Below are 219,471 nucleotides of genomic sequence, written 5' to 3'. Positions count from 1 at the left end.
GCCGGTTCGAGCGCAAGGCATCGACGATGGTGCGCATCCCCGTCGACACCGCCGCCACCCGCCCGACGGGATCGAGCAGGGTCACGGCATCGAGCCCGATCAGCGATTCCGGTGTGCGCCCGAGCGCGTCAGCAAGGCCCGACGAGACCCGGGTCAGCGCGAGGTCGGGGCCAAGCTCCCACAACCATTCGCTGCCCGAGGCGTCGAACTCGCGCAGGATGTTGATAAGCTCGGCCTTTTCGCGGAGCTCGAGGCTGGCGGCGAGATGGCCGGCGAACTGGCGCGCGTTCCACAGCACGGCATAGGTCAGCAGCCCCGCGAACAGCGGCAGCAGGATCAGGACGGTGATTTCCCCCAGCCGCGACATGCTGACGAGCCCGGCGATGGTCACCGTGCCGACATAGGTGAGCGCCGCAGGCGGCACGCTCGACAGGGTGACCGAAGCGCCGCTCGCCATGCCGAACAGGACCAGCACCATGATCACCTGGGCCTGCGGGGGCGCGCCGTCGAACCAGGCGAGCACCGGAACCACCCACAGCAGGCTGAGGAAGAAGATCGGTGGGAGGATGGTCCTGAGCGAGGGCGGATTGCGCGAGGCGTAGGCCGGGTCGCGCCTGAGCCGCCAGACCCGCGACAAGCGAAGGACGCAGAAGCCGAGGAATACGCCGGCCCAGGCCAGCAATTCGCCGTGATGGCCGATCGGCCACAGGCAGGCGCCCAGCACCAGAGCGGCCAGCAGGTTGACCGCAATCGTCAGCGGGACCAGCCGGACGAGTGAGTCGATCTGCCCCTGGCGCACCCGATGGCCGAGCGCGTCGCCAGGCGGCGCGATGAAGCACAATTCGAGGAGGCGGATGCGGCCGGGCCGCTCCGACGCTGTCAACACATCACGGATGAGCACGTCCGTCACCGTGCCGGACTAGGCGCAAGAAGCGAACGAAACCTAAAGTTCGCATCGATTTTGGCGGAGCTTGCACCGAAACGGATCAATCGAGCGACTTGCGATAGGTTTCGGGGAGCCAGATGGCGCTGACCACGAAGGCCATGGCGACCACCGCGATCGTGTACCACAGGCCGGCATAGGCATCCCCGGTGCGGACCACGATATACTGGCTGATGAAGGGCAGGAAGCCGCCGAAATAGCCCGTCCCGATATGATAGGGCACGCTCATCGAGGTATAGCGGATCCGCGCCGGGAAGAGCTCGACCATGATCGCCGCGACCTGGCCGTAGGTCATCGCCGAGAGCGCCACCATCACCGCGACCGCGAGGATGATCTTCCAGCGCTGCTTTTCGGCCGGATCGGCCTTGTCGGGATAGCCGGCCCCGGCGAGCGCGGCGGTATACGCCGCCTGGTCGAAGCCCTGCACCCGCTGGTCGCCGACCCGCAGCGCGACCGTTCCGATCACGTCCTTGCGATAGCTGATGCCGCGCTTCGACAGGAAGTTCAGCGCCTGCGCGCACGGCTCGACATGCTTCTGCGCGAAGACGTTGAACTCGCAATTGTCGGGCATTTCGAGCGTGACCGGCTTGGCCGCCGTCGCTCGTGCCAGCGCCGGATTGGCCCCGTCCGCCATCATGTGGAACAGCGGGAACAGCAGGCCCAGGGTCAGCGCATAGCCGGCGAGCAGCAGCTTCTTGCGGCCGATCCGGTCCGACAGCGCGCCGAAGCCGACGTAGAGCGGCGCCGCGATGCACGCCCCCACCGCCATGTAGAGCAGGGCCTCGGTCTCGCCGACCCGCGCCGTTCCCTGGAGGAAGTAGAGCGTCCCGAACTGGCTGGTGTAATAGATGACCGTCAGCCCCGCGGCGACGCCGAACATGGCGACGAACACGCGCTTGATGTTGCCGGGATAGGTCAGGCTGTCCTTGAAGGGATTGCGGCTGACCGTGCCCGCCTGCTTCATCGCCTTGAACACCGGGCTCTCGCTGAGCTTCATCCGGATGTAGAGCGAAATCGCAAGCATGATCAGGCTGGCGAGGAACGGGATGCGCCAGCCCCAGGCGTCGAACTGCTCAGGCGTGAGCGCCGTCCGGCAGGCCAGCACCACGAACAGGCAGAGGAGGAAGCCGCCGACCACGCTGACCTGGATCCAGCTGGTATATTGGCCGCGCTTGCCCTCGGGGGCGTGCTCGGCGACGTAGATGGCCGCCCCGCCATATTCCCCGCCGAGCGCGAGGCCCTGGAGCAGCCGCAAGGTCACCAGCAGCGCCGGCGCCCACAGCCCGGCGCTGGCATAGGTGGGCAGGAAGCCGATCGCGGCGGTCGCCCCGCCCATCAGCGTGATGGTGATGAGAAAGGTGTATTTGCGCCCGACCTTGTCGCCGAACCAGCCGAACAGCAGCGCGCCCAGCGGCCGGACCCCGAAGCCCGCGCCGAAGGCGGCGAGGCTCGCCAGCGTCGCCGCGGTGGGATTGTCGGCGGGGAAGAACAATTTGCCGAGTAGCGCGGCGAGGATTCCGTAGAGGAAGAAATCATACCATTCGAACACCGTGCCGAGCGCGCTCGCGGTGATCACCAGCCGGTCGCGCTGGGGCCGTTCTTCGGGCGTGTCGGTCGGTGCTGCGGCTGATGCCATGATGCGAAATTCCCCCTCTTGCCGAGGGTTTTAGCGAGGGCGGTTGCGAGGGCAAGCTGCGCTTCGCGCCTGATCGTCATCCCGGCGAACGCCGGGACCACAGGCGACCCGCGCTTCACCGCACGAGGCCCCGGTCGTCGCCGGGGCAACGTCCGGCCTAGGCCTGCCGCCCGTTCACCAGGTCGTCGTAATCCTTGGCCAGCTGCTGCTGCAGCGCGCCGACCTCGAAGCTCCACGGGCCCGCCGACTGGACGAAGGTCACCTCGGCCGCCGAGCCGGTCAGGAAGAAGCTCTGGAAGCTTTCCAGTTCCTCGGGCCAGATCGCGCGTTCCTGGACCTCGATCCCGCGCTTCTTCGCCAGTTCAATCACCGTCCGGCGGGTGATGCCGTCGAGGAAGCAGTCGGGGGTCGGCGTGTGGATGACATTGTCGCGGATGAAGAAGGCATTGGCCCCGGTCGCCTCGGCCACCTGGCCGCGCCAGTCGAACATCAGCGCGTCGTCGAACCCGCGATTGTCGGCATGTGCCTTGCTCATGCTCGCGATCATGTAAAGGCCCGAGGCCTTCGATTGCGTCGGCGCGGTATAGGGCGCGGGCCGGCGCCACGGCGCGATGTCGAGGCGAATGCCCCTGGCGGCCTTTTCGGGCGGGAAATATTTCCCCCAGTGCCAGCAGGCGATGGCGAGGTGCGGCTTGGTCCCGTGGGGATTGACCCCCATGCTCTCCGACCCGCGCCAGGCGAGCGGGCGCATATAGGCGTCCTTGAGACCGCTGGCGGCCAGCACTTCCTCGCAGGCCGCATCGATCTCCGCGACGCTCCATGGCAGCTCGAAGCCGATCAGCTCGGCCGAACGGCGCAGGCGCGTGCTGTGCTCGGTCAGCTTGAAAATCTTGCCGCCATAAGCGCGCTGACCCTCGAACACGCTCGAGGCATAATGGAGCGCATGGGTCAGGACGTGGACGTTCGCCTCGCGCCACGGCACCAGCTTGCCGTCGAACCAGATGAATCCATCGCGATCGTCGAAGCTCACGTCATTCCCCTTGGACAATGTCGCTTGGCGCTTAGGAGCCGCGCGTCTCTGCCGCAAGTTCGGCCGACCGCCGGGTAGCCGCCGCCAGCGTCCGGTCGACGAGACCGGGCAGCTCGGCGTCCAGCACCCTGAGCCCCGCCTCGGTTGTCCCGTTGGGACTGGTCACCTTGCGGGCAAGCTCGGCCATCGGCTCGCCCGAACTCGCCGCCAGCCAGGCCGAGCCAAGCACCGCCTCGCGCGCCGCGGTCAGCGCGAGGCCGGGCTCGAGCCCCCGCCCCTCGCCCGCCTTGGCGAAGGCCTCGATGAAGCGCGCGACATAGGCCGGGGTCGAGCCCGAGACGAAGCCGATCGCGCCGAACTCCTCCTCGGATGCGCACCAGGGCGCGAAGCCCAGCATCGAGAACCACGGCTGCAGTTCGGCCTGGAGCGCCTTGTCCTCATGCGCCGGCGTATAAAGCGGCAGCACCCCGCGCCGCACCGCGACCGGCAGGTTGGGCATCACCCGCACGATCGCACGCGCGCCCGGCAGCAACCGTGTCAGCGTTGCGACATCGGCCCCGGCGAGCATCGAGACCACCACCGTCTGCGGGGTCACCCAGCGTGCGACCTCGGGCGCGAGCGCCTGCAATTGCTGCGGCTTGAAGCCGAGGATCAGCCGGTCGGGGGCGCGGTCGAGCTCGCCCAGCCGCTGGACGGTGCGGATGCCGGGCACCGGCCGTCCGCTCGGTCGGACCGCGGTGAAGCTCGAATTCGGCTCGCCGGCCAGCAGCCAGCCGGCGACCATCGCCTGCCCCATGTTCCCGCAGCCGACGAAGAGATTGTGCTTGGACATTCACTGACTTCCGTTCGCCCTGAGCGACGTCGAAGGGCGGTTGCGCAAACGTGCTTCGACGTCGCTCAGCACGAACGATGTGAGGGGCCTCAGGCCTCGCCCGCGGTCTCGATCAGCGCGGCGGTGATCGCTTCGCTCGGGCTCTTGCCGCCCCACAGGACGAACTGGAACACGGGATAGAAACGCTCGCACTCCTCGAGCGCGGCCTCGCTCAACTGCTCGGCCTGCTCGAAGCTCAAGCCGTCCTCGCCGCCGTCGATCAGCGCGGCATAGCGAAAGACGATCAGCCCGCTGTTCGACCAAAGTTCGAAATGGCCGAGCCACAGCTGCTCGTTCACGAGGCCCAGGGTCTCGTAAATAGCGGCGCGCTTGTCGTCGCCGACCTTTATGTCGGGGAAGGCCAAGAACTGGAGCACCTGGTCGTCGGGGCGCCACACCCCGCGCAGCTCATATTGCGCCCAGCTGCCCGGCGCCGATGCGACGATCTCGCCGTCGCCCGAACGCTCGCAGGCCCAGCCGCGGGCTTCGAAATAGGCTTCCAGCACCTCGATGGGCGCGCCGTCGTCGCGCTCCTCGGCCTGGTTTTCCTCGTCGCGGGAAGACAAGCTCACTCCTCGGGCGTCTCGATGCCGGTGGTTCCGGCCGGAGGCGCCTTGACGTCGCCGGCCGCCGCCTTGCGCGCGGGCTTGCCGCCCTTGAGCGCGGCCAGTTCGGCCTTAAGCGTCTCGATTTCCTCGCGGGCGGTGGCGGCCATCGCCTTCACCGCCTCGAACTCGTCACGGCTGACGAAGTCCATCCCCGCGACCCATTCCTTCATCCGCTCGCGCATTCCGTCCTGCGCCTCGCGGGTCATGCCGGCGACAGTCCCCGCCGCGCCGTTCATGATCTTGACGAAATCCTCGAAGAAGCGGTTCTGCGATTGCATCAGTTTCAACCCCCAGTGATCCCCAGCGGCGCACGATCGGCGCCGGGATTGAGCCTGCCCGTCTCGTAATTGAGCGTGGTGGCGAGGCACAGCCATGCCAGATAGGGGAGAAGCAGCAGCGCCGCCACCCTCGAGAGCGGCCAGGCAGCGATAATCAGCGCGGTAACCAGCACGTCCATGCCGAGGATGAGCAGGAACCCGCCGTCGATATAGCCGAGCCCGAAGAAGGTCGGCGACCAGGCCCAGTTGAGCAGTAGCTGCCCGGCGAACAGCCCGAGCGCTAGGCGGCGCTGCGCCGAGGGCGGCCGCGACAGGATCAGCGCGAGGCTAATCCCCATGAACGTGTAGAGGATGGTCCAGACGACCCCGAAGGCCCAGCCCGGCGGCTGGAAGCTCGGCTTTTCGAGCGGGATGTACCAGCCGTTCGAAAAACCGCTGTTCGAAAGATAGCCGATCGCGGAGCCGGCGACGACCAGCACCGGGACGGTGACGAAAGCGAACTTCCACCAGGGTCGCGCAGGGGCGCGGCGGTCGAATTCATCGGCCATGGTGGCCATGGATCAAAACTCCTTCTGGGCGGCAAGCAGGAACTCGACATTGCCCTCCGGACCGGTGATCGGGCTACGCGTCGTGCCCAAAACTCGCCACCCCCGCGAAGCGATCCATTGTTCCGCCGCCGCGACGACCCGGGCATGGACGGCCTCGTCGCGGACCACCCCGCCCTTCCCTACTTCCGCCCGCCCCGCCTCGAACTGCGGCTTGACCAGCAGGAGGGCGTGACCGCCGGGGCGAACGAAGTCGACCGCCTTCTCCAGCACCTTGGACAGAGCGATGAAGCTCGCGTCGCAGACGAGGATGTCGATGGGCTCGGGGATCTGCTCGGGCGTCAGGTGGCGGGCATTGGTCTGTTCGAGGACGATCACGCGCTCGTCCTGCCGCAGCCTCCAGGCGAGCTGGTTGGTCCCGACATCCACCGCATAGACCCTGGCCGCGCCCCGGCTCAGCAGCACGTCGGTGAAGCCCCCGGTCGAGCTGCCGACGTCGAGCCCGGTCATCCCCGCAGGGTCGATCCCGAAATGGTCGAGCCCGCCGACCAGTTTGAGCCCGCCGCGCGACACCCAGGGATGGTCCTTGCCGCGCACCTCGAGCGCGGCATCGGCGGCAAGCGTCTCCCCCGCCTTCAGGACCTTGCGCTCGCCCACAAACACCAGCCCCGCCATGATCAACGCCTGCGCCCGGCTCCGGCTCTCGGCGAGCCCCCGGTCGACGAGGGCCTGGTCGACCCGCTGCCTGGCGCTCATGGCTGGGGGGCGAGACCGTTTTCGCGGCGCCCGTCGGCGATCTCGGCGCGGTGCGTGTCGATATAGGTGCGAAGCTCGGCAAGGCCCTTGCGCTGGGTCGCCCGCTCGGTCTCGCAAGCAGCGCCGGGACTGTCGGGATCGGGATTGGCCGCATCCCACGCGAGGGCGGCGGCGATCCCCGCCATCCAGCGGTCGGGCTCGCCCCCGGCCCAGCCGTTGATCTCAGTCCCGAGCATATCGTTGAGCGCGCCCAGCAGCGCCGGGCCGCCGTCGGCCGGCTGCGCGACACAGGCGACGTTGATCCGACCGCGCAACTGCCCGACGTAGAAGAGGCGGAGCGCGTCATCGCGCTTGCCCGCCCGCCAGGCCTCGGCCGATTGCTGGTAATGCCCGACCCAGGCCGAAGGCGTCGGCGTGGCGGTCGCCGCCGCCAGCGCGGCGACGAGCAGGATCACGCGCTAACGCCCGTCTCGACCCCCACGCTGTTGCGCCGGAGCGCCTTCAGCACGGTGTCGACGATGTGCGGCGCGTTCAGCTTCGCCTCGTCATATTGCTTCGCCGGGCTGTCCTGGTCCTGGAAGGCGTCGGGCAGGCGCATGGTGCGCAGCTTGAGGCCGGCGTCGATCAGCCCCTCGTCGCTGGCCATGGTGAGCACATGCGCGCCGAAGCCGCCGACCGCGGCCTCCTCGACGGTCACGGCGACCTCGTGCGTGGTGAGCAGCTTGCGGATTAGCGCCTCGTCGAGCGGCTTGGCGAAGCGCAGGTCGGCGACGGTGGTCGACAGGCCCATGGCCTCCAGCTGCTCGGCGGCCTTTTCGGCTTCCTCGAGCCGGGTCCCGAGCGAGAGGATGGCGACGGTCTTGCCCTCGCGAACGATCCGGCCCTTGCCGATCTCGAGCTTCTCGGGAACCTCGGGGATCGGCAGTCCGCGCCCGTTGCCGCGGGGATAGCGGACCGCGATCGGCCCGCTGTCATGCTGCGCCATGGTGTGGACCATGTGGGTCAGTTCGACCTCGTCGGCCGCCGCCATCACCACGAAATTGGGAAGCGTGCAGAGATAGGCGAGATCGAACGACCCCGCGTGGGTCGCCCCGTCGGCGCCGACAAGGCCCGCGCGGTCCATCGCGAAGCGGACCGGCAAATTCTGGATCGCGACGTCGTGGACCACCTGGTCGTAGGCGCGCTGGAGGAAGGTCGAATAAATGGCGCAGAAGGGCCGGTAGCCGTCGGCCGCCAGCCCCGCGGCGAAGGTCACCGCATGCTGCTCGGCGATGCCGACGTCGAACATCCGGGTCGGATGCGCCGCGCCGAACAGGTCGAGCCCGGTCCCGCCCGGCATGGCGGCGGTGATGGCGACGATCTTGTCGTCGGCATTGGCCTCGGCGATCAGCGCGTCGGCGAACACCTTCTGATAGGCGGGCGGTCCGCCGCCGGGGCCCTTGTCCTGCTTGCCGGTGACGACGTCGAACTTGACCACGCCGTGATATTTGTCGGCGCTGCTCTCGGCCGGGGCATAGCCCTTCCCCTTCTGCGTCACCGCATGGATCAGCATCGGGCCGTGATCGCTTTCCTTCACATTTTCGAGGATCTCGACCAGGCTCAGCACGTCATGGCCGTCGACCGGCCCGACATAATAGAAGCCCAGTTCCTCGAAGAGCGTGCCCCCGGTCATCATGCCGCGGGCATATTCCTCGATCCGCTCGGCCGCATTGCGCATGGGCTTGGGAAGATGCCCGGCGAGCCGCGCCGCAAGCTTCCTCGGGGAAAGATACTTGTTGCTCGAGACCAGCCGGGCGAGCGCATTGCGCAAGGAGCCGACCGGCGGCGCGATCGACATGTCGTTGTCGTTCAGGATAACGATCAGCCGGCTGCCGGCCTCGGCGGCATTGTTCATCGCCTCGAAGGCCATGCCAGCGGTCGCCGCGCCGTCGCCGATCACCGCGATCGCACGCTGCGGGCGATCGTCGAGCTTGGAGGCGATCGCAAAGCCCAGCGCGGCCGAGATGCTGGTCGAGCTGTGCGCCGCGCCGAACGGATCATACTCGCTCTCGCTGCGCTTGGTGAAACCCGACAGGCCCCCGCCCATGCGCAGGGTGCGGATCCGGTCGCGGCGGCCGGTCACCACCTTGTGCGGATAGCATTGGTGGCCGACGTCCCAGATCAGCTTGTCGGCGGGCGTGTCGAACACATAGTGGATGGCGACCGTCAGCTCGACCACGCCGAGGCCGGCGCCGAGGTGGCCGCCCGTCACCGACACCGCGCTGATCACTTCCTGCCGAAGCTCGTCGCAAAGCTGCGGGAGCTGGCTCTTGTCGAGCCGGCGGATATCGGCCGGAACCTGGATGGTATCGAGGAGCGGGGTCTCGGGACGCTGAGTCATATCCGACCGTTCCTAACCGCTTGTGCACTCCAAGTCGAATAGGTCGATGGGTCGCCTCAGCGGGTTGCGGACGAGGCGGCGGCAAGGACGGCGTCGAGCAGCCCCGGAAAGCGCGCGGCAAGCTCCTCGGTCCGCAGCCGGTTGACCATCCGTACCCCCGCCTTTTCCGAGCGGATCAACCCTGCCGCGCGAAGCACGCCGAAGTGGTTGGACATGGTCGCCTTGGGCATGCCCTCGGGCGCGGCGACGGCGCAGGCCAGCCCGTCGGCCTTGGCCACATCGCAGTCGTGGAGGCGCCGGACGATCGCCAGCCGCCCCGGATCGGACAAGGCGTGAAGCACCGCTTCGAGCGGAACATCGTCCAATCGGGGGTGAAGAAGCCGCGCCATGCCGCTCATATAAGGGGAAAATCTGCAATGATAAGTTTATTTGTTCGGATATCTTGAACTAAGAAACCTTGTCTCCGACCTTTCTCGCCGTGCTCGACGAATTTTCCAGGAGACTGTTCATGACCAAGGTTCTTGGCGGCAAGACCGCCCTCGTCACCGGCGCCTCGCGCGGCATCGGTGCCGCCATCGCCCGCCGCCTCGCCGCCGACGGCGCCCATGTCATCGCCCATTATGGCCGCTCGGCCGCCGAGGCCGATGCGGTGGTCGCCGAGATCACGGCGGCCGGCGGCTCGGCCAAAACGCTGCAGGCCGACCTCGCCACCGTCGCGGGCATCGACAGCCTCGTCACCGCCACCCGCGACCGGCTCGCCGGCAAGCCGCTCGACATCCTCGTCAACAATGCCGGGGTGGCGGAATATACCGGCTTCGCCGAGACCGATGCCGACGTCCTCGACCGCCAGCTCGCGGTCAACGTCCGCGCGCCCTTCCTCATCACCACCGGCCTGCACGACCTGATCCCCGACGGCGGCCGGATCATCTTCACCAGCTCGATCGTCGCCAAGACCTTCTTCCCCGGGATCAGCGCCTATGCGATCACCAAGGGAGCGATCGACACGCTGACCCGGAGCCTCGCCGGCGAGCTTGGTCCGCGCGGGATCCGAGTCAATGCCGTCGCGCCGGGCGCGACCGACACCGACATGGCCGCCTGGATCCATAGCGAGGAAGGCACCGCCACCGTCCATGCCATGCAGGCCCTGAAGCGCCTCGCCCGGCCAGCGGACATCGCCAACAGCGTCGCGTTCCTCGCCGGTCCCGACAGCGATTGGGTCACCGGACAGGTGATCGACACCTCGGGTGGCTCGAAGCTCTGACGCTTGGTTCGTTCGTGCTAAGCGAAGTCGAAGCACGCCCTTCGACTTCGCTCGGGGCGAACGTTCACGCTTGATCCCTAGCGGCAGTCCTCGCAGGTGCCGCGCACCTCGATCACCGGGCGGGTGGGCGCGAAACCGCTCTTGGCGGCCGCCTCGCGCACTTCGTTGGCGATGCTGTCATTGTCGATATGCTTGGCCTGCCCGCAATGGTCGCAGATCAGGAAGATGCAGTCGTGCAGGCAGGCCGGGTGGTTGTTGGCGACATAGGCGTTGGCGCTCTCGACCCGGCGGGCAAGGTTGCTGCCGACGAACAGGTCGAGGATCCGGTAGACGCTGTTGGCCGCAACCCGTCGCCCCTGCGACTTGGAAACCGCCTCGGCGATGTCATAGGCGCTCGCCGGGCGATCGAAGCCGGCAAGCGCGTCGAACACCGCCTCGCGCATCCCGGTCCACTGCTCGCCGCGGGTCGTCAGCCGGTCGCGCGCCGCCGCCTTGAGATCCGCGCCGCCATGCTGGTGATGATCGTGTCTCGCCATGGTATATCAATATGCCCCCGCGCCTGCCTTGCCGCAAGTGAACCGGGCCTCGTTTTCCGGCGTTCGGACGCGATGGACGCCACCCCTTCCCCCCTTTCGCCCGACGCGCCGCTTCGCCGCGACAGCCACGAGGGCGAAGGCGCGACCCGCGGCACCGCGCGGATGGAGGCTTTCGCCGACGGCGTCTTCGCCATCGCCTTCACCCTGCCCGTCTTCAACATCGTGATGCCGACGCTGGGCGGTCGCGGCAGCGATCTCGGCAGCGACCTCCTCGCCGGCTGGCCGCACCATCTCGGCTATCTCATCGCCAGCCTGATCATCGCGCTTTACTGGGTGCACCACCATTTCTCGGGCGCGATCTACCGAACCACCGGTCACTCTTTCCTGCTCGCGACCGCGCTGTTCCTGACCATGATCGGCTACATCGCCTTTCCGGTCCGCGCCTTCGCCGAGAGCATCCCCCACCCAGGCGCCCTTCCGGACGCCGCGCGCTTTCTCAGCGTCGCGCTCGCGCTGACCTCGCTGTCGTGGCTCACCAAGTGGAGCGTCGGGCGCCATTTCGGTCATGTCGACGATCGCCTCGACCCCGCCTATGTCGATCGCCTGACCCGGACCTACCGGCGGATGTCGGCCTGGAACGTCGCCGCGGCCCTCATCGCCTGGGTCGACTGGCGGATCGGCCTGGCCATGTCGGCGGCGGGACTGCTGGCGAAACTGAAGCCTCCCGAGACCCCGCGCTACTGCACCGAGGCCCCGGTCATCGAGGGCGAGGCCTAGCGGCGGCCGAAGGGGTGCGCGGTGCCGCGGCGGTTGAGGTCGTGGCCGAGCGCGAGGATCATCACCCCGACGATCGTCGCCACCGCTTCGGTCCCGTCATGCGGCAGGGTCAGCGCCCCGCCCATCACGCCCAGGCCCATGCCGCCCACTGCGCTCGGCATCATGAACCCATGCTCGAGGATGCCGCGGCCGAGCGCGAAGGCGCCGAGCGCCATGGCGAAGCTCAGCCCGACCTCGTGGATCCAGTGATTGCCGAGCAGGCTCCCGAACGCCGACATCGTCGCCACCAGCACCGTCGTCGCGACGCAGTGCACGAGGCAGACGCCCGACAGGCCGATCGCCAGCCGGTCCCAGGCATGGGTGGAGGAGTGGGTGCGAGTCATAAGCGGTGGTCGCAATGTAATAGTGCAACATCGGCGAAGTTACAACATCCCCTGGGACATTTGGTCCGCTTGCCGGACCTTTTTGCGGAGGCCATATGGCGGCCATGTCCGCCCCCGCGCTCGTCCCTCCGACCGCCCGCCCGCGCGCCGTCAGTAACTGGCTGCTGACCCTGTGCGCCCTCATCTTCGTGATGGTGGTGGTCGGCGGCATCACCCGCCTCACCGAAAGCGGGCTCAGCATCACCGAGTGGAAGCCGATCACCGGCGCCATTCCGCCGCTCACCCAGGCCCAGTGGCAGCACCAGTTCGAGCTCTACCAGCGGATCCCCGAATATCAGCAACTCAACCGCGGCATGACGCTGGACGAGTTCAAGAACATTTTCTTCTGGGAGTGGGCGCACCGCCAGCTGGGCCGGGTCATCGGCCTCGTCGCCCTCCTCCCCCTCGTCTGGTTCGCCGCGAAGAAGGCAATCCCGCGCGGCTACGGCTGGCGCACGGGCATCATCTTCCTCCTCGTCTGCGTGCAGGGCGCGATCGGCTGGTGGATGGTCGCGAGCGGGCTGACCGAGCGAACCGACGTCAGCCATGTCCGCCTCGCGGTGCACCTGCTGACCGCCCTGGTGATCCTCTCCTTCACGCTGTGGACCGCGCTTGACCTGCGCAGCGAGGGCGCCGTCCCGCGCAAAGTCCCGACCTTGGGGCTGTGGGCCTTCGCCGCCCTGTTCGTGCAATTGCTGTTCGGCGCCTACGTCGCGGGGCTCGACGCCGGCTATGCCTTCGACACCTGGCCGCTGATGGGCGACGAGCTCTATCCCGCCGCCGCCCCCTGGCTCGAGCCCTTCGTCCGCAACTTCGTCGACAATCCGGTCACCGTGCAGTTCGTGCACCGCTGGTGGGCCTGGGTCGTCCTCGTCTTCGCGGTCGTCCTCGCCCGCAAGGTGCGTCCCTCGAGTCGGCGCCACTCGATCGCGCTTCATTCGGCGATCGGCGCCCAGATCCTGCTCGGCATCTGGACGCTGCTGTCGGGCGTGAAGCTCCACGTCGCGGTCGCGCACCAGGCCACGGCGGTGCTGGTGGTGGCGAGCTTCGTCGCCGCCATCCACCGGCTGGCTGTTCCGGGCCGGGTCACCGAGCGGGCCGCCCCGCTGGTCCCGAGCACCGCCGAGGGACTCTAGCCCCCGTCCCCGGAGGTCGCCGCCGGCTGGCTCTTGCGGGGCAGAGGCCGATGGGTCAGGAAAACGCCATGGCCGACTTCCAGACCCCGAACCTTCCCAGCCGCGACTTCGACCGCACGGTCGCCTTCATGACCCCGCTTGGGTTCGAGCCGGGCTATCGGTCCGACGGCTGGATGATCATGACCCGCGGTTCGCTCCAGGTCGAATATTTCGCCTATCCCGACCTTCCGGCCGAGCATGGCTATGGCTGCTGCCTGCGGCTCGACGACCTCGATTCCTTCTACGAGACCTGCTTTGCCGCCGGCGTGCCCGTGTGCACTACCGGAACCCCGCGGCTCCATCCCGCGATCGAGGAAAGCTGGGGTCGCCGGGCGGCGTTGATCGACCCCGACGGCGTCCTCTTCCACCTCATCCAGAACTGACAGGGTATTATTTTACCCGCCCGAAAAGCTGCGGTTTTGCTTGACTTTCCGGGCCCGAATCGCGATTAGCCCGGCCACGCGCTGCCCTTTTCGGGGCGGCGTTTCCTGTTTTCATACGAGGTTTTCAGCCATGAAGGCGCTGATGAAGACCACCAAGTCGGCCAAGCCGGCGGAGGTCGAGAAGAAGTGGCATCTCATTGATGCCGAGGGCCTGGTCGTCGGCCGTGTCGCCACGATCATCGCCAACATCCTGCGCGGCAAGCACAAGCCGAGCTTCACCCCGCACGTCGATTGCGGCGACCATGTCGTCGTCATCAACGCCGACAAGGTCCGCTTCACTGGCCGCAAGGCGCAGCAGAAGATCTACTACAAGCACACCGGTTATGCCGGCGGCCTGAAGGAAACGACCGCGGCCAAGGTGCTCGACGGCCGCTTCCCCGAGCGCGTCCTCGAGAAGGCCGTCGAGCGGATGATCCCGCGCGGGCCGCTGGGCCGCGACCAGATGCGCGCCCTTCACCTCTACAACGGCACCGAGCACCCGCACGCGGGTCAGGACCCGCAGGTCCTCGACGTCGGCGCCATGAACCGCAAGAACAAGGTGGGCGCATAACATGGCCGACAAGAAGTCCCTCGCCGATCTCGGTGCCCTGACCAGCCAGCCGGCCCCGGCTCCGGAAGCCGTCGCTGCGCCGGCCGAGACCGCCGCCGACGATGCCGCCCCGGCGACCGAAGCCGCCTCGGACGAGCCGGCCCCGTTCGTTCCGGCCGTCTCCGACGCCCCGCTGCGTGAGCAGCAGCTCGACAAGTTCGGCCGCGCCTATGCGACCGGCCGCCGCAAGGACGCCGTTGCGCGCGTCTGGCTCAAGCCGGGCTCGGGCAAGATCGTGGTCAACGGCCGCGACCAGGAAGTCTATTTCGCCCGTCCGACGCTGCGCCTGGTGATCAACCAGCCGTTCGGCATCACCGACCGCGTCGGCCAGTATGACATCATCGCCACCGTCAAGGGCGGCGGTCTGTCGGGCCAGGCCGGTGCGGTGCTGCACGGCATCGCCCAGGCCCTGTCGCGCTACGAGCCGGTGCTCCGCACCACCGTCAAGCGCGCCGGCTTCCTGACCCGCGATCCGCGAGTCGTCGAGCGCAAGAAGTACGGCAAGGCCAAGGCCCGCCGCAGCTTCCAGTTCTCGAAGCGCTAAACCTTCTCACCATCCAGCCGAATGGGGCGTCCCGAGCGATCGGGGCGCCCTTTTCTTGTGGGCGTAAGTTTCGTTCCGGAACTGACAGCCGCGCGCCGCGTCTGTCAGCTTTGGGACTTTCTGGAGCGACGATGCCGACTGCCTTCACGCGGGGCCTGAGCCCGACCTTCGCCGCCTGCGAGCTCACCCACCTCGACCGCAAGCCGATCGACCTGGCGCGCGCCGAGCGCCAGCACCGCGCCTATGAAGCCGCGCTTGCCGACGCCGGCCTCGAGGTGGTCCGCCTTCCCGACCTTCCCGGCCATGCCGACAGCGTGTTCGTCGAGGACACCGCGATCCTGCTCGGCGAGCATGCGATCATCACCCGCCCGGGCGCGCAGTCGCGGCGGGACGAGACCGACAGCACCGCCGAGAGCCTTTCCGACCGCTTCATCGTCCACCGCCTGACCCGCGGCAAGCTTGACGGGGGCGACGTGCTGCGGATCGGCAAGCGCCTCTACGTCGGCCAGTCGAGCCGCAGCGACTGCGCGGGCATCGTCAATCTCGCCGGGCTCGCCGGACGCCTCGGCTATGAAGTGGTCGAGGTGCCGCACGAGCGCTGCCTCCACCTCAAGACCGGCGCGACCCATGTCGGCCACGACAGCGCCGGGCGCGACGTGGTGCTGATCAATCCCGACTGGATCGATCCCAACGCCTTCGAGGACGTGTTCCTGCTGCCCAGCCACCCGCTCGAATCCTTCGGCGCCAACGCGCTCCGGGCCGGCGACCGCCTGCTCCACGCCGCCGCCTATCCCTATACCGCCGAGCGGCTGCGGGCCCTCGGTTTCGACGTCGAGGACGTCGACATCGGCGAACTCGAGAAGGCCGAAGCCGGCCTCACCTGCATGAGCCTCATCGCGGACTGAGGGGAAAGTAGAAAGCTGGGCCCCTCTTCTGCCTAGTCAGCCTTTGCCTTGGCCCAGCGCTCCTGCAGCGCGGCATAATCCTCGCTGCGCATCTCGGGCAGCCCCTCGGTATTCACCCACGCCCGGTGCATGCTCTCAACGCCGAAATGCGACTTGGGCACGAAGCCCGAGGGATCGTCGAAGGCCGCGACCGTAAGGTCCATCTTGTCGGTCCCTTCGGCATAGCGAAACCCGAGTGTCGTCCCGCATTGCGCGCAGAAGGGCCGCTCGGCGATGGCTGAGCTGCGATACCAGTCGGGCTCCTGCGTCCAGGTCACGGCGTCCTGGCGCACCCCGACCATCGCCAGGCTGACATTGCCGCTCGCCCGCTGGCACATCCGGCAGTGGCAGAGATAGGCATGGTGATCGTCCGGCAGGTCCACGCTGAACCGCTTCGCCCCGCACGCACAGCCGCCGGTCATCTGGGTCATCGGATCTTCCTCACAGCAGCCGGCACGAGCGCCAGCAGATTGCCGACCAACGCGAGGCCCATGTCCTTCTGGGCATCGAAAATATCGCCTTGCTGCCCATTGTAGGCTTCGACCGCATCGGGCGCCATCGTCAGCGCCAGCCCCCATTCGAAGATTTCATAGACCGCGCTAGTCGCCTGGATGGCAAGGAAGGCGAAGAGCATCGCCACAGCCCGGCTCAGCCCAAGATAGCGCTCCACCACCTCGACGAGCGGGACGGTCAAAAGCAGGCCGAACAGGAAATGCACGAGGCGATCGAAGTGATTGCGCCCACCCTCTGCCAGACCGACCCATTCGCGATAGGGCACGAAACTGTACGACCAGTGTGCGGCCAGCAGGTGCAGCCCGATAAAAAGTGCAATGGCCCCGACGGACAAGGTCGACAGCGGTCTCCGAGCCAGCGCCCACCAGAAAAGGGGGAGCGCCAGCGCCACCGGACCGACCTGAAGCCAGGTGTTGTCGGGATAGATTGCGTTCCATCCGCTCAGCGGAATGCCAAGTGCGATGAGCGCCAGGATGGCGCGCTGCGCCCCCGGCAGCGCGTGCCTGTCTGCTTTCAGAACTTCCCCCTCTTTATTGGCTTTACCCCTTCTGCAGGTGCTTGCGCCCCAGCAGTTCGGCGATCTGCACCGCGTTCAGCGCGGCGCCCTTGCGGAGGTTGTCGCTGACCACCCACAGGTTGAGGCCGTTCTCGACCGTCGGATCCTCGCGCACGCGGGACACGAAGGTCGCATAATCGCCCACCGCCTCGACCGGGGTGACGTAGCCGCCGGCTTCGCGCTTATCGACCAGCATGACGCCGGGCGACTCGCGCAGGATGTCCTGCGCTTCCTTGGCGCTGATCTCGCGCTCGAACTCGACGTTGACACTTTCCGAATGGCCGACGAACACCGGCACCCGGACGCAGGTCGCGGTGACCTTGATCCGCGAATCGAGGATCTTCTTGGTCTCGACCACCATCTTCCACTCTTCCTTGGTCGAGCCGTCGTCGAGGAAGCTGTCGATGTGCGGGATGACGTTGAAGGCGATCTGCTTGGGGAAGAATTCGGGTTCGCTGGGATCGCCGACGAAGATGTTGCGCGACTGGCTGAACAGTTCGTCCATGCCCTTCTTCCCCGCGCCCGAGACCGACTGGTAGGTCGAGACCACCACCCGCTTGATTCCCGCCGCATCGTGCAGCGGCTTCAAGGCCACCACCATCTGCGCCGTCGAACAATTGGGATTGGCGATGATGTTCTTCGCCTTGTAGCCGGCCAGCGCCTCGGGGTTCACCTCGGGCACGATCAGCGGCACGTCCGGGTCCATCCGGTAGAGCGAGCTGTTGTCGATCACGGTGCAGCCTGCCGCGGCCGCGCGCGGGACATGCAGCTTCGAGCCTTCCGAGCCGATCGCGAACAGCGCCATGTCCCAGCCGGAAAAGTCGAAATGCTCGAGGTTCGAGACCTTGAGCTCGCGCCCTGAGTCCCCGAAGTCGATGATGTCGCCCTGGCTGCGCGCCGAGGCCACCGCCGCCACCTCGTCGAGCGGGAATTGCCGCTCGGCCAGGATGTTCAGCATTTCGCGCCCGACATTGCCCGTCGCGCCGACCACGACGACCCGATAACCCATGCTTGTTCTCCTTAGCCGCGCCTCTATCGTCGCCGGGCCCATGTGGCGAGGGGGAATGGATGCGCAAGGCGTGGCTGCTGGCTTTGATCGTGCTCGGGCTGCTGGCGGGCATGGCCGCGACCCGCTGGCTGACCGCCCCGCCCCCCTTGCGCACCGCCAACGCCGCCGGTGAATTCGACGCCGTCCGCGCCAAGGCGCGGCTCGCGCGGGTGCTCGGGGACCAGTCCCCCCACCCCGCCGACAGCGCCGCCAGCGATCGTGTCCGCAACGCCCTCGTCGCCGAGCTTCGCGCCATGGGCCTCTCCCCGCGCGTCGACGACCGCTTCGCCTGCAACAACCTCCACAAGCAGCCGGGCGTCGCCTGCGCCCGCGTCCGCAACATCGTCGTCACGCTCGGCGAGATGCCCAATGCCCCCCACCTCCTCGTCAATTCGCATTACGACAGCGTCCCTGTCGGGCCGGGCGCGAGCGATGCGGGCATGGGCGTCGCGGCGATGCTCGAGACCGCTTACCTGCTGAAGGACCGCAAGCTCTCCCGTTCCGTGACCTTGCTGTTCAACGAGGGCGAGGAGCTGGGCCTGGCCGGCGCCCGCGCCTTCCTCGACGGCGATCCGCTCAAAGACCGCGTCGACGCGCTGGTCAACCTCGAGGCGCGGGGCACGACCGGGCCGGTCAACATGTTCGAGACCAATGTCCCCAATGCCCAGGCGATCGACTGGTTCTCGCGCGCCGCGCCGCACCCGGTCGCGAGCAGCCTCGCGGTCAGCGCCTACCGGCTCATCCCCAATTACACCGACGTCAACAGCTTCGCCGAGGACCGGCGGTGGGTGACGCTGAACTTCGCGCCGATCGGCAACGAGACGCGCTACCACAGCCCGGGCGACAATCTCGCGGGCCAGGATCCCGCCACGCTCCAGCACATGGGCGACCAGTTGCTGGCGCTGGCGGGCAGCATCCAGCCGGGTGCCTATCCCGCCGAGACGCGCGGCGAGCGCCTGTTCATGACCGTGCCGCCGCTGGGCCTCCTCGTCCTGCCGATGTCGGCGGGGATCGCGGCCGCCATCGGGCTCGGCCTGCTGTTCGTCGCCCGGGTCCACCGCCGCCGCGCCTGGCCGGCGGTCGTGCTGATCCTTGGCACCATCATCGCTGCCACCGCCGCCGTCTATGCCGCGCTGGCCGTCGTTGGGTCCTTGCGCGAGGGCCAGTTCTGGCGCGCCCATCCGGTGCTGACCGAGGGGGCCATCTACGCCACCGTGATCGCGGTCGGCCTGGCGGCGCTCCGCCTCGCCCGCCGGCTCGAGGTCCGCAAGTGGCGCGTCGCCTTCTGGCTGGTCTATCTCTTGCTCGGCGCCGCGCTCAGCACGGTCGCGAGCGGCGCGCTCATCTATTTCCTCCTTGCTCCCGCGGTCTTCGCCCTTGCCCTCCTCGCCGGGTTCCGCTCCGAGCGGGCCGAGACATGGCTGTCCCTCCTCGCGGCACTCGTCCTGTATCTCAGCCTCGGCAGCATGGTCGGGCTCCTGCAGGACCTGGTGAACGGCGGGCCGCTGGCGATCTTCGGGCTGTTCGGAGGCCTGCTCATCCTCCCCTGGCTGATCGAGGCGAAACCGCTGCTCGACGACCTGCCGCGACGCGCCTTCCTCGTCGGCGCCGCCGCCCTCGTCCTCCTCGCCTGGCTGCCGCCCGCGCTCGCCCCGGCCTACAGCGCCGACCGCCAGCAGCAGTGGACGCTCCAATATGTGCGCGAAGAGGGAAAGCCGCCGGCCTGGTCGATCGTCAATGATCGCAAGCCCTTGCCGACCGATCTTCAGAGAATAGCGCAATGGCGGCAGGGCCAGCTTCCGCTCGGCAAACGCCTCCGCTGGATCGCCCGCGCGCCCGCCCAGCTTGGCTTTGCCGACCCCCGCCTCGACCCGGTCGGCGACATCGCGCTTGGGTCAGGCCGTTCGCTGTTGTTCTGGCTGGCCACCGGCGGTGCCGACACGGTCAGCCTGACGATCGAGCGGCAGGGCGCGCTGCTGGCGGGCGGGTTCAATGGCCGCACCGTGGCGCTGAAACCCGAGGCCAGGGTTCCCTACACCGTCACCTGCACGGGCCGCAGCTGCGACGGCGCGGTGGTCCGGCTCGATCTCGTCAAGGCGCCCGTCACGGTCCAGCTCACCGCCACCCACTGGCGCCTGCCTCCCGTCGCCGCGCCGCTGGCCGCCGCCCGCCCCGCCTTCGCCCGGCCGCAATATCTCCCCGACGCGACGATCCTCGTCAGCCGCGTCAGGCTCTGACCCAACGAAAAAGGGCCCGACCTTGCGGTCGAGCCCCTGTTCATCTGCGAATGCTCGCGAGGCTCAGGCCTCGGTCGAACCCTCGGCGGCCGGAGCGGTGCTGCCCTTGGCCGGACGGGGATCGCGGCGCTCGGCGATACGCGCCGACTTGCCGGTGCGGCCCCGCAGGTAATAAAGCTTGGCGCGGCGCACGACACCGCGGCGGACCACGTGGATCTCTTCGATCGACGGCGAATAAAGCGGGAAGACGCGCTCGACACCTTCGCCGAAGCTGATCTTGCGGACGGTGAAGTTGGAGCCGATGCCCTTGTTCGAGCGGGCGATGCAGACGCCCTCGTAGTTCTGGACGCGGGTGCGCTCGCCTTCGACGACGCGGACGCCGACGCGCAGCGTGTCGCCCGGACGGAAGTCGGGGATGGCGCGCTTGGCGGTGAGCTCGTCGATCTGCTCGCGCTCGAGGGTCTGAATCAGGTTCACTTCGTCTTACCTTCGTCTCGTTGCCGCGCACCAGAGGGCGACGCCTGCGAGACGTCCCCATGACGCTCGTACAGGTCCGGCCGCCGTAGCCGTGTATCATCGATCGCGCGCGACTTGCGCCATGCAGCGATCTTCGCATGATCCCCCGATCGCAGCACTTCGGGGATCGTGCGCCCTTCCCATGTCACTGGTCGGGTATAATGCGGATGTTCGAGCAGCCCCGTTTCGAAGCTCTCGTCCACACCGCTATCGGGGGCGCCCATTACGCCGGGAAGCAGCCGAACGCAAGCATCGAGCAACACCATCGCGCCGAGCTCGCCCCCCGACAGGATATAGTCGCCGATGCTGACCGGCTCCACGGGCCGTGCCTCGAAGATCCGCTCGTCGAAGCCCTCGAACCGGCCGCACAGGATAATCGCCCCCTCGCCCGCCACCAGGTCGCGCACCCGGGCCTGAGTCAGCGGCGCGCCCCGCGGGCTCATCGCGAGCATCGGCCGTCCGTCCGCCACGCTGTCGATCGCGGCGGCGAGCACGTCGCAGCGCAGCACCATCCCCGCGCCCCCGCCCGCCGGCGTGTCGTCGACCGTCCGGTGCTTGTCGATCGCGAAATCGCGGATGTTGGTCGTGTCGAGCCGCCACTTCCCCTCGTCGAGCGCGCGGCCGGCGAGGCTCGCCCCCAGCGGCCCGGGAAACATGTCGGGGTAGAGGGTGAGGACGCTCGCGCGGAAGGTCATCGGCCCGCCCGCCGGAACCAGGCCCCGAACAGCCCGCCTACCAGCGCGATCAGCGCCATGCCCGCCGCCACCGCCGCGGTGGTCGCCGCCGCGAGGTCGTTGAAATTTTCCACCCTCGGCGAGGCGACCCACAGCCATCCCGCATAGCCGCCGACGAGAAAGAGGAGGAGGAGCGGCAACGCGACCGCCGCCGCGAACAGGCCCCGGCCCGGCCGCGCGGCCCGCCACGCCCCCGCGCCGAACCCCGCCGCGAACACCGCCAGATAGATGAGCCATCGCATGGATGCGCGCTTTAGCAGCATGGCGGGAACCGCCAAGCCGCGCCGCTCATTGCGCCCGCGTCATGTCCACCCAAGCCCCCCTCGACTGCCTGATCATCGGCGGCGGTCCCGCCGGCCTCACCGCGGCCATCTACCTCGCCCGCTTCCACCTCGACATCCTGGTGGTCGACGAGGGCAAGAGCCGCGCTGGCTGGATCCCGTGCAGCCACAACCATGCCGGCTATCCCGACGGGATCAACGGCAAGGAACTCCTCGAACTGATGCGCACCCAGGCGCAGAAATATGGGGCGAAGATCGAGACCGGCCGGGTCCATCGCCTCGACCGCGACGAGGACGGCCTGTTCACCGCAGACCTGGGCTCGGGCGCCCGCCCCGCCCGCTCGGTCCTGCTCGCCACCGGCCTCACCAACCGCCGCCCGCCGATCGACCCCGAACTCCACGACGAGCTAATGGCCCGCGGCCAGATCCGCTACTGTCCGATCTGCGACGGCTATGAAGTGACCGACAAGCGCGTCGGGATCATCGGCTCAGGCAAGGGCGGGGTCGGCGAAGCCCTGTTCCTGCGCAGCTATACCGCCGACGTCACCCTGATCGCGCCCGAGGCCGCCTGCGACCTCTCGGCCGAGGACCGCGAGAAGCTCGACGAAGCCGGGGTTCGCCTCGTCGGCGGCCCCGCCGAGGCGATCGGCACCACCGGCGCCTGCATCACCATCGACACCGCCGAGGGGCTGCTGACCTTCGACAGCATCTATCCGGCGCTGGGCAGCGACACGCATACCCAATTGGCCGAGATGCTCGGCGCGAAGCTCAACCCCGAGGACGGCTGCCTCGTCTGCGACGCGAAGATGCGCACCACGATTGCGGGCCTCTACGCCGCGGGCGACGTGGTCCACGGCCTCGACCAGATCAGCCACGCCATGGGCGAAGGCGGGCAAGCCGCCACCACCATCCGCAACGATCTCGCCGCCAAGGCCCCGATGCTGCGCGAGCCGGTCGTAGCGGAGAAGTGACGCCGCCGCTCTCCCCGGGAAGAGCGCGCGATCCCTAGAACACTGCCCCGATCATCAGCACCGGATTGTCCGCCGGCGACAGCTGCAGCTTGCCGCCGCTCTCGTGGATCAGCGCATGGGCGAGCCAGGCGCCGGCCGCGCGGGGTTCGACGGTGCCGCCGGCGCCGCGTTCGAGGGTGGCGCGCAGATTGGGATCGAGGAGCAGGCGCGGTCCTTCCGCCCGGATGACGATCTCGGTCCCCTCGGCGCCCCTTTCCGCCCCGATGTCGAGCTGCCCGCCGCGGACCAAGGCGTCGCCCGCGACAAGCGCGAGGTTGAGCAGCACCTTGATCGCGTCCTTGGGCAGCTTCTCGGCACTGACCATCCAGCCGAGCGTGATCTTCTTCTCGCCGCCGAACAGCCCCTCGAGCGCGGCCTTGGCCTCCCGCGTGTCGATCTCCTCGCCGAACCCGCCCCCGGCGCCAAAGGCCAGCCGGAAGAACTTGAGTTTCGCGGCGCTCGCCCGGGCGCTTTCGGCAAGCAGCTCGAGGCAGCGCTCGCGCATCTCGGGGTCCTGCTCATCGGCCATCAGCTCGATGCCGTTGTTGAGCGCGCCGACGGGCGACAGGAGGTCGTGGCAAAGCCGCGAACAAAGCAGACTGGCGAGTTCGATCGCGTTCATTGGAGACGACGTGGCCGATAGGGTCGCAAGGTGCAAGTCGCCTGACGCAAATCCGTGTTTGCAAAGTAGGATTATAGATGATGCAAGCTGCCGGATGCGCGACTTGTCCCATTTTCCCGCCCGCCTTGAAAAGCGCGTGCCCCCACCCCATCTCGTCCGGCCATGACCGGGGGGTCCGACATCATCGACATCGCTCTTGCCCCCGCCCATGCCGGCTGGCGGCTCGACCGCGCGCTTGCCGACGCCGTGCCGACCATGTCGCGCGAGCGGCTGAAGAGCCTGGTCAAGGCCGGCGCGCTCGAGCGTTCGGGAAGCCCGGTGCGCGATCCCGCGCTCAAGGTCGCGGGCTCGGAGACCTTCACCCTGACCGTGCCGCAGGCCGCCCCGGCCGAGGCGCAAGCGCAGGACATTCCGCTCGGCATCATATTCGAGGACGACCATCTCCTCGTGGTCGACAAGCCCGCGGGGCTGGTGGTCCATCCGGCCGCGGGCAATCTCGACGGGACGCTGGTCAATGCGCTGCTCCATCATTGCGCCGGACGGCTGAGCGGGATCGGCGGGGTTGCCCGGCCGGGCATCGTCCACCGGATCGACAAGGACACGAGCGGGCTATTGGTGGTCGCCAAGACCGACGTCGCCCACGAGGGGCTGGCCAGGCAGTTCGCCGCCCACTCGATCGACCGCCGCTATCTCGCGGTCGTGAACGGCATTCCCATGGCGCCCGAGGGCCGGGTCGAGGCGTCGCTCGCCCGCTCGGCCCACGATCGCAAGAAGATCGCGATCGTGGCCGAAGGCCGGGGCAAGCGCGCCGTCACCCACTGGACGCGTCGCTCCGTCGGACGCGACTCGGCGCTCGTCGAATGCCGGCTGGAGACCGGCCGCACCCATCAGGTAAGGGTGCACATGGCGAGCCTCGGCCACAGCCTGGTCGGCGATCCCGTGTACGGCCGGAACAACAAGACCGTCGCAGCGGTCTGCAAGGAGCTGAATTTCAAGCGCCAGGCCCTTCATGCGGCGACCCTGGGCTTCACTCATCCCGTGACGAAGCACCGTTTGTCGTTTGAAAGCCCTGTCCCAAAGGACATGCAGGAACTGTTCAAGGCACTTGGTGTATAGGAATACTCATGGCAGGGCAGTCATTGGCGTGCTCTGCCAGAAGAAGGACGCGACACTTTCATGGCACAGGCGAAGGCAATTTCCATTCCTGCAAGCTCCGGCGAAGCCGGGCTGAACCGCTACCTGAGCGAGATCAAGAAATTCCCGATCCTCGCCCCGGAAGAGGAATATATGCTCGCCAAGCGCTGGCGTGAGCATGGCGACACCGATGCGGCCGCGCGTCTGGTGAACAGCCACCTGCGCCTCGTCGCCAAGATCGCCATGGGCTATCGCGGCTACGGCCTGCCCGTCAGCGAGCTCATCTCGGAGGGCAATATCGGCCTCATGCAGGGCGTGAAGAAGTTCGAGCCCGACCGGGGCTTCCGCCTCGCGACTTACGCCATGTGGTGGATCCGCGCCTCGATCCAGGAATTCATCCTGCGCTCGTGGAGCCTGGTGAAGATCGGCACCACCGCCGCCCAGAAGAAATTGTTCTTCAACCTGCGGCGAATGAAGAACCAGATCGACGCCTTCGAGGATGGCGATCTGAAGCCCGAGGACGTGACCAAGATCGCGACCGATCTCGGCGTGACCGAGGACGAGGTCGTCTCGATGAACCGCCGCATGGCGATGGGCGGCGATACCTCGCTCAACGCGCCCTTGAAGGGTGACGAGGGCGCCGAGAGCCAGTGGCAGGATTTCCTACTCGACAATGGTCCGCTCCAGGACGAGCTGGTCGCCGACGAGGAGGAGAAGCAGGTCCGCCACACGCTGCTGACCAATGCGATGCAGTCGCTCAACGAGCGCGAGAAGCATATCCTGGTCGAGCGCCGGCTGGTCGACGAGCCCAAGACCCTCGAGGAACTGAGCCAGGTCTATGGCGTCAGCCGAGAGCGGATCCGCCAGATCGAGGTGCGCGCCTTCGAGAAGCTGCAGGCCGCGCTGATGAAGTCGGCGACCGAGCAGCGCCTCCTGCCAGCCGCCTGACGAGGCTCGCGACGACGACCGCTGCCGCGCCGGCCCGGAGCAGGACCGGCAGGGGCTTCGGCTTGACTGGAGCGACCACCGCCGGCGGCGGAGCCACGGCGCGGACGGGCTCGGGCACAGGTGCGGGCGCGGGCGGCGTGTCCGGCTCGGCGCTCGCCTGGCGCTCGACCTCGCGGTTGAGCTCGGCCCCGAAGATGAGCACCATGCTCGACAGGTAGAGCCAAGTCAGCAGCACAATCGGTGCCGACAGCGAGCCGTAGGTCGCGCCGTAATTGGCGAAATTTCTGACATAGAAGCCGAAGCCCAGCGTCAGGACCAGCCAGACCGCGGCGAAGAAGACCGAGCCCGGGGTCAGCCACACCCACCGCGCCTTCGCCCGGCTCGGCCCGAACCGGTAGAGCGTCGCCGCCGCCGCCGCCGCGATCCCGCCGAGCAGCGCATAGCCCGCCAGCGCAACGGCGAAGCGCCCGACCGGTCCGGCATCTGGCAGCAGCCCCTCGAGCGCGGCGAGCAGCGCGGTCACCGCCGCCACGATCCCGGCCATCACCACCGCCCCCGCGGTCATCGCCAGCGCCAGCAGGGTCGTCTGCACGAACCCCCGCGTCTCTTCTTCCTCGTAGGCGATGTTGAGTGCGGTCACGATCCCGCCGGCCGCGCTCCGGGCGCCCCAGAAGGCGAGCAGGATCGCGAGGAAGAGACCGATCCCCTTCTTGCCGCCCGAGGTCTCGACCACCTGCGTCAGCTGGTCGCCGATCAGCCTGGCCGCCTCGCCCGGAAGCACGCTCGTCAGCCCCGCCGCCTGCCGCGCCACCGTCTCGGGCGAGACGAACAGCCCGTAGGTCAGCACCGTCGCCCCGAGCAGGGGGACCAGCGCGAGGAAGAAATAGAAAGCGACTCCGGCGGCGACGATCCCGACATTGTCCTTCTGCACCGCGCGCCAGCTCCGCCGCGCGATCGCGAGCCAGCCCGGGGCGGGAATGTCGGAAGGCTTGTCGGCGGCGGTGCCGGGAGACGCGGTGCTGGCCATGCCGCGCCCAACCGACGCGCGGGCGCGCCCGTTCCCCTTGCCAAGAGCGCGCGACAGGCAGACCCTCCCCTTCCCCATGGCGCAAGAGGCGCCCGCCGCGACTCGACGCGCCACCTCGGCACGAAGGAGAGCTGCACCATGCAAGGCACCCCACACCGGCACGAGCCCGTCCCCGGCACCAGAGCCATTGCGCTGGTCGGTCCGGCGGGCGCGGGCAAGACCTGCCTCGCCGAAGCCATGCTGTTCGCCAGCGGCGCGATCGACCGGCAGGGCGACACCGGACAAGGGACCAGCATCGGCGATTCGAGCCCAGAAGCGCGCGCCCGCGGCGGCTCGACCGAACTCAATCTCATGCATTTCACCTGGCTAGGCGAGCGCTTCGCGCTGATCGACGTCCCCGGCGGAACCGGCTTCCAGGCCGATGGCGCCCGGGCGCTCAGCGTCGCCGACCTCGCCATCGTGGTGGTCGACCCCGACCCCGCCCGCGCGGCCCTCGCCGCCCCGACCCTTCGCCTGCTCGACGAGCTCGGCCTTCCGCACCTCGTCTTCGTCAACCGGATCGACAGCGCCCGCGGTTCGATCGGGGACCTGCTGCAAGCGCTCCAGCCGCTCAGCGTCTCGCCGCTCATCGCCCGGCAGATCCCGATCACCAGCGGCGACAAGGTCAGCGGCTTCGTCGAGGTCGCGCTCGAACGCGCCTTCCATTACCGCCCGGGCGGCCCGTCCGAGCAGGTCGCCATGCCCGCCGAACTCGATGCGATCGAGGCCGAGGCCCGCACCCGCCTGCTCGAGCATCTCGCCGACCATGACGACGCCCTGCTCGAGCAATTGCTGATGGACGAGACCCCGCCGCTCGAGACGGTGCTCCACGACCTTGCCCGCGAGACAAGCGACAATCTCGGCGTCTCGGTGCTGTTCGGTTCGGCCGCCAATGGCTGGGGCGTGCGCCGGCTGATGAAGGCGCTGCGCCACGAGGCCCCCGCTCCCGCCCGGACCGCGCAGCGGCTCGGAGTCCACGATCCGGCGCTGTTCACGGTCAAGGTCAGCCATGGCCATGCGCTGGGGCGGCTGGTCCTCGCCCGGATGCTCGGCGGCACCCTCAGGGAAGGCCAGGAACTGACCGGCGGCGATGGCCGCGCGGTCAAGGCCGGCGCGCTCTTCGCCCTGCAGGGCGAGAAGAGCCAGCGGCTGGGCGAGGCGCCCGAGGGCGAGGTGGTCGCGCTGGCCAAGGTCGATGCGATGCATGGCGGCGAATGGTTCGGCCGGAGCATGCTGCCGCCGCTGCCCGAGCTGCCCCTCCCGTCGCGCAACGTCCGGCTCGCCATTGCCCCCGCCGATCGCAAGGACGACGTCAAACTGTCCGGCGCGCTCCACAAGCTGACCGAGGAAGACCCGACGCTCCACGTGGATCATGACGAGGACGACCATGCGCTGATCCTGTCGGGCGTGAACGAGGAGCAATTGTCGGTCGTGCTTGCGCGGCTCAAGCGACGTCATGGCGTCACGGTCACCCAGCGCCCGCCCCGCGTCGGTTATCGCGAGAGCATCCGCCGCAGCGTGGTCCAGCGCGGCCGACACAAGAAGCAGTCGGGCGGCCACGGCCAGTTCGGCGACGTGGTGATCGAGCTTCGTCCGCAGGAGCGCGGGGGCGGCATCGCCTTCGCCGAGCAGATCCACGGCGGCGCCATTCCCCGTCAATATATCCCCGCCGTCGAGCAGGGCATTCGCGACGCCTGCCAGTCGGGACCGATGGGCTTTCCGGTGGTCGACGTCGCGGTGACGCTGACCGACGGCAGCTATCACAGCGTCGATTCGAGCGAGCTCGCCTTCCGCACCGCCGGCCGGATCGCGATGCAGGAAGCGCTGGCCGCGGCGCAGCCGCACCTCCTCGAACCCGTCCACAAGGTGACCGTGGTGACCCCGGCGGGAGCGACCAGCAAGGTCAGTTCGGCCCTCGCCGCCCGCCGCGGCCAGGTCCTCGGCCTTGGGCCCCGCGAGGGCTGGAGCGGCTGGGACCGGGTCGAGGCGCTGGTCCCCGAGGCCGAGCTCCAGGGGCTGGAAGGCGAGCTGCGCTCGCTCAGCCAGGGCCTCGCCACCTACGAGGCCGCGTTCGACCATCTGGCCGAACTCAACGGCCCGCTCGCCGAGAAGATCGTCAAGGCCAGGGAGGTCGAGCCGGCCTGAGCCATGGCGCCGCCCCGGCGGAGGCCGGGGCCTCGGGAGGATCGCGCAGACCGCCCGAGGTCCCGGCCTTCGCCGGGACGACGGCTCGCGCTTGACTTCACGCGCCCGCGCCGCGACGCCCGCTGGCAATCAATAGTTGCGGAGCGAACTCGTGGCCAAACGCCTGACCTGGTACATTCTTGCAGCCCTCGTCCTGGGGCTGGTGACCGGCTGGGCGATCAACGCCGGGATTGGCGACGCCACCCCCGAGGCCAAGGCGCGGCTGGGCGAGATTGCCGACTATTTCGGGATCGTCACCACCCTCTTCCTGCGGCTTATCAAGATGATCATCGCCCCGCTCGTCTTCGCGACCCTCGTCGCGGGGGTCGCGCACATGGGCGACACCGCTGCGCTGGGCCGGGTCGGCGCGCGAACGATGGCCTGGTTCATCACCGCCAGCCTCATTTCGCTCACCCTCGGGCTGGTGCTGGTCAACCTCCTCCAGCCGGGCGTCGGGCTCGACCTCCCGCTGCCTGCGGCCAATGCGGCGAGCGGGGTCGATACCTCGACCTTCGACCTCGCCAAATTCGTGACCCATGTCGTCCCTTCCTCGGGCATCCAGGCGATGGCCGAGAACGAGATCCTCCAGATCGTCGTCTTCTCGCTGTTCATCGGCGTCGCGATCACCGCGGTCGGCGAAAAGGCCAAGCCGCTGGTCCGCGCGATCGAGGGGCTGGTCGAGGTCATGCTGGTGGTCACCGGCTATGTCATGCGCCTCGCCCCGCTGGCGGTGTTCGCCGCGGTCGCCGCCTCCATCGCCGAGAACGGCCCGGGCGTGATCCTCACCTTCGGCCAGTTCATCGGCAGCTTCTACCTCGGGCTGGTGATCCTGTGGGGCTTCCTCTTCACCGTCGCCTTCCTCGCCGTCGGCAGGCGGGTGACCCACCTCATGCGCTACATCCGCGATCCGCTGGTGCTGGCCTTCTCGACCGCCTCGTCCGAAGCCGCCTATCCGCGCACGCTGGAAGCGCTCGACAAGTTCGGCGTGCCGCCGCGGATCGCCAGCTTCGTGCTACCGCTCGGCTACTCCTTCAACCTCGACGGCTCGATGATGTACATGACCTTCGCGACGATCTTCATCGCGCAGGCCTATGGCATCGACCTGTCGATCGGGCAGGAGATCTTGCTGCTCCTGACGCTGATGGTGACCAGCAAGGGCATTGCCGGGGTCCCGCGCGCGAGCCTGGTGGTGATCGCCGGCAGCCTCGCCATGTTCAACATCCCCGAGGCCGGTCTGCTGCTGATCCTCGCGGTCGACCATTTCCTCGACATGGGCCGCTCGGCGACCAACGTCGTCGGCAATGCGGTGGCGAGCGTGCTCGTCGCCAAGTGGGAGGGTCCGCTCGACGTCGAGGAAAGTCCCGTCATCGAGCACGCCCACGCGCCGAGCCACGTGCCGCCGCCACCGCCGTCGGTCTGAGGTGGACCTGCTCGACCTGCCGGAGCGCTACCGGCTGATCCTCTGCGACCTGTGGGGCTGCGTCCATGACGGCTGGCGGGTGTTCGACGGGGTTCCCGCGACGCTCGCCACCTGGAAGGCGCAGCAGCGGCTGGTGCTGTTCGTCACCAACGCGCCGCGCACCGCCGACGCAATCCGCGTGCAGCTTGAGAAGCTCGGGCTCGACGAGGATCTCGACGACGGGATCATCACCGCGGGCGAGGCCGGGGCGGCCGCGCTGCTGGGTCGCAAGGTGGGCTTTTGCGGTACCCATGACGACCGGGCCGACCTCGAACGGCGCGGGCTCACCTTCACCAGTCACGGCTTCACCGAACTCGCCTGCGCCGGGCTCGCGGAGGGGGAAACGGTCGCGGATTATGCCGACCGGCTGGCGGCGTGGGCAGCCGACGACGTCCTCCTCCACTGCCTCAACCCCGACCGGATCGTCCACCATCAGGGCGAGGTGATGGTCTGCGCGGGCGCGCTTGCCGACGCCTATGAAGCGCTCGGTGGCCGCACGCGCTGGTACGGCAAGCCCTACCCCACCATCTACGAGTATGCGCTGCGCCTCGCCGGGATCACCGACAAGTCCCATGTCCTCGCGATCGGCGACGGGCTCCAGACCGACATGGCGGGCGCGGCGGGCTTCGGGATCGACGCGGTGTTCGTGACCGGGGGCATCCACGCCGGCGACGATCCCGTCTTCGAAGGTGGCTGGCGTCCGGTCGCCAGTGTCGAGGGCCTGGGAACCGACGCCGCGGCTCGGACGTAGGGCCAGCCTTCCGATGTTCGACAGCCACCCCCACCAGCCCGGCGCCAGGCCGCGCCCCGGCACGCGCGAGACGATCGCTTTGCTCGCCGGGCTGATGGCGATGAACGCCTTCGCCATCGACGCGATGGTCCCCGCCCTTCCCGACATCGGCGCGCATCTCGGGGTCGTCGAGGAGAACCGCCGCCAGCTGGTGATCGTCGCCTACACCTTCGGCTTCGGGCTGGGGCAATTGCTGTGGGGCCCGCTCGCCGACCGCTTCGGACGCAAGCCGATCCTCGTCGCGGGCGTCGGCGCTTACGTTGGCTTCGCCTTCTTCTGCTCCTTCGCGCCGAGCTTCACCGCGCTGATCGCCGGACGCCTGCTGATGGGCGCCTCGGCCGCGAGCACCCGCGTGCTGGTCGTCGCCATGGTCCGCGACCTGTTCGAGGGCGAGGCCATGGCGCGGGTGATGAGCCTCATCTTCATGGTCTTCATGCTGGTGCCCGTGCTCGCCCCCAGCGTCGGCCAGGCGATCCTCCTCGCGGGACCGTGGCAGGCGATCTTCTGGCTGCTCGGCATCTATGGCTTGCTGATCGGGCTGTGGGGCTTTCTTCGCCTGCCCGAGACGCTTCACCCCGAATACCGCCGGACCCTCCAGATCGGCGAGCTCGCGCAGGCGGCCAGGGCCGTGCTGACCGAGCGCCAGTCGCTCGGCTACACCATCGCCCAGACGGCCATCTTCACCGGGCTCATCGCCTATATCAGCTCGATCCAGCAGATCGTCTTCGACGCCTTCAAGGAGCCACAGATGATCGGCCTCGTGTTCGGCGCGGTCGCGGCCCCGATGGCGCTGGCGAGCTGGCTCAACAGCCGCCTCGTCGGACGCTTCGGGCTTCGCCGGGTCGGCCATTCGGGCGCCGCCGCCTTCGCCACCCTGACCCTCGCCCACGCGGTCTTCGCCACCGCGGTCGGCGAGAACCTCCTCGTCTTTGCCCTGCTGCAGAGCCTGGTCATGGCGAGCTTCGCCTTCTGCTCGGCCAACCTCAACACGCTGGCGATGCAGAACATGGCCGCGATCGCGGGCATGGCCTCGTCGATCCAGGGCGTGATCGGCACCATCTTCGCCGCGATCGGCGGCTTTGCCATCGGCCAGGCCTTCGACGGGACCCAGTTGCCCTTCCTCTGGGGACTGTCGCTGGCGGGCGCGATCGGCCTCGGCCTGATCGTCGCGACCGAGCCTAGGCGGATGTTCGAGCGGCGAGGCCCCGCGCGTGGGCAAGCACCGTTTCGCCCAGCACAGCCAGCCGAGTAAGGTCGCGCGGCCGCTCGAGCGTGAAGACGGGCACGATGCGCGCAATCGCAGTGACCGCGCGCCAATGGTCGGTGGCCGTCCCGGTCTGCGCGACATAGCCGCCGCGATAGGTCTGGTCGAACAGCGCGCTGACCGCTGCCGCGCCCGATAGCGGACGGATCGCGATTTCGGGCCCGTCGGCAAGGATGTAGATCGCGCCCAGCGCCTGCCCTTCGGACGCGAGCGCGGCAGCCGCGACCGGCACGTCCCACTTGTCGAAATCCTCTTCGATATAGCTTCGGTCGAGCCCGTCGCGCGCGAACCCCAGCCCTTCGAGCGCCTCGCCCCACAGCCGCAGCCGGGGCACGCCGGGAAAGGCGATCGCGGCATCCTCGTCGGGGCGAATGACGATGACATCGTCGCCGATCAATTTGTAGCCCTGCCGGTGGAACCAGCCGGCCAGCGTCGACTTGCCCGCGCCCGAGGTGCCGGCGACCGCCACCGCCTTGCCGTCGACCACCACCGCATTGGCATGGAGGGGCATCAGGCCGCGCTGGTGGAGGAGCATCCCCATGGCGCTGCCGAGAAGATAGAGCCGGACGTTGCGCGCGGGCATGTCGGCGGGCGCGTCGACGAGGATCTCGCGCCCGCCGCGCACCGCGAAGGAGCCCGCTTCCTCGACCACCAGGTCGGCGGTCCCCGCGAGGTCGGCGCGGCGCACCGTGACGTCGACCGGCGCGGCGGGATCGGCGGGCAGCAGGCCCGGAAGCGCGATCTCGCTGGCGATGGTGAGGCCGAACAGGCGGACGTGGCTCATCCCCATGCCGCGACTTCGGCATATTGGGAGGCGACCTCGCCGCCGTGGACCATCTTCCCATCGACGCTGATCCAGACATGCGCCTTGAGTTCGTCTCCCGCGGCAATCCCGTAATGGAGCCGGGCCGGGACCCCGCGTTCGCGCAGCATCCGCTGGACGGTCAGTCCCTGCTCGAAGCAGAGCGCGCGAAAGGGCACGCGCCTTGCGACCGCGGCGACGGTGCGCGAGACGAGTGCGACGTCGGTGTGGCGCGGGCGTCCGAGCGGAACAAGGCCGAAGGAGATGGTCTCGGGGAAGGGCCTGGCGGCGACCATCCGGTTGGCCCGCGCCAGCAGCGGCAGCGCCTCGAGCGCCAGCGTGCGGCGCTCAGGCGGGGCCGACAGGAATGCCCGGAGCGCGGCGATCATCGCGCGTCGCCGTTCACTTCCGCCGTCGCCCCGCTATGGACGATGCGATGGAGCCGATGCTTGCCCTGCTGGTGGACTGCTGCCGCCCGCGCCTGTCCGATGCCGAGCTGGCCAAGATCGGCGAGCGCTTGGCCGTGGCCGATGGCGCGCGCTTCGCCCTGCTTGCCCGGCGTCACCGGGTCGAGGGGCTGGCCTGGCGCACGGTCCAGCGGATCGGGGTCGTTCCGCTGGGGCTCGGCAAACTTGGCGAAGACGCGCGGCACATCGCCGCCGACGGGCTGGTCATGGCGGTCGAAAGCGCGCGGGTCCACCGGACCTTCGCCGCCGCATCGATCCCGCATCTCTTCCTCAAGGGGCAGACGCTCGGCGTGCTCGCCTGGGACAATCCGATGCTCAAGCGCCAGCTCGACATCGACCTGCTCGTGCCGGGCAGTGCGATCGGGCGCTCGGCGGCGCTGCTGGCGGGGCTTGGCTATGTCCAGCAGGTGCCCGAGCCCTCGGTCGATCCGTCCGACTGGCACCGCAGCCGCAAGGAAAGCATGTGGCGGAGCGACGACGGCATCCTGCTCGACCTTCACAGCCGGGTCGCCGACCATTCCGCGATCCTGCCGACGGTCACCGCCACCGTCCCGGCGCGGATGGTCAAAGTCGCCGGCGGGGTCGAGCTGCCGACCCTGCCCGAGCGGCTGCTGCTCCCCTATCTCGCGGTGCACGGATTCTCGAGCGCCTGGTTCCGGCTGAAATGGCTGGCGGACTTCGCCGCGCTCGTCTCCCGCACTGCGCCCGCCGAGCTCGCCCGGGCGGCCGAGCAGGCCCCGCGCCTCGGCGCCGGCCGGACCCTCGCCGCGGCGCTGGTCCTGTCCAACCGGGTGATGGGGACGCCGCTGCCCGCCGAGCTCGAGCATGATTCGGGGTCGCGCACCCTCGTCAAACTTGCCCTCGCCGCGCTCAACGATCCGCGTGAGCCGACCGAGCGGGCGTTCGGGACGCTCGGCATCCATCGCTCGCAGCTCCTGATGGTCCCGGGCTCGCATTTCTTCATGAGCGAGGCCGTTCGCCAGTTGGGCGCGCTCCTCACGCACTGACGAGACCGTCGTCGGTCAGCGTGAGGTGCTTTGCCGCCTTCACCGGCCCGCGGTTGCTGCGCGCACTTCTGCGCTGCGCCTCGTAGCTGCGCGGCTCAGCCATGAAGGCGAGCGCCAGCGCGAACAAGGCCTGGATCGCGGGATCGCGCAAGGGAAAGTCGACGAGGCTGTGGCCGAGGATGGCGGCAGTGGCGATGGTCGCGGCGAGCGGCACGAGCTCGCGCTCCTCGGACCGCCACAACTGGATCGTGCGGGTCAGCCACCAGGCGAGCAGGGCCAGCAGCAGCAAGAGGCCCGGAACTCCCGTCTCGAGCAGCCATTCGAGCGGATCGCTGTGCGCATGGTTGATGAAGACGCTGTCGACCTTGGCCGGGTCCTCGCGCAGGCGATAGACGCGCTCGAAGCTGCCGAGCCCGGTCCCGACCGGGAAATTCTCGACGATCGCGGGCACGGTCCGCCGATAGATGTCGCTGCGGGTGCTGACCGAGGTCTGGGACGAGCCCGCCTCGCTGAAGGCCGCGATCCCGCCGACCCCGCCGAGGAGGAGCAGGAAGGCGGCGAGACTCAGCCATTTCGCGCCCGGGCCGGCCTTGGGAAGCGCGAGCGCGAGACTTGCCAGCAGCACGGGCACCGCCAGCACGAGCGCGGCCATGGATCCATTGAGCGCGATCCCCATCAGCACCACGGCCAGCGCGCCGAGCGCGATCATCACCCGGCTGATCCGCGCCTTGGGATCGGCCCGGCGGCTCGAGCGCAGCGCATTGCCGACCAGCGCCGCGAGGAACGGGATGGTGGTGAGGAGCAGGGTCGCCTGATGGTTGCTGTTGGCGAACAGGCCGGCGGCGGTGCCGGTGTTGCTCTGCGGGTAGAGATAGGGCCCGCCCTGAAGCAACTGGAGCGCGCCGAGCAGCACGGACAGCGAGGTGCCGGTGACCAGCGCGGCGATGCACCATCGGCTGCGATAGGCGCCGAGGACGAGCACGGCGGCGAGCATTCCGAGCGGAACCGCAATCACCGTCAGGCTCTCGAGCGTCGCCGCGGGACTGAGCGAGAGTGGCAGCCATGGCAGCGCCTCGCCGCGCAGGCGGAAGCCCTCCGCCACCACCGCGCGACCGGGAAGCGCGCTCCACAGGCCCGGGGGAAGCGGCACGAGCTGGAGCAGGCACAGGCCCACCCAGGCGATCCCGAGCCAGAGCAGCATCCGCGCCGCCGGCGTGGGCGTCGAGCGCTGCGCCGCGAACAGCGACCAGAGGATGAGGCCGATACCGGCGAGCTGGAGGACGAGGTTGCGCCAGATGCCCTGCGTGCTGCCGCCGAGCAGCAGGCACAGGAGCAGGAAGGCCGGCGCCGCCGCCGGGCGCAGCGCGCGGATCACGAGGCGGTCCCCGCGCCGACCAGGCTCACCCGACTGAGCTCGGTCGAAACCGTCTGCGGAAAGTCGCCCATGCGGGCCCACAGCGACAGTTTCTGCGCCGCGCAGTCGGGCGCGACGCTGAGCGCCGAGTCATTGTCGTTGCCCCCGATCGGCAGGACGGTGGCGGGCTTGCCGGTGCCGAGGCAGGCCAAGCGCCATTCGAACGTCCCCGCCGGGACCTTGCCCGCGAAGCTCGAGCGAAGGCGGTAGGAGCCGGCAGGGAGCAGCAGGACATGGTCGGCCAGCGCGGTATCCTCGCGGCCGTAATAGACCAGTCGGACCGGCCCGCCCGCGACCGCTTCGGCGACCCCGGCCGAACTGGTAATGAAGCGCCAGGTCAGCGGTCCGCCCGCGCCCGGCGCCCAGCTCGACAAAGCGGTGCCGCCGCCGCTCACCCCGGCCCGTGCGAGCAGGCGGCGGGCACCCTCGACATTGCCCGCCCCGAGCCGGACGTCGGTGGCACGAACGAGCCAGGCCCGGTCGGCATCGTCGGGCCGGGCCAGCGCGACCAGCAGCGGCGTCGATGCGGGATCATTGGCGAGCCGCTCGAGCACCTGCTGGCGAAGCGCGGGGTCGTTGCCGAGCACCGGCGCGACCTTGGCGAGTGCGCCGGGCTGGCGGAGATAGTCGGCGAGCGCACCGGCAAAGCCGATCGTCGCCGCACCCAGCCGGCGGCCAAGCGCCCCGACATGGCCCAGCGCCTCGGCCAGCCGCTGCTGGCGGATGAGGAGGTCGGCGAGCAGGAAATGCGCCGCGGTCGAGCGCGGATCTCGCCGAAGCGCGGCCTCGAGCAGCCGCTCGGCTTCCTTCCGATTGCCTGCCGCGAGCGCCTGGGTCCCGGCGACCAGCAGCGGCTCGGCCGCCAGCGGCTCGGACAGGCCCACCCGGCGGATTGCCTCGAGCGCCTGCGGCGGCGGGCTCTGCCCCTCGCGCGCCGCGGTTCCGATCTCACCCAGCGCGAGAGCCAGAGTCGGCTTGGGATGCGACGACCAGACGGCATGGGCGAGCGCCGGGCGGCTGTCGCTCAGCCCTTCGACCACCGCTGTCCGGACCGCCTGCACGCCGGCCAGCACGAGCACGGACGCCGCCGGCCAGCGCCACCACAGCCGCGTCCCCCCTGCGCCCCCCTGCCCCGGCATCAGGCGTCCTGATGATGCGGAATGAGCGCGATCCTTTCGCGGCGATCCTTCAGCTCCCCGTAGCGATAGCTGTAGTAACCGTAATTGCCGCTGGTCTCGGTCGCCTTGGTGAGCAGCCCGCCGAGGAAATGCGCGCCCGACGCCTCGAGGGCGTTGAGGCTCTCGGCCGCCTGGCGGGTCCGGGTGCGCCCGGCCTCGACCACGAACAGGAGGTTGCGGCAGGTGTGCGCGATCAGCGGCGCGTCGGCGAGGCCGAGCACCGGCGGCGAATCGACGATCACCATCTGGAAGTGCATCAGCGCTTCCTCGAGGATCATCCCGAACCGCGGGGTGGAGAGAAGGTCCGCCGGATTGGGCGGAAGCGGGCCGCACGGCAGCAGCGACAGATTGTCGAACTGGGTCGGCGCGATATGCTGGAGCACCTCATCGTCGTTGGTGAGCAGCTTGGTCAGCCCGATGTCTTCGTTGGCCGCGCGGAAGGCGGGCTTGCGAAGATCACTGTCGACCAGCAGCACCGACATGCCGCGACGCGCGAAATTCTGCGCCAGTGACAGGGCCGAGGACGACTTGCCCTCCGCGCTCGAGGTCGAGGTCACCATCATCAGCCGCGGCGCGCCCTGCTCGGTGGTGAAGCGGAGCGCCGCCGCCGCCGAACTATAGGCTTCGGAGACGATCGAGCCCGGGTCGCGCAGGTCGTCGATGAAGTCGCCCTTGGTCTGGCGCTTGGGGATCTGGCCGAGGCAGGCGAGCCCGAGCTTGTTGCGCATGTCCTCGCGGTTGCGGATCGTGTCGCGCAGCATGTCGAGGCCGACCGCACCGCCGAGACCGGCGAGCAGGCCGAGGCCGAGACCGGCGAGGAGGTTGAGCGGCAGGTTGGGCTTGAACGGCCCGCCCGGCACCTCGGCGCGGTCGACGATCGAGATGGGCGACGTGCCGACCCCGCCCGCGACCCCGATTTCCTTGTAGCGGCCCAGCAGCGCGTCATAGAGCGTGCGGTTGGTGTCCACCTCGCGCTGGAGGATGCCGTACTGCACGCTGCGCCCGCGCAGGTCGAGCACCTCGCCCTTCAGCCCGGCGACACGGCCTTGGAGCGCGCGCTCGGCGGCCACGGCCCCGCGATATTCCTGCGCCAGCGAATTGACCCGGCCGGCATTCACCTGCGCGCCCTCGCGGGCGATCTGGGCGCCGAGCGCATCGATCCGCGAGCGCAGGCTGACCATCTCGGGGTGGCTCGGCTGAAGCTCGGTCGCCTTGTCGCTATATTCGGCCTCGAGCGCGGCGCGCGCCTGGCGCAGGCTCTGGGTCGAGGTGTTGACGTCGGCGGTCAGGCCCGACGAGGCGGCGGCGCGATAGGCGCCTTCCGCCGCGACCCGGCGCGCGGTCGCCTGGGCGAGCGCGGCATTGAGCGCGGCGAGGCTTTCGCCCTGGAGGCTGTTGCCGGCCTCGGACGAGCCCGACTGGCCCTCGCCACCGCCGCCGCCGCCCATGGTGATGATCCCCTGCGCCTGGGCGTAGGAGGCGAGCTGCTTCTCGCTCTTCTCGAGGTCGCTGCGGGTCTTGGCGATCTGCCGCTCGAGGAACTTGCGGGCGTAGGCCGAGCTCTCGAAGCGGCGCTGGAGACCGGCGTTGATGAAGCTGTCGGCGACCCCGTTGGCGATCTGCGCGGCAAGCTGCGGATCAGGCGAGGTAAAGCTGTAGCGGATCAGCGTGCCTTCCTTGGGCGCTTCCACCGCGAGCCCGCCGGCGATCGTCCCGGTCGCGGCCTTGAGCCGGTCCTCGACCGATCCGCTGCTGCCCGCGACCTCGGGATTGCTGACGAGGTTGAGATCCTGCGCGGTGCGCTCGGCGACCGCCCGGCTCTGCAGCAGGCCGACCTGGGTGGCGATGAAGTCCCAGGTCCGCTGGCTGTCGTCCTGGAGGTCCTTGCCCTCGCCGACGACGTCGAACTTGGGCGGATTGACCTCGAGCGTCACCCAGCTGCGATAGAGCGGGGTCGTCAGCATGGTGACGATGATCCCGCCGGCGATCCCCAGCACCATCGCGGCAAGGATCAGCCAGCGCCATTCCTTGACGATCCGGATCAGCGTCGCGAGGTCGAGGTGCGTGCCCTGCTGGACCATCCGCATCCGTCCCGAGACGGGTCCGACCGGCCGGCCGAGATCGGCGGACGTGGCCGGCAGGCGGCCTTCGGGCGGGAAGGCGAGGTCGCGATTCAAGATGGATCTTCCTTCGAAAACATGGTCGCTCGGCCCACCTAGAAGGGGCGGAAGATCGACAGGATCGGGATGTTGTTGAGGATCGCCTTCTGCGTCTTCTTCACGCTCGACCCGTCGACCACGATGATGTCGCCCGGATAGACGGGCGGATCCTTGGCGGCGCCGCGGCGGATCTCCTGGAGGTCGAAGGCCGCGGCCTGGCGCTGGCCGCCGATGGTACGGAAGACCGCGACCCGGCGCAGATTGGCGTCCTCGCTGGCGCCGCCCGACAGGGCCACCGCCTGGAGCAGGCTGAGCGGACCGCTGACCGGGAAGGAACCGCTGTTCTTGACCGAGCCGTCGACCGTGATGGTCCGGCGGGTCGAGGACTTCACCCCCACCGCGATGTCGGGATTGACCAGATATTTCGCGCCATAGGCCGCGGTGATCTTCTGGTCGAGCTGGGCGGTGGTGAGGTCCGCCGCCTCGAGGCTTCCGATCAGCGGCATGTTGATGCGGCCGGTGAGGTCGACCTCATAGTCGCCTGACAGGTCCTTCTGCCGGAAGACATTGACCGACAAGGTATCGAGCGGCGCGATCCGGTAGTTTTCCTCGAGGCTCAGCGCCTTGGGCTGGTCGGGCGGGGCGAGCGCGACATCATAGGGAATGTTTCCCCCACGGGTGTCGGCGCATCCGGCCAGGAGGATCATCAGCGAAGGGACCACGAGGGTCAAAGCATTGGACTGAAAGCGCATCCTGATCCCAATTCTACAGTCCCCCGCGGACCACCCTAGTGCAATCATACCGGATTCAACAGCGTCAATCGCTGGGACCCGCCCTTTGTTGCAGATACCAGGGCATGGCTTCGCCGAGCCCCGCGGCAATGTCGTGGGTCGGCTGGTAGCCGAGGAGATTGCGCGCCTTGGCGATGTCGGCCTCGCTGTGGCGGACGTCGCCGGCCCGGAAGTCGCCATAGACGGGCTCGACCGCGAGTTGGCGGCCGTGCTCGGCCAGGCCCTCCTTAAGGAGCGCGAACAACCGGTTGAGGCTGGTGCGGTCGCCGACCGCGACGTTGAACACCTCGCCCTGGACCTCGTCGGGACCAAGCGCCGCGAGCAAATTGGCCTGGACCGCATTGGCCACGAAACAGAAGTCTCGGCTGGTTTCCCCGTCGCCGTTGATCGTCACCGGCGCGCCGGTCAGCAGGGCGTCGAGCCACCGCGGGATTACCGCGGCATAAGCGCCATGCGGGTCCTGGCGCGGGCCGAAGACATTGAAATAGCGCAGGCCCGTCGCCTTGTAGCCATAGCTCCGGGCATAGACGGCCGCATAGATTTCGTCGGCGAGCTTGGTCACCGCATAGGGCGACAGCGGATTGCCGGTCCGCTCCTCGCGCTTGGGCAGATTGGGTTCGTCGCCATAGGTCGAGGACGAGGCGGCATAGACGAAGCGCGGGACACCGGCGGTGCGCGCCGCGTCGAGCATGTTGAGAAAGCCCGTGACGTTGACGTCGTGGCTGGTCAGCGGGTCGGCGAGCGAGCGCGGGACCGAGCCCAGCGCCGCCTGGTGGAGGACGACGTCGGCCTCGGCGCAGACCGCGGCGCAGGTCGCGCGGTCGCGGATGTCGCCGGTGACGAGGCGGAAGCCCCCTGCCCGCTCCGGTCCGACCGCGGCGAGTAGTTCGTCGAGGTTGCGCTGGTGGCCGGTCGCGAAATTGTCGAGCCCGATCACCTGCTGGTCGAGGCGAAGCAGCGCCTCGACCAGGTTCGAGCCGATGAAGCCGGCGGCGCCGGTCACCAGCCAGCGGCGCGGGGCGGCGCGCAGCGCTTCCAGCCGGGGCGCGAGGCCGGGCGACGCGAACAGAGCCTCAAACATCAAGTGTCTCCGATTCGTGGAAGCCGTCGACCGTATCGATCAGCCAGCGCCGGTCGCCCTCGATCCCGAGCGCGGTCAGCCGCCCGGTCTGATAGGCGCCGGTATCGATTCCGATCCGCGAGCCGACTTCCTCGACCGCCTCGCTGATGGTGTGCCCGTGGACCACGACCACGCCATGGTCGCGCCGGTCGGACAGGAACGGTTCGCGGATCCAGCGCAGGTCGTGCAGGTCCTGCTGCTCGACCGCGACCCCGGGACGGATCCCGGCATGGACGAACAGATAGTCGCCGAAGCGCAGGCTGTCGGCGCAGGCCGCGAGATAGTCGCGGTGCGCGTGCGGGATTGCGCTGGTGATCCGGGCGCGGGCGTCGGCCGGCGCGAGCTTGCCGATCTCGGACGCGTCGGCGCCATAGCTGCGAAGCGTCTCGGCCCCGCCGAAGCGAAGCCAGCCGGCCAGCTGGTCGGCCTGGCCGTCGAGGATCCGAAGCAGCACTTCCTCATGGTTGCCGGCGATGGCGACGACCTGGAACCCCGGCAGCGCCAGCGTCCGCAACCGCTCGATCACCCCGGCCGAGCGCGGTCCGCGATCGATGAGGTCGCCGAGGAAGACGATGAGCCCCTTCGCATTGGGCCGGGCCTGGTGGTCGGCGACGATCTCATCGAGCAGCTTGTCGAGCAGGTCGAGGCAGCCGTGGACGTCGCCCACCGCATAGGCGCGCCAGCCCTTCATGCCGCGCGGCCTCGGGGGAGCGGAGGAGAAGAAACGCCGGACCATCAGCGCGCGCCCTAGGCTGCCTTTCCTGTCAGGGCGATGACTTGCCGCGCATAAGCCGCCACCACCAGTCGTTCGTCATATTCGCGTTCGGCGATCACGCGCGCCTCGCGGCCCCACTGCTGCCACTGGGCCGGCCCGGCGGCGAGGAAGCGCTCGACCGCCTCGGCGATGGACGTGGCCGAGCGGACCTCGAACAGCAGGCCGTTCATCCCGTCGCGGACGATCTCGCGGCAGCCCGGAACATCGGCGGCAAGCAGCGGGCGCCCCATGGCCGCGGCCTCGAGCAGCGCCTTGGGCATTCCTTCGCGATAGGAAGGCAGGATCACCGCATCGGCGGCGGCGATATGGGGGCGGACGTCGTCGGTCCGCCCGGCATGGGTGACGAGGCCCTCGGCGACCCAGGCCGCGAGTTCGTCGGCACCGATCGCGGTCCGGTTCTGCGCGCCGAGCTCGCCGAGCAGGGTCAGCCGGAGGCCCGGGTGCCGGGGTTTCAGGAGCCGCATCGCCTCGGCCAGCTCGCGCACGCCCTTGTCGCCCAGGAGCCGCCCGACGAACAGCAGCTCGGCTTCGCCCGGCGCGCGGGGCTTGAGCGGGGTCGCGCGAAAGGCGCGGCAGTCGACCCCCGAGCCCGGAAGCAGCGCGACCTGCCCGCGGCGGACCAGCCCCTTGGTCTCGAAAAGGGTGGCATCGTCGCGGTTCTGGAAGAAGATCGTCGGAAGGCCGCGAAAGGCCTCGCGATACATCGCCGCCTGGACCTTGAGCAGGAGGCCGCCGCGAATGAAGCCGGTCCCCAGTCCCGAGACATTGGGAAGCAGCGGCACGCCCGTCGCTCGCGCCGCCAGGCCTGCGTAGAGATTGCCCTTGGGCGTGAAGCTGAGGACCACCGCCGGCTGCACCGCCCGGAACAGGCGGATCAGCGCGAGGATGCTGCGCAGCTCGGCCAGCGGCGCGGTGCCGTCGGCGATCAGCGGCACCCGGTGCGTGACCAGCCCCGGCACGTCCGCGTTCCCCTCGGGCACCACCGCTTCGAGCCGATGCCCGGCGGCACGCAGACCGCGCACCAGCCCCGCCCGCTGGTGGGCGAGGTTCCAGCTGCTGTTGGCGACGAGAAGGATCGGACCGGCGGGCACGGGGCTCGCCGTTAGGGCCAAAAGCGTGACATGCAAGCCACGATCCGGGCTTTTTCAGGCATCACGAAACTTTGCGCGGCCCCCCTCGTTCGTGCGGCGAAGCCGCTCCTGACCGGGGTGGTTTGCGGGAGAAGTCTGGATGCCGAAAATGTTTGTTGCGTCGCGAATGGCCGCGTTGATGGCCTGTGCGTCCCTTGTCGCCGCCGAACCGGCCATGGCCGCCGTGCAGGCCGCTCCCGTTTCCTACAGCCCGTGGGCCGCGCTCTCGGCCTTTGCCGCCCCCGCCTCGAGCCAGGCACTCTGCGGTGCAGCCGCGTCGGCAGCCGCCACCGCCCAGTCGGCGACCCCCGGCTGCGTCCTTCCGGCGACCGACGCCCCGGCCCCCGTTCCGGCGGGTGAGCCCGCGCCTCCGGTGGTGGCAACCGGCGGCGGGCTGGGCGTCATTCCGCTGATCGCGGGCCTCGCGGTGCTGGGCGGCCTCGCCGCGCTGCTGCTGTCGAAGGACAAGGACAACGACCAGATCGCGATCAGCCCCGCCTGATCGATCTTGCTGAGGCGGTCGGCTCCCCCCGGGAGCCGGCCGTCAGTCGTTGTCGGCGATGAACTTCTCGACGACGGGCGCGATCCGCTCGCGCCACTTGCGGCCGTTGAAGATGCCGTAATGGCCGACCCCCTTGGCCAGCAGATACTTCTTCTTGTCGGCCGCAAGCCCCTTGGCGAGCTTTAGTGCCGCCTTGGTCTGCCCAACCCCGGAAATGTCGTCGCGCTCGCCCTCGATGGCGAGCAGCGCCGTGCGGGTGATCGCCTGCGGATCGACCCGTGTCCCCCGGTGCAGCATCTCGCCCTTGGGCAGCAGGTGGCGCTGGAAGACGGTGTCGACCGTCTGGAGATAGAATTCGGCCGTCATGTCGGCGACCGAGCGATATTCGTCGTAGAAGGCGCGGGTGTTGTCGGCGCTTTCCTCGTCACCCTCGACCAGATGCTTGAACATCTCCCAGTGGCTGATGAGGTGCGAGCCCAAGTTCATCGTCATGAAGCCGGCGAGCTGGAGAAAGCCCGGATAAACCTTGCGCCCGCCGCCCGGATACATGTTGGGGACAGTGCAGACGACGTTCTGCTGGAACCAGGCATGCGGCCGCTCGGTCGCCAGCGTGTTGACCGCGGTCGGCGCCTCGCGCGTGTCGATCGGCCCACCCATCATGGTGAGGCTCCTCGGGGTCGCGGGGTGCTTGGCGGCATTCATCAGCGCCACCGCGGCATAAGCGGGAACGCTCGGCTGGCAGACCGCCAGCATGTGCGCGCCGGGGCCGACCTTCTCGAGCCAGCGGACGAGATAGTCGATGTAATCGTCGAGGTCGAAGCCGCCGTCCTTCATTGGCACGTGCTTGGCGTCGCGCCAGTCGGTGATGAAGACGTCGTGGCCGGGCAGCATCCGCTCGACCGTGCCGCGCAGCAGGGTCGCGAAATGGCCCGACATGGGCGCGACGATCAGCAGGCGCGGCTGGTCCTTGGGCGCGCCCTCCTTCACGAAATGCTTGAGCTGGCCGAACGGCAGCCGGTCGACGATCTCCTCGCGGACCGCCAGCGCCTTGCCGTCGAGCTCGACGCTCTTGATCGCGAATTCGGGCTTGCCGCGCGGCGCGGCGGCATGGGCGAAGACGTCGAGGCTCGCCGCGACGATCCCGCTCATCCCGTGATAACTCAGGGGGTTGGCGCTGCTGCTCCACCAGTTGGAGCCGAAATTCGCAAGCTGGCTTGCCCCCGCCAGCCAGGACCGCTGCACTTCATAGGCGTCGTAGAGCATCAACCCTCTTCTCAACCGGACCCCCGGACCAACCGGCATGGGCCCGAAAGGGTCCGCTGGCAAGCCGGAGCCGAACGCCGCGACCGGCGGCGGGACAGGCAAGGCGGCGGTCTTTGTTCTCGCGCCCGCCCCTGCTAGTCCGGCGCCCCTATGGCCACCACAATCGCCTCTGACGACAAGCCGCAGGGCCGCAGCCTCGGCAATCTCGCGCTCGTTTACCGTGCCGCGGCGCGCTACCCGGGCCGAATCGCCGGGGCGCTCTTGTTCCTTGGCATCAGCTCGGCGGCGACGCTCGCCATTCCGCGCGGCTTCAAGGAAGTGATCGACCGCGGCTTTTCGAGCGGGACGGTCAGCACCCCCGCCGTCAGCCAGGCTTTCCACTATCTGCTGATGATCGTGCTGGTCTTGGCGCTCGCCACCGGCCTTCGCTTCTATTTCGTCTCCTGGCTGGGCGAGCGGACCGTCGCCGACCTCCGCCGCCAGGTGCAGCGCAACCTCCTGACCCTGCCCCCGCGCTTCTTCGAGGAGAACCGCCCGAGCGAGATCGCCTCGCGGCTGACCGCCGACACCGCCATTCTCGAGCAGGTGGTTGGCAGCTCCATCTCCTTCGCGCTGCGCAATTTCGTCACCGGCGTCGGCGGGATCGTCTACCTGTTCGTGCTGAGCCCCAAGCTCGCCGGGCTGCTGCTCATCGCCATTCCCCTCCTGTTCGGCCCGATCATCCTGTTCGGCCGCAAGGTCCGCACCTTGTCGCGCGACAGCCAGGACCGGATCGCCGACGTTGGCTCCAACGTCAGCGAAGTCCTCGGTGCGATGAAGATCGTCCAGGCCTTCGGGCAGGAGAAGCGCGAGGAGCAGCGCTTCGCCGACACCGTCGAGCGCGCCTTCGCCACCGCCAGGACCCGGATGCGGCTGCGCGCGGTGATGACCGTGCTCCTGATCGGCATGTTCACCAGCGCGATCGTGCTGGTCATCTGGGAAGGCGCGATCGACGTCGCCGCGGGCCGCATGACGGGGGGCGACATCGCCGCCTTCGTTTTCACCGGCCTGCTGGTCGGCGGGGCCTTCGCGGCGCTGAGCGAGATCTACGGCGACCTCCTTCGCGCCTCGGGCGCCGCGGGCCGGATCGCCGAGCTGATCGCCGCCCGGGCCGAGATTTCAGCGCCCGCCAGCCCGGTCGCGCTGCCCGTTCCCGCGCGGGGCGCGCTGACCTTCGACGAGGTCGAATTCCGCTATCCCACCCGCCCTGACCAGAAGGCGCTCCACGGGCTCAGCCTTGCGGTCGCGCCGGGCGAGACGGTGGCGGTGGTCGGCCCCTCGGGCGCGGGCAAGTCGACCCTCTTCCAGCTCGCGTTGCGCTTCTACGATCCCCAGGGCGGCCGCATCTCGTTCGACGGCGTCGACCTGCGCGACTGCGATCCCGGCGACCTCCGCAGCCGCATCGCGCTCGTTCCGCAGGAGACGGTGATCTTCGCCGCCAGCGCGCGCGACAATTTGCGCTACGGCCGGTGGGACGCGAGCGAGGCCGAGATCGAGGCCGCCGCCCGCGCCGCCAATGCCCACGACTTCCTGACGGGACTGCCGCAGGGCTACGACACTTATCTCGGCGAGAGCGGCGCGCGCCTGTCGGGCGGGCAGCGCCAGCGCATCGCCATCGCCCGCGCGCTGCTCCGCGATGCGCCGCTGCTGCTCCTCGACGAGGCGACCAGCGCGCTCGACGCCGAGAGCGAGGCGTCGGTCCAGCAGGCGCTCGAGCGGCTGATGGAAAGCCGGACTACCGTGGTCATCGCCCACCGCCTGGCGACCGTCCGCGCCGCCGACCGGATCATCGTCATGGAGGAAGGCCGGATCGTCGAGGAAGGCAATCACGCGAGCCTGACCGCGCGCGGCGGGCTCTATGCGCGGCTTGCCCGGCTCCAGTTCGACGCCGCCGCATGACCCGCTACCGCCGCTCCCCCGACGCCCTCTCGACCGAGATCGGCGACGACGTCGTCGCCCTCCAGGCCGCGCGCGGCTTCGCCTTCGGCATGGAAGGGGTGACCGCCTCGGTCTGGCAGCTGCTTGCCGCCGAGCCGAGCGAAGACGAGATCATCGCTGCCCTGCTCGAGCAATATGAAGTCCCCGAGGCGACCTGCCGCTCGGACGTCGCTGCCCTGCTCGCCGACCTCGAGACCGAGGGCCTGATCGAAAGGGTCGCCGCGTGACCGAGCCCACAATCCTCGTCCAAGAATCCGGCGGCGTCGCGCGCCTGACCCTCAACCGCCCCGACCGGCTCAACAGCTTCACCGCCGCCATGCACGGCGAATTGCGCGACGCCCTCGATCGCGTTGCCGACACAGCTCGCGTGATCGTGCTGACCGGCGCGGGGCGCGGCTTCTGCGCCGGTCAGGACCTCAATGACCGCGCGGTCGCGCCGGGCCAGACGGTCGATCTCGGCGAGACCGTCGAGGCCAGCTGGAACCCGCTGATCCGCCGCCTCGCCACGCTGCCTCAGCCGGTCATCGCGCGGGTCAACGGGGTCGCCGCCGGGGCCGGCGCCAATGTCGCGCTCGCCTGCGACCTCGTCGTCGCGGGCCGGTCGGCAAAATTCATCCAGAGCTTCGCCAACCTCGGGCTCATCCCCGACAGCGGCGGCAGCTGGCACCTGCCGCGACTGGTCGGCCAGGCCCGCGCGCTCGGCCTCGCGCTCACCGCCGAACCCTTGCCCGCCGAGAAGGCCGCCGACTGGGGCCTCATCTGGAAATGCGTCGATGACGATGCGCTCGACGCCGAGGTCGATGCGCTGGCGGCGAAGCTCGCAAGCCTACCCCCGCTCGGCCTAGCCGCGATCAAGAAGATCATCCGCACCACCGGCGAGCGCACGCTCGACCAGGAGCTCGACCTCCAGCGCGACGAGATGCGCCGGCTGGGCTTCACCGAGGATTATCGCGAGGGCGTCGCCGCATTCCTCGAGAAGCGGCCGGCGGTCTACAAGGGCCGTTAGGGGACCGGCTTGCCGTCCTTGTTGCCGGGCGGCGAATAGCGACAGATCAGGTAGCGCCAGCCATTTTCGTCATGGATGGCGCAGCCGACGTGGGTCGTGCCCTTCCAGATCATCTGCGTGTAATGTGCGACATCCTCCCACCGCCCGGTGCGGGTGACCGCGGGGAAGAGGCCGGGGGTGAAGATCTTCTTCTCGTCGACCCACATGGTCGCGAGGCTTTCGGGCGTGCCGCGCCAGTCGAGGTCCATCGCGAGGTTCTCGCGCTGGCCGGGGCGCTCCTCGCGCGGGGAATGGACCAGCCGCCCGATCGCCGCCAGCCGCGGGCCGTAGCTCGCCGCGCTCCGCGCCAGTTCCTCGTCCCAGACCAGGGGCGGCGCGCCGACCTCGGCGCGGGCCTGGTTGTGGACCGCGAGCAGGCGCTGGGCGAGGCCGTCCGTCTGCCGCGGCGGCAGGGCGGGCGTCACCGCCGAGGCGGCCACGGCAAGGGCGAGTCCCAGGACCATGGCGGCAAATCTGCGCCCGCGCGGTTGAGGGAGCGTTGCGGGCATTGGTTAACGTCGCCCGGCTTTATCGCGCGGGGCGGCTCGCCTAGAGCAGCCGCATGAAAACCGCCCAGCTCCTCAATTACGCCCGCGACCAGTGGACCCCCGGCGACGCCGCCAGCCTCGTCGAACTGCCGAGCGCCATTGACGGCAGCCCGGTCGCGCTGACCGGCTCGGGCGGGCTCGACTTCGGCGGCATGGCCCGCTTCGCCCGCGAGACCGGCGGTCCCGCGCTCCGGGCGATGACCTTCCACCAGCGCGCGCGGATGCTGAAGGCGCTCGGCCTCGCCATCCTTGCGCGCAAGGAAGAGCTGTACGAGCTCAACTATGCCACCGGCGCGACCCGCAAGGACGGCTGGATCGACATCGAGGGCGGCGCGGGCACCCTCCTCTCCTTCTCGTCCAAGGGCCGCCGCGAGCTTCCCGACGCGCAGGTCCTGCTCGATGGGCCCGTCGAGCCGCTGTCGAAGTCGCCGCACTTCATCGGCCAGCACGTCTACACCCCGCTGCAGGGCGTCGCGGTTCACATCAACGCGTTCAACTTCCCCGTCTGGGGCATGCTCGAAAAGCTCGCCCCGACCATCCTCGCCGGCGTCCCCGCCATCGTGAAGCCGGCGAGCGCCACCGCCTGGCTGTGCGAAGCCGCCTTCCGGGTGATGATCGAGGCGGGCGTGCTTCCCCCCGGCGCCGTGCAATTGGTGGTGGGCGGGGTCGGCGACCTGTTCGATCATCTGACCGGCCAGGACGTGGTGAGCTTCACCGGCTCGGCCGCGACTGCGCTCAAGCTGCGCACCCACCCGGTGATCCAGCGCGAGAGCGTCAAGTTCATCGCCGAGCAGGACAGCCTGAACGCCTCGCTTCTCGGCCCCGACGCCGCCCCCGGCACGCTCGAATTCGACCTGTTCGTCGCCGAGGTCGTCAACGAGATGACGGTCAAGGCGGGCCAGAAGTGCACCGCCATCCGCCGCGCGATGGTGCCAACGCCCTTCCTCGACGCCGCCGAGCAGGCGATCGCGGCCAGGCTTGCCGCGCTCCCCGTCGGCGACCCGCGCGACAAGGGAACGGGCATGGGCGCGCTCGTCAGCCAGGCCCAGCGCGACAGCGTCCGCGAGGCGATCGCTGCCATCACCGCGGCCGGCGCGCGGGTGGCGGCGGGCGATCCCGAGGGCCGGATCGGGCCCGACGGCGGCGCCTTCATGGCCCCCGTCCTGCTCCGCGCCGACGACCCCTGGGCCTGCGCCGCCGCGCATGACGTCGAGCCCTTCGGGCCCGTCGCGACGCTCATGCCCTATGCCGATCTCGCCGACGCGGTCAGCCTAGCCAACCGCGGCATGGGCAGCCTCGCCTTGTCGCTCTTCACCAATTCGGGCGAGGCGGCGCGCGAGTTCGTCGCGGGCGCGGGCGCTTTCCATGGGCGGATGCTGGTCATCGACCGCACCAACGGCAAGGATTCCACCGGCCACGGCTCCCCCCTCCCCGTCCTCGTCCATGGCGGCCCGGGCCGCGCCGGCGGCGGCGAGGAGATGGGCGGGGTGCGCGGCGTCACCCATTACATGCAGCGCACCGCGCTTCAGGGCTCGCCGGCGATGATCGCGGCGATCACCGGCCAGTATATTCCCGGCGGGCCCAAGCATGTCATCGAGGCGCATCCCTTCCGCAAGCGGATGAGCGAACTCCACATCGGCGACACGCTCCGGACCAGGAGCCGCACCGTCACCATCGAGGACATCGAGCATTTCGCCCATTTCACCGGCGACACCTTCTACGCCCACATGGACGAGGAAGCGGCCAAGGCCTCGCCGATCTTCGAGGGCCGCGTCGCCCACGGCTATCTCATCCTGAGCTTCGCCGCCGGCCTGTTCGTCGACCCCGATCCGGGCCCCGTGCTCGCCAACACCGGCCTCGAAAACCTGCGCTTCCTGACCCCGCTCTATCCGGGCGATTCGATGCGGGTCGAGCTGACGGTGCGGAGCAAGAGCCTCAAGAGCGAGGAAACCGGCGTCGTCCGCTGGGCGGTCGAGATCTTCAACCAGAAGGACGAGTTGGTCGCGACCTACGACCTGCTGACGGAGAACGTGCCCTGATGGCCGGCCGCTTTCGACCCATTGCGGACATTGGCTACCGCCAGTGCTGGCCTTTACGGATGACGCGGCAATGGTAGCAGGCTGAACTGGCACCATCGTGGTTATACCACTCGTGCTGCCCGCCAACCGCTACGCAGTCTCGGCCTTTCGGACACAAGGTGAGGAGGGCAAACGGAAGCCGAAGTCGGACCCAAGTTCGACGGCGATACGGCTCGCGTGAAAAGGGGGAGACCTCGATCATGTTCGCTAACTACTAGGTGGCTTGTCGGTAACCACCCATAGCGGACATTCATGCCACCACGAAAAAGGCCGCCGGATCGCTCCAGCGGCCTGTTTCTTGTTCCGGACTGGAAAGCGCCTAGCGGATGCCGGCGATGGCCTGGTCGATCAGCGCCTTGTCCGCGCCGGCGTCATGCTTGTCGGCGATGATGCGGGCGGCGGCCTTGGTGGCGGCGTCGGCGGCGGCGGCGCGAAGCTGCTGCACGGCGGCGCGCTCCTCGGCGGCGATCTTGTCCTCGGCCATGCGGGCGCGGCGCTCGACCAGCGCGGCGGCATCGGCCTCGGCCTTGATGCGGATCGCCTCGGCCTCGTGGGCGGCGCGCTCGAGCATGGCCTTGGCCTCGCTCTCGGACGCCGCGGCCTTGGCCTCATATTCGGCCTTGATCTGCTCGGCCTCGGCGCGCAGCGCGGCGGCCTCGTCGAGCTGGGCCTTGATGCCCGCGATCTTGCCGTCGAGGGCGCGGCCGATCGCGGCCGGAACCTTCTTCCACAGCATCAGCGCGACGACCACCGCCATCGCCAGCGCGACCAGCATGGTCGCGTCGAAGCCGAGCGCCTTGGGGTCGACCTGATGCTCGACATTGGCTTCCACCTCGGTGGTGGCGAGCTGCTGGGCGGCATTAGCCATGGACGAGTTCCTGCTGGACGGCGGCACGCGCGGTGCCTTCGTCGACGGTCAGGCCGGCGACCCGGCTGACCATCGCGGCGGCGGCATCGGCCGCGACCTGTTCGATCTCGGCCTGGGCCGAGGACCGCGCTTCGGCGATCCGCTGGAGCGCGGCTTCGAGCCGGCCCTGCGCTTCGCCGTCGGCAGCCTTGACTCGGGCTTCGGTCGCCTGGGCGGCGGCCGCCTTGGCCTCGGCCGCGACGCGCGCGGCTTCGGCCCGGCTCTTGTCGAGGGCGGCCCGATAGTCCGCCTCGAGCTTGTCCGCGGTCTCGCGCGCCGATGCGGCGGTCGCGAGGTCGGCCGCGATCCGATCGTTACGCTGATCGACCGTGCCCTGGATCTTCGGCACCATGCCGAGACCCACGATCACGAAGATCAGGCCGAAGAAGATCGCCAGCCAGAACAGCTGCGACGCATAGATTTCGGCGATCTGATCGAATTGAGGCATTGCGGCCGTCCCTGGTCCAGTCCCGTTCCCTTGTCGCTTAGGCCTTCAGGTACAGAAGGATGGCGATGAGGAACGACAGCAGGCCGAGAAGCTCGGCGGCGGCGAAACCGATGAACAGGCGGCCCTGCTGGCTGTCGGCGGCCGACGGGTTGCGAAGCGCGCTCTCGAGGAACGAACCGAAGACGTTACCCACGCCGAGCGCGGCCATGCCGGCGCCGATGGCAGCGAGACCGGCACCGATCAGAGCAGCAGATTGAGCGTCCATTTCCATAACTCCCTCTTGTATTTCTTAGTGAAGATTGACGGCGTCGTTGAGATACAGCGACGTCAGAAGCGCGAAGACATAGGCCTGGATCGCCGCGACCAGCAGCTCGAGGCCGCTGATGCCGATCATCAGCGCGAAGCTGGGGATGGCGACCACCGGGGTCAGCACCAGGCTCTCAAGGTTGACGCCCTGGATAACGAAGCCGGCGAGCACCTTCAGCAGCACGTGGCCGGCGGTCATGGCGACAAACAGTCGCAGCGCCAGGCTGAACGGGCGGACCATGAAGGACACGAACTCGACCGGGACGAGGATGGGAAGCATCCACCACGGCGCGCCGTGCGGCACGAACAGGCTGAAGAAGTGGAAACCGTGGCGGGCGAAGCCGACCACCAGGACGATCGCGAAGGACACGATCGCCAGCACCGCGGTCACCGTCAGATGGCTGGTCACGGTGAAGGGGTGGACGCCGGGGACCAGGCCGAAGGGCAGCAATCCCAGCATGTTGGCGAAGAGAATGAAGATGAACAGCGAAAAGACGTAGGGGACGAACTTGCGGCCCTGCGGACCGATGTTGGTCTCCATCATCGAGCTGATGAAGCCGGTCACGCCCTCGACCGCGGCCTGCCAGCGGCCCGGGACCAGCTCGCGCTTCATGCCGCCCAGCATGAAGACCCAGACCGCAATGAGGGTCAGCGCCATCCACAGCGAACTGTTGGTGAAGGCAATCGAGTGACCCGCGATGGTCCAGTCATGGCCGAACAGAGGTTCGACCTGGAACTGGTGCATCGGATCGACTTTGCCCTGCTCGGCGGCCACGTCAGCGGTCCTTCTTGGTTTGCGCGTTCGACATCTTGATGATGCTCCAAAAGCCGCTGGCGGTGCCAAGCACCAGCAGCGTCAGAAAGAGCACGGGCCAGGTTCCGAACAGCCGGTCCAATGCCCAGCCGATCAGTCCGCCGCCCAAAAGGCCGCCGATCAGGGTTGCCAGCACTTTCTGCCCCAGCTGCTCGCTCGCATCCGAGGCCGGCTTGTGACCGGTCCTGATTGCTTCCCGCTGCTGCGCCTCGGCCAGCCTCTGTTCGAGGCGGTCCAGCCGCGCGTCAGGGGGTAGCCCGTCGTCCTGCCCCGGACCCTCTTCCACCATGACCTTCACTCCCTCATGTGCGTGGCGACGCTCGGGAAATTGAGCATCGGCACGGTTCAGGCAAGGAACATGGCGGCGTCGAGCCCGCCAAGGCGCCGCCCCTTTAGCAGGGCATAACGGGAGGTCAACCGGGGTGGGCATCTCTGTTGCGTTCAGCCGCGTCCTGATAAGGTCCCGGCATGCTGATTTCCGCCCTGCTTCTCGCCGCCGCGCCGGTCACGATCGCCTCGGACCGCGACGGCCTCGACTTCTCCTATCGCTGGTCGAAGGAGGCCGAGGCGGTCCCCGCCCTCGCCCGCCGCTTCCGCGCCGATGCCGCCCGCCAGAAGCGCGACATGATGGCCACGGTCGCGACCGAAAAGGAGATGCGCAAAAAGATGAAGCTCGATTTTGGCGGGCTCCAGTTCTCGCGGGCCTGGACGACTTCGGGGCAGAGCCGGCGACTGCTCTCGCTGGTCGGGGCAAGCAGCGCCTATACCGGCGGCGCCCATTCCAATTCGGGGACCAAGGCCCTGCTGTGGGAGCGCGCGCTCGGCCGCGAGATCGACTGGCGCGCCCTGCTCCAACCGGGGAAGAGCTGGGACGGCGCCATCCGCCAGCCCTTCTGCACCCTGCTCGACCGCGAGCGCGCCAAGCGCCGGCAGGAAGCCGTCAAGAAGGGTGAGTGGCCGGGCCAGTGTCCCGAACTCAAGGAGTTGACGATCGCGCTCGCCGACCATGATCGCGACGGGCGCTTCGACCATCTCGACCTCACCGCCGACCCCTATGTCGCGGGCCCCTATGCGGAAGGCGCCTATGAAGTGAGCCTGCCGCTGACCGCGACCATGCTCGCCCGCCTGAAGCCCGCCTACCGGGCCGACTTCGAGTCTCAGCCGCCGGTGCAGTAAGCGGGGACCGGGGCCGCCTGCCCCGCCGTCCGCCGCCGCCACTGGCCGTCGCTCAGCATGTAGCTCTCGCCGACCTGGACCCGCCCGAGCAGGGTGCAGCCGGCGGTGACCCCGACTTCCTGCGGACTGACCCCGCGGCGCTGGGCAAGGTCCGAATAGAGCGCCCGGCGGCGAATGTTGATGCTTTCGGTCTGGGCACGGGCCTGGGGGCCCGGCGCGGCGGTCGAATAGCCGAGATAGCCGTCGTAGCGCTCGCCTACCTGCCCCGCCGCGCGCGCATCGAAATAGGCGGTCTGGGCCGACGCGGCGGTCGCGAGCGCGAGCGCGGCCAGCCCCGCGAGGCGAAGCATCACTGGCCCGCCGGCTTGGCCGGCGCCTGCGGGAAGGCCTGCGGATTGCTGTTGATCAGCGTGTCGACGTCCTTCTGCATCCGCACCAGGACTTCCTGCCGGATCACCACGTTGAGGTTGATCTCGATCGGCTTTTCCGGGGTCTTCAGGCTGACGCAGCCGGTCAGCGCGGCGGCGGCCAGCGGCACGGCGATCAGTCGGGGCCTCTTCAACATAACTACCTCGCTGGGGTGATCGTCTGTTCGACGGGCGTCTGGGTTTGCGTCGTGTCTTCCTCGCGGCGGCGGACCTCGGTGACGATCCCGGGGACGTTGCCGAGCGGCTTGTCGAGCGTGGTGTCGAGCAATGTCCGCGGATCGCGCAAGGATTTGGCGGTCGCGATCAGCGCGCGGAAAGGCCCGCGGATCGAGACGTTGAACTTGAGCGGAATCTTGCCGACCACGCGGCTGATCAGCCGCTGGGTTCCGTTGGTGCCGGCAAGGCCGACCCCGTCGATCGCCAGCGTGGTGCCGAATTCGCCCGCAAGGTCGCCGTCTAGACGGATGATCATCGACTGGAAGCGGAGGTCGCGCAGCGCATTGAAGGCGAGGTTTCCGGCGGTGCCGAGGTCCGACTTGTTGAGCGCGCCCTTGTAGCTCAGCCGTCCGCCCGGCGCGCGGCTGTCGAGCCGGCCCCCGACGATCCGCCCGCCGGCATCGTCGAAGATCATCGGCAACACGCCGTCGAAGGTCCCCTCGGCGGTGATGTCGGCGAAGCCGAAGCTCGAGACGAACATGTTGGCGTCGAGCCCGCGAACCTCGAAGGTCAGGCGCTTGGGGCTCGGGCGGCCGAGGTTGAGCACGGTCTCGCGCAGGATCAGCTCGCCGCCCATGAACGGCCAGCGCCCGGCCTGGATGCGGACCAGCTGGTCGGGGAGCAGCTGGTAGGTGATGACCCCGTTCTCGACCAGGATGCCGGGATTGACCGTCGCCACCTGCAGCGTCTGGTTCGGCGCGGTGGTGAGGCCGAGGAGGTCGGTGAAGTTGATCGAGCCCCTGAGGCCGGTCACCGGACCGAAGGCGGCGGCGAGGTCCATGCCCCCGGTCGAGAAGGCACCGGTCGAGGTCACCTCGCCCGAGCCGTTCCACGCGATCCGGCCATTGCCGGTGATGGTCCCGTTGACCAGCGCGATGACCCCCTCGGTCAGGCGGGTGATCATCTCGGGCTGGAGGCCGTTCTGGGCGAAGGTCAGCCCCGGCACGTCGAGGTCGGCGCTGCCCACCCCGCTGGCGAGGTCGTGGCGGATCGCGACATTGGTAACGAGCGCCCCCGTTCCGGGGTGGCGCAGCGAGCCGCCGGCGCGGATCTGGTCCCCGGCGAGGCTGAAGCTGAGGTCGGTCGAGCGCAAAGGATAGAAGCGCGGCTGCTCGGCCCCGATGTCGGTGGCGGTCGCCGCGCCGTTCACGGTCAGCCGGTTCCGATAGAACAGCCAGCGGCCGTCGAGCTCGGACAGCTTGACCGGGACCTTGCCGATGACCGCGTCGGCACCGCGGAAATTGCCGCGGATGCCGCTGCCCTGGAAGGTCCCCTCGAGCGCCTTGGCATTGAGCAGGATCGGCGCCTCGGGATTGCCCATGCGCGCGGAAACGCCGGTGACGTCGAAGCCGCGCGAGCCGACCAGTGCGACGCGGCCGGCGCGCAGCCCGAACGGTGACGAGCCGAGCCGGCCGGCGAGCGCGAGGTTGCGGGTGAAGGCGCGCACCGCGACATCGCCATCGGGCTGGCGGAAGACGATCGCCGGCCCGCCCGCGCAGACCGGGAAGCGGGTGTTGCCGAGCTGGAGCGCGCCGAGGCGCAGCGAGGCAAAGGACAGGGGCACGCAGCCGCGCCCGAAGGCGAGCGCCCCGCCCGGCCCGATCGTGCCGCTGACCGGGACCTGCAGCCCGCGGATGTTGCCGCCCGACAGGGGCCCGTCGAGCGTCGCCACCGTGTCGATCCGGGTCGCGCCGCCGGCGGTCGCGGCAAAGCGGACGGGGGCGAGCGCGACGCGGGAACCGGCGGCCGAATAAGGCTGCATGACCAGCCGGCCGCTCATCGGCCCGCCGCCGCGCGGCATGCGCAGCGCGAGGTCGGCGGTCGGCAGTCCCCCGCCCGCGGTCCGGACCCGGCCGTCGATCCGAAGCTTGTTGGTCGGCCAGTAGTAAGTGATGCCGTCGCCGCCATCGACGAGGACCCGGGCGCCCGAGGCGGTGCGGACATTGGCGCGCTCGACCCGGACCGCGCCGCCGCCCGCGACATTGACCAGCCGCAGCGAACCCTCGGCCTGCATCGCCCGGGTCGCCCGCTCGATGCTGGCGCGAAGCGCATTGGCGATCGGCTCGAGCGGGGTACCACCGGCGCCTCCGAGACTGCTCGTTAGCCCGCGCGCCAGCCGCGGATCGAGGTCGACCCCGTCCGCCGCATAATCGGCGACCAGCGTCAGATGCCCCTTGGCGGCGTTGAGGAGGTAGCTGCCGTCGAGCCGGGTCCGGGCGGCGGTGAGCTGGGCGAGGCGCGCGCCCGCCGCCGACAGCCGGACGGTACCGAGCAACCGAGTCGGCTTGCCGCCGAAGCTGACGTCGGCGTTGAAGCGGTCGAGCCGGTTGACCCCCGCCGCCAGCGCCATGGCGCTCATCCGGCCCTTGCCGGTGAAGCGGTCGAAGCCCTCGGTGAATTCGCTGGTGATGTCGAGGCGCGGGCTGGCGATGGCGATGTTGCTCGCCGGGCAGGCGAAATTGGCGGCGCTGAGCGGTCCGTCGACCAGCGGACGGCGCGCGGTGACCGAGACCGCCAGCGCGGCGCGCATGCCCGAGAGGGTGCAGCGCCCGGCGTCGAGCGTGGGCGAGGCCGCCGCCAGCCGGCCCTTGAACCCGCCGGTCAGGTTGCCCGCGCCTTCGACCGCCACCCCGATGGCCCCGAACGGGGTCGCCAGCGCGATCGAGGTGTCGGCAAGATCGACGCTGATGTCGGGGAGCGAAAAGGGCTTGCCCGAGGGCGGCGGGAGCAGCTTGTCGACCTCGCCCCAGCTCACCTTGTTGCCGACGACCCGGCCGTTGAGCCGGACCCCGCGCGCCACCACGCGGTAGAATTCGACCTGCCCGTTCCATTTGATCCGCATCTGGATCTGGGCGAGCTTGGCGGTGAGGTCGGGCTTCTTGGGATCGCCGATGACCAGGTTCGAGACCTGCTGGGTCCTCAGCCCGATCCGGTCGAGCGTGAAGGTCGCCTTGACCCCGCGGCGGCTGAGCTCGCGCTCGAGGATGTTGGACGCGATCGGCCGGCGCTGGGTCCACAGCACCACCGCGACCGCCACCAGGAAGATGAGTAGTCCGACGAGGACGAGCCCGATCAGGCGGGGCACGCGACGGCGACGGCGCACCACGACGGTCGCCGTTTCATTTCCGTCGTCGGTGTCCGTCGTCGTGAATTCCGCCACTAACCTGTTTTAACCTCCGGTGCCCGCGACCGTTCCGCGACCGACATGTTGCGCTTGTCCCCGACACCGCATAGCCTGCTTGTCATGGGCGACAAGCCGAATGGCGCCGACGGGCATCGCGCGCGCCTTCGGCATCGACTGCTGGACGGCGGCGGCGACGCATTGCTCGACCATGAGCTGGTTGAATATCTGCTGACTCTCGCCATCCCCCGACGCGACACCAAACCCTTGGCAAAGCAGCTGATTTCCCATTTCGGCGGGCTTGGACCACTGCTCGAGGCGCCGGCCGAGGTTCTTCGCCGCGAGGGCCTCAGCGAAGGGGTGATCGGCGCCCTCGCCATCGCCCGCGCGACCGCGCTCCGGCTGCTCGAGACCCGCACCGAGGGCCGCCCGATCCTGTCGAGCTGGGAGGCGCTCGGCGATTATCTCCAGGCCGCGATGGGTCATGCCTCGGTCGAGGAAGTCCGGATCCTGTTCCTCAACGCGAAGAATGTGCTCATCGCCAACGAGGCCATGTGGCGCGGCTCGGTCGACGAGGCGGCGGTCCATGTCCGCGAGGTGATCGCCCGCGCCATCGCGCTCGGCGCCACCGCGATCATCCTGGTCCACAACCACCCGAGCGGCGACCCCACCCCCTCCAAGCAGGACATCCGCCTGACCCGCGACATCGTCGAGGCCGGGCGCCACATGAAGATCACCGTCCACGACCATGTCATCGTCGGCGCGCAGGGGCGCTCGAGCCTGCGCGCGATGGGGCTGATGTAGCCCGCCTCGCCTTCGTCACGATTGGCGTGTAAGCGCCCGCTCATGCTGACCATCAACGGAATCACGGTGCGCCTCGGCGGGCGCACGATCCTCGACCGCGCCACCGCGACCATCCGGCCCAAGAGCCGGGTGGGCCTCATCGGCCGCAACGGCGCGGGCAAGTCGACCCTGATGAAGGTGATGATCGGCCAGCTCGAGGCCGACGAGGGCGAGATCGAAATGCCCAAGCGCACGCGCCTCGGCTATATCGCGCAGGAGGCCCCGAGCGGCACCGCGACCCCGTTCGAGACCGTGCTCGCCGCCGATACCGAGCGCGCCGAGCTGATGCTCGCCGCCGAGGATTACAGCGACATGGACCGCCTCGGCGAGGTCCACGAGCGACTGCTTGCGATCGACGCTTATGGCGCGCCGTCGCGGGCCTCGCGGATCCTCCTCGGCCTCGGCTTCGACGAGGAGATGCAGGGCCGTCCGCTCGACAGCTATTCGGGCGGCTGGAAGATGCGGGTCGCGCTCGCCGCCCTGCTCTTCTCCGAGCCCGACATCCTGCTGCTCGACGAGCCGTCGAACCACCTCGACCTCGAGGCGACCCTGTGGCTCGAGAATTTCCTCAAGGATTATCCCGGCACGCTCGTCGTCATCAGCCACGAGCGCGACCTGCTCAACAACGTGGTCGACACCATCCTCCACGTCGAGCGCGGGAAGCTCGCGCAATATGCCGGCGGCTATGACGATTTCGAGCGCCAGCGGGCCGAGCGCGCCGCGCAGATCGCCGCCGCCCGTGCCAGCCAGGAAGCCCAGCGCGCGCGGCTGCAGGACTATATCGCCCGCAACTCGGCCCGCGCCTCGACCGCCAAGCAGGCGCAGAGCCGGGCCAAGATGCTGGCCAAGATGCAGCCGATCGCGGCGATGGCCGACGATCCCTCGCTGAGCTTCGCCTTCCCTTCCCCGACCGAACTCAAGCCCCCGCTGATCACGCTCGAGATGGCGGCGGTCGGCTACAGCGAAACGCCGATCCTGCGGAAGCTCAACCTGCGGATCGATCCCGACGACCGGATCGCGCTGCTCGGTCGCAACGGCAACGGCAAGACCACGCTCGCCCGTCTGCTCGCCGCGCAGCTGGCCCCGATGGAGGGCGAGATGGTCGCGACGGGCAAGATGCGGGTCGGCTATTTCACCCAGTATCAGGTCGAGGAACTGCATGGCGACGAGACCCCGCTCCAGCACATGAGCCGGGCGATGGAAGGGAGCTCTCCCGCCGCCGTCCGGGCCCAGCTCGGCCGGTTCGGCTTCTCGGGCGACAAGGCGACCACGCTCTGCGCCAAGCTGTCGGGCGGCGAGCGCGCGCGGCTGGCGCTGGCGCTGATCACCCGCGAGGCGCCGCACCTCCTCATCCTCGACGAGCCGACCAACCACCTCGACGTCGACGCGCGCGAGGCTTTGGTCCAGGCGCTGAACGACTACGAGGGTGCGGTCATCCTGATCAGCCACGACCGCCACATGGTCGAGCTGACCGCCGACCGGCTGGTGCTGGTCGACGACGGCCGCGCGACCGACTTTGCCGGGAGCATCGAGGATTACATCGACTTCGTGCTCGGCCGGAACCAGCCCAAGGCCGAGGCCAAGGCGAAGGCCAAGCCCAGCGCCAAGGCGCGCGAGGAAGCCAAGACGCTGAAGAAGCAGGCCGCCGAGGCCGAAAAGGAGAGCCTGCGCCTCGCCGAAGAACGCTCCGCCCTCGACCGGGCCATGTTCGATCCCGGGGGGGGCGATCCGTCGCTTGCCAAACTGTCGATGGGCGAACTCTCGCAGCGCCGCGCCAGGGTCGCCGCCGCGCTCGAGACCGCCGAAGCGCGCTGGCTCGAACTCTCGGAACAGCTGGAGCAGCAGGAAGCCGCCTGACTTAGGCAGCGATCCATGGCAAGTGACGGCCATGGGGACGGGGGCGAAGCGCGCGGAGCTGGCGGCATGGGCCCTACTCGCGGTGGTCAGCCTCGCGACCTTCCTCGTCCAGACGCTCGGCCCCGGCTGGCTCGAGAACGGACAGGGCAAATTCCTCGTCCACGATTTCCTCATGCAATGGGCCGCCGGGATCCGCGCCACGGCGGGCCAGGCTGCGCTGGTCTATGACTGGGACCTCCACTCGACCTTCCAGGCCGCGCTGGTGGGCGAAGCGAAGCCGGTCGAACTGCGCTTCATGTACCCGCCGCACTTCCTGTTCTTCGTCCTGCCCTTCGCGGGCCTCGACTATGTCGCGGCGACGGTCGCCTTCCTCGTCGCGAGCTTTGCGCTCTACGTCCTCGCGCTCCGCCCGCTGGCCGGAAGCTGGGGCACGGCCCTCCTCGCGGCGCTCGCTGGAGGGGGCACCTACTACACCTTCCTCTGGTGCCAGAACGGGCTGCTGACCGCGGCGCTGCTGGTCGGAGGCCTCGCGCTCCTCCCCCGGCGGCCCGTGCTGGCGGGACTCTGTTTCGGCCTGCTGACGATCAAGCCGCAGTTCGGGCTGCTGCTCCCGCTGGTGCTGCTGATCGACCGCCAGTGGAAGGCGATCGCTGCGGCGGCGATCACGACGATCCTCCTCGCCGTCCTCGCCGAGCTCGCCTTCGGGCCGGGCATCTGGAAGGCCGCACTCGCTTCGCTGAGCCGAAGCGACGAGCTTCTCGTCAGCGACAAGCTGCGGTTCAAGTTCCAGTCCGTCTATGCCCTTGCGCGCCTCTTCCTTTCGCCCGGCGCCGCAACCGCCGTCCATGCCGCGGTCGGGCTGCTCATCGCCGGACTGGTCGGCTGGATCTGGTCGCGGCGTTCCGGGGCCTATGCGCCAAAGGCCGCCGCGCTGATCGCGGGCACGCTCCTCCTCTCGCCTTATCTATTCGTCTACGATTCGGTCGCGCTGGGGGCGGCGGTGCTGTTCCTCCTGTCCGCCCGTCCGGCCCTGGCCGAGAAAGGCGCGATGTTCGGCAGCCTGCTCCTGCCCTTCCTCTCGACCCGCCTTCTCTACAGCGCCGCGGTGCCGCTCGCCGCGATGATCGTCCTGTGGCTCGCCATCCGCCTCGCCGAGCGTGGACACACCCGGCCCAGCTGAGGATTCGCACTTTCTCGCCGCCGGTGACATGAGGGCGGCGATGGATGGGGTTCAGACCTTCGAGATCGTGCTGCTGCTGCTGGCGGCGGTGGTCGCGCTGCACGCCGCGGCGCTGAAGCTCAAGCTGCCGCCTTCGGCCGCCCTGCTGGTCGGTGGCGGCCTGCTCGCCTTCATCCCCGGGCTTCCACCCGTTGAGCTCGATCCCGAGCTGGCGCTGGTCCTGTTCCTGCCCCCGCTCCTGTTCGAGGGCGCCTACTATACCGCCTTCGGGCGCTTCCGCCGCCATCTGCCCGGGATCATCAACCTCGCAGTCGGCGCGGTGCTGTTCACCACCGTGGTCGTGGCGGTGGTCACGAAGATGCTCCTGCCCGAGCTGCCGTGGGCGGTGTGCTTCGCGATGGGCGCGATCCTCTCGCCGCCCGACGCGGTCTCGGCCCGCGCCATCCTCCAGCGGGTGAAGCTCCCCCGCCGGCTCGAAGCGCTGCTCGAAGGCGAGAGCCTGCTCAACGATGCGACCGGCCTCACCCTGTTCCGCTTCGCCGTCGCCGCGGCGCTGAGCGGGACCTTCTCGGCCGGCGCGGCGGTCGGCAGCTTCGCCATGCTCTTCTTCGGCGGGGTCGCGGTCGGCTGGGTGGTCGGGCGCCTCGGCGTCCTCGCGGTGCGACTGCTGCGCGATCAGACGTTGATCGTCACCACCACCCTGCTCCTCTCTTGGGGCGCTTATCTCGCCGGCGAGATGCTGCACGTCTCGGGCGTCATCGCCACCGTCGCCGCCGGACTCGTCTTCGGCTGGCACCAGCATGTGGTGATGCCGGCGCGGGTCCGGATCCAGGGCTCGGCGGTGTGGCGCACCGCGGTGTTCGCGCTGGAAGCGCTGGTGTTCATCCTGATCGGCTTTTCGCTGCGGGCGATCATCGACCGCGCGGGCGGGCTCGAGGATGTCGTCGGCAGCATGACCGGTCCGGTCCTGTGCATCCTCGCCGCGATCGTCGCCGCCCGCTTCGTCTGGGTGTTCGGCACCGACGGCTTCCTCCGCCTCCTCAAACGCCTCGGCGTCAAGCGCGCGCGGCCGCTCGGCGGTCGGCAGGCGACGATCATGGCCTGGACCGGCATGCGTGGGGTCGTCACGCTGGCGATCGCCCTCACCCTCCCCGCCGCCATCCCGGGCCGCGACCTGATGCAGGTCACCGCCTTCGCTGCGATCCTCGTCACGGTGATCGTCCAGGGCGGGACATTGGGCTGGCTCATCCGCCGGGTGAAGCCCGAGGACGGCGATCCCCCGCCCCGGGTCAGCCTCCCCGAGGCCGAGGCCGCGGTCGCCCATGCCAAGCTCCGCGCCGCCGAGGCCCATGCCTATGACGCCGAGGGCAAACTGATCCACCCCCAGCTCCTCGAGCAATTGCGCGGGCGAGCCCGGGCGACCGATCGCTACGCCGCCGAGCCCGACGGCTTCATGGACGGCATTCAGTCGCATTTCGCGGTGCTGCTGATCGCCATCGCCGCGGGCCGCAAGGAGCTGATCCGGCTTCACCGGGAGGGCAAGATCGAGGACGAGGTGCTGCACGACCTCGAGCGCGACCTCGACCTCGAGGAAGTCGGCATCCTGTTCCAGCGCGGCGAGCAGGTCGACCTTCGCTAGAATTGCGCGGCTCGCGCTCCCCTGCTAGCCGCCCGGCCCATGGTCCCCCGCTATTCCCGCCCCGCCATGACCGCCATCTGGGCGGCCGAGAACCGCTTCAAGATCTGGTGGGACATCGAAGTCTTCGCCGCCGAGGCGATGGGCGAAATCGGCATGATCCCCGCCGAGGACGCGCAGAAAATCCTCGCCGCCCGCGAGGCGATCGAGCCGATCGACGTCCCCGCGATCGACGCCATCGAGGCGGTCACCAAGCATGACGTCATCGCCTTCCTGACCTGGGCCGGCGAGAAGCTCGGGCCCGAGCGGCGCTGGCTCCACCAGGGGATGACGAGCAGCGACGTGCTCGACACCGCCTTGAACGTCCAGCTGACCCAGGCCGCCGACATCCTCATCGCCGACCTCGACGAGCTGCTCGCCGTGCTCGAGCGGCGCGCCTTCGAGCACAAGCTGACCCCGACCATCGGTCGCAGCCACGGCATCCATGCCGAGCCGGTGACCTTCGGGCTGAAGCTCGCCCAGGCCCATGCCGAATTCGCCCGCAACAAGGTCCGGCTCGAAGCGGCGCGGGCGGAAATCGCGACCTGCGCCATTTCCGGCGCGGTCGGCACCTTCGCCAACATCGACCCCCGGGTCGAGGAGCATGTCGCCATCCGCCTCGGCCTCGCCCCCGAACCGACCTCGACCCAGGTCATCCCGCGCGACCGCCACGCCATGTTCTTCGCGACCCTGGGCGTCATCGCCAGCAGCATCGAGCGGCTGGCGGTCGAGGTCCGCCACCTCCAGCGCACCGAAGTGCTCGAGGCCGAGGAATATTTCTCGCCCGGCCAGAAGGGCTCGAGCGCGATGCCGCACAAGCGCAATCCGGTGCTGACCGAGAACCTCACCGGCCTCGCCCGGATGGTCCGCTCGGCGGTCGTGCCGGCGATGGAGAATGTCGCCCTGTGGCACGAGCGCGACATCAGCCATTCCTCCGTCGAGCGCTTCATCGGCCCCGACGCCACCATCACGCTCGACTTCGCGCTGGCGCGGCTGACCGGGGTCATGGACAAATTGCTCGTCTATCCGGAGCGGATGCAGAAGAACCTCGACCGGATGGGCGGCCTCGTCCACTCGCAGCGGGTGCTGCTGGCGCTGACCCAGGCCGGGCTCTCCCGCGAGGACGCCTATGCCAAGGTCCAGCGCAACGCGATGAAGGTGTGGGAATCGGACGGCGCGCTGTCGCTCCTCGACCTCCTCAAGGCCGACCCCGAGGTGACCGCGGTGCTGAGCCCCGAAAAGCTCGAGGAGAGCTTCGACCTCGGCTACCATTTCCGCCAGGTCGACACGATCTTCCGGCGGGTCTTCGGCCGCGCCTGAGGGGTCACGAAGTTCCCATAGTCCGCGGCTGACCCGAGGGCCGCAGCGGCCCCGAAAATCGCGCGAATCCGGCGTTTCGGTTCGGAGCCGAAGGACCCATACTGTGACCCTCGCGGGTGCGCCGGTGGCAGGGATCAACAGGTGCAAAGAGCCAACAGCGAACCGCTCCGGTTCGTGAAAGCAGGCGAAGTCCTACTTTGCAAGGGAGAGCGCCGGACGTCCGCGACGGGTGAAAAGCGGCCGTCGCCACCCCCTTTATTTTCCCGCGCCATGGCTAAGGCGGGTCGATAAGCGCATAAGCGATGGATCGCACCACCGATCGAGCAGGTGCGACTGAGAGACTGTCTGCTCCCGCTCAAGTGGAGAGAGACGATGCGCAAAAACCACCGGATCAAGACGTCCCACTGGACCATTTTCCGCTCAGCTGCGGAAGAGGTGAAGGAACGTCGCGCCATGAACGAGTGGCTGGACAACGGCCATGCCATGTTCGCGAAGATGGACCGCGCCGCCGCGCCAGCCGGGGATGACGAACCGTCCGATGCGTCGGCCGAGGATTCATGGACCAATGAAGGCGGGCACATGTACGCGAAGAGCGGCCATATCGTCCAAACTTCCCCCGGCAACTTCAAGGCCGTTCTCAAGCACGACGACGCCGACGATACCGAGCATCCCTGTGCGACCATGCGCGAGGGCGAGGCACTCATTCGGCGCAATACGCCCAAGCCCGCTCGGCTGGATACTTCCCGCGATCATGATGAAAGTGCGCGATGATTGCGGCCGCGCGCCTCAGGAGAGGCATCATGATCCCGATCGCGGTCAGCCATCATGTACACCCAGCCGCCCCTCGCCATCTTCTCGAAGAAGGAAGAAGCGGGACCCCGGGTTGGGCCCGGGGTGAGGGGGTGACGGGCGCGCCTACCGGCCCGGAAGCGCGATCTCGAACAGGGTCGGCCAGTATTTGCCGGTGACGTAGAGCTTCTTTGCGTGACGGTCGTAGGCGATGCCATTGGGGACGGCGTCGGGGCTGTTGCGGCCGACGCGGTCCCACAGGGCCGAGACGTCGATCCAGCCTTTGACGCGCCCGGTGGCGGGGTCGATGCGGGCGATGCGGGGGGTCTGCCAGATGTTGGCGAGGATCTCGCCGTTCACATATTCGAGCTCGTTCAGCATCGCCACCGGCTTGCCCTCGGCGGTGACGGTGAGGCGGCGGGCGATCTTCATCGAGCCGGGCCGCAAGAAGCGCAGCACCGGCGTGCCGTCGGACATGATGATGTGACGACCGTCCTGGGTCATCGCCCAGCCCTCGCCCGCATAGTTCCATTTGCCCTTGGGCTTGAGGTCGGTGACGCCCCAGACGAAGCCGCGCCCGCCGCGCCAGACGAAGCTGTAGAGCTTGTCCTGCCAGTCGACGATGCCCTCGCCGAACAGGTCGCTGGGAATGGCGACGCGGGCCAGCGTGCGGCCGGTGGCGAGCTCCTTGCGGCTGATGAAGCTCTGCCCCTCGAAGCCGGTGCTTTCGTAGAGGATGCCGTCGCGGATCAGCAGCCCCTCGGTGAAGGCGGCGGTATCGTGGGGGTGGGTTGAAAGCACCCGCGCGGGCTCGACCGGCAGCGCCGCAGGGGCGGGAGCCGAGAGAAACGCGACCAAGGAGGCGGTGAAGAAGCGAATGACGAAGGATCCATTCATGCGAAAGAAGACTAGTCGGGCGGATTGACGGGGGAAATAGGCGGTTTCGAGACGGCGGCTGCGGCTAAGAACCGAGCACCCGGTGAAGGAAAGCGGCGCTATCGGCGAGCGCGGGGGTGGTGCCGCGGAACGGGCGCGAGAGCGATTTTGCAAGGTCGACATGGCTCTTGCCGGGATAGATCTTGAGCTCGGCCGGCACCCCCGCCGCCGCGAGCCTGGCGGCGAGGACCCGGCTGTTGCGCGGGTTGACGACCTCGTCGGCACTGCCGGTCGCGAGCAGCATCGGCGGCGCGGCGCGGGTCACGAAATTGATCGGCTGGGTCTCGGCCGGGCGCGGCCAGGCGCCCAGCGCGTCGCGCCCGCGCTGTTCGGTGAAGGGGTAGAAATCATAGGGGCCCGAGAGCAGGGCGGCGGCCTTGATCGTGCCCGCCGGGACCCCGGCGTCGCGCAGGTAATGCGGATCGAGCGCGAGCATCGCGCCATTGTAGGCGCCCGCGCTGTGGCCGGCGACCGCGATCCGGTCGGGGTCGCCGCCATAGCGGGCGATGTTGTCACGGGTCCATCTCACCGCCTGCGCGCCGTCCTCGAGGAAGGCAGGGAAGCTGACGTTGGGGACGAGCCGATAGTCGGGGACCACGGTGACGAACCCCTGCCCCGCATAGCCCGAGCCGGCGAAGGCATAACCCGAGCGCGACCCCGCGACCCAGCCGCCGCCGTAGAGGAAGATCACGACCGGGCGCTTCTGGGCGGACGGGCGCGGGGCCCAGACGTCGAGCTTAAGGCCCTGCGCGGGCGCGAAGGTCACGCCCTCCGCGACCCGGTGCGCGCCATTGTCGCCGGGGACCAGGCGGTTGATCGAGCTCAAGAGGTTGGGCGGAGCGCAGGCCGCGAGGGCGAGGGTCGTGATCGCGAGAACGGTCTTCTTCATGGGAACAGTAACGTGGGCAAAGCGCCCGCGGATGCATGCGCGCGGTCAGGCGAGCGGAAGAAGCTGCTCGACGAGGGCGCCGATTGCGTCCTGGCTAATGTCGGTGTTGTTGAGAAGGACGATGGTCCGGTCCTCGCCGACGACATGCGCGAGGTGGGTGCGATAGGCCTGTACCTTGCCGGTCTCCCAAGCCACGCGCCGCCCGGCGATGGTGCGGACCCTTCCGCCGAGCGCGTAATTCTCGCTCGGCACGCGGACCCGCAGGAGCTCGGCGCGGGTGGCCGGGCGCAGGAGCCGTCCGGTCTCGAACGCGAGGTGCGCGGCGCGGGCGAGATCGCCGGCGCCGGCATGGATGTTGCCGCTGGCCCCACCGAACGGGGGTACCCGCACCTCCTTGGGCTGGCCGCCGGGCGCATAGGCGCCGGCGAGGCCGGGGACATCGCCGCTCCGGGTATCGACGAAGCCCGTCCGGCTAAGGCCGAGAGGGCGGAAGACCTCGCCGCCGAGAACCTGCTCGAACGGCTTGCCGGTGACCCGCTCGAGCGCGGCGTGAATCAGGACCCAGTTGAAGAAGGAATAGTCGAACCTCGCGCCGGGACTGAACGCGAGCGGGCCATCGCCGAAGCGGGTCACCATCGCGGCCGAGCCGTCGCGGGAGTCGCGTAGCGCGGGATCGTCCTTGATCGCCTGGGTGACCCGGTCGGGAATGCCGCTGTCATTGGCGAGGAGATGCTCGAGCGGCACCGCGGCATAGGCAGCGTCGAGGGTCGGGAGATAGGTGCCGATCGGCGCCGACAACGCCATCCGGCCGCGATCGACCAGGCGCAACACCGCGAGCGCGGTGAACCATTTGGAAATCGAGCCGATGCGGAAGGTGGTGGCGGGCGTGACGGGCCGATGCGCCGCGCGGTCGGCGAGCCCGAACAGGCGCTGGTGCGTGATCCGGCCATGGCGGGCCAGGGACACCGAGCCGGCAAAGCCGTTCTCGCGGGCGAAGCGGTCGATGACGAGGTCGGCAGGGTGGACCGGCGCGGCCCGCGACGGGCCGGCGGCAAGGGCGCTCGACAGCACGCCGCCCAGGAAGAAACGGCGATCGATCGACATGGAACAGGCCCCGCTACGCTAGACGAGGCCCGTCCCTAGCCGAGTGCGTCCTTGATGCGCGAGAAGAAACTCTTGGTCGCGGGGCATTCCTCGCCGGTCTCGGTCTCGCGGAACTGGCAGAGCAGCTCCTTCTGCTTCGCGCTGAGCCTGGTCGGGGTCTCGACCAGGATGCGCGCGACCATGTCGCCGCGGCCACGGCCCGAAAGCACCGCCATGCCCTTGCCGCGCAGGCGCAACGTCTCGCCCGACTGGATGCCGGCCGGGATCTTCACCTCGATCGCCTCGCCGTCGATCCCGGGAACGGTGATCGCGCCGCCGAGCGCCGCGGTGGTGAAGCTGACCGGGCATTCGGCGATGAGGGTGGTGCCCTCGCGCTCGTAGAGGGCGTGGCGCTTCAAGTGGACGAACAGGTAGAGGTCGCCGCCGGGCGCGCCGCGCACCCCCGCCTCGCCCTCGCCGGCAACCCGGATGCGGGTGCCCTCGTCGACCCCGGCGGGGATCTGGATGGTGAGCGTGCGGCGCTTGAGGGTCCGGCCCTCGCCCTGGCAGACCGGGCACGGGTCGGCGATGGTGACGCCGTGGCCGTAACAGGTCGGGCAGCCGCGCTCGACCACGAAAAAGCCTTGCTGGGCGCGGACCTTGCCGGCGCCGTTGCAGGTCTTGCAGGTCTCGGGGACCGCCGACCCGCGCGCGCCGTCGCCCTCGCAGGGCTCGCACGGGGCCATGGTCTCGATGTCGATGGTGGCCGACTTGCCCGCGAAGGCCTCCTCGAGCGTCAGTTCGAGGTCATAGCGAAGGTCGGCGCCGCGCGCCGCATTCTGGCGGGCGCCGCGCGGGTCCATGAACTCGCCGAAGATCGACGAGAAGATGTCGGAGAAGTCGGGGCCGGCCCCCGCCCCCGCCGCGCCGAAGCCGCCCTGCTCGAAGGCGGCATGGCCGAAGCGATCGTAGGCGGCGCGCTTCTGCGGGTCCTTCAGGCAGTCATAGGCCTCGTTCAACTGCTTGAACTTGGCTTCCTTCTCGGTGCAGCCGCCGTGGCGGTCGGGATGGCATTCCATCGCCAGGCGGCGATAGGCGGCCTTGATCGTGCGCTCGTCGGCGCCGCGCTCGACCCCGAGCAGCTCGTAATAATCGGTGTGGACGGTCATGGGCGAAACCCTAAGCCGCCGCCCCCGCCGGAGCGGGGACGGCGATTGTCACTGATTACGCCTTCTTCTCGTCGTCGACTTCGGAGAATTCCGCGTCGACCACTTCCTCGTCGGCCTGCTGCGGCTGGGCCTCGGTGTCGGCGGTGCCGGCCTGGCCCTGGGCCTGTTGGCTCTCGTAGATCGCCTGGCCGAGCTTCATCGCCGACTGGGTGAGCGCATTGGCCTTGGTGGTCATGGCGTCGGCATCACCGCTCTCGATCGCGGCCTTGGTCTCGGCGACCGCGGCCTCGATCTCGGCCTTGACCTCGGCCGAGACCTTGTCGCCATGCTCGGCGAGCTGCTTCTCGGTCGAGTGGACGAGGCTCTCGGCGTTGTTCTTCGCCTCGGCCGAAGCGCGACGCTTCTTGTCCTCCTCGGCGAACTGCTCGGCCTGCTTGACCATGTTGTCGATGTCGGCGTCGCTGAGCCCGCCCGAGGCCTGGATGCGGATTTGCTGCTCCTTGCCGGTGCCCTTGTCCTTGGCCGAGACGTTGACGATGCCGTTGGCGTCGATGTCGAAGGTGACCTCGATCTGCGGCACGCCGCGCGGCGCCGGGGGGATTCCGACGAGGTCGAACTGACCCAGCATCTTGTTGTCGGCCGCCATCTCGCGCTCACCCTGGAAGACCCGGATGGTGACGGCGTTCTGATTGTCGTCGGCGGTCGAGAAGACCTGGCTCTTCTTGGTCGGAATGGTCGTGTTGCGATCGATCATCCGGGTGAAGACGCCGCCGAGAGTCTCGATGCCGAGCGACAGCGGGGTCACGTCGAGCAGCAGGACGTCCTTGACGTCGCCCTGGAGCACGCCGGCCTGAATGGCGGCGCCGATGGCGACCACCTCGTCCGGGTTGACGCCGGTGTGCGGCTCCTTGCCGAAGAACTCCTTCACGACCTCGCGGACGCGGGGCATGCGGGTCATGCCGCCGACCAGCACGACCTCGTCGATCGCCTTGGCGTCGAGCCCGGCGTCCTTGAGCGCCTTGCGGCACGGCTCGAGGGTGCGGTCGATGAGGTCCGCCACCAGCTTCTCGAGGTCCGACCGGCTGATCGTCTCGACGAGGTGCAGCGGGGTGGTCGCGCCGCCTTCCATGCGCGCGGTGATGAACGGCTGGTTGATCTCGGTCGTCTGGGCCGACGACAGCTCGATCTTGGCCTTCTCCGCGGCTTCCTTGAGGCGCTGGAGCGCAAGGCGGTCCTTGCGCAGGTCGATGCCTTCCTTGGCCTGGAACTTGGCCGCCAGATGCTCGACGATCTTGGCGTCGAAGTCCTCGCCGCCGAGGAAAGTGTCGCCGTTGGTCGACTTCACCTCGAACACGCCGTCGCCGATCTCGAGGACCGAGACGTCGAAGGTACCGCCGCCAAGGTCATAGACCGCGATGGTCTTGCCGTCGTTCTTCTCGAGCCCGTAGGCGAGCGCGGCCGCGGTCGGCTCGTTGATGATGCGCAGCACCTCGAGGCCGGCGATCTGGCCGGCGTCCTTGGTCGCCTGGCGCTGGGCGTCGTTGAAGTAGGCGGGAACGGTGATCACCGCCTGGGTGACGGTCTCGCCGAGATAGGCCTCGGCGGCTTCCTTCATCTTCTGGAGGATGAAGGCGCTGATCTGCGACGGGCTATAGTCCTGGCCGCCGGCATTGACCCAGGCGTCGCCGTTCGAGCCCTTGACGATCTTGTAGGGGACCAGCTCGGTGTCCTTCTTGGTCACCGGATCGTCGAAGCGGCGGCCGATCAGGCGCTTCACCGCGAAGATGGTGTTGTCGGGATTGGTCACCGCCTGGCGCTTGGCCGGCTGGCCGATCAGGCGCTCGCCGTCCTTGGTGAAGGCGACCACCGACGGAGTGGTGCGCGCGCCTTCCGCATTCTCGATGACCTTGGGCTTGCCGCCCTCCATCACCGCCACGCAGCTGTTGGTCGTGCCGAGATCGATCCCGATCACTTTCGCCATAGTCTTCTACCCTTTCACTCGCCCCTCGGACGCCCTGTACCAAGGGTCGTCCGTTTGATGTTTCGGCGGCGATATAGGGAGGGTGAAAGCGGCGACAAGGAGTCGGTGTGGCGCAAATGCAATACAGCAGATGCGCCGCACGTTTCAGATCATCGCCATGCCGCTTGTCGGTCGGCGTCAGATCATCGCCATGCCGCTTGTCGGTGGGCGTCAGATCATCGCCATGCCGCCGTTGACGTGCAGCGTCTGGCCGGTGACGTAGCCGGCCTCGCGGCTGGCGAGGAAGACCACCGCCGCGGCGACGTCCTCGCCGGTGCCCATCGCGCCCGAGGGGATCTTGGCGAGGATTGCGGCGCGCTGCGCGTCGTTGAGCGCGTCGGTCATGGCCGAGGTCATGAAGCCGGGCGCCACGCAATTGACCGTGATGTTGCGGGTGGCGAGTTCCTGCGCGACGGCCTTGCTCATGCCGACGAGCCCGGCCTTGGACGCGACGTAATTGGCCTGGCCGGGATTGCCGGTCTGGCCGACCACGCTGGTGACCGAGACGATGCGGCCGAAGCGCGCCTTCATCATCGGCTTGGCCGCCGCGCGCATCAGGCGGAAGGCGGCCTCGAGGTTGATCGAAATGACGCTCTCGAACTCCTCGTCCTTCATCCGCATGAGGAGATTGTCGCGGGTCACGCCGGCATTGTTGACGAGGATGTCGAGCTTGCCGCCGAGCGCGTCCACCGCTTGCGGCACGAGCGCGTCGACCGCGGCCCCGTCCGAGAGGTTGCAGGGCAGCGCGACGTGGTCGCCGCCGAGGCCGTCGCGGAAGGCGTTCAGCTTGTCGGCGTTGCTGCCGCTGACCGCGAGGCGTGCGCCCTGCGCCGCGAGCGCTTTCGCGATGGCGCTGCCGAGGCCGCCGCTGGCGCCGGTCACGAGGGCGGTCATTCCTTCGAGCGAAAACATCATGCAATCTCCTTCGCGAGCGCCTCGACGTCGTCCATCGAGATGACGCTCGTCACCTTGGCGTCGGGGGCGATGCGCTTGACCATCGGGCCCAAAACCTTGCCACCGAATTCGACGAATTCGGTCACGCCCGCTTGCGTCATCTCGGCGACGCTTTCGCGCCAGCGGACCATGCCGGTGACCTGCTCGACGAGCAGCTCGCGGATGCGGGTCGGGTCGGTTGCGGGCGCGGCGATGACATTGGCGAACACCGGCACGGCGGGCGCCTGGATGGCGGTGTCGCCCAGCGCCTCGGCCATGACGTCGGCGGCGGGCTGCATCAGCGGGGAATGGAAGGGCGCGGAGACCGGCAGCAGCACCGCGCGCTTGGCGCCATGATCCTTGGCGATGGCAATCGCGCGCTCGATCGCGCTGCGGTGGCCCGAGATGACGACCTGGCTGGGATCATTGTCGTTGGCGACGGTGCAGACCTCACCCTCCGCAGCGGCCGAGGCGATCGCCTGCGCCTTGTCGAGGTCGGCGCCGAGGAGCGCGGCCATCGCGCCGACGCCCACCGGCACGGCGGCCTGCATCGCCTGGCCGCGCCGCTTCAGGAGCCGCGCGGTGGTGGCGAGGTCGAAGCTCCCGGCGGCGCAGAGCGCGCTATATTCGCCGAGGCTGTGGCCGGCGACGAAATCGGCCCTGGTCACGGGCAGGCCGAGCGTGCGGAAGACGGCAATGGCATGCGCCATGATCGCGGGCTGGGCGTTTTCGGTGAGCGTCAGATCGGCCTCGGGCCCCTCGCGCATCAGGCGGAAGAGATTCTGGCCGAGTGCCTCGTCGACCTCGGCGAAGACGTCGCGCGCGACGCTGCTTGCCTCGGCCAGCGCGGCGCCCATGCCGACCGACTGACTGCCCTGCCCCGGAAAAATGAATGCGCGCATGCGAACCCCTGATATGACGTGCCGCGCCGACTAGGCCGCAACGCCAGGGTTGCCAAGCTGAGGAATGAGAATGAGCGACACCGACGTCACCATCGACACCCAGCCCGAGCCGCCGTCGCGGATGCTCGGCAAGTGGATGAGCGGGGCGATGGTCGTCGGCACGATGGTCGGCTCGGGCATCTATCTGCTGCCGACGACGCTGGCGCCGTTCGGACCGAATATGGTGCTCGCCTTCGTGCTGACGGGGCTTGGCACCATGTGCCTGGCCTTCGCCATGGCGCGGCTGGCCGCGCGGATCCCGGGCGGGCCCTTCGCCTATATCGCCAACGCCTTCGACGAGCGGACGGCCTTCCTGACCTTGTGGTGCTACACGCTCTCGCAGGTGACCGCGGTGTCGGGGGTGGCGATCGCGGTGGCGGGCGCGCTCGGTCATGTCTTCCCCGCGGCGCAGGCGGGCATGGGGCTGACGCTGACCGCGATTGTGGCGATCCTCGCCTTGCTGCTGGTCAACCTTCGCGGCACGCGCTCGGCAGGCGTGCTGCAGGTGGTGACGACCTTGATCAAGCTGTCGCCGCTGATCGCCGTCGTGCTACTGGTCGCGGGGCGCGGCGCGACGGGCCAGCCATTGGAAGCGCTGTCTCCGACCCCCGTCACATTGAGCGGCGTGACCGCGGCGGCGGCACTGATCCTGTTCTCGCTGACCGGGTTCGAAGCGGCGGTGATGACCGCGAACGTCACCAAGGATTCGACCAGCACGGTGCCGCGCGCGACCATCACCGGCACGGGCTTCACCGCGATCATCTATCTCCTCGCGACGGTCGCGGTGCTGTGGCTGCTGCCGAGCGCGGTGGCGATGAAGAGCGGCGCGCCCTTCGCCGACGCGATCGCGCCCCTGCTCGGCGCGGCGGCGGGCGCGCTGGTGGCGGTGATTGCCGCGATCAGCGCCTTCGGCACCGGCAATGCGCTGCTGCTGATCGCCGCCGAAAGCGCGCGGGCCATGGCGAGCGCGCGCGACCTTCCGGCAGTGTTCGGGCGCGCCAACCGGATCGGTGCCCCGGCGGGCGCGCTGGTCATCTGCGCGGGGCTGTCGGCGCTGCTGGTGCTGGCGAGCGTGTCGAAGGACTTCGTCAGCGTCTACGTGCTGATCACGCTCGTCTCGACGCTCTTGAGCCTCGTCCTCTACGCGGTGGTCGCGGTGGCGGCGCTAAAATTGAAGGTCGCGGGCCAGTGGACCTGGGTGGTGGTCGTCGGGCTACTCTACACCGTCGCCATGTTCGTCGGCGCGGGCGCGGACGCCTTGTTGTGGAGCATCGCGCTGGCGCTCGCTGGTTTCCCGGTCCGCGCGCTGTCGCGCCGTCTCAGGCCGCCGGCGGATGCGGCAGCCGCGCCTCGGGGACCAGCCGCCTGAGCTTCTGCGCGAAGCTGCGCAAACAGACTTCGGACGTGCCGAGCGGCCCCGGCTCGTAGGAGGGTGAGCGCATCCCTTCCTGGACACGGGCGATGAGTTCGGTGTCCTCGGCATTGACCCGGCGGTTGATGCGCCAGTTCAAGTAGCGCACCGCGCGCATCTCGCGGCGGTCGTCGGGGAGCGCGTAGCTGATCTCGCGGATCACCGTTTCCTCGGCCGAGACCGGCAGGAACTGCATGAAGTCGACCTGGTCGGGATAGATGTCGAAGGCGACGTTGGGCCAGAGCTTGTAATAGAGCCACTTGCGGCGGTGCGAGGGTGGCAGGTGGTCGGCCTCGGGGAGCAGGCGCTGATAGGCGCGCTCGGACGGGTTGGACGAGGTCTCCTCGACGAGGTCGCCCTCCATCCGGTCGACATGCTCATTGGCCTCGATTGCATAGCCGCGGCCAAACAGGCGGGTCAGGCCCGGATGACCGACCGGAATGTGAAGCCCGTCCGAATAATTGTCGGCGATGGTCTTCCAGTTGAGCTTGCGCGGACGCAGCGTGACGCGGCCGATCGCGCGCAACTCCTCGAAGCGGTAGGGCGCGACTTCGCCCTCGTAGGGTGCCATCATGGTGGCGACGCTTGGGGCGCCCGGCTCGAGGGTCACGAACAGGAAACCGTGCCAGCGCTCGAGCGCGACCGGCTTGAGGCCGAGCCGGTCCTTGTCGAGGCCGGGATATTCGGCGCGGTGGGGCACGCCGACCAGCCGCCCGTCGCTGGCATAGGTCCAGGCGTGATAGGGGCAGGTCAGCCGCCGCGCGCAGCCCGCCTCGCCGTCGACCAGCCGCGAGCCGCGGTGGCGGCAGACATTGGTGAAGGCGCGGACCTGGCGATCGTCGCCGCGGATGACGATGACGCTCTCGCCGAGATAGTCGAGGCTGCGCCAGTCGCCCGGATTGGGGATCTCGCTTTCATGGCAGACCACCTGCGGCGCGGCGCGCAGGAAGGCCGCCTTCTCGGCCGCGAAGAAGCCCTCGTGCCAGTAGAGCCAGCCGGGCAGGCTGAGGTCGTCGAGGGGATCGGGAACGGAGCGAAGCTGGGTGGCCATGGGGTCTTCTGCCACGGTGGCCGACCCATCGTCCAGCGTCGTCCCGGCGACGGCGGGCACGAGGTCTATCTGGTCTTATCCCTTGCCCATCAGGGCCAGCACTTCCTTGCGGCTGCGTTCGTCGGCGCGGAAGGTGCCCATCATGCGGCTGGTGGTCATCATCACGCCGGGCGTGTTGACCCCCCGCGCGGTCATGCAGGCGTGGCTCGCCTCGATCACCACCGCCACCCCCTTGGGCTGGAGATGCTCCCAGATGGCGTCGGCGACCTCGGCGGTGAGGCGTTCCTGGACCTGGAGGCGGCGGGCGAAGCCGTGGAGGACTCGGGCGAGCTTGGAAATGCCGACCACGCGGGTGCCGGGCAGATAGGCGATATGCGCCTTGCCGATGATCGGCGCCATGTGATGCTCGCAATGCGACTGGAACGGGATGTCCTTCAGCAGCACGATCTCGTCATAGCCGCCGACTTCCTTGAAGGTCCGGCTGAGGTGATGGCCGGGGTCTTCGTGATAGCCGCGGGCATATTCCTTCCAGGCGCGGGCGACGCGCTTGGGGGTGTCGAGCAGGCCCTCGCGGTCGGGATCATCCCCGGCCCAGCGGATCAGCGTCCGGACCGCTTCGGCCACGTCGTCGGGGACGGGGATCTTGGGGTCCGGCGCGACCAGGTCGCCGTCGTCGGGCGTGTCAGCCATGGGGAAGCAATTCCTTTGCGATCGAGCCGGCGACGCGCTCGGCCTGGTGGCGGATATCGGGGACCGCGACCATTTCCCAATACATGCCCTTGGTCAGGGGCCCGACTGCGAACAGGCCGGGCGCGGCGCGATCCTCCGCATCGGTCCGGAGGCCGAGGCGCAGCGGATCGGGTTCGGCGAGCCCGTCGGCGAGGATTTGCCGAAGCAAGGGATTGGCGCTGCGGGTCACGTCGCCGAGGGGCCCGGTGCAGTTGACGGTGACGGGCGTCGGAACCGCGCGAACGCCGCCGCCGTGGCGGTTGGCGATGGCCGCGCCCCCAGGGCCCGCCTCGACCAGTCGCCCGGCCATGATCGACAGCCGCCCCTCGGCGACGAGCGCGCGGAGGCGCGCGGCGATCTCGGGCGCGATGCGGTGGCGGTGGGCGTCCCACCAAGGCCGCGCGTGGCGCAGGAAGCGGCGCTGGTCCACGAGCGACCAGCTCTGCCACAGTGCAGCGGTGTGGGGGCGCAGGCTGTCGACCGCGGCGCGCCAGCCGACCGCTGCGCTGCGCTGCCGGAGCCAGCGCCATGCCGCCGTCAGGCTGCCGTGTGGCACGTCGTCGGCATCGACCGGCGCGGGCTCATAGGGGGCATGGCTGCGCGGCATCATCCCGCGCCGGCTGACCGCGACGATCCCTTCCCCGAGCGGCCGATCCTCGACCATCATCACCACGTCGATCATGGTGAGGCCGGTGCCGATGAGGAGTATGGCACGATCTTCCTCGCCGGCCTCGCGGACGGCCTCGAGCGCCGCTTCACTCCACGGATTGGTCTCCATCGCGAGCGCGTCCCAGCCGCGGGGCCGCGACGGCGCTTCATTGCCGAGCGCGAGCACGACCGCCGCGGCCTCGACCGCGCCGCCGTCGGCAAAATGCAGGCGCCAGCCTTCGCCCGCCCGCTCGAGCGCGGCGACCTCGCGCCTCTCGAGGGTCACCAGCGGATGCGCGGCGCGGATGTCCTCGAGGTAGCGGCCATAGTCGCGGCGGGGCACGAAGGTCCCGGCATCGACCCCCGCCCAGGCGCGGAAATGATCGGGATCGTGGGGGAAGGCGCTCATCTTGCCCGCTGGCACGTTCAAGAGGTGGCGCGGATCGGTGGTGCCATAAGCGGTGCCGCGGCCGGGAATGGGGCCGCCGTCGTAGACGGTCGACGCGATTCCCAGCCGGGCGAGCTGGACCGCGGTCATGACGCCCGAGAAGCCGCCCCCGACCACCGCCACCCGGGCGGCGGCCTCAGATCTCATAGTCGGGCCAGGCCTGCGGGTCGGGCGCGCTCGCGCGGCGCTTCACCATATGGTCGTGAAGGCTGGCGACCGTGCGGCCAGCGGTCTCGGTGAAGAGGCCTGGGATCACGGCGTGGACGATGCAGGCTGCGCCCGCACCGATCATCCTGAGGCCGATGGCGATCGCACCGGTGCCATGCCCGACCCAGCTCATCCCCAGCGACCGCGGATGCTCCGTGAACAATCGCCCCAGCACCGCTTCGTCTCCCCGCCGCAAAAATGGTGACCCCGACTGGATTCGAACCAGTGGCCTACAGATTAGGAATCTGGCGCTCTATCCTGCTGAGCTACGGGGCCTTGGGCTCCAGCCCTACCCGATGGCCGCGGCGCAAATCAATCGACGCGGGCAACCGGCGGGATCGGGCGGCGATGGTCGAGCGCGGGAACGCGGCCACGGACCTGCGCGATTTTCGCAAGGTCGAGGTCGGCGAAGCCGAGGCCGGGCGCGCCGTCCATGGCCAGGACGAGCTCGCCCCAGGGATCGGCGACGAGGCTGTGGCCATATGTTTCGCGCCCGTCCTCGTGCCGCCCGGCCTGCGCCGCGGCGACCACGAACAGCCCCGCCTCGATCGCCCGGGCGCGCAGCAATATTTCCCAGTGCGCGCGGCCGGTCGGCACGGTGAAGGCCGCGGGAACGGCGATCGTCTCGGCGCCCGCCTCGGCCAGCGCGGCGAACAAAGCGGGGAAGCGCAGGTCGTAGCAGATGGTGAGGCCGAGCCGGCCGACGGGGGTGCCTTCGACCACCACGGCCCCCTCGCCCGGCGCATAGCTCGCCGATTCGCGCCAGCTTTCGCCGGTGGGCAGGTCGACGTCGAACAGGTGGAGCTTGTCGTAGCTCGCGCGGATGTCGCCTGAGGGATCGATCACGAAGGCGCGGTTGGCGAGCTTGCCGTCGTCGCGGCGAATGGCGAGGCTGCCGAGATGGACCCACAGCCCCTCGCGCGCCGCGGCATTGCGCACCGCGGCGAGCACCGGATCCTCGTCCTGCGGCCTGAGATTGGGCGCGGCGCGCTCGCGATTCCGGTCGAGCAGGCCGCTCATCTCTGGGGTGAAGAGCATCGCCGCGCCCCCGGCCCGTGCCGCCGCGACCGTCTCGACCAGCGCGGCGGCATTCTGCGCCGGGTCGATCCCGGTGCGGGCCTGGAAAAGCGCGATCCGGCTCATGCGGCCAGCAGGCTGTCCAGCTTGCCCGCGCGCTCGAGCTCGAACAGATCGTCGCAGCCGCCGACATGGCGCCCGTCGATGAAGATCTGCGGCACGGTCATCCGGCCCGACCGCTCGATCATCTCGTCGCGCTTCGGCCCGCCCGCGTCGATATTGTAGGTCACCGCCTCGATCCCCTTGCCGCGCAGCAGGTGGTCGGCGCGGATGCAGTAGGGGCAGGTGGACTTCAGATACATTTCGACTTTGGCCACGGGGCGGGTCTCCTGGTCTGGTTTGGGCCCTAGATAGGACAAGCGCCGCGTTACGCCACCCTGCCCGGCCGGACCCGGGCGAAGGCGAGGAGCTCGACCTGCCGTGCCCCGGCCTTGCGGAGCGCGCGGGCGCAGGCCTCGGCGGTGGCGCCGGTGGTGATGACGTCGTCGACGAGGATGATGTCGCGGCCCCTGACCGACGCTCCGGGGCGGAGCGCGAAGGCGCCCTTGACCGTCGCCCGCCGCTCGGCCGGGTTGAGGCCCTTCAGCTTGGGCGTGGCGCGGGTCCGGCGGAGGAGGTCGGGATCGACCTCGCGGCCGAGCGCCCGGGCGATCAGGACCGACTGGTTGAAGCCGCGGCTCCACAGCCGCCAGCGGTGAAGGGGCACGGGCACGAGCAAGGCGCCCGGCGCAAGGTCGCCCAGGGGGCGGCGCATCAGCCCGGCCATGGTCCGGGCGAGCGCGATCTTGCGGCCATATTTGAGGCGCATGGCGATGGCGCGCGGGATCTCACCGTAGCCGAGCGCAGCACGGACCCGGGCGAGCGGGCCGGGATCGACGGCACAGGCTCCGCACTCCCCCTCTTCGCCCGCCCCCAGCGCCAGCCCGCAACGCGCGCAGCCGCCGGCCATGAAATCGAGCCCGCCCCAGCATTCGGTGCAGAAGAGATCGACCGCCTGGCTGATCTCGCCGCAGCCCGGGCAGCGCGGGGGAAGCGCGAAGTCGAGCAGCAGCCGGGCGGAATGATGTCCCGCCGCTTTCGCCCAGTCCATGGCCGCCGCCGCCCCCATGCCCCCTTGTCCGCCCGAACCGCGCTCCCCACAAGGGGGCATGGCCGATCTCCTGTTCGACGACGAGGCGCGCGCGCGGCGCCGGGCCCGCGCGCTTGCCCGCACCGCCCTTCCCTTCCTTGCCGAGCGGATCGTCGACGAGTGGCTCGAGCGGCTGGCGCCGGTCGCGCGGCGGTTCGGGCGGGCCTTGGTGACGGGCTGTCCGCCGGCGCTCGAGGCGCGCCTGCGCGGTATTGCCGGGGAGGTCCGCTTCGCCCCCTCGATCGACGCCATCGCCGCGGAGGCGGAGGCGAGCCTCGACCTTCTCATGGTGATGGGCGAGCTCGACGGGCGCGACCACCTGCCGCAGCTCCTCGCCATCGCGCGCTCGCGGCTGGCGCCGGGGGGCATGATGCTCGGTGTGGTTCCGGGCGCGCAGACGCTTCCGGCGCTCAGGGCCGCGCTCCACGCGGTCGGCCAGGAAAGCGGCGCCTTCGCCGCCCGCACCCACCCGCGGATCGAGCCCGGCGCACTGGCGACCCTGCTCGGCCAGGCGGGCTTCGCCGAGCCGGTGGTCGACATGGACCGGGTGCGGCTGCGCTATCGCTCGCTCCAGCGGCTGGTCGACGACCTGCGCGACCATGGCGCGACCAACGCCCTCCTGGCGCGGCCGCGCGCCGGCCTGACCCGCGCCGGGCGCGGACTCGCCGAGCGTGCCTTTGCGGCGCAGGGCGAGGGAGGCGTGACCGAGGAGACGGTGGAGCTCATCCACTTCGTCGCCTGGGCGGAAAATGCCGGAAATTCGTCCTTAACGGCTTCTCAAGCCTTTGGTCGGTAGGAACCGTTAACCCTGCGTAATTAGACTTGGGCTGTGGACGTGGACCAGAGGAGGGTGGCTTGGACGCTATCCGAACGATGCTGCGCAAGTTGCGCCACCATGACGGTGGGGCAACGGCGATCGAATATGGACTCATCGCAGCCCTAATCGCGGTTGCGGCCATCAGCGGCATGAGCGCGCTTGGTGGCGGCAGCAACGGCATGTGGGGCAAGATCGGCAATCGCGTCGACAATGCGATGAACAAATAAGGGCCGGCGAGACCGCCGACCCTTATCACGTGCCGTCAGTGGCCGGAGTGGAGACCGGTCAGCGGCGCTGCCCCAGGACCACCAGCTTGACCCGCTGACCCGGGACCAGCCGCGCATTGGCGGCGAGCCCGTTGAGCGAGAGGAAGCGCTCGGCCTGGAAGTTCGGATAGGCCATCCGGCTGGCGAGCGATTGCACCGTATCGCCCGGCCGCACCGTGTAGATGTCGATCACCTTGGGACGGATCGCGGCGGCTTCCTGCGCGCTGATCCGGCGAACCGAATTGACCATCGAGCTGAACGGCCCGACCCCCTGCCCGCCCTGGGTCAGCATGGTGAAGTCGTAGGCGGTGTTCTGGTCGAAGGCGTAAGCGAAGACGCTGACGTCGACGACCCCGCTCGAGGTCTGCGCACGGCCGACCACATATTCGACCGGCAAGCCGTTCACGGTGGTGCGGCTGTTCTGGATGATCTGGATCTGGGTCCGGCCGCCGGTCAGCTGCTGCAGACGCTGCTGGATGTAGGTCTGGAGGTTGCCGGTGTAGCGGCCGCCCTTGAACTGGGCCTGGCCGGCCGAGCCCTGCACCGTCACCGCGTCGGTGCTGTTCTGCATCAGGTAGCCGACCGGCACGGTGAAGGCGAGGCGCAGGTCGGGATGGACGAAGGTGCGGCCCTCGATCACGCCCTGCGCGGGATCGTCGTCGACGAACACCCCGTCGATCTGGTTGAGGAAGGCGTCGCGGTTGCGCAGGCCCGTCCCCGCACGGCCGGTCTGGCGGGCGAGCTGCGCGGCCTGGACGACGCGGTTCTCGCTCAGCGGATGGGTGCTCGCCCATTCGGGGGTCGAGCGATTGTCCTTGCCCTGGATACGCGCCTCGAGCGCGGTCGCCCGGCTCAGCGCCGAGAGCATGGTCGCCGAGGCATTGGGATCGTAGCCGGCGCGGCTCAGGTAGGAGATGCCGAGCCGGTCGGCGTCATATTCCTGCTGGCGGCTGAAGCTCAGCGTCGAGAGCTGCGACTGGGTCTGGGCGAGCTGGCCGATGATGTTGCCGATACCGCCACCGATGACCGATCCGAGGATGGTCCCCAAGATGCCGCCGATGCTGTTGCGCTGCGAGGCCTGCTGGCGCGCCTGCGCATGGTTGGCGGCGACGTGGCCGGTCTCGTGGCCGAGGACGAAGGCGAGCTCCGCCTCGTCGTTCATGATGCCCATGAGCTGCCGGGTGATGTAGATATAGCCGCCCGGCACCGCGAAGGCGTTCTCGACCGCCGAGTTGAGCGTGGTGTAGCGCAGCTGCGAGGGGTTCACCCCCGAATAGCTGCCGACGCGGCGGCCGATCTGCTCGACATAGGCCGCGCGCTGGCCGGTTTCGGCCCCGCCGAATTCCTGCACCACGGCGGCATTCTGCTGCTGTGCTTCCTGCACGTAGCGCGGGCTGAGGTTGCGATAGGCGGTCTGGGCGGAGAGCACGGCGGGGGTCGCGACGACCGCGGCCGCACTGACGAAGAGGAGAGTCTTGCGCATGAGTCGGATCCGTAAATCGGGGAGATTATCGGCCCGATGAACGGAACGGAGGCGAAAAGGGTTCCGGGGACTTGGCTCATCCCTCGTTCGCCCTGAGCGACGTCGAAGGGCGCAAACGCCAGCCTGCTTCGACATCGCTCAGCACGAACGAAGGTGCAGCGCCTTATAGACGGCCGTGCTGGTCCTCGGTCTGGAACATCCGGTCCACTTCGGCGACGAGGTCCTTGAGGTGGAAGGGTTTGCTCAGCATCTTGGCTTCGGGCGCGGTGCGGCCGCTCTGCAGCGCGACGGCGGCGAAGCCGGTGATGAACATGACCCGGATCGAGGGGTCGATGACCCCGGCCTTCTGGGCCAGTTCGATTCCGTCCATTTCGGGCATGACGATGTCGGTCAGCAGGAGATCGAACGATTCGGCCTCGAGCAGCGGCATGGCCTCGGTGCCGCAGCCGACCGCCTTGACCGAATAGCCGACGCGTTCGAGCGCCCGCGCGAGATATTCGCGCATCGAGCTGTCGTCTTCGGCGAGGAGGATCTTGATCATCGGAAGGACCTCTTATGCCCGCAAGCTTTAACATTTTCTAGGCGGAACGCGCTTTCTCTGCTCCACGTTGGCGCACTATTCCCGTTCGGATCCGAAAGCAGACCGGCTTGCGACCCTCCTCGACCCCCACTGGCGCGCTTGCCCCGCCCCGCCTGATCCCGGGCCGCGGGCAATTGCCGGTGCTGCTGTCGGTGCCGCACGCGGGCCGCGCCTATCCCGACTGGCTGGTCCGGCTCGCCCGACGCGGGGCGGCAAGCCTCGCCCCGCTCGAGGACCCGCTGGTCGATCGGCTGGTGTGGCGCGCGCAGGCGCTCGGCATCGCCTGCGTGGTCGCCGACGCACCCCGGGCCGCGATCGACTGCAACCGCGCCGAGGACGAGCTCGATCCCCATGCGATCAACCTGCCGCCGGGCGCCGGTCACGACGGCTGGAGGGTCCGGGCCGGCCTCGGGCTGATCCCGGCGCGGCTGGCGGGCGCGGGCGACTTGTGGCGACGGCGGATCGGCCCGGCCGAACTCGAGGCCCGGCTGGACAGCGCCTGGCGGCCCTATCACCGGCTGCTCGCCGAACAGCTCGAACTGCTCCGGCGGCGCCACGCCGAGGTGCTGCTGCTCGACTGCCACTCGATGCCGTGGCGGCCCGGCCAGGCCGAGCTGGTCCTCGGCGACCGCCACGGTCTCAGCGCCGCTCCGTTCGTGGCCGAGCTCGCCCGGCAGACCGCCGAGGCGGCGGGTTATCGCACCAGCCGCAACGATCCCTATGCGGGCGGGCAGATAGTGGCGGCCCATGGCGCGCCCGAGCGCGGGGTCCATGCGCTCCAGCTCGAGCTCGACCGGCGCTGCTATCTCGATCCCGCCGGCCGCGCGCCGGGCGAAGGGTTCGACCGCTCGGCGCGGCTGTTCGAGGAGCTTGCCCGGACGCTCGGCGGGCATTTCCTCGACCGCAATGCGCTGCCGCTCGCCGCCGAATGAAAAAAAAAGCCCCCGACCCGCGAGGGTCAGGGGCTCAAGTACAGGGGAACGCATGGGCTGCAGGGGAACAGCCTGTGCCCCAATCAAATGGGTAGCGCAGCGAGGCGCGGCAAGCCGGGGCCGGCTCGCCTCACCGCATTGCCGTCACGCCTCGACGGGCTGCGGCGCGGCGCCGCCGACCTGCGGGACCGGACCCTTACCCTGGCGGACCTGGCGAGCGAAGATGTCGCGCGCCTGGGCCAGGCTGAAGAGGTGGGCGTAGATCAGCGGCAGCAGGCCGTTCTGGTTCATCTTGCGAAGCTCGTCACCGCGCAGCTCGCGCAACTTCTCCTCGTCGACCATCTGGAAGCCGCGATAGACGAACGGCTGCTGGGCGCCCTCGGGCTGGATGGCGACTTCGCCGTCCATCAGGAGGTCGGCCTTCTTGAGCTCGGCCATGAACAAGGCGGTGCGCTGGCCGGCTTCCTCGAACTGCTCGCAGAACTGGAGGATGGCGGTGGTCGCCTCGCTCGGCTGGCCGTCGGTGAAGAGCGGCTGGCCGTCCTCGAAATCGCCGATCGCGCCGGCCGAGGGATCGACGCACAGCGACAGCTCGTCGCTGCCTTCGGTCAGGCGGGCGAGCAGGAAGGGATAGCGGCGCAGGTAGGCCGGCATGTAGACGTCGCCCTCGAGCGGCTTGCCCTCGGCGTCGACGAAGGTGTTGACGCCCTCGTTCAGGCCCATGAGCGCGAGCGGCACCGGCTCGTCGCCCGACGAGAAGATGATCGGGAAATGGCGCTGGGCGAGCGCGAACTCGTCGACCGTCAGCGGGATGGCATGGGTCGTGGCGAGCGCCGGGAGCGTCTCGATGCCGCGAACCTTGAGCGTCCCATGCTGCTGGGTGCTGACGGGCTCAAGCGTGTTGTAGAGCATCGGAAGGCCGTTGTTCGGCGCCGCGGAAGCCATTGAACTCTCTCCTGAAGGGATGTGGCGACCCACTGGCCGTCCACCTTAGGCACGTGGGCCGCGCCTCTATGCGGGCTTTGGCCCGCTTGCAAGTGTGGCCGCATGCGTTGCAAGACTGCATCAGGAGTTCAGCCCGGGTTCAAGCCGCCGCCGCCACTCAGCCGATCGCACCTTCTTCCCGTTCTTGCGAAAGTCGCCCTCCGCCCCATGCTCCTGCCCCTGCCCCTACTGACCTGGCTGGCCGGTCTCGTCGGGCTTCAGGCGACAGGGCCGATGACGGTCAGCCGGCTGGTGGTCGAGCAGGAGGTGATCCTGCGCGTGCCGGTGGTTCGGCCGCGGATGCCGCGCATCATCCGCTGGGAGGAAAAAAAGGGACCGAAATGCATCGGTTCCGACCAGATCGTCGCCGCCGCGCTCGCCGACGAACGGTCGGTCGATTTCCTGCTTCGCGACCGCAGCCGGATTCGCGCCCAGATGGACGACGATTGCCCGACGCTCGACTTCTACGGCAATTTCTACATCCAGCCGCGCGACAGCAAGGTCTGCGCCAAGCGCGAGGAAATCCGCAGCCGGATCGGCGGTTCGTGCCGGATCCAGCGCTTCCGCCGGATCGTCCCAAAATTCGCCAAGGACTGACGATTCCTTGACTTGAGCCGCCTCCTGGCGCACGGCGCGAAGCGCCTGGCGTGCCATGCGGCAAGGCCGGCCCTTTCTCTTATCCGGATGACTTGATGCCTTTTGCCGATCTCGGCCTTTCCGACGAACTGCTGCGCGCCATCGGCGATAGCGGCTACACCGAACCGACCCCCATCCAGGCCGGCGCGATCCCGCCCGTGCTCATGGGCAAGGACCTGATCGGAATCGCCCAGACGGGGACCGGCAAGACCGCCGCCTTCGTGCTGCCGATGATCGACATCCTCGGCGAAGGCCGCAGCCGCGCGCGGATGCCGCGCAGCCTGATCCTCGAGCCGACCCGCGAGCTTGCCGCCCAGGTCGCCGAGAATTTCGAGAAATATGGCAAGAACCACAAGCTCTCGATGGCCCTGCTGATCGGCGGCGTTCAGATGGGCGACCAGATCAAGCAGCTCGAGAAGGGCGTCGACGTCCTGATCGCCACCCCGGGCCGGCTGATGGACCTGTTCAGCCGCGGCAAGATCCTGCTGACCGGCTGCGACATGCTGGTGATCGACGAGGCCGACCGGATGCTCGACATGGGGTTCATCCCCGACATCGAGGAAATCTGCACCAAGCTGCCCAAGCAGCGGCAGACCCTGCTCTTCTCGGCGACCATGCCGCCGGTGATCCAGAAGCTGGCCGCCAAGTTCCTCAACGATCCGCGCAAGGTCGAGGTGTCGCGCCCGGCGTCGTCCAACCTCAACATCGACGCCAAGCTGGTCGAGACGCGTTCGGACAAGAAGCGCGAAGTGCTGCGCGACCTGCTGCGCGCCGAGGACGTCGCCACCGCGATCATCTTCTGCAACCGCAAGACCACGGTGCGCGAGCTCACCACCAGCCTCAAGCGCTCGGGCTTCGCGGTCGGCCAGATCCATGGCGACATGGAGCAGGCGGCGCGGATCGCCGAGCTCGACCGGTTCAAGGGCGGCGAGATCAACATCCTGGTCGCCTCCGACGTCGCCGCCCGCGGGCTCGACATCAAGGGGGTGAGCCACGTCTTCAACTTCGACGTGCCGTGGCAGCCCGACGATTATGTCCACCGGATCGGCCGCACCGGCCGCGCCGGGGCCAAGGGCAAGGCCTTCACCCTCGCTACCCGCGAGGACAATGAGGCGGTTGCCCAGATCGAGAAGCTGACCGGGACCAAGATTCCGCGCAGCGGAGCCGAGGGGGTAGCCGCCGCGGCCGAGCCGGCGGCACCGGAAGCCGAGGAAAAGCGCAAGCGCGGCCGTGGCCGAGCCAAGCCCGCCGCCAAGGCCGAGCCGGTCGAAGCTGCCGCGCCGAAGCCCGCGCCCAAGGCCGAGCGCGCGCCCGAACCGCGCCGCGAGCCCCGCCCTGCCCCGGCGCCAGCGCCGGCCCGCAAGCCCGAGCCGGTCGGGGCCGATGGCGACGACGACGGCTGGAACGGCCCGCTGCCGAGCTTCCTCTCGGTCGGCTTCAGCGGCTGATCGTCACGGACCCGTCACAGCCGCGCTGCTAGGGACACGCGCATGGATGTCACCGTCTATCACAACCCAAATTGCGGGACGTCGCGCAACGTCCTCGCCTTCCTGATCCAGCGCGGCATCCAGCCGACGGTGATCGAATATCTGAAGACCCCGCCGAACCGGAGCGAGGTTGCCGATCTCGCCCGCAAGGCCGGGGTGCCGCTTCGTGACCTCGTGCGCGAAAAGGGCACGCCCTTCGCCGAGCTGGGGCTGGGCGAGCCGGGCGTGACCGACGCGCAGCTCCTCGACGCGATCGAAGCGCATCCGATCCTGCTCAACCGCCCGATCGTGGTGATCGGCGATCGGGCGCGCCTCTGCCGGCCGAGCGAGACCGTGCTCGCCTTCCTGGACGAAGCCCAGGCCTGATGCCGACCCTGTCGCGGCGGCTCGCGGCGGAAGCACTCGGCAGCTTCTTCCTGTTCGCGACCGTAATCGGCTCGGGCATCATGGCCGAGCGGCTGGCGGGCGGGAACGTCGCCATCGCCCTCCTCGGCAACACGCTCGCCACCGGCGCCATGCTGTTCGTGCTGATCGCCTGGCTGGGTCCGATCTCGGGCGCGCACATGAACCCGGCGGTAAGCCTGGTCGCCGCGCTTCGCCGCGAACTCGCTGGCCGTGACCTCGCCCCCTACGTCGCGGCGCAGCTCGTCGGCGGGATCATCGGCGTGATCGTCGCCAACCTGATGTTCGACTTGCCGGCGGTCGACTGGTCGACCAAGGTCCGGGGCGGGACCGGCCAGTGGCTGGGCGAGTTCGTCGCCACCTTCGGCCTCGTCCTCACCATCCTCGGCACCGTGGCGAAGCGCGAGCGCGCGGTCCCGGCCGCGGTCGCCCTCTATATCGTCGCGGCCTATTGGTTCACTTCCTCGACCAGCTTCGCCAATCCCGCCATCACCATCGCCCGCGCCTCGAGCGACAGCTTCGCGGGCATCGCGCCGGCCTCGGTCCCGGGCTTCGTCCTCGCCCAGCTCGCCGGCGCGCTCACTGCGGCGTGGGTCGCCCGTTTCCTGCTCGACGAGCCGCGTTAACCCCCGGCAACGCCGCCGCGCCCCGTGGCTGCGACCGCCCGAGCTTCTCCTGTCGTCCCAATGGCCTATCGTCGGGACTTAGGAGACAATGATGCCCTGGAAGATTGCCCGCGCCGAGGCCCTCACCGACCCCCATGCCGCGCGGATGAAAGTGCTCGAAAAACTGCAGCGCCTGCCCGAACTCGACGATGCCGAAGCGGAGGTCGTGCGCGTGCTGCTCGACGCGATCCTGATGGTCGAGGCCTATCGCGGCGCGCGCCACCAGATCACCTTCCTCCCCGAGATGACGCAAAGCGTCGACCACCTGCTGCGCGAACTCGAGATCCTCGACCGGGCCGACCAGCTGGCGGCGGCGGGCTAGCGCGTCAGTTTCCGAAGGTCGCCCCGAGCAGTCCGATCCGGAACACCGGGATCATGCCGATCATCGCGCCGACAATCATCGCGAGGCACAGCAGCAGCGCCTTGGCGAGGCCGCCGGCCCAGCCGTGCCACCACAGGCCCCTGCCCATGCGCAGGAAGGCCGCGACCAGTGCGCCCCACATCAGCAGATTGCCAACGATCTCGAAGCCCTTGATCATCGGCAAGGGCCCGAGCGGGACGATGGGCACGGTCCAGGCGCACATCAGGGCGAAGGTGGCACGAATGCTGCGCCGCCAGTCGAGCCCGCTCCACCATTTGAGCAGCGGGGCGGCCGCGGCGGCGTAGAACAGTGACAGGATCGGCACCGCAACCAGGCTCATCCAGCCGTCGGCGTCACCGATGAAGGCTTCGCGGCTCTTGCCCGAGCGGGCGATCCAGTCGTCCAGCACGGCCGGGGGCTGCTGTTCGATCAGGCCTTTCAGCCCGCCGGCCAGGAACATGTAGAACATGAGGATGCCGCACAAGGCGACATAGAAGCCCATCGGCCGCGCATAGCGGCGCCCACCGGTCGGGCCGTAAGCGAGATAGGCGTCGAGCACCGCGCGGGGCCGGACGAGCAGGTCGCGCGCGGTGGCGAATTCGGTCCCGCCGAAGCCGGTCGCCTCCTCGGCGAGATCGGCGAGGCGCGCCTGCTGTTCGGTATCGGTGCCGGTCGGCATCGAGGTCATGGCTCGCGGTTCGCCGCCTGTGCCCGCGCGGCGGCGGTCCCGCCCGCAATCAGTCCGAAGACGATGCCGAGCGCAAGGTTATGGAAGACGAGCCAGAAGAAACCCGCGACGAGCAGGAACGCCCCTACTCCGAATCCCGCCTTCTTATCCAAATCGCGTCCCCCCTTGCGCCGACAGAATGGAGGCGGAGGACAAGCCGGGTCAAGCCCGGGCGGCGGCCGCCCGATAGCGATCGAGGAAGGTGCGGGCGTGGGCGGCAAGGCGGCCCTCCCCGATGGCGTCGCGCAGCCCCTGCATCAGCCGCTGGTAGAACCAGAGGTTGTGCTCGGTCATCAGCATCGCGCCGAGGATCTCGCCCGAGCGGACCAGGTGATGGACGTAGGCGCGGCTGTAGCTCGAGCAGGCCGGGCACGGGCAGCCAGGCTCAAGCGGCTCCTGGTCCTCGGCGAAGCGGGCGTTGCGGATGTTCAAGGGCCCGTCGGCGGTGAAGGCCTGGCCGGTGCGGCCCGAGCGGGTGGGCAGCACGCAGTCGAACATGTCGATGCCGCGCACCACCGCCTCGACGATGTCGTCGGGCTTGCCGACCCCCATCAGGTAGCGGGGCTTGTCCTGCGGAAGCTGGCCCGGCGCGAAGTCGAGGCAGCCGAGCATCGCCTCCTGCCCCTCGCCCACCGCGAGGCCGCCGACCGCATAGCCGTCGAAGCCGATGTCGATCAGCGCGTCGGCGCTTGTCCGGCGGAGCTTCTCGTCGAGCACGCCCTGCTGGATCCCGAAGATGGCGTTCGCCTCGGCATGGGCCTCGCCACGGTCGAATTCGTCGCGGCTTCGGCGGGCCCAGCGGATCGAGCGGTCCATCGCCTCGCGCTGTTTCTTCTCGGGGACGTCGGGACGGACGAGCTCGTCGAACTGCATCACGATCGACGAGCCCAGCAGCCGCTGGACCTCGATCGAGCGTTCGGGGCTCAAGAGATGGCGCGAGCCGTCGAGGTGGCTCTTGAACGTGACCCCTTCCTCCGTGACCTTGTTGAGGTCGCTGAGGCTCATCACCTGGTAGCCGCCGCTGTCGGTGAGGATCGGCCGGTCCCAGTTCATGAATTTGTGCAAGCCACCGAGACGGTTCACCCGCTCGGCGCCGGGGCGCAGCATCAGGTGATAGGTGTTGCCGAGGATGATGTCGGCGCCCGCCGCGCGCACCCCCTCGGGCTTGACCGCCTTGACCGTCGCGGCGGTGCCGACCGGCATGAAGGCGGGGGTGCGGATCTCGCCGCGGCGCATGGCGATGGTGCCGAGGCGCGCACGGCCGTCGGTCGCGTGGATGGTGAAGGAGAAACGGGGAGCGGTCATTGCGCGCTCCCCTAGCCGCTTCACCGCCGCAGCGTCGAGCCTACCAGATCCCCGGGATCAGCGCGGCGGTGCGGGCGCGGTGCTCGGTCCAGGCGCCGCCGAAGCGCTCGGCGAGCGCACGCTCCTCGACGCGGATGCGCCAGGCGAAGGCGAGGCCAGGGAGCAGGATCATCGCGGCAAGGCCGACCAGGCTGCCAGTGCCGAGGCCGACCCCGGCGCAGGTCAGGAGTGCCCCGGTATAGGCCGGGTGACGGATGCGCGCATACAGGCCCTCGGTGACCAGCCGGTGGTCGTCGAGCAAGGTGACCTCAGTGCGGAAATAGGCGCCGAGCTGGGCCACCGCCCGCGCCCTGACCAGGATTCCGGCAAGCATCAGCGCCGCACCGAGCGCCAGCCACAGCCACGGGCTCCCCGGCAGCGCGAACCAGCGGATCGCGGCAGACTGGAAGGCGAGGCCGATCCCGCCTCCGATGCACGCAAACAGCCCAAGACGGCTGAAGCGATCGCGTCGCTCGCCACCGCCCGGCTGCGCATCGCGGCGGAAGACCAGCATCTCGCTGACGAGCCAGGGAATGGTGAGGAGCTGGAGGGCGTTGACCGGTGCCATGGTCCGAGCCTAGCTCCAGTGTATTGTCCGTGCAATACAGGCCAGCGCCAGCGCTTCATTCGAGAAACGGAGCGGCTCCCCCTCGCCCGGGAGGAGCGTGCGCTAGTCGGCTTTCTTCTTAGCCGCCAGTGCCGCGCTTTCGCGCTTGAGGGGGCGCGAGACCGGGCAGACGACCTGCAGATAGCCATTGAGCGCATTGGCGAGATGGTCGGGCACCAGCCGATAGTGGACATATTGCCCGCGCTTTTCGCTGGTCACGAGGCCCGCATTCTCGAGCACACCCAGATGCTGCGACACCGCCGACTTGGTCATGTCGAAGCGCGAGGCGATCTCACCCGCGGTCAGCTCGGCCTCCGCGAGATAGGCGAGGATCTTGCGCCTCGGGGTCGAGGCCAGTGCTTCGAAAATCTTGTCCACGCCAGGGAATTAAGCATTTACTTCAACACTTGCAAGTTTTGCGCTTAAGGGATTAAGACATGTCTTAATTGCTTAAGGAGAGTCGCGATGGACGAGGGTGATCGGGTGGGAACGCTGATCGGCACGGATGCCGACCCCCGTGTCGGGCAGGTGCGCTGGGATCCGGTCCATTCGCTGTGGAATGGCGGGATGCTGGCCGGAGCGCTCGCCGCGCCATTCTTCTTCAGCCTGGGCGGCCTTGCCGTCTTCATCCTCGGCACCGGCGCGGGCCTGCTGCTCGGTCATTCAGTAGGCTTCCACCGGCGGATGATTCACCGGAGCTTCGACTGTCCCTTGTGGCTCGAGCGGACCCTCAGCTGGTTTGGGACGAGTGTCGGAATGAGTGGTCCCCTGTGGATGATCCGCACCCATGACCTGCGCGACTGGGCGCAGCGGCAGCACGACTGCCATCCCTATCTCGCCCATCGCACGGCCATGTGGCGCGATGCCTGGTGGCAGATGCATTGCCGGCTCGAGCTGTCGCGTCCGCCGGTGTTCGATCTCGACCGGATCGGCGCCGATCCCTTTCATCGTTTCCTCGAGCGGACGTGGATGCTGCAGCAGGTTCCGATCGCCATCCTCCTGTTCGCGGGCGGCGGGATCGGCTGGGTCCTGTGGGGAGTGTGCGCCCGGGTCGCGATCTCGGTCCACGGCCACTGGTTCGTCGGCCATCTGGCGCATCGCCGCGGACCGCAGACCTGGCTGGTCGACGATGCCGGGGTGCAGGCGCATGACGTGCCGTGGGCGGCGCTGCCGACGATGGGCGAGGCGTGGCACAACAATCATCACGCCTTCCCCGGCTCGGCGCGGATCGGCATTTATCCCGGACAGTCGGACTGGGGCTGGCAGTTGATCCGGCTCTTCCGCGCGGCGGGACTGGCCTGGAACGTCCGGCTGCCGAGCGACCTGCCCCCGCGCCCGCTTTCGGCCGCCTGACCGGGCCTCATCGACAGCAGCCCTGCCCCGCGCCTATCTGCGGCGGCGATGATCGACGCCTGGCTCTACCCCGCCCTCACCGCCGTCGCCGTGCTGACCGGCTTCATCGACGCCATCGCGGGCGGCGGCGGGCTGATCATGATGCCGGCGCTGCTGGTCAGCGGCGTGCCGCCGATCATGGCGCTCGGCACCAACAAGCTCCAGTCGATGTGCGGGACCTTCGTCGCCATGAGCAATTACGGGCGTAAAGGCCTGATCGACTGGAAGGAAAATCTCCCCACGGCGCTGCTGGTCTTCGCCGGCGCGGGAGTGGGCGCGCTGCTGGTCCAGCGGATCGACACCCGGACACTGTCGCTGGTGATCCCGCTCCTGCTCCTCGCCAATGCGGCCTACGTCCTGCTGAGCCCGCGCATGACCGACGAGGACGCGCACCAGCGGGTGTCGAGCCGCGGCTATGCGCCCGTCGGCGGGGCGATCGGCCTCTACGACGGCTTTTTCGGGCCGGGCACGGGAAGCTTCTTCACCGCGACCCTGGTCGGATTGCGCGGGCTCGGCCTGACCCGCGCGACCGCGCTTACCAAGTTCCTCAACTGGACCAGCAACGTCGCCTCGGTGCTGCTGTTCGCGCTTGGCGGCAAGGTCCTCTGGACGCTCGGCCTGTGCATGGCCGGCGGCGCGATGCTCGGCGGCTGGCTCGGCAGCCATACCGCGATGAAGTTCGGCGCACGGCTCATCCGCCCGCTGCTGGTAACCGCCAGCATCGGGCTGACCATCCGCCTCCTGTGGGGCTGGTTCGCCTGAAATCCGATCAGATGAACGGCGCACAACGGTCCGTTCAGTTAACCGGAACAATGGCGCTTCTAGGGGCTCGTTTCGCAACGCGAACGAGTTAAGGGGAATATAAGTGACGGTGGTGACGAAGCTGCGCCTGTGCATCGGCGCGGCGCTGGCGCTGGCGGGCTGCAGCGAGGGCCGGCTGGCGGTGCCGAGCGAACTTCATGGGACGACCGAGGCGCTGCCGATCAGCGGCATGGGGATCGGCGAGCGGGGCAGCTTCCGTTTCGCCGGCGGCGAGGGCCGCTTCACCCGCGGCGCTGAGCGCCTGGCCCTGTTCGACGAGGCGCTGGTCCGCCATTCAGGCGGCGGCTCGTTCCGCTACGTGAGCGGCGGCGGGGTGCTCGAAGGCGCCTGCCATTATGCCGAGAAGAGCATCACCGTCGGGATCATTTCGGCCACCACCCGCCCCTTCGCCTACGAATGTCGGCTCGGCCGCAACGGGGCGCAGGCGGGTGAATTGCGGATCGAGGAGGAGCGCGGAACGACGGGCGCGGCCTTGGGCAAGCAGGCACGGCACGGCTATGTCGTGCTCGACGGGGTGCGGCTCGACATCCGCTCGATCCACCGGATGGAAGGCGGCGGCCTCGCGACCGCGGCGCCGCTCGGCTATCGCTTCGAGGAAGGCGGCCGCGCGGTCGGCGCGGTCGATCTCAACGGGACGACCAAGACGGTCCATGCGCCGCCGACGGCACGGACCCGCGAGGCGGTATTCGCCGGAAGCCTGGCGCTGTCGGTCCTGTGGGACCCGGCGACGCTCTAGACGCGCGGACCCTTCAGCGAATCCCTGATCTCGCGGAGCAGCAGCACTTCCTCGCTCGGGCCCGCGGCCTCCTCCTCCTTCATCACGCGCGCGGCGGCGCGGACGATGAGGAAGACGATGAAGGCGAGGATTAGGAAGCCGACCACGGTGGTCAGGAACTGCCCCCAGCCGAGCAAGGGCACGCCCGCCTTCTTGAGCGCGGCATAATCGGTCGGCGAGCCGGTGTAGCTCGCCGGGATGTCGCCCAGCCGGACGAAATGGCTCGAAAAATCGAGCCCGCCGGTGGCCGCGCCGATCACCGGCATGATGATGTCGTCGGTCAGGCTGGTGACGATGCTGCCGAACGCCGCGCCGATGATCACGCCGACCGCGAGGCCGAGCACGTTGCCCTTGGCGATGAAGCCTCGGAAGTCGCTGAGCATGGTCACTCCCCCATGGTGATTGCCTGGCCCCAGTCTGGCGAAGGGCTCGCCTTCCGTCCAGCATGGCGGAGCGCCGCCGCCCGGCCTATATGGCCCCCATGCTCAGTGACGCGCAGCGCCGCCGCCAGGCGATGATCGGGCTCGGCCTCGCCGCCGCGATCACCGCCGCCTTCGTCGCGCTGCATGTCTGGTCGGTCTTCTTCCTGCCGCTCGAGGGCGCGGGCTGGTGGCTCGCGCTGCCGATCGTCGCGGTGCAGACCTGGCTCAGCGTCGGCCTGTTCATCGTCGCGCATGACGCGATGCACGGCAGCCTCGCGCCGGGCCGCCCGGCGACCAACCTCTTCTGGGGGCGGCTGACGCTGCTGCTCTACGCGGGCTTCTGGTTGGACCGCCTTTCGCCCAAGCATTTCGACCACCACCGCCATGTCGGGACCGAGCGCGATCCCGATTTCTCGGTCGATCATCCGACCCGCTTCTGGCCCTGGTATTATGCCTTCATGCGGCGCTATTTCGGGCTTCGCGAATATCTGGTGCTGAACGCGCTGGTGCTGGCCTACGTGCTGGTGCTGAAGGCGCCGCTCGGCAATCTGCTCCTGTTCTGGGCGCTGCCCTCGATCCTGTCCTCGATCCAGCTCTTCTATTTCGGCACCTACCTTCCGCACCGGCACGAGGACGCGCCCTTCGCCGACCAGCACAATGCCCGCAGCAACGACTTTCCGGTCTGGCTGTCGCTGCTGACCTGCTTCCACTTCGGCTATCACCGCGAGCATCACCTCAGCCCCGGCACCCCCTGGTGGCAGCTGCCCCGGCGGCGGCGCGAGCTTGCGCTTCCCGCCTGACCCTTGGCGAGGATTGCGTTCATCTGCCCGCCCTTCGCGGCGCATGTGGCGAGCTTCCGCGCGCTGGGCGAGGAGCTCATCCGGCGGGGGCACGAGCCCTTCTTCCTGCTGAACGCGGGCGCGCAGGCAGCGACGGGGGATATTCCCGTCCACCATGTGCCCGCGCGGGCGCACGATCCCGACGCGGCCGAGGTGCTGGCCCGGGCCGAGAACCCCAAAGGCGTGCTCGCCACGCTCCGCACCATCGCCGACAGCGCGGCCATGACCGACCAGCTCTGCGCAGGAGGGGTCGAGGTCCTGCGCGAGGCTGGGGCCGACGCGATCGTCGGCGACCAGATGGAGCCGGCGGGCTTCCTGCTCGCCGGCGCGCACCGCCTGCCCTTCTGCGGGCTCGCCGCCGCGGTCCCGATCGACCCCGCCCCGGGCGTGCCCCTGCCCTTCCTCGACTGGCCCTACCAGCCGGAGGAGGTGGCGAAGCTGCGCCGCACCGCCGCGATCGGCGACGCTTTGAGCCGGCGGCAGAACAAGGTGATCGCCGACTGGGCGGCGCGCTTCGGCCTCGCCCCCGCGGCGCGGCTGAGCGACTGCCTCGGCACCACGCAGATCGCGCAGATGATCCCCGCGCTCGACTTTCCCCGGCCCGAGCCCCTGCCGTTCGTGCCGGTCGGCCCGCTGCGGCGCCCCGAAGAACTGGTCGACGTCCCCCTGCCCTTTATCCGTCCGGCCGACCGCCCGCTCGTCTTTGCGACCATGGGGACGATGCTCGGCGGTGAGATGAAGGTGTGGCGAGCGCTGGCCGAGGCGTGCCGTCAGGCCGGCGCGGCGCTGGTGATCGCGCATGGCGGGCGGCTGTCCGAGCAGCAGGTCGCGGGTTTCGGCGTCCATCACGCCGCCGACTTCCTCCCCTATCGCGCGGTGATGAAGGCCGCCGATCTCGTCATCACTCATGGTGGAAGCAACACCGTCCTCGATGCGCTTGCCAGCGGGACCCCGCTGCTGGTCCGCCCGGTCGGTTTCGACCAGCCCGGCAACCTCGCGCGCATCCGTCATCACGGGCTCGGCGAGAAGCTGGCGAGCCTGCGCAAACCGGGAGAGATTGCCGCGCAGATCCGGCGGGTGATCGGCGACGCCCAGGTGAAGGCCAATGTCGCACGGGTCGCTGCGGCGCTGGCCGGGACCGGGGGCGCGGTAGCGGGCGCCGAGGTGGTCGAAACCCTGCTCTAGCGCCTGGGCAGCAGCAGGCTCGAATCCCCGTAGCTGTAGAAGCGATAGCCGCTCTTGATCGCATGGGCGTAGGCGGCGCGCATCGTGTCGAGGCCCATCAGCGCGCTGACCAGCATGAACAGGGTCGACTTGGGCAAATGGAAATTGGTCATCAGCCCGTCGACCGCCTTCCACCGGTAACCGGGCGTGATGAAGATGGCGGTGTCGTCCTCGAACGGCTGGATCCGCCCGTGCTCATCGGCGGCGCTCTCGAGCAGGCGCAGCACGGTGGTCCCGACCGCGATGATCCGCCCGCCGGCATCGCGCGCGGCGTTCAGGCGGTCGGCGGTCGCGGCGTCGATCCGGCCCCATTCGGCGTGCATCTGGTGGTCGTCGGTATCGTCGGCCTTGACCGGCAGGAAGGTCCCCGCGCCGACGTGCAGCGTCAGCGTTTCGCGCGCAATTCCCGCGGCATCCACCGCTTCGATGAGGCGCGGTGTGAAGTGGAGCGAGGCGGTCGGCGCGGCCACCGCCCCTTCTTTCACCGCGAACATGGTCTGATAATCCTCGGCGTCGGCCGCATCGATCGGCCGCTTGCTCGCGATATAGGGCGGGAGCGGCATGGTCCCGGCGCGGTGCAGCAGTACCTCGACCGGCTCGTCGCCCAGGAAGCGCAGCAGCAGCGCGCCGTCGGCGCCCTTCTCCTCGCACACCGCCTCGACCCCGCCGCCGAAGGTCAGGACGTCGCCCGGCTTCACCCGCCGCGCGTTGCGGACGAACGCCCACCAGCTGCGCAGGTCGTGCCGCTTGTGGAGGGTCGCGCTGAGCTTGGCCTCACGGACCCGTCCCTCGAGTTGCGCGGGAATGACGCGGGTGTCGTTGAAGACGAGGACGTCGCCCTTGCGCAGCAGATTGGGAAGGTCGCGGACAGTCCGGTCCTCGAGCCGCTCGCCATCGACCAGCAGCATCCGCGCGCTGTCCCGCGGACGCGCGGGGCGCAGCGCGATATTGGCGTCGGGAAGGTCGAAGTCGAACAGGTCTACGCGCATCGGCGCGCGCCTAGCAAAGAACGTCGGTTCCGCGAAGGTCGGGGGCTCAGCCCCCGAGTGTCGCCTTGACGATCTTGGTCGGATTGGCCGGCGGCTCGCCCACCTCGATCTTGTCGACATTGTCCATGCCGCTGATCACGCGCCCGAAGACGGTATATTTCCCGTCGAGCGACACGCGCGGCACGAACATGATGTAGAACTGGCTGTTGGCGCTGTCGGGCTCGGCCGCGCGGGCGGCGGCGACGGTGCCGCGCAGGTGCGGCAGGCTGTTGAACTCGGCCTTGACGTCGGGAAGCGGCGAGCCGCCCGTGCCGTCACCCTTGGGGTCGCCGCCCTGCGCCATGAAGCCGGGGATCACGCGGTGGAAGCTCAGCCCGTTGTAGAAGCCCTGGCGGACCAGGGTCTTCACCCGCTCGACCATCAGGGGCGCGGCATCGGGACGAAGCTGGATGACCACCCGCCCGCCGTTCGACAGGTCGAGGGAGAGCTCGTTCGACTTGTCGGCGGCAATCTCGGCCGGGGCGACGATCGGCAGCGGCGCGGGCACCGGCGCGGGCTGGGTCTTCGCCGCAAGGGCGGGAGCGGCGGCGACCAGCGCCAGCAGCGGCAACGCGAACTTGAGTGTCATTCGTGGTTTTCCCTTTGGCCCTCTTGCCCCAGCCGCGCGGCAACTTCGGCCGCGACGCCAGGCGTGACGAACTTGTCGATGGCGCCGCCGTAGCGCGCGATTTCTTTCACCAGCCTTGACGCGATCGGCTGGAGGCAGACGTCGGCCATCAGGAAGACCGTCTCGATCCGGTCATTGAGCTGCTGGTTCATGCCGGCCATCTGATATTCGTATTCGAAGTCGGCGACCGCGCGCAGGCCGCGCAGGATCATGCTCGCCCCCTGCGCCTCGGCGAAGTCCATCAGCAGCGCGTCGAAGCCGACCACCTCGATATTGGCGATGTCGGCGGTCTCGCGCCGGACGGCGGCGATCCGCTCCTCAGTCGAGAAGAGCGGCGTCTTGGACGGATTGGTGGTGACCCCGATCACCAGCCGGTCCGCCAGCCGCGCGCCGCGCCGGATGATGTCGAGGTGGCCGAGGGTGATCGGATCGAAGGTGCCGGGATAGACGGCGGTGCGGGCGGTCACCGGTCGCGCTCCACCGCGTAGCGGGCGATGGCGCGGAGGAGGTCGGCTTCCTCGCCATGGCCGTGGAGGTGCTCGATCGCCTGGGTCACCAGCATCTGCGCCTGCTGGCGCGCGCGGTCGGCGCCGAGGAGCGAGACGAAGGTCGCCTTGCCCGCCTCGGCGTCCTTCTGGAGCTTCTTCCCCGCCGCTTCCTCGTCGCCTTCGTGGTCGAGGAGGTCGTCGGCGATCTGGAAGGCGAGGCCGACGTTGCGGGCATAGCCGCGATAGCGGGCACGGCCCTCGGGCGCGACGCGGCCCATGACGACCGCCGCCTCGACCGCATATTCGATCAGCGCGCCGGTCTTCAGTTGCTGCAACCGGGTGATGGCCCCGAGGTCGAGCGTCTCGCCTTCGGCCGCGAGGTCCATCGCCTGGCCCCCGCCCATGCCGTCGATGCCGCTGGCCTTGGCCAGTTCGAGGACCAGTTCGGAGCGGACGAACGGATCCTCGTGGGTGCGCTCGTCGGCGAGCAGTTCGAAGGCGAGCGCATGGAAGCAGTCGCCGGCGAGCACCGCGGTCGCTTCGTCGAAGGCCTTGTGGACGGTCGGCTTGCCCCGGCGCAGGTCGTCGTCGTCCATGCAGGGAAGGTCGTCGTGGATCAGGCTGTAGACGTGGATCGCCTCGATCGCCGCGCCGGCGCGCAGGGCGCGGTCCTCGTCGATGGCGAACAATCGCGCGGCAGCGACGGTGATCAGCGGGCGCAGCCGCTTGCCGCCGCCGATTCCGGCGTGGCGCATCGCGGCACAGAGCCGGTCGCGGCCGTCGCAGCGGTCGGCGAGGGCCTGCTCGAACAGGGCGTCGACGCCCGCGGCGATCCGCTTCGCCTCGGACAGGAGGTCGGTCGCCTCGGCCACGCTTGCCATCAGTCGGCGTCGAACGGACGGGTGCCGGCGGGCGTGCCGTCGGGACCAAGCGCGATGGCGTCGATCCGCGCCTGGGCGGATTTCAGCCGTTCCTCGCACAGACGCTTCAGCCGGTCGCCCTCCTGGTAGAGGTCGATCGACTGGTCGAGCGGCGCCTCGCCGCGTTCCAGCAGGCGGACGATCTCCTCGAGCCGGGCAAGCGCGGCTTCGAAGGTCAGGGTTTCAGGGGCGGAAGCCATGGTTAGGGATTAGCTCGGCTTGAAGGAGAAGCAAGCGCGAGCGTCCTTCGACTTCGCTCAGGACGAACGAACAGAATCATCGTTCGTCCTGAGCGGAGCGCCGAAGGCGCGCAGTCGAAGGGCGTTATTCCGAGACCTTGCGGAACGGGTCCTGGACGCCCGGCATGATCTCGCCCGGGGCAAGGCCATGCTCGTCACGCTGGGACTCGATGGCGGCGGCCTCGGCGTCGCGGGCGTGCTGCTCGCGCTCGGCGCGGAGCTGCTCGATCAGGCTGGCGCGGTCGGTGTCGAGACGGCCGTCGTCGACCTGCTCGATCCCCGCCGCCTTCTGCGCCTTGGCGACCGCGGCATCCAGTTCGCGCTGGCTGGTGAGGCCGAGCGTCACCGGGTCCTTGGGCTGGATGTTGGCGATGTTCCAGTGGCTGCGGTCGCGGATCGCGGCGATGGTGGTGCGGGTGGTGCCGATGAGCTTGCCGATCGCGCCGTCCGAGACCTCGGGATGGTTCTTGATGATCCAGGCGATTCCGTCGGGCTTGTCCTGGCGCTTGGAAACCGGCGTGTAGCGCGGGCCCTTGGTGCGGGTGACGGCTTCGGGCGCCTTGTGCATCCGGAGGCGATAGTCGGGGTCGGCCTGCCCCTTCTCGATCTCGTCGTGGGTGAGCTCGCCCGAGCGCAGCGGATCGCGCCCGGTCAGCTTGGTCGCCGCGGTGTCGTCGGCGATCGCCTGCACCTCGAGGATGTGGAGGCCGCAGAATTCGGCGATCTGCTCGAAGGTCAGCGCGCTGTTGTCGACCAGCCAGGCGGCGGTCGCATGGGGCATGAGCGGGGTCGCTTGGCTCTGGGACTGGGCCATGGTTCGTCTTCTCCGGACACAAAAAGGGCCGCCCCGAGAGGAGCGGCCGAACGTTGAATATCCTTACCCTCGTTGTGACCGCTGAGCAAGGCTTGCTCAGACCGACGCTGGCGCGCCATTCGCGGATTTTCGTAGGTAATTAAGGGCACCGGCGATCAGGATAAATCCTGAAACCAAGATCATGATCGCCGGGTTAGTGAGCACCTGTGTCGTGGTGTAATGAGTTTCGATCTTGCTCGGATTATAGTTGATCAAGAAATAACTCTTAGGAATAAGAAGCAGCAGACTTGCCAGTTTCGTCGTTTTATCTTCCGACATTATCAGCGGAGCGATAAAAACGATCATATGATAGTCAACGAACACTGCCGAACCAAGCGCATACGCACTCACGCAGATGAAGGTAAAATTCCCGGCGTCTAATTCGCCGAAATAACGTACAATAATCGCTACGCTTGCCAGCGTTCCCGCTAAAACTGTTCCCAGCACTAAGGACGGAAAGCCCATTGCGTACAAAGCGCTATAGGCGGAAGACCCGAATGCCAACATGAGCGGCGAGTCCAACGTTCCCTTGAGGTAAAGGCTCATTCCGTGGCGAAAGCTGCTTAGCGTATATTCCGGATACAACGCGTGCGCCATGATCGCTGAAGCCACGCCCAGCGCTACGGCCGCGATGCCCACCCGAAGTCCGAAGCGCCAGTCGATATTTCGATGCGCGATTAGCAGCGGCAGCAGCACGGGAAGGGCATTGGGCCGGATGTTTAAGGCCACAGCGAACAACATGATTCCGACAGCATCGGTCTTCCGCCTGACAAGGGCGGCGACAAGGCATGCGCCACATAACCCAGCGTATAGATTGCCCCGGTCGATCATGAAGGCGACCGGATAACTGAGGATTGCGGTGTACGCTATCGCTGCACCAGTCTTCGTGCGTAAGGTAGAAAAAAATGAAACGACAAGTGCTATCGTTAACACGAAGAATACCAGCATTGGGCTAAGAATTTGAAATAGCTTCGACGCTAATACTGTGAGAAGCATTGAAAATGGCGGAAGGTGCATAATCGTGAACCTTCCGTCCTTGTAACCCGGATTATTCACGAACCACTCAGTGATCGCTTCAAAGCCTGGTGGATAATTACCACTGTGAGGCACAGCATAAACCACGAGGATGAAGTCGCCGAACCGCTGGCTGGGCTCATATAGTACCCGGGCCACCCCTGCTTCTTGGGCCGTCATTGAAAGTATCCAAGCCAAAGCCATGACAACAGGCATGACCCAGGTGACGTGAAGGGACTTACGAGTGATCATGCGCGCATTCCGTAAAGGGAAAGAGCTGGAAGGGTTGTTCGGACTAAATATCGACTAACGACATCATATCTCAAAGTTTTCATCAGAACGTCTTACCCACCAGCCAGCCGCTCTCACAGTAGCGGGGCGCGCGGGGATCGCCGGCGGCGCTGCTCGGCGGCGTGCAGGGTTTGGGAATGCCGGACAGGTCGGCGCGGCGCATCTTGGGCCACACCGTCAGCTGGTAATTGGGATCGGCGCGCCACTTGGCGACTTCGGCCGGCCACGACGGTCCATCGGCCAGCCAGTCCATCGGGCTCGGATAATACATCGCGCCGACCGCGAGGTAGAGGAACAGGAAGGCTTTCAGCCAGATCGCAAGTCGCGGCCCTGCCCGGGGGATGATCCCGATCAGGGCCAGGCCGAGCAGGACCACCGGCAGGAAATTGTAACGCTCGCCGGTGTAGGGACGGAACGGCGCCTTGGGATCGATCGACGAGGTCATGCCGTAGGTCAGCGTGACGGCGGCGATGAACAGCCCCGCGAAGAGCAGCCAGAAGGCTGTCTCACGCCGGCGCAGGCTCCGCAGGAGCAGCCCGCCGAAGATCACCGCACTGGCCAAGGCGGCCATGCTGACGAACAGGAGGGTCGTCTCGCGGCTGAGTCCGAGGAGCGCTCCCAGTAACTCTGAAATGTCGAGGCCCACCAGGGGCAGCATGAACAGGCGAATGAACATGGCAGCGCCGACCGAAAGCGGGTCGAGCCAATGCCCGCGGATCGGACTTGGATAGTAGAAGACCAACATCTGGATCAGCGCGCCCAGGCCGAGCGCCGTCAGCTGAAATGCTCGCTGGGGGTCGCGGTCGACGTAGGCGCGCAAGGCGAACAACGGCACCAGCAGGATCGCGCCCGGGCCACAGAGCGGGCCCAAAAGGAGCGGCACGAGGTAGAGGATCCGGACGGCGCGGCGCCGGGGAATGTCGAGCGCGAGGATGATCGCCGCACACAGCGCCAGATGAAACTGGATGTGGAGCGTGTTGAGATAGACTTCCTCGGTCGAGGGAGCGAGCACGACCACCAGCAGCGCGAGGCAGCGTGCGGTCCGGCTGGGCAGCCAGTCGGCCTTGCCGGTGAGCAGGAGCAGGCCCGGCGCGAGCTGCACCACGAGCGCCAGCGTCATGGTCAGATAAGGCGCATATTCGAGCTTGATGACGCCGGATTTGACGAGGTGCGCGAGAAGGACTCCGGGCGCATTCGCCCCGATGTTGAGATAGCCGCCGAACGGCCGGAACAGCGCCTCCTCCCATGGGAAATGCCAGGCGTAGGCGAGGAAGACCGTCGCTTCCTCGTCCTGGAAGCGGCCGTGGACCCAGGCGTTGGGCAGGCGCAGGGCGACCAGCAGCGCGAAGGCGAGGAGGATCAGGAGGGTCTGCGGTCGGGTGAAGCGGTCGGCCCGCCGCGGCGCGGCGTCGGGACGCGTCGCGCTCATCGTCCGGCCCCCGCCGTCAGTCCCCGCGTCATCGGCGCCCCCGCCCCCTTGCCCGATGCAAGAAAGGCCGCCCATTGCCGAGCGGCCGTCGGTGAGCAGGCTAGCTTGGGCCCTCCAGCGGGGCAAGCCGCTGGAATCGGGCGCTGCCGCCCTGTCCCGGCCTAGGGCGTGACGAGGACGATCTTGCCGACGTGGTCGCCCGCTTCCATCCGGGCGTGGGCGGCGGCGGCCTCGGCGAGGGGGAAGGTGCGGTCCATCACCGGGCGGAGCTGGCCGCTCTCGACGAACGGCCAGACGGTGCGCCGCAGTTCCTCGGCGACGAGGGTCTTGAAGGCGAGGCTGCGCGGGCGGAGCGTCGAGCCGGTGAGCGTGAGCCGGCGGCGCATGACGTCGAGGAAGCTGACCTCGGCGCTGACCCCGCGCTGGGTCGCGATCGAGACGTGGCGGCCGTCCTCGGCGAGGACCGACAGGTTCTTCGGAATGTAGTCGCCGCCGACCATGTCGAGGACGACATTGACCCCCGCCCCGCCGGTCAGCGCGCGGGCGCGTTCGGCGAAATCCTCGGTCTTGTAATTGATCGCCGCGGCCGCGCCGAGCGCCAGCGCCGCCGCGCATTTGTCGTCGCTGCCGCAGGTGACGATCGCCTTGACCCCGAACAGCTTGCAGAGCGCGATCGCCATGGTGCCGATCCCGCTGGTCCCGCCGTGGATCAGCGCCCACTCGCCCTCGGTCGCGAAGCCGCGCTCGAACAGGTTGATCCAGACGGTGAACAAGGTCTCGGGAAGCGCCGCCGCCTCGGCCAGCGGCAGGCCCTCGGGAACGGGCAGCGCGGTCCCGGCGGGCGCGATGGCATAATCGGCATAGCCCCCGCCCGCGACCAGCGCGCAGACATTGGTGCCGATGAGATGGGTCGCCCCCTCGCCCGCCGCGACCACCTCGCCGGCAATCTCGAGGCCCGGAATGTCGGACGCGCCCGGCGGCGGCGGATAGACACCGCGGCGCTGGAGCACGTCGGGCCGGTTGACCCCGGCCGCGGCGACCCGGACGAGCAGCTCGCCCGGACCCGGAACCGGCACCGGCCTGTTGATCGGCCGAAGCACCTCGGGTCCGCCCGGCGCGCTCACCTCGATGGCCGTCATGACGTCAGGCAGGTCCATGCAGTCGCGTTCCCGGTGCTCAATCTTGCTGGTGGAGACGGGTCTTAATCGCTGTTTGGGAGCGGCAAAGCGAAAAGTTGGGAATGATGGCCCCGCGCCCCGTTGACTTGAAGGATTTGGCGTCCGACCTTGGGGGCATGGACGACGATTTCTTCTCGTCACGACCCGAGGATCCGCTGGTGCAGCTTGGCCGGCAGGACCTCGATCCCCTGAGCCACCATGAGCTCGACGAGCGGATCGCCGCGCTCGAGGCGGAAATTGCGCGGGTCCGCGCCCACCAGGAAGCGGCGTCGAAGCACCGCTCCGCGGCCGATGCGCTGTTCAAGCGATAGAAACCTGTCCCTTGGTCTTTTGGCTGCCCTTGTCGCGGCCGCAACGCCTCACGAGATAAGAAGTTAATAAGAAGCCGGGAGCCTTCGCTTCCGGTCCAGGAGTCCCCGAATGCCCAGTTTCGCCCGCGAGCTCGAACAGACCCTCCACAATGCGCTTGGGGAGGCGAGCCGCCGCCGTCACGAATATGCGACCCTCGAGCATCTGCTCATGGCGCTGATCGACGATGCCCATGCTTCGAAGGTGATGACCGCCTGCGGGGTCAATCGCGATGAACTTAAGGCCACCGTCAAGCAGTATCTCGACGGCGAGCTCGGAGCGCTCGTCGCCGACAGCGGCACCGATCCCACCCCGACCAGCGGCTTCCAGCGCGTGGTCCAGCGCGCCATCCTCCACGTCCAGTCGTCGGGCCGCGACGAGGTGACCGGCGCCAACGTGCTGGTCGCGCTCTTTTCCGAGCGCGAGAGCTATGCCGTCTATTTCCTCCAGCAGCAGGACATGAGCCGGCTGGATGCGGTGACCTACATCAGCCACGGCGTCGGCAAGGGCGAGAGCGCCGAGGGGCAGCAGCCTTCCGCCGGGGCCGGACCCGAAGAGACCAAGTCCGACAAGGGCGCCGCCGACAAGAAGGAGAGCGCGCTCAAGCAGTTCACCGTCGACCTCAACGAGAAGGCCAAGCTCGGCAAGGTCGATCCGCTGATCGGGCGCACGGCCGAGGTCGACCGGACGGTGCAGATCCTCTGCCGCCGGTCGAAGAACAACCCGCTCTATGTGGGCGATCCGGGCGTGGGCAAGACCGCCATCGCCGAAGGCCTCGCGCGCAAGATCATCGAGGGCGACGTCCCCGACGTGCTCAAGCCCGCGGTCATCTACTCGCTCGACATGGGCGCGCTGCTCGCCGGCACCCGCTACCGCGGCGACTTCGAGGAGCGGCTGAAGTCGGTCGTGTCGGAACTCGAGAAGATGCCGCACGCGATCCTGTTCATCGACGAGATCCACACCGTGATCGGCGCCGGCGCGACCAGCGGCGGGGCGATGGACGCGTCGAACCTCTTGAAGCCCGCACTGTCGAGCGGCGCGATCCGCTGCATCGGCTCGACCACCTACAAGGAGTTCCGCAACCATTTCGAGAAGGACCGGGCATTGCTCCGGCGCTTCCAGAAGATCGACGTCAACGAGCCGACGGTCGAGGACACGATCAAGATCATCGCCGGCCTGCGCTCCTCCTTCGAGCAGCATCACCAGGTCCGCTACACCCCCGACGCGATCAAGTCGGCGGTGGAGCTGTCGGCGCGCTACATCCATGACCGCAAGCTGCCCGACAAGGCGATCGACGTGATCGACGAGGTCGGCGCGATGCAGATGCTGGTGCCGGTCTCGAAGCGGAAGAAGGTGATCACGCCCAAGGAGATCGAGCAGGTCGTCGCGACCATGGCCCGGATCCCGCCGAAGAGCGTGTCGACCGACGACAAGAAGACGCTCCAGCACCTCGAGGCCGACCTCAAGCGCGTCGTCTTCGGGCAGGACCTCGCGGTCGAGCGGCTGGCCTCGGCCATCAAGCTCAGCCGGGCGGGCCTGCGCGATCCCGACAAGCCGATCGGCAACTATCTGTTCTCGGGTCCGACCGGCGTCGGCAAGACCGAGGTCGCGCGCCAGCTGGCCTCGATCCTCGGCATTCCGCTCCAGCGGTTCGACATGAGCGAATATATGGAGCGCCACTCGGTCAGCCGGCTGATAGGCGCGCCTCCGGGTTATGTCGGTTATGACCAGGGCGGTCTCCTGACCGACGCGGTCGACCAGCAGCCGCACAGCGTGCTCCTCTTGGACGAGATCGAGAAGGCGCATCCGGACCTGTTCAACATCCTCCTGCAGGTGATGGACAACGGGAAGCTGACCGACCACCACGGGAAGACCGTCGACTTCCGCAACACCATCCTCATCATGACCACCAATGCCGGTGCGTCGGACATGGCGCGGGAGAGCATCGGCTTCGGGGCGATGAGCCGCGAGGACGTGCAGGAAGACGCGATCCGCAAGATGTTCACGCCCGAGTTCCGCAACCGTCTCGATGCGGTGGTGCCGTTCGGCTACCTCCCGCCCGCGGTGGTCGCCCGCGTCGTGGACAAGTTCATCCTCCAGCTGGAACTCCAGCTGGCGGATCGCGGCGTCCACATCGAGCTCGACGACGAGGCGCGCGAGTGGCTCACCGCCAAGGGCTATGACAAGCTCTATGGCGCGCGTCCGATGGGCCGGCTGGTGCAGGAGAAGATCAAGCAGCCGCTCGCCGAGGAACTGCTGTTCGGCAAGCTGGTCCACGGCGGCGAGGTCAAGGTGCGTCTCAAGGACAATGTCCCCGTCTTCGAGATCACCCCGGCCGCGCCGGCCAAGACGACCAAGCCCAAGGGCGCCAAGGCGCGCAAGGCCAAGCCGAGCGACACCAAGCCGAGCGAGGCGCCCGAGACCCCGCCGGCCGAATAAGCCCGCGGGACAAGGACAAGGAACAGGGCGCGGGAGGGACCTTCCGCGCCCTGATTCGTTTGTCGGGTGATGAACATGGCGTCTTGCCGGAACCCGGCCCCCGATCCTTGCCGGTCCTGAGCGTCTTCCTCAGCCCCCAGGCGATCACGCTTGCCGTGCTGGTCGCGGTGGTGGTCGCGCTGATCCTCGACAAAGGGCGTTCGGACGTCATCGCTCTGTCGGGCGCGGCGGTGCTGCTGATGACCGGCGTGGTCCGCCCGCTCCAGGTCCAGAGCGCCTTCGCCAGCCCGGCGGTGATCACCCTCGCCTCGCTGTTCGTCATCGCCTATGCGATGGAGCGCGCGGGGCTGCTCGACGCGGGGATCCGCGCGCTGGTCGCGCTGTGCCAGCGGATCGGCCGGGCGGGACTGTGGATCCTGATCGGGATCGGCGGCGCGGCCTCGTCGGTGCTCAACAACACGCCGATCGTGGTGTTGCTCGCGCCCGTCATCAAGGATTCGGCCGAGCGCATCGGCCTGTCCGCCAAGCCCTTCCTCATCCCCTTGTCCTACGCCTCGATCCTCGGGGGCGGCTGCACGCTGATCGGCACCTCTACCAACCTTCTCGTCAACGACGTCGCGGGCGCGGCCGGGCAGATGAAGTTCGGCATCTTCGAGATCACCCCCGTCGGGGTCGCGGTGGCGCTTGCGGGCGGGCTCTACCTGCTGCTCTTCAGCGGGCGGCTGATCGACAGTTCGGACGCGCCGCAAGTGCCCGTACTCCCCAAGGTCGGCGCCACCAATGCGGCGGGCGGCCTTCCCGGCGACGCGTCCGCCTTCGCCGAGGAGCGGCCACTCCAGCCGCTGCGCGCATTGGTCTCGCTGGCCGTGTTCGTCGCGGTCATTGCCGCCGCCGCGGTCGGCATCGCGCCCATCGCGGCCTGCGCCTTCGCCGGAGCGATCCTCCTCATCCTACTGCGGGTGCTGACCGCGGACGAGGCCTATTCGGGCCTTCGCCCCGACGTGCTGATGCTGATCGCGGGGATGCTGGTGCTGGGGATCGCGCTGCGCACCTCGGGGGTCGCCGAGACGATCGCGACCGCGCTGATCGGCAGCGTCGACGGCCTGCCGCCGCTCGCCGCGCTGGCGCTCCTCTATGTCGCGGTGCTGTTCCTGACCGAGATATTGTCCAATGCGACGGTCGCGGTGCTGTTCACGCCGATTGCGGTGTCGATGGGCGAGGCGCTGTCGGTCAGCCCCCGCCCCTTCCTCGTCGCGACCATGCTGGCGGCGAGCGCGGCCTTCGCGACCCCGTTCGGCTACCAGACCAATGCCCTGGTCTACCAGTTAGGGCGCTATCGCTATCTCGACTTCGTCAAGCTCGGGATGCCGCTCAACCTCGTCACCGCGGCGACGGCCTGCGCGGTCATCCCGATCTTCTTTCCCTTCTAGTTTTTCGGGCGCCCGTCGATCGTGACGGTCCCGCGGGTGCCGCCGCCATTGGGGGCGAAGCGCATGGCGAACTTGTCGCCGTCCTTGCTGGTCCCGTTGATGCCCTCGCCCGCGGCCGCCGCCTCGATCCCCTTGGCCTTGAACTGGTCGAGGAAATAGCCGCGCACCGCGGCGGGTTCGGCCGGGGCGTCGAAGCCGATCTCGACCAGCGACTTGCCGTCCTCGGCGTTCAAGTTGAAGCCGGTGACGGTCGCGCCGGGGTACATCTTGACCCCGTCGATGTCGAAATTGGCATCGCTCATCATGCCCGCGGGAAGCTTAATGTTGCCGCTGGCGAAGGGCAGGTCGAACTTCACCTGGCCCTGGCCGTCGCCGGCGATCGCCACCTTCTCCTTGGTCGTGTCGTGCTTGACCGAAACGTCGGCGTCGCAGGCCGCAAGGCCGAGCAGCGCAGTGACCAACAGGACGTGCTTCATCTTCCCCTCCAACTGTGTTGCTGATGCAATACAGCTAGGCGAACGGTCGCGTCAAGCGGCGAGTTGGTCCTCCCCGCCCGCGCGTGCCCCCGCCCACAGCGCGCCCATCAGCGCGTCGAGGCTCGGCGGCTCGACCGCCTCGAGGCCGCTTCCGGGATAGAAGGTCAGTTCGCCGAAGCGGGGCGTGCCGGCGATCTCGTAGAAATCGGCCCGGACGAAATCGAAGCCCGCGCCCAGCCGCTCGGCCGCACGCAGCATCGCGGCGAGCGATGCCGGGCGGGCGGGATCGGGGTCGGCGGAGGCGGGCGAGACCCGCTTCCACTGGCGGTCGAACACGATCCAGCGATGATTGGTCCCGCGCCCCAGATGCACCTGAACGAACCGCGCCTCGCCGCCGAAGACGAAGATCTTGTAGTCGAGCGGCAGCGCGTCGCCTTCGCCGATGAAGGGCTCGACCAGCAGGCCGCGCTCGATCCCGCCGTAGAGCCACTCGTCGAGCCAGCCGCCATAGGGATGCGCCATCCACGCGGCCGAGCGGTCGCGCGCTTCGCGATGATCGGCGGCATTGCGCACCACCAGCGTCTGGTTGCAGCCGTGGCGCGACTTGACGACATAAGGGAAATCCCAGGCCGGATGCTCGGGAAGCCGACTGCCCTGCCACAGGGTCGGGGTCACCCACGACAGCCCGAGTTGCTGCGCCACCCATGGCTTCACCTTGACCTTGTCGGCCAGCAGCGGAAGCCGCGGATCGCGGTCGTGGAGCTTGCGGTGCTGGATCCACTCGGTGAGCAGGACGGGCGCCGCGAGCCGCGCCAGCCGCCGGTGCCGCCAAAGGTAAGTGAGCTGGATCCGCAGGCGGCTGGTGCCGGGCGGAGTCGGTGGGCGGTACAGGAAACGCATCATCGCTCCCCCAAGTGATCCAGATCGCCCGATCGTTCCAGACCCGGACCAAAGGGCGGAAGGGAACCCCTGCCGCTTTTCGTACAAAAGCTGCTTTTCAGACCGGCACGGGAGTTGCATGAGCAGCCACAGCCTTTGCGAAAATTTCACGGAGCCAGCCCTGATGCGTCCTCTCCTTCTTCTCGCGGCCACTGCCCTCGCCTCCGCCCCGCTCGCCGCACAGACCTTTTCGACCGCGCGCGTCGCGCAGGACATCAAGACCCTGTCGAGCGACGCCTATGAAGGCCGCGGTCCGGCCACCCCGGGCGAGACCAAGACGGTCGCCTATCTCGTCCAGCAGCTCAAGGCCGCGGGCGTCCAGCCGGGCGGCGAAGTGATCGACGGCAAGCGCCAATATACCCAGCGCGTGCCGCTGCTGCAGTCGAGCTGGAGCGCCGATCCGGTCGTGACGCTGCAGGGGACGTCGGGCGGCGCTCGCCTTACGCAGGGCACGGATATCGCGGTCCGCGCGCCGCTGACCGGCGCGAGCCAGCTCCGCCTCGACAATGCGCCGCTCGTCTTCGCCGGCTATGGGGTCCAGGCGCCCGAACGCCAGTGGGACGACTTCAAGGGCCAGGACCTGCGCGGCAAGATCCTCGTCGTCTTCATCAACGACCCCGATTTCGACGGCCCGATCGGCGACGGCGGCCCCGATTTCGGCGGCAAGGCGATGACCTATTACGGCCGCTGGACCTACAAATATGAGCAGGCGGCCAAGCTCGGCGCGGCGGGCGTGATCATCGTCCACGAGGACGCGCCGGCCTCCTACGGCTGGAACACGGTCAAGAATTCGAACACCAACACCATGTTCGACGTCGTCCGCCAGAACCCCGGCGGATCGCATCCCGCGATGGAAAGCTGGGTGACGAGCGCCACCGCGTCGAAAATCTTCGCCAGCGCTGGCATGACGCTGGCCGAGGCCAAGGCCATGGCCCGTCGCCGCGACTTCAAGCCGGTCGAGCTGCCGATGCGTCTCAGCGTCACCGGCAATGCCGCCGCCAGGACCATCACCAGCTACAATGTAGTCGGCCTGCTGCCGGGCACGAAGCGGCCCGACGAGACGGTGATCTATTCGGCGCACTGGGATCACCTCGGGGTCGGCCTGCCCGACGCCAATGGCGACAATATCTACAATGGCGCGCTCGACAATGCGACGGGCACCGCCCACGTGCTCGAGCAGGCGCGCTGGTTCGCCAAGGGCCCACGCACCGCCCGCAGCCTCGTCTTCCTGTTCGTGACCGCCGAGGAGAAGGGCCTGCTCGGCAGCGAATATTATGTCTCGAACCCGCTCTATCCGCTCTCCAAGACCGCCGGCGTCCTCAACACCGACGGCGGCGCCATTTACGGACCGGCGCGCGACTTCTCCATGTCTGGCTCGGCCAAGCTCGGGCTGCTCGACATGCTGGTCGCGGAAGGGGCGAAGCAGAAGCGGACCTACTCCCCCGACGAGAAGGTCGAGGCGGGTTACTTCTTCCGCTCCGACCACTTCCCCTTCGCCAAGCGCGGCGTTCCGGCGGTGAGCTGGCGCGGCGGCATCGATCTCGTCAACGGCGGCAAGGCGCGCGGCCTTGCCCTGAACGAGGACTATACCGTCAAGCGCTACCACCAGCCCGACGACGAATATTCGCCGAGCTGGGATCTGTCCGGCCTCGCCCAGGACGCGCAGCTCCTCCACAACGTCGGGCGCGACCTCGCCAATTCGACCGCCTGGCCCAACTGGAGCGACGACAGCGAATTCCGCGCGGCCCGTGATGCCAGCGCCGGCGATCGCGGCGCGGCGGCACCCGCAACGACCACGGCGGGCGAACGCGGCTAGTCGATCTGCAGGGCGGCCGGGATCGGACCGGCCGCCTTGCCATCGCCTGGTCATCTGGGTTACGTTCCCTTTTCGTTCTGCAGGGGAAGCGCCATGACCGACCTCACTTTCTATACCAACCCGCAGTCGCGCGGGCAGATCGTCCGCTGGATGCTGGAGGAGGTGGGCGCGCCCTACGAGACGGTGATCCTCGACTATGCGACGACCCTCAAGGGCGACGAATATCGCGCGATCAACCCGATGATGAAGATCCCGGCGATCCGCCACCGCGGCAAGGTGGTGACCGAGGTCGCGGCGATCTGCGCCTATCTTGCCGACGCCTTTCCGGACGCCGGACTTGCCCCCGCTCCCGCCGACCGCGCGGACTATTACCGCTATCTCTTCTTCGCGAGCGGACCGCTCGAGATGACCTTCAGTTTGAAGGCGATCAATTACGATCCGCCAGCGGACAAGCAGCGGATGTTCGGCCACGGCAACGAGGCGCTGGTGTTCGAGGCGCTCGAGACGATGCTCGGCGACCGCGACTATGTGACGGGCCGTTTCTCCGCGGCCGACCTCGTGCTGGCCTCGCAGCTCGGCTTCATGATGATGTTCGGGATGATCGAGGGCTCGGACACGCTCAAGGCCTATGTCGCCCGCTGCACCGACCGCGACGCCTGGCGCCGCGCGAAGCAGATCGATACCGACGCGGGCGAGGCGCTGAAGGCCGCCGCCCAAGCAGCGGCCCCCGCGGCCTAGGCCAGCCGCGCCTTGTAGAGGCTGGTAAGGCGCGCCCAGGCCTTTTCGGCCGCGGCCTCGTCATAGGCCTGGCTGCCGCCGACGCACCAGCCATGGTCGGCGGGATAGACCTCGATCTCGGCCCGGCGCTTCGCTTGCGCGAAGGCGGTGCGAAGCGTGGCCTTGGCGTCCGGCTGCCTGGCGTCGTCATTTTGCGCGATGGCGACGAGAAAGTCGGCCCTGGTCCGGGGAAGGAGGAGGTGCGGGCTGTTCGGCTTGTCGGTGACGAGCCCGCCGCCATGGAAGCTCGCCGCCGCGCGGATCCGCCCGGGCACCGCGGCAGCGGTCCGGAAGGTGAAGGGCCCGCCCATGCAATAGCCCTGGACGCCCGCCCCGCGCGCGCGGTCGGTGGCCTTCTGCCGGTCGAGGAAGGCGAGATAGGCGCGCGCGTCGCTGTCGATGCGTTCGTCGGTCAGTGCGGCGCGATACTCCATCACCGGCTTCATCGCCGCGCGGTCGGAGAAGTCGACGCTCCCCGATACCACCGGCGCCTTCTTCGCCCGGTAATAGGGATTGGGGACGAGCACGACATGGCCCTGCGCGGCGAGGCGGCGGCCCATCTCGCGGAAGACGGGACGAAGCCCGAGAATGTCGGTCCAGATCAGGACCGCCGGCCAGCGCCCCTTGCCCGCCGGGTGGAACAGCGCGGCATCGGCCTGTCCGTCGGGGGTGGGCACGAGGACGTCGCTCTCCACGACCGACCCGGCGGCGGCCGCGAAGCCGGGAAGCCCCGTCGCGGCAGCGGTGCCCGCAAGCCCGATCATCAGCCCGCGCCGGGTCATGTCGGTGTCGACGATGAAGCGGCCCTTGTCGGTCTCGCACATGGCTCGGATCTCCTGTCAGGCTGAAATGCTTGCGCCCAAAAATAAAGGACCCGGCGGATCGCTCCACCGGGTCCCTTCTACCGTATCCTTCTGGTGCGCGTCCCTTAGCGGCGGTCGCCGAGGAACTGCAGCAGGAAGGTGAACATGTTGATGAAGTCGAGATAGAGGTTCAGCGCCCCCATGATCACGACCTTGCCCATCATGTCGCTGCCCGCGACATAGGCGTACATGCTCTTGATCTTCTGCGTGTCGTAGGCGGTCAGGCCCGCGAACAGCAGCACGCCGATCGCGCTGATCGCCAGCTGCATCGCGCTCGACTGCAGCCACAGGTTCAGCAGCGAGGCGACCAGCAGGCCGACGACGCCCATGATCAGGAAGGTGCCGAAACCGCTGAGGTCACGCTTGGTGGTGTAGCCCCAGAGGCTCAGCCCGGCGAAGGCCGCGGCGACGGCGAAGAAGGTCGTCGCGATGCTCGTCCCGGTATAGACTAGGAAGATCGAGCTCATCGACAGGCCCATCACGACCGCGAACGCCCAGTAGAGCGCCTGCAGGGTCGAGGTCTTCATCCGGTTGAGGCCGAAGCTCATCGCCATGACGAAGGCGAGCGGGGCGAAGATGATCACCCAGCGCAGCGGGGTCTGCAGAACCTGGGCCGCCATGCCGCTCGAGGCGAACAGCAGGGCGACGATGCCGGTCAGCAGCACGCCCGACGCCATGTAATTGTACACGCTCAACATGTAGGACCGCAGGCCCGCGTCGCGGGCGGCGCGCGGCACGCCGACCGATACGGCGGGGTTCGCGGCGGTCGTCGTTCGCGGGTCAGACCAGTTCTGCATTTCTAGCTCCATTGTCGGCGGACCGAGATGGCCCGTCCACGTGACCATATATCGTAGAGCCATCCGAAGGTTTCAAGAAAAACCGGTCGGACGACGGTAAGCGTTGCAGTAACCGTCGCTTGTCTCAAAGTGACGCCATGCACCGGCTGTTCGTCGCCCTCCCCCTTCCCAAGCCGATTGCCGACCTGCTCCTCGATCTCGAGGACGGACCCGAGGGGCTGCGCTGGGTCCATGCCGACAGCTTCCACCTCACCCTGCGCTTCATCGGCGAGGTCGACGGTCGCACTGCCGAGGATGCCGCTGCCGCGCTCGCCGCCGTGCATGTCCCGCGCTTCGACCTGAGGCTGGCAGGGGTCGGGCAATTCCACCACAAAGGTTCGGGTGCCCTGTGGGCCGGCATCGCGCCACGCGAGCCGGTCGCCGCGCTCGCCGCCAAGGTCGAGCGCGCGCTGCAGTCGGCGGGCCTCCCGCCCGAGATCCGCGCCTTCACGCCCCACATCACCCTCGCCCGCTGGAGCGGCCCCGCGCCTGCGCTCGGGGACTGGCTCCGGCGCCACGGGACGCTTTCAAGCGAGCCATGGACCGTCGACCGGCTGGTTCTGTTCGAAAGCCGGCTCGGCAAGGCCGGGCCGCATTATGAGGAAGTGTTGGAAGTGGGGCTCAAATAGCGTCGTCCCCGCGAAGGCGGAGACCCCAGGAGACAGCGCACGTCGCCCGAGGTCCCCGCCTCCGCGGGGACGACGTCAGTTCGTCAGAAGGCCGCTTCGTCGAGCGCCATCACCGTGTCGCCGCCGGCCTCGATCTGGCCGCGATAGGCGCTCGCCTTGGGAAGCTCGCGGCTGGCGTAGAAGCGCGCGGTGGCGAGCTTGGTCTGGTGGAAGCTCGCGTCCTCGCCCGCCTCATTCTCGAGCCGGGCCGAGACGTCGGCCATCTTGAGCCACATCCAGCCGAGCGTCACGAGACCCATCAGGTGCATGTAGGGCACCGCTCCCGCGCCGGCGTGATTGGGATCCTGCATCCCGTTCTGCGCCAGCCACATGGTCGCGGCCTGCAGATGGCCAAGCGCCTTCTCGAGCGGGCCCGCGACCCCGGCGGGATCGCCATTCTTGCGCGCGTCGGCGATGTCGGCGGCGATGGTCGCGAACAGGAGCTGGATCGCGCGGCCGCCATTGGCGCCGAGCTTGCGGCCGACCAGGTCCATCGCCTGGACGCCGTTGGTGCCCTCGTAGATCTGGGCGATGCGGGCGTCGCGGACGAACTGCTCCATCCCCCATTCGCGGATGTAGCCGTGGCCGCCGAACACCTGCTGCATGTTCACCGTGGCCTCGAAGCCCTTGTCGGTGAGATAGCCCTTGATGACCGGGGTCAGCAGCGAAATGAGGTCGTCGGCGCGCTGGCGCTCTTCCTCGGTCGCGCCCTTGCGGGAAAGGTCGACCTGCAGGCTCCCCCACAGGATCAGCGCGCGGGCGGCCTCGTTGAAGGCCTTGGCCTCGAGCAGCATGCGGCGGACGTCGGGGTGGACGAACAGGTTGTCGGCCTTGGCATTGGCGTCGCGCAGCTCGGGCTTCAGCGCCCGGCCCTGGCGGCGGTCCTTCGCATAGGCCACGGCATTCTGATAGGCGATCTCGCCCTGCGCGAGGCCCTGCAGGCCGACGCCGAGGCGCGCGGCGTTCATCATGATGAACATGGCGGCCAGGCCCTTCTCGGGCTCGCCGACCAGCCAGCCGGTCGCGCCGTCATAGTTCATGACGCAGGTCGAATTGCCGTGGATGCCCATCTTGTGCTCGATCGAGCCGCAGGCGAGGCTGTTGCGCTCACCCGGGGTGCCGTCCTCTTGCACGATGAACTTGGGCACCACGAACAGCGAAATGCCCTTCACGTTGTCGGGCGCGCCGACGATCTTGGCGAGCACCAGGTGGATGATGTTCTCGCTCATGTCGTGCTCGCCGGACGAGATGAAGATCTTGGTGCCGGTGATCTTGTAGCTGCCGTCGGCCTGCGGCTCGGCCTTGGTCTTGATGAGCCCGAGGTCGGTTCCGCAATGCGGCTCGGTGAGGTTCATCGTGCCCGTCCAGGTGCCCTCAACCATCTTGGGGACATAGGTCTGCTGCTGCTCGGGCGTGCCCTTGACCAGCAGCGAGGCGATCGCGCCGGCGGTCAGGCCATGATACATCTCGAAGCTCTGGTTGGCCGAGAGCACATATTCGGAAAGCGCGGTCGAGAGCACGTGGGGAAGCCCCTGCCCGCCAAACTCCTGCGGCGCCGACAGGCTGGTGAAGCCGAGTTCACAGAACTGCTTGTAGGCGTCCTTGAAGCCCTTGGGCGTGGTCACCGAGCCGTCCTCGTGACGGGTGCAGCCTTCCTCGTCACCGATGCGGTTGAGGGGAAGCAGCACTTCCTGGGTGAAGCGCGCGCCCTCGTTGAGGATCGCCTCGACGAGGTCGGGGGTGGCATCGGCGAAGCCCGGCAGGTTGCCGAAGTTCTGCATCTGCACGATGTGGTCGAGGACGTAGCGGGTGTCGCGGACGGGGGCGTTGTAGACGGGCATCGTGGCGTCTCCGAAAGAACCTGTTGGCAATGCTCTAGGTGGGTGAGCGGCCCTTAATCAACAATAATGTCAGCAGAGCGGATCGCCGACGAGATCACTCGCCGGCTCGGGTTTTTCCATACGGGTGAAGGTCTTGCCGGCAAGGCTCGCACCCGGCCCGCAATAATAAGCACAGGATGCTGGCAGCTGGCCGAAGGTCATCCGGTCGCCGGCCTCGCTGACCGGAAGACGGCAGCTCTGGTCGCCGTTGGGGACGAGCGCCCCGCCTTCGATCCGTCCGCGGACGAGACAATTGGAATCGCCGTCGCCGTAAGCGACCACGCCGGCGTCGGCGTTCGGGCCGCCGATGCACAGGCGGTCGCGGCCGCTTCCCGCATAGCTGAGAAAGGCCTGGGGTCGCGGCGCCGCCGGCTCCGCCCCGGCCTGATTGCCCTCGGGCGCTGCGTTGCGGCAGGCGGCGAGGAGCAGGAGGGACAGGATCAAGGCGCGGCGCATGGCCTTTTCCTGCCCCGCTGTCGCCTCCCCTTCAACCCCGGTTCAGCGGACAGGCGACAAACGCGCACGCCTCCCCTATATGCGCGGCAATCTCAGAGCGGGCGGACCCATGCTGACGACCAATCCTTACGACGACGACAAGCTGCGCGAGGAGTGCGGCATCTTCGCCGCCTGGAACGCGGACAATGCGGCGAGCTTCGTTGCTTTGGGCCTCCACGCGCTCCAGCATCGCGGGCAGGAAGCGGCGGGAATCACCTCGCTCGACCAGAGCGGGTTCCACTCGCACCGCGCGCAGGGGCATGTCGCGGGCAATTTCGACCGTGACGAGGTGATCCGCGCCCTCCCCGGCCGGACCGCCATCGGCCACGTCCGCTATTCGACCACGGGCTCGTCCGCGCTCCGCAACGTCCAGCCCCTGTTCGCCGAGCTCGCCGACGGCGGCTTCGCGGTCGCCCACAACGGCAATATCTCTAACGCGATGAAGCTTCGCCGAACGCTCAACCGGCGCGGCTCGATCTTCCAGTCGACCTCCGACACCGAGGTCGTCATCCACCTCGTCGCGACCTCGGCGCACACCCAGCTCCTCGACCGGATCGTCGACGCGCTGACGCAGGTCGAGGGCGCCTATGCCCTCCTGATGCTGACCGAGCAGGGCTTGATCGCCTGCCGCGATCCGCTCGGCATCCGTCCGCTCGTCATGGGCCGGATCGGCGACACCGTCGTCTTCGCCAGCGAGACCGTGGCCCTCGACGTCATCGGCGCCCGCTACGAGCGCGACGTGGGACCTGGCGAGATGGTCATCGTCAACGCCGACGGCCTGCGCAGCTTCCGCCCCTTCGCGTCCGCCTCCCCGCGTCCCTGCATCTTCGAGCATGTCTATTTCTCGCGCCCCGACAGCGTGGTCGACGGGATCAGCGTCTACGAGAGCCGCAAGAACATCGGCGCGGTGCTGGCCGAGGAGGCCGGGGTCGAGGCCGACATCGTGGTCCCCGTTCCCGACAGCGGCGTGCCGGCCGCGATCGGCTATGCGCAGGCGAGCGGGATTCCGTTCGAGCTCGGCATCATCCGCTCGCACTATGTCGGCCGCACCTTCATCCAGCCGAGCCAGGAGGTCCGCCACCTCGGCGTCAAGCTCAAGCACAATGCCAATAGCGCGCTGATCAAGGGCAAGCGCGTGGTGTTGATCGACGATTCGATCGTGCGCGGGACGACCAGCCTCAAGATCGTGCAGATGATGCGCGATGCCGGCGCGCGCGAGGTGCACATGCGGATCGCCTCGCCCCCGACCCGCCACAGCTGCTTCTACGGCGTCGACACGCCCGAGCGCGCCAAGCTGCTGGCCGCGCAGATGGATGTCGAGGCGATGGCCAAGTACATCAACGCGGACAGCCTCGCCTTCATCAGCATCGACGGCCTCTACCGCGCGCTTGGTGACCACCGCGACGCCGCCGCCCCGCAGCGCTGCGACGCCTGCTTCACCGGCGACTATCCGACCCGGCTGACCGACCTCACCGACAAGAAGGCGGAAGAAAGCGGATTGAAGCTCGCCGCGGTAAGCTAGGATTTGAAGCGCGTCGTCCCGGCGAAGGCCGGGACCTCAGCCAAATTCGGACTCAGCCTCCTGAGACCCCGGCCTTCGCCGGGACGACGACCTACATCGTGATCGAGCCGTCCTTGCGGCCCTTAGCCAGCTTCTTGAGCAGCATCTCGCGCTTCAGCCGCGAGAGGTGGTCGATGAACAGCACGCCGTTCAGATGGTCGATCTCGTGCTGGAGGCAGACCGCCAGCAGGCCGGTGATCTCGTACTCGTGGGTCTTGCCCTCGGCATCCTGCCACCGCGCCTTGATCCGGTCGGGGCGCAGCACTTCGGCATATTGCTCGGGGATCGACAGGCAGCCCTCCTTGTAGGGCACCATCGTCCCGCTCTCCTCGAGCACCTCCGGGTTGATGAAGACGCGCGGGTCCTTGATCGGCTTGCCCTCTTCGTCCTCTTCTTCCTGGAGGTCGATGACGAGCAGCCTTTTGGCGACGCCCACCTGGACCGCGGCGAGACCGATGCCGGGCGCGTCGTACATCGTCTCGAACATGTCGGCGATGAGGGTCTTCAGTTCAGCGTCGAAGGTTTCGACCGGAGTCGAGATCTCGCGCAGGATCGGATCGGGAATGCAGACGATGGGAAGAATGGCCATGGCGAGGCTATCTAGTGGCTAACCCATCCCTCGTCACCCCGGGCTCGACCCGGGATCCCGCTACCCTTTTCGAGGGAAGAAGCGGGACCCCGGATCAAGTCCGGGGTGACGCCATCTTCCATCGGGTCAGCCCTTGTACGTTACCTTCTTCACCGCCGCGACGACGTCGGCCGCCTTGATCAGCGCCGCCTTCTCGAGGTTCGCCGCATAGGGCATGGGCACGTCGGCATTGGTCACGCGCACGACCGGCGCGTCGAGGTCGTCGAAGCCCTCTTCCATGCAGATGGCGATGATCTCGCTGGCGATCGAGCAGGTCGGCCAGCCTTCCTCGACCACCACCATGCGGTTGGTCTTCTTGAGGCTTACCAGCACCGCCGCCTTGTCGAGCGGGCGCAGGGTGCGCAGGTCGATGACCTCGGCGTCGATCCCCTCGCCGGCAAGGCTTTCGGCCGCCTCGAGCGCCAGGCCCACCCCGATCGAATAGCTGACGATGGTGACGTCCTTGCCCTCGCGCATCGTCCGGGCCTTCCCGATCGGCAGCACCCAGTCGTGGACCTGCGGAAGCTCGAACGAATGGCCGTAGAGCAGTTCGTTCTCGAGGAAGACCACCGGATCCTCGCTGCGGATCGCGGCCTTGAGCAGGCCCTTGGCATCGGCCGCGTCATAGGGCGCGATCACGATCAGGCCGGGCACGCTCGCATACCAGGGCGCGTAATTCTGGCTGTGCTGCGCGGCGACCCGGCTGGCGGCGCCATTGGGACCGCGGAACACGATCGGGCAGCGCATCTGGCCGCCCGACATGTAGTTGGTCTTGGCCGCCGAATTGATGATGTGGTCGATCGCCTGCATGGCGAAGTTGAAGGTCATGAACTCGATGATGGGCTTCAAACCGCCCATCGCCGCGCCTGTGCCGAGGCCGGCAAAGCCATATTCGGTGATCGGGGTGTCGATCACGCGCTTGGGCCCGAACTCCTCGAGCAGGCCCTGGGTCACCTTGTAGGCGCCCTGATATTGCGCGACTTCCTCGCCCATCACGAAGACGCGCTCGTCCTTGCGCATCTCCTCGGCCATGGCATCGCGCAATGCCTCGCGCAGCGTCAGCTTCTGCATCGGCGTGCCCGCGGGGACCTGCGGGTCGGCCGGACGGACCTTGGCGGCGAGCTGGGTGGTGCCGGTCTCGGCCTTCTTGGGCTGCGCCGGCGCTTCGGCCTGCTGGTCCGACGGTACCGTCGCCCCGGCGGAGGCCGGGGCCTCGGGCGTCGGAGCACTGTCGGCCGAGGTGGCCGGCTGCGCGGGCGCGGCCTCGGCGGCATCCCCGCCCATCAGCGCGATGGCCGTCCCGACCTTCACCCCGTCGGTGCCCTCGGGAACGAGGATCTTCGAGATCACCCCCTCGTCGACCGCCTCGAACTCCATGGTCGCCTTGTCGGTCTCGATCTCGGCGAGGATGTCGCCGCTCGACACGGTGTCGCCTTCCTTGACCAGCCACTTGGCCAACGTCCCTTCCTCCATGGTCGGGGACAGGGCCGGCATCTTCAGTTCGACGCCCATCAGTAATTCTCCACCAGGACGTCAGTGTAGAGCTCGGCCGCCTCGGGCTCGGGCGCCTCTTCGGCAAACTTCGCGGCTTCCACCACGATGTCCTTGATTTCCTTGTCGATTGCCTTGAGCTCTTCTTCGGCCACCCCCATCGCGACCAGCTCCTTTTCGGCGCGCTGGATCGGGTCCTGGTTCTCGCGGTAGCTCTGCACTTCCTCGCGGGTCCGGTACTTGGCCGGATCGCTCATCGAGTGGCCGCGATAGCGATAAGTCTTGAGTTCGAGGATGATCGGGCCCTTGCCCGCGCGGGTCCAGTCGAGCGCGACCTGCGCCGCGCCGCGCACCGCCAGCACGTCCATGCCGTCGACCTGGATGCCGGGGATGCGGAAGCTCTCGCCGCGGCGATAGAATTCGGGTTCGGAAGCCGAGCGCTCGACGCTGGTGCCCATGGCGTAATGGTTGTTCTCGATCGCGTAGATGACCGGCAGCTTCCACAGCTCGGCCATGTTGAAGCTCTCGTAGACCTGCCCCTGGTTGGCCGCACCGTCGCCGAAATAGGACAGGCACACGCCGCCATCGGCGCTATACTGGTGCTTGAAGGCGAGGCCGGTGCCCAGGGACACCTGCGCGCCGACGATGCCGTGGCCGCCGTAGAAGCCGTGCTCGACACTGAACATGTGCATCGAGCCGCCCTTGCCCTTGGAGATGCCGGCGGCGCGGCCGGTCAGCTCGGCCATGATGACCTTGGGGTCGATCCCGTAGGCGAGCATGTGGCCATGATCGCGATAGCCGGTGATGACGCTGTCCTTGCCGACTTCCATCGCGCTCTGCAGCCCGACTGCGACCGCTTCCTGGCCGATGTAGAGGTGGCAGAAGCCGCCGATGAAGCCGAGGCCGTAGAGCTGGCCGGCGCGCTCCTCGAAGCGGCGGATCAGCAGCATCTGGCGATAGAAGCCGAGCAGCTCCTCCTTGCTCGCCTGGTAGCGCTGCGGCTCCGGTGGCCGTTCGCGATTGGGAGTCAAAGGAACGGCCTCGGCGGCCTTCTTGGGCGTACGCGCCACGTGTCTACCTCGTCGATTGGATCGCCGGTCCTATAGGAGCGCCGACGCGAGGCGTGCAACCTCGCGCATACGTCTGCATCAGTCCTCGAGGGGAACGATCACCTCGTCGGGACGGACCAGGCCGAGGTCCTTGCGAATCAGTTCGTCGGCCATGTCGGGATCGGCCTTGCGCGGGTCGAGCAGCGCCGAGCGGTGCTTCAACTGGCTCCGTTCGGCCTCGAGCTTCGCCAGTTCCTGTTTCTTCGCGGCGAGGTCGCGGTGATAGCCGCCCCAGGCCAGCAGGCCGTTGGGCCCGGCCACCGCATGGCCGGCGAAGGTGCCGATGATGAGCAGCGACACCGCGGGCCACATCGCCCGGCGGATCAGGCCTCGTGCCTGGCTCACTGCTCCCCTTCCCATAAAAGGACAGAATCAGACTTGAGTCGGCGGCGCAAGGGGTTCGATTCGCAACGGCAATAAAAATGCGACTTTTATTTCGTCATCCCGGCCTTGAGCCGGGATCCGCCTGCCTTCGCGCGACACGGTGAACGCCAAGAAAAGGCTGACCCCGGATCAAGTCCGGGGTGACGGTTCGCGGCCGCTCAGCCCCCGTAAGCCTTGACCGCCGCCCGGCCCGGATAGCGCGCGGCGTCGCCGAGCTCTTCCTCGATCCGGAGCAGCTGGTTGTACTTGGCGGTGCGGTCCGAGCGCGCGAGGCTGCCGGTCTTGATCTGGCCGCAGGCGAGCGCGACCGCGAGGTCGGCGATGGTCGAATCCTCGGTCTCGCCCGAACGATGGCTCATCACCGCGGTATAGCCGCTGGTCTGCGCCAGCCGGACCGCGTCGATCGTCTCGGTCAGCGTCCCGATCTGGTTGACCTTGACCAGGATCGAATTGGCGATGCCCCCCTCGATCCCCTGCCGCAGCCGGTCCTCGTTGGTGACGAACAGATCGTCGCCGACCAGCTGCACGCGATTGCCGATGAGGTCGGTCAGCGCCTTCCACCCCGCCATGTCGTCTTCGGCCATGCCGTCCTCGATCGAGGCGATCGGATAGTCGTTCGCCAGCCCCTCGAGGAAGCGGGCCATGCCCTCGCCGTCGAGGGTCTGCCCCTCGCCGGTCATGGCGTAGCGCCCATCCTTGAAGAATTCGGTCGCGGCGCAGTCGAGCGCGATCAGCACGTCGTCGCCGAGATTGTAGCCGGCCGCATTCACCGCCTCGCCGATGAAGTCGAGGGCGGCGCGGGCGCTGGCGATGTTGGGCGCGAAGCCGCCCTCGTCGCCGACCGCGGTCGACAGGCCCGCGGCGTGGAGCTTGCCCTTGAGCGCATGGAAGATCTCCGCCCCGCAGCGCAGCGCCTCGCCGAAGGTCTCGGCGCCGACCGGCATGATCATGAATTCCTGGAAGTCGATCGGATTGTCGGCATGCGCGCCGCCGTTCAGGATGTTCATCATCGGCACCGGCAGCGTGTCCGCCGCGACCCCGCCCACATAACGGTAGAGCGGAAGGCCGCGGGCCTCGGCCGCCGCTTTGGCGGTCGCAAGGCTGACGCCGAGTATCGCATTGGCCCCCAGGCGGCCCTTGTTTTCGGTCCCGTCGAGCCCGATCATCTCGGCGTCGATCTCGGCCTGGTCCTCGGCCTCGAAGCCGAGCAGCGCCTCGGCGATCTCGCCGTTGACCGCGGCGACCGCTTGTCCGACGCCCTTCCCGCCCCACAGCCCCTTGTCGCCGTCGCGCAGTTCGACCGCCTCGTGCGCGCCGGTCGAGGCGCCCGAGGGCACCGCCGCGCGGCCCATGCTGCCGTCCTCCAGCGTCACGTCGACCTCCACCGTCGGATTGCCGCGGCTGTCGAGGATCTGACGGGCATGGATGTCGAGGATCGCGGTCATGGGGGCATGCACTCCGGGGCAAAATTCGTTACGGTGGCCAAAGGACTTGAACGGTCCGCCGCGGGCCCCGATCTGCCGAATAAGGCCGGAACGGCGCCCGCTGCTGGCTCGTTATCGGCAGCGGTTAGAGTTTTCCAGCGTAGAAGGAAAAGGAGAGGCTTGATGGCCGACACGACAAACACCCTGCCCGAGGGCACCGACACGATCCTCGATGCCGGTGCGACCACCGGTACGACCGGCGCGCGCGCAGGCACCAAGGCCAGCACCAGCCAGTCCAACGCGCTGATCAGCGCGGGCGATGCCGATTATGACGCGGGCGACAGCGCGTCGGGCGGCGGCATCCGCGGCATGCTCAGCAACGTCACCACCAAGGCCCGTGACGAGGCAACCGGGCGCGCCCGCGGCTTCGTCGGCGACAGCCTCAAGAGCGGCTCGGCGACGCTCGGCAACATCTCGACCCTGATCGGTGACACCGTTGCCCAGATCGAGGAGAAGCTCGGGCCGCAATATGCCGGCTATGCCCGCAGCGCGAGCGAGACGGTCCAGCGTTATGCGACCAGCCTCGAGAACAAGGATCCCGACGAGCTGGTCGACGATGCGCGCGAGCTGGTCCGCAAGAGCCCGGGCGTGGCGCTCGCCGGCGCGGCGATCATCGGCTTCGGGCTGATCCGGCTTCTGAAGGCCGGCATGCCCGACGACGAGGCGGCCGAGCGCCGCGCCGCCCGTCGCAAGTCGAACGACTAGGCCGGCGCTTGATGCTCAAGCCTGCCGATGGGTCCGCTCCGGGCGGCAAGGACGAGGGGATCGGCGATCTCCTTGGCCGCCTGGTCGCGGACGGCAAGGCCTATGCCCGGGCCGAGGTCGACTATGTGAAGACCCTCGGCGCCGAGAAGGCCGGCGCGTACAAGGCGCCGGCCGTTCTCGGGGTGCTGGCCCTGCTCTTCGCCCATGCCGCCTTCCTCACCCTCTGCGCGCTCGTCTGGGTCGCGTTGGCGCAGGTGATGAATGCGGCGCTGGCGGGCCTGCTGACCCTGGTCATCCTCGGCGGCCTCGCGGGCCTTTTGGGCTACCTCGCTTATGCGAAGCTGCCCAAGGGAGCCGCGAAATGAGCGACGCCAAGGACATCCGCATCGCCCGCGCCCGAGGGCAAGCCGACGCGGCCAAGGTCCGGCTGATGGCGACCCTCGACGAGGTGAAGGCGAGGCTCGCCCCTGGCCGGCTCACCTCGGACGCGGTGCAGAGCGTCAAGGACAAGGGGCTGGTCGTCGCCGACGAGACCGTGACCGCGGTCAAGGACCGTCCGCTGATGGCGGCGGGGATCGCCGCCGCGGCGGCCGCCTTCATCGCCCGGCGTCCGCTCGCCGCGGCGGTCGGGCGCTGGCTCGGCGGCGACGAGGACGATTTCACGAACAAGGAGCGCGCCAAGGCTGGCGCCGACAAGGAGTAGAGTGATGGCGAAGACCGATGCGTATCAGAACAACCACGAGACCGCGCCGCAGGCGAGCGGCCTCGCCGACCGTTTCGCCGGGCTCGGCGACAGCGCCGCGAGCCAGATCGACAACAGCCCGCTGATCGCGCTTGGCGCGGGGCTGGCGCTCGGCGCGGTGCTCGGCGCGGTGCTGCCCGCCAGCCGCAAGGAGCGCGAACTGCTCCAGCCGCTGGGCTCGAAGATCACCGAGGCCGGCAGCGGCGCGCTCGACCGCGGCCGCGGCATGGCCAAGCAGAAGTTCGACGAAATGGCGGGCGACAAGCTCCGCGAATTCCTCGGCGCGAGCTCGACCACGTCGAACGCCTGATCTTTATGCGTCGTCCCGGCGAAGGCCGGGACCTCAGGAGGCGTGGCGCCATTTGCCTGGGGTCCCGGCTTCCGCTGGGACGACGCTATTTATTGCGCCGAGGTCCCATGCTACCGGCCCGCGCATGAGCAAACTCCACCTCGTGTTCGGGGGCAAGGTGAAGGACCCGACGGGTCTCGAATTCACCGACCTTCCCAATCTCCACATCGTCGGCATGTTCGACAATTACGCCGACGCCGAAGACGCCTGGCGCGCCCAGGCCCAGCGCACGGTCGACGACGCCGAGATGAAATATGTGGTGGTCCACCTCCACCGGCTGCTCGAGCCCGAGGCCTGAACAAGCGGTCCCGGCGATGCGCGACGAGCCTTGGTTCATCTACACGCTTGAAGAGACCCGTTTCCGCGCCGCCCCGGCGCGTTGGGAAGGCTGGGCCGTTCTGGTCGGCGGGCTCCTCTTCTCCATATTCGGGATGATTGCCTCGATCGCCCTGACCGAGGGGCTACCGCTGGCGCTCCGGATCTTCGCGGCGGCGCTGCCAAAGCTCGTTGGGATCGGCCTCATCCTGCTGATCGCCTACCGGACCGGTCGCCCGTCCCGCTAGGCCTTCCGATAGCGCCAGAGCAGCAGCGGCCGCTGCAGCAGCAGGCCGGCGAGGAAGCCGCCGACATGCGCCGGGGTTGCCAGCAGCATCCCCTGCTGCCCCGCCGACCAGCCGATCACCACCTGCAGCACCGTCCACGCGACCGCCAGCCAGGCGATGTGGATCCAGCGATTGAGGCGCAGGTTCTTCGTGACGAGCTTGGCGCGTCCGAAGCTCAGCGCATAGGCGCCGATCAGCGCGCTGATCGCCCCGCTCGCGCCGATCACCGGATTGACCTCGAGCGGGTTGGCCGCCCACTGCGCGACCATCGCGCAATAGCCGCCGAGCACGTAGAGGAAGGCGAGCGAGCCACGGCCGAGCACGCGTTCGACCGCCAGCCCGCACCATACCAGCATCAGCATGTTGAAGCTGAGATGCGCCCAGCTGCCGTGAACCAGCGTCGCGGTCAGCGGGGTCAGCAGCACCGGGACTTCGTCGAAGGGAATGGCGAGCCCGCCCACCCGCGCCGGGATGAACCCCAGCGAAAGGATCGCGTGCGGGCCCAGGGCGCCTAGGAAGATGACGGCGCTGACGAGGGTCGTGACCGCCGCCAGCCAGAACGTCACGGTGCGGGTGAAGGCCGGCACGGCCCTAGACGAACTCGATCCCGGCGATCTCGTAATAGCGGTCACCGCTCGGGGTCGTCACCTCGACCTCGTCGCCGACTTGGCGGCCGATGAGCGCGCGGCCGAGCGGGCTGTTGTAGCTGATCCGGCCGTCCTTGGCGTTCGCCTCCTGCTGGCCGACGAGCTGGTAGCGGACCGGCTTGTCGTCCTCGTCGACGAGGTTGACCGTGGCCCCGAACACGACCTTGTCGCCCGACAGGGTGGTCGGGTCGATCACCAGCGCACGCGCCAGCCGGTCCTCGATGTCGGCGATCTGCGCCTCGACCTGGCCCTGCCGTTCCTTGGCGGCATGATATTCGGCATTTTCGCTGAGGTCGCCATGGGCGCGGGCTTCCTCGATCGCATCGACGATCTCAGGCCGCTCCTGCTTGAGGCGCTTCAGTTCTTCCTCGAGCAGCCGATAGCCTTCGGCCAGCATCGGCACCTTTTCACTCGCCATGAACGCCCCTTGTCCTTCTCAAAAATCTGGCTCTCCCGCCTGGTCAGCGGGCCCGTGGGTCCGGAGGTGAAGGGAGAGCTCTATACGCGGGCGGAATAATAAGACTGCAGCGAGCGGACTTCAAGCGAGCGGCCCCGCGCGGCCCTTATCGCCCGCGCCATCGCCTGCGCCGCGGCCACCGTGGTGACGTAGGGCACCTTGCGGTTGAGCGCGGTGGCGCGGATCGACTGGCTGTCCTTCAAACTCTGCCAGCCCTCGGTGGTGTTGAAGATCAGGCTCACCCCGCCGTCGACGATCCGGTCGACGATGTGCGGCCGCCCCTGCGCCACCTTGTTGACCTTGGTGACGGCCAGCCCGCGCGCGGCGAGATGGTCGTGGGTGCCGCCGGTCGCGATCACCTCGAAGCCCAAATCGAGCATCGCCTCCACCGCAGGGACGATCCCTTCCTTGTCGCTGTCCTTGACCGACACGAACAGGGTGCCCGACTGCGGCATGACCGTGCCCGCACCGATCTGGCTCTTGGCGAAGGCCATTTCGAAATCGCCCGCGATTCCCATGACTTCACCGGTCGACTTCATCTCGGGTCCGAGCACGGGGTCGGTGCCGGGGAAGCGTGCGAAGGGGAAGACGCTCTCCTTCACCGCGACATGGGCGATGTTGCGGTCGATCCCCGGCAGGCTGGCAAGCGGCTCGCCCGCCATCACCCGCGCGGCGATCTTGGCGACCGGGGTCCCGATCGCCTTGGCGGTGAAGGGCACGGTCCGGCTGGCGCGCGGATTGACCTCGATGAGATAGAGTTCGCCGTCCTTGACCGCATATTGGACGTTCATGAGGCCCTTGACCTTGAGCTCGAGCGCGAGCGCCCTGGTCTGGCGCTCGATCTCGGCGACGATGGCCGGCGACAGGCTGTGCGGCGGGATCGAGCAGGCGCTGTCGCCCGAATGGACCCCGGCTTCCTCGATATGCTCGAGCACGCCCGCCAGCACCACGTCGGTCCCGTCGCAGATGGCGTCGACGTCGACCTCGGTCGCATCGCGCAGGTAACGGTCGACGAGGACCGGGCTGTCGCCCGACACCTGCACCGCGGTCGCGATATAATGTTCGAGCTGGGACGGGCCGTCGACGATCTCCATCGCGCGGCCGCCGAGCACGTAGCTCGGGCGCAGCAGCACCGGATAGCCGATCCGCTCGGCGACCTTGAGCGCTTCCTCGCGGCTGCGGGCGATGCCGTTCTCGGGTTGGCGGAGGCCGAGGCGGTTGACCAGGGCCGAGAAGCGCTCGCGGTCCTCTGCCAGGTCGATGCTGTCGGGCGAAGTGCCGAGGATCGGGATGCCCGCCTTCTGCAGCCCCGCGGCGAGCTTGAGCGGAGTCTGCCCGCCCAGCTGCACGATCACCCCGACCAGCTCGCCCTTCTCGGCCTCGCGGGTGACGATTTCGAGCACGTCCTCATGCGTCAGCGGCTCGAAATAGAGCCGGTCCGACGTGTCGGGATCGGTCGAGACGGTCTCGGGATTGCAATTGACCATGATGGTCTCGAACCCCGCGTCCCTGAGCGCGAAGGCGGCGTGGCAGCAGCAATAGTCGAACTCGATCCCCTGCCCGATCCGGTTCGGACCGCCGCCGAGGATCACGATCTTGCGCCTGTCGCTGATTTCCGCCTCGTCCTCGGGCTCGCCGAACAATGGCGCCTCATAGGTCGAATAGAGATAGGGAGTGGAGGCGTCGAACTCGGCCGCGCAGCTGTCGATGCGCTTGTAGACCGGCCGCACGCCGAGCTTCAGCCGGTGCTTCAGCACCTCGGCCTCGGTCACGCCGCCGGTCATCGCGCGCATCGCGGCATGGACCACGCCCCCGCCCCGCGCCTGCAACTCGCCCATCTCGCGGTTCATGCCGGTCGAGCGGAGCGACAATTGCGCCAGCCGCGCGTCCGAAAAGCCCATCGCCTTCAGCCGCCGCATCCCCGCCGGGTCATTGGGGAGCCCGAAGGCGCGGACCTGCCCCTCGGCGCGGACGATCTCGGCCAGCCGCTCGAGGAACCAGGGATCGAAGCCGGCAATGGCGTTGATCCGCTCGACGCTCAGCCCATGGCGGAGCGCCTCGGCGGCGACCAGCAGCCGGTCGGGCGTCGGCACCGCCAGCGCGGCCTCGACCTCTTCCGGCGCGGCATTTTCGAGGTGCCGCACGCGGTCCAGCCCGCACAGCCCGATCTCGAGCCCGCGCAGCGCCTTCTGCAAGCTTTCGGCGAAGCTGCGGCCGATCGCCATCACCTCACCGACCGACTTCATCGCGGTCGAGAGCTCGGCCTTGGACCCGGCGAACTTCTCGAAGGTGAAGCGCGGGATCTTGGTGACCACATAGTCGATGGTCGGCTCGAAGCTCGCCGGGGTCGCGCCGCCGGTGATGTCGTTCGCGATCTCGTCGAGGGTGTAGCCCACCGCCAGCTTGGCCGCGACCTTGGCGATCGGGAAGCCGGTCGCCTTGGAAGCCAGCGCCGAGGAGCGCGACACGCGCGGGTTCATCTCGATCACGACCATCCGCCCGGTCTTGGGATCGACCGCGAACTGGACGTTGGAACCGCCTGTTTCGACACCGATTTCCCGCAGCACGGCGATGCTCGCCGAGCGCATGCGCTGATATTCCTTGTCGGTCAGCGTCAGCGCCGGGGCGACGGTAATCGAATCCCCAGTATGCACGCCCATCGGATCGACATTCTCGATCGAGCAGATGATGATTGCATTGTCCGCGCGGTCGCGGACAACCTCCATCTCATATTCCTTCCACCCGACGAGGCTCTCGTCGATCAGCACCTCGGTGGTGGGCGAGGCCTCGAGCCCGGTGCGGATGAAGTGGAGATATTCGTCGCGGTTGTAGGCGATCCCGCCCCCGGTCCCGCCGAGCGTGAAGCTCGGCCGGATCACCGCGGGCAGCCCCACCGTCTCGATCGCCGCCATCGCCTCGGCCTCGCTGTGCGCGATCGCGGACTTCGGGCTTTCGAGCCCGATCCGGTCCATCGCGTCGCGGAATTTCTGCCGGTCCTCGGCCTTCTCGATCGCCGCCGCATTGGCGCCGATCAGCTCGACGCCCAGCCGGTCCAGCGTCCCGTCCTTGTAGAGCGACAGCGCCGTATTGAGCGCGGTCTGCCCGCCCATGGTCGGAAGCAGCGCATCAGGCTTCTCCGCCTCGATGATCCGCGCCACCACCTCCGGCGTGATCGGCTCGATGTAGGTCGCGTCGGCGAGCTCCGGATCGGTCATGATCGTCGCCGGGTTCGAGTTGACCACGATGACGCGATAGCCCTCGGCCTTCAGCGCCTTGACCGCCTGGCTGCCCGAATAATCGAACTCCGCCGCCTGCCCGATGACGATCGGACCGGCGCCGATGATGAGGATGGAGGAGATGTCGGTGCGGCGGGGCATCTTACTTCTTTGCCTCTGGGGGTAATTGCATGGAGATGATTGTAACCCCTGAACCAGCTTCGTTTTTCAGCGCGGAACACCGGCCAAAATCGACACCGTCGTAGGGTTTTTTACGTAGTGCTTCGGCCTTTGCCTTCTGAAATTGATCGACGGTCACCCCGCATCCTTGCGCTATCTCTTCGTTGCTCGGGGTGCGAAATGACGCGATCACTTGCTCAAGGTCATCGCAGGCGCCAAGCGACAGAAGGGCTAGCAGCGCCAGCACTCCCTTCACCGCATCATCCCCACGAACCGCTCGAATAGATAGAAACTGTCCTGCGGCCCCGGGCTCGCCTCGGGGTGATATTGCACGCTGAACGCCGGCCGGTCGGTGAGTTCGATCCCGCAATTGGACCCGTCGAAGAGCGACACATGCGTCTCGCGCACGTTATTCGGCATGCCCTCGCGCTCGACGGCGAAGCCGTGGTTCATGCTGGTGATCTCGACCGCCCCGTCGGCGAGGCGCTTGACCGGGTGGTTGGCGCCGCGGTGGCCTTGGAACATCTTGGCCGTCTTGCCCCCAACCGCGAGCGCGAGGAGCTGGTGGCCGAGGCAGATGCCGAACAATGGCTTGCCCGTCTCCAGCATCGCCCTGATCACCGGAATGGCATATTCCCCCGTCGCCGCCGGATCGCCCGGCCCGTTCGAGAGGAAGAAGCCGTCGGGCTCATGCACCATCACTTCGTCGAACGAGGCGGTTGCCGGCAGGATCGTCACCCGCGCGCCCGCCTCGACCAGGTTGCGGAAGATGTTGCGCTTGGCGCCATAGTCGATGGCGACGACGTGGGGGGTGGTGTGCGGCCCTTCGACTTCGCTCAGGGCGAACGAACCATTCTCAACCTCGTTCGTGCTGAGCGAAGTCGAAGCACGCTCGCGCTCCTCGCCCGCATAGCCCAGCTCGATCGTCCACTTGCCCCCGCTCCACACACGCAGCTGCTCGCACGAGACGTCCTTGGCGAGGTCCATCCCCTCGAGCCCGGGCCACTCCGCCGCCATCTTCACGAGCGCGGGAATATCGAACTTCCCCTCGGCATCATGCGCGATGACCACCGTCGGCGGCCCCTCGCGGCGCACCAGCCGGGTCAGCGCGCGCGTATCGATCCCCGACAGCCCGATCCGGCCGTGGCGCTGCATCCAGGTCGGAAAATCGACCTTGGCGCGGAAATTGCTCGGACCCGTCACGCCTTCGCGGACGATCGCGCCCACCGCATGGGGATCGTCGGCCTCGACGTCCTCGTCGTTCGCCCCGACATTGCCGATGTGCGGAAAGGTGAAGCAAATGACCTGCCGCGCGAACGAGGGATCGGTCATCACCTCCTGGTAGCCGGTCATGGCGGTGTGGAAGCAGAGCTCGGCCACTTCCGCGCCCTCGGCCCCGAATCCCCTGCCCCAGACCACGCGCCCATCGGCGAAAACGAGGGCGCCAGTGGCTCCCGGGGGCGCAGCGTCGGGCGCAGGATTGGCCATCGGCAGGAGGGCTCCTTCGATCAGGGTTTTTGGCGATGTCGCTAAGCCGCCGCCGCTAGGGCTTCGCGCGGTGCTGGTCAACTGCGCGCATCCAAAAACCTCGAAGGATGGTCAACGGGAGCGTTGATGATTAACGGGCTTTTCCATGATCCGAGACACCATCAAGACCGCCCTCGTCACCGCCATGAAGGGCGGTGACAAGGCCAGCACCGCCACCATCCGCCTGATCCAGAGCGCGATCAAGAACCGCGACATCGAGCTGCGCACCGCCGCCGCCCCGGTCGACGACGACGCGCTGGTCACCGAAGTCCTCCAGAAGATGATCAAGCAGCGCCGCGAGTCGGTCACCATGTACCGCCAAGGCAACCGCGAGGAACTCGCCGCCCAGGAAGAAGCCGAGATCGCGGTCATCGAACGGTTCCTCCCCGCGCAGCTGTCCGACGAGGAGGCTTCGGCCAAGGTCCGCGAGATCATCGCCGAACTGGGCGCGTCGAGCATGAAGGACATGGGCCGGGTGATGGCCGCGGTGAAGGAACGGCTGGGCACCAGCATCGAACCCGCGCGGGCGAGCGGACTGGTGAAAGGGGCGCTGGCGGGCTGAGGTTCGGCCAGCGTGCTTCGACTTCGCTCAGCACGAACGAGATTGATTGCGTAACGGATCTCGTTCGCCCTGAGCGAAATCGAAGGGCGCTTGCACCAAGCCGTCCATCCCCTCATCGTTCGCCCTGAGCGAAGTCGAAGGGCGCTTGCACCAAGCCGTCCATCCCCTCATCGTTCGCCCTGAGCGAAGTCGAAGGGCGCGGGCGCGAACGCCTCCACATGCAACTGCATTTCTGGGTCTACATGCTGCGCTGTTCGGACGGCTCTTACTATGTCGGACAAACCGACGACCTCGAGAAGCGGCTGGCCGAGCATCAGGACGGCCTGCACGAGGGCTACACGCGCAGGCGTCGGCCAGTCCGTCTTGTCTGGTCCGAGTCTACGGGCAGGCGCGAAGAGGCGCTCGCGTTCGAGCGACGCATCAAGGGCTGGACCCGCGCGAAGAAGGAAGCGCTGATTATCGGCGATTGGGAGACCATCAAGGCGCTGTCGGAGCCGCCGCACGAGCGTGCTTCGACTTCGCTCAGCACGAACGAACCGTGTAAGATGATCCCGAATCCTCGTTCGTCCTGAGCGAAGTCGAAGGACGCCCTCACCGCCCCATGCTGACCCCCTCCTTCCTCGACGAACTGCGCGCCCGGACCACGCTCAGCGCGGTCATCTCTCCGCACGTCAAGCTCCTCCGCGCGGGCCGTGAGTGGAAGGCCTGCTGCCCGTTCCACAACGAGAAGACCCCGAGCTTCACCGTCAACGACGAGAAGCATTTCTACCATTGCTTCGGCTGCGGCGCGCATGGCGACGCGATCCGGTTCCTGACCGAGAATCGCGGCCTCCCCTTCATGGACGCGGTGAAGGAGCTTGCCGCCGCCGCCGGGCTCGAGGTCCCCGCCGCCGACCCGCGCGCGCAGGAAAAGGCCAAGCGCCAGGCGACGCTCCACGACGTCATGGCCGATGCGGCTGCCTGGTTCGCCGAGCAGCTCGACGGGATCGATGGCGCCGAGGCCCGCGCCTACTGCAGCAAGCGCGGCATCGGCGCGGCGGCGATCAAGCGCTTCGGGATCGGCTTCGCCCCCGACCGCCGCAACGGGCTGAGGAAAGCGCTCGAACGCCATGGCGACGACAAGCTGATCGAGTGCGGCCTCCTCATCCGGATCGAGGACGAACCGAAGAAGGAGCCCTATGACCGCTTCCGCGGGCGGCTGATGATCCCGATCCGCGATGCCCGCGGCCGGGTGATCGGCTTCGGCGGGCGGATCCTCGGGGCCGGCGAACCCAAATATCTCAACTCCCCCGAGACCGTCCTCTTCGACAAGGGGAGTTCGCTCTACAACATCGACCGCGCCTCCCCCGCCTCGAGGGCCTCCAAGCGGCTGATCGTGGTCGAGGGCTATATGGACGTGATCGGGCTCGACCGCGGCGGGATTGCCGAGGTCGTCGCGCCCAACGGTACCGCGCTCACCGAACGCCAGCTCGAGCTATTATGGAGGATGGACCCCTCGCCCATCCTCTGCTTCGACGGCGACGCCGCCGGGCAGAAGGCCGCGATCCGCGCCGCCGCCCGCGCGCTGCCGATGCTCGGCCCCGAGCGCACCCTCTCCTTCGTCGCGCTGCCCGAGGGGCAGGATCCCGACGACCTCGTCAACTCGGGCGGCCGCGACGCGGTCGAGGCGTTGCTCGCCGCCCCCGAGCCGCTGGTCGACCGCCTGTGGCGCCACGAGGTCGACGCCACCCCGCTCGCCACGCCCGAGCAGCGCGCGGGCCTCAAGCAGCGGCTGATCGACCATGCCGCCGCGATCGGCGACCGCTCGCTGTCGCAGCTCTACCGCGACGAGTGGATGGAGCGCTTCTTCGCGCTGACCCGCCGCGATCGCGGGGCCGCGCCCTCGCCCGGCGCTCCTTTCACCCCCCAGCGCCGCGGGACCTGGGTCAAGGGCAAGGGCTTCGTGCCGCCTGAAAAGCCGCTCGAGGATGCGACACTGGCGATCGGCCGCGACAGCGTCGGCCCCCACGAGGCCCGCGCCATCGCCGCCGGGCTCACCCTTTTCCCCGACCTCCTGATGGAGGAAGCCGAACTGCTGGGCGCCCTCCCCTTCGCCGATCCTGTCGCCGAGGCGCTGAAGCAGAGGCTGCTCGACGCCGCGCTCTCGGGCCGCCCCCTTGATTCGCAGGGGCTTCTTCCCATCTTGTCGGAAGCTCGGACCGCCAAGCTCCTGTCAGAGGTGCAGCGTGGAACGGGCGTGGTCTTCTCCTTCAACCGCAACGAGACCGATCCGGCACGCGGCCGGGCCGACCTCAAGGCCGTGATCGAGCTGCTCGGCGCACGGCGGGAAATCGCCATTGCGCTGGCGACAGCGACGCGGCGGGTGGCCGAGGGAGACGAGGCGGCTGTGGCCGAACAGCATCGGCTGGCGCAGGCGAATCAAGAGACCATCAAGAGACTGGCAGATTTCAGCAATCCCGATTAAGCGCAGCACCCAACCATGGCTAAAGTCGAACCTCAGGACACCGAAGATCAGGACGGCGGCGACGCCCCGCTGATCGATCTCAACGACGCTTCCGTCAAGAAGCTGATCGCTCGCGCCAAGAAGCGCGGGACGATCACGCTCGACGAGTTGAACGAGGCGCTGCCGCAGGACCAGATGTCCAGCGAGCAGATCGAGGACATCATGTCCGCCTTGAACGACATGGGCGTCCAGATCGTCGAGAAGGAGGAAGGCTCCGACGACGAGGAGTCCGAGGACAACGACAGTTCGTCCGACGACGAGGTCGATCCGCTCGACGACGGCGGCCCGCGCCCCGCCGCCGCGGTCAAGAAGGAGACGGTCGATCGCACCGACGATCCCGTCCGCATGTACCTGCGCGAGATGGGCGCGGTGGAGCTTCTCAGCCGCGAGGGCGAGATCGCCATCGCCAAGCGAATCGAGGCCGGCCGCGACACGATGATCTGGGGGCTGTGCGAAAGCCCGATCACCTTCAACGCCATCATCGAATGGTCGACCGCCCTCAACGAAGGCCGGATGCAGCTGCGCGAGATCCTCGATCTTGAGGCGATGCTGTCGAAGGGCCCTTCGGCCGAGCAATTGAACGCCGCCGAGAATGACGAGGACGGCGACGGCGAAGTCACCGCCGCGGCCGCCGGTCCGGTCCTCAAGGACGAGGAAGAGCCCGAATCGGCTCCCGCCGACGGCGACGACGAGGACGAGCTGCGCGAGAACCGCGCGCCCAAGCCCGCCGAGGAAGAGGAAGAGGACAACACTCTTTCGCTCGCCCAGATGGAGGAAACGCTCAAGCCCCAGGCGCTCGAGCGGTTCGCGGCCATCACCGACCATTACAAGAAGTTCGCCAAGCTCCAGGACGCGCGCCTCGCCTGCATGGCCGCCGGCACGCCCTTCTCCCCCGCCAAGGAGAAGGAATACCAAAAGCTGCGCGAACAGCTCACCGCCGAGGTGGAGAGCGTCCAGTTCCACAACGCCAAGATCGAGTATCTGGTCGAGCAGCTCTATGCCTACAACCGGCGCCTGACCGCGCTCGGCGGCCAGATGCTGCGCCTGGCCGAGCGCCACCGCGTGCCGCGCAAGGCCTTCCTCGACAGCTACATGGGCCATGAGCTCGACGACGGCTGGCTCGACCGCGTGTCCACCATCGACAAGAAGTTCGCCGCCTTCGCCGCGGCCGAGCGCGACACGGTCGAGCGCATCCGCACCGAGATCGGCGAGATCGCCCAGGGCACCGGCATGGCGCTCAGCGAGTTCCGGCGCATCGTCAACCAGGTCCAGAAGGCCGAGCGCGAGGCGCGCATTGCCAAGAAGGAAATGGTCGAGGCGAACCTGCGCCTCGTCATCTCGATCGCCAAGAAATACACCAACCGCGGGCTGCAGTTCCTGGACCTCATCCAGGAGGGCAACATCGGCCTGATGAAGGCGGTCGACAAGTTCGAGTATCGCCGCGGCTACAAGTTCTCGACCTACGCCACCTGGTGGATCCGGCAGGCCATCACCCGCTCGATCGCCGACCAGGCGCGGACCATCCGAATCCCGGTCCACATGATCGAGACGATCAACAAGCTCGTCCGCACCAGCCGCCAGTTCCTCCACGAGACCGGCCGCGAGCCGACCCCGGAAGAGCTGGCCGAGCGCCTCTCCATGCCGCTGGAGAAGGTCCGCAAGGTAATGAAGATCGCCAAGGAGCCGATCAGCCTCGAAACGCCGATCGGCGACGAAGAAGACAGCCACCTCGGCGACTTCATCGAGGACAAGAACGCGGTCATCCCGGTCGACGCCGCGATCCAGGCCAACCTCAAGGAAACGGTCACCCGCGTCCTGGCGTCCCTCACGCCACGTGAAGAGCGCGTCCTGCGCATGCGCTTCGGCATCGGCATGAACACCGACCACACCCTCGAGGAAGTCGGCCAGCAGTTCAGCGTCACCCGCGAACGCATCCGCCAGATCGAGGCGAAGGCGCTCAGGAAGCTCAAGCACCCGAGCCGCTCAAGGAAGATGCGGAGCTTCCTGGATCAGTAAGCAGGAGCGCCCGAGCGCAGCGACGCCGGGCGCCTAGCGCCCGCCGGAGCAGCGCGCAGAGAGCGCAAATGCCGGCCAGCCTGCCCGCGTCAGCGGGACAGGACTGACGTCACGGGATTCACTCCCGTGACGGCCCTCGCCACCTCTTGCTGGTCGCCAACCGCGCTCTCCCCCATTGATGAGGAGGGCAGCTAGAGCAGACCAGAGGGATTTGACACTTGCAGCTTCTTCGTCGTCCCCCGTCACCCCGGACTTGATCCGGGGTCTGCCTTACTTACACTCCCCAATAAGTTCACCGGGGGGACCAAGTGAAGCGTATTCATGCCGGGACTATTGCCCTCTGTTTGGCCATGGCGACCAGTCCGTCTCAAGCTGCCGTTAAAGGGGCCCCCACTTCCTCAAATACAGACTCAAGACAGAAGCAGAATCACGGCGCCGACGAGGTAACTAAGGCCCTTCGGCAGATTGCATCTGCACAAGCTAAGCAATCTGAACGCGGCGAATACGAGAAGCCATGCGCAGACGGTGAATATAACAATCGGTCCGATCTTTGCGCTCAATGGTATGCCGCAAGGGCCGCTAGAGACGCCGCAGATTGGGCCTACTGGGCCGTTTTTTGGGGTGTGGCCTCGCTCGTCCTGAGTGTTCTCGGCTTGGTGGCATTGCTTCGGTCGTTGCTGCAAACGGAAAGGGCATTGCGGGAAGCTAGAAGGGGGAACCGGATCAGCCTGCTCGACGGTCGTCGTGCGCGTCGAGAATATTCCGAAGCCAAAGAACTCGCTGCCGCCACTCTAGCCGAGACGAAGCGGGCTGGCGATGCGGCTGAGCGCTCAGTAATCGAGGCGCGGCGAATCGGTGAAGCTCAAGTTAGGTGCTACCTCACGGGCATCAGGGCGCAGATCGGTTTCGCGAAAGGCGGAGCGACCCTCATTAACTGTTTCGTGAAAAACACTGGCCAGACGCCGGCTCGGAACGTCCGCTGCACTGCGGAACTCGCGTTCCAAAGCGGCTCTGAGTATCAGTTCCTAAGCGACCGTTTCCCTGGCACCACGCCGTTCGAAGTCGAAATCGCTGCTGGTGCCGAAGAACGAATCGCATACACTGTAAAAGCTAGCTACGAAGACTGGTCGCCTCCACCGGAAGAAGTGTTCCATATTTCGGTCAGGGTCGACATCACTGCGGTCGACGTATTCGGCCAATCTATTCCGACTGTCGTAGAGCGTTTTTCTGCAGTCTTTTCTACCAAGCCCAGCAAAGCCAATTGGATCGAAGCTGAGCGCTCTGGGCACGTAGTGTTCGAGGAAAAGTCCCCAAGCCAGCAATTGGCCGCTACGAAGTAGTCGCTCTAATCTTGCTGAAGACGAGCGGCCAGGTCCTCGATTTCCGAGTATTTTCTCCGACCGGTGTGCTATCTTTTTCGGCACCACCGGTCTTTCTCGAACTATCGGTCAGGCCGCCGTCGCCACCCGAGATACTGCATCTACCCAGCCGAGGTTGCAGAAGCTCGGGCCATCATCGAAGTCTTCTTGCCTCTCGCCGAACTAATTTGCGCCGGCGACCGAAGGCGGCCGTCTAGTACCAAGTGTCTGATCACTGACCGAAAAAATTTCGTACCGCCCTACCCCTCCCGCGCCGCCTTCGCCGCCTCGTTCACATCCCTTTGCGCAAGCGTGCGCGTCATTCGGGCGGCCATGGCTTCCCAGGTGATGGCGGACTGGAGCAGGCGCTCGCGGACATTGGCGAGCGGCGCGGCTTCGGCGTCCTTGCGGCAGCGGGCGGCCTGCTCTTCATAATATTCGACGTTCGACATGGGGGCTCCTGCTCGGGGGAAAAAAGGAAAGGGCCCGCCCGCGAGAGACGCGGACGGGCCCTTGTCACCCGGTCAGGCCGACTGGAGGTTGACCGCGCTCATGCGGCCGTCGCGGCCCGACTGCACTTCATACTGGACGCGCTGGTCGCGATCGAGCGTGCGCATGCCGGCGGCTTCCACCGCGCTGATGTGCACGAAGGCGTCGGTGCCGCCGTCCTCGGGCTGGATGAAGCCATAGCCCTTGTCGGCGTTGAAGAATTTGACGGTTCCGGTGATCATGGGAGTTTCCTCTCGTGTGAGGCCCCGCCGAACGCCGGCAGGGCCGGGCTAGGAGGCGAAAAGAGAGGGAGTGAGGAGCCGCAAAGCACCAGAGACCGTCAAGTTGCGACTGATAGCGAGAGAAGCCCTACCCGCTTTTGCGCCAACAAGCAAATGAAGGGCCTTTCGCCGCATTTCGCCGGGGTCGCCAAAAGCTTGAAAAATCTCAGATATTCGACTGATCCGCAGGCACCCTGTCAGGCACGGTCGCCGCGCCCTCGGCCTCGATCGTCCGCGCCGCCTCGACCCCCAGGCCATAGCAGGTCATCGACAGCGACCCCATGGCAAAACCGTGGACCAGCGGATTGAGCGCCCCCTCCCCCGCCCGGGCCATGCCAGCGAGATAGAGCAAAGGAATGAAATGGTCGGGCGTCGGCACCGCCTTGTCATAGTCGCCATGATCCATCAGCTGCAGGATCGCGCCCGGATCCTCGGCCAGCTGTTCCTCGACCGCGCGGTCGAACCGCTCGTTCCAGTCGAACGCGCCGTCGGGCAGGTGCCGCTGCATCATCCGCAAATTGTGGACGACATTGCCGCTGGCGACGACCATCACCCCGGAATCGCGCAGGGCATCGAGCTGCGCGCCGAGATTGAGGTGATAGTCCATCGGCTTCAGCGCATTGATCGACAGCTGGAGCACCGGCACGTCGGCCTCCGGATAAAGGTGGGCGAGCACGCTCCACGTCCCGTGGTCGAGGCCCCACTGGTCGTTGTCGAGCCCGACCCAGGTCGGCTTCACCGCCTCGACGATCTCGCTTGCGATGTCCGGGTCGCCGGGCGCGGGATACTGGAACTCGTTCAGTTCGCGGGTGAAGCCATAGAAATCGTGGATCGTCCGGGGGGAGCGCATCGCGGTGACCGCGCTCGCCCCGATATACCAGTGCGCCGATACGCACAGCACCGCCCGCGGCCGCGGCAGCGCCCGCCCGAGCGCGCCCCACGCCCGCGTGAAGTCATTCTCCTCGAGCGTGTTCATCGGGCTCCCGTGGCCGATGAACAGGGCGGGCATGCGCGTGGACGACGCCATCATTGGTCTCCTCGCCCCCGATATAGCCCCACCCCGCCCCGCCGCCGAGAACGCACATTCCTGTTCCCGACACGTCTCAGACCCGTTCGTGCCGAGCGACGTCGAGGCACGCAGAACGAACCTTGTAAAGTAGGATTTGCCGTGATTAGCTAACCGCAGCGGTTTTAAGGCATCCGGGAGAACGACTCGAACCGAAGGTCACACGAGGCGGAAAACGACTCGCCGACCACGTGACCTTTGTGACCTTTGCGCCGCTCAGCGGCAGCGCGCCGCCTCGCTCCGGCAGACGCCGTCGACGCTGTCCTTGGGCACTTGGAGCCCGATCCAGCTCGCCACCGTCGGCAATATGTCGACGGTGTCGGTGGCGGTGCCGGGGCTGGCGGGCTTGAGGCCCCTGGCGACGAACAGGATCGGCACCCGGCGGTCATAGTCCCACACCGTCCCGTGCCCCGCGACATAGCCCGCGCTGGGCTTGGCGGCGGGGGTAATGAATTCCTTGAGGACGACCAGGATGTCGCCCGACCGCGCCGGGTCGAAGCTCGCCCGAAGCCGCTGGGGAATCGTCCACTTCGACGGGTCGCCGCTCGGTAGCGGGGTCGCCGCAATCTCGGCCGCGGTGAAGACCGCCTCGACCTGCGGGTGGGCCCTGGCGATGGCGAGTGCCCCGGCCTCGACCTTGCGGCGGTCGGCCGGCGACAGGCTGCGGTCGATCCAGACGTCACCGACCGAGCCGCCGAGCAGCACCGAGCCGCTCCGCCCGATGCGGCCGGCCAGCTGCTTGCCGATGGCATCGACGCTGAAAGCGGGGTCGAGCCGCGCGGCCCTGGCATTGCCCTGGTCGCGCAGCCGCTCGACGAGGTCGAGGCCGCCATGGTCGGCGCTGAGGACCACGGCATAGTCGATCCCGGTCTGGTCGAGCCGGTCGAGGAAGCCGCCGAGGTCGCGGTCGAGGCTGAGCATCTGGAGGCACATCTCCTGGCCCCCGCGGCCAAAGGCGTGGCCCACGACGTCGGTGCCGCTGAGGCCGACCGAAAGGATGTCGGTGGCCGGGCCCTTGCCCAGCCCCATCTCGCCGACCAGGCCCATGGCGAGCGCCAGGGTCATGCCGTCGAACCGCGGCGAGTTGCGGAAGGCCCGGGAGTCGCCCGCGGCCATCGGGAAGCGGCCGTCGCCGACGCTCAGCGTCGGGGTCAGGTCGTAGCGCTTGGCCCTCGCCTGGCAGAGCGCCGGGGGATCGAGCGGGCCGTCACCCGCGGCGATCAATCGCTGGGTGGCGGCGCGCACCGCGGCGACGGTCTGCGGCACGGGCGCGGCGGCGAGGTCGGTCGCCCAGCTCTTGCCGTCCCAATACCAGCGCTGGTCGACCGCGCGGCCGCCCATCATGATCGCGGCCCGGTCCTTGCCCGCCACCGCGACATTGCGGCTCCGCGGGCTCGCCGCCTTCAGCCGGTCGCCGAGCGTGGTGACCGCGAGATGCCAGGGCGAGACGGTGTAGGCGCTGCTGGTCGAGCCAGGGACCCTTTCGTCCTCGGCGCAATAGACCGTCTTGTCGGCCCGCGCGGCGGACTGGTCGATCCAGTCGTTGGCGACGATCCGGGTGTTGGCCGGGTGGCGGCCGGTCAGCAGGGTCGAGTGACCGGGACAGGTCTCGGTCGCGGCGTGGCTCTGGTAGCCGTTGGAGAAGGTCACCCCGCTCTCCGCCAGCCGCTTCAAGCCGCCGGTGAAGTGCGGGCGATAATCATCGAACAGGTCGGCGGAAAACTGGTCGAGCGAGATGGCGACGATCAGCTTGGGCGGCTTCGCCGGGCCCTGCGCGGCGGCCGGAGCGGCGGTGGCGACGAGGGCGGCGGCGGCGAGGAGGAGGTGACGCATGGCCACTCTCCTACCCCGCTGCCGGGCGGGTCACTAGCCCAGTTTCGCCTTCAGCCGCTCGTTGACGACGCCGGGATTGGCCTTGCCGGCCATCGCCTTCATCGTCTGCCCGACGAAGAAGCCGAACAGCTGGACCTTGCCGTCCTTATACTGGGCGACCTTGTCGGCGTTGGCCGCGAGGATCTTGTCGATCTCGGCGTCGATCGCGCCGGTGTCGCTGGTCTGCTTGAGGCCCTCGCGCTCGACGATGGCATTGGCGCCGTCGCCGGTCTCGAGCATCTTCTCGAACACGGTCTTGGCGATGGTGCCGCTGATCGTGCCGTCGGCGACGAGGCCCAAGAGCTCGGCGGCCTGGGCGGGCGAGACCGGGCAATCCTCGATGGACTTGCCGAGGCGGTTCAGGGCCCCGAACAGCTCGGCCACCACCCAGTTGGACGCCCGCGCGGGCTCGGCCCCGGCCTCGAGAAGCGCATCGAACCAGCGCGCGGTCTCGACCTCGGCGGTGAGGACCGCGGCATTATAGGCCGTGATCCCGCCGGCCTCGTAGCGCTTGCGTTTGGCGTCGGGCAGCTCGGGCAGCGAGGCGCGGCAGTCGTCGATGAACTGGTCGTCGAGCTCGAGCGGGAGGAGGTCGGGATCGGGGAAGTAGCGATAGTCGTGCGCGTCTTCCTTGCTGCGGAGCGAGCGCGTCTCGCCCTTGTCGGGATCGTAGAGGCGTGTTTCCTGGACGATCGAACCGCCTTCCTCGAGGATCTCGATCTGGCGCTTGGCCTCGAGCTCGATCACCTGCTGGACGAAGCGGACGCTGTTCACGTTCTTGGTCTCGGTGCGGGTGCCGAATGCCTCGCCCGGGCGGCGGACCGAAACGTTGACGTCGGCGCGCATCGAGCCTTCCTCCATGTTGCCGTCGCACGAACCGACGTAGCGGAGGATGGCGCGGAGCTTGCGGAGGTAGGCGCCGGCTTCGGCGGGCGAGCGGATATCGGGCTTGGAGACGATCTCCATCAGCGCGACGCCCGAGCGGTTAAGGTCGACGTAGCTCATCGTCGGGTGCTGGTCGTGCATCAGCTTGCCCGCGTCCTGCTCGACGTGGATCCGCTCGACCCCGATGGTGCGGGCCGAAGCCTCGTCCTTCTCATCGGTCAGGACGGTGACCTGCCCCTCGCCCACCAGCGGATGGTAGAGCTGGCTGATCTGATAGCCCTGCGGAAGGTCGGCGTAGAAATAGTTCTTGCGGTCGAAGCGCGACCATTTGTTGATCTTGGCGTCGATCGCGAGGCCGGTGCGGACCGCCTGGCGGATGCACTCGCGGTTGGGGACCGGGAGCATGCCGGGCATGGCCGCGTCGACGAGGCTGACCTGCGTGTTGGGCTCGGCCCCAAAGGCGGTTGCGGCGCCGCTGAACAGCTTGGCGTTGGAGACGACCTGGGCGTGGACCTCGAGGCCGACAACGACCTCCCACTCGCCGGTTTCGCCCTTGATGCGATAGGGTGCGTTCATGCTGACTTACTCTCGTTCGCCCTGAGCGAAGTCGAAGGGCGCTTGCGCGGACGTGCTTCGACTTGGCTCAGCACGAACGAGCATGGGAAATTGGATCTCACCACCACTTCTCCGGGCGGGCGGTGAAGCCTGCGCGCTCCTCGATGGCGAGGCCGGCATTGAGCACGCCCTGCTCGTCCAGCTCGCGGCCGATGAGGTGGAGGCCGAGCGGCAGGCCTTGCGCGTCGAGACCGCCGGGCACGCTCATCGCGGGGAGGCCGGCGAGGCTGGCGGGGACGGCGAAGACGTCGTTCAGATACATCGCCAGCGGATCGCTCATCTTCTCGTTGAGGCCGAAGGCGGCGCTCGGCGCGGTCGGGGTGAGGATGAGGTCGCACTTCTCGAAGGCCTGCGCGAAATCGCGCTTGATCAGGGCGCGGACGCGCTGGGCCTTGGTGAAATAAGCGTCGTAGAAGCCGGCCGAGAGCACGTAGGTGCCGATCATGATCCGGCGCTTGACCTCGGCGCCGAAGCCGGCGGCACGGGTCGCGGCATACATGGCGTCGAGATTGCCGCCTTGCGGAACTTCGCGCAGGCCGTAACGAACGCCGTCGTAGCGGGCGAGATTGGACGAGGCCTCGGCCGGCGCGATGATGTAGTAGGTCGGCAGCGCGTATTTGGTGTGCGGGAGCGAAATCTCGACGATCTCGGCACCGGCATCCTTGAGCCAGGCGATGCCACGGTCCCAGATGGCGTTGATCTCGTCGGGGACGCCGTCGATCCGATATTCCCTGGGAATGCCGATGCGCTTGCCCCTGAGATCGCTCGACAGGCCCTGCTCCCACGCCGGGACGGGCGCGTCGAGCGAGGTCGAGTCCTTGGGATCGAAGCCGCACATGGATTCGAGCAGGATCGCGCAGTCGCGCACCGTGCGGCTCATCGGGCCGGCCTGGTCGAGCGACGAGGCGAAGCTGACGATGCCCCAGCGGCTGCAGCGGCCGTAGGTCGGCTTGATGCCGGTGATCCCGGTGAACGCCGCGGGCTGGCGGATCGAACCGCCGGTGTCGGTGCCGGTGACGCCGGGCGCGATGCCGGCCGCAACCGCCGCCGCCGACCCGCCCGAGCTTCCGCCGGGCGTCAGCGCGGCATTGCCGCCGTCGTTGCGCTTCCACGGGGAGATGACGGGGCCGTAGGCGCTGGTCTCGTTCGACGAGCCCATGGCGAACTCGTCCATGTTCAGCTTGCCGAGCATGCCGGCACCCGCCGCACGGAGCTTGGCCGTGACCGTGCTTTCATAAGGCGGCTTGAACCCGGTCAGGATCCGGCTGCCCGCGGTGGTGTCGACGCCATGGGTCGCGAACAGGTCCTTGATGCCGAGCGGGATGCCCGACAGCGGCTTCAGCTCGCCCGATCGGCGCGCGGCATCGGCCACGTCGGCGCAGGCGAGCGCGTCCTCGGGGGTCTCGACCGTATAGGCGTTCAAGGCCCGGGCGGCGGCGACCGCGGCGTTATACTGGTCGGCGATCTCACGGGCGGAGAAGTCGCCGGCGCGGAAGCCGTCGCGGAGCTGCGTCAGCGTGAGGGTGGTAAGTTCGGCCACTATTCGATCACCTTCGGGACCGCGAAGAAGCCGTGCTGGGCGTCGGGCGCGTTCTGGAGGACGGCGTCGCGGACATTGCCATCGTCGATGACGTCGTCGCGCAGGCGCAGCTTCTGGTCGATGACGGTGGCGAGCGGCTCGACACCCGAAGTGTCGACCTCGCCAAGCTGCTCGACCCAGCCGAGGATGTTGTTGAGTTCCGGCACCAACGCCTCGACCTCGGCGTCGCTTATCTGGAGGCGCGCGAGCTTGGCGATGTGCCGCACGGTAGCGGTATCGACGGACATGGCGCGGCGTTAGCGAGGGGGAGCCGGAGCTTCAACTCCCCCTCGCCTCGTCGCGCGGGGCCAAGCCTCAGTCGGGCTTGCGGTCCTTGCGGTTCTCGCGGCGCAGTTCGCGGCGGTCCTGCCGCTGGTCGCGGGCATAGTCGCGCTGGTCCTGGCGACGATCCCGGCGATAGTCCTGGCGGCTTACCTGCCCGTTCTGGACCGCGGCACGATCCTCGCGGCGCTCGGTCCGATAGTCGCGGCGGTCGTCGCGGCGCTCGGTCCGGTAGTTGCGATAATTTTCGCGGATCGCCGGATTGGCCGAGCGGACCCTGCGCTGCTGCTCCCAGTAGCGGCGCTGGGCGCTGCTGATCGGGTAGCGGCGCTGCTGGCGGTCGTAGACGTAGGCGCCGGTGCCGGGATAATAATAATTGTCGTACCAGCCGCCGTAGGGCGAGCCGTAGCCGCCATAGGAACCGTAGGAGCCATAGCCGCCGTAGGGCGAGCCATAGCCGTAACCACCGTAAGGCGAGCCATAGCCGTAGCCGCCATAAGGCGAACCATAGCCGACGCCGACACCGGCCGAGACGCCGCCATAAGGATCGTAGGTGGCGCAGCCGGCAAGGCTCACGGCGCCGACCGCGGCAAGGGCAAGATTTCGTAGCTGAAACAGGGACATGGGAACGCTCCACAAACCGCCCCCGGTCGCCTTTTCCCTTCGCCCTGCCGCTTGAACGGCAGGTGAACCGCGAGCAATCGCGGGGGCAGGCGAATGCTGCTAGCGTCGGCCCGATGGACCGCGCCGCCCGCCTCGCAGCCCTCCTGCCCGCCGCGCCGCGGGACGAGGTGCTGAACTATTACGACAGTCTCGGCCCGGTCGCGCCCGAGGCCATTCTCGGCCTGTGGAAGGGCGAGGAGCTGGCGACGGGCCATGCCTATGACGGGCTGCTCGGTCCCTCGGGCTGGTGGGGCAAGGCGTTTCGCTCGGTCGACGACGTCGACCCGTTGGTGTTCGAGCGGCGGGGCAAGCGCTTCGCCGGCAATCCCGGGCTGATGCCGCTGGGGCTGATCGAACGGGCGCCGGGGCTCGCCAAGTCGGGCATGAGCGCGGCGCTGTTCCGGGCACTCTCGCCGCTGCTTCGGACCGGAAAGTCACGGGCGCGGCTTCGGCCGGTCGACTATCGCGGGGTCACCTCGGCGGCGATGGTCTATGACCAGCTGCCGATCATCGACTGCTTCCGGCGGGTGGATGACGACACGCTGCTCGGCGCAATGGACATTCGCGGCTTTGCCGACCCCTATTTCTTCGTGCTGCGCCGGGCCTGAAGCCCGGCTTGCGGGCGTGAGGCCCCTCCCCTAGGTCCGCGCCCATGTGCGCACGCCGGTTCCTGATGGTGATCTTCGTCCTGACGCTGCTGGTGGTCGCCGGCGCGTTCGCGGTGTTCCAATATGGCAGCGAGGTGCTGGTCAAGCAGGCGCTGCCGAGCGTGCCGTTCGAGGCACCCAAGAACGACACGGGCCCCGACTATGTCCGCGTGGAGAACTGGCTCAACCTCCCCGACACGGTGCCGCCGGGACCGGCCGACTGGTCGCCCCAAGGCGCGACCCCCGACCGCCTGCTCGGGCGCGAGGCGGCGACCTTCTACATCCATCCGACGACCTATCTCGAAAAGGATCGCTGGAACGCGCCGCTCGGGGACAAGGAAAGCCAGGACCGCGCGGCCCTGTTCGTGCGCAGCCAGGCGAGCGCCTTCCAGTTCAGCCGGGTCTATGCGCCCAAATATCGGCAGGCGGCCTTCGGCGCCTTCCTCGATACCGGCAAGGATGCGCAGGGCGCGCTCGACCTTGCCTATCAGGACGTCGCACGAGCGTTCGACCGCTTCCTTGTCCAGGAACCCAAGGGGCCGATCATCCTCGTCGGGCACAGCCAGGGCGCGCTGCACCTGACCCGGCTGCTGCGCGAGCGGGTGGCGACAAATCCGGCGCTCGCGAAGCGGGTGGTCGCGGCCTATGTCGTCGGCTGGCCGGTGAGCAAGGCGGCGGATGTCCCCGCCATGGGCCTCCCCGCCTGCGAACGCCGCGCCCAGCCGGGCTGCATCCTGTCGTGGATGAGCTTCGGCGAGCCGGCCAACATCGATCCCTTCGTCCATGTCTATGACGGAACCACCGGATTCACCGGGGCCAAGCGCCAGCGCGGCGACCTCCTGTGCGTCAACCCGATCAGCGGTCAGCAGACCGGCAAGGCGACGTCTTCCGCCAATGCCGGGACGCTGGTGCCGACCGACGACACGCTGGCCGACGCGACCCTCCAGAAGGGGCTGGTCGGCGCGGAGTGCCGCGGCGGGTTCCTGTCGCTCTCCTTCGCCGACGACAAGCCGCCCGCGCTCGGGCCCTACGTGCTGCCGGGCAACAATTATCACGTCTACGACATGGCCCTGTTCTGGGCCGACATCCGGCGCGACGCCGAGGAGCGGCTGGCGGCGTGGCGCTGATCACCGCCGCCGCCGCCGACTTCGCCGCGGCGCTGCCGGCAGGCGGGGTGCTCGCCGGGCTCGACGTCGGGACCAAGACGGTCGGCCTCGCCCTGTGCGACGCGGGCTGGAGCTTCGCCGGACCGGCCGAGACGATCCGCCGCACCAAGTTCACCGCCGATCTCGCCGCGCTGCGTGCCTTCTGCGAGAAGCACAAGGTCGCCGGGCTGGTGGTCGGCCTTCCGCTCAACATGGACGGGAGCGACAGTCCGCGCACTCAGTCGGTCCGCGCCTTCGCCCGCAATCTCGCCCCGCTCGCGCTGCCGCTCCTCCTGTGGGACGAGCGCTGGTCGACCCAGGCGGTGGAGCGGGCGATGATCGCCGCCGACGTCAGCCGGGCGAAGCGTGCCGAGGCGGTCGACAAGCTCGCGGCGGCGCATATCCTCCAGGGCGCGCTCGATGCCCTTTGCATGTTGCCCCGGGACGGCTAGCAGCCACATTCGTGCACCTGCTCTCGATCTCCGCGCTGTCCGATGACGCGATCGCCGCCCTCCTCGCCCGCGCTCGTGAGTTCGCCGCCGACCGCGAGGCCGGCCGCGGTCGCCTGGCCGGGCGGACCGTCTTTAACTGCTTCTACGAGAACAGCACCCGCACCGCGATGAGCTTCGCCCAGGCCGCCGCCCGGCTGGGCGCGCAGGCGATCACCCTGTCGGTCGAGCATTCGAGCGTGAAGAAGGGCGAAACGCTGGCCGACACCGCGCGGACGCTCGGCGCCATGGGACCCGACGCCCTCGTCCTCCGCCACCGCCAGAACGGTGCTGCCGAGGAAGTGGCGGCGCTGGTCGACTGCCCGGTGATCAATGCCGGCGACGGGACCAACGAGCATCCCACCCAGGCGTTGCTGGATGCACTGACCCTCACCCAGCATTTCGGCGATCTTCATGGCCGGAAAATCGCGATCATCGGCGACATCCGTCACAGCCGCGTCGCGCGGTCGAACGCCGCCCTGTTGCCGCGGCTGGGCGCCGAGGTCCGGCTGGCGGGTCCGCCCTCGCTGATCCCCGAGGACGTGACGGCCCTCTCGATCGACGAGGCGATCGCCGGCGCCGATGCGGTGATGATGCTGCGCGTCCAGCGCGAGCGGATGGACGAGGACCTCGGCGACGCGCCGGGCGAATATCTGACGCATTACGGACTGACTGCCGAGCGACTGGCGCTTGCCGCCCCGGATGCGGTGGTGCTCCACCCCGGGCCGATGAACCGCGGGGTCGAGATCAGCGACGAGGTCGCGGACCTGCCCGCGCGCTCGCTGATCCTCCGCCAGGTCGCGAACGGAGTCGCGACCCGGATGGCGGTGCTGGAGATGCTGGTCGCCGGCCTCTAGCGGCTGGCGAACATCACCGGCGCGTCGCCCGCGGCGTTGCGGACGAAGCAGCTCGACCCACTCGCCTTGAGGCTCATGCACAACTGGCGCGCTTCGGCGTCGCTGGCGAAGCCGCGCAGGCTGAGCCGGTAGACGGTGCCGCGCGGACCGGCGAAGCGGGCGCTGGCGGGAACGTAGGCGGCGAGGCCATGGTGGCGCTTGCTCAGCACCGACCAGCCCATGCGGACGCCCGACTGGGTGGCGTAGGCGCCGAGCTGGACCACGGCATTGCTCTTGCCGAAGCGCTTGGCGGCCGAGCGGCGCAGTTCGGCCACCTTGGGCAGCGCGCCGCTGGGCTTCACGCGCTCGGCGCGGAGGCTGTCGACCATGTCGGCGACGTCGGGCGCGGTTTCGACCGCTCGGGTCTGGACCGGAGCAACGGCGGCGACCTCGACCGGGATCGGGTCAGCGGCGGGCGACGGCAGGCTCGGGGCCGGAACGGCCTGGGCGGTCTCGACCGGCGCCGCGACCGGAGCGGCGGCGACAGGTTCGGCGACCGGCACGGGCTGGGGCGCGACTTCGGCGACCGCGACCCGGATGTTCTGGCCATTGCCCTTGAGCGCAAGGCGAACCGGCTGGCCGGCATCGCTGGCGGCGGGCGTGACCCCGATCAGCATCGCGACCTGCGCGCCAGTTTGGCCCGGCTGGGCGACCTTCATCCACTCGGCCATGCGGGCGTCGAGCTGGTCGGCCGGCAAGTCCTGCGCGGCAACGCTGCGGGCACGGACCCAGTCGCCGGCGAGCGCATAGGCAAGCGCGAGATTCTGGCGAACCCGGGCGTCGGCGCCGGGCATGCGGGCGGCCTGGTCGAGCGTCTCGACCGCCGAGCCGGGCCGGCCGGCGAGCGCCATGGCGAGGCCGGCGTCGGCCGGGTCGATCGCCTGCGCATAGGTCTCGAGCGTGGCGAGGGCGGCATCGCCCTTGCCCTGCGCGGCCTGCGCCAGCGCGAGCTTGAGCGGCACGCCGCTGAGCCCCGGCATCATCGCCAGCGCGTCGCCATAGGCCGCCTCGGCCGAGCGGAAGCGGCCGGCCGAGAGATAGGCATTGCCGAGCAGCGCCCGGAAGCCGGCGTCGGTCGGGCTTTTTTCGACCGCGCGCTCGGCAAAGCCGATGGCGCTGGCCGAGTCACCCGCCTCGATCGCCGCCTGGGCGCGGATCGCGACCCCGATGTTGGCGGTGTCGGGGCGGCCGCCGAAGGACGTGCGCTTGGACCCCATCGCGCATCCGGTGACGGTCACGGCCAGGACGATGCTGGTTGCGACCAGAAGTGCGGACTTGGGCTTGCGCATGTCTCTTATCCCTTGCTGGCTTTGCGTTCCGGTGCCCGGCTGGCCATGGCGTCGAGTTCGGGCATGGAGGCGAGCAGCTCGTCGAGCGCCCGGGTTACGATCTGCTGGGCCGAGGTGCCGGTGACGGCGCAGGCCAGGCGAAGCTTGAGATGACGCTCGGCATCGAGGCGAAGCGTGAAGGCCGCCTTGCCCTTGCCCGCGACCGCACGGCTGGCCCGGGGCGCCATCGGCGCACGGGCGACCGGGGCCATCGCCCGGACGACCGGAGCCGGGGTCGGCGCTTCGACGGGCATGTCGGCGACGACCGGATGGGCGAGCACTTGGCTCAGCGGCGGGACGTCGGCCGGGACCGGCTCGGCGGTCTCGTCTTCCTCCTCCTCGTCGGCGGGGTCGCTGACGAGGCGGTGGACGATCTCGTCCTGGACGGCGTGGACCGGCGAGAGGCCGGTGACCGGGTTGGGACGGACGACGACGGCATCATCGGCCTCCTCGCCGACCGGCGAGAGCACCGGCCGCGGGGGCTCGAAGCCCATGTCGTTCCAGCCCAGGTCCTCAAGCCCACTGCCCATCTGGCCGAAGCCCTGCGGACGCATGGCCGGGCGGGCGGCGCCCTTGCGGGCGAGCAGTCCGCTCGACAGGGAGGCGAAAGGCCTCGGTTCGCTCTTCATCATGGGATCGGCCTCCCTTAGCCGACCACGCGGCGGCCGAAGCCACCGACGGGACGCGGACTGACAGCACCGATGCCCGGCGTCGCACCCGGCGCCGCGAACACGGTCCTGCGGAAATTCTTCTCGAGCCGGTCGGAAATATATTCCCACAGCTCGGTCACCTCGGCCGCCGACTTGCCCTTGGGGTCGACTTCCATGACCGTGCGGCCGTCGATCATCGAGGCGGCGAAATCGGTGCGGTGATGGAGGGTGACCGGGGCGACGGTGCCATGCTGCGACAGCGCGACCGCGGCCTCGTAGGTGATCTTGGCCTTGGGCGTCGCGGCATTGACCACGAAGATGAGCGGCTTGCCGGCGCGCTCGCACAGGTCGACCGTGGCGCCGACGGCGCGCAGGTCGTGCGGGCTCGGGCGGGTCGGGATGACGATCAGCTCGGCGACCGCGATGACGCTCTGGATCGCCATGGTGATCGCCGGCGGGGTATCGATCACCGCGAGGCGGAAGCCCTGCTGGCGAAGCACTTCGAGGTCGCTCGCGAGGCGGGCGACGGTGGTCTGGGCGAAGGCCGGCATTTCGGTCTCGCGCTCGTTCCACCAGTCGGCCAGCGACCCTTGCGGATCGATGTCGATCAGGCAGACCGGGCCAGCGCCCGCCAATTGCGCCTGCACCGCGAGATGACCGGAGAGCGTGGTCTTGCCCGACCCCCCCTTCTGCGATGCCAAAGCCAGAACGCGCATTCCGATCCCCTTGGGTAAGGTGCAATTCACTTGTGTCCTGAACGGAATGGCGCTGCCGGCCTAAAATCAGGTTAACGCGGCCGCGACGACGCTCTAGGCTGGCGGCGATGTGGGAGGGGTGTATGCGTCGGCTCGGGATTGGATTGGCGTTGCTGCTGGCGGGGGCGAGTGCCTCGGCCCAGACGGTGCGGGCGGGCATCGAGGCGTGGAGCGCGGGCAAGCCCGAGCAGGCGGTCGCGATCTGGAAGCCGCTCGCCGCCAGGGGCAGCGCCGACGCCGCCTTCAACCTCGGCCAGGCCTATAAGCTCGGGCGCGGCGTGCCCGCCGACCTCGCCGAGGCGCAACGTTATTACGAGCAGGCGGCGCGCGGCGGGCATCTCGAGGCGCAGACCAGCCTCGGCCTGCTGCTGTTCCAGAATGGCAACCGGGCGGGCGCGATGCGCTGGCTGAAGACCGCCGCCGATGCCGGCGAACCGCGCGCGATGCTGGTCTATGGCACGGCGCTCTTCAACGGTGACGGCGTGCCCGAGGACCGGGTTCGCGCTTATGCGCTCGTCAGCCGGGCCGCGGCCCAGGGACTGGCCCCGGCCAAGGCGACGCTCGAGGAGATGGACCAGGTGATCCCGATCGCCGAGCGGCAGAAGGGGGTGGCGCTCGCCCAGCAACTCGTCGCCGCCGGGACGGCCAAGGCGACGGCGAAGGCTCCGGTTCCGGCAGCCAAGGCGCCCGCGCCGAAGGCTGCGTCAGCCGCCCCCGCGCAAAAGCCCGTGGCCGTCCCTCCCCCGCCCGTCGCGGCCGGGGGCGCGTTCCGGATCCAGCTCGGCGCCTTTCGCGATCGCGCGGCCGCGCAGAAACTCTATGCAAGCCTCGGGCCCCGGCTCGGCGGCGCGGGGCTGACGTTGGTCCCGTCGGGGACGATGACCCGGCTCCAGGTCGGGCCCTATGCGACGCGGGCGGCGGCGAGCGCGGCCTGTGCGCGGCTGGCCCCCCAACCCTGCTTCCCGGTCCCGTCGCGCTAGTCGGTCGCCCACTCCGCTTTGGGGATGCCCTGGGCCCACAGGAGCGCGGTCAGGTCATTGTGGCGGAGCCGCGCGTCGGCCGAGGCCTCGAGCTTGGGCTTGCCGCGATAGCTGACCCCGAGCCCGGCCTCGTCGATCATCGGGCCGTCATTGGCGCCGTCGCCGACCGCCAGCACCGCGCCCCTGGGGATCCCTTTCTCGTCGCGGCGCTCGATCAGCGCCTGGCGCTTGGCCGCCGCGTCGACGATCGCGCCGGTGACGCGGCCGGTCAGGTGGCCGTGGATGCTCTCGAGGTAATTGGCGCGGACCTCCTCGAAGCCGAGTTCGGCCCCGAGCGGATCGGCGAAATCGTGGAAGCCGCCGGTGACGAGCAGGGTCGCCGCGCCCCGCCGGCGCATGGTCTGGACCAATGTGCGCGCACCCTCGTTATGGGTGACCCGCTCGATCCGGCAGCGGTCGATGCAGCCGACACCCAGTCCGTTCAGGGCCGCGACCCGCTGGTGGAGCGCCTCAGCGAAGTCGAGTTCGCCCTGCATGGCGCGCTCGGTGATCGCCGCGATCTCGGCCTTCTTGCCGGCGAAATCGGCGAGTTCGTCGATGCATTCCTGCCCGATCATGGTCGAATCCATGTCCGCGACGAGGAGGCGCTTCTCGCGGTCCTCGACCGGCTGGAGGATGACGTCGATTCCGGGAAGCGCCGTTTCGAGCCGATCGCGCAAGCTCCGCCAGTCATCGACCGGGCCGAGCAGCAGGTCGGCGGCGTCACCGGGATCGATCCAGCGTAGCTCGCCGCCGCCGGCGGTCTCGACCGCCCGGGCGAGATCGTCGTCTCCCAGCCGTCCTGCTGCTATCAGCGTGGCAATGAACAAGGGCGTACCTCCTCTGGCCGTCATCGCAGGGCCGACCGCGAGCGGCAAGTCGGCCCTGGCTGTTGCGCTTGCCCAACGCACGAATGGCGTGATCGTCAACGCCGACAGCGCACAGGTCTATGCCGATCTGCAGGTACTGAGCGCGCGGCCGGGCGAGGCGGAGATGGGCGGTGTCGAGCATCGCCTGTTCGGGACCCGCGACGGCGCCCAGGCCTGCAGCGCGGCCGACTGGGCAGCCGACGCGCGGGCGGTGTTGGCCGAGGTCCACGCCCGCGGCCAGCTGCCGATCCTTGTCGGCGGCACGGGTCTTTATCTCCGCACCCTGCTCGACGGCATTGCCGAGGTACCGCCCGTCGATCCCGCGATCCGTGCCGAAGTGCGTGCGGCGGCGGTCGGCGACAATCATAAGCGCCTGGCAGAACTCGATCCCGAGGCCGCGGCCCGGCTCCACCCCAATGACAGCACGCGGGTTGCGCGAGCGCTCGAGGTGGTGCGGTCGACTGGCTGGCCGCTCAAGGCCTGGCAAGGACGAACCACCGGCGGGATTCGCGACAGCGTGCGATTGTTCGGCGCGATCACCGAGATCGACGAGGCGGTGCTGCGGGGACAGATCGATCGCCGCTTCGCCGCGATGGTCGAAGGCGGCGGGCTCGAGGAAGCGCGTCGCCTCCACGCACGGGGCCTCTCCCCTTCCCTCCCGGTGATGCGTGCGATCGGCGTGCCCGAGCTCGTCCGGCACCTGGAAGGCGAACTCACGCTGGCGGAGGCCATTGCTGCGGGACAGCTTGCCACCCGCCAATATGCCAAGCGCCAGCGAACCTGGTTTCGCAACCAGCGGCTGGGAATCGCCTCCCTGCCCGTCGACGACGCCTTGGGCGCGCTCGTCGCGCAGGCTAGGGACGGGATATGCTGACCGACGCCGACCTCGACCCCGCCCCGCTCCACGGCAAGACCGTCGCCATCATCGGCTTCGGCAACCAGGGCCGCGCGCAGGCACTCAACCTGCATGATTCGGGAATAACCGTTCGGGTCGGACTGCGGCCGGGAAGCGACCGCGCCGCCGAGGCGGCCGCCGCGGGACTGACCGTGCTGCCGCCGGAAGAAGCGGCGGCCGGGGCGAACCTCGTCTTCCTTCTCGCGCCCGACGAACATCTGCCGGCGATCTACGCGGCCATCGAGCCCCGCCTGGCCCAAGGTGCCGCGCTCGGCTTCGCGCATGGCTTGTGCATTCACTATGGCCTGATCGTGCCGCGGGCCGACCTCGACGTCATCATGGTCGCGCCCAAGGGACCGGGGGCGGCGCTGCGGCGGCTCTATACCGAGGGCAAGGGCATGGTCGCGCTGGCCGCGGTGGCGCAGGATGCGACTGGCAATGCCTGGCCGCTGGCGCTGGCCTATGCCGCGGCACTGGGCTCGGGCCGGGCGGGCGCCGGGGTGCTCCGCTCGACCTTCGAGCAGGAGACCGTCTCCGACCTCTTCAACGAGGGCGCGGTGGTGTGGGGCGCGGTGCCGGCGATCCTCGAGGCTGGCTTCGAGACATTGGTCGAGGCGGGGATCGATCCTGCCCTCGCCTACCTCGAATGCGTGTCCGAACTGAAGCTCCTCGCCGACCTTGTCGAGGCGCGCGGCATCGCTGGGATGCGCGAGGCGATCAGCAATACCGCCGAATTTCGCGCGTCACGCGGCGGCGGGCGGATCGTCGACGATGCGGTGCGCGCCACGATGCGGACCATGCTGGCGGAACTGCGGGGCAACGGCTTCGCACAGGCGCTGAGCGCGGAAGCCGCGGCCGATTATCCGACGCTGCGCGCGGAACGGGCACGGGCGCGGGCCTCGGCCCTCGAAGCCGCGCGGGTTCGCCTCAAGGGCTAGGCGCGTTCCCCGATGACCTCGGACGCGGGCCAGCGGTCGCCGACGCTCGCCCGCTCGACATAGACGCGCTGGAGCTTGCGGTGCACGGCCGCGGCGAGCGGATCGGTGGCCTGTTCGGCCCGGCTCTGCTCCTCGGCCGCCCGGCGGGCGAAATAAATGCGGCTGTCTTCGTCCATGGCCGCTCTCCTTGCAGTCTCCACGCCTTGTACCACGATTGGCGGAAAACATGAAAAAAGGGGCGCCCGACCCATGGCCGGGCGCCCCTCAGAGGGCTCGTTCGAGCAATCCGCTTAGAAGCGGGTGCCGAGGGTCGCCGCGAGCTGGTGACGCTCGATGCCATCCTCGTAGTTGCTGTAGCGATACTCGCCGCCGACATAGGCCTTGCCGGTCAGCGCGAACTGCGCACCGGCGCCGAGGCGGTAGCCGTCCTCGTTGACGCTGTCCTTGACGAGGCCGTCGGTCGCGCTGAAGCGGGCGTTGGTGTAGCCGCCCTTCAGGTAGACGTTGCTGCCCTTGGCATCGATCGGGAAGCTGACGCGGGCGCCGGCATAGAGGTCACGCTCGGCCTTGAGGGTGCCGGCGATGTTGCTCTCCTTGGCGGTCGAATCGCTGGCCTCGACATCGACACCCAGCGACGCGCCGTTGCTCAGCGCGAAATCGTAGCCGGCGCCGACGCCGTAGAGGACGCCCTCGTCCTTGAACTTGTCGCCCGCGCCGACGTCGACACGAACCGCGTCATAGCCGACCAGCGCTTCGACGCGCGGTCCCTGCGGGGCCTGGGCGAGCGCCGGGGTGGCGGCCAAGGCGGCAGTGGCGACAGCGGTCAGGGCAATGAACTTATTCACGGAATATTCTCCTGGTTTCGTTGGAACGGTCACGTCACGTTCCCGCTCGGGGCGGCATCTGGACGTGCCGACCGCGAGTTCCAAGAGAAGAGCGGACAAAAAGTTGCGATTTTTTCGACGAACCGAGGCTAGTCGCGTACTATTTCGCGCTTCCTGACCACCCGTTCATTTTCACTGTCGCCAAGATGAACACAGGTTCATCATTGTGACCGCAAAAAGGCGCGGACAAGCGCGATTTTATTTGCCGCGCTTCTTTCGGTGACTGTCGAAATCGAGGACCGCATTCTCGCCTTCCTGGCCCTCGAGCAGGCCGAGCCGGCGGGCGACTTCCTGATAGGCCTCCGCTTCGCCGCCGAGGCTCTGGCGGAAACGGTCCTTGTCGAGCTTCTCGCCCGACTTCATGTCCCACAGGCGGCAGCCGTCGGGGCTGATCTCGTCGGCGAGGATGATCCGGCTGTAGTCATTCTCCCAGACCCGGCCGAACTCGAGCTTGAAGTCGACGAGGCGGATGCCGATCGCCGCGAACAGCCCGGCCATGAAGTCGTTCACGCGGATCGCCATGTCGGCGATGTCGTTCATCTCGTCCTGGCTGGCCCAGCCGAAGCAGGCGATATGCTCGTCGGCGACCATCGGGTCGCCGAGCGCGTCGTCCTTGTAATAATATTCGATGATCGTGCGGGGGAGCTGGGTGCCCTCCTCGATCCCGAGCCGCTTGGACAGCGAGCCGGCCGCGACGTTGCGGACGACGACCTCGATCGGCACGATCTCGCACTGGCGGATCAGCTGCTCGCGCATGTTGAGGCGGCGGATGAAGTGGGTCGGCACCCCGATCGTCGCGAGCGCGCTGAAGATATGCTCGCTGATGCGGTTGTTGATGACACCCTTGCCGTTGATGGTCCCGCGCTTCTGGGCGTTGAAGGCGGTCGCATCGTCCTTGAAATACTGGATCAGCGTTCCCGGCTCCGGACCCTCGTAGAGGATCTTGGCCTTGCCTTCGTAAATCTGCCGGCGGCGAGCCATGCGTACGCTTCCAATCATCTGGTGGAGGATGTGCGTTCACATAGAGAGCCGCCGCCGGTGAAGCAACGAAGGTGCGTCCCGCCGCTGCACGGGAGCACGGGTTTCAGGCGACGCCGCTGCGGTTGCGGCGGCCGGAGCGAGCCCAGGGCGCGCTCCATTCGGCGCGGACCTGCGCTTCGCCGGTGGCACGGACAAAGGCGCCGATCCGGGCGATCAGCCGGTCGATGCCCTCATTCAGCGCTTCGCGGCCACCCTGGAAATCACGGTCGAAAAGTTCGTCGCGCATGGTTCTTCTCCCTGTTGAACTGGTGCCGGTCAGGCGGCGGTGCGGAGCGTCCGTTCGACCGCTTCGAGGCGGGCCTTGGGTTCGAGCTGGCGCCACAAGGCCGCCGCGTGGCTCACCGCCTGGGCGGGACGCGCGGGCTCGGCCGCAAGATACATGCGCGTGGTCACACCATAAGCCATGGTGAGGATCTCCCTGTCTCAAACTGTCGCTTGTCGCCGGCGGGAGGTTCGAGGGGATGGAGGGGCTTGCCTCCCTGCCGGCGACGCATTCTAGATACGAGAGCAGCGATCGTTTCGCCAATCGAATGGTTGCCGGGGGCAATAAGCGGGGCTTATGATATCCCCATGCGCAAGCTTCCGCCCCTGTCGGCCGTCCGGGTATTCGAGGCAGCCGCACGCCATGAGAATTTCACCGCCGCGGCGAGCGAGCTGGGGCTGACCCAGGCGGCGGTCTCCTACCAGGTGAAGAGCCTCGAGGACCGGGTCGGGGCGCCCTTGTTCGTGCGCGAGCGCGGACGGGCGCGGCTGACCCCGCTGGGGCGGCAGCTGCTGGGGCCGCTCGGCCAGGCGTTCGACCTGATGGAAAAGGCCTTTGCCGCGACCAGGGCCGAGGACGAAGGACTGCTCACGGTCGCCACCACCTACACCTTCGCCAACACCTGGCTGGCGTGGACGCTGGGCCGCTTCCAGATCGGCCATCCCGACCTTGCCGTGCGGCTGCTGACCGACAACCGGCTGGTCGACCTCCATGCGGGCGAGGCCGATGTCGCGATCCGCGCCGGGCGCGGCGACTGGCCGGGGCTCGACTGCAAGCTCCTCATCCGCAGCGACTTCACGCCCATGGCGAGCCCCGACTGCGTGGCGATGGCGGAGGACAGGATCGGGCGGCGCCTCGAACCCGCCGACCTCCTCTCGCTGCCGCTGATCGGGCCGCAGGACGAATGGTGGGACCTGTGGTTTGCCGCCGCCGGCATCCCTTTCGACAGCCGCAGCCGCAAGGGCGGGATCCGGCTCGACAACCAGGCCAATGAGGGTCACGCCGCAATGGGCGGCCAGGGCTTCGCCTTGCTCACCCCGTTCCTGTGGAAGGGCGACCTCGCCTCGGGCCGGCTGGTCCAGCCTTTCGCCACCACCGCGACCGCGGGCTATGCCTATTGGCTCTGCGTGCCGCCCGAGCGCGCGCGAGTGCCCAAGATAAAGCGCTTCAGCGAGTGGCTGGTCGGCGCGCTCGCCGAATAGCTCAGACGAAGATGGCGACCGTCTGCCGGCCCGCCAGCACCCGCCGCCCGGCCATGTCCCACAGGTCCATCGCCTGGCGCGAATAGCCGTCGGCGGTGGTCTCGGCAGTGGCACTGGCGAGATACCAGGCACCGGCGTCCTCGGGCAGGCGGTCGAGATCGAAGCTCCAGCTCAAGGTGCTGATGACCCCGGGCTCGGGGAACACCGGCATCGAGGCCGGCGGGAGGACATCGGCGAGCGCGATCAGCGAGACGAGCGGGTCGGCCCCGCCCGCCTCCTTCATCCGGGCCCACATCAGGAATTCGGGCGCACCCCCGCTGTAGGGCAGTCCGCCCGAGACATGGCGGATGTCGTAATTGGCGGCGAAGGTCGGCCCCTGCCGGCTCCCGAGTACCGCAGGCAGGTCGTCGGGTTGTGGCGCGGCCGGGGCGGTCACCCGCTCGTGCGAAACCTTGCTCGCGCGCGGGCTTCCGCAGAAGAAGGTAAGGCGCGCCGCCAGCCCCTGCTCGCCGCGCACGTCGACCCCGATTGTGGTCGCCGACTTGCCCTGGCGCAGCACCTCGGGGACGAGGGTCAGGCGTCCGGCGGCGGGACCGACGAAGGCGGCATGGACCGAGCGCAGCGGCGGAAGGTCGGGAAGCAGGCGCGCCGCCGCCGCCCAGCCGAGCGCCGCGGTCATGCCCCCATAGAGCGTGCGGCCCTGGCTCCAGCTGGGCGGGGCGTCGATGGTCAGGGGGTCGCCGGCGATTGCCGCCACGACCTCGGCGAGGGTCGGCGAGCCCATGTCCGTCCCGCTCACTCGCCCTGGAAGCGATTGTCGCGGGGGAAGCCCAGGGGGGCCATCCGCCCGCTCGCACCGCGGATCGCGCGCCACGGGGTCAAGTCGGTTTCGCTGCGCGTGCGGCCGGACTCGCCGCCCATGCTCCAGCTCAGCCCATCGGCGGCCCTGAGCACGGTCACGTCGGCGAGCCCGCCGTCGCGGTAGCGCTGGAGCTGGACGCCCGCGCCGCGGCCCATTTCGGGCAATTCGGCGAGGTTGAAGACGAGCAATTTGCGATTGTCGCCGATCACCGCGACCGCATCGGCGCCCTCAGGCACCGGGCGCAGCACCTGCAGCTTCGCGCCCTCACGCAGGTTCATCAGCTGCTTGCCCTTGCGGGTTTCGGCAATGACCGCTTCGCCCGAGGTGACGAAGCCGCGGCCGTCGCTCGAGGCGGTGAGCAGGCGGTGGGCGGGCTTGACCACCAGCATGGCGGCGATCTCGACCTCGGCAGGAAGGTCGATCGACAGGCGCACCGGCTCGCCGAAGCCACGCCCGCCCGGAAGCTTGTCACCGCCAAGCGTGTAGACGCGCCCGTTCTCGCCCGCGATCAGGATCTTGTCAGTGGTCTGGGCGTGGAGCGGCTTGCCCCAGAGTTCGTCGCCCTCGCGGAACTTGAGCGTCTCGAACTCGGTCGGGGCGAGATGGCCCTTCATCGCGCGGATCCAGCCGCGCGCCGAGAGGATGACGGTGATCGGCTCCTTCTCGATCATCGCCGACCAGTCGATCTCGGCGCGGGCGGCGAGCGCCTTTTCCTCGATCGTGGTGCGGCGCGCGTCGCCAAACTTCGCCTTGACGCCTTCGAGGTCCTTCTTGAGGCGGTTGCGCTGCTTCCTCGGGCTGTCGATCAGCGCGAGCAGCTCTTCACGCTCCTTCGCCAAGGCGGTGCGTTCCTTGGCGATCTCCATCTCCTCGAGCTTGCGCAAGCTGCGCAGCCGCATGTTGAGGATCGCCTCGGCCTGGCGGTCGGAGAGGCCGAACTCGGCCATCATCACCGCCTTGGGCTCGTCCTCGGTGCGGATGATCTCGATCACCCGGTCGAGGTTCAGATAGGCGACGAGGAAGCCGTCGAGCAGCTCGAGCCGGTCCTCGATCTTGCCGACCCGCGTGCGCGATCGGTTGAGCAGCACCTCGATCTGGAACTGAAGCCAGGCGGTGAGGCAGCCCTTCAGCCCCATCACGCCCGGCGTCCGATGCTGGTCGAGCACGTTGAGGTTGAGCGGGAAGCGCACCTCGAGGTCGGTCAGCCGGTAGAGGCTTTCGAGCAGCAGCGCCGGATCGACCGTGCGACTTCTCGGCTCGAGCACGATGCGCAAATCCTCGGCGCTTTCGTCGCGGACGTCGGCGAGAATGGGCAGCTTCTTGGTCGCGATGAGGTCGGCGATCTGCTCGATCAGCTTGGCCTTCTGCACGCCATAGGGAATTTCGGTGACGACGAGGTCCCAGCCCCCGCCCTTCTCCTTCTCCTGAGCCGCGCGGGCGCGCAGCCGGAAGCTGCCGCGGCCGCTCTCATAGGCGGCAAGGATGGTCTCGCGCGCGTCGACCACCAGCCCGCCGGTCGGGAAGTCGGGTCCGGCGACGAAATCCATCAGGTCGCGGGTCTCGGCGCCGGGATTGTCGATGAGGTGCATCGCCGCGTCGATCAGTTCGGTGACGTTGTGCGGGGGGATGCTAGTCGCCATGCCGACCGCGATGCCGCTCGCGCCATTGGCGAGGAGGTTGGGGAACAGGCCGGGGAAGACCTCTGGCTCTTCCTCCTCGCCATTGTAGGTCGGCTTGAAGTCGACCGTCCCCTCGTCGAGCCCGGCCATGAGCTGGGCCGCGATCGTGGTCAGCTTGGCTTCGGTGTAGCGATAGGCCGCGGCGTTATCGCCGTCGATGTTGCCGAAATTGCCCTGTCCGTCGACGAGCGGGTAGCGAAGCGCGAAGCTCTGCGCCAGGCGGACCATCGCGTCATAGACCGACTGGTCGCCGTGCGGATGATATTTGCCGATGACGTCACCGACCACGCGCGCCGATTTCTTGTAGGCGCCGGCCGGATCGAGGCGGAGCAGCCGCATCGCCCACAGCAGCCGGCGGTGGACCGGCTTCAGCCCGTCCCGGACGTCGGGCAGCGAGCGGGCGGTGATGGTCGAGAGGGCATAGACGAGATAGCGCTCGGACAGAGCGGCGTCGAACGGGACCTCGATCTCGGTTTCACTGGGCTGCATGGCCCGGTGTTAGCTCAGCCCTCGGCCATTCGCCACGGGGGAAAGCGGCGGGCTTCGCCGGCGCGGTAGAGGAAGACGATATTGCCCGCGGGATCGCGCAGCCGCGCCTCGCGCCACAGCCAGGGCTGGTCGCGCGGGCCATGCTCGAAGACGAGGCCGCTGCGGGCGAGCGCCTCGACCCGGTTGTCGAGGTCATCGCACTCGAAATAGACGGCGGTGGTCGGCGAGATATCCTCGTCGGGGTCGATCTGGACCGAGAAGGTCGCCCCGCCAAAGGTCTCGAAGCGGGCATAGCCGTTGACCGGGCTGTCGACGATCTGGGTGAGGCCGAGCTTGCGGTAGAAGGCGACCTGCGCGGCATAATCCTTGCCGGTCACCGTCACCTGGTTGAGGCGGGGCGACCCGCCGACATCGAGCCGGACCCGGCCATGCCCCATCGGCCCGTGCCCCTGCCCAAGCCCCGGCGCCTCGAGCAAGGCGAGCCGGACGAACTGGCGGGCGACTGCGACCGCGTCGGCGAGCCGCTTGCCCTGCGCCAGGCCGACCGCGATCGCGCTGGCGAGCGTGCAGCCGGTGCCGTGGCTGTGCGGGGTCTCGATCCGCGTCCCCTGCCAGCTGGTGAGATTGTCTTCCTCGATCAGCGCGTCGGCGACCGCTTCGCCCTCGTCGTGACCGCCCTTGACCAGCACCGCGCAGCGATGCGCGGAGACGAGGCCCAGCGCGCCTTCGACCGGGTCTTCCTTGCCGGTCAGCCGGACGAGCTCGGGAAGATTGGGCGTGGTGATGGTGGCAAGGTCCATCAGTCGCCCGAAGGCGGCGATGGTGGCGTCGTCGGCGAGCGCGGCGCCGGTGGTGGCGACCATCACCGGATCGAAGACCAGGGGCACGCGCGGTTCCAGCGCTTCAAGCCGGTCGGCGACCATCCGCGCAGTGAAGGCCGAGCCGATCATGCCGATCTTGATCGCGTCGACGCCGAAGTCGGCGATGACCGACTCGATCTGCGCGAGCACGATCTCGGCGGGAACGGGGTGGACCGCGTCGACCCCGAGGCTGTTCTGCGCGGTCACCGCGGTGATCGCGGTCATCGCATGACCGCCGAGCATGGTGACGGTCTTGATGTCGGCCTGGATCCCCGCCCCGCCTCCGCTGTCGGAGCCGGCGATGATCAGGATTCGGGGGGTGCGCTGCTCGGTCATGGGGTCGGTCTCCGCACTGCCACCCCCTCCCTTAAGATTTCGCGACCCGCGCCTCGGATGATTTCGTCCGGGTCGGCCGGTCGAGCAATTCGCCCCCGCAATTGGGGCAGCGCTCGTCGAGGGCTTCGGCGCAGGGGCTGCAGAAGGTGCATTCGTAGGAACAGATGAATGCCCCCGGCAACTGGGCGGGTAGCGGCTCCACGCAGCGCTCGCAGGCGATCTTCATCGCCAGCATCAGGCGGCCGCCTCTTCGACCGCGGCGCAGATCTCGGCCACGACTTCCTCGACCTCGGCCGCGTCGTCGCCCTCGGCCATGACCCGGATCAACGGTTCGGTCCCCGACTTGCGGATGACCAGGCGCCCGCGCCCGTCGAGGCGCTGCTCGGCCCCCGCGATGACCGACTGGACGCGCGCATCGTCGAGCGGCGCGCCGGCGGCGAAGCGGACGTTGCGGAGAAGCTGGGGAACCGGCTCGAACTGATGGAGGAGGTCGCTCGCTTTCTTGCCCTGCGAGACCATGGCGGCGAGGATCTGAAGCCCCGCGACCAGGCCGTCGCCGGTGGTCGCATGATCGGTCAGGATGATGTGGCCCGACTGCTCGCCGCCGACGTTGCAGCCATGCTCGCGCATGCCTTCGAGGACATAGCGGTCGCCGACCTTGGTCCGGTGGAGGCCGAGCCCCGAGGCCGCGAGATGCCGCTCGAGCCCGAGGTTGCTCATCACCGTCGCGACCACCGCGCCGCCCTTGAGCAGGCCCTGGCGGTGCTGGTCGAGCGCGATCAGCGCCATCAGCTGGTCGCCGTCGATCACCTTGCCATGCTCGTCGACCACGATCAGCCGGTCGGCGTCGCCGTCGAGGGCAAGGCCGATGTCGGCGCCGCTCGCGACCACGGTCTCGCGCAGGAGCTGCGGGTGGGTCGAGCCGCATTCGTCGTTGATGTTGGTGCCGTTGGGCTGGACGCCCAGCGGAATGACCTCGGCGCCCAGCTCCCACAGGGCGTCGGGGGCGACGTGATAGGCCGCGCCATTGGCGCAATCGACCACGATCTTGAGGCCGTCGAGGCGCAGCTGCTCGGGGAAAGTCGACTTGGCGAAATGGACGTAGCGGCCGCGCGCGTCCTCGATTCTTTTGGCGCGCCCGATCTTGCCGGCGGGGACCAGTTCGACCTTGCCCGCGAGCGCCGCCTCGATCGCGATCTCGTCGTCGTCCGACAGCTTGTAGCCGTCGGGGCCGAACAGCTTGATGCCGTTGTCGGCGAAGGGATTGTGGCTGGCGGAGATCATCACGCCGAGGTCGGCCCGCATCGAGCGGGTCAGCATCGCCACTGCCGGGGTCGGCATCGGTCCGAGCAGGACCACGTCCATGCCGACGCTGGTGAAGCCCGCGACCAGCGCGCTTTCCATCATGTACCCCGACAGGCGCGTGTCCTTGCCGATCACCACCCGGTGGCGGTGGTCGCCGCGCAGGAAATGGGCGCCCGCGGCCTGCCCGACCCGAAGCGCCACGTCGGCGGTCATGGGCGGCTTGTTGGTGAGGCCCCTGATGCCGTCGGTGCCGAAGAATTTGCGTGCCATGCCGAGCGCCCTAGCGCGTCAGGCGAGCCACTGCCACAGTCCGACGGGCATTGGGTGCAACCAGGTCGCGCCGAGCCACAGCAGGGTCCCGCCGACCGCGGCGAAGGCGCCCGGCCCGTGCAGGCCCCGGCCGAAGGGCATGAAGCTGGTCCGTGCGACCCACTGCTCCCAGGCGACCCCGAGGTGCCGGCGTTTCTTGACGTCCTGACCTGCCGAGCCCGCCAGCGCCATAATCAGCACCACCAGCGCGAGCGTGATCGCCGAGGGTTCGGGATGGACGAGGATGTGGCTTATCGCCCAGAGCGCGAAGCCCCACATCATCGGGTGCCGGGTGATGCGGAACACGCCGCTCGGCGCACCGATCTTCACCTCGCTGCCCGGCCCGAAGGTCACCATCGCCGGGTTGCGGCGGAAGGAGCCGACCAGCAGCATGGCCGCAGACCAGGTCAGGAACGCAGCGACGATCCAGGCCCAGGGTTGGGGCTGCCACAGCAAGGGCTCGGGACCGGCGCCCTTGCGGGCCCAGACCATGCCGCCGAAGGTGACCAGCGCAATGACCGAATAGAGCGCCTGGAAGCCCGCATTGCCGAGCCGCTTCGCGAGCGGCTGGCGCAGCGGATGCGACATGAGGAGATGCGTGGCGATGAAGGCGGCGCCGAAGCCCGCGACCATCGCACTCGCGCTCAATGCCGGTAGGCCTCGGGGAGCGCGCCGCGCTCGAGGTCGCGGTAGCGGTCGCGAAGGCGGGTCTGGCGGGTGACGAGCGGCTGCTCGACCCCGTCGATCATGACCATTTCCGCGGCGCTCATGTTGTCGAGCGGATCGCCGTTCCAGATGACGACGTCGCCGCGCTTGCCGGGCGTGAGGCTGCCGATGTCGGTGAGGCCGAGCACCTCGGCGGGCGCGGACGTGATCGCCTTCAGCGCTTCACCCCAGCTCAGGCCGGAAGCGCGCGGGACCCTGGTCAGGCCGACGAGGTTCCCGGCGTAATAGCGGGCGCGAAAGGCCATTCGGCTCTCGTCGTCGTTGACCGTCCCGATCGCGACCCGCACCCCGGCGGCGCGCATCCGGCCGATATTGCTCTGCGTCGCGGCGAGATTCTCGAACTGGGCGGGAAGGTCGCTCAGCGCCGAGGCGATGACCGGGATGTTGGCGGCGGCAAGCTCACTGGCCACGGTCCAGCCTTCGTCGGCGCCGACGATCACGAGCCGAAGCGCGGGGAATTCGCGCTTGAGGGCGATGACCTGGCGAAGGTCGGCCGCGCGCTCGACATGGACCGCGAGGATCTGGCGGCCGCGGACCACCGGGACCAGCGCCAGGGCGTCGAAGCGGGTGAGGAGCACGTCCTGGTTGCGGCGTGCCTCGTAGGACCGCGATTCGTTGGGATTGGCGATGACCGGGTCGCTTCCCGCACCGCCGGCGGAGCGACCGGAGTCGGCGCGGCTGCTGCCCCCTCCCCCGGCGACCTGCTGCGCCTCGCGCAGCGCATTGCGGAGGAGGACGTGCGCGGCGGTGCGGCTGCCGCCTGCCTGCCCTGCGCCCTGCTCGCCAAGCTCGACATATTGGAACAGCCGTGCGCGGGTGACGGGGTCGGCATCGGCGGCGGTGTCGATCAGCGCGCCCTGGCCCGCGAAGATCGACTTGCCCGCCGACGGGGCGACGACGGCGCGCGTAATGCCCTCGGCGCGGTTGATCGCGACCGGCGCGGCATTGGGATTGATTGCGGTCGCGACGTCGAGCGCGGCGCTGAACGGCCCGTCGCTGCTGGTGTCGTTGGTCTGGTCGACCGCATCGACGTCGACGAGGCCCAGCCGCGAGAAGCCGGCGACGATCCCCGGGGTCACCCACTTGCCGGTGGCGTCGATGACGCGCGTGCCGGCGGGCAGCTTCATCCGGATGTCACCGGCGGCGACCACCCGGCCGTCGGTGATCACCACCTGCCCGTTGGGGATCGGCGCCGAGCCGTCGCCAAGCGCGACCGTGCCGCCCGAGATGACCACGGTGTCGGCCATGGCGGGCGCCGCGAGGAACAGCGCGAGCGCGGTGGAAAGCAGGGCGCGCTTCACTTCACGTCTCCCTCGCCGGGCTGGCCGAGCTCGAAGTCGCTCACCGGGCGGAGCTTGGGATTATTGGCGTCGTACATCAGCGCGCCGTCGATCCAGACCCGCTCGGGCCGGGTGTAGGTGCTGAACGGATTGCCGTTCCACAGCACGACGTCGGCGTCCTTGCCGCTCTTGAGGCTGCCGACGCGGTCGAAGATGCCGAGCGCCTTGGCCGGGTTCATGCCCAGCCAGGTCCAGGCATGTTCCTCGCTGATCGGAATCCCCGCGCGGCGGCCCGCGGCCATCGCCTTGGCGGCTTCCTGGTTCAACCGCTGGATGCCGTTGGGATCGTCGGAATGGACGATCGCGCAGGCCCCGGCGCGGTCGACGAAGGCGATGTTCTCGGGGATGGCGTCATAGGCTTCCATCTTGAAGCCGTACCAGTCGGCCCACATCGCCGCGCAGATGCCATTGGCCCGCAGCAGGTCGGCAATCTTGTAGCTCTCGACCGCATGGTGGAAGGCGCTGATCTTGTAGCCCGCTTCCTTGGAGAGATCGATCATCTGCGCCATTTCGTCGGCGCGATAGCAATGGTTCTGGACGAGGATCTTGCCCTCGAGCACGCCCTTGAGCGTGTCCATGGCGAGATCCTGGTCGGGCGGATCGCCGCCGTTCTTCTCATATTCGTCCCACTTGCGCTTGTAGGCCCTGGCGTTGATCCAGGTCTGGCGGGTTACGGCGATATTGCCCATCCGGGTCGCCGGCCCGCCCTTTTCGCCATAGACGCGCTTGGGATTCTCACCGCAGGCCATCTTGAGGCCATAGGGCGCGCCCGGCATCTTCATGCCCTGGACGGTGCGCGCGGGGACGTTCTTGAGGACGACCGAGCGGCCGCCGAAGAGATTGGCCGAGCCGGGCAGGATCTGCAGCGCGGTGATCCCGCCATTGGCCAGCGCGCGGCTGAAGCCCGAGTCCTGCGGCCAGACGCTATGTTCGGCCCAGACCTCGGGTCGCGCCGGGGCGGTCGCCTCATTGCCATCGTCATGCGCGGCGACGCCCGGCGAGGGATAGTCGCCAAGGTGGCTGTGGATGTCGATGACGCCGGGGGTGACATACTTGCCCGTCCCGTCGATCACCTGCGCGCCGGCGGGGGCGGCGACCGTCTGGCCGACCGCCTGGATCTTGCCGTCGGCGAAATAGACCTGCCCGTTGTCGATCCGCCCACCCTCACCGTCGAGGATGGTGACCCCGGTGATGAGCGTGGGGGCGCCGGAATAGCGCTGGTAGGTCGAGGGGAACGGATCCTCGGCGATCCGGACCCTCGTCCCGTCATCCTTGCTCCCCGTGCCGGTGGTGGCACAGCCGGCCACCATCAGCGCGGCGAACGCGACCCCGATTGCCCCCCGCATCGGGTCAGGCCTGGCGCGGGCTGGTGGGCGCGGTCTCGCCCTGCGGGAACATCCCCGGTGCCTCGTTCTCGGCGAGTTGGTCGCGACCGGCGAGATCGTCTTGGCCGAGCGTGTCGAGATGCATCCAGCGCTTCACCAGCGGGGAGAGCAGCAGCACGACGATGCCGGCGCCGATCGAGATGTAGCCGAACATGCCGTAGATGTGCAGCAGCCCCTCCTTGCTTTGCTCGCCGCCTTCGCCGCCGGTGGCTTCACCGATCTTGCCGGCGACGAAATTGCCGACCGCGGTCATGTAGAACCAGGCGCCCATGATGAGGCTGGCCAGGAAGCGCGGCGCGAGCCGGTTCATCGCGCTCAGGCCCACCGGCGACAGGCAGAGTTCGGCGGTGGTGGCGAAGAAGTAATAAGCGAAGACGAGGAAGACCGGGGTCATCACCGCCACGCCATAAGCCTGCGCGCCCCACACGAGGACGAGGTTGGCAAGGCCCATCTGCGCCAGCGCGAGGCCGAACTTGGCCGGCGCCGACGGCTCGGCGTTGCGCTTGCCGAGCGACACCCACAAGGCCGCGAACAGCGGCGCGAGCAGAATGATGAAGATCGGATTGATCGACTGGAACAGCGAGGCCGGAACGCCCCCGCGCTCGACGAACTTGTCAGTGAAGATGCTCATCGACCCGCCCGCCTGCTCGAACAGGCCCCAGAACAGGGGATTGAGGCTGATCAGGAAGAGGATGGCGAACATCCGCTCGCGCGGCTCCTTGGGCAGCTTGAAGCTTTCGAACAGCACGTAGCCGAGCAGCCCGACGCCCGTAATGATCAGCAGGGTCTGGATGACGTCCTGGTACTGGACGAGGCCCCAGATCACCGCGACCGAGGCGATGCCGATGCCGTAGAGCGAGAATTCCTTGTTCTTGCTGAGCGGCGAAGGCGCCTCGCCCGCGCCGTTGAGCGCCTTCTTTCCGAGCACGAAGACGATGAGGCCGAGCAGCATGCCGATGCCCGCGAGGCCGAAGCCATAGGCCCAGCCCAGGGTCTCGCCGAGATAGCCGACGAAGATGGTACCGATCGCGGCCCCGACGTTCACGCCCATGTAGAAGATGGTGTAGGCGCCGTCGCGGCGGACGTCGGTCAGCTTGTAGAGCTGGCCCACCATCACCGAGATGTTGGCCTTGAGGAAGCCCGAGCCGACGATGATGAAGGCGAGCGCGAGCCAGAAGACGTTGATGGTCGGATCGTTCTGCCCACCGACGCCCTCGACCGCCATCAGGCTGTGGCCGACCGCGAGCAGCAGGCCGCCGAACAGCACTGCCTTGCGCTGGCCGAGATAGCGGTCGGCAAGATAGCCGCCGAGCACCGGGGTGATGTAGACGAGGCTGGTATAGGCCCCGTAGATCAGCGACGCCTTGCTGTCGGAGAACAGCCAGTGCTTGGTCAGGTAGAAGATCAGCAGCGCGCGCATGCCGTAGTAGGAGAAGCGCTCCCACATCTCGGCGAAGAAGAGCATGTACAGGCCCTTGGGGTGGCCGGCGAATTCAGGGTCCTTCTGGACGGCGATCTTGCCGCCGATGGCGAGGAACACGACGAGGAGGAAGACGGCAATGGCGGCGATCCAGTCGCCTTCCTGCCAGAGATCCATGGGCTTCATGCGTGGCAATTCCCGTAATGACGCCGGCGCGCGGGCCAGCAAAAGTGTCGGCACCTTAAGGATTAAGCGCCGCCTGCCAAGCGCATTGTGACGCGCCAAGCTGAACCCTATGTGGCCCACACGCATGTTCAACGACCGTTCCTCGCTCCGCTCCCATCTCGCCACCCGCCGCTCGGGGCGGCCGCGCGAAATGGTCGGCCCCGGCCCGTCCGAAGACGAGCTCGAGGCGATCGTCACGCTGGCGCTGCGGACTCCCGATCATGGCAAGCTCGCGCCGTGGCGGTTCGTGATCGTCGGCAAGGACCAGCGCGAGGACTTCGCCGCCCTGCTGATGAAGGCGCTCGACGAGAATGATCCCGGCGCCACCCCCGCGCACCGGGCCAAGGCGCTCGAGTTCGCGCATAACGGCGAGTCCCTGGTGGTGATGCTCTCGGCCCCGGTCGCGGGCCACAAGATCCCCGTCTTCGAGCAGGAACTGAGCGCGGGCGCGGCGGCGATGAACCTCCTCCATGCGGTCCATGCCCATGGCTATGTCGGCGGCTGGATCACCGGCTGGGCGGCCTATGACCCGACCGTCCGCGCGGCCTTCGCCCAAGGCCCCGAGGAGCGGATCACCGGCTTCTTCTTCATCGGCACCCCCGGGCGCCTGCTCGAGGAACGCCCGCGACCCGACCCGGCGCTGGTGATCCGGCGGTGGAACCCGAACCCGTAATTCACTTGCAACTTTTCGCGCCGCACCGTATTAGGACAGCATGACGCTGCGCGGACGATCCGAAGCCAAGCCGGTCTATGTCCGGCTCCGTGACATCATCGCCGAGGCGATCCTCTCGGGGCGCTACCGCGACGGCGATCCGCTGCCGAGCGTCCGCGCCTTCGCCGCCGAGCAGGGCGCCAACCCTTTGACCGTCGCCAAGGCCTATCAGGGCTTCCAGGACGAGGGGCTGGTCGTGGTCCGCCGCGGCGTCGGCATGTTCGTGGCCCAGGGCGCGCGCGAACGCCTCTCGACCAGCGAACGCGACCTCTTCATCCGCGAGGAATGGCCCGCGGTGCGCGCCAAGATGGACCGGCTCGGGATCGATCCGGCCGAGTTGCTGGAGCGCAACTAGCCAAAAGGCTCGTTCGTGCTGAGCGAAGTCGAAGCACGCTCGCGCTAACGCCCTTCGACTTCGCTCAGGGCGAACGACTGTTCCTTCGGATTAGAGCAAAGCTTCGGCCGGCACGCTGTAGAGCAGCTCGGCCCCTGCTTCCGCCCCCGCCGCAAGCCCGAGCGCTTCGGGCACGACCACCGACAGGAAGAAACCCGCCGCCGCGCGCTTGGTCCGGGCGAAGGGGGTGTCGCCGATCGCCGCGCGCGCCTGCCGCTCGAGCAGCCAGCCCGCGGTCAGCACGGCGCACATGGTGAGGAAGGGATAGCTGCCCGCCAGCCGGTCGTCTGGCTCGGCGGCACGCAGCGTGGTGGCGACCAGTTCCACCGCATCGACCAAGGCGGACAGGGTCGGCGCTTCGACCTCGGCGCGAATGTCGGCGATCAGCCCGTCGAAGGCGAGCCCGCCGTCGAGCCCCAGCTTGCGCCCGACGAGGTCGGCGGCCTGGATGCCGTTAGTGCCCTCGTAGATGGGCGCGATCCGGGCGTCGCGGAGATATTGGGCGGCGCCGGTCTCCTCGACGAAGCCCATGCCGCCATGGACCTGGATGCCGAGGCTCGCGACCTCGCAGCCGACGTCGGTGCCCCAGGCCTTGACCAGCGGGGTCAGCACGTCGCCGCGCATGGCGGCTTCCCTGTCGCCGCGGTGTCCGCGGTCGATCTGGCCGAAGGCGTAATAAGCGAGCGCTCGCGCGCCCATGGTCAGCGCCTTCATCCGCAGCAGCATGCGGCGGACGTCGGGATGCTGCTCGATCGCGACCGGCTCGCGGCCCGGACCGCCCGCGCGCGCCGACTGGACCCGGCCAAGCGCATAAGCGACCGCGCGCTGGGTCGCCGCCTCGGCGATGCCGACGCCCTGCAGGCCGACGTTGAGGCGCGCATTGTTCATCATGGTGAACATCGCGCGCATGCCGCCATGCTCGGGCCCGATCAGCCAGCCGGTCGCCCCGCCTTCGTCACCGAAGGCCATGGTGCAGGTCGGCGAGGCGTGGATGCCCAGCTTGTGCTCGATCGAGGCGCAGCGAAGGTCGTTGCGGCTGCCGTCCGGCAGTATCTTGGGCACCAGGAACAGCGAGATTCCGCGCGTCCCCGCCGGCGCATCGGGGGTGCGGGCGAGGACGAGGTGGATGATATTCTCGGCGAGGTCGTGCTCGCCATAGGTGATGTAGATCTTGGAGCCGGTGATCTTCCAGCTGCCGTCGCCGTTGGGCACAGCCCGGGTCCGGAGCGCGCCGACGTCCGAGCCTGCCTGCGGCTCGGTGAGGTTCATCGTCGCAGGCCATTCGCCGCTGACGATCTTCGGTAGATAATCGCGCTTCTGTTCGTCCGACCCGTGCGCGCCGATTGCCTCGATTGCGCCCATGGTCAGCATCGGGCACAGCGCGAAGGCGAGGTTGGCGGCGTTCAGGTCCTCCATCACCGCCGCGCCGAGGCTCAAGGGAAGCCCCTGCCCGCCCGCTTCCTCGGGCGCGCTGATCGTGCCCCAGCCGCCTTCGACGAACTGGCGATAGGCGGCGTGGAAACCCTCGGGCATGGCGACCCCGTCCGGGGACCATTTCGCACCGACCGTGTCGCCCACGCGGTTCAAGGGCTCGACCTCGCCTTCGGCATATTGCGCCGCGCCCTCGAGCACCGCGGCGACGATGTCAGAGTCGTTGGTGAGCTCGGAAATCCGCACCACATGCTCGAGCACGAAGCGCTGTTCCTCGACCGGGCAGCGAAGCGCCATATTCGTCCATTCCCTTGTGACTGGTTCCACTTTGCCATAGCGGCGGCGACATGCCGGGCAAGAGCACCGAGATACGGCCGTTCGGGCCGGACGTGATCGCCGAAGCCGCGCGGCTGGTCTCGGCGGGGCTGCCGGTCGCGGTCCCGACCGAAACGGTCTACGGGCTCGCCGCCGACGCCACCAATGCGGAGGCCGTCGCGCGAATCTACGAGGCCAAGGGCCGGCCGAGCTTCAATCCGCTGATCGTCCATGTCCCCGACCTGGCGGCAGCGAAGCGCCTGGGGCGGTTCGATGCGGCGGCCGAAGCGCTGGCGGCGGCGCACTGGCCAGGCCCCCTGACCCTCGTCGTCCCGCTGGCCGAGGGTCATGGCATTGCCAGCCTCGTCACCGCCGGGCTTCCCACCATCGCCATCCGCGTTCCCGCCCACCCCGCGATGCGCGCGCTGCTCGAGGCGAGCGGGCGGCCCCTCGCCGCCCCAAGCGCCAATGCGAGCGGGCGGATCAGCCCGACCCGCGCTACCCATGTGCTGGCCTCGCTCGACGGGCGGATCGCGCTGGTGATCGACGGCGGGGCGACCGCGCATGGCCTCGAAAGCACGATCGTCGCCGCGACGGACGGTACGCTCCGGCTGCTTCGCCCGGGCCCGATCGCGGTCGCCGGCGCGGTCCCAGCGACCAAGGGGATCGAGGCGCCGGGGATGATGGAAAGCCATTACGCGCCATCGCGGCCGCTGCGGCTCGATGCGACCAGCGCGGCGCCGGACGAGTGGCTGATCGGCTTCGGCCCGGTCGGGGGCGACGACAGCCTCAGCCCCTCCGGCGACCTAGTCGAGGCGGCGGCGCGCCTGTTCGACAGCCTGCACCGCGCCGATGCGGCCGGGCGGGACAAGATCGCAGTGGCGCCGATCCCCCGGGACGGCCTCGGACTCGCGATCAACGACCGGCTGGCGCGGGCCGCGGCACCGCGTCCCTAGCGGCGCGAGCCCTTCGTCGCCGGCTTGCGCAGCCGGCTCTGCCAGAATTCGAGGGCCTCGTCGGTCGCCAGCGGCTTGGCGAAGAAATAGCCCTGCCCCGAGGCGCAGCCCAGGGCCGCAAGCGTCGTCGCAAGCTCGCGGCTCTCGATCCCCTCGGCGGTGGTCGACATGCCGAGCGCGTCGGCGAGGCTCAGCACCGCGCGCACGATCGCCACGCTGTCGGGATCGACCATCATGCCGGTGACGAAGCTGCGGTCGATCTTGAGGACGTCGATCGGCAGTCGCTGGAGATAGGCGAGGCTCGAGTAACCGGTGCCGAAATCGTCCATCGCCACGGTGGTGTCGAGCGCCTTCAGCGCATCGAACACGCGGGTCGCGCGGCGCGGGTCCTGGACGATCGAGCTTTCGGTCAGTTCGAGCGTCAGCCGGTCGCCGCTCAGCCCGGTCGAACGCAGCGCGCCGCCGACCATCGCGGCGATGTCGTCGCGCGCGACCTGGATCGCGGAGAGATTGACCGCGACGTAGAAGGGCAGTTTCTGCCCGGCCGTGGCGTCCCAGCCGGCAAGCGTCGAGGCCGCCCGGTCCATCGCCCAGCGGCCGAGGCTGAGGATGAGGCCGCTTTCCTCGGCGACGGGAATGAATTCGGTCGGGCTGATCTCGCCGCGATCCTCGTGGGTCCAGCGAGCGAGCGCCTCGAATCCGGTCACCTCGCCGGTCTTGAGGTTGATCAGCGGCTGGTAGAACAGGTCGAGGAGATCGCGGTCGAGCGCGCGGCGAAGCTCGGTCTCGATCGAGAAGCGCCGCCGGGCAAGGCTGGCTTCCTTGGGTTCGTAGACCTCGGGCCGGCCGCTCGCCTTGGCCTGCTTGACCGCGAATTGCGCGTTGCGGAACAGCTCCTCGCTATCCTGCCCCGGCTGCATGATCGCGAGGCCAATCGCGCATTCGACCTTGATCTCGAGCTCGCTCAGCTTGAACGGCGCGTTCATCGCCTCCTGGATGCGAAGCGCGGCCTTGAGCGCATCGGACATGCCCCGACGGAGCGTGACCACGATCCCGAATTCGTTGCCGCCGGTGCGCGCAAGGCTGTCCCCGGCCCGGAGCGCCGAGATCAGGCGGCGGGCGAAGGTGATCAGCAATTCGTCGCCGGCGAGGCTCCCCATGCTCTCGTTGATCCGGCTGAAGCGGAGCATGTCGACCACCAGCACGGCATGGCCCGCGGTCCCGGCCTCGACCTTGCGCTCGGCCGCTTCGATCATCTCGGTGAAGGCCAGGCGATTGGGCAGGCCGGTCAGGCTGTCGCGCAGCATCTCGGCGCGAAGCGTGCGCTCGGCCTGCACCTCGGCGGTGCGATCGACCACCGAGCAGAGCGCGCGGCGGCATTCGCCATGGCTTGGCAGCGGCGCGAGCTTGAGCCGGTAGAAACGCGCCGAGACCCCCGCTCCGTCGCGGAAGTCGAGGTCGGACACCGGCGCCTCGCTCTCGAACCACTGGATGAGATGCTCGGCGATCAGTCCCTCGCCCGACAGGCACTGGCGCTTCAGCCCGGCCATGGTCTGGGCGCTGGAAATGGCGACCGCCTCGGCGAAGCGCAGGTTGTGCGCGGCGATCCGGCTGCCCTTCACATCATGCTCGATGATCGCCGCGGCGATCGGCAGCGCGTCGAGCAATACCGGGCCGTCCGCCCACAAGGGCGGCGCGGGATGCGGTGCGCTTCGGGGCGAAGCGCGCTTGGGCAAGGCCGGCATGCGCCTGCTATGGGCCCCGATGCGTTAAACTTCTGTTTCCTTGGGCTACGGACTTTCGGCCGGTTGGCTTGCCAGCGCCGGACCGGACCGGCAGGGATCGGCAAAAGCCTGCAAGGGGAACCGACGCCATGATCCGAAGCACCATCACGCTCGCCATCCTCGCCACCGCCGGCGTGGGCGTGGCGCTGGCTGCTCCCGCCTCTCCCGCCGCCGAGCGCAAGGCGCTGGCCGCCGCGGTCGCAAGCCCGGCGCGGAGCGAAGCCAACCGGGCCCGGGACGTCTATCGCCATCCGCAGCAGACTCTCGCCTTCTTCGGCGTCCGGCCCAAGCAGACGGTGGTCGAGCTGATCCCCGGCGGCGGCTGGTACAGCGAGATCCTCGCGCCCTACGTGCTGAACGGCGGCGGCACCTATTATGTCGCCGCTCCAAACGAGCGCGGGCTCGGCGGCTTCCAGCGGCTCGTCCAGAAAGATGCCGCACTCTACGGCCGTGCCCGGCAGGTCATCTTCCCCGTCCGGGACGCTGGCCAGGCCAAGGTGCCCGATGGCAGCGCCGACGTCGTCCTGACCTTCCGCAACGTCCACAACTGGGCGATGGGCGATCAACCTTATGCGGCCGAGGCCTTCCAGCAGATCTACGCCATGCTGAAGCCCGGCGGCGTGCTCGGAATCGAGGAGCATCGCCTGCCCGAAAAGGCCGACAGCGCGCGCGAGAAGAGCAGCGGCTATCTGAAGGTCTCGACCGTCCGCCGCCTCGCCGAGCAGGCGGGCTTCCGCTTCGCCGGATCGAGCGAGATCAATGCCAACCGCAAGGACACGGCCGATCACCCCGAGGGGGTCTGGACCCTTCCCCCGACCCTGCGCCTCGGCGACAAGGACCGGGCGAAATATCTCGCCATCGGCGAGAGCGACCGGATGACGCTGAAGTTCGTCAAACCCCGCTGACGCGGCCGACCTTGGGCGCGACCGGGTTGGTCGCGAGCCAGGCTTCGAGCGCGTCGAGGTCGAGCCCGGCGTCGAACGCATCCTTGCCCTCGGCGAGCACCGAGAAGCCGTCTCCGCCGCTGGCGAGGAAGTTGTTGACGTTGATCCGGTAGGTCGCGGCCGGGTCGATCGGCTTGCCATTCAGCGTCATGGCGACGATCCGCTCGCCCGCGGGGCGGGACAGGTCATAGCGGAAGGTGAAGCCCGCCGACGGGACCAGCAGCGAGGCGACCTTGGCCTTGCCATTCTCTTCCTTGAACTGCTGCTCGAGCAATCGCTTCAGCTGCGCGCCGGTGAGGCTCTTGACCACCAGATTGTTGCCGAACGGCTGGAGCGCGAAGATCTGGCCGTAGGTGATCGTCCCGTCCGCGCGGGGGATGAGATCGGTGCGCACGCCGGACGCGTTGATGAAGGCGATCTGGGCGCCGCCGCGGCCGGGCGCGCGGGTCGCGGCGAGCTGGGCGTCGGAGATGAGCTCGGCGGCCGAGCTTTCCTGGTCGTCCGGATCCTTCATTGCCGCGCCGACCAGCCGGCCGACCACCCGCTCCGCCGCCGGCCGAGCGGCTTCGGCGTAGCGGCTGACCAGCGCTTCGACCGCGGGATCGCGCTCGGCGAGCACGGGGACGTTCTGGGCCTTGGACGAAACCATCCGAGCGCTCGCAGGATCGAACGACAGGCGGATGTCGGTGACGAGATAGCCGTTCTTGCCCGCGCTGGTCAGGAGCCGCGGCGCCCCGCCCGCCTCGACCGTGCAGGCATAAGCGTGGTGGGTGTGGCCGCTGACAATGACGCTGATGGCCGGATCGAGCTTTCCGAGGAGCGGCACGATCTCGCCCGACAGCCCGTCGCAGCCGAGCGTGTCGTAGATCGGCGGTACGCGGCCACCCTGGTGGATAAGGAGGACGATGGCGTTGACCCCCTCGGCCTTGAGCTTGGGGACCAGGGCGTTGGCGGTCGCGGCCTCGTCGGCGAAGGTGAAGCCCTTGACCCCCGCAGGCGTGACGAGGGTCGCGGTGTCCTTGAGCGTCATGCCGATGAAGCCCAGTTTCACCGGGCCGACCTGCTTGATCGCGGTCGCCGGGAACAGCGTCGTCCCCTGCTCGGTCAGGACATTGGCGGCGAGGTAGCGGAAGCTTGCCGGGGCGTGGGGCTCCACGCGGCAGGGTACGCGGCTGGTGAACTTGTCGCAGCCGCCGTTCTGGATGCGGAGCAGTTCGGCCCCGCCCTTGTCGAATTCGTGGTTGCCGACCGCGGCCAGCTCGAGCCCGGCCATGCCGAGCGCGCGGATCGTCGGCTCGTCGAGGAAATAGGCCGAGACCAGTGGCGACGCGCCGATGAGGTCGCCCGCGGCGACGGTGACGCTCGGGTGGCCGGCGCGGAGCCGCTGCAGTGTCGCAGTCAGCTGCGCGGCGCCGCCGGCCCGGATCTTGGTCGTCGTGCCTTCAGGATTGCGCAGCGGCACGGGATCGCGCGGCGTTTCGAGATTGCCGTGGAAGTCGTTGAGGCCAAGGATCTGCACCTCGACCGGCGCGGACGGCGGCGGCGGCGCGGACGGCAGCTCGCGCACCCCGCAGGCGGAAAGGAAAAGGCTACACGCGAGCAGCGAACGGCGTGAAATCGGTACGCTCATCGAAGACATCCACTCCTTCGCGCCGCTTCAGGAACCCGACCACCGCATAGGTGACCGGCGTCAGCAGCGCTTCCCACGACACTTTGAGCGCCCATTGTGTCAGCATGACTTGGAGCACAAGCTCGTTCGTCCAGCCGGCGGCGCCCCAGAAAGCGAGCGGATAGAAGATCAGGCTGTCCACACCCTGACCGGCGACGGTGCTGCCGATGGTCCGGGTCCACAGATACTTGCCGCCGGTCCAGACCTTCATCCGCGCGAGCACGACCGAATTGACGAATTCGCCGGCCCAGAAGGCCGCGATGGAGGCCATGACGATTCGCGGCACCTGCCCGAACACCTGTTCATAGGCGGCCTGGCCCGTCCAGCTCGGCGCGGGCGGAAGCTTGACCACCACCCAGGCCATGAAGGCCATGAACAGCATGGCCGCCGTGCCCACCCAGATGCAGCGGCGCGCGCGGGCATAGCCGTAGACCTCGGTCAGGAGGTCGCCGATCACGTAGGACAAGGGAAAGAAGAGGATGCCCGCGCCGAACGGCCACAGGCCGACGAGCGGCAGGTCGATCTCCGCGACCTTGCCGGCGCCGAGAATGTTGGAGAGCAACAGGATGACGACGAAGGCCGCCATGACGAGGTCGAAATAACGCAGCGGCCGCCCGTGCAGCGAGCCCGCCTCGACCCGTTGAATCTCTTCCATCACCACCCCCGTCACTCGGCCGCCAAAGTGAAGAAGCAAGCTCGCGGGTCAAGCCCGGGGTGACGCAAGGCCGTATCGAGCGCTAGGGAGCCTCCATGACCGACGAACAACTGATCGCCGCCGCCCGCGCCGCCGCGCTCAAGGCCTATGCTCCCTATTCCGGCTTTTCGGTGGGCTGCGCGATCCTCAGCGTCGACGGCGCGGTGGTGACCGGCGCGAACATGGAGAATGCCTGCTACCGGCTGGGCCTGTGCGCCGAGCAGAGCGCGCTGACCGCCGCCCAGCATGAATTCGGGCTCGACAAGGTCGCCCGGATCGCGGTCGCGGGGGGCAATGGCTCGGGCGATTCGCTGTCGGGCGAACAGCCGGTGACCCCGTGCGGCGGCTGCCGGCAGGCGTTGCTCGAAGCGGCGCAGCTTGGGAATCGCGACCTCGAGATCGTCTGTTCGAGCGGCGATGGCCAGACGGTCGAGCGGCATCGCCTGTCCGAGCTCATCCCGCACGGCTTCGGCCCCGCCAGCCTCGGCGACGCCGCCTAGGCTACGCCGCGAGCCAGCCTTGCCATTCGGCGGCGAGGGCCGCGGCCGCCTCCGCTGACCCGGTTGCGACGAACAAGGTGTCGTCGCCGCAAATCGTCCCGGCGACCCCCTCGAGCGCGGCGGCGTCGAGCGCGACCCCGACGAGATGCGCCGAGCCGGGCGGCGTCCGGAGCACCACGAGGCTTGCCGCGGGCGTGACCGAGCGGACCCACTCGGCGAGGATGCTGCGCAGCCGCCGCTCTCCCGCCGGCAAGCCGCCGAGCGAATCGGGCAGCGCATAACGCGTTTCTCCGCCCTGCCTTATCTTGACCGCGCCCAGCTGCTCGAGGTCGCGGCTGACGGTCGCCTGCGTGACCTCATGGCCGAGCTCGCGGAGGGCGGACGCCAGCTCGTCCTGGCGCGTCAGGCTGCGCGTGCGGAGCAGGTCGGCAAGCGCGGCCAGACGTCGGTTGCGGGCATCGGTCATGCAAACTTTATGCATGAACTTGCATAGACATGCAAATGGGCCCATAGCCGCCCTCCCATGATTCGTGCCGCCATCCTCGGTGCCTCCGGCTATGTCGGCGGCGAGCTTCTGCGACTCCTCGCGCGCCATCCGGCGATTGCCGCGACGCGCCTGTTCGGGGACAGCAAGGCTGGGCAGAAGCTTGGCCAGGTCCACCCGCATATCGCCGTCCCGCTTGCCGACCTCACCGTCGAGCGGTTCGACCTCGCCGCGCTCGACGGCATCGACCTGGTGCTTGCCGCCCTCCCCCATGGCGAAAGCCAGAAGATCGCCGGCGCCATCCTCGAGAAGGGGTGCAAGCTGGTCGACCTCGGCGCCGACTTCCGGCTGCACGATCCGCAGGATTATGCACATTGGTATGGCGAACCCCATCAGGCGCCTGAATTGCTCGGCCGGTTCGTCACGGGCATTCCCGAATTCCACCGCGACGCCATCCGGAGCGCGCAGGCGGTGGCGGCCGCCGGCTGCTATCCGACCGCGACGATCCTTGCGCTGAAGCCCCTCGTCGACGCCGGACTCGTCGATCCCGCCAGCATCATCGTCGATGCGGCGAGCGGGGTCAGCGGCGCGGGGCGCGGGCTCAAGGAAGGCACCTCCTACAATGTGGTCGAGGGAAGCTTCGTCGCCTACGGTCTTCTCAACCACCGCCACACCGCCGAGATGGAACAGGCACTGGGCGCGACCATCCTCTTCACCCCGCACCTCGCCCCGATGACCCGCGGCATCCTCGCCACCTGCTACGCCACCGCGACGCGGGACATGGGCCCGGACGAGCCACTCTCCGTCCTCCGCTCGGCTTATGCCGATGAGCCGTTCGTCCGGGTGAGCAACGAGCCGCCGGCGACCAAGTGGGTCGCCGGCAGCAACGGCGCGGTGGTCACCGCCCGCTACGACCCCCGCACCGGCCGGGTCGTGGCGCTGGGTGCGATCGACAATCTCGGCAAGGGCGCCGCCGGGCAGATGATCCAGTGCGCCAACCTGATGACCGGGCTGGACGAGGCCGCCGGCCTTGCCGCCGAAGGAGTATTTCCATGAGCGTTACCGCCGCCGAGGGCTTTGTCGCCGCCGGCCTCCATGCCGGGATCAAGCGGGCCAAGCCCGACATGGCGCTCCTCGCCACCGAGGATCGCCAGCCGGTCACCTGCGCCGCGGTCTTCACCCAGAACAAGTTCAAGGCGCCGCCGGTCCAGCTCGACCAGGCTTTGCTCGACGCCAATGGCGGCAAGGCGGCGGCGGTGATCGTCAATTCGGGCAACGCCAATGCGGGAACCGGCGCCGCCGGCTATCGCGACGCGCAGGCGATGCAGATGGCCGCGGCGCAGGCGCTCGGCACCAGCAGCGCGCATGTCCTCGTCTGCTCGACCGGGATCATCGGGACCCCCCTGCCGATGGACGTCATCCTGCCCGCCGTGCCGAAGCTGGCGGGCGCGCTGTCGGTCGCGGGCGGCACGCAAGCGGCCGCGGGGATCCTCACCACCGACCATGTCGCCAAGGAAGTCGTGGTCCGCGGCGAGAACTGGACGATCGGCGGCATGGCCAAGGGCTGCGGCATGATCGCGCCCAACATGGCGACCATGCTGGCGTTCCTCACCACCGATGCCGACGTTCCCCGCGAGACGCTCCAGGCGATGCTCAAGGCGGCGAGCGACACGAGCTTCAACACCTTGAACGTCGACGGCGCGACCTCGACCAACGACACCGCCATGATCTTCGCCGGCGGCCGCAAGGGCGCGCCCGCCGACCTCGACGCCTTCGCGCGCGGGCTGGCCGAGGCCTGCCGCGACCTCACCATGAAGATGGCGCATGACGCGGAAGGCATGACCCGCCTTGCCCATCTCCATGTCACCGGCGCGGCGAGCGATGCCGAGGCGCGGATCGCGGCCAAGGCGATCGCCGAGAACAATCTCGTCAAGTGCAGCTGGTATGGCGCCGATCCCTACTGGGGCCGGCTGCTGGCGGCGGCGGGTTCGGCCGGGGTCGCGCTCGAGGTCGAGCGGAGCGCAGTCCTTTATGGCGGGATCAAGGTCGCCGAGGGCGGCGTTCAGGTCCCGCACGACGCGCAGGCCCTCACCGAGCACATGCTGGGCACCGAATTCGCCATCGAGGTCCACCTGGGCGCCGGCACCGGGGAGGCCCGGATGATCGGGGTCGACCTCGGCCCCGGCTACATCAAAGAGAATAGCGTGACTTCATGAACGACCTCCACGCCCCCGACATCCAGCCGACGACCCTGGAGCAGGACGACGACATGGCGCGGCGGATGCTGACCCCGTCGAGCACTGCGGAGATCCTCGTCGACGCCCTCCCCTATATCCAGCTGTTCGCCGGCAAGGCGGTGGTGGTGAAGCTCGGCGGCGCGGCGATCGACCCCGAAAGCGATCGCGCGCTGGCGCAGGACGTGCTGCTGCTCCGCTCGGTCGGGGTGCGCTGCGTGGTCGTTCACGGCGGCGGCCCGCAGGTCGACGCGATGCTGCGGCGGGTCGGCAAGGAGCCCGAGTTCAAGGATGGCCTCCGCGTCACCGACGCCGAGACGCTCGAGATCGTCCGCATGGTGCTGGTCGGCAAGATCAACCGCGACCTCGTCGCCACCATCAACGGCCAGGCCGGCGACGAGCCGGTCGCGGTCGGCGTCTCGGGCGAGGATGCGGGGCTGCTTCGGGTCGCGCCGCGCGACACCTCGCTCGGCTATGTCGGCGACGTCGCCGATGTCCGCGCCGATCACCTGCTGCGGCTGCTCGAGGACGGGATGGTCCCGGTGGTCTCGACCATTGGGGCGGACGAGAACGGCCAGCCCTTCAACGTCAACGCCGACGAGGCCGCCAAGGCCATCGCCATTGCGATGAAGGCCGAGAAGATCGTCTACCTCACCGCCGCCCCCGGGCTGCTCGAGGACCCGAAGGACGAGGCCACGCTCATCCCGCGCCTGACCGCGGCCGAGCTGCGCGCGAAGATCGACGACGAGAGCGTCGGCGGGGGCATGATTCCCAAGCTCACCGCCTGCGCCGACGCGGTCGAGGGCGGGGTCCCGTTTGCCCACATCATCGACGGGCGCGTACCCCATGCGCTGCTAATCGAGCTGCTGACGAAGCACGGCATCGGCACCATGATCAAGGCGGAGGCCAATTGGTGAAGCACCTCCTGACTTTGCGCGACCTCGCCGCCGACGACCTGTCGGCTATGCTGGCACTGGCCGAGGCTGATCCGGCGCCGGTCCTCGCCGGCAAGGGCGCCGCGCTCTACTTCGAGAAGCCGAGCGCGCGGACCCGCAACTCGATGGAACTGGCGGTCCACCAGCTCGGCGGGCATCCGGTCTACCTGACCCCGGCGGAACTCGGCATCAGCACCCGCGAAAGCGTCGAGGACATCGCCCGCACGCTCGCCTGCTATCATGGCGTGATCGCCGCGCGGGTGTTCGACCACGGCGTGCTCGAGCAGCTGGCGGCGGCGAGCCCGGTACCGGTGGTGAACCTCCTGTCGGGCACCGACCATCCCCTGCAGGGGCTCGCCGACCTTCTCACCATCCGCCAGCTCATGGGCCGGATCGAGGGCGTGAAGGTGGCTTATGTCGGCGACGGCGACAACAATGTCGCGCGCAGCCTCGCGCAAGGGTGCGCGGCGCTCGGCGCCGAACTCACCATCGTCGCGCCCGAGGGCTATCAGCTGTCGGACGCGCCGGCCGGGGTCGCGCAGACCGCCGATCTTGGCGCGGTGGCGGGCGCGGATATCGTCTACAGCGACGTGTTCGTCTCGATGGGCCAGGACGGCGAGGCCGAGCGGCGCATGGCCGACCTTGCCGCCTACCAGGTCGACGAGGCGCTGATGGCGCGTACGCCCGACGCCTGGTTCCTCCACTGCCTGCCCGCGCGGCGCGGCGAGGAAGTGACCGCGGGAGTCATCGACGGCCCGCGCAGCGCGGTCTGGCGCCAGGCCGAAAACCGGATGCACAGTGCGCGCGGCGCGCTGATGTGGCTTCTCCAGCAGGACTGAAGAAACATGGCTAAGCTCAAGGTCGTGCTCGCTTATTCGGGCGGGCTCGACACCTCGATCATCCTCAAGTGGCTCCAGACCGAATATGATGCGGAGGTGGTCACCTTCACCGCCGACTTGGGGCAAGGCGAGGAAGTCGAGCCGGCGCGCGCCAAGGCCCAGATGCTGGGCATCAAGCCCGAGAACATCTTCATCGACGACCTCAAAGAGGAGTTCGTCCGCGACTTCGTCTTCCCGATGTTCCGCGCCAACACCGTCTACGAGGGGCAGTATCTGCTCGGCACGTCGATCGCGCGGCCGCTGATCGCCAAGCGCCAGATCGAGATTGCCCGTGAGGTGGGCGCCGACGCCGTCTGTCACGGCGCGACCGGCAAGGGCAACGACCAGGTCCGCTTCGAGCTCGGCTATTATGCGCTCGAGCCCGACATTCGCGTGATCGCCCCGTGGCGCGAATGGCAGTTCGCCAGCCGCGAACAGCTGATCGACTTCGCCGAGAAGAACCAGATCCCCATCAATAAGGACAAGCGCGGGGAATCGCCCTTCTCGATCGACGCCAATCTCCTTCACTCCTCATCCGAAGGGAAGGTGCTGGAAGACCCGGCAAGGCAAGCGCCCGAATATGTCCACCAGCGGACCATCAGCCCCGAGGACGCGCCCGACCAGGCGACCGTCATCACCATCGATTTCGAAAAGGGTGATCCGGTCGCCATCGACGGTGAGCGGCTGAGCCCGGCGGCGCTGCTGACCAGGCTCAATGAACTCGGCCACGACAATGGCATCGGCCGCCTCGACCTCGTCGAAAACCGCTTTGTCGGCATGAAGAGCCGCGGGGTCTACGAGACGCCGGGTGGGACCATCCTGCTCGCTGCGCACCGGGGGATCGAGAGCATCACCCTCGACGGCGGGGCGATGCACCTCAAGGATTCGATCATGCCGCGCTACGCGAGCCTGATCTACAACGGCTTCTGGTTCGCCCCCGAGCGCGAGATGCTCCAGGCGCTGATCGACAAGAGCCAGGAGATGGTCACCGGCCGGGTGACCATGACGCTCTATAAGGGCAATGCCACGGTGATCGGCCGGGAGAGCGACTATTCGCTCTACAACGAGGACCTCGTCACCTTCGAGGAGGGCTCCGGCGCCTACGACCAGCGCGACGCGGCGGGCTTCATCAAATTGAACGCCCTGCGCCTGCGGATCGCGGCGCAGCGGGCGAAGAAGGTCGGCCGCTAGCAAATGCCGTCGTCCCCGCGCAGGCGGGGATGACGTCAGTCGGCGAGCATCTCCCGCCACCGCGAAACCTGCGCGCGCACGTTGTCGGGCGCCGTCCCGCCATGGCTGGTGCGGCTGGCGACCGAAGCCTCGACGCTAAGGACGTCGAACACGCGCGCGTCGATGCGGGGATCGATCGCCTGCAATTGCGCGAGGCTGAGGTCGGCGAGGTCGCACCCGCCCTCCTCGGCCGCCTTCACCGCGCGGCCGGTGATGTGGTGCGCCTCGCGGAAGGGCACGTTCGCCTCGCGTACCAGCCAGTCGGCAAGGTCGGTCGCGGTCGAGAAACCGCTTGCCGCCGCCGCGCGCATGGTCGCGGGGACGAAGGTCGCGCTCTCGACCGTGCCCGCCAGCGCGGCGAGGCTGAGCATGAGGAGGTCATGCGCCTCGAAGGTCGGCGCCTTGTCGTCTTGCATGTCCTTTGAATAAGCGAGCGGAAGGCCCTTCATGGTGATCATGAGGCCCGTGAACAGGCCGATGATCCGTCCCGAATGGCCGCGCACCAGCTCGGCCGCGTCGGGATTGCGCTTCTGCGGCATGATCGAGCTTCCGGTCGACCATTGATCCGACAGCTTGACGAAGCCGACCGGCGGGCTTGCCCACATGATCACTTCCTCCGCCAGCCGCGACAGGTGCAGCGCGCATTGCGCGGCGGCCGAGAGGTAATCGAGCGCGAAGTCGCGGTCCGAGACGCTGTCGAGGCTGTTGGCGGTCGGCCGCTCGAAGCCGAGTGCGGTCGCGGTGGCCTCGCGATCGGTGGCGAAGCCGGTCCCGGCCAGCGCCGCGGCGCCGAGCGGACATTCTTCCGCCCGCTCGTCGGCGTCGTGAAGCCGCGAGACGTCGCGCTGGAGCATCTCGACATAAGCGAGGAGATGGTGGCCGAGCGTCACCGGCTGCGCGACCTGCAGGTGGGTGAAGCCGGGCATGATCGTAGCCGCATGTTCCTCGGCGCGCGCGACGAGCACCTGCTGCAGCGCGACGATTGCCGCGGCGGCCTCGCGGCACGCGCGCCTGACCCACAGCTTGAAGTCGGTCGCGACCTGGTCGTTGCGCGAACGGGCGGTGTGGAGACGGCCGGCGGCCGGACCGATCAGCTCGGCGAGGCGGGCCTCGACCAGCATGTGGATGTCCTCGAGGTCGGCACGGTCAGGAACGCCGTTCGCCTCGAACTCGGCCTCGATGGTGTCGAGTCCAGAGAGGATCGCGGCGGCGTCGTCGGCGTCGATAATCCCGCAGTCGCGCAGCATGGCGGCATGGGCGCGCGAGCCCGCAAGGTCCTCGCGCCACAGGCGGCGATCGACCGGCAGGCTGTTGTTGATCGCCTGCATGATTTCCGACGGACCCGCGGCGAAGCGGCCGCCCCACATCTGATTGCTGCTCATGGCGCCGCCTATAGGACGGAGGCGCCGCTCCTCACAATCAGTCGGCCAGCGTTCGTTCGAGCGCCGCGGCAAGCTCGGCCTGGCGGAAGGGTTTGCTGAGATGCGGGAAGGCGGGCGACAGGCTGTCGAGGTCGGCATAGCCAGACACCACCAGCACCGGCAGATCGGGCATCGCCTCGCGCAGCTGGACGGCAAGGTCGGTGCCGCTCAATCCGGGCATCAGCTGGTCGGTGACGAGGAGGTTCGGGCGGGTGCCATCGCGGACCCGCTCCAACGCATCTTCCCCGCTCGCCGCTTCGATCACCCGGTAACCGAGCTCGGCCAGCATCCCGGCGGTGGAGGCCCGCACATATTCCTCGTCGTCGACCAGCAGCACGATGCCCGCGCCATGGCGCTCGCTCTCGGCCGCTTCGGCGGGTCCCGCGGCGACCTTGCCGTCGGCGACCGGAAGCCACAATTCGATGGTGGTGCCGATCCCCGGCGCACTGCGGATGTCGAGCGCACCGCCGAGCTGTGCGGCAAGGCCATGAACCATCGACAGGCCGAGCCCGGTGCCCTTGCCGATCCCCTTGGTCGAGAAGAAGGGCTCGATCGCGCGGCGGCGGGTTTCCTCGTCCATGCCGACGCCGGTGTCGCTCACCCCGATCACGACATGCGCGCGCTCGCCAAGGCCGAGGCGGCGTCCGCTCCCGCCCGGCTCGCAGCGGACCGTTATGCTGAGCGTACCGCCGTCGGGCATGGCATCGCGCGCATTCACACTGAGGTTGAGCAGCGCCATTTCGAGCTGGTTGCCGTCAGCGAGCGCGGGCGGAATGCCGGCGGGGATTTCGCTCCGCACCCGGACCCGAGGACCCGAGGTCGAATCGATCAGCTCGCTCATTTCGGAGACGATTCGGGCGACGTCGATCGGCTGCGGCTGGAGCGGCTGGCGGCGGGCGAAGGCGAGCAGGCGCTGGACCAGCACCCGCGCCCGCTCGGCCGAGGCGAGCGCGCCCTCCATCAGGCGGCTGGTGCGCTCGTCGAGGACCTGCTTGCGCTGGAGCAGGTCGAGGCTGCCGATGATCGGCGTCAATAGATTGTTGAAGTCGTGCGCGACGCCGCCGGTCAGCTGGCCCATGGCTTCCAGCTTCTGGCTTTGCCGAAGCGCTTCCTGCGCCGCCTCGCGCTCGGCGACCACCTTCTCGACCTCGCGCTCGAGCCCGAGCGTCAGCCGGCGCTCGCGATCGATGTCGATCGAGGCGACCACGCCCCCCGTGATTTCGCCTTCGGGGGAAAGGATCGGGGCGGCCACGTAACGCAGCCAGCGGAGCACACCGTCGCCGCGCTGGACCTGGCACTCGAGTTCGGGCCGATCCTCTCCGCCGAGCGCGCGGGCGAGCGGATATTCCTCGCTCGCGACCTTCCGGCCATCGGCGTGGAAGGCCACGTAATCCGTGCCGTAATCGGCAATCCGCGAACTCGCCTTGAGGTCGTGGCCCAGGAATTCAGCGATCTGGTGGTTGCTTCCGGTCAGCCGACCCTCGGCATTGGCGAACATCAGCCCAACCGGCACGGCTTCGAGGATCGCGCGCAACCGCGCCTCGCTCGCCTGGAGCGCGCGGTCGGCTTCGACCCGATCGTCGATGTCGGTGCAGGTACCCATCCAGCGCACGATCGTGCCGCTTTCGTCATGGACCGGAAGCGCCCGGCCAAGCACCCAGCGATAGGCCCCGCTGTGATGGCGGAGCCGATATTCGATCTCGTACGGTTCACCGGTCGCGAGCGAATGGGCCCAGCGCTGCCAGGCGAGCGGCTGGTCGTCGGGGTGGAACATGCCGTTCCAGCCTTCGCCGTCGGTGGTGCCCGCCGGCGCGCCGGTGAACTCGTACCAGCGGTCGTTGTAGAAATCGTGATAGCCGTCGGGCAGCGTCGACCAGACCATCTGCGGGATGGCGTTGAGGCGAAGGCGAAGCTCGCTCTCGCTCTGCTCCAGGGAGCGTTCGCGTTCGACCCGCTCGGTCACGTCGGTGAAGAGGATCGCGACCTGATGCAGATCGGGACGGCCGATGGGGAAGGCATAGACCTCGAACCAGCGTCCGAGGGCGGCCGCCTGTTCGACGAAACGCTCATGCACGCCGGTTCGGGCGATCCTTCCGTAACGCTCGGTCCAGGAGGGTTCGAGGTCGGGTATGACGTCGCGGACCGACTTGCCGATGACGTCGCCGGAAAGCCCGCTCTGGCGGATGAAGGCCGGATTGATCTCGGTGAAGAGGTGGTCGGTGGCACGGTCGCCCTCGAAGGCGACCTGGACGATGCAGAAGCCCTGCTCCATCGATTCGAACAGGGTCCGGTATCGTGCTTCGCTGTCGCGCAGCGCCTCCTCGGCGGCCCGACGGTCGGATATGTCGACCACGGTGCCGACCACACGCAGGCAGCGTCCGTCGTCGCTGAACAGCCCGCGCCCTTTGGCGGCGACCCAGCGGACCACGCCGTCCTCGCGCCCGACGGTCCGATATTCGACATCGTAGAGCGCGCGCCGGGCGGGATCGGCGGCGGCGGCGTAGGCGGTGGCGACGGCGTCGAAATCCTCGGGATGGAGACCCGCGTAGAAGTCGTCCATCGTGACCTCGACGTCGGGTGGGAGCCCGAACAGCCGCTTGACCAGAGGCGGCCAGGTCAGCCGGCCATTGGCCTCGTCGACGTCCCAGAACCCGACCTCCGCATGCTCGGTGGCGATGCGCAGCCGCTCCTCGGAGCGGGCAAGCGCCTGCTCGGCCTCGGACTCGCCTACCCCGGGGGGCGAGTCGGGCAGTTCGGTCGCGGTGCCGATCGCGTAGCGAAGACCGTGCTTTCCGGCCGCGACGGGCTGGAGCCGGGCGTCGCAGCGGATGGTGCGGCCGTCTTGGGCGCCGAGCGTGACGGGCCCTCCCCATGCCTGCCCGGCGGCGAGCGTGGCGGCAAGGTCCGCGGCAACGCTTGGGCCCTCGCCGGGGAGCAACAGCGGCAACCAGCGCTCGGCGACGTCGGCGGGGTCGGTCCCGGCGAATTCGCGCCAGCGGGCATTGGCCCATTGCAGCCGACCGTCGGCGTCGACGATCCAGGCCAGCAGGGGAAGATGTTCGGCGACCTCGCGCCAGATGTCCGGCGACAGGCCATTTCGGGTCGGGGAAGTTACCGCGTCCATGCCAAGCTTCTCGTCCCCGCCTGGGCTCACCATAACCCGCCTGTGAAACGATTGGCAAACGCGACATCGGTCGGGGTTGCGCGGCAGCCCGCCCCTGCCCTAGCGCTGGTGCAAATCATCGCTTGGGGGAAAGAATGCCGCTGCCGCCCGTCTTCGACACGCTCCGCTTGCCCGTCATCGGCGCACCCCTGTTCATCGTCTCCAATCCCGCCCTGGTGATCGCCCAGTGCAAGGCCGGCGTGGTCGGCAGCTTTCCCGCGCTCAATGCCCGCCCGCAAAGCCAGCTCGACGAGTGGCTGCACGAGATCACCGAGGCGCTGGCCGAGCACGACCGCGCCAATCCCGACCAGCCCGCCGCGCCGTTCGCGGTCAACCAGATCGTCCACCGCTCGAACGTCCGCTTCGAGGAGGACATGGCGACCTGCGCCAAGTGGAAGGTGCCGATCGTGATCACCTCGCTGGGCGCGCGCGAGGAACTCAATATCGCGGTCCATTCGTGGGGCGGGATCACGCTCCACGACGTGATCGACGACCGCTATGCCCGCAAGGCAATCGAGAAAGGCGCCGACGGCCTGATCGCGGTCGCGGCCGGAGCCGGCGGCCATGCCGGGCGCTGGTCGCCTTTTGCCCTCATCCAAGAGATCCGCGCCTGGTTCGACGGACCGCTCGCACTGTCGGGCTCGATCGCCAATGGCGGGGCGATCCTCGCCGCGCAGGCGATGGGGGCCGACGTCGCCTATGTGGGATCGCCCTTCATCGCCACCGACGAGGCGCGGGCCAGCGAGGACTACAAGCAGGGCATCGTCGAGGGCTCGGCCAAGGACATCGTCTATTCGAACCTCTTCACCGGGGTTCATGGCAACTACCTTCGCTCGTCGATCGAGAAGGCCGGGCTCGACCCCGACCATCTCCCCGAGAGCAGCCCCGAGGCGATGAGCTTCGGCGGGGCCGCGGGCGCCAAGGCGTGGAAGGACATCTGGGGTTCGGGCCAGGGCATTGGCGCGATCGACCGGGTGCAGCCGGCCGCCGACCTCGTCGCGCGCTGGCAGGAAGAATATTGCGCGGCCAGGGCGCGGATCTGCGGCTGAGCGACCCTATTCCGCGAAGGCCGGCGCCAGCAGCGGGTCAACGCGCGAGGCCGGTCGGCGGACCGCGAGGCTGAGGATCGCCCAGGACAGGAGCAGCACCAGCCAGCCGAAGCGGCTCGCGAAGTTCGTGACGAGGTGCAGCATGCTCGCCTGCGGTGCGGGATTGCGGTTGAGATCGCGCGGCTGGATCCGTCCTGCCTTGGCCGCCGCGATCAACTGCAAGCCGACTACCGGGCCGTAATAAGAGTTGAGGCGTGGGCTTCCGGCCAAGAGTTCGTCCAGCGGATAGCGGCGGACCCTGATCTCTCTGTCGGCGTCATAGACCCACCAACGTCCGTCGATCCGGACCGCGGCAAGGAAGTGACCGGGCCGATTGACGCCGATCGACTGGTAGTCGAGGCCAAGACGGCTCGCGACGGCCTGGAGGACGATCGACTGCTGGCTGCAGGCGGCGCGCCGGAACTTGAGGATGTCGTCGGGTCGCACCGGACTCGCCAGGTCGCTCCAAAGTGGCTTCAGGAGACTAAGAATCCAGTTCTGGTCGAACCGGAAATAGCTGTAGGAATGAAAGAAGCGGCGCCGGATCAGAGCATCGGCCAGGTCGAGCATCTCGACCGCGGAGGCGCCGGGCGCTTTCGCTTCGAGTATCGCGACCAGTTCGTCGATGCTCGAGATCCCCGTCAATTCGGGGTCGAACTGGTCGAGCTCCTCCCTTGGAATAGGCGGAGGCGCGGACGGATTGAGCGACGCCCACGCCGTGATCGCCGCCATCATTGTGCCAACAACGAACAGAAGAAAAAGAAAACTCGAGAATAATTTCTTCGAAGTAAACGCAGAATTACTTGGAACCGAGTGCATATTCATATCGGCCGCGGCTATTGCACGGACGACCAAGTAATGGTGGGGCGAATTATACCATTATGGAAGTATAGACGCTCTTCCAGGGCTCAGGCCATGGCACGGGCCTGCGTGTCGCCCGATCGACCGCGACATGGGTGAATGTCCCCGCAGCCGCCGCACACTCGCTGCCGGGCGCAAAAGCTCCCAGAGCGTAGTGCACGCTGCTGCGGCCCAGCTTTTCCACCGCCAGCCCGACCTCGACCTCGCCCGGGAAGGACAAGGGCGCGAAATAATTGCAAGACGTTCCCACCACTAGCGCGATGGGATCGCCGGCCTCGATGTCGAGCAGCTTGGCCTCGACCAGCATGGTGTTCACCGCGCTGTCGAACCACTGGTAGTAGATGGCATTGTTGACGTGACCGTAAGCGTCATTGTCCGCCCAGCGCAAAGTCAGCCGGCACCAATGACGGAAGCGCGTCCGGAACGGCGCGACCGGACGACTCACCAGGCCGCCTCGTAAAGGCGGCGGGCATCGTCCTCGCCGATCGGCACGGGATTGTTGATGAGCAGGCGCTGCTGCTTCATCGCCTCGCGGGCAAGCATCGTCGCCTCCTCGCGGGCGATGCCGTGGTCGCGCAGCCGCGGCTGGAGTCCGGCGACAAGGATCAGCGCTTCCATCTGCTCGATGAGCCGCGCGGCGGCGGCCTGGCTGCCGAGGCTTCCGGCGGCGGGATCGAGGATCGCGGCGAGCTCGGCATAGGGTTCGCGCGCCGCCTCGGCGTTGAAGGACAGCACCGGCCGAAGCATCAGCGCGTTGCTCAGCCCGTGCGGCAGGTGATGGATCCCGCCGAGCGGATAGGCGAGCGCATGGACCCCGGCGACCGGCGCATTGGCGAAGGCGAGACCGGCGAGATGCGCGCCGAGCAGCATCGCCTGCCGCGCTTCGAGGTCGTCCGGAGTCTCGCACGCACGAACGAGATTGGCGCCGAGCAGGCGAAGCGCCTCGCGCGCCTGCATGTCGCTGAGCGGGTTCTTGAGCCGCGCCGAGGTATAGGCCTCGATCGCATGGACCATGGCGTCGATCCCCGTCGCTGCGGTCAGCGCACGCGGCTTGCCGACGGTGAGCTGGGCGTCGAGCACGGCGATGTCTGGGATCAGTACCGGGCTGTTGACGCCGCGCTTCTCGTCGCCCTCGACGGTGATGATCGCGACCGGCGTGGCCTCGGAGCCCGTCCCGGCCGTGGTGGGCACCAGCGCCAGCGGAAGCCGGCGGCCGCGCGCGAGGCCGACGCCCCAGATGGTGTCGAGGTCATCGCCCGAACCCATCAGATAGGCCGCGAGCTTGGCGACATCCATCGGGCTGCCACCGCCGAACCCGACGACCGCGTTGGCGCCGCCGTCGCGTCCCGCCTCGACCGCCGCCAGCAAGGTCGCTCGGCTGGGGTCCGCCTCGACCGAATCGAAGGTGATGACGTCGCGGTCGCGCGACAAAGTCGCAAACAGCGCATCCGACAGGCCAAGCGAGCGGACCGACTTGTCGGTGACGAGGAGCACGGGTCCGGGCGGGAGCAGCTCGGCGAGGTCAGGGGTTCGGCCGCTGCCGATCAGCAGCCGGGGGCCGGGATTGAGGATGGGTCCGCTGGTCACTCCGGCGGACTAGCCGGTCAGCGCGGCGTGTTCCAGATGAGGTCGCGCTCGAGCCGGCCCATCAGCGCCCGGGCCGGGCTGGCCGGCGGCTGCTCGATCAGCTGGTCCTCGTCGAGCCGGCGGACGCGCTCGTAAAGGTCGGTGCTGGACGCGATCAGCGCCTGCGCGCCGCGCGGCAATTGCTCGACGACCGCCGGATCGCTCGCCCCGGCATGGCCGAGCCGCCGCTCGGGCCGGCGCCCGGAGGCCGCGGTCAATTCGCCGGTCTCGACCGCACGCTGGGTGAGCAGCCAGGCGATGATGTGCATCAGCCGGGTCGTGACCTTGAGCGATTCGCAGGCGAAGCCGACCCGGACGAAGGGGTCCATGCCATCGCGCTCGGCGCGGCCCTGTGCATCGAAATAGGTGCGCGCCTCGTCGGCCAGCAGCATCGCCTCGGTATAAAGGCTTTCGACCAGCCGCGGTGTGATCCGGCTCCCGGCGGTTCCCAAAGGCGTGACGTCGCTCATTGCCCCACCTCCTTATCCTTGCAGCGGGACCGGGAAAACGCCCCGCGCGAGTCGCCTGCTCCGCCCGGTCCCAATAAGGGACAGCGTGCCCCCCTGGGTCACGCGATGATGTCCGGGATCGCCGTGTCGAGCAGCCGCTGGATCTCGTCCTTGAGCCGCAGCTTGCGCTTCTTGAGGCGCGCGACCTCGAGCATGTCTGTTTCGGGATCGGCGACCCGCACGGCGATGTCGGCGTCGAGCAGGCGGTGCTCGGCACGCAGGGCTTCAAGGCGAGCGGCGGGAAAGTCGTCGTTCATGGGCTGCTGGGACGGTTCTAGAGGAAGGAAACGGCCCGGTCACGGCCAGTCGGCGCGATCGCGCGGTCAACGGCGCAAATAGGGCGGGACAAACGGCGGGTTTCGTGATTTCTTCACATGGCTGTCACACCAACGAAAGGGAATGACGCACGATGGAAAAGGCATACGTCGAGGCGCTCGCATCAAAGCACGCCGCAATCCAGTCGCAGATCGATGCGGAGGAACAGCGGCCCAACCCCGACGACATCCTTCTCCACCGACTGAAGAAGGAAAAGCTTCGTCTCAAGGACGAGATGCTCGGCCTGACCGTCCACTAGGAGAAGGCGCCGCCCTGGCCCGGCCGGGGCGGCATCCCTTCCACCCGGATCAGTCGTCGCGGCTGATCTTCTCGATCCGCTCGTGCTTCTCCTGCGCTTCGAGCGTCATGGTCGCGATCGGACGGGCTTCGAGGCGGCCGATCCCGATCGGCTCACCGGTCACTTCGCAATAGCCATATTCGCCCGCGTAGAGGCGGCGAATGGCGGCGTCGATCTTGGCGATCAGCTTGCGCTGGCGGTCGCGGGTGCGAAGCTCGATCCCCCAATCGGTCTCGCTCGAGGCGCGGTCGGCAAGGTCGGGTTCGCGCAGCGTATCGACCTGGAGCTGGGCCATGGTCGCCCGGCTCTCCTCGATGATCGCTTCCTTCCACGACCGCAACTTGGCAAGGAAATAGGCCCGCTGCAGCGGCCCCATGAACTCTTCCTGTTCGGTTGGGCGATAACCCTCGGGCAGAACGATCCGGTCGAATGGTTCCGGTGTCTCGTAAACGTCGCTCAATGCGGTCGCCATCATCCCCTCCCCAAGTGGATTGGCGAGGACGCGCCGGTCAAATCTGGCGCGCCGGTACCAACCCAAAGCACACCCGCCACCATTTACCCGGCCAACCGGGCGTCCGGAGGCGATACATAGGCTTTTCCGATGTTTAAGCTCGGAAGAAGCCCAACAACCCCTGCCGGCGCCTGTACTTGCGTCGGGAGGCGTGAACAAGCGCTGAAATAATGGTTTCACCTGTGTTGTTGCCAAAATGGCGCAACGGCGGTTGCGACAAGGCGGCGCGCTGCGCATAGCCCTTTTCATGCGCATCCTCCTCACCAACGACGACGGCGTGAACGCCCCGGGCCTCAAGCTGCTCGAGGAGGTCGCGCGGCAATTCACCGACGACCTGTGGATCGTCGCTCCGTCCGAGGAGCAGTCGGGGACCGGCCATTCGCTCACCCTCACCCGCCCGGTCCGTCTGCGCAAGCTGGGCGAGAAGCATTTCGCGGTCGCGGGCACGCCGACCGACGCGGTGCTGATGGCGCTGTTCCACCTCATGCCCGACCAGCGCCCCGACGTGATCCTGTCGGGGATCAACCGCGGCGCCAATCTCGCCGAGGACGTCACCTACAGCGGCACCGTCAGCGCGGCGATGGAGGGCGCGCTCGCCGGCGTGCGGGCGATCGCGCTGAGCCAGGTCTATGCCCGCGAAGGCATGGGCGACACCGTGCCCTTCGCCGCGGCGCAGGCCTGGGCGCCCAAGGTGCTCGCGCAGCTGCTCGGCGCCGACATGCCCGCGGGCACGCTCACCAACGTCAATTTCCCCGCCCTCGCACCCGACGAGGTCAAGGGCGTTCGGGTCGTTCGCCAGGGCATCCGCGACTATGGCCGGACCCGGATCGTCCAGCGCACCGATCCGCGCGGCTACAATTATTACTGGTTCGGCCTCGGCCCCTCGGTCGAAACGCCGGGCCACATGACCGACCTCGAGGCGGTCGCCGACGGCTATGTCTCGGTCACTCCGCTGCATCTCGACCTCACCCACGAGCCCTCGCTCGGCGCCCTCGCGGAGCGTTTCGCGGGGCAATGACCTTCGATCCGAAGGATTGGTACGCCTTCAAGGAGCTGGTCGCGCATGCCACCGGCTGGCCGATGGACACGCTTCACGTCATGGTCGGCGTGCTGCTGCAGCTCTTTTTCGCGGCGGTCCTGCGGCGCTCGATCGCGCGTCCCGCGCCGTGGCTGATCGTGCTCGCGCTCGAGCTTGCTAACGAAGTCTATGACCTGTGGTTCGAACGCTGGCCCGACCTTGCCATGCAGCTTGGCGAAGGCCTGCGCGACATTCTTGGGACGATGATCCTGCCGACCGTGCTGCTACTGGTCGCGCGGCGCTGGCCGGGCCTGCTGGCGGGCCGCCGGTGAGCGACGCGCGCCCGCTTGCCACGATCGTCCGGGCGACCGGTCCCGACGGGCGGCGACGGCTGGCGCTGCTCGCGGCGCTGACGATCGCGGGCGGGCTGGCCGAATTCGCCTCGCTCGCTGCGCTGCTGTCGCTGCTTCGGGGCTGGTTCGGCGCGACCGGCGCGCGCCTTGACGGGGGGCCGCTCGCGCTGTTCGCCGTCGCCATCCTCGCTGCGGGCGCCATCCGCCTCGCACTCCTCGCCGCGACCGAGCGCCTGGCCTTCGACACCGGCCACCGGATCCTGGTCGCGGTCCAGCGCCGGGTGCTCGCGCGGGACTGGCTGAGCCATGTCGCGGCGCGCGCGAGCGGCCCGGTCGCGGCGGTCGAGCTGGTCGACGCCTGGCTGTTCGGCGCGCTCCTTCCGTGGCTTCGCGCAGGAACCGCGATCGTGCTCGCGGCCTTCATCGTCGCCGGCCTCCTGTGGGTCGATCCGCTCGCCGCGACCGTCGCCTCGCTGCTGCTGGGCGGCCTTTTCGCGCTCGTCTGGCTGGCGATCCGCCCGGCCTTGCGGCGCGCGGGCGATGCGATCGCCGACGGCTATGAGGAACGCGTCGCCGCCATCCAGGAGAATGTCGGCGCGCTGCGCGAGCTGATCCTCGCCGACGCGCGCGAGGCGGCGGCGGAGCATTTCCGGATCATCGACCGGCGCCTGACCCGCGCCCGGGTCCAGCTCACCGTGATCGGCAGCACGCCCCGGATCCTGGTCGAGAGCATCGGCCTCCTGCTGCTGGTCTGCCTCGCGGCCTGGCTGGCGAGCCGGCCCGGCGGCGCGGTCGCGGCACTGCCGACACTCGCGACACTGGCGCTCGGCGCACAGCGGCTGCTGCCCCTGTTCCAGGCAATCGGCCAGGCGTCCGGCAATGCCGCCGCCATGCGTTCGCTGAGCGCACGGGTCGCGGCGCTGATCGACACGCCTGACCTTCGCGCCGAGCCGCGTGCCGACCCCCTCCCCTTCACCCGGGAGCTTCGGCTCGACCAGGTCGGCTTCACCTATCCCGAGCGCGACGCCCCGGTGCTCGACCGGCTCGACCTCGTCATCCGCGCCGGCGAGCGGATCGCGCTGACCGGGCGCAACGGCAGCGGCAAGAGCACGCTCGCCGATCTCGTCATGGGGCTGCTGCCGCCGACCAACGGACGCATGTTCGTCGACGGGGTCGAGCTCACGCCTCACCAATTGCGGGCCTGGCAGCGCAATGTGGCGCACGTGCCCCAGAGCCCCTTCCTCGCCGACGCCAGCATCGCGCGCAACATCGCCTTTGCGGTGGCCGAGCCCGACCATGTCCGGGTGGTCGAGGCGGCGCGGCTCGCGGGGCTTCACGACTTCATCATGGTCCTCCCCCGCGGCTATGAGACGCGCGTCGGCGACCGTGGGCAATTGCTGTCGGGAGGCCAGCGCCAGCGCCTTGCGCTCGCCCGCGCGCTCTACGCCCCTGCCCCCTTGCTGGTGCTCGACGAGGCGAGCAGCGCGCTTGATCCCGAGACCGAGCAGCACCTGCTCCGCGCGCTCGACGCGCTCCAGGCGGGCGGCACCACCATCCTGCTGATCGCGCATCGCCCCGCGATGCTGGCGGGCTGCGACCGGGTGCTCCGGATCGAGCGCGGGGCGCTGGTCCCGGCCTAGGCGGCGGCGCCGAGCGTGTCCTTCTGCGCGTCGCGCCAGCTTTCGAACATCAGGATAGGCCACAGCGCTGACGTGCTGTCGCGGGTTCCGGCCTGGTGGGCGAGATAGCGGCGGCGGACCGCCTTGACGTTGAACAGCCCTTCGCGGCGCAGGCGGTCCTCGGACAGCAAGTCGTCGGCCCAGGCCCGGAGCGGCCCGCGCATCCATTCGCCGACCGGGATACCGAAGCCCGCCTTGGGCCGGTCGGTCAGCGCGCGCGGCACATGACGGTCGAGGATCGCGCGGATCGGCAGCTTGCCGCGCCCGTCGGCGATCTTCATCGCCAGGGGCACCCGCGCCGCGACCGCCGCGAGGCGATGGTCGAGGAAGGGGACGCGGGTCTCGAGGCTGACCGCCATCGAGGCCCGGTTGACCTTGCACAGGATGTCGTCGGGCAGATAGCCGAGCGCGTCGCCGAGCATCATCAGCTCGGCCGGGCTCGCACCGGCGAGCGCCAGGCCCTCGGTTCGCGGGGCGGCGGCGCCCAGCACCGGATTGGCCTCGAACGCCCATTCGTCGATGAACGAGGCGTAGATGTCCTGCGGCCCGCTGGCGGTGGTGGCCACCTTGAGGCCCTTGGCAATCCGCGCCGCGCCGCTGCCCTTGGGGCCGCTGCGAACGAGCAATTCGAACCAGCGCTGCGGCAGGTGGCCGAGCGGCCGGCCGAGCGCGCGCACGCCGCTCGGGATCGGCGCCAGCCGGCGCCACAGCTCGGGGCCGATGATGTGGCGGTTGTAGCCGCCGAACAGTTCGTCCCCGCCGTCGCCGGTCAGCGCGACCGTGACGTCGCTGCGGGCGAAGCGGCTGACGAGATAGGTCGGGATCTGCGAACTGTCGGCGAAAGGCTCGTCGTAGATGGTGGCGAGATTCGGCAGCACTGCCTGCGCCTCGGCCGGGCTCACGTACATTTCGTGATGCTCGGTCCCGAGGTGCGCGGCGACCGCGCGGGCATGGGGCGCCTCGTCGAAGCCGGCCTCGGTGAAGCCGATCGAATAGGTCTTCACCCTGGCGCCCGACACCTGCTGGTAGAGCGCGGTGACGGTCGAGCTGTCGAACCCGCCCGAAAGAAAGGCGCCGACCGGCACGTCGGCCACCGCCTGGTCGGAGATCGCCTGGCGCAGCGCTTCCTCGACCGTGTCGATCGCTTCCTCGCGATCGGTGATGGGGTCAGCCAGCCCCTCGGCGACCACGTCGCGATAGGACCAGTAGGACGAGAGCCGAAGGCCTCGCCCCGCCTCGCCCGTCCGCGGCGGCGCGGTCAACGGGTCTGCCCCGGCTTCGACCGACAGGATGGTCGCGGGCGGAAGCTTGAAGATGCCGCGATAGATGGAAAGCGGAGCCGGGATGTATGTCCGCGCGGCCAGCGCCGCGACAGCCTCGCGGTCGATCTCGGCGGCGAAGCCGGGCATCCGGCGCAGCGCCTTGAGCTCGGACGCGAAGACGAGGTCGCGGCCGATCCAGCCGTAGTAGAGCGGCTTCTCGCCGAAGCGGTCGCGGACGAGGAACAGCCGGCGTTGCTGCCGGTCCCACAGCGCGAAGGCGAACATGCCGACCGCGCGGGCGAGCATCGCCTCGAGCCCCCATTGGGCGATCCCTTCGAGCAGGGTCTCGGTGTCGCTATGGCCCCGCCAGCCGCCTGCGGGCGCCGCGCCGACGCCCTCGAGCTCGGCCCGAAGCTGGCGGTGATTGTAGATCTCGCCGTTGAAGCAGAGAACGAAGCGGCCGCTGTCCGACGTCATCGGCTGCGCCCCGCCCGGCGTCAGGTCGACGATCGCGAGGCGGCGGTGCGACAGCCCGATCCCCGCCTCGCCATCGCTCCACACGCCGCCGGCGTCGGGGCCGCGATGATGCAGCGCGTCACTCATCTGCCGAAGCAGGTCCTCGTCTCCGCCCTTGCGGCCGAATATTCCTGCAATGCCACACATGCCGCGCCTCTAACGCGCCGACCGGCCGCAGGGAAGCACGGCTAGCCAAGGAACTCGCCGCTGGCTAAAGCGCCCGCTCCCCACGAACGGACGGAAAACAATTGATGCGCATCTGCATGATCGGCACCGGCTATGTCGGCCTGGTGTCCGGGGCCTGCTTTGCCGATTTCGGCCATGACGTCACCTGCGTCGACAAGGACGAGGGCAAGATCGACGGCCTACTCGCCGGCCGGATGCCAATCTGGGAGCCCGGGCTCGAGGCGCTGGTGTCGCACAATGCGAGCCGCGGCCGGCTGAAGTTCACCACCGACCTCGCCGAGGGCATTCGCGACGCCGATGCGGTGTTCATCGCGGTCGGCACGCCGGCGCGGCGCGGCGACGGCCACGCCGATCTGAGCTACGTCTATGCTGCCGCCAAGGAGATTGCCGGCGCGCTGACCCGCCCGGCGGTGGTGGTCACCAAGTCGACCGTCCCCGTCGGCACCGGCGACGAGATTGCGCGGATCCTCAAGGAAAACAACGCGCCCGAGGGCACCAGCGTCGCTTCCAACCCCGAGTTCCTGCGCGAAGGCGCCGCCATCCGCGACTTCAAGATCCCCGACCGGATCGTCGTCGGGGCCGAGGACGAGACCGCCCGCGAGGTGCTGCGCGAAGTCTATCGTCCGCTGTTCCTCAACAAGGCGCCGATCCTGTTCACCGGCCGGCGCACCGCCGAGCTGATCAAATATGCGGCGAACGCCTTCCTCGCGACCAAGATCAGCTTCATCAACGAGGTCGCCGACTTGTGCGAAGCGGTGGGCGCCGATGTCCAGGAAGTGAGCCGCGGGATCGGCCTCGACAACCGCATCGGTCCGAAGTTCCTCCACGCCGGCCCGGGCTATGGCGGAAGCTGCTTCCCCAAAGACACGCTGGCCCTGCTCCAGACCGCCGAGGGGGAAGGCGTTCCGATGCAGATCGTCTCGGCGGTGGTGGCGGTCAACGACCAGCGCAAGTCGGCCATGGCCGACCGGGTTGCCGAAGAGCTTGGCGGTGACCTCAAGGACAAGAAGGTCGCCGTCCTCGGCCTCACCTTCAAGCCCAACACCGACGACATGCGCGACGCGCCGAGCCTGTCGCTGATCCGGCGGTTGCAGGAGGGCGGCGCCAGCGTCGCGGCCTTCGATCCCGTGGGGCGCGAGCAGGCCGAGCCGATGCTCCCCGGAATCAGCTTCGCCGCGGACGCCTATGCCGCGGCCGAAGGCGCCGATGCCTTGGTCCTCGTCACCGAATGGGACGAATTCCGCGGCCTCGACCTCAAGCGACTGGCCTCGGTCATGCGCGGCAACAATCTGGTCGACCTGCGCAACGTCTACGAGCCGGCCGAGGCCGAGCGGGCCGGGCTGCGCTATCGCGGCATCGGCCGCGGTGACCTTTCCCGCTAGGACCTCTTTCGATGGCAATCCTCGTCACGGGCTGTGCGGGCTTCATCGGCATGCACACCGCACTGGCCCTGCTGGCCCGCGGCGAAGAGGTCGTCGGAATCGACAATCTCAACGCTTATTATGATCCGGCGCTGAAGCAGGCCCGGCTGGCCGAGCTGGCGCGCTTCGACGGCTTCGCGTTCCGGCAGGCCGACCTTGCCGACATGGAGGCGCTACGTGGCGCGGTCGCCGCAGCGAACGTGGACCGGATCGTCCACCTCGGCGCGCAGGCCGGGGTGCGCTACAGCTTCAGCCATCCGGCCGACTACATTCGCTCCAATCTCGTCGGCCATGCCAACATCCTCGAACTGGCGCGGGCGCTCGAGGTCCGTCACCTCGTCTACGCTTCCTCTTCCTCGGTCTATGGCGGCGGCACCACCCTGCCGATGTCGCTCGACCAGCGCGCCGACCGCCCGCTCTCGCTCTACGCCGCAACCAAGCGCGCTGACGAACTGATGAGCGAAAGCTACGCCCATCTCTTCGCCATTCCCCAGACCGGGCTGCGCTTCTTCACCGTTTACGGGCCGTGGGGCCGCCCCGACATGGCGGTCTGGCTGTTCACCGACGCAATCCTCGCAGGCCGGCCGATCCGCCTGTTCAACGAGGGGCGGATGAAGCGCGACTTCACCTTCGTCGACGATATCGTCGCAGGGGTGCTGCTGGCGCTCGACCGCCCACCCGCCGCCGACGGCTCGGCCAAGCCCGGCGGGAGCCACGGCCCCCACGCCCTCTACAATATTGGCAACCACCGCTCCGAGGAATTGCGGCGACTGGTCGCTGTAATCGAACAGGCGACGGGCCGCGAGGCGGTCGTCGAATTCGCCCCGCTCCAGCCGGGCGACATGGTCGACACTTATGCCGACATCGACGACCTCGCCCGCGATACCGGCTTTGCCCCCCGCACCACGCTCGACACCGGCATCCCGCGCTTCGTCGACTGGTTCGAAGGCTGGCGACAACGCTGAAAAGCGAAGCCTTGGGCTCGCTTGAGCTCGTTGAGCGTTGCCTTCGGGCTGCTTGTCCCTAGAGGAACCCGGTGTCCATTCGTTCTCAAGACCTTCCCGGTGCGTGCCGGGTCATTCCGCTCGATGTCCGAGGAGACGAGCGCGGCTTGCTTATTCCGGTCGAGGTCGGACAGGCCGTCCCCTTCGACATCAAACGCGTCTATACCGTGTTCGATACCAAGCCCGGGGTCCGGCGGGGATTTCACGCCCATCACCGGCTTCAGCAGGTGGCGATTGCGGTCGCGGGCAGCTGCCGGATGGTACTCGATGACGGCAAGGCGCGGACGACCGTTATCCTGGACCGACCCGATCTCGCGCTGACCCTGCCGCCGATGGTCTGGCACGAGATGGAGGATTTCTCCGACAACTGCGTGCTCCTCGTGCTTGCCGACGACGTCTATGACGAGAATGACTATATCCGCGATTACGACGCCTTTCTCGAACTGAGCCGGGCCCGCGCATGATCCCGTTCCTCGACCTTGGCGCGGCGACCGCCGAACTTCGCGCGGAGATCGACGAGGCGATGGCACGGGTGCTCGACAGCGGATGGTATATCGGCGGCGGCGAATGCGAGCGCTTCGAGGAGGATTTCGCGGCCTATTGCGGCGCGCGCCACTGCGTCGGTGTCGGCAACGGTCTCGACGCGCTCGAACTGTCGCTGCGCGCCTGCGAGATCGGCGATGGGGACGAGGTGATCGTCGCCAGCAACACCTACATCGCCAACTGGCTGGCGGTCACCGCGGTCGGAGCGACGGTGGTCCCGGTCGAGCCCGATCCGCTCACCCACAATCTCGACCCCGCGCTGGTCGAGCAGGCGATCACCCCGGCGACCCGGGCGATCATGCCGACCCACCTCTACGGCCAGTCCGCCGACCTCGATCCGCTGCTGGCCCTCGCCCGCAAGCATGGCCTGCGGCTGATCGAGGACGCCGCGCAGGCGCATGGCGCGCGCTACAAGGGCCAGCGGGTCGGCGCGCATGGCGATGCGGTCTGCTGGAGCTTCTATCCCGGCAAGAATCTCGGCGCGCTCGGCGACGGGGGCGCGGTCACCACCAACGACCCCGAGCTCGCCGCCGCCATCCGCCGGCTCGGCAATTACGGTTCGTCGCGCAAATATGTGAACGAGGTTCGAGGCACGAACAGCCGGCTCGACCCGCTCCAGGCGGCGGTGCTGGGAGTGAAGCTGCGCCACCTCGACGCCTGGAACGCGCGCCGCGCGGCCATCGCCCGGCGCTATCTCGCCGAACTTCCGACCGAGCGGCTCATCCTGCCCGTCGTTCCCGACTTCGCCGATCCAGCCTGGCATTTGTTCGTGGTGACGACGCCCAAGCGCGATCGCCTCCAGCAGCAGCTCGCCGACGGCGGAGTCCAGACCCTGATCCACTATCCGATCCCGCCGCACCGCCAGCAGGCCTATGCCGACCAGGCGGTGGCGACGGCGCGGCTGCCGGTCGCCGAGCGCCTCGCCGAGGAGGTACTGAGCCTGCCCATCGGCCCGCAGCTCATCGAGCAAGAGGCGGCGCGCGTCATCGAAGCGGTGAGGAGAGTGGATCATGGCGCAGTTGCGTAAGCCCGCCCGGGTCGAAGGAAAGCGGCTGAAGTTCGAGCCGGTCACCGAGGAGGACGCCGAGTTCATCCTGTCGCTCCGCCTCGACGAGCGAAAGAACCAGCATCTCTCCGCCACCGCGCCCGATCTCGAGGCGCAGAAAAGCTGGCTTCGCTCCATGCAGTCCGACGAGAGCCAGGTCTATTTTCTCATCAAGACGATGGACGGCACGCCGGTGGGCACCGTCCGGGTTTATGACCCGCGTGGTGACCTCTTCTGCTGGGGTTCGTGGATCCTGGCCGGCGGCGCCCCGCCCTCGAGCGCGGTCGAAAGCACCGTGATGATCTACGGGTTCGGCCTCGCCTGCGGCTTCGAGGGCGCCTATTTCGACGTGCGCAAGGCCAATACCAAGGTGTGGCAATATCATGAGCGCTGGGGCGCGACGCGCACGGCCGAGACCGAGCAGGACTATCATTACGAGATCCACCGGCCAGCGCTTGAGCGGACAATGCCGCATTATGCCTCGCGCCTGCCCGCAGGCGTCCGGGTCGTCTGGGATGCCTAAGCGACCCGTCCATGCCCGCGACTGACGAAGCTTATCGCGCGCCGGCCGAGCCCGACCCGACCGATCGCCATTCCTACCGGAAGATCCTCGCCAGCACGTCGATCATCGGCTCGGCCACGCTAGCCTCCATCGTGGTCGGGATCGTTCGCACCAAGGCGTTGGCCCTGATTGCGGGGCCGGCAGGAATCGGGGTCATCGGCCTCCTCAACAACATTAGCGGAATTGGGACCAACCTTGCCGGGCTCGGATTGTGCCATTCGGTTACCCGCGACATCGCGGCCTCGCCCGGTCCCGCCGAAAGGGCCGAGGTGCGTCGTGCGCTGTGGCTCGCCACGATGCCCGCGGCGATACTTGGTGGGCTAGTGCTGTGGCTGCTGCGCGCGCCCATTGCGAGGCTCGTCGCGGGCGACCAAGGGCTCGCGCTGCTGGTCGGACTGTCGGGGCTCGCGGTGACCTTTGGTGCGATCGCCTTCGCCCAACAGGGCGTGCTCCAAGGCCTTCAGCGGATCCGGGCGCTCGGAATCATCCGTATCGGAAGCCCTTTGCTCGCAACCCTGCTCGCCATCCCGGCGGCTTATTGGTGGGGCGAGATCGGCCTCGTCGTCGCCGTCGTCGCCGTTCCCTTGGCCGCAGTGCTGGTCGGTCTCCTATATGCCCCTCGCGACCTGCCCGCCGTCAGGGTCGACCGCGCGCAATTGCTGGCACGGTGGGACTCGCTGCTTCGGCTCGGCGCGGTGATGATGGTGACGGGCCTCATCAACCTATCGGTGCTGGCGGCGGTTCGTGCCTTTGTGGTGCGCGACGGCGGGCTTGAGGCGGCGGGGCAGTTTCAGGCAGTGATCACGCTCACAACCATGAATATCGCCCTCGTCCTCAGCGCGATGGCGAGTGACTACTTCCCGCGGCTCAGCGCCGAGGCGGGCCTGCATTCCGAGCAGAACCGCATCGTCAATCAACAGCTCCACAGCGCGCTCCTGCTGGCGGTGCCGCTGATCCTCGGTCTTATCGCCTTCGCGCCCTTCGTCATGCGTATCCTCTATTCGTCGCAATTCCTCCCAGGCACCGAGCTCCTTCGCTGGCAGCTGTTCGGTGACGTGCTTAAGGTGCCGAGCTGGGCGCTGGGGTTCGTGCTCCTCGCCAACGGCAACCGGAGGGCGTTCTTCGCGACCGAGATCCTCTACGCTACAGTGTATCTCGCTGGCAGCTACGTCGCGGTTTCGAGCTTCGGTATGCGCGGCGTCGGCCTCGCCTATTCCCTCGCCTTTCTCGCTTATGCGATCGCGTTGCAGTGGGTCTGCCGGCGCGATTACGGCATCGCCATCTCGCGCGAGAACATGCTCATTCTGCTCGTCTCCGCGGCAGTGATTGGCCTGCTTCAGGTCGCGGCGACCTTCAGCCAGTGGCTGGTGTTCGGGCTCGGCCTCGCCGCCGCCGCCGCTTCGGGTCTGTTCACGCTGCGCGAGCTCTCCCGCAAGACCGGGATCCGGCTGCCCTTCCTCGGGACCCGTTCGTGAGCCCCGCGCCGCAGACCGCCGGGGGCCTGCTCATGGTCTACGGGCGAATGGACACGGGCGGGATCGAGACGCTGATCGTCCGGCTGGCGAATGTCGTCACAGGCCGCGGGACCCGTGTCGCCGTCTGCACCTCGGGCGGCCCCCTGCTCGACCGCCTCGACCCGGGCGTCGAACGCCTCGATTATGCCGACGAAAGCAAGGCGATCGACTCTGCTGCGGCCTGGCTGGAGGCTAATGGCCCGGCCACGATCCTGAGCTTCGACCCGATCTCCGCCGCGCTCGCACTCGACATCGAAACGCGCGCTGGGGCCGCTCTCGCACCCACGCACCTCAGCGGCGTCTTCCATCCGCGCGCTTATTTTATGACCGGGAGCCGAAAGGACCGGATCGCCCTCAATCGGCTGGTCGCCCGCGCGGTTGGCGACGAACGCCTCTTCTTTATGAACGAAGAAGCGCGCGACGAGCATGGCCGCGTGCTCGGGGTCGGCCAGGGTTCGGCGATTCTTCCCCTCCCCATCGCCGAGCAGCCCGCGCAATGGAGCGCAAGCACACGCCCTGCCCTCCGGCTGGTCAGCGTCGGGCGGCTGGTCGACTTCAAGGCCTTTGTCCTCGCGATCCCGGGCATCGTGCGCGATCTGGCCGCGCAGGGGATCGACGCTCGCTGGGACATTTACGGCGATGGCCCGCTCAAGGGCGAACTCGAAGGGCTGATCGCCGCATCGAGGAGCGACCGGGTCAGGCTGCTCGGGCTTCTTCCCTACGAGAATTTTGCCGCCACCGTGGCGGGCTACGACCTTTTTGTCGGCATGGGGACGGCGGCGCTCGAGGCCGCGATGCTCGGCGTGCCCACCATCGTCGCGACCGAGAGCAGCGCGAGCACGAGCCATGGCTATTTGCACGACCTGCCCTTCGGCAATGTTGGCGAGCGGCGCACCGACCTCCCCGCCCATGAGCTCGGCGAGATGATCGCCCGCTTCGCCGCGCTTGGCGAGGATGGCCGCGCCGCCTTGTCGGAAGCCTCGCGGGCGGCCGCGCGGCGCTTTTCGACCGACCATTTCCTAGCGGCGCTCGAGGCGCTTGGGGCGCGCACGGGGGAAAATGCCTCACCTTTGCGCAAGCGAGTAGCGGCGGCGCTCTACCGGCTGGCGACGCGCAGCGCGGGGATCAGGCTCGCCCGCCGGCTGCGTGCACTGGCCCGCTCAGGCGGCGCTTCCTAGCAGCAGCTGCTCGAAGCGCCGGATCGACGCCGCGCCCGCGTAGTCGGCCGCGCGCTCGACCTGTCGCTCCGCATCGAACTTCGCAGCCAGACGGCTCTCGATCGCTGCAACCAGCGCGTCCTCGTCGCCGACCGGCACCAGCGTGCCAAATTCGCCGCCGCCGAGGATTTCGCGCGGGCCGCTGCGGCAGTCGGTGCTGACGATCGGAAGTCCGGCGTGGAGCGCCTCGACCAACACCAGCGGAAGCCCTTCGAACCGACTACTGAGGACGAACAGGTCGGCCGAGGCGAAGAAGGACCAGGGATCGCGGTAGAAGCCCGGGAAACTCACCCGCTCGGCGATCCCGAGCTCCTCGGCGCGCCGCTCTAGCGCGCCGCGACAGGCACCCTCACCGACGATCGCCAGCGATGCTTCGCCTGCCAGCCGGGCAAAGGCCCTGAGCAGGAGGTCATGGTCCTTCTCGGTTTTGAGGCTGCCGACCGTGAGGATACGCTTGCCGGTGCCCTTCCACGCGGCGACCGCCTCGGGGCCCGCGACCAGCGGCAGCGGGGGCAGGTCGACCGGATTGATGATCACCTCGAGCGAGGAACGCGGCAGGCCGGTCAAAGCGGCGAAGTCGTCAGCCGATCCGTCCGAAACGAAGGTCCGCGCCTCGGCTCGTGGGTAGGCCCAGCGTGCCGACAGCCGGATGCTCGCCCGCGTGAGTGGGCGGCCATATTGCTGTGAAAGCGTGGAATGATCGGTGAGTACTAGCCGGGTCGGTGTCCGGGCTAGCGCGCGGCCCGCGACCGCGGCCACGGTCAACGGCCACATGAAGGCGAGCAGGCCAGCCGGCCGCTCGCGCCGAAAATAGCGGGCAAGCGCCTGCGGCACCGAGCGCACGCGCGGCGCGGCAAGGTCGATCACCCGCACCTCGGGCCGGAGCAATGGCAAAAGCTCGCCCTCGGCCCGCTGGAGGACGAGGTCGACCGGGTGACCACGCTCGGCGAAGGAATTGGCGAGGTTGAGCGAGACCCGCTCGGCCCCGCCGCCGCGAAGGTCGGGGACGAGCAGGGCCAGCCGCCGGGACGTGTCGGAAGAAGGAGCGCTCACCTCTTCGGCCTAGCAGCGCGGCGCGGACGGGCAAGACAGGACTGGCGCCGGGAGGACGCATCGGGCAGGCGCAAGCGACCATGACCAGTCCCGCTTCGATCCTCTACCTCAGCTACGACGGGATGACCGATCCCTTGGGGCCCAGCCAGGTCCTGCCCTATCTCGAGGGGCTCGCCGCGCTCGGCCACCGGGTGACTCTGGTGAGCTTCGAGAAGCCGGAACGGTTCGAGGAGGGGCGCGCCGCGATCGATGCGCAATGCGCCGCCTCGGGGATCCGCTGGGTGCCCCAACGTTATACCAAACGCCCGCCGATGGTTTCGACCCTCAAGGACATCCGGACGATGGAGCGCGTGGCGGTCGGTCTCCACGCCGAGAGCCCGTTCGATATCGTCCATTGCCGCAGCTACGTGGCCGCGATGGTCGGGCAGGCGATGAAGCGCCGCTTCGGCACCCGCTTTCTGTTCGACATGCGCGGCTTCTGGGCCGACGAGCGGGTCGAGGGCGGGCTGTGGCTGCTCCGCAGCCCGGTCTTTCGCGCGGCCTATCATTGGGTGAAACGCAAGGAAGCTCAGTTCCTGCGCGAGGCCGACGCCATCGTGGTGCTGACCGAAGAAGCGCGGACCGTGCTTGCCGATGAGTGGCGTATCGCGAACCCCGAGCGGGTGACGGTCATCCCCTGCTGCACCGACTTTGGCGCCTTTCCCGCGATCACGGCCGAGCGCCGCGCCGATGCCCGCGTATTGCTGGGGATCGAACCGCACGTGCCCGTCGCCGCCTATCTCGGCTCGATCGGCACCTGGTACATGCTAGCCGAGATGCTCGACTGCTTCGCCCGCCAGCGCGCGCGCGATCCGTCCTCGGTCATGCTGTTCGTCACCCGCGACGATCCCGGCCCGATCGAGGCCGCGGCAGCCGCCCGCGGCATCGGCCCAGAGGCGCTGAGAATTCGGCCCGCAAGCCGCGCCCAGGTGCCCGAGCTCCTTGCCGCCGCCGACTATGGCCTGTTCTTCATTCGCCCGACCTTCTCCAAGCGCGCGAGCTCGCCGGTCAAGCTCGGCGAGCTGCTCGCCCTCGGCCTGCCTGTCCTGACCAATGCCGGGGTCGGCGACGTCGACCGGATCCTTGCCGAAACCGGCGCGGGCGTCGCCATCCCGAAGCTCGACGATCAGGGATATGATGCCGGTCTGGACGCTCTCGCGGTGCTTGCGCTCGATCCGGAGCGGCTCCGCGCAGGGCTCGCACACTGGTTCGATCTCGAGGAAGGCGTTCGCCGCTACGACGCTATCTACCGCGGCCTTCTCAGCGCCTAGGCGCCACGCTCCGGAAGAGTTCGACCACGCGCGGCGCCTGGGAAGCGAGGCTGTATTCGGCGACCGCGATTCTTCTCCCCTCGGCGCCGAAGCGCGCACACAACGCGGGATCGGCGATTAGGCGACGGAGGCCCTCGACCCATTCCGCCTCGGTGGTGGCGAGGAGACCATTGATCTCGGGGCGGACGATGCTCACATTGACCCCGACCGGCGAGGCGACGACCGGCAGCCCGCAGGCCATGTACTGGATGAGCTTGAACCCGCTCTTGCCGCGCTCGAAGCCGCGGTCGATCAGCGGCATGATTCCGATGGAGAAAAGCTGAACCTCGGCGATTTCGGTCGCCTCGCTCCATTCCACGAGGTCGAGCCCATCGAACCGGTCCGCCTCGGCCGCTGCCCCCGCCCCGATGGCACGGACGCGCACGCCGGTCTCGCGGTGCAGTGCCGCCAGCGCGGGAAGCAGGGGTTTCATGTTCGCCCAGGTCGAGGGCGATCCGATCCAGCCGATCACCGGCGACCGGTCACGCTCGGCAGGCCGCCAGCGCTCGGTCTCGACCACTGTCGGGACGACGAGCGTGTTGGCGCAGTAGCGGCCGATATGCTCCTGCAGGAGCGGGTTGCCGCAGGTCACCCCGGCAGCGGATCGCAGCAAGGTCCCGAACTTGTTCCCGAGGAGGCGCCGAACGAGCGGGCGGCGGTGCTCTTCGTAGGCGAGATGAAAGGCATCGTCCCAGTCGTAGATGACCGGAACGCCGCGCGGCATCAGCCGCTGCTCGAGCGCGGCCGGAAGATAGGGAAACAGCTCGCCATAGACCCACAGGAGGTCGGGCCGCGGTCCTTGCGTAAGCTGGCGTGCCCGGCGCGCATAAGCGGCGGGCAGGCTCGCCGGCGATGCACCCTTCCCCGCGACGAGGCTCTTCATGTGTCCCTCGCCGAGCAGCGGATGCCATTCGACCGCGAAGCCGGCCTCGGCCAGCGCGGGCAGATACTCTAGCAACCGGTAGCGCGTGCTGGCGGCGTCGCGGTCGTAGCGGGTGAAGGCCAGGACGCGCATCAGCGCTCCCCAACGAGCCGCGCCACCACGGGTAAGAGCGCTTCCTCCCAGTCGCCGAGCCCAATCCCAAACGCGCCGCGCAGCTTCGCGCCCGACAGCACCGACCAGGCCGGGCGGCGGGCGGGGGTCGGATAGTCGGCGGTGGCGATCGGCCGTATTTGGATCGTCGCACCCGCCTGGCGCATGATCTCGGCGGCGAATTCGGCCCAGCTCGCCTCGCCCGCGCCGGCGGCATGATAGGTCTCGCCCCACCCGCGCGCGTCGCCGCCGAGGCGCCGCTCGGCGAGCGCGAGTATGACCCCGGCCAGGTCGAGCGCGCTGGTCGGCGAGCCGCGCTGGTCGGCGACCACCGACAGCTCGTCGCGCTCGGCCGACAGGCGCAGCATGGTCTTCACGAAATTGTGCCCGAAGGGCGAGTGGACCCAAGCGGTGCGGAGGATGAGATGGTCGGGATTGGCCGTGCGGACCTGATCCTCGCCCGAAGCCTTGGTCCGGCCGTAAGCGCCCAGGGGAGCGATGGCGCGGTCCTCGGTCAAAGGCGCGTCGCCGCTTCCGTCATAAACATAGTCGGTCGAGAGATGGATCACCGGCGCGCCCACCGCCGCGGCGGCCGCGGCGACCTCGCCCGCGCCCTCGGCATTGACCCGATAGGCGAGCGCTTCCTCGGTCTCGGCCTTGTCGACCGCGGTATAGGCCGCCGCGTTGACCACTAGGTCGGGCTTCACGGTCGCGACGTAGGCTGCGGCGCTGCCGGGCTCGGCGAGGTCGCAATCGGGCCGGGCGGCGAAGACGAGTTCGACACCGGCGAGCCCCGCGCCCCGCTCGGCCAGGCTTCGGGCGACCTGCCCGTCCCGGCCGGTGACGAGGATCTTCACCCGGCGGTCCCGAGCCGCTCGCCGGCGTACGCCTGCCGGAGCGGCTCCCACCACCAGCGATTGTTCAAATACCAGTCGACCGTCGCGCCAAGCCCGTCCTCGAAGCTTCGCGACGGGCGCCAGCCGAGCTCGCGCTCGATCTTGGTGCAGTCGATCGCATAGCGCCGGTCATGCCCCGGGCGGTCGCTTACGAAAGTGATGAGGTCGCGGCGCGAACCGCCATCCTTGAGCGGCACCCGCGCGTCGAGCGCGTCGCAGATGGCCTCGACGACCTGGAGGTTGGTCCGCTCGGCCCGGCCGCCGACATTGTAGCTCTCGCCCGGAACGCCCTTGGTCAGCACGGCCTCGAGCGCCTCGGCATGATCCTCGACGAATAGCCAGTCGCGGACATTCTCGCCCTTGCCATAGACCGGCAGCGGCCGCCCCTCGAGCGCGTTCAGGATCACCAGCGGGATCAGCTTTTCGGGGAAGTGATAGGGCCCGTAATTGTTCGAGCAGTTCGATAGCACCACCGGCAGGCCATAGGTATGCCCCCAGGCGCGCACGAAATGGTCCGATGCGGCCTTGCTCGCGCTGTAGGGCGAGCTTGGCGCATAGGGCGTCTCCTCGGTGAAGATGCCGCTGTCGAAGGGCAGGTCGCCGAACACCTCGTCGGTCGAGATATGGTGGAAACGGAAGGCGTCGCGTGCCGTGCCCTCGAGGCTCCGCGAGTAATCGAGCGCGGCGCCCAGCAGGCGGAAGGTGCCAACGACATTGGTCTCGACGAACACGCCCGGTCCGTCGATCGAGCGGTCGACGTGGCTCTCGGCGGCGAGGTGCATGATGCCCTTGATCCGCTCCTCGCGCAGGATCCGGCCGACCAGCGCTTGGTCGGCGATGTCGCCCTCGACGAAGCGGAAGTTCTCCGCCCCCTCGACGTCGCGCAGGCTCGAGAGCGAGCCCGAATAGGTCAGCTTGTCGAGGGTCACGACATGATGGCCGCCCGCGACCATCCGGCGCACCACCGCGCTGCCGATGAAGCCCGCGCCGCCGGTGACGAGGACCCGGGTCACGCGAACACCTCGGCATCCGCGAGGAGCGGCGCGCTGCGATCCTTGGCCGAAAGCAGGCAGTCGGTCGCGGCCATCGGCCAGTCGATCCCGATGGCCGGATCGTCGGGCCGGATGCCCCGGTCATGCTCGGGACTGTAACGCTCACTCACCTTGTACTGGACCTCCGAGCCTTCTTCGAGGCTGAGAAAACCGTGCGCGAAGCCGGCCGGGACGAACAGCTGGTTCCACCTGTCGGCCGACAGCTCGACCCCGGTCCACTGGCCGAAGGTCGGGCTCGAACGGCGGATATCGACCGCGACGTCGAACACCGCGCCGCGGCTGACCCGGACCAGCTTAGCCTGGGCGAAGGGGGGAAGCTGGTAGTGGAGGCCGCGCAGCACGCCCTTGGCCGAGCGGCTGTGATTGTCCTGGACGAAGCCGGTCTCGATCCCCGCTTCGGCGAAGGTGGCGGCGTTCCACACCTCGGAGAAGAAGCCGCGGTCGTCGCCGATCCGGCGGGGGCGGATCTCGAGCACGCCCGCAAGGCCAGTCGGGGCCACCTCAAGCACCGGCCAGCTCCCGTGCGCGACGCCGGAGGTAGGTCGCGTAGCTGGTCTTGCCGAGTTGGTCGGCCCGGGCCAGCACCTGGTCGGCGGTCAGCCAGCCCTGCTCGAGCGCGATCTCCTCGGGGCACATGACCTTGAGGCCCTGGCGCTGCTCGATCGTGCGGACGAACGCGCCCGCGTCCTGCAGGCTGTCGTGGGTCCCGGTATCGAGCCAGGCATGGCCGCGGCCGAGCTTGCTGACGTAAAGCTCGCCGAGCGCGAGATAGGCCTTGTTGACGTCGGTGATCTCGAGCTCGCCGCGTGGCGACGGCTGCAGGTTGGCGGCGATGTCGAGCACCCGGTTGTCGTAGAAATAGAGGCCAGTCACCGCCCATTGCGATTGCGGATTCGCGGGCTTCTCCTCGATGCTGGTGACGCGCCCGTCGGCATCGAAGGTCGCGACGCCGTAGCGCTCCGGATCCTCGACCGGATAGGCAAAGACGGTCGCCCCCTGCTCGACCGCGGCGGCGCGGGTCGCCAGTTCGCTGAGGCCGGCGCCGTAGAAGATGTTGTCGCCGAGCACGAGCGCGACACGATCCTCGCCGACGAATTCGCGGCCGATGATGAAGGCCTCGGCAAGCCCGTTGGGCGCGGCCTGCTCGGCATAGCTCAGGGACAAGCCGAAGGCCGAGCCGTCGCCCAGCAGCCGCTCGAATTGGGGCAGGTCCTGCGGGGTCGAGATGAGCAGGATTTCGCGGATCCCCGCCAGCATCAGCATGCCGAGCGGATAATAGACCATCGGCTTGTCGTAGACCGGGAGCAGCTGCTTGGAGACCGCGATGGTCGAGGGGAAGAGGCGCGTGCCGCTTCCGCCGGCAAGGATGATCCCCTTCACGGACGGGGGTTCCGGAAAATGGTGGTCATAAGCTCCCTAGCGCACCCGGTCGGAGGTGACGACGTTCCGATAGGGCAGCCAAAATTGCGCGTGAACCGCAAAATTGAGCCACACGAACAAAACCGCGGCGGAATAGCCCACTACCACCAACCGCCCGAGCGCTTCGCGGCGGAACGCGAGATGCAGGCGGCCGATCACCGCCAATTGCAAGGGGAACAGGTAGAGCGAAATCCGGTCGACCGCCGTCGAACTCGGAGTGAGCGCAAGCACCGGGACCATCAGCAATCCCACTACCGCGAAGTTTCGCCAGATCCGACGCTCGACCTCGTCGAAACCGAATCGGCGGCGGGCGGCGAAATAGATGATCGCGGCCAGTGCGACCTGCGCGACGCGGATGCCCGCGCCCTGCGAGGAGTAGCGCGCGTCGACATAGTTGGTCCGGAGAACCTCTACGCTGTCCTGGAGGAAAACGGTGTAGAGCGAGATCGACAGGGCGAGGAGCAGGAGCACGTTGCTCGCCCGCGAGCGCGGAAAGACGAAGCCCATCAGCGGGAGGAGGACGATGGCGGTTCGGTGAAAGAGGGCCGCGACCAATACGTAAAGCGCGAACCGGAAGATCTCCGACCCGCGCAGCACCGCGGCCAGCCCCGCCATCAGGATCCCGAGTGCGGCCGCCTGCCGGCTGTAGCCCATGGCGACGACGACGATCAGGTAGGGCACCGCCACCACGATCACCAGCCACGGATCGGGCTGGCGCTCGGCGAAGCGCCACAGGCCCCAGGCGAACAGGCTCGAGCAGACGAGATTGACCTGCCACACTGCGCCACCACTCTTGGCGATCAGGGCGTTGACGAGCTGGTAGCCCCAGTCGCCGCGGGAGATGCTGCTGCCGAAGGAACCGAGATCGGCGCGGCTGAAGATCGCTTCATAGGTCTGCCAGTCCGCGCCGACCCTGTAGCGCAGCCCCACCATCAGCGCGACGAGCAGCATTCCGAACAACAGCCCCACGCCGCCCCGGCGAAGGTGCGCGCGGGGCGCGGCGGACGGTTCGTTGCCCCCTGCCTCGGGCATCGCGGCGTTGCCGTTCACCGGCACCGCGGCGCGGAACGCACTCCGCCCGAGCAGGCCGCCCAGCGCGAAATAGAAGAATAGGAGCCAGTAGGGGAGCATGGACAGCCGCGCTGTGGCAGGCGCGCCATCGGCTGACAAGCAAAGAGCGATTGCCTATGCTTCGGCGATGCAGCGGGACGCCGACTGGAACGACTGGCGCGCCTTCCTCGCGGTCGCGCGAAGCGGGAGCACGCTCGCCGCCGCCCGCGCGCTCCGGGTCAGCCAGACCACCGTCGCCCGCCGCATCGCCGCGCTCGAGGAAGCGCTCGACCTCGCCCTCTTCGAGCGCCGCCCGGCGGGCTATGCCCTCACCGCGCTCGGCGAAGCGCTGGTCGGTCGGGCGGAGGCGGTCGAGGAAGCCGCGCTCGCCGCCGAGGCGCAGGCCCGCGCCGCCGCCCGGGGCCGCTCGGGCACCGTCCGCATCACCGCCGAGGAAATCTTCAGCAGCGCCCTCCTCGCGCCCAATCTCGTCCCGCTGCGCGAACTTTATCCCGAGATCAGGATCGAGATCGACAATGCCGTCGGCCTGCGCGACCTCGCCGCGGGCGAAGCCGACATCGCCCTTCGCAGCAGCCGCCGGATCGAGGGGGCCGGCCTCGTCGGCCGGGTGATCGGCAAGGACGAGTGGACGCTATACTGCAGCCACGCCTACGCCCAGCGCCATGGCGTCCCCGCCACCATCGAGGCCCTGCGCGATCATGTCATCGTCGGCGGCGGCGGCGGGATGCTCGCCCGCGAATATGGCGCCTGGATCGAGCAGGCCGGCCTCGCCGACCGGGTCACGGTCGAGCAGGGAAGCGCCACGGGGCTGATGAGCGCGGTCCGCACCGGCCTCGGCATCGCGGCCCTGCCCTGCATCGTCGCGGACGCCATGCCCGACCTCATCCGCTGCGCCCCACCGCCCGAGGAAGATCGCTGCCTGTGGCTGCTCACCCACGAGCGGCTCCGCCACCAGCCCGCCGTGCGGGCCGTGATCGACTTCCTCTACGACCGCCTCATCGCCCACGTCCGCGGGCTGGAGCAGGCGGCGGCGGCTTAGGCGCTCACTCGACCGTCACGCTCTTGGCGAGGTTGCGGGGCTGGTCGACGTCGGTGCCCTTCAGCACCGCCACGTGATAGGCGAGGAGCTGGACCGGGACGGCGTATACGAGCGGCGCGATCAGCGGGTGGACGTGCGGCATCTCGATGGTCGCCATCGCCCCCTCGCCCGCCTCGGCGATCCCCTCGACATCGCTGATCAGCACGATCTTGCCGCCGCGCGCACGGACCTCCTGCATGTTGCTGACGGTCTTCTCGAACAGCGGCCCCGAGGGCGCGAGGACAATTACCGGGACCTGGTCGTCGATCAGCGCGATCGGCCCGTGCTTCATCTCGCCCGCGGCATAGCCTTCGGCGTGGATGTAGCTGATTTCCTTGAGCTTCAAGGCGCCCTCGAGCGCCATCGGATAGTCCGGGCCGCGGCCGAGGTAGAGGACATCGCGCGCCGGCACGATCAGCGGCGCCATGGCGAGGATGTCGGCGTCATGGTCGAGCGCGCGTGTCATGGCCTCGGGCGCCTCGGCGAGATGGGCGACGATCTCGCGCTCTTCCTCGGGGCTGATCCGGCCCTTGGCGCGGGCGAGGTTGACCGCGAGCGCGGCGAGCACCGCCAGCTGGCAGGTGAAGGCCTTGGTCGAGGCGACCCCGATCTCGGGCCCGGCGCGGGTCGGGAGCAGGAGGTCGGCCTCTCGCGCCATCGAGCTGGTCGGCACGTTCACCACCACCGCGATCTTCTGCCCCTGTTCGCGGGCATGGCGAAGCGCGGCGAGGGTGTCGGCGGTCTCGCCCGACTGACTAATGAAGAGGGCAAGGCCGCCCTTTTCCAGGATCGGATCGCGATAGCGGAACTCGCTCGCGACATCGATGTCGACCGGCACCCGGGCGAAGCGCTCGATCCAGTATTTGCCGACCATGCCGGCGTAATAGCTGGTGCCGCAGGCGACCATGGTCACCCGCTCGACGCCCGCGAAGTCGAAGTCGGTGGCGGGAATGGCGACTTCACCGTCGAAGGCGCGGACATAGCTCTGCAGGGTCTGGGCGACGACCACCGGCTGCTCGAAGATCTCCTTGCGCATGAAGTGCGCGTGATTGCCCTTGGAGATGGTCTCGGCCGAGGCCTCGCTGTCGACCTGCGCGCGGGTCACCGGCTGGTTGGCGCGGTCGAAGATGCGGACGTTATCGCGCTCGACAACGACCCAGTCGCCTTCCTCGAGATAGGCGATCTTCCGGGTCCAGGGCGCGAGCGCAATGGCGTCCGAGCCGAGGTAGTTCTCGCCCTCGCCATAGCCGACGGTCAGCGGCGCCCCCATGCGCGCGCCGATCACGAGGTCGGGTGCATCGCGGAACAGGAAGGCCATGGCGAAGGCGCCGTGAAGGCGCGGAAGGACGGTGGCAACCGCCTGCTCGGGGGTCGCGCCGCGCTCGATTTCGCGGGCCACGAGGTGGGCGACGACCTCGCTGTCGGTCTCGGACAGGATGGTGCGGCCCTCCGCGAGCAGTTCCTCGCGGAGCGGCTTGAAATTCTCGATGATGCCGTTGTGGACCAGCGCCACCGGCCCGGCGATGTGCGGATGGGCATTGCCCTCGGTCGGCGCGCCGTGGGTCGCCCAGCGGGTGTGCGCGATCCCGACGTCGCCGCCGAGCGGGTCCTCGGCGAGGCGCTGGGCGAGATTGTCGAGCTTGCCCTCGGCGCGGCGGCGCTGGAAGTCGCCGTCGACCACGGTGCAGATGCCGGCGCTGTCATAGCCCCGATATTCAAGCCGCTTGAGCCCCTCGAACAGCCGGGTGGCAACGGCTTGCTTGCCGACGATCGCTACAATTCCGCACATGTACAATATCCCGAGAAGGCGTCAGTCGCGCGCTCGCTAGCGGCTTCGCCGCCACACCGCATCGTTTTTCTCTCAGAAGATCGCGGGCGGGAAATCAATGTCCCTTTTCTTGTCGCCAATCCGATTTTAGACCGAACCGACAGAAGATCTGGGGGGATCCGTTGAAGACCATCGTGATTGGCGGCCTGGCTGCCGCCTTGTCGGCGACCGCGCTCGCCTCGCCGGCGTCGGCGCAGGCGACCGACACTTGCGCCATCATCGTTCGCCCGGCCGCAAAGCCAACGAGTGTCGGCGAAGATTTCGATGCGGTGAAGAGGGTCGACCAGGACCTGCGCGATTATGCCG

229 protein-coding genes and 1 tRNA gene (2 of these 230 running past the window's edge) are annotated in these 219,471 nt (G+C 68.6%); 93 read left to right on the top strand and 137 right to left on the bottom strand.

What is annotated here, in order from left to right:
* From BS69_RS0112425 to BS69_RS0112375, 11 genes are all read right to left on the bottom strand, one after another.
* Positions 1-901, bottom strand: the 5' portion of a protein-coding gene (locus tag BS69_RS0112425; RefSeq protein ID WP_051676809.1) for a putative bifunctional diguanylate cyclase/phosphodiesterase. The gene continues 1,472 nt to the left of window position 1, outside the view; only the first 901 of its 2,373 coding nucleotides appear in the window; it begins with the start codon at positions 899-901; the stop codon falls past the left edge of the window.
* Between the two features lie 85 nt (positions 902-986).
* The gene (locus tag BS69_RS0112420) at positions 987-2,579 is read right to left on the bottom strand and encodes an MFS transporter (protein WP_029942276.1); all 1,593 of its coding nucleotides are present in this window, start codon (positions 2,577-2,579) and stop codon (positions 987-989) included.
* 157 nt (positions 2,580-2,736) lie between these two features.
* Positions 2,737-3,609, bottom strand: a complete 873-nt coding sequence (locus BS69_RS0112415; RefSeq protein ID WP_037504865.1) for a branched-chain amino acid aminotransferase — start codon at positions 3,607-3,609, stop codon at positions 2,737-2,739.
* Between the two features lie 31 nt (positions 3,610-3,640).
* Positions 3,641-4,441 carry a pyrroline-5-carboxylate reductase family protein gene (locus BS69_RS0112410; RefSeq protein WP_029942274.1) on the bottom strand — a complete coding sequence of 267 codons (801 nt, stop codon included), beginning with the start codon at positions 4,439-4,441 and terminating at the stop codon, positions 3,641-3,643.
* A gap of 89 nt (positions 4,442-4,530) precedes the next feature.
* Complete coding sequence (locus BS69_RS0112405; RefSeq protein WP_029942273.1) at positions 4,531-5,046, bottom strand: type III secretion system chaperone family protein; 516 nt, start codon at positions 5,044-5,046, stop codon at positions 4,531-4,533.
* Between the two features lie 2 nt (positions 5,047-5,048).
* The gene (locus BS69_RS0112400; protein ID WP_029942272.1) at positions 5,049-5,366 is read right to left on the bottom strand and encodes an accessory factor UbiK family protein; all 318 of its coding nucleotides are present in this window, start codon (positions 5,364-5,366) and stop codon (positions 5,049-5,051) included.
* A gap of 5 nt (positions 5,367-5,371) precedes the next feature.
* Positions 5,372-5,914: a TspO/MBR family protein gene (locus BS69_RS0112395; RefSeq protein WP_051676840.1), complete on the bottom strand. Its 543-nt coding sequence runs from the start codon at positions 5,912-5,914 to the stop codon at positions 5,372-5,374.
* A 12-nt stretch (positions 5,915-5,926) separates the two neighbouring features.
* Positions 5,927-6,667: a TlyA family RNA methyltransferase gene (locus BS69_RS0112390; protein ID WP_029942270.1), complete on the bottom strand. Its 741-nt coding sequence runs from the start codon at positions 6,665-6,667 to the stop codon at positions 5,927-5,929.
* Positions 6,664-7,122, bottom strand: coding sequence for a hypothetical protein (locus tag BS69_RS0112385; protein ID WP_029942269.1), 459 nt, complete (start codon positions 7,120-7,122; stop codon positions 6,664-6,666). Before BS69_RS0112385 ends, BS69_RS0112390 begins: the two co-directional genes overlap by 4 nt.
* Positions 7,119-9,047 carry a 1-deoxy-D-xylulose-5-phosphate synthase gene (gene dxs, locus BS69_RS0112380; RefSeq protein WP_029942268.1) on the bottom strand — a complete coding sequence of 643 codons (1,929 nt, stop codon included), beginning with the start codon at positions 9,045-9,047 and terminating at the stop codon, positions 7,119-7,121. The genes BS69_RS0112385 and dxs overlap by 4 nt, the downstream gene beginning before the upstream one ends.
* A gap of 56 nt (positions 9,048-9,103) precedes the next feature.
* Positions 9,104-9,436 carry an ArsR/SmtB family transcription factor gene (locus tag BS69_RS0112375; protein WP_029942267.1) on the bottom strand — a complete coding sequence of 111 codons (333 nt, stop codon included), beginning with the start codon at positions 9,434-9,436 and terminating at the stop codon, positions 9,104-9,106.
* A gap of 119 nt (positions 9,437-9,555) precedes the next feature.
* Between BS69_RS0112375 and BS69_RS0112370 the strand changes: the two genes are divergently transcribed.
* Entirely contained in the window at positions 9,556-10,308 is a 753-nt protein-coding gene (locus BS69_RS0112370) for an SDR family NAD(P)-dependent oxidoreductase (protein WP_029942266.1), read from the top strand.
* Positions 10,309-10,385: 77 nt separating this feature from the next.
* Here BS69_RS0112370 and BS69_RS0112365 read toward each other — a convergent pair whose 3' ends face one another.
* The gene (locus tag BS69_RS0112365; RefSeq protein WP_029942265.1) at positions 10,386-10,844 is read right to left on the bottom strand and encodes a Fur family transcriptional regulator; all 459 of its coding nucleotides are present in this window, start codon (positions 10,842-10,844) and stop codon (positions 10,386-10,388) included.
* 72 nt (positions 10,845-10,916) lie between these two features.
* On the opposite strand from BS69_RS0112365, the gene BS69_RS14065 reads away from it, so the two are divergent.
* Positions 10,917-11,621 carry a TMEM175 family protein gene (locus BS69_RS14065; protein WP_029942264.1) on the top strand — a complete coding sequence of 235 codons (705 nt, stop codon included), beginning with the start codon at positions 10,917-10,919 and terminating at the stop codon, positions 11,619-11,621.
* On the opposite strand, the gene BS69_RS0112355 is transcribed toward BS69_RS14065, so the two are convergent.
* Positions 11,618-12,004, bottom strand: coding sequence for a MerC domain-containing protein (locus tag BS69_RS0112355; RefSeq protein ID WP_029942263.1), 387 nt, complete (start codon positions 12,002-12,004; stop codon positions 11,618-11,620). The genes BS69_RS14065 and BS69_RS0112355 overlap by 4 nt on opposite strands.
* Positions 12,005-12,108: 104 nt before the next feature.
* Between BS69_RS0112355 and BS69_RS0112350 the strand changes: the two genes are divergently transcribed.
* The 5 genes from BS69_RS0112350 to BS69_RS0112330 all read left to right on the top strand — a co-directional run bounded on the left by BS69_RS0112350 (position 12,109) and on the right by BS69_RS0112330 (position 15,699).
* Positions 12,109-13,179 carry a COX15/CtaA family protein gene (locus BS69_RS0112350; RefSeq protein WP_051676839.1) on the top strand — a complete coding sequence of 357 codons (1,071 nt, stop codon included), beginning with the start codon at positions 12,109-12,111 and terminating at the stop codon, positions 13,177-13,179.
* Positions 13,180-13,247: 68 nt separating this feature from the next.
* The gene (locus BS69_RS0112345) at positions 13,248-13,601 is read left to right on the top strand and encodes a bleomycin resistance protein (RefSeq protein WP_029942261.1); all 354 of its coding nucleotides are present in this window, start codon (positions 13,248-13,250) and stop codon (positions 13,599-13,601) included.
* 130 nt (positions 13,602-13,731) lie between these two features.
* Complete coding sequence (rplM, locus tag BS69_RS0112340) at positions 13,732-14,211, top strand: 50S ribosomal protein L13 (RefSeq protein ID WP_037504863.1); 480 nt, start codon at positions 13,732-13,734, stop codon at positions 14,209-14,211.
* A 1-nt stretch (position 14,212) separates the two neighbouring features.
* A complete protein-coding gene (gene rpsI, locus BS69_RS13375; RefSeq protein ID WP_037504859.1) occupies positions 14,213-14,794 on the top strand; it encodes a 30S ribosomal protein S9 in 582 nt (193 codons plus the stop codon).
* A 131-nt stretch (positions 14,795-14,925) separates the two neighbouring features.
* Positions 14,926-15,699 (top strand): dimethylarginine dimethylaminohydrolase family protein, encoded by a 774-nt coding sequence (locus BS69_RS0112330; protein ID WP_029942258.1) that lies wholly within the window; start codon positions 14,926-14,928, stop codon positions 15,697-15,699.
* Between the two features lie 32 nt (positions 15,700-15,731).
* Here BS69_RS0112330 and BS69_RS0112325 read toward each other — a convergent pair whose 3' ends face one another.
* The 3 genes from BS69_RS0112325 to BS69_RS0112315 all read right to left on the bottom strand — a co-directional run bounded on the left by BS69_RS0112325 (position 15,732) and on the right by BS69_RS0112315 (position 17,816).
* Positions 15,732-16,169 carry a GFA family protein gene (locus BS69_RS0112325; protein WP_029942257.1) on the bottom strand — a complete coding sequence of 146 codons (438 nt, stop codon included), beginning with the start codon at positions 16,167-16,169 and terminating at the stop codon, positions 15,732-15,734.
* On the bottom strand, positions 16,166-16,723 hold the full coding sequence (locus BS69_RS14060; protein WP_483852538.1) for a DUF2238 domain-containing protein: 558 nt from the start codon (positions 16,721-16,723) through the stop codon (positions 16,166-16,168). The genes BS69_RS0112325 and BS69_RS14060 overlap by 4 nt, the downstream gene beginning before the upstream one ends.
* 67 nt (positions 16,724-16,790) lie before the next feature.
* Positions 16,791-17,816 carry an aspartate-semialdehyde dehydrogenase gene (locus BS69_RS0112315; RefSeq protein ID WP_029942255.1) on the bottom strand — a complete coding sequence of 342 codons (1,026 nt, stop codon included), beginning with the start codon at positions 17,814-17,816 and terminating at the stop codon, positions 16,791-16,793.
* A gap of 59 nt (positions 17,817-17,875) precedes the next feature.
* On the opposite strand from BS69_RS0112315, the gene BS69_RS0112310 reads away from it, so the two are divergent.
* Positions 17,876-20,092, top strand: a complete 2,217-nt coding sequence (locus BS69_RS0112310) for a M20/M25/M40 family metallo-hydrolase (RefSeq protein WP_029942254.1) — start codon at positions 17,876-17,878, stop codon at positions 20,090-20,092.
* A 63-nt stretch (positions 20,093-20,155) separates the two neighbouring features.
* Here BS69_RS0112310 and rplS read toward each other — a convergent pair whose 3' ends face one another.
* Genes rplS through BS69_RS0112295 form a run of 3 tightly spaced genes read right to left on the bottom strand, consistent with a single transcriptional unit; the run spans position 20,156 to position 21,584 of the window.
* Positions 20,156-20,569, bottom strand: a complete 414-nt coding sequence (gene rplS, locus BS69_RS0112305) for a 50S ribosomal protein L19 (RefSeq protein WP_029942253.1) — start codon at positions 20,567-20,569, stop codon at positions 20,156-20,158.
* Positions 20,566-21,303 (bottom strand): tRNA (guanosine(37)-N1)-methyltransferase TrmD, encoded by a 738-nt coding sequence (trmD, locus tag BS69_RS0112300; RefSeq protein ID WP_029942252.1) that lies wholly within the window; start codon positions 21,301-21,303, stop codon positions 20,566-20,568. The genes rplS and trmD overlap by 4 nt, the downstream gene beginning before the upstream one ends.
* Positions 21,300-21,584: a hypothetical protein gene (locus BS69_RS0112295; RefSeq protein ID WP_029942251.1), complete on the bottom strand. Its 285-nt coding sequence runs from the start codon at positions 21,582-21,584 to the stop codon at positions 21,300-21,302. Before BS69_RS0112295 ends, trmD begins: the two co-directional genes overlap by 4 nt.
* Positions 21,585-21,646: 62 nt before the next feature.
* Here BS69_RS0112295 and BS69_RS0112290 point away from each other — a divergent pair, with 62 nt between their 5' ends.
* The gene (locus tag BS69_RS0112290; protein ID WP_029942250.1) at positions 21,647-22,594 is read left to right on the top strand and encodes an NAD(P)/FAD-dependent oxidoreductase; all 948 of its coding nucleotides are present in this window, start codon (positions 21,647-21,649) and stop codon (positions 22,592-22,594) included.
* Between the two features lie 34 nt (positions 22,595-22,628).
* Here the strand turns inward: BS69_RS0112290 and BS69_RS0112285 are convergent, their stop codons facing one another.
* Entirely contained in the window at positions 22,629-23,255 is a 627-nt protein-coding gene (locus BS69_RS0112285; RefSeq protein ID WP_029942249.1) for a histidine phosphotransferase family protein, read from the bottom strand.
* A gap of 162 nt (positions 23,256-23,417) precedes the next feature.
* Here BS69_RS0112285 and BS69_RS0112280 point away from each other — a divergent pair, with 162 nt between their 5' ends.
* Positions 23,418-24,371 (top strand): RluA family pseudouridine synthase, encoded by a 954-nt coding sequence (locus tag BS69_RS0112280; protein WP_029942248.1) that lies wholly within the window; start codon positions 23,418-23,420, stop codon positions 24,369-24,371.
* Between the two features lie 60 nt (positions 24,372-24,431).
* Complete coding sequence (rpoH, locus tag BS69_RS0112275) at positions 24,432-25,337, top strand: RNA polymerase sigma factor RpoH (RefSeq protein WP_029942247.1); 906 nt, start codon at positions 24,432-24,434, stop codon at positions 25,335-25,337.
* Here rpoH and BS69_RS0112270 read toward each other — a convergent pair.
* A complete protein-coding gene (locus tag BS69_RS0112270) occupies positions 25,234-26,364 on the bottom strand; it encodes a YihY/virulence factor BrkB family protein (protein ID WP_051676807.1) in 1,131 nt (376 codons plus the stop codon). The two genes, rpoH and BS69_RS0112270, sit on opposite strands and share 104 nt — an antisense overlap.
* Before the next feature lie 138 nt (positions 26,365-26,502).
* Between BS69_RS0112270 and BS69_RS0112265 the strand changes: the two genes are divergently transcribed.
* The 4 genes from BS69_RS0112265 to BS69_RS0112250 all read left to right on the top strand — a co-directional run bounded on the left by BS69_RS0112265 (position 26,503) and on the right by BS69_RS0112250 (position 32,088).
* Entirely contained in the window at positions 26,503-28,548 is a 2,046-nt protein-coding gene (locus BS69_RS0112265) for an elongation factor G (RefSeq protein ID WP_029942245.1), read from the top strand.
* A gap of 151 nt (positions 28,549-28,699) precedes the next feature.
* On the top strand, positions 28,700-30,007 hold the full coding sequence (locus BS69_RS0112260; RefSeq protein WP_029942244.1) for a dicarboxylate/amino acid:cation symporter: 1,308 nt from the start codon (positions 28,700-28,702) through the stop codon (positions 30,005-30,007).
* Between the two features lies 1 nt (position 30,008).
* Complete coding sequence (locus tag BS69_RS0112255; protein WP_051676806.1) at positions 30,009-30,797, top strand: HAD-IIA family hydrolase; 789 nt, start codon at positions 30,009-30,011, stop codon at positions 30,795-30,797.
* Between the two features lie 13 nt (positions 30,798-30,810).
* Positions 30,811-32,088, top strand: a complete 1,278-nt coding sequence (locus BS69_RS0112250; RefSeq protein WP_051676805.1) for a multidrug effflux MFS transporter — start codon at positions 30,811-30,813, stop codon at positions 32,086-32,088.
* Here BS69_RS0112250 and BS69_RS13815 read toward each other — a convergent pair.
* Positions 32,015-32,890 (bottom strand): phosphoenolpyruvate carboxykinase (ATP), encoded by an 876-nt coding sequence (locus tag BS69_RS13815; protein ID WP_029942241.1) that lies wholly within the window; start codon positions 32,888-32,890, stop codon positions 32,015-32,017. The genes BS69_RS0112250 and BS69_RS13815 overlap by 74 nt on opposite strands.
* Complete coding sequence (locus tag BS69_RS13810; RefSeq protein WP_051676804.1) at positions 32,881-33,291, bottom strand: lasso peptide biosynthesis B2 protein; 411 nt, start codon at positions 33,289-33,291, stop codon at positions 32,881-32,883. Before BS69_RS13810 ends, BS69_RS13815 begins: the two co-directional genes overlap by 10 nt.
* 35 nt (positions 33,292-33,326) lie before the next feature.
* Between BS69_RS13810 and BS69_RS0112235 the strand changes: the two genes are divergently transcribed.
* Positions 33,327-34,376, top strand: a complete 1,050-nt coding sequence (locus BS69_RS0112235) for a nucleotidyltransferase family protein (RefSeq protein ID WP_029942239.1) — start codon at positions 33,327-33,329, stop codon at positions 34,374-34,376.
* Here the strand turns inward: BS69_RS0112235 and BS69_RS0112230 are convergent.
* The 7 genes from BS69_RS0112230 to BS69_RS0112200 all read right to left on the bottom strand — a co-directional run bounded on the left by BS69_RS0112230 (position 34,366) and on the right by BS69_RS0112200 (position 42,904).
* Positions 34,366-35,751 carry an O-antigen ligase family protein gene (locus BS69_RS0112230; protein ID WP_051676803.1) on the bottom strand — a complete coding sequence of 462 codons (1,386 nt, stop codon included), beginning with the start codon at positions 35,749-35,751 and terminating at the stop codon, positions 34,366-34,368. The genes BS69_RS0112235 and BS69_RS0112230 overlap by 11 nt on opposite strands.
* On the bottom strand, positions 35,748-36,929 hold the full coding sequence (locus BS69_RS0112225; RefSeq protein WP_029942237.1) for a tetratricopeptide repeat protein: 1,182 nt from the start codon (positions 36,927-36,929) through the stop codon (positions 35,748-35,750). Before BS69_RS0112225 ends, BS69_RS0112230 begins: the two co-directional genes overlap by 4 nt.
* On the bottom strand, positions 36,929-39,145 hold the full coding sequence (locus BS69_RS0112220) for a GumC family protein (protein WP_051676802.1): 2,217 nt from the start codon (positions 39,143-39,145) through the stop codon (positions 36,929-36,931). The genes BS69_RS0112225 and BS69_RS0112220 overlap by 1 nt, the downstream gene beginning before the upstream one ends.
* A gap of 38 nt (positions 39,146-39,183) precedes the next feature.
* Positions 39,184-39,834, bottom strand: a complete 651-nt coding sequence (locus tag BS69_RS0112215) for a polysaccharide biosynthesis/export family protein (RefSeq protein WP_051676801.1) — start codon at positions 39,832-39,834, stop codon at positions 39,184-39,186.
* A gap of 109 nt (positions 39,835-39,943) precedes the next feature.
* Positions 39,944-40,999 carry an SDR family oxidoreductase gene (locus BS69_RS0112210; protein WP_051676800.1) on the bottom strand — a complete coding sequence of 352 codons (1,056 nt, stop codon included), beginning with the start codon at positions 40,997-40,999 and terminating at the stop codon, positions 39,944-39,946.
* The gene (locus BS69_RS0112205) at positions 40,992-41,729 is read right to left on the bottom strand and encodes a metallophosphoesterase (RefSeq protein ID WP_245605164.1); all 738 of its coding nucleotides are present in this window, start codon (positions 41,727-41,729) and stop codon (positions 40,992-40,994) included. The genes BS69_RS0112210 and BS69_RS0112205 overlap by 8 nt, the downstream gene beginning before the upstream one ends.
* A gap of 56 nt (positions 41,730-41,785) precedes the next feature.
* A complete protein-coding gene (locus BS69_RS0112200; RefSeq protein WP_029942232.1) occupies positions 41,786-42,904 on the bottom strand; it encodes a glycosyltransferase family 4 protein in 1,119 nt (372 codons plus the stop codon).
* A 214-nt stretch (positions 42,905-43,118) separates the two neighbouring features.
* Here BS69_RS0112200 and BS69_RS14350 point away from each other — a divergent pair, with 214 nt between their 5' ends.
* A complete protein-coding gene (locus BS69_RS14350) occupies positions 43,119-43,445 on the top strand; it encodes a hypothetical protein (RefSeq protein ID WP_029942231.1) in 327 nt (108 codons plus the stop codon).
* 42 nt (positions 43,446-43,487) lie between these two features.
* Here the strand turns inward: BS69_RS14350 and BS69_RS0112190 are convergent, their stop codons facing one another.
* A complete protein-coding gene (locus BS69_RS0112190; protein ID WP_029942230.1) occupies positions 43,488-44,708 on the bottom strand; it encodes a polyhydroxyalkanoate depolymerase in 1,221 nt (406 codons plus the stop codon).
* A gap of 150 nt (positions 44,709-44,858) precedes the next feature.
* On the opposite strand from BS69_RS0112190, the gene BS69_RS0112185 reads away from it, so the two are divergent.
* The 3 genes from BS69_RS0112185 to paaG are packed head-to-tail and all read left to right on the top strand — an operon-like array spanning position 44,859 to position 47,691.
* A complete protein-coding gene (locus BS69_RS0112185; protein ID WP_029942229.1) occupies positions 44,859-46,646 on the top strand; it encodes an ABC transporter transmembrane domain-containing protein in 1,788 nt (595 codons plus the stop codon).
* Positions 46,643-46,912: a PqqD family protein gene (locus tag BS69_RS0112180; protein ID WP_051676799.1), complete on the top strand. Its 270-nt coding sequence runs from the start codon at positions 46,643-46,645 to the stop codon at positions 46,910-46,912. Before BS69_RS0112185 ends, BS69_RS0112180 begins: the two co-directional genes overlap by 4 nt.
* Positions 46,909-47,691: a 2-(1,2-epoxy-1,2-dihydrophenyl)acetyl-CoA isomerase PaaG gene (paaG, locus tag BS69_RS0112175; RefSeq protein ID WP_051676798.1), complete on the top strand. Its 783-nt coding sequence runs from the start codon at positions 46,909-46,911 to the stop codon at positions 47,689-47,691. Before BS69_RS0112180 ends, paaG begins: the two co-directional genes overlap by 4 nt.
* Here the strand turns inward: paaG and BS69_RS0112170 are convergent.
* Positions 47,688-48,194, bottom strand: coding sequence for a CAP domain-containing protein (locus BS69_RS0112170; RefSeq protein WP_029942226.1), 507 nt, complete (start codon positions 48,192-48,194; stop codon positions 47,688-47,690). The genes paaG and BS69_RS0112170 overlap by 4 nt on opposite strands.
* Before the next feature lie 98 nt (positions 48,195-48,292).
* Between BS69_RS0112170 and paaZ the strand changes: the two genes are divergently transcribed.
* Positions 48,293-50,317, top strand: a complete 2,025-nt coding sequence (gene paaZ, locus BS69_RS0112165) for a phenylacetic acid degradation bifunctional protein PaaZ (RefSeq protein WP_029942225.1) — start codon at positions 48,293-48,295, stop codon at positions 50,315-50,317.
* Between the two features lie 358 nt (positions 50,318-50,675).
* Here the strand turns inward: paaZ and BS69_RS0112160 are convergent, their stop codons facing one another.
* Genes BS69_RS0112160 through BS69_RS0112140 form a run of 5 tightly spaced genes read right to left on the bottom strand, consistent with a single transcriptional unit; the run spans position 50,676 to position 53,120 of the window.
* The gene (locus tag BS69_RS0112160) at positions 50,676-51,224 is read right to left on the bottom strand and encodes a F0F1 ATP synthase subunit B family protein (protein WP_029942224.1); all 549 of its coding nucleotides are present in this window, start codon (positions 51,222-51,224) and stop codon (positions 50,676-50,678) included.
* Positions 51,217-51,711, bottom strand: coding sequence for a F0F1 ATP synthase subunit B family protein (locus BS69_RS0112155; RefSeq protein WP_029942223.1), 495 nt, complete (start codon positions 51,709-51,711; stop codon positions 51,217-51,219). Before BS69_RS0112155 ends, BS69_RS0112160 begins: the two co-directional genes overlap by 8 nt.
* Before the next feature lie 37 nt (positions 51,712-51,748).
* The gene (locus BS69_RS0112150) at positions 51,749-51,976 is read right to left on the bottom strand and encodes a F0F1 ATP synthase subunit C (RefSeq protein WP_029942222.1); all 228 of its coding nucleotides are present in this window, start codon (positions 51,974-51,976) and stop codon (positions 51,749-51,751) included.
* 24 nt (positions 51,977-52,000) lie between these two features.
* The gene (locus BS69_RS0112145) at positions 52,001-52,792 is read right to left on the bottom strand and encodes a F0F1 ATP synthase subunit A (protein ID WP_029942221.1); all 792 of its coding nucleotides are present in this window, start codon (positions 52,790-52,792) and stop codon (positions 52,001-52,003) included.
* A gap of 1 nt (position 52,793) precedes the next feature.
* On the bottom strand, positions 52,794-53,120 hold the full coding sequence (locus tag BS69_RS0112140; protein WP_029942220.1) for an AtpZ/AtpI family protein: 327 nt from the start codon (positions 53,118-53,120) through the stop codon (positions 52,794-52,796).
* A gap of 179 nt (positions 53,121-53,299) precedes the next feature.
* On the opposite strand from BS69_RS0112140, the gene BS69_RS13805 reads away from it, so the two are divergent.
* Entirely contained in the window at positions 53,300-54,007 is a 708-nt protein-coding gene (locus BS69_RS13805; protein WP_051676796.1) for a hypothetical protein, read from the top strand.
* On the opposite strand, the gene BS69_RS0112130 is transcribed toward BS69_RS13805, so the two are convergent.
* From BS69_RS0112130 to BS69_RS0112120, 3 genes are read right to left on the bottom strand one after another with little or no spacing between them, the layout of a single operon-like run.
* A complete protein-coding gene (locus BS69_RS0112130; RefSeq protein ID WP_029942218.1) occupies positions 53,989-54,357 on the bottom strand; it encodes a YdbL family probable chaperone protein in 369 nt (122 codons plus the stop codon). The two genes, BS69_RS13805 and BS69_RS0112130, sit on opposite strands and share 19 nt — an antisense overlap.
* Positions 54,357-54,569 carry a YnbE family lipoprotein gene (locus tag BS69_RS0112125; RefSeq protein ID WP_029942217.1) on the bottom strand — a complete coding sequence of 71 codons (213 nt, stop codon included), beginning with the start codon at positions 54,567-54,569 and terminating at the stop codon, positions 54,357-54,359. The genes BS69_RS0112130 and BS69_RS0112125 overlap by 1 nt, the downstream gene beginning before the upstream one ends.
* A 5-nt stretch (positions 54,570-54,574) precedes the next feature.
* Complete coding sequence (locus tag BS69_RS0112120) at positions 54,575-57,736, bottom strand: intermembrane phospholipid transport protein YdbH family protein (protein ID WP_156957032.1); 3,162 nt, start codon at positions 57,734-57,736, stop codon at positions 54,575-54,577.
* A 159-nt stretch (positions 57,737-57,895) separates the two neighbouring features.
* Between BS69_RS0112120 and radC the strand changes: the two genes are divergently transcribed.
* The 6 genes from radC (at position 57,896) to BS69_RS0112090 (ending at position 65,418) form a co-directional block, all read left to right on the top strand.
* Positions 57,896-58,576, top strand: coding sequence for a RadC family protein (radC, locus tag BS69_RS0112115; RefSeq protein ID WP_029942215.1), 681 nt, complete (start codon positions 57,896-57,898; stop codon positions 58,574-58,576).
* 42 nt (positions 58,577-58,618) lie between these two features.
* Complete coding sequence (locus BS69_RS0112110) at positions 58,619-60,472, top strand: ABC-F family ATP-binding cassette domain-containing protein (RefSeq protein ID WP_029942214.1); 1,854 nt, start codon at positions 58,619-58,621, stop codon at positions 60,470-60,472.
* A 31-nt stretch (positions 60,473-60,503) separates the two neighbouring features.
* Positions 60,504-61,652, top strand: a complete 1,149-nt coding sequence (locus BS69_RS13365) for a glycosyltransferase family 87 protein (protein WP_051676794.1) — start codon at positions 60,504-60,506, stop codon at positions 61,650-61,652.
* Positions 61,653-61,692: 40 nt separating this feature from the next.
* Positions 61,693-63,291: a Na+/H+ antiporter gene (locus BS69_RS0112100; protein ID WP_037504855.1), complete on the top strand. Its 1,599-nt coding sequence runs from the start codon at positions 61,693-61,695 to the stop codon at positions 63,289-63,291.
* A 39-nt stretch (positions 63,292-63,330) separates the two neighbouring features.
* The gene (gene purB / locus BS69_RS0112095) at positions 63,331-64,647 is read left to right on the top strand and encodes an adenylosuccinate lyase (protein ID WP_029942211.1); all 1,317 of its coding nucleotides are present in this window, start codon (positions 63,331-63,333) and stop codon (positions 64,645-64,647) included.
* 372 nt (positions 64,648-65,019) lie between these two features.
* A complete protein-coding gene (locus BS69_RS0112090) occupies positions 65,020-65,418 on the top strand; it encodes a hypothetical protein (protein WP_156957031.1) in 399 nt (132 codons plus the stop codon).
* Between the two features lie 144 nt (positions 65,419-65,562).
* On the opposite strand, the gene BS69_RS0112085 is transcribed toward BS69_RS0112090, so the two are convergent.
* The 7 genes from BS69_RS0112085 to fabD form a co-directional block, all read right to left on the bottom strand.
* On the bottom strand, positions 65,563-66,333 hold the full coding sequence (locus tag BS69_RS0112085; RefSeq protein ID WP_029942209.1) for a glutaminyl-peptide cyclotransferase: 771 nt from the start codon (positions 66,331-66,333) through the stop codon (positions 65,563-65,565).
* A gap of 64 nt (positions 66,334-66,397) precedes the next feature.
* Complete coding sequence (locus tag BS69_RS0112080) at positions 66,398-67,261, bottom strand: alpha/beta hydrolase (RefSeq protein WP_029942208.1); 864 nt, start codon at positions 67,259-67,261, stop codon at positions 66,398-66,400.
* Positions 67,262-67,306: 45 nt separating this feature from the next.
* Entirely contained in the window at positions 67,307-68,365 is a 1,059-nt protein-coding gene (locus BS69_RS0112075) for a serine hydrolase domain-containing protein (protein WP_051676793.1), read from the bottom strand.
* A gap of 35 nt (positions 68,366-68,400) precedes the next feature.
* The gene (gene dnaJ / locus BS69_RS0112070; RefSeq protein ID WP_029942206.1) at positions 68,401-69,513 is read right to left on the bottom strand and encodes a molecular chaperone DnaJ; all 1,113 of its coding nucleotides are present in this window, start codon (positions 69,511-69,513) and stop codon (positions 68,401-68,403) included.
* A gap of 55 nt (positions 69,514-69,568) precedes the next feature.
* The gene (gene dnaK, locus BS69_RS0112065) at positions 69,569-71,494 is read right to left on the bottom strand and encodes a molecular chaperone DnaK (protein WP_029942205.1); all 1,926 of its coding nucleotides are present in this window, start codon (positions 71,492-71,494) and stop codon (positions 69,569-69,571) included.
* A gap of 210 nt (positions 71,495-71,704) precedes the next feature.
* On the bottom strand, positions 71,705-72,445 hold the full coding sequence (fabG, locus tag BS69_RS0112060) for a 3-oxoacyl-[acyl-carrier-protein] reductase (protein WP_029942204.1): 741 nt from the start codon (positions 72,443-72,445) through the stop codon (positions 71,705-71,707).
* Positions 72,445-73,368 (bottom strand): ACP S-malonyltransferase, encoded by a 924-nt coding sequence (gene fabD, locus BS69_RS0112055; protein WP_029942203.1) that lies wholly within the window; start codon positions 73,366-73,368, stop codon positions 72,445-72,447. Before fabD ends, fabG begins: the two co-directional genes overlap by 1 nt.
* Positions 73,369-73,438: 70 nt before the next feature.
* Between fabD and BS69_RS0112050 the strand changes: the two genes are divergently transcribed.
* Positions 73,439-74,776 carry an APC family permease gene (locus tag BS69_RS0112050; RefSeq protein ID WP_029942202.1) on the top strand — a complete coding sequence of 446 codons (1,338 nt, stop codon included), beginning with the start codon at positions 73,439-73,441 and terminating at the stop codon, positions 74,774-74,776.
* On the opposite strand, the gene BS69_RS0112045 is transcribed toward BS69_RS0112050, so the two are convergent.
* The 8 genes from BS69_RS0112045 to BS69_RS0112010 form a co-directional block, all read right to left on the bottom strand.
* Positions 74,727-75,869: an aromatic ring-hydroxylating oxygenase subunit alpha gene (locus BS69_RS0112045; RefSeq protein WP_029942201.1), complete on the bottom strand. Its 1,143-nt coding sequence runs from the start codon at positions 75,867-75,869 to the stop codon at positions 74,727-74,729. The genes BS69_RS0112050 and BS69_RS0112045 overlap by 50 nt on opposite strands.
* 75 nt (positions 75,870-75,944) lie before the next feature.
* Positions 75,945-76,559: a GTP cyclohydrolase I FolE gene (gene folE / locus BS69_RS0112040; RefSeq protein WP_029942200.1), complete on the bottom strand. Its 615-nt coding sequence runs from the start codon at positions 76,557-76,559 to the stop codon at positions 75,945-75,947.
* Complete coding sequence (locus tag BS69_RS0112035) at positions 76,552-77,841, bottom strand: FAD/NAD(P)-binding protein (protein WP_029942199.1); 1,290 nt, start codon at positions 77,839-77,841, stop codon at positions 76,552-76,554. The genes folE and BS69_RS0112035 overlap by 8 nt, the downstream gene beginning before the upstream one ends.
* The gene (locus BS69_RS0112030) at positions 77,831-78,076 is read right to left on the bottom strand and encodes a DUF6356 family protein (RefSeq protein WP_029942198.1); all 246 of its coding nucleotides are present in this window, start codon (positions 78,074-78,076) and stop codon (positions 77,831-77,833) included. The genes BS69_RS0112035 and BS69_RS0112030 overlap by 11 nt, the downstream gene beginning before the upstream one ends.
* Before the next feature lie 24 nt (positions 78,077-78,100).
* Positions 78,101-78,177 (bottom strand) — tRNA-Arg (locus BS69_RS0112025).
* Between the two features lie 36 nt (positions 78,178-78,213).
* The gene (locus tag BS69_RS0112020; RefSeq protein WP_029942197.1) at positions 78,214-79,044 is read right to left on the bottom strand and encodes a carbon-nitrogen hydrolase family protein; all 831 of its coding nucleotides are present in this window, start codon (positions 79,042-79,044) and stop codon (positions 78,214-78,216) included.
* Complete coding sequence (gene grxC, locus BS69_RS0112015; protein WP_029942196.1) at positions 79,041-79,295, bottom strand: glutaredoxin 3; 255 nt, start codon at positions 79,293-79,295, stop codon at positions 79,041-79,043. Before grxC ends, BS69_RS0112020 begins: the two co-directional genes overlap by 4 nt.
* A gap of 50 nt (positions 79,296-79,345) precedes the next feature.
* Entirely contained in the window at positions 79,346-80,128 is a 783-nt protein-coding gene (locus BS69_RS0112010) for a ComF family protein (protein WP_342665830.1), read from the bottom strand.
* Here BS69_RS0112010 and BS69_RS0112005 point away from each other — a divergent pair.
* Positions 80,127-80,903: a hypothetical protein gene (locus BS69_RS0112005; protein ID WP_029942194.1), complete on the top strand. Its 777-nt coding sequence runs from the start codon at positions 80,127-80,129 to the stop codon at positions 80,901-80,903. The genes BS69_RS0112010 and BS69_RS0112005 overlap by 2 nt on opposite strands.
* Positions 80,904-80,980: 77 nt before the next feature.
* Positions 80,981-81,151: a Flp family type IVb pilin gene (locus BS69_RS14050; RefSeq protein WP_084184628.1), complete on the top strand. Its 171-nt coding sequence runs from the start codon at positions 80,981-80,983 to the stop codon at positions 81,149-81,151.
* A gap of 58 nt (positions 81,152-81,209) precedes the next feature.
* Here BS69_RS14050 and BS69_RS0111995 read toward each other — a convergent pair whose 3' ends face one another.
* The gene (locus tag BS69_RS0111995; RefSeq protein ID WP_029942193.1) at positions 81,210-82,673 is read right to left on the bottom strand and encodes a M48 family metalloprotease; all 1,464 of its coding nucleotides are present in this window, start codon (positions 82,671-82,673) and stop codon (positions 81,210-81,212) included.
* Positions 82,674-82,836: 163 nt separating this feature from the next.
* Positions 82,837-83,214: a cell cycle two-component system response regulator CpdR gene (gene cpdR, locus BS69_RS0111990; protein ID WP_029942192.1), complete on the bottom strand. Its 378-nt coding sequence runs from the start codon at positions 83,212-83,214 to the stop codon at positions 82,837-82,839.
* Positions 83,215-83,321: 107 nt separating this feature from the next.
* On the opposite strand from cpdR, the gene BS69_RS0111985 reads away from it, so the two are divergent.
* Entirely contained in the window at positions 83,322-84,185 is an 864-nt protein-coding gene (locus tag BS69_RS0111985) for an N-formylglutamate amidohydrolase (RefSeq protein WP_169738088.1), read from the top strand.
* Between the two features lie 144 nt (positions 84,186-84,329).
* Here the strand turns inward: BS69_RS0111985 and BS69_RS0111980 are convergent, their stop codons facing one another.
* A complete protein-coding gene (locus BS69_RS0111980; RefSeq protein WP_029942190.1) occupies positions 84,330-85,130 on the bottom strand; it encodes a SapC family protein in 801 nt (266 codons plus the stop codon).
* A 207-nt stretch (positions 85,131-85,337) separates the two neighbouring features.
* Between BS69_RS0111980 and BS69_RS0111975 the strand changes: the two genes are divergently transcribed.
* The 5 genes from BS69_RS0111975 (at position 85,338) to BS69_RS0111955 (ending at position 88,681) form a co-directional block, all read left to right on the top strand.
* Entirely contained in the window at positions 85,338-85,766 is a 429-nt protein-coding gene (locus BS69_RS0111975; RefSeq protein WP_051676790.1) for a hypothetical protein, read from the top strand.
* Positions 85,767-85,861: 95 nt separating this feature from the next.
* Positions 85,862-87,253: a DEAD/DEAH box helicase gene (locus BS69_RS0111970; RefSeq protein ID WP_029942188.1), complete on the top strand. Its 1,392-nt coding sequence runs from the start codon at positions 85,862-85,864 to the stop codon at positions 87,251-87,253.
* 42 nt (positions 87,254-87,295) lie between these two features.
* On the top strand, positions 87,296-87,658 hold the full coding sequence (arsC, locus tag BS69_RS0111965; protein WP_051676789.1) for an arsenate reductase (glutaredoxin): 363 nt from the start codon (positions 87,296-87,298) through the stop codon (positions 87,656-87,658).
* On the top strand, positions 87,658-88,320 hold the full coding sequence (locus BS69_RS0111960) for an aquaporin (protein ID WP_029942186.1): 663 nt from the start codon (positions 87,658-87,660) through the stop codon (positions 88,318-88,320). Before arsC ends, BS69_RS0111960 begins: the two co-directional genes overlap by 1 nt.
* A 91-nt stretch (positions 88,321-88,411) precedes the next feature.
* A complete protein-coding gene (locus tag BS69_RS0111955; protein WP_156957029.1) occupies positions 88,412-88,681 on the top strand; it encodes a hypothetical protein in 270 nt (89 codons plus the stop codon).
* A 4-nt stretch (positions 88,682-88,685) separates the two neighbouring features.
* Here the strand turns inward: BS69_RS0111955 and BS69_RS0111950 are convergent, their stop codons facing one another.
* The 5 genes from BS69_RS0111950 to BS69_RS0111930 all read right to left on the bottom strand — a co-directional run bounded on the left by BS69_RS0111950 (position 88,686) and on the right by BS69_RS0111930 (position 91,776).
* The gene (locus BS69_RS0111950) at positions 88,686-89,408 is read right to left on the bottom strand and encodes a hypothetical protein (RefSeq protein ID WP_211248128.1); all 723 of its coding nucleotides are present in this window, start codon (positions 89,406-89,408) and stop codon (positions 88,686-88,688) included.
* Positions 89,405-89,560, bottom strand: coding sequence for a hypothetical protein (locus tag BS69_RS14345; RefSeq protein ID WP_156957028.1), 156 nt, complete (start codon positions 89,558-89,560; stop codon positions 89,405-89,407). Before BS69_RS14345 ends, BS69_RS0111950 begins: the two co-directional genes overlap by 4 nt.
* Positions 89,561-89,609: 49 nt before the next feature.
* Complete coding sequence (gene tgt, locus BS69_RS0111940) at positions 89,610-90,752, bottom strand: tRNA guanosine(34) transglycosylase Tgt (protein WP_029942183.1); 1,143 nt, start codon at positions 90,750-90,752, stop codon at positions 89,610-89,612.
* Positions 90,753-90,792: 40 nt separating this feature from the next.
* Positions 90,793-91,359, bottom strand: a complete 567-nt coding sequence (locus tag BS69_RS13800) for a methyltransferase family protein (protein ID WP_051676788.1) — start codon at positions 91,357-91,359, stop codon at positions 90,793-90,795.
* Between the two features lie 102 nt (positions 91,360-91,461).
* Positions 91,462-91,776 carry a metalloregulator ArsR/SmtB family transcription factor gene (locus BS69_RS0111930; protein ID WP_029942181.1) on the bottom strand — a complete coding sequence of 105 codons (315 nt, stop codon included), beginning with the start codon at positions 91,774-91,776 and terminating at the stop codon, positions 91,462-91,464.
* 87 nt (positions 91,777-91,863) lie between these two features.
* Between BS69_RS0111930 and BS69_RS0111925 the strand changes: the two genes are divergently transcribed.
* The 3 genes from BS69_RS0111925 to BS69_RS0111915 all read left to right on the top strand — a co-directional run bounded on the left by BS69_RS0111925 (position 91,864) and on the right by BS69_RS0111915 (position 94,348).
* Positions 91,864-92,751: an acyl-CoA desaturase gene (locus tag BS69_RS0111925; protein WP_029942180.1), complete on the top strand. Its 888-nt coding sequence runs from the start codon at positions 91,864-91,866 to the stop codon at positions 92,749-92,751.
* A 48-nt stretch (positions 92,752-92,799) separates the two neighbouring features.
* Positions 92,800-93,552 (top strand): TSUP family transporter, encoded by a 753-nt coding sequence (locus BS69_RS0111920; RefSeq protein ID WP_029942179.1) that lies wholly within the window; start codon positions 92,800-92,802, stop codon positions 93,550-93,552.
* 103 nt (positions 93,553-93,655) lie between these two features.
* Positions 93,656-94,348, top strand: a complete 693-nt coding sequence (locus BS69_RS0111915; RefSeq protein WP_156957027.1) for a VV20781 family protein — start codon at positions 93,656-93,658, stop codon at positions 94,346-94,348.
* On the opposite strand, the gene mscL is transcribed toward BS69_RS0111915, so the two are convergent.
* The gene (gene mscL / locus BS69_RS0111910; protein WP_029942177.1) at positions 94,345-94,770 is read right to left on the bottom strand and encodes a large conductance mechanosensitive channel protein MscL; all 426 of its coding nucleotides are present in this window, start codon (positions 94,768-94,770) and stop codon (positions 94,345-94,347) included. The genes BS69_RS0111915 and mscL overlap by 4 nt on opposite strands.
* A 98-nt stretch (positions 94,771-94,868) precedes the next feature.
* Here mscL and BS69_RS0111905 point away from each other — a divergent pair, with 98 nt between their 5' ends.
* Together BS69_RS0111905 and BS69_RS0111900 are read left to right on the top strand one after the other, a co-directional pair.
* Positions 94,869-95,609: a fatty acid desaturase gene (locus tag BS69_RS0111905; RefSeq protein ID WP_211248127.1), complete on the top strand. Its 741-nt coding sequence runs from the start codon at positions 94,869-94,871 to the stop codon at positions 95,607-95,609.
* A 3-nt stretch (positions 95,610-95,612) separates the two neighbouring features.
* Positions 95,613-96,833: a glycosyltransferase gene (locus BS69_RS0111900; RefSeq protein ID WP_156957026.1), complete on the top strand. Its 1,221-nt coding sequence runs from the start codon at positions 95,613-95,615 to the stop codon at positions 96,831-96,833.
* On the opposite strand, the gene queA is transcribed toward BS69_RS0111900, so the two are convergent.
* The 9 genes from queA to BS69_RS0111855 all read right to left on the bottom strand — a co-directional run bounded on the left by queA (position 96,830) and on the right by BS69_RS0111855 (position 104,919).
* A complete protein-coding gene (queA, locus tag BS69_RS0111895; protein ID WP_029942174.1) occupies positions 96,830-97,861 on the bottom strand; it encodes a tRNA preQ1(34) S-adenosylmethionine ribosyltransferase-isomerase QueA in 1,032 nt (343 codons plus the stop codon). The genes BS69_RS0111900 and queA overlap by 4 nt on opposite strands.
* Positions 97,862-97,907: 46 nt before the next feature.
* A complete protein-coding gene (locus BS69_RS0111890; protein ID WP_084184624.1) occupies positions 97,908-98,489 on the bottom strand; it encodes a peptidylprolyl isomerase in 582 nt (193 codons plus the stop codon).
* On the bottom strand, positions 98,486-98,995 hold the full coding sequence (coaD, locus tag BS69_RS0111885; protein WP_029942172.1) for a pantetheine-phosphate adenylyltransferase: 510 nt from the start codon (positions 98,993-98,995) through the stop codon (positions 98,486-98,488). The genes BS69_RS0111890 and coaD overlap by 4 nt, the downstream gene beginning before the upstream one ends.
* Entirely contained in the window at positions 98,992-99,897 is a 906-nt protein-coding gene (locus BS69_RS0111880; protein WP_029942171.1) for a polyprenyl synthetase family protein, read from the bottom strand. The genes coaD and BS69_RS0111880 overlap by 4 nt, the downstream gene beginning before the upstream one ends.
* Positions 99,897-100,136, bottom strand: a complete 240-nt coding sequence (locus BS69_RS0111875; RefSeq protein ID WP_029942170.1) for an exodeoxyribonuclease VII small subunit — start codon at positions 100,134-100,136, stop codon at positions 99,897-99,899. Before BS69_RS0111875 ends, BS69_RS0111880 begins: the two co-directional genes overlap by 1 nt.
* Positions 100,137-100,260: 124 nt before the next feature.
* On the bottom strand, positions 100,261-100,956 hold the full coding sequence (locus BS69_RS0111870) for a DUF1013 domain-containing protein (RefSeq protein WP_084184672.1): 696 nt from the start codon (positions 100,954-100,956) through the stop codon (positions 100,261-100,263).
* 129 nt (positions 100,957-101,085) lie between these two features.
* Positions 101,086-102,294, bottom strand: coding sequence for a hypothetical protein (locus BS69_RS0111865; protein WP_156957025.1), 1,209 nt, complete (start codon positions 102,292-102,294; stop codon positions 101,086-101,088).
* Between the two features lie 82 nt (positions 102,295-102,376).
* On the bottom strand, positions 102,377-103,762 hold the full coding sequence (locus tag BS69_RS0111860; protein ID WP_029942167.1) for a hypothetical protein: 1,386 nt from the start codon (positions 103,760-103,762) through the stop codon (positions 102,377-102,379).
* A 161-nt stretch (positions 103,763-103,923) separates the two neighbouring features.
* Positions 103,924-104,919, bottom strand: coding sequence for an NAD(P)H-quinone oxidoreductase (locus BS69_RS0111855; RefSeq protein ID WP_029942166.1), 996 nt, complete (start codon positions 104,917-104,919; stop codon positions 103,924-103,926).
* Positions 104,920-105,056: 137 nt separating this feature from the next.
* Between BS69_RS0111855 and BS69_RS0111850 the strand changes: the two genes are divergently transcribed.
* The 3 genes from BS69_RS0111850 to BS69_RS0111840 all read left to right on the top strand — a co-directional run bounded on the left by BS69_RS0111850 (position 105,057) and on the right by BS69_RS0111840 (position 109,157).
* Entirely contained in the window at positions 105,057-105,251 is a 195-nt protein-coding gene (locus BS69_RS0111850) for a DUF1192 domain-containing protein (RefSeq protein ID WP_029942165.1), read from the top strand.
* A gap of 109 nt (positions 105,252-105,360) precedes the next feature.
* The gene (clpA, locus tag BS69_RS0111845) at positions 105,361-107,727 is read left to right on the top strand and encodes an ATP-dependent Clp protease ATP-binding subunit ClpA (protein ID WP_051676786.1); all 2,367 of its coding nucleotides are present in this window, start codon (positions 105,361-105,363) and stop codon (positions 107,725-107,727) included.
* A 107-nt stretch (positions 107,728-107,834) separates the two neighbouring features.
* The gene (locus BS69_RS0111840) at positions 107,835-109,157 is read left to right on the top strand and encodes an SLC13 family permease (protein WP_245605163.1); all 1,323 of its coding nucleotides are present in this window, start codon (positions 107,835-107,837) and stop codon (positions 109,155-109,157) included.
* On the opposite strand, the gene BS69_RS0111835 is transcribed toward BS69_RS0111840, so the two are convergent.
* Both BS69_RS0111835 and BS69_RS0111830 read right to left on the bottom strand, forming a co-directional pair.
* Positions 109,154-109,633 (bottom strand): hypothetical protein, encoded by a 480-nt coding sequence (locus BS69_RS0111835; RefSeq protein WP_156957024.1) that lies wholly within the window; start codon positions 109,631-109,633, stop codon positions 109,154-109,156. The two genes, BS69_RS0111840 and BS69_RS0111835, sit on opposite strands and share 4 nt — an antisense overlap.
* A 51-nt stretch (positions 109,634-109,684) precedes the next feature.
* A complete protein-coding gene (locus BS69_RS0111830) occupies positions 109,685-110,533 on the bottom strand; it encodes an ATP-grasp fold amidoligase family protein (RefSeq protein WP_245605162.1) in 849 nt (282 codons plus the stop codon).
* Positions 110,534-110,696: 163 nt separating this feature from the next.
* On the opposite strand from BS69_RS0111830, the gene BS69_RS0111825 reads away from it, so the two are divergent.
* Both BS69_RS0111825 and BS69_RS0111820 read left to right on the top strand, forming a co-directional pair.
* Positions 110,697-112,388 (top strand): M28 family metallopeptidase, encoded by a 1,692-nt coding sequence (locus tag BS69_RS0111825; protein ID WP_037504852.1) that lies wholly within the window; start codon positions 110,697-110,699, stop codon positions 112,386-112,388.
* A 93-nt stretch (positions 112,389-112,481) separates the two neighbouring features.
* Positions 112,482-113,126 (top strand): glutathione S-transferase family protein, encoded by a 645-nt coding sequence (locus BS69_RS0111820; protein WP_029942159.1) that lies wholly within the window; start codon positions 112,482-112,484, stop codon positions 113,124-113,126.
* Here BS69_RS0111820 and BS69_RS0111815 read toward each other — a convergent pair.
* Both BS69_RS0111815 and BS69_RS0111810 read right to left on the bottom strand, forming a co-directional pair.
* Positions 113,123-113,989 carry a dienelactone hydrolase family protein gene (locus BS69_RS0111815; RefSeq protein WP_029942158.1) on the bottom strand — a complete coding sequence of 289 codons (867 nt, stop codon included), beginning with the start codon at positions 113,987-113,989 and terminating at the stop codon, positions 113,123-113,125. The two genes, BS69_RS0111820 and BS69_RS0111815, sit on opposite strands and share 4 nt — an antisense overlap.
* Positions 113,990-114,093: 104 nt before the next feature.
* Positions 114,094-114,825: a Bax inhibitor-1/YccA family protein gene (locus tag BS69_RS0111810; RefSeq protein WP_029942157.1), complete on the bottom strand. Its 732-nt coding sequence runs from the start codon at positions 114,823-114,825 to the stop codon at positions 114,094-114,096.
* 137 nt (positions 114,826-114,962) lie between these two features.
* Between BS69_RS0111810 and thpR the strand changes: the two genes are divergently transcribed.
* Positions 114,963-115,493: an RNA 2',3'-cyclic phosphodiesterase gene (gene thpR, locus BS69_RS0111805; protein ID WP_029942156.1), complete on the top strand. Its 531-nt coding sequence runs from the start codon at positions 114,963-114,965 to the stop codon at positions 115,491-115,493.
* An 83-nt stretch (positions 115,494-115,576) separates the two neighbouring features.
* Here thpR and BS69_RS0111800 read toward each other — a convergent pair whose 3' ends face one another.
* Entirely contained in the window at positions 115,577-117,373 is a 1,797-nt protein-coding gene (locus BS69_RS0111800) for an acyl-CoA dehydrogenase C-terminal domain-containing protein (RefSeq protein ID WP_029942155.1), read from the bottom strand.
* A 69-nt stretch (positions 117,374-117,442) separates the two neighbouring features.
* Positions 117,443-117,868, bottom strand: a complete 426-nt coding sequence (locus BS69_RS0111795; RefSeq protein WP_029942154.1) for a hypothetical protein — start codon at positions 117,866-117,868, stop codon at positions 117,443-117,445.
* Between the two features lie 109 nt (positions 117,869-117,977).
* On the opposite strand from BS69_RS0111795, the gene purF reads away from it, so the two are divergent.
* Positions 117,978-119,429 carry an amidophosphoribosyltransferase gene (purF, locus tag BS69_RS0111790; protein ID WP_029942153.1) on the top strand — a complete coding sequence of 484 codons (1,452 nt, stop codon included), beginning with the start codon at positions 117,978-117,980 and terminating at the stop codon, positions 119,427-119,429.
* A 91-nt stretch (positions 119,430-119,520) separates the two neighbouring features.
* Here the strand turns inward: purF and def are convergent, their stop codons facing one another.
* The 5 genes from def to eno form a co-directional block, all read right to left on the bottom strand.
* Positions 119,521-120,057 carry a peptide deformylase gene (gene def / locus BS69_RS0111785; protein ID WP_029942152.1) on the bottom strand — a complete coding sequence of 179 codons (537 nt, stop codon included), beginning with the start codon at positions 120,055-120,057 and terminating at the stop codon, positions 119,521-119,523.
* Positions 120,058-120,183: 126 nt separating this feature from the next.
* Complete coding sequence (locus tag BS69_RS0111780; RefSeq protein WP_029942151.1) at positions 120,184-121,608, bottom strand: pyruvate dehydrogenase complex E1 component subunit beta; 1,425 nt, start codon at positions 121,606-121,608, stop codon at positions 120,184-120,186.
* Positions 121,608-122,657 (bottom strand): pyruvate dehydrogenase (acetyl-transferring) E1 component subunit alpha, encoded by a 1,050-nt coding sequence (gene pdhA / locus BS69_RS0111775; protein ID WP_029942150.1) that lies wholly within the window; start codon positions 122,655-122,657, stop codon positions 121,608-121,610. Before pdhA ends, BS69_RS0111780 begins: the two co-directional genes overlap by 1 nt.
* 78 nt (positions 122,658-122,735) lie before the next feature.
* The gene (locus tag BS69_RS0111770; protein WP_342665829.1) at positions 122,736-123,041 is read right to left on the bottom strand and encodes an FtsB family cell division protein; all 306 of its coding nucleotides are present in this window, start codon (positions 123,039-123,041) and stop codon (positions 122,736-122,738) included.
* A gap of 197 nt (positions 123,042-123,238) precedes the next feature.
* Positions 123,239-124,525 (bottom strand): phosphopyruvate hydratase, encoded by a 1,287-nt coding sequence (gene eno, locus BS69_RS0111765; protein WP_029942148.1) that lies wholly within the window; start codon positions 124,523-124,525, stop codon positions 123,239-123,241.
* A 162-nt stretch (positions 124,526-124,687) separates the two neighbouring features.
* Between eno and BS69_RS13795 the strand changes: the two genes are divergently transcribed.
* The 6 genes from BS69_RS13795 to BS69_RS0111735 all read left to right on the top strand — a co-directional run bounded on the left by BS69_RS13795 (position 124,688) and on the right by BS69_RS0111735 (position 126,923).
* On the top strand, positions 124,688-125,269 hold the full coding sequence (locus tag BS69_RS13795) for a hypothetical protein (protein ID WP_051676785.1): 582 nt from the start codon (positions 124,688-124,690) through the stop codon (positions 125,267-125,269).
* 11 nt (positions 125,270-125,280) lie between these two features.
* Positions 125,281-125,634, top strand: a complete 354-nt coding sequence (locus BS69_RS0111755) for a phage holin family protein (RefSeq protein WP_029942146.1) — start codon at positions 125,281-125,283, stop codon at positions 125,632-125,634.
* Positions 125,631-125,972 carry a hypothetical protein gene (locus BS69_RS0111750; RefSeq protein ID WP_051676784.1) on the top strand — a complete coding sequence of 114 codons (342 nt, stop codon included), beginning with the start codon at positions 125,631-125,633 and terminating at the stop codon, positions 125,970-125,972. The genes BS69_RS0111755 and BS69_RS0111750 overlap by 4 nt, the downstream gene beginning before the upstream one ends.
* 4 nt (positions 125,973-125,976) lie before the next feature.
* Positions 125,977-126,321 carry a hypothetical protein gene (locus BS69_RS0111745; protein WP_156957023.1) on the top strand — a complete coding sequence of 115 codons (345 nt, stop codon included), beginning with the start codon at positions 125,977-125,979 and terminating at the stop codon, positions 126,319-126,321.
* A 124-nt stretch (positions 126,322-126,445) separates the two neighbouring features.
* A complete protein-coding gene (locus BS69_RS0111740; protein WP_029942143.1) occupies positions 126,446-126,658 on the top strand; it encodes a DUF4170 domain-containing protein in 213 nt (70 codons plus the stop codon).
* A gap of 16 nt (positions 126,659-126,674) precedes the next feature.
* Entirely contained in the window at positions 126,675-126,923 is a 249-nt protein-coding gene (locus BS69_RS0111735; RefSeq protein ID WP_029942142.1) for a hypothetical protein, read from the top strand.
* Here the strand turns inward: BS69_RS0111735 and BS69_RS0111730 are convergent.
* The 5 genes from BS69_RS0111730 to carA form a co-directional block, all read right to left on the bottom strand.
* On the bottom strand, positions 126,920-127,549 hold the full coding sequence (locus BS69_RS0111730) for a rhomboid family intramembrane serine protease (protein ID WP_169738087.1): 630 nt from the start codon (positions 127,547-127,549) through the stop codon (positions 126,920-126,922). The two genes, BS69_RS0111735 and BS69_RS0111730, sit on opposite strands and share 4 nt — an antisense overlap.
* Positions 127,550-127,553: 4 nt before the next feature.
* The gene (gene greA / locus BS69_RS0111725; protein ID WP_029942140.1) at positions 127,554-128,027 is read right to left on the bottom strand and encodes a transcription elongation factor GreA; all 474 of its coding nucleotides are present in this window, start codon (positions 128,025-128,027) and stop codon (positions 127,554-127,556) included.
* Between the two features lie 80 nt (positions 128,028-128,107).
* Positions 128,108-131,443 (bottom strand): carbamoyl-phosphate synthase large subunit, encoded by a 3,336-nt coding sequence (gene carB, locus BS69_RS0111720; protein WP_029942139.1) that lies wholly within the window; start codon positions 131,441-131,443, stop codon positions 128,108-128,110.
* A 1-nt stretch (position 131,444) separates the two neighbouring features.
* Entirely contained in the window at positions 131,445-131,717 is a 273-nt protein-coding gene (locus BS69_RS14340; protein ID WP_156957021.1) for a hypothetical protein, read from the bottom strand.
* A complete protein-coding gene (gene carA, locus BS69_RS0111715; protein ID WP_029942138.1) occupies positions 131,714-132,949 on the bottom strand; it encodes a glutamine-hydrolyzing carbamoyl-phosphate synthase small subunit in 1,236 nt (411 codons plus the stop codon). Before carA ends, BS69_RS14340 begins: the two co-directional genes overlap by 4 nt.
* A gap of 145 nt (positions 132,950-133,094) precedes the next feature.
* Here carA and BS69_RS0111710 point away from each other — a divergent pair, with 145 nt between their 5' ends.
* The 5 genes from BS69_RS0111710 to BS69_RS14335 all read left to right on the top strand — a co-directional run bounded on the left by BS69_RS0111710 (position 133,095) and on the right by BS69_RS14335 (position 139,409).
* Positions 133,095-133,550 (top strand): GatB/YqeY domain-containing protein, encoded by a 456-nt coding sequence (locus tag BS69_RS0111710; RefSeq protein ID WP_029942137.1) that lies wholly within the window; start codon positions 133,095-133,097, stop codon positions 133,548-133,550.
* Between the two features lie 218 nt (positions 133,551-133,768).
* Positions 133,769-134,122: a GIY-YIG nuclease family protein gene (locus tag BS69_RS0111705; RefSeq protein WP_245605161.1), complete on the top strand. Its 354-nt coding sequence runs from the start codon at positions 133,769-133,771 to the stop codon at positions 134,120-134,122.
* Positions 134,123-134,151: 29 nt separating this feature from the next.
* Entirely contained in the window at positions 134,152-136,014 is a 1,863-nt protein-coding gene (dnaG, locus tag BS69_RS0111700) for a DNA primase (RefSeq protein ID WP_029942135.1), read from the top strand.
* A 15-nt stretch (positions 136,015-136,029) separates the two neighbouring features.
* Positions 136,030-138,069, top strand: a complete 2,040-nt coding sequence (rpoD, locus tag BS69_RS0111695; RefSeq protein WP_029942134.1) for an RNA polymerase sigma factor RpoD — start codon at positions 136,030-136,032, stop codon at positions 138,067-138,069.
* Between the two features lie 350 nt (positions 138,070-138,419).
* A complete protein-coding gene (locus BS69_RS14335) occupies positions 138,420-139,409 on the top strand; it encodes a COG1361 family protein (RefSeq protein WP_156957020.1) in 990 nt (329 codons plus the stop codon).
* Positions 139,410-139,687: 278 nt separating this feature from the next.
* Here BS69_RS14335 and BS69_RS0111690 read toward each other — a convergent pair whose 3' ends face one another.
* The 8 genes from BS69_RS0111690 to BS69_RS14490 all read right to left on the bottom strand — a co-directional run bounded on the left by BS69_RS0111690 (position 139,688) and on the right by BS69_RS14490 (position 147,120).
* A complete protein-coding gene (locus BS69_RS0111690; protein WP_029942133.1) occupies positions 139,688-139,879 on the bottom strand; it encodes a hypothetical protein in 192 nt (63 codons plus the stop codon).
* A gap of 72 nt (positions 139,880-139,951) precedes the next feature.
* The gene (locus tag BS69_RS0111685) at positions 139,952-140,158 is read right to left on the bottom strand and encodes a cold-shock protein (protein WP_029942132.1); all 207 of its coding nucleotides are present in this window, start codon (positions 140,156-140,158) and stop codon (positions 139,952-139,954) included.
* 205 nt (positions 140,159-140,363) lie between these two features.
* Complete coding sequence (gene ygiD / locus BS69_RS0111680; protein ID WP_245605160.1) at positions 140,364-141,224, bottom strand: 4,5-DOPA-extradiol-dioxygenase; 861 nt, start codon at positions 141,222-141,224, stop codon at positions 140,364-140,366.
* Between the two features lie 255 nt (positions 141,225-141,479).
* Entirely contained in the window at positions 141,480-143,096 is a 1,617-nt protein-coding gene (locus BS69_RS0111675; RefSeq protein WP_029942130.1) for an alkaline phosphatase family protein, read from the bottom strand.
* A gap of 33 nt (positions 143,097-143,129) precedes the next feature.
* A complete protein-coding gene (gene gatB / locus BS69_RS0111670; RefSeq protein ID WP_029942129.1) occupies positions 143,130-144,596 on the bottom strand; it encodes an Asp-tRNA(Asn)/Glu-tRNA(Gln) amidotransferase subunit GatB in 1,467 nt (488 codons plus the stop codon).
* Positions 144,597-144,693: 97 nt separating this feature from the next.
* Positions 144,694-146,175 (bottom strand): Asp-tRNA(Asn)/Glu-tRNA(Gln) amidotransferase subunit GatA, encoded by a 1,482-nt coding sequence (gene gatA / locus BS69_RS0111665; protein WP_029942128.1) that lies wholly within the window; start codon positions 146,173-146,175, stop codon positions 144,694-144,696.
* Complete coding sequence (gene gatC / locus BS69_RS0111660; protein WP_029942127.1) at positions 146,175-146,462, bottom strand: Asp-tRNA(Asn)/Glu-tRNA(Gln) amidotransferase subunit GatC; 288 nt, start codon at positions 146,460-146,462, stop codon at positions 146,175-146,177. The genes gatA and gatC overlap by 1 nt, the downstream gene beginning before the upstream one ends.
* 67 nt (positions 146,463-146,529) lie before the next feature.
* Positions 146,530-147,120 carry a hypothetical protein gene (locus BS69_RS14490; RefSeq protein ID WP_051676783.1) on the bottom strand — a complete coding sequence of 197 codons (591 nt, stop codon included), beginning with the start codon at positions 147,118-147,120 and terminating at the stop codon, positions 146,530-146,532.
* Between the two features lie 113 nt (positions 147,121-147,233).
* On the opposite strand from BS69_RS14490, the gene BS69_RS0111650 reads away from it, so the two are divergent.
* The 4 genes from BS69_RS0111650 to BS69_RS0111635 are packed head-to-tail and all read left to right on the top strand — an operon-like array spanning position 147,234 to position 150,296.
* On the top strand, positions 147,234-147,767 hold the full coding sequence (locus BS69_RS0111650) for a DUF4334 domain-containing protein (RefSeq protein WP_051676782.1): 534 nt from the start codon (positions 147,234-147,236) through the stop codon (positions 147,765-147,767).
* A gap of 44 nt (positions 147,768-147,811) precedes the next feature.
* Positions 147,812-148,933, top strand: coding sequence for a DUF3089 domain-containing protein (locus BS69_RS0111645; RefSeq protein ID WP_029942124.1), 1,122 nt, complete (start codon positions 147,812-147,814; stop codon positions 148,931-148,933).
* Entirely contained in the window at positions 148,930-149,403 is a 474-nt protein-coding gene (ruvX, locus tag BS69_RS0111640) for a Holliday junction resolvase RuvX (RefSeq protein WP_029942123.1), read from the top strand. The genes BS69_RS0111645 and ruvX overlap by 4 nt, the downstream gene beginning before the upstream one ends.
* Before the next feature lie 11 nt (positions 149,404-149,414).
* Positions 149,415-150,296 carry an aspartate carbamoyltransferase catalytic subunit gene (locus tag BS69_RS0111635; protein WP_029942122.1) on the top strand — a complete coding sequence of 294 codons (882 nt, stop codon included), beginning with the start codon at positions 149,415-149,417 and terminating at the stop codon, positions 150,294-150,296.
* Here the strand turns inward: BS69_RS0111635 and BS69_RS0111630 are convergent.
* The 3 genes from BS69_RS0111630 to BS69_RS0111620 are packed head-to-tail and all read right to left on the bottom strand — an operon-like array spanning position 150,293 to position 153,029.
* A complete protein-coding gene (locus BS69_RS0111630; RefSeq protein ID WP_029942121.1) occupies positions 150,293-151,624 on the bottom strand; it encodes an SPOR domain-containing protein in 1,332 nt (443 codons plus the stop codon). The genes BS69_RS0111635 and BS69_RS0111630 overlap by 4 nt on opposite strands.
* A 5-nt stretch (positions 151,625-151,629) precedes the next feature.
* Positions 151,630-152,295 carry a hypothetical protein gene (locus BS69_RS0111625; RefSeq protein WP_051676781.1) on the bottom strand — a complete coding sequence of 222 codons (666 nt, stop codon included), beginning with the start codon at positions 152,293-152,295 and terminating at the stop codon, positions 151,630-151,632.
* 14 nt (positions 152,296-152,309) lie between these two features.
* The gene (locus BS69_RS0111620; RefSeq protein ID WP_029942119.1) at positions 152,310-153,029 is read right to left on the bottom strand and encodes a ParA family protein; all 720 of its coding nucleotides are present in this window, start codon (positions 153,027-153,029) and stop codon (positions 152,310-152,312) included.
* A gap of 122 nt (positions 153,030-153,151) precedes the next feature.
* On the opposite strand from BS69_RS0111620, the gene BS69_RS0111615 reads away from it, so the two are divergent.
* Positions 153,152-154,048, top strand: a complete 897-nt coding sequence (locus BS69_RS0111615; protein WP_029942118.1) for an SPOR domain-containing protein — start codon at positions 153,152-153,154, stop codon at positions 154,046-154,048.
* Here BS69_RS0111615 and serB read toward each other — a convergent pair.
* Complete coding sequence (gene serB, locus BS69_RS0111610) at positions 154,045-154,917, bottom strand: phosphoserine phosphatase SerB (RefSeq protein WP_029942117.1); 873 nt, start codon at positions 154,915-154,917, stop codon at positions 154,045-154,047. The genes BS69_RS0111615 and serB overlap by 4 nt on opposite strands.
* On the opposite strand from serB, the gene miaA reads away from it, so the two are divergent.
* Both miaA and ilvC read left to right on the top strand, forming a co-directional pair.
* Positions 154,910-155,830, top strand: coding sequence for a tRNA (adenosine(37)-N6)-dimethylallyltransferase MiaA (miaA, locus tag BS69_RS0111605; protein WP_084184622.1), 921 nt, complete (start codon positions 154,910-154,912; stop codon positions 155,828-155,830). The two genes, serB and miaA, sit on opposite strands and share 8 nt — an antisense overlap.
* Positions 155,824-156,789 (top strand): ketol-acid reductoisomerase, encoded by a 966-nt coding sequence (ilvC, locus tag BS69_RS0111600; RefSeq protein ID WP_029942116.1) that lies wholly within the window; start codon positions 155,824-155,826, stop codon positions 156,787-156,789. The genes miaA and ilvC overlap by 7 nt, the downstream gene beginning before the upstream one ends.
* Here the strand turns inward: ilvC and BS69_RS0111595 are convergent.
* From BS69_RS0111595 to BS69_RS14325, 5 genes are all read right to left on the bottom strand, one after another.
* Positions 156,786-156,965 (bottom strand): hypothetical protein, encoded by a 180-nt coding sequence (locus BS69_RS0111595; protein ID WP_029942115.1) that lies wholly within the window; start codon positions 156,963-156,965, stop codon positions 156,786-156,788. The two genes, ilvC and BS69_RS0111595, sit on opposite strands and share 4 nt — an antisense overlap.
* A gap of 114 nt (positions 156,966-157,079) precedes the next feature.
* Entirely contained in the window at positions 157,080-157,634 is a 555-nt protein-coding gene (locus BS69_RS0111590) for an outer membrane protein (protein ID WP_029942114.1), read from the bottom strand.
* 237 nt (positions 157,635-157,871) lie between these two features.
* Positions 157,872-158,654, bottom strand: coding sequence for a phosphoribosylaminoimidazolesuccinocarboxamide synthase (gene purC, locus BS69_RS0111585; protein WP_029942113.1), 783 nt, complete (start codon positions 158,652-158,654; stop codon positions 157,872-157,874).
* A 103-nt stretch (positions 158,655-158,757) separates the two neighbouring features.
* Complete coding sequence (locus BS69_RS0111580; RefSeq protein WP_029942112.1) at positions 158,758-158,940, bottom strand: hypothetical protein; 183 nt, start codon at positions 158,938-158,940, stop codon at positions 158,758-158,760.
* Positions 158,941-158,969: 29 nt separating this feature from the next.
* Positions 158,970-159,119 (bottom strand): hypothetical protein, encoded by a 150-nt coding sequence (locus BS69_RS14325; RefSeq protein WP_156957019.1) that lies wholly within the window; start codon positions 159,117-159,119, stop codon positions 158,970-158,972.
* 165 nt (positions 159,120-159,284) lie between these two features.
* Between BS69_RS14325 and BS69_RS0111570 the strand changes: the two genes are divergently transcribed.
* Positions 159,285-160,178 carry a LysR substrate-binding domain-containing protein gene (locus BS69_RS0111570; protein ID WP_029942111.1) on the top strand — a complete coding sequence of 298 codons (894 nt, stop codon included), beginning with the start codon at positions 159,285-159,287 and terminating at the stop codon, positions 160,176-160,178.
* Position 160,179: 1 nt separating this feature from the next.
* Here BS69_RS0111570 and BS69_RS0111565 read toward each other — a convergent pair whose 3' ends face one another.
* From BS69_RS0111565 to BS69_RS0111530, 9 genes are read right to left on the bottom strand one after another with little or no spacing between them, the layout of a single operon-like run.
* Complete coding sequence (locus tag BS69_RS0111565; protein ID WP_156957018.1) at positions 160,180-160,977, bottom strand: thioesterase family protein; 798 nt, start codon at positions 160,975-160,977, stop codon at positions 160,180-160,182.
* Positions 160,974-163,208, bottom strand: coding sequence for a DNA topoisomerase IV subunit A (gene parC / locus BS69_RS0111560; protein WP_029942109.1), 2,235 nt, complete (start codon positions 163,206-163,208; stop codon positions 160,974-160,976). The genes BS69_RS0111565 and parC overlap by 4 nt, the downstream gene beginning before the upstream one ends.
* A 14-nt stretch (positions 163,209-163,222) precedes the next feature.
* Positions 163,223-164,404 carry a bifunctional hydroxymethylpyrimidine kinase/phosphomethylpyrimidine kinase gene (thiD, locus tag BS69_RS0111555; protein WP_029942108.1) on the bottom strand — a complete coding sequence of 394 codons (1,182 nt, stop codon included), beginning with the start codon at positions 164,402-164,404 and terminating at the stop codon, positions 163,223-163,225.
* Positions 164,405-164,435: 31 nt separating this feature from the next.
* A complete protein-coding gene (locus tag BS69_RS14045) occupies positions 164,436-164,639 on the bottom strand; it encodes a DUF1272 domain-containing protein (RefSeq protein ID WP_084184620.1) in 204 nt (67 codons plus the stop codon).
* The gene (glmM, locus tag BS69_RS0111550; RefSeq protein WP_029942107.1) at positions 164,639-165,979 is read right to left on the bottom strand and encodes a phosphoglucosamine mutase; all 1,341 of its coding nucleotides are present in this window, start codon (positions 165,977-165,979) and stop codon (positions 164,639-164,641) included. The genes BS69_RS14045 and glmM overlap by 1 nt, the downstream gene beginning before the upstream one ends.
* An 18-nt stretch (positions 165,980-165,997) precedes the next feature.
* Positions 165,998-166,666 carry an NnrU family protein gene (locus BS69_RS0111545; RefSeq protein ID WP_245605159.1) on the bottom strand — a complete coding sequence of 223 codons (669 nt, stop codon included), beginning with the start codon at positions 166,664-166,666 and terminating at the stop codon, positions 165,998-166,000.
* Entirely contained in the window at positions 166,663-167,991 is a 1,329-nt protein-coding gene (locus tag BS69_RS0111540; RefSeq protein WP_051676835.1) for an amidohydrolase family protein, read from the bottom strand. Before BS69_RS0111540 ends, BS69_RS0111545 begins: the two co-directional genes overlap by 4 nt.
* Before the next feature lie 50 nt (positions 167,992-168,041).
* Complete coding sequence (locus BS69_RS0111535) at positions 168,042-169,430, bottom strand: amidohydrolase (protein ID WP_029942104.1); 1,389 nt, start codon at positions 169,428-169,430, stop codon at positions 168,042-168,044.
* 4 nt (positions 169,431-169,434) lie between these two features.
* A complete protein-coding gene (locus tag BS69_RS0111530; protein ID WP_029942103.1) occupies positions 169,435-171,075 on the bottom strand; it encodes a peptide MFS transporter in 1,641 nt (546 codons plus the stop codon).
* Positions 171,076-171,199: 124 nt separating this feature from the next.
* Between BS69_RS0111530 and BS69_RS0111525 the strand changes: the two genes are divergently transcribed.
* Together BS69_RS0111525 and BS69_RS0111520 are read left to right on the top strand one after the other, a co-directional pair.
* Positions 171,200-171,787, top strand: coding sequence for a nitroreductase family protein (locus tag BS69_RS0111525; RefSeq protein WP_029942102.1), 588 nt, complete (start codon positions 171,200-171,202; stop codon positions 171,785-171,787).
* A 40-nt stretch (positions 171,788-171,827) separates the two neighbouring features.
* Positions 171,828-172,181 carry a GntR family transcriptional regulator gene (locus BS69_RS0111520; protein ID WP_029942101.1) on the top strand — a complete coding sequence of 118 codons (354 nt, stop codon included), beginning with the start codon at positions 171,828-171,830 and terminating at the stop codon, positions 172,179-172,181.
* Between the two features lie 90 nt (positions 172,182-172,271).
* Here the strand turns inward: BS69_RS0111520 and BS69_RS0111515 are convergent, their stop codons facing one another.
* Positions 172,272-173,948, bottom strand: coding sequence for an acyl-CoA dehydrogenase family protein (locus BS69_RS0111515; RefSeq protein ID WP_029942100.1), 1,677 nt, complete (start codon positions 173,946-173,948; stop codon positions 172,272-172,274).
* Between the two features lie 50 nt (positions 173,949-173,998).
* Between BS69_RS0111515 and BS69_RS0111510 the strand changes: the two genes are divergently transcribed.
* Positions 173,999-174,922, top strand: a complete 924-nt coding sequence (locus BS69_RS0111510) for an L-threonylcarbamoyladenylate synthase (protein ID WP_029942099.1) — start codon at positions 173,999-174,001, stop codon at positions 174,920-174,922.
* Here BS69_RS0111510 and BS69_RS0111505 read toward each other — a convergent pair.
* Positions 174,919-176,667, bottom strand: coding sequence for a putative bifunctional diguanylate cyclase/phosphodiesterase (locus BS69_RS0111505; protein ID WP_084184618.1), 1,749 nt, complete (start codon positions 176,665-176,667; stop codon positions 174,919-174,921). The two genes, BS69_RS0111510 and BS69_RS0111505, sit on opposite strands and share 4 nt — an antisense overlap.
* A gap of 128 nt (positions 176,668-176,795) precedes the next feature.
* On the opposite strand from BS69_RS0111505, the gene BS69_RS0111500 reads away from it, so the two are divergent.
* Positions 176,796-177,611, top strand: a complete 816-nt coding sequence (locus tag BS69_RS0111500) for a class I SAM-dependent methyltransferase (protein WP_029942097.1) — start codon at positions 176,796-176,798, stop codon at positions 177,609-177,611.
* Here BS69_RS0111500 and BS69_RS0111495 read toward each other — a convergent pair.
* Positions 177,598-179,217, bottom strand: a complete 1,620-nt coding sequence (locus BS69_RS0111495; protein WP_051676778.1) for a bifunctional metallophosphatase/5'-nucleotidase — start codon at positions 179,215-179,217, stop codon at positions 177,598-177,600. The two genes, BS69_RS0111500 and BS69_RS0111495, sit on opposite strands and share 14 nt — an antisense overlap.
* A 22-nt stretch (positions 179,218-179,239) precedes the next feature.
* Complete coding sequence (locus tag BS69_RS0111490) at positions 179,240-179,974, bottom strand: queuosine precursor transporter (protein WP_029942371.1); 735 nt, start codon at positions 179,972-179,974, stop codon at positions 179,240-179,242.
* A 95-nt stretch (positions 179,975-180,069) separates the two neighbouring features.
* On the opposite strand from BS69_RS0111490, the gene BS69_RS0111485 reads away from it, so the two are divergent.
* On the top strand, positions 180,070-180,513 hold the full coding sequence (locus BS69_RS0111485) for a cytidine deaminase (protein WP_029942095.1): 444 nt from the start codon (positions 180,070-180,072) through the stop codon (positions 180,511-180,513).
* A 1-nt stretch (position 180,514) separates the two neighbouring features.
* Here the strand turns inward: BS69_RS0111485 and BS69_RS0111480 are convergent, their stop codons facing one another.
* Positions 180,515-180,979 (bottom strand): arginine repressor, encoded by a 465-nt coding sequence (locus BS69_RS0111480; RefSeq protein ID WP_037504846.1) that lies wholly within the window; start codon positions 180,977-180,979, stop codon positions 180,515-180,517.
* A 57-nt stretch (positions 180,980-181,036) separates the two neighbouring features.
* Between BS69_RS0111480 and argC the strand changes: the two genes are divergently transcribed.
* Genes argC through BS69_RS0111455 form a run of 5 tightly spaced genes read left to right on the top strand, consistent with a single transcriptional unit; the run spans position 181,037 to position 186,235 of the window.
* Complete coding sequence (gene argC / locus BS69_RS0111475; protein WP_029942093.1) at positions 181,037-182,053, top strand: N-acetyl-gamma-glutamyl-phosphate reductase; 1,017 nt, start codon at positions 181,037-181,039, stop codon at positions 182,051-182,053.
* On the top strand, positions 182,050-183,213 hold the full coding sequence (argJ, locus tag BS69_RS0111470; protein WP_029942092.1) for a bifunctional glutamate N-acetyltransferase/amino-acid acetyltransferase ArgJ: 1,164 nt from the start codon (positions 182,050-182,052) through the stop codon (positions 183,211-183,213). Before argC ends, argJ begins: the two co-directional genes overlap by 4 nt.
* Positions 183,210-184,148: an acetylglutamate kinase gene (gene argB / locus BS69_RS0111465; protein ID WP_245605158.1), complete on the top strand. Its 939-nt coding sequence runs from the start codon at positions 183,210-183,212 to the stop codon at positions 184,146-184,148. The genes argJ and argB overlap by 4 nt, the downstream gene beginning before the upstream one ends.
* The gene (locus BS69_RS0111460; protein ID WP_245605167.1) at positions 184,145-185,005 is read left to right on the top strand and encodes an ornithine carbamoyltransferase; all 861 of its coding nucleotides are present in this window, start codon (positions 184,145-184,147) and stop codon (positions 185,003-185,005) included. Before argB ends, BS69_RS0111460 begins: the two co-directional genes overlap by 4 nt.
* 6 nt (positions 185,006-185,011) lie before the next feature.
* Complete coding sequence (locus BS69_RS0111455; protein ID WP_029942089.1) at positions 185,012-186,235, top strand: argininosuccinate synthase; 1,224 nt, start codon at positions 185,012-185,014, stop codon at positions 186,233-186,235.
* A gap of 35 nt (positions 186,236-186,270) precedes the next feature.
* Here BS69_RS0111455 and argH read toward each other — a convergent pair whose 3' ends face one another.
* Complete coding sequence (argH, locus tag BS69_RS0111450; protein WP_029942088.1) at positions 186,271-187,641, bottom strand: argininosuccinate lyase; 1,371 nt, start codon at positions 187,639-187,641, stop codon at positions 186,271-186,273.
* A gap of 52 nt (positions 187,642-187,693) precedes the next feature.
* Positions 187,694-190,819, bottom strand: coding sequence for a PAS domain S-box protein (locus BS69_RS13355; protein WP_051676777.1), 3,126 nt, complete (start codon positions 190,817-190,819; stop codon positions 187,694-187,696).
* A 134-nt stretch (positions 190,820-190,953) separates the two neighbouring features.
* On the opposite strand from BS69_RS13355, the gene BS69_RS0111440 reads away from it, so the two are divergent.
* The gene (locus tag BS69_RS0111440; protein ID WP_029942086.1) at positions 190,954-191,907 is read left to right on the top strand and encodes an NAD(P)H-dependent flavin oxidoreductase; all 954 of its coding nucleotides are present in this window, start codon (positions 190,954-190,956) and stop codon (positions 191,905-191,907) included.
* A 6-nt stretch (positions 191,908-191,913) separates the two neighbouring features.
* On the opposite strand, the gene BS69_RS0111435 is transcribed toward BS69_RS0111440, so the two are convergent.
* From BS69_RS0111435 to BS69_RS0111415, 5 genes are all read right to left on the bottom strand, one after another.
* Positions 191,914-192,801 (bottom strand): SirB1 family protein, encoded by an 888-nt coding sequence (locus tag BS69_RS0111435; protein ID WP_156957017.1) that lies wholly within the window; start codon positions 192,799-192,801, stop codon positions 191,914-191,916.
* 16 nt (positions 192,802-192,817) lie between these two features.
* Positions 192,818-193,252, bottom strand: coding sequence for an acyl-CoA thioesterase (locus tag BS69_RS0111430; protein WP_029942084.1), 435 nt, complete (start codon positions 193,250-193,252; stop codon positions 192,818-192,820).
* Positions 193,249-194,394, bottom strand: coding sequence for an iron-containing alcohol dehydrogenase (locus tag BS69_RS0111425; protein ID WP_084184610.1), 1,146 nt, complete (start codon positions 194,392-194,394; stop codon positions 193,249-193,251). Before BS69_RS0111425 ends, BS69_RS0111430 begins: the two co-directional genes overlap by 4 nt.
* Before the next feature lie 17 nt (positions 194,395-194,411).
* Positions 194,412-194,903, bottom strand: a complete 492-nt coding sequence (locus BS69_RS0111420) for a DUF1465 family protein (protein ID WP_037504845.1) — start codon at positions 194,901-194,903, stop codon at positions 194,412-194,414.
* A gap of 98 nt (positions 194,904-195,001) precedes the next feature.
* Positions 195,002-195,199, bottom strand: a complete 198-nt coding sequence (locus BS69_RS0111415) for a DUF465 domain-containing protein (RefSeq protein WP_029942081.1) — start codon at positions 195,197-195,199, stop codon at positions 195,002-195,004.
* 152 nt (positions 195,200-195,351) lie between these two features.
* On the opposite strand from BS69_RS0111415, the gene BS69_RS14040 reads away from it, so the two are divergent.
* The gene (locus tag BS69_RS14040) at positions 195,352-195,516 is read left to right on the top strand and encodes a YdcH family protein (protein WP_084184608.1); all 165 of its coding nucleotides are present in this window, start codon (positions 195,352-195,354) and stop codon (positions 195,514-195,516) included.
* Positions 195,517-195,565: 49 nt separating this feature from the next.
* Here BS69_RS14040 and dksA read toward each other — a convergent pair whose 3' ends face one another.
* Positions 195,566-196,027 (bottom strand): RNA polymerase-binding protein DksA, encoded by a 462-nt coding sequence (gene dksA / locus BS69_RS0111405; protein WP_029942080.1) that lies wholly within the window; start codon positions 196,025-196,027, stop codon positions 195,566-195,568.
* 286 nt (positions 196,028-196,313) lie between these two features.
* Here dksA and surE point away from each other — a divergent pair, with 286 nt between their 5' ends.
* Genes surE through BS69_RS0111390 form a run of 3 tightly spaced genes read left to right on the top strand, consistent with a single transcriptional unit; the run spans position 196,314 to position 199,077 of the window.
* Positions 196,314-197,084 (top strand): 5'/3'-nucleotidase SurE, encoded by a 771-nt coding sequence (surE, locus tag BS69_RS0111400; protein ID WP_029942079.1) that lies wholly within the window; start codon positions 196,314-196,316, stop codon positions 197,082-197,084.
* On the top strand, positions 197,081-197,416 hold the full coding sequence (locus BS69_RS0111395) for a hypothetical protein (protein WP_029942078.1): 336 nt from the start codon (positions 197,081-197,083) through the stop codon (positions 197,414-197,416). Before surE ends, BS69_RS0111395 begins: the two co-directional genes overlap by 4 nt.
* On the top strand, positions 197,413-199,077 hold the full coding sequence (locus tag BS69_RS0111390) for an ABC transporter ATP-binding protein (RefSeq protein WP_084184606.1): 1,665 nt from the start codon (positions 197,413-197,415) through the stop codon (positions 199,075-199,077). Before BS69_RS0111395 ends, BS69_RS0111390 begins: the two co-directional genes overlap by 4 nt.
* Here the strand turns inward: BS69_RS0111390 and asnB are convergent.
* Complete coding sequence (gene asnB / locus BS69_RS0111385) at positions 199,074-201,041, bottom strand: asparagine synthase (glutamine-hydrolyzing) (protein WP_029942076.1); 1,968 nt, start codon at positions 201,039-201,041, stop codon at positions 199,074-199,076. The genes BS69_RS0111390 and asnB overlap by 4 nt on opposite strands.
* A 104-nt stretch (positions 201,042-201,145) precedes the next feature.
* Here asnB and BS69_RS0111380 point away from each other — a divergent pair, with 104 nt between their 5' ends.
* The 7 genes from BS69_RS0111380 (at position 201,146) to BS69_RS0111350 (ending at position 208,347) form a co-directional block, all read left to right on the top strand.
* Positions 201,146-202,462 carry a UDP-glucose dehydrogenase family protein gene (locus BS69_RS0111380; protein WP_029942075.1) on the top strand — a complete coding sequence of 439 codons (1,317 nt, stop codon included), beginning with the start codon at positions 201,146-201,148 and terminating at the stop codon, positions 202,460-202,462.
* Positions 202,463-202,473: 11 nt separating this feature from the next.
* Complete coding sequence (locus tag BS69_RS0111375) at positions 202,474-203,466, top strand: NAD-dependent epimerase/dehydratase family protein (protein ID WP_029942074.1); 993 nt, start codon at positions 202,474-202,476, stop codon at positions 203,464-203,466.
* A gap of 71 nt (positions 203,467-203,537) precedes the next feature.
* Positions 203,538-203,969 carry a sugar 3,4-ketoisomerase gene (locus tag BS69_RS0111370; RefSeq protein ID WP_281169710.1) on the top strand — a complete coding sequence of 144 codons (432 nt, stop codon included), beginning with the start codon at positions 203,538-203,540 and terminating at the stop codon, positions 203,967-203,969.
* On the top strand, positions 203,966-205,075 hold the full coding sequence (locus BS69_RS0111365; RefSeq protein ID WP_029942072.1) for a DegT/DnrJ/EryC1/StrS family aminotransferase: 1,110 nt from the start codon (positions 203,966-203,968) through the stop codon (positions 205,073-205,075). The genes BS69_RS0111370 and BS69_RS0111365 overlap by 4 nt, the downstream gene beginning before the upstream one ends.
* Positions 205,059-205,616 carry a GNAT family N-acetyltransferase gene (locus tag BS69_RS0111360; protein WP_029942071.1) on the top strand — a complete coding sequence of 186 codons (558 nt, stop codon included), beginning with the start codon at positions 205,059-205,061 and terminating at the stop codon, positions 205,614-205,616. The genes BS69_RS0111365 and BS69_RS0111360 overlap by 17 nt, the downstream gene beginning before the upstream one ends.
* 11 nt (positions 205,617-205,627) lie before the next feature.
* Positions 205,628-207,130, top strand: a complete 1,503-nt coding sequence (locus BS69_RS0111355) for an O-antigen translocase (RefSeq protein ID WP_051676776.1) — start codon at positions 205,628-205,630, stop codon at positions 207,128-207,130.
* Positions 207,127-208,347: a glycosyltransferase gene (locus BS69_RS0111350; protein WP_029942069.1), complete on the top strand. Its 1,221-nt coding sequence runs from the start codon at positions 207,127-207,129 to the stop codon at positions 208,345-208,347. Before BS69_RS0111355 ends, BS69_RS0111350 begins: the two co-directional genes overlap by 4 nt.
* On the opposite strand, the gene BS69_RS0111345 is transcribed toward BS69_RS0111350, so the two are convergent.
* Positions 208,330-209,439 carry a glycosyltransferase gene (locus BS69_RS0111345; RefSeq protein WP_037504844.1) on the bottom strand — a complete coding sequence of 370 codons (1,110 nt, stop codon included), beginning with the start codon at positions 209,437-209,439 and terminating at the stop codon, positions 208,330-208,332. The genes BS69_RS0111350 and BS69_RS0111345 overlap by 18 nt on opposite strands.
* Positions 209,440-209,519: 80 nt before the next feature.
* On the opposite strand from BS69_RS0111345, the gene BS69_RS0111340 reads away from it, so the two are divergent.
* Entirely contained in the window at positions 209,520-210,749 is a 1,230-nt protein-coding gene (locus BS69_RS0111340) for a glycosyltransferase (RefSeq protein WP_051676775.1), read from the top strand.
* Here the strand turns inward: BS69_RS0111340 and BS69_RS0111335 are convergent.
* From BS69_RS0111335 to BS69_RS0111310, 6 genes are read right to left on the bottom strand one after another with little or no spacing between them, the layout of a single operon-like run.
* Positions 210,739-211,803 (bottom strand): glycosyltransferase family 4 protein, encoded by a 1,065-nt coding sequence (locus BS69_RS0111335; protein WP_029942066.1) that lies wholly within the window; start codon positions 211,801-211,803, stop codon positions 210,739-210,741. The two genes, BS69_RS0111340 and BS69_RS0111335, sit on opposite strands and share 11 nt — an antisense overlap.
* A complete protein-coding gene (gene rfbD, locus BS69_RS0111330; RefSeq protein WP_029942065.1) occupies positions 211,803-212,678 on the bottom strand; it encodes a dTDP-4-dehydrorhamnose reductase in 876 nt (291 codons plus the stop codon). Before rfbD ends, BS69_RS0111335 begins: the two co-directional genes overlap by 1 nt.
* Positions 212,675-213,730 carry a dTDP-glucose 4,6-dehydratase gene (rfbB, locus tag BS69_RS0111325; protein WP_029942064.1) on the bottom strand — a complete coding sequence of 352 codons (1,056 nt, stop codon included), beginning with the start codon at positions 213,728-213,730 and terminating at the stop codon, positions 212,675-212,677. The genes rfbD and rfbB overlap by 4 nt, the downstream gene beginning before the upstream one ends.
* Positions 213,727-214,278, bottom strand: a complete 552-nt coding sequence (gene rfbC, locus BS69_RS0111320; RefSeq protein ID WP_029942063.1) for a dTDP-4-dehydrorhamnose 3,5-epimerase — start codon at positions 214,276-214,278, stop codon at positions 213,727-213,729. The genes rfbB and rfbC overlap by 4 nt, the downstream gene beginning before the upstream one ends.
* Complete coding sequence (rfbA, locus tag BS69_RS0111315) at positions 214,271-215,149, bottom strand: glucose-1-phosphate thymidylyltransferase RfbA (protein WP_029942062.1); 879 nt, start codon at positions 215,147-215,149, stop codon at positions 214,271-214,273. The genes rfbC and rfbA overlap by 8 nt, the downstream gene beginning before the upstream one ends.
* A 36-nt stretch (positions 215,150-215,185) precedes the next feature.
* Positions 215,186-216,319, bottom strand: coding sequence for an EpsG family protein (locus BS69_RS0111310; protein ID WP_051676774.1), 1,134 nt, complete (start codon positions 216,317-216,319; stop codon positions 215,186-215,188).
* 67 nt (positions 216,320-216,386) lie between these two features.
* On the opposite strand from BS69_RS0111310, the gene BS69_RS0111305 reads away from it, so the two are divergent.
* A complete protein-coding gene (locus BS69_RS0111305; RefSeq protein ID WP_051676773.1) occupies positions 216,387-217,298 on the top strand; it encodes a LysR family transcriptional regulator in 912 nt (303 codons plus the stop codon).
* Positions 217,299-217,302: 4 nt separating this feature from the next.
* Here BS69_RS0111305 and glmS read toward each other — a convergent pair whose 3' ends face one another.
* The gene (gene glmS / locus BS69_RS0111300) at positions 217,303-219,126 is read right to left on the bottom strand and encodes a glutamine--fructose-6-phosphate transaminase (isomerizing) (RefSeq protein ID WP_029942059.1); all 1,824 of its coding nucleotides are present in this window, start codon (positions 219,124-219,126) and stop codon (positions 217,303-217,305) included.
* A gap of 161 nt (positions 219,127-219,287) precedes the next feature.
* Between glmS and BS69_RS0111295 the strand changes: the two genes are divergently transcribed.
* Positions 219,288-219,471 carry the 5' portion of a hypothetical protein gene (locus tag BS69_RS0111295; protein WP_029942058.1) on the top strand. 434 nt of this gene lie beyond the right edge of the window, so 184 of the gene's 618 nt are visible here — the first part of the coding sequence; it begins with the start codon at positions 219,288-219,290; its stop codon lies off the right edge, out of view.

The sequence above is a fragment of the Sphingomonas astaxanthinifaciens DSM 22298 genome (assembly GCF_000711715.1).
Classification (GTDB): Bacteria; Pseudomonadota; Alphaproteobacteria; order Sphingomonadales; family Sphingomonadaceae; genus Sphingomicrobium; species Sphingomicrobium astaxanthinifaciens_A.
The sequence above is the reverse complement of the archived record's forward strand: the minus strand, read 5'-3'. Positions and strand labels throughout refer to the sequence as shown.

Excerpts from the sequence above, each read along its gene's own strand:
- BS69_RS0112420 (WP_029942276.1), bottom strand. The coding sequence starts at position 2,579 with ATGGCATCAGCCGCAGCACCGACCGACACGCCCGAAGAACGGCCCCAG.
- BS69_RS0112410 (WP_029942274.1), bottom strand. The coding sequence starts at position 4,441 with ATGTCCAAGCACAATCTCTTCGTCGGCTGCGGGAACATGGGGCAGGCG.
- BS69_RS0112400 (WP_029942272.1), bottom strand. The coding sequence starts at position 5,366 with ATGCAATCGCAGAACCGCTTCTTCGAGGATTTCGTCAAGATCATGAAC.
- BS69_RS0112395 (WP_051676840.1), bottom strand. The coding sequence starts at position 5,914 with ATGGCCGATGAATTCGACCGCCGCGCCCCTGCGCGACCCTGGTGGAAG.
- BS69_RS0112390 (WP_029942270.1), bottom strand. The coding sequence starts at position 6,667 with ATGAGCGCCAGGCAGCGGGTCGACCAGGCCCTCGTCGACCGGGGGCTC.
- dxs (WP_029942268.1), bottom strand. The coding sequence starts at position 9,047 with ATGACTCAGCGTCCCGAGACCCCGCTCCTCGATACCATCCAGGTTCCG.
- BS69_RS0112375 (WP_029942267.1), bottom strand. The coding sequence starts at position 9,436 with ATGGCGCGGCTTCTTCACCCCCGATTGGACGATGTTCCGCTCGAAGCG.
- BS69_RS0112370 (WP_029942266.1), top strand. The coding sequence starts at position 9,556 with ATGACCAAGGTTCTTGGCGGCAAGACCGCCCTCGTCACCGGCGCCTCG.
- BS69_RS0112365 (WP_029942265.1), bottom strand. The coding sequence starts at position 10,844 with ATGGCGAGACACGATCATCACCAGCATGGCGGCGCGGATCTCAAGGCG.
- BS69_RS14065 (WP_029942264.1), top strand. The coding sequence starts at position 10,917 with ATGGACGCCACCCCTTCCCCCCTTTCGCCCGACGCGCCGCTTCGCCGC.
- BS69_RS0112355 (WP_029942263.1), bottom strand. The coding sequence starts at position 12,004 with ATGACTCGCACCCACTCCTCCACCCATGCCTGGGACCGGCTGGCGATC.
- BS69_RS0112350 (WP_051676839.1), top strand. The coding sequence starts at position 12,109 with ATGTCCGCCCCCGCGCTCGTCCCTCCGACCGCCCGCCCGCGCGCCGTC.
- BS69_RS0112345 (WP_029942261.1), top strand. The coding sequence starts at position 13,248 with ATGGCCGACTTCCAGACCCCGAACCTTCCCAGCCGCGACTTCGACCGC.
- rplM (WP_037504863.1), top strand. The coding sequence starts at position 13,732 with ATGAAGGCGCTGATGAAGACCACCAAGTCGGCCAAGCCGGCGGAGGTC.
- rpsI (WP_037504859.1), top strand. The coding sequence starts at position 14,213 with ATGGCCGACAAGAAGTCCCTCGCCGATCTCGGTGCCCTGACCAGCCAG.
- BS69_RS0112330 (WP_029942258.1), top strand. The coding sequence starts at position 14,926 with ATGCCGACTGCCTTCACGCGGGGCCTGAGCCCGACCTTCGCCGCCTGC.
- BS69_RS0112325 (WP_029942257.1), bottom strand. The coding sequence starts at position 16,169 with ATGACCCAGATGACCGGCGGCTGTGCGTGCGGGGCGAAGCGGTTCAGC.
- BS69_RS0112315 (WP_029942255.1), bottom strand. The coding sequence starts at position 17,816 with ATGGGTTATCGGGTCGTCGTGGTCGGCGCGACGGGCAATGTCGGGCGC.
- BS69_RS0112310 (WP_029942254.1), top strand. The coding sequence starts at position 17,876 with ATGCGCAAGGCGTGGCTGCTGGCTTTGATCGTGCTCGGGCTGCTGGCG.
- trmD (WP_029942252.1), bottom strand. The coding sequence starts at position 21,303 with ATGACCTTCCGCGCGAGCGTCCTCACCCTCTACCCCGACATGTTTCCC.
- BS69_RS0112295 (WP_029942251.1), bottom strand. The coding sequence starts at position 21,584 with ATGCGATGGCTCATCTATCTGGCGGTGTTCGCGGCGGGGTTCGGCGCG.
- BS69_RS0112290 (WP_029942250.1), top strand. The coding sequence starts at position 21,647 with ATGTCCACCCAAGCCCCCCTCGACTGCCTGATCATCGGCGGCGGTCCC.
- BS69_RS0112285 (WP_029942249.1), bottom strand. The coding sequence starts at position 23,255 with ATGAACGCGATCGAACTCGCCAGTCTGCTTTGTTCGCGGCTTTGCCAC.
- BS69_RS0112280 (WP_029942248.1), top strand. The coding sequence starts at position 23,418 with ATGACCGGGGGGTCCGACATCATCGACATCGCTCTTGCCCCCGCCCAT.
- rpoH (WP_029942247.1), top strand. The coding sequence starts at position 24,432 with ATGGCACAGGCGAAGGCAATTTCCATTCCTGCAAGCTCCGGCGAAGCC.
- BS69_RS0112270 (WP_051676807.1), bottom strand. The coding sequence starts at position 26,364 with ATGGCCAGCACCGCGTCTCCCGGCACCGCCGCCGACAAGCCTTCCGAC.
- BS69_RS0112265 (WP_029942245.1), top strand. The coding sequence starts at position 26,503 with ATGCAAGGCACCCCACACCGGCACGAGCCCGTCCCCGGCACCAGAGCC.
- BS69_RS0112250 (WP_051676805.1), top strand. The coding sequence starts at position 30,811 with ATGTTCGACAGCCACCCCCACCAGCCCGGCGCCAGGCCGCGCCCCGGC.
- BS69_RS13815 (WP_029942241.1), bottom strand. The coding sequence starts at position 32,890 with ATGGGGATGAGCCACGTCCGCCTGTTCGGCCTCACCATCGCCAGCGAG.
- BS69_RS13810 (WP_051676804.1), bottom strand. The coding sequence starts at position 33,291 with ATGATCGCCGCGCTCCGGGCATTCCTGTCGGCCCCGCCTGAGCGCCGC.
- BS69_RS0112235 (WP_029942239.1), top strand. The coding sequence starts at position 33,327 with ATGGACGATGCGATGGAGCCGATGCTTGCCCTGCTGGTGGACTGCTGC.
- BS69_RS0112225 (WP_029942237.1), bottom strand. The coding sequence starts at position 36,929 with ATGCCGGGGCAGGGGGGCGCAGGGGGGACGCGGCTGTGGTGGCGCTGG.
- BS69_RS0112215 (WP_051676801.1), bottom strand. The coding sequence starts at position 39,834 with ATGATCCTCCTGGCCGGATGCGCCGACACCCGTGGGGGAAACATTCCC.
- BS69_RS0112210 (WP_051676800.1), bottom strand. The coding sequence starts at position 40,999 with ATGTTTGAGGCTCTGTTCGCGTCGCCCGGCCTCGCGCCCCGGCTGGAA.
- BS69_RS0112205 (WP_245605164.1), bottom strand. The coding sequence starts at position 41,729 with ATGAAGGGCTGGCGCGCCTATGCGGTGGGCGACGTCCACGGCTGCCTC.
- BS69_RS14350 (WP_029942231.1), top strand. The coding sequence starts at position 43,119 with ATGGCCGCCGTGCAGGCCGCTCCCGTTTCCTACAGCCCGTGGGCCGCG.
- BS69_RS0112190 (WP_029942230.1), bottom strand. The coding sequence starts at position 44,708 with ATGCTCTACGACGCCTATGAAGTGCAGCGGTCCTGGCTGGCGGGGGCA.
- BS69_RS0112185 (WP_029942229.1), top strand. The coding sequence starts at position 44,859 with ATGGCCACCACAATCGCCTCTGACGACAAGCCGCAGGGCCGCAGCCTC.
- BS69_RS0112180 (WP_051676799.1), top strand. The coding sequence starts at position 46,643 with ATGACCCGCTACCGCCGCTCCCCCGACGCCCTCTCGACCGAGATCGGC.
- BS69_RS0112170 (WP_029942226.1), bottom strand. The coding sequence starts at position 48,194 with ATGGTCCTGGGACTCGCCCTTGCCGTGGCCGCCTCGGCGGTGACGCCC.
- paaZ (WP_029942225.1), top strand. The coding sequence starts at position 48,293 with ATGAAAACCGCCCAGCTCCTCAATTACGCCCGCGACCAGTGGACCCCC.
- BS69_RS0112160 (WP_029942224.1), bottom strand. The coding sequence starts at position 51,224 with ATGGCTAATGCCGCCCAGCAGCTCGCCACCACCGAGGTGGAAGCCAAT.
- BS69_RS0112155 (WP_029942223.1), bottom strand. The coding sequence starts at position 51,711 with ATGCCTCAATTCGATCAGATCGCCGAAATCTATGCGTCGCAGCTGTTC.
- BS69_RS0112150 (WP_029942222.1), bottom strand. The coding sequence starts at position 51,976 with ATGGACGCTCAATCTGCTGCTCTGATCGGTGCCGGTCTCGCTGCCATC.
- BS69_RS0112140 (WP_029942220.1), bottom strand. The coding sequence starts at position 53,120 with ATGGTGGAAGAGGGTCCGGGGCAGGACGACGGGCTACCCCCTGACGCG.
- BS69_RS13805 (WP_051676796.1), top strand. The coding sequence starts at position 53,300 with ATGCTGATTTCCGCCCTGCTTCTCGCCGCCGCGCCGGTCACGATCGCC.
- BS69_RS0112130 (WP_029942218.1), bottom strand. The coding sequence starts at position 54,357 with ATGCTTCGCCTCGCGGGGCTGGCCGCGCTCGCGCTCGCGACCGCCGCG.
- radC (WP_029942215.1), top strand. The coding sequence starts at position 57,896 with ATGGGCGACAAGCCGAATGGCGCCGACGGGCATCGCGCGCGCCTTCGG.
- BS69_RS0112110 (WP_029942214.1), top strand. The coding sequence starts at position 58,619 with ATGCTGACCATCAACGGAATCACGGTGCGCCTCGGCGGGCGCACGATC.
- BS69_RS13365 (WP_051676794.1), top strand. The coding sequence starts at position 60,504 with ATGGGGACGGGGGCGAAGCGCGCGGAGCTGGCGGCATGGGCCCTACTC.
- BS69_RS0112100 (WP_037504855.1), top strand. The coding sequence starts at position 61,693 with ATGGATGGGGTTCAGACCTTCGAGATCGTGCTGCTGCTGCTGGCGGCG.
- purB (WP_029942211.1), top strand. The coding sequence starts at position 63,331 with ATGGTCCCCCGCTATTCCCGCCCCGCCATGACCGCCATCTGGGCGGCC.
- BS69_RS0112090 (WP_156957031.1), top strand. The coding sequence starts at position 65,020 with ATGCGCAAAAACCACCGGATCAAGACGTCCCACTGGACCATTTTCCGC.
- BS69_RS0112085 (WP_029942209.1), bottom strand. The coding sequence starts at position 66,333 with ATGAATGGATCCTTCGTCATTCGCTTCTTCACCGCCTCCTTGGTCGCG.
- BS69_RS0112080 (WP_029942208.1), bottom strand. The coding sequence starts at position 67,261 with ATGAAGAAGACCGTTCTCGCGATCACGACCCTCGCCCTCGCGGCCTGC.
- BS69_RS0112075 (WP_051676793.1), bottom strand. The coding sequence starts at position 68,365 with ATGTCGATCGATCGCCGTTTCTTCCTGGGCGGCGTGCTGTCGAGCGCC.
- dnaJ (WP_029942206.1), bottom strand. The coding sequence starts at position 69,513 with ATGACCGTCCACACCGATTATTACGAGCTGCTCGGGGTCGAGCGCGGC.
- dnaK (WP_029942205.1), bottom strand. The coding sequence starts at position 71,494 with ATGGCGAAAGTGATCGGGATCGATCTCGGCACGACCAACAGCTGCGTG.
- fabG (WP_029942204.1), bottom strand. The coding sequence starts at position 72,445 with ATGTTTTCGCTCGAAGGAATGACCGCCCTCGTGACCGGCGCCAGCGGC.
- fabD (WP_029942203.1), bottom strand. The coding sequence starts at position 73,368 with ATGCGCGCATTCATTTTTCCGGGGCAGGGCAGTCAGTCGGTCGGCATG.
- BS69_RS0112050 (WP_029942202.1), top strand. The coding sequence starts at position 73,439 with ATGAGCGACACCGACGTCACCATCGACACCCAGCCCGAGCCGCCGTCG.
- BS69_RS0112045 (WP_029942201.1), bottom strand. The coding sequence starts at position 75,869 with ATGGCCACCCAGCTTCGCTCCGTTCCCGATCCCCTCGACGACCTCAGC.
- folE (WP_029942200.1), bottom strand. The coding sequence starts at position 76,559 with ATGGCTGACACGCCCGACGACGGCGACCTGGTCGCGCCGGACCCCAAG.
- BS69_RS0112035 (WP_029942199.1), bottom strand. The coding sequence starts at position 77,841 with ATGAGATCTGAGGCCGCCGCCCGGGTGGCGGTGGTCGGGGGCGGCTTC.
- BS69_RS0112020 (WP_029942197.1), bottom strand. The coding sequence starts at position 79,044 with ATGAGCCGGATCGCGCTTTTCCAGGCCCGCACCGGGATCGACCCGGCG.
- BS69_RS0112005 (WP_029942194.1), top strand. The coding sequence starts at position 80,127 with ATGGCCGATCTCCTGTTCGACGACGAGGCGCGCGCGCGGCGCCGGGCC.
- BS69_RS0112010 (WP_342665830.1), bottom strand. The coding sequence starts at position 80,128 with ATGCCCCCTTGTGGGGAGCGCGGTTCGGGCGGACAAGGGGGCATGGGG.
- BS69_RS14050 (WP_084184628.1), top strand. The coding sequence starts at position 80,981 with ATGCTGCGCAAGTTGCGCCACCATGACGGTGGGGCAACGGCGATCGAA.
- BS69_RS0111995 (WP_029942193.1), bottom strand. The coding sequence starts at position 82,673 with ATGCGCAAGACTCTCCTCTTCGTCAGTGCGGCCGCGGTCGTCGCGACC.
- cpdR (WP_029942192.1), bottom strand. The coding sequence starts at position 83,214 with ATGATCAAGATCCTCCTCGCCGAAGACGACAGCTCGATGCGCGAATAT.
- BS69_RS0111980 (WP_029942190.1), bottom strand. The coding sequence starts at position 85,130 with ATGGCTTCCGCGGCGCCGAACAACGGCCTTCCGATGCTCTACAACACG.
- BS69_RS0111975 (WP_051676790.1), top strand. The coding sequence starts at position 85,338 with ATGCTCCTGCCCCTGCCCCTACTGACCTGGCTGGCCGGTCTCGTCGGG.
- BS69_RS0111970 (WP_029942188.1), top strand. The coding sequence starts at position 85,862 with ATGCCTTTTGCCGATCTCGGCCTTTCCGACGAACTGCTGCGCGCCATC.
- arsC (WP_051676789.1), top strand. The coding sequence starts at position 87,296 with ATGGATGTCACCGTCTATCACAACCCAAATTGCGGGACGTCGCGCAAC.
- BS69_RS0111960 (WP_029942186.1), top strand. The coding sequence starts at position 87,658 with ATGCCGACCCTGTCGCGGCGGCTCGCGGCGGAAGCACTCGGCAGCTTC.
- BS69_RS0111955 (WP_156957029.1), top strand. The coding sequence starts at position 88,412 with ATGCCCTGGAAGATTGCCCGCGCCGAGGCCCTCACCGACCCCCATGCC.
- BS69_RS0111950 (WP_211248128.1), bottom strand. The coding sequence starts at position 89,408 with ATGACCTCGATGCCGACCGGCACCGATACCGAACAGCAGGCGCGCCTC.
- tgt (WP_029942183.1), bottom strand. The coding sequence starts at position 90,752 with ATGACCGCTCCCCGTTTCTCCTTCACCATCCACGCGACCGACGGCCGT.
- BS69_RS13800 (WP_051676788.1), bottom strand. The coding sequence starts at position 91,359 with ATGGCACCGGTCAACGCCCTCCAGCTCCTCACCATTCCCTGGCTCGTC.
- BS69_RS0111925 (WP_029942180.1), top strand. The coding sequence starts at position 91,864 with ATGGACGAGGGTGATCGGGTGGGAACGCTGATCGGCACGGATGCCGAC.
- BS69_RS0111920 (WP_029942179.1), top strand. The coding sequence starts at position 92,800 with ATGATCGACGCCTGGCTCTACCCCGCCCTCACCGCCGTCGCCGTGCTG.
- mscL (WP_029942177.1), bottom strand. The coding sequence starts at position 94,770 with ATGCTCAGCGACTTCCGAGGCTTCATCGCCAAGGGCAACGTGCTCGGC.
- BS69_RS0111905 (WP_211248127.1), top strand. The coding sequence starts at position 94,869 with ATGCTCAGTGACGCGCAGCGCCGCCGCCAGGCGATGATCGGGCTCGGC.
- queA (WP_029942174.1), bottom strand. The coding sequence starts at position 97,861 with ATGCGCGTAGACCTGTTCGACTTCGACCTTCCCGACGCCAATATCGCG.
- BS69_RS0111890 (WP_084184624.1), bottom strand. The coding sequence starts at position 98,489 with ATGACACTCAAGTTCGCGTTGCCGCTGCTGGCGCTGGTCGCCGCCGCT.
- BS69_RS0111880 (WP_029942171.1), bottom strand. The coding sequence starts at position 99,897 with ATGGCAAGCGTGGCCGAGGCGACCGACCTCCTGTCCGAGGCGAAGCGG.
- BS69_RS0111875 (WP_029942170.1), bottom strand. The coding sequence starts at position 100,136 with ATGGCTTCCGCCCCTGAAACCCTGACCTTCGAAGCCGCGCTTGCCCGG.
- BS69_RS0111870 (WP_084184672.1), bottom strand. The coding sequence starts at position 100,956 with ATGCCCCATGCGACCGCCGCCTGGCTGGTCGACAACAGCGCGCTGACC.
- BS69_RS0111865 (WP_156957025.1), bottom strand. The coding sequence starts at position 102,294 with ATGATCACTCGTAAGTCCCTTCACGTCACCTGGGTCATGCCTGTTGTC.
- BS69_RS0111860 (WP_029942167.1), bottom strand. The coding sequence starts at position 103,762 with ATGAGCGCGACGCGTCCCGACGCCGCGCCGCGGCGGGCCGACCGCTTC.
- BS69_RS0111855 (WP_029942166.1), bottom strand. The coding sequence starts at position 104,919 with ATGGACCTGCCTGACGTCATGACGGCCATCGAGGTGAGCGCGCCGGGC.
- BS69_RS0111850 (WP_029942165.1), top strand. The coding sequence starts at position 105,057 with ATGGACGACGATTTCTTCTCGTCACGACCCGAGGATCCGCTGGTGCAG.
- clpA (WP_051676786.1), top strand. The coding sequence starts at position 105,361 with ATGCCCAGTTTCGCCCGCGAGCTCGAACAGACCCTCCACAATGCGCTT.
- BS69_RS0111835 (WP_156957024.1), bottom strand. The coding sequence starts at position 109,633 with ATGAAGCACGTCCTGTTGGTCACTGCGCTGCTCGGCCTTGCGGCCTGC.
- BS69_RS0111830 (WP_245605162.1), bottom strand. The coding sequence starts at position 110,533 with ATGCGTTTCCTGTACCGCCCACCGACTCCGCCCGGCACCAGCCGCCTG.
- BS69_RS0111825 (WP_037504852.1), top strand. The coding sequence starts at position 110,697 with ATGCGTCCTCTCCTTCTTCTCGCGGCCACTGCCCTCGCCTCCGCCCCG.
- BS69_RS0111820 (WP_029942159.1), top strand. The coding sequence starts at position 112,482 with ATGACCGACCTCACTTTCTATACCAACCCGCAGTCGCGCGGGCAGATC.
- BS69_RS0111815 (WP_029942158.1), bottom strand. The coding sequence starts at position 113,989 with ATGTGCGAGACCGACAAGGGCCGCTTCATCGTCGACACCGACATGACC.
- BS69_RS0111810 (WP_029942157.1), bottom strand. The coding sequence starts at position 114,825 with ATGCAGAACTGGTCTGACCCGCGAACGACGACCGCCGCGAACCCCGCC.
- thpR (WP_029942156.1), top strand. The coding sequence starts at position 114,963 with ATGCACCGGCTGTTCGTCGCCCTCCCCCTTCCCAAGCCGATTGCCGAC.
- BS69_RS0111800 (WP_029942155.1), bottom strand. The coding sequence starts at position 117,373 with ATGCCCGTCTACAACGCCCCCGTCCGCGACACCCGCTACGTCCTCGAC.
- BS69_RS0111795 (WP_029942154.1), bottom strand. The coding sequence starts at position 117,868 with ATGCGCCGCGCCTTGATCCTGTCCCTCCTGCTCCTCGCCGCCTGCCGC.
- purF (WP_029942153.1), top strand. The coding sequence starts at position 117,978 with ATGCTGACGACCAATCCTTACGACGACGACAAGCTGCGCGAGGAGTGC.
- def (WP_029942152.1), bottom strand. The coding sequence starts at position 120,057 with ATGGCCATTCTTCCCATCGTCTGCATTCCCGATCCGATCCTGCGCGAG.
- BS69_RS0111780 (WP_029942151.1), bottom strand. The coding sequence starts at position 121,608 with ATGGGCGTCGAACTGAAGATGCCGGCCCTGTCCCCGACCATGGAGGAA.
- eno (WP_029942148.1), bottom strand. The coding sequence starts at position 124,525 with ATGACCGCGATCCTCGACATCCATGCCCGTCAGATCCTCGACAGCCGC.
- BS69_RS13795 (WP_051676785.1), top strand. The coding sequence starts at position 124,688 with ATGGCCGACACGACAAACACCCTGCCCGAGGGCACCGACACGATCCTC.
- BS69_RS0111755 (WP_029942146.1), top strand. The coding sequence starts at position 125,281 with ATGCTCAAGCCTGCCGATGGGTCCGCTCCGGGCGGCAAGGACGAGGGG.
- BS69_RS0111750 (WP_051676784.1), top strand. The coding sequence starts at position 125,631 with ATGAGCGACGCCAAGGACATCCGCATCGCCCGCGCCCGAGGGCAAGCC.
- BS69_RS0111745 (WP_156957023.1), top strand. The coding sequence starts at position 125,977 with ATGGCGAAGACCGATGCGTATCAGAACAACCACGAGACCGCGCCGCAG.
- BS69_RS0111740 (WP_029942143.1), top strand. The coding sequence starts at position 126,446 with ATGAGCAAACTCCACCTCGTGTTCGGGGGCAAGGTGAAGGACCCGACG.
- BS69_RS0111735 (WP_029942142.1), top strand. The coding sequence starts at position 126,675 with ATGCGCGACGAGCCTTGGTTCATCTACACGCTTGAAGAGACCCGTTTC.
- greA (WP_029942140.1), bottom strand. The coding sequence starts at position 128,027 with ATGGCGAGTGAAAAGGTGCCGATGCTGGCCGAAGGCTATCGGCTGCTC.
- carB (WP_029942139.1), bottom strand. The coding sequence starts at position 131,443 with ATGCCCCGCCGCACCGACATCTCCTCCATCCTCATCATCGGCGCCGGT.
- carA (WP_029942138.1), bottom strand. The coding sequence starts at position 132,949 with ATGGCCAATCCTGCGCCCGACGCTGCGCCCCCGGGAGCCACTGGCGCC.
- BS69_RS0111710 (WP_029942137.1), top strand. The coding sequence starts at position 133,095 with ATGATCCGAGACACCATCAAGACCGCCCTCGTCACCGCCATGAAGGGC.
- BS69_RS0111705 (WP_245605161.1), top strand. The coding sequence starts at position 133,769 with ATGCAACTGCATTTCTGGGTCTACATGCTGCGCTGTTCGGACGGCTCT.
- dnaG (WP_029942135.1), top strand. The coding sequence starts at position 134,152 with ATGCTGACCCCCTCCTTCCTCGACGAACTGCGCGCCCGGACCACGCTC.
- rpoD (WP_029942134.1), top strand. The coding sequence starts at position 136,030 with ATGGCTAAAGTCGAACCTCAGGACACCGAAGATCAGGACGGCGGCGAC.
- BS69_RS14335 (WP_156957020.1), top strand. The coding sequence starts at position 138,420 with ATGGCGACCAGTCCGTCTCAAGCTGCCGTTAAAGGGGCCCCCACTTCC.
- BS69_RS0111690 (WP_029942133.1), bottom strand. The coding sequence starts at position 139,879 with ATGTCGAACGTCGAATATTATGAAGAGCAGGCCGCCCGCTGCCGCAAG.
- BS69_RS0111685 (WP_029942132.1), bottom strand. The coding sequence starts at position 140,158 with ATGATCACCGGAACCGTCAAATTCTTCAACGCCGACAAGGGCTATGGC.
- ygiD (WP_245605160.1), bottom strand. The coding sequence starts at position 141,224 with ATGGCGTCGTCCACGCGCATGCCCGCCCTGTTCATCGGCCACGGGAGC.
- BS69_RS0111675 (WP_029942130.1), bottom strand. The coding sequence starts at position 143,096 with ATGCGTCACCTCCTCCTCGCCGCCGCCGCCCTCGTCGCCACCGCCGCT.
- gatB (WP_029942129.1), bottom strand. The coding sequence starts at position 144,596 with ATGAACGCACCCTATCGCATCAAGGGCGAAACCGGCGAGTGGGAGGTC.
- gatC (WP_029942127.1), bottom strand. The coding sequence starts at position 146,462 with ATGTCCGTCGATACCGCTACCGTGCGGCACATCGCCAAGCTCGCGCGC.
- BS69_RS14490 (WP_051676783.1), bottom strand. The coding sequence starts at position 147,120 with ATGTCCCTGTTTCAGCTACGAAATCTTGCCCTTGCCGCGGTCGGCGCC.
- BS69_RS0111650 (WP_051676782.1), top strand. The coding sequence starts at position 147,234 with ATGGACCGCGCCGCCCGCCTCGCAGCCCTCCTGCCCGCCGCGCCGCGG.
- BS69_RS0111645 (WP_029942124.1), top strand. The coding sequence starts at position 147,812 with ATGTGCGCACGCCGGTTCCTGATGGTGATCTTCGTCCTGACGCTGCTG.
- BS69_RS0111630 (WP_029942121.1), bottom strand. The coding sequence starts at position 151,624 with ATGCGCAAGCCCAAGTCCGCACTTCTGGTCGCAACCAGCATCGTCCTG.
- BS69_RS0111625 (WP_051676781.1), bottom strand. The coding sequence starts at position 152,295 with ATGATGAAGAGCGAACCGAGGCCTTTCGCCTCCCTGTCGAGCGGACTG.
- BS69_RS0111620 (WP_029942119.1), bottom strand. The coding sequence starts at position 153,029 with ATGCGCGTTCTGGCTTTGGCATCGCAGAAGGGGGGGTCGGGCAAGACC.
- BS69_RS0111615 (WP_029942118.1), top strand. The coding sequence starts at position 153,152 with ATGCGTCGGCTCGGGATTGGATTGGCGTTGCTGCTGGCGGGGGCGAGT.
- miaA (WP_084184622.1), top strand. The coding sequence starts at position 154,910 with ATGAACAAGGGCGTACCTCCTCTGGCCGTCATCGCAGGGCCGACCGCG.
- ilvC (WP_029942116.1), top strand. The coding sequence starts at position 155,824 with ATGCTGACCGACGCCGACCTCGACCCCGCCCCGCTCCACGGCAAGACC.
- BS69_RS0111595 (WP_029942115.1), bottom strand. The coding sequence starts at position 156,965 with ATGGACGAAGACAGCCGCATTTATTTCGCCCGCCGGGCGGCCGAGGAG.
- purC (WP_029942113.1), bottom strand. The coding sequence starts at position 158,654 with ATGGCTCGCCGCCGGCAGATTTACGAAGGCAAGGCCAAGATCCTCTAC.
- BS69_RS0111580 (WP_029942112.1), bottom strand. The coding sequence starts at position 158,940 with ATGCGCGACGAACTTTTCGACCGTGATTTCCAGGGTGGCCGCGAAGCG.
- BS69_RS14325 (WP_156957019.1), bottom strand. The coding sequence starts at position 159,119 with ATGGCTTATGGTGTGACCACGCGCATGTATCTTGCGGCCGAGCCCGCG.
- BS69_RS0111570 (WP_029942111.1), top strand. The coding sequence starts at position 159,285 with ATGCGCAAGCTTCCGCCCCTGTCGGCCGTCCGGGTATTCGAGGCAGCC.
- parC (WP_029942109.1), bottom strand. The coding sequence starts at position 163,208 with ATGCAGCCCAGTGAAACCGAGATCGAGGTCCCGTTCGACGCCGCTCTG.
- thiD (WP_029942108.1), bottom strand. The coding sequence starts at position 164,404 with ATGACCGAGCAGCGCACCCCCCGAATCCTGATCATCGCCGGCTCCGAC.
- BS69_RS14045 (WP_084184620.1), bottom strand. The coding sequence starts at position 164,639 with ATGCTGGCGATGAAGATCGCCTGCGAGCGCTGCGTGGAGCCGCTACCC.
- glmM (WP_029942107.1), bottom strand. The coding sequence starts at position 165,979 with ATGGCACGCAAATTCTTCGGCACCGACGGCATCAGGGGCCTCACCAAC.
- BS69_RS0111540 (WP_051676835.1), bottom strand. The coding sequence starts at position 167,991 with ATGGCCGACACCGTGGTCATCTCGGGCGGCACGGTCGCGCTTGGCGAC.
- BS69_RS0111535 (WP_029942104.1), bottom strand. The coding sequence starts at position 169,430 with ATGCGGGGGGCAATCGGGGTCGCGTTCGCCGCGCTGATGGTGGCCGGC.
- BS69_RS0111530 (WP_029942103.1), bottom strand. The coding sequence starts at position 171,075 with ATGAAGCCCATGGATCTCTGGCAGGAAGGCGACTGGATCGCCGCCATT.
- BS69_RS0111525 (WP_029942102.1), top strand. The coding sequence starts at position 171,200 with ATGTTCAACGACCGTTCCTCGCTCCGCTCCCATCTCGCCACCCGCCGC.
- BS69_RS0111520 (WP_029942101.1), top strand. The coding sequence starts at position 171,828 with ATGACGCTGCGCGGACGATCCGAAGCCAAGCCGGTCTATGTCCGGCTC.
- BS69_RS0111515 (WP_029942100.1), bottom strand. The coding sequence starts at position 173,948 with ATGGCGCTTCGCTGCCCGGTCGAGGAACAGCGCTTCGTGCTCGAGCAT.
- BS69_RS0111510 (WP_029942099.1), top strand. The coding sequence starts at position 173,999 with ATGCCGGGCAAGAGCACCGAGATACGGCCGTTCGGGCCGGACGTGATC.
- BS69_RS0111505 (WP_084184618.1), bottom strand. The coding sequence starts at position 176,667 with ATGCCGGCCTTGCCCAAGCGCGCTTCGCCCCGAAGCGCACCGCATCCC.
- BS69_RS0111500 (WP_029942097.1), top strand. The coding sequence starts at position 176,796 with ATGATCCGAAGCACCATCACGCTCGCCATCCTCGCCACCGCCGGCGTG.
- BS69_RS0111490 (WP_029942371.1), bottom strand. The coding sequence starts at position 179,974 with ATGGAAGAGATTCAACGGGTCGAGGCGGGCTCGCTGCACGGGCGGCCG.
- BS69_RS0111485 (WP_029942095.1), top strand. The coding sequence starts at position 180,070 with ATGACCGACGAACAACTGATCGCCGCCGCCCGCGCCGCCGCGCTCAAG.
- BS69_RS0111480 (WP_037504846.1), bottom strand. The coding sequence starts at position 180,979 with ATGACCGATGCCCGCAACCGACGTCTGGCCGCGCTTGCCGACCTGCTC.
- argC (WP_029942093.1), top strand. The coding sequence starts at position 181,037 with ATGATTCGTGCCGCCATCCTCGGTGCCTCCGGCTATGTCGGCGGCGAG.
- argJ (WP_029942092.1), top strand. The coding sequence starts at position 182,050 with ATGAGCGTTACCGCCGCCGAGGGCTTTGTCGCCGCCGGCCTCCATGCC.
- argB (WP_245605158.1), top strand. The coding sequence starts at position 183,210 with ATGAACGACCTCCACGCCCCCGACATCCAGCCGACGACCCTGGAGCAG.
- BS69_RS0111455 (WP_029942089.1), top strand. The coding sequence starts at position 185,012 with ATGGCTAAGCTCAAGGTCGTGCTCGCTTATTCGGGCGGGCTCGACACC.
- argH (WP_029942088.1), bottom strand. The coding sequence starts at position 187,641 with ATGTGGGGCGGCCGCTTCGCCGCGGGTCCGTCGGAAATCATGCAGGCG.
- BS69_RS13355 (WP_051676777.1), bottom strand. The coding sequence starts at position 190,819 with ATGGACGCGGTAACTTCCCCGACCCGAAATGGCCTGTCGCCGGACATC.
- BS69_RS0111440 (WP_029942086.1), top strand. The coding sequence starts at position 190,954 with ATGCCGCTGCCGCCCGTCTTCGACACGCTCCGCTTGCCCGTCATCGGC.
- BS69_RS0111420 (WP_037504845.1), bottom strand. The coding sequence starts at position 194,903 with ATGAGCGACGTCACGCCTTTGGGAACCGCCGGGAGCCGGATCACACCG.
- BS69_RS0111415 (WP_029942081.1), bottom strand. The coding sequence starts at position 195,199 with ATGAACGACGACTTTCCCGCCGCTCGCCTTGAAGCCCTGCGTGCCGAG.
- BS69_RS14040 (WP_084184608.1), top strand. The coding sequence starts at position 195,352 with ATGGAAAAGGCATACGTCGAGGCGCTCGCATCAAAGCACGCCGCAATC.
- dksA (WP_029942080.1), bottom strand. The coding sequence starts at position 196,027 with ATGGCGACCGCATTGAGCGACGTTTACGAGACACCGGAACCATTCGAC.
- surE (WP_029942079.1), top strand. The coding sequence starts at position 196,314 with ATGCGCATCCTCCTCACCAACGACGACGGCGTGAACGCCCCGGGCCTC.
- BS69_RS0111395 (WP_029942078.1), top strand. The coding sequence starts at position 197,081 with ATGACCTTCGATCCGAAGGATTGGTACGCCTTCAAGGAGCTGGTCGCG.
- asnB (WP_029942076.1), bottom strand. The coding sequence starts at position 201,041 with ATGTGTGGCATTGCAGGAATATTCGGCCGCAAGGGCGGAGACGAGGAC.
- BS69_RS0111380 (WP_029942075.1), top strand. The coding sequence starts at position 201,146 with ATGCGCATCTGCATGATCGGCACCGGCTATGTCGGCCTGGTGTCCGGG.
- BS69_RS0111375 (WP_029942074.1), top strand. The coding sequence starts at position 202,474 with ATGGCAATCCTCGTCACGGGCTGTGCGGGCTTCATCGGCATGCACACC.
- BS69_RS0111365 (WP_029942072.1), top strand. The coding sequence starts at position 203,966 with ATGATCCCGTTCCTCGACCTTGGCGCGGCGACCGCCGAACTTCGCGCG.
- BS69_RS0111360 (WP_029942071.1), top strand. The coding sequence starts at position 205,059 with ATGGCGCAGTTGCGTAAGCCCGCCCGGGTCGAAGGAAAGCGGCTGAAG.
- BS69_RS0111355 (WP_051676776.1), top strand. The coding sequence starts at position 205,628 with ATGCCCGCGACTGACGAAGCTTATCGCGCGCCGGCCGAGCCCGACCCG.
- BS69_RS0111340 (WP_051676775.1), top strand. The coding sequence starts at position 209,520 with ATGACCAGTCCCGCTTCGATCCTCTACCTCAGCTACGACGGGATGACC.
- BS69_RS0111335 (WP_029942066.1), bottom strand. The coding sequence starts at position 211,803 with ATGCGCGTCCTGGCCTTCACCCGCTACGACCGCGACGCCGCCAGCACG.
- BS69_RS0111310 (WP_051676774.1), bottom strand. The coding sequence starts at position 216,319 with ATGCTCCCCTACTGGCTCCTATTCTTCTATTTCGCGCTGGGCGGCCTG.
- BS69_RS0111305 (WP_051676773.1), top strand. The coding sequence starts at position 216,387 with ATGCAGCGGGACGCCGACTGGAACGACTGGCGCGCCTTCCTCGCGGTC.
- glmS (WP_029942059.1), bottom strand. The coding sequence starts at position 219,126 with ATGTGCGGAATTGTAGCGATCGTCGGCAAGCAAGCCGTTGCCACCCGG.